Raw genomic sequence first — 230686 nt, forward strand, 5'->3', positions numbered from 1 at the left:
TTATAACATATTTTCTGTCGGTGACTAACTAAAGTCCCGATTTTTTATGTTCAGTAATAATAGCAACGGAAAGTCTGCGGTTCTAGCAGGCTAATTTTATTTTGGCGACTTTTTGAACAAGAACGATTAGTAAATTATATTTAATAAATATTTTTAATGAGTATATTGAATTCCTTTATTTTAAAAGGTAGAATGGAAATAAGGTCCAATGACCTGTTTTTCTATGTATATTTGGTTATGGAGAATGTATTATAGAATTTGCAGCTGATACAAAGCTTGCGAGGGCATTTGTGGAAAACAACAAATAAAAATCATTTATAGGGCCTTTTGGTCTAGTAAAAATGAATGATTTTTTAATTTGTCAATAATAATGTAGAAATTGCATAGACTTTGTCTATCACTTAATTTAAAATTAATTCGTATAAACAATGTAATTTATGGGTGTTTATGAAAAAAAAGAGGTGTAAAGAATAAAATGGATTTATTTAGCGGCACGATTGGTAACTTAGAAAATTCGATACAGTACGCTTCTGCAAAAAATAATGTTATTTCTAATAATATTTCAAATGCTGATACACCAAATTATAAAGCTGATAAAGTAAGTTTTAAATCCGCTTTAGAAAATGAGATGTCTGGACTTCAAGCTAGAACAACCAATGAACGTCATTTGAACTTTGGTGAAGAAGAGAACCGTCCGTACCGTATTGTGAAGGACGCGTCAACTACATATAATCACAATGGGAATAATGTCGATATTGATAGAGAAATGTCAGAACTGGCTAAAAATCAAATTTATTACAATAGCCTTATCGATCGTATGAATGGAAAATTCAGCAGCTTACAATCTGTCATTCGAGGAGGTAATTAAAATTGTCTATCTTTCAATCAATGGATGCCAGCGCAAGCGGTTTGACCTCACAGAGATTACGTATGGATCTGGTGTCCTCTAACTTGGCAAATGCACAGACAACCAGAGCAACCCAAAATGCTGATGGAGAGTTTGAACCGTATCGCCGGAAAATGGCAACATTTGGCACAGGGCAGCCTTCCTTTAAGCAGATGTTAAAGCATGCAGAAGGAAATAATGCCTCTGGCGGCGGTGTGCGTGCAACTGGAATAGTAGAGGATCAGACACCGTTTGAACTTGTATATAATCCGGAGCACCCCGATGCAAATGAAGACGGCTATGTAGAAATGCCCAATGTAGACCCGTTAAAAGAAATGGTTGATTTAATGAGTGCTTCCCGCTCCTATGAAGCAAATGTAACTGCTTTTAATGCGAGTAAGGGAATGCTTATGAAAACATTAGAAATTGGACAATAAAAAGGTAAAGGTGGTAGAACAAAATGAATACGATTGGAACTTATCTCCCTCCAGTAAACCCGGTTGAAGAAGGGCAATCTTCGCGGTTAACTCCAAGTCAAGCACAAAGTAATTTCTCTTCCATGTTAAAAAATGCTATAGAGGATTTAAATCATATTCAATTAGAATCTGATAATAAAACGAATGGATTAGCAAATGGCAGTGTGGAGAATCTGCATGATGTGATGATAACTGCTCAAAAAGCAAGCGTCACACTGGAAACAGGTGTCCAAGTACAGAGTAAAGTAATCGATGCCTACAATGAGATTATGCGGATGCAGGTATAATGATAATAATTAAGCTGAAAATGTTTGTTCAAAAAAGTACAAACAAAGAATCAGCTTACGGCTTGGATAGGGTGATGCATTATATCCGAAAAATATTCCAATGCAGGAATTACATGATGCAGCTGCTCTTAACATAGAAAGTTTTTATGATAAGTTATTTTAATTGGACTTTTTGAACAATCTTAAGTGTACAGAGAATAGTTTTGAATTTAGTGAGGGTAGTGTATATGAAAGAGAAATTACAAAAATGGAGAGAATCCACTTTTACTTTTTGGAAATCCAGATCGAAGGGGCAAAAAGGGACGATGATCGGCGGAGCAGTATTAATCGTTTTGTTAATTGCTGCGGTAACTTTTTTTAGTTCCAATTCAAACTATGTTCCTTTGTATAATAATTTGTCCATGCAGGAAGCCGGCCAAATTACAACGGAGTTAGATACCAGAACAGTGCCATATGAGCTTGAAAATGGCGGAACTACCATTCTGGTGCCTGAGGAGCAGGTTGATTCGTTATTATTAGAATTTGCTTCTATGGGGCTTCCAAACAGCGGGAGTATAGATTATTCTTTTTTTAGTGAAAATGCCTCATGGGGTATTACGGAGAATGAATTCAGTGTCATGAAACTAGATGCGATGCAAACAGAGCTCGGGAATTTAATTTCAGGAATTGAAGGTATACAAGATGCAAATGTCATGATAAACATGCCTGAACAGCCTGTGTTTGCCGATGAAGCAACAGGAGAAGCCAGTGTTGCTATTATGTTACATACACAGCCGGGATATCAATTTGAGGGAAATCAAGTAGACGGTCTATATCATCTGGTGTCAAAGGCAATCCCTAATTTAGATGCAGAAGATATTATTATTATGAATCAGTACTTTGAATATTATGACCAGGAAACGCAATTAGCCGGCGGTCAGGATACATACTCAAATCAGCAAACCATTAAAAAAGATGTAGAACGTGATATTCAGCGCAGGCTGCAGCAAATGCTCGGAACAATGGTAGGAAATGAAAATATTGTTGTTTCCGTTACGGCAGATATTGATTTTTCACAAGAAAACCGTACAGAAGAATTAGTGGAGCCTGTTGATCTTGAAGCAATGGAAGGAATACCGGTCAGTCTGGAGACGATTCAAGAATCTTACACTGGTCAAGGAGCCCCGGATGGCGTTGCAGGAGCCGGGGAAGAAGATGTTGCGAACTTTCCTGCTGAAGAAGGGGACAATGACGGGGACTATGAATTAGATAGAGAAACAATCAATTATGAATTTAACCGTATCCGCCGTGAGATAGTGGAAAGCCCTTATCAAATCAGAGACCTTGGCATACAGGTGGCAGTTAACAGCACAAGACAAGGAGAAGATGGAGAAATAGAATTTTTAAACCAGCAGGAACAGACAGATGTGGAAGAAGGTGTGGAATCCATTTTGAATTCCATCATAGAAACATCGGTTGACGGAGATTTACAGGATATGGAGGAAGAAGCTGAACCGAATACCTCGATTGTGTTTCAGGAATTCAGCACTTCAGTCGGGGAGCAGGAAGAACCGTCAGGAGCAGGAATCCCTATATGGCTTTATATTGTTGGCGGAATTTTACTAATTGTCATCATTATTTTACTCTTTATGCTCAGAAGGAACCGTACAGAGGAAGAATGGCTGGAAGAGGAAATTGAGGAAGAGCAGCCGTTAGCTTCTGTAGCAGATAATGAAGAACCAATTATTCCTGAACTTCCTAGAGAAGATACAGAAGAAGTTATCAGGAGAAAACAATTGGAGAAAATTGCAAACGAAAAACCAGAAGAATTTGCGAAATTATTACGCAGCTGGATGAATGAGGATTAGGAGGTTTTATTTATGGCAAGAAAAAATACACTGACAGGCAGACAAAAAGCAGCCATTCTTTTAATCTCATTAGGTCCGGATGTATCAGCACAAGTGTATAAGTATCTATCAGAGGAAGAAATTGAAAAGCTGAGCTTAGATATTTCCTCTGTTAAAAAGGTAGATTCTAATTTAAAAGAAGATATATTAAATCAGTTCCATCAAATTGCTGTGGCACAAGACTATATCTCTCAGGGAGGGATTGGATATGCTAAAACGGTGTTGGAAAAAGCATTCGGGAAGCAGGAGGCATCCAGTATTATTAATCGCCTGACTTCTTCCTTGCAGGTGAGACCGTTTGATTTTGCGAGAAAAGCAGACCCGCAGCAGGTTTTGAATTATATTCAGGGAGAGCATCCGCAAACTATTGCACTGATCCTCTCTTATCTGGATGCGGAACAGAGCGGTCAAATCCTTTCTGCACTGCCCAAAAATGTACAGGCGGAGGTGGCCAGCAGAATTGCTACGATGGACTCCACCTCTCCAGAGATTATCAGTCAAATAGAGCAGGTGCTGGAGAAAAATATATCTTCATCCATGACAGAAGATTATACACAGACGGGCGGTATCCAAACGGTGGTAGAAGTACTGAATGGAGTCGATCGTTCTACAGAAAGAACGATATTAGAAGCTCTGGAGTCACAGGACCCGGATTTGGCGGAAGAGATCAAGAAAAGAATGTTTGTATTTGAAGATATTGTTACATTGGATAACCGGGCGATTCAGCGTGTTATCAGAGAAGTTGACAATGATGACCTGCGATTATCTCTCAAAGTAGCAAGCAATGAAGTGAAGGACATTGTGTTCCAAAATATGTCTGAACGGATGGTGACCACCTTTAAAGAGGAAATGGAATTTATGGGGCCGGTGCGTCTAAAAGATGTGGAAGAGGCACAAACAAGAATTGTCAATGTGATACGCGGGCTGGAAGAAAAAGGAGAAATTGTTGTGGCACGAGGCGGAGGAGACGATATTATTGTCTGATGTAAAAAAACAAATATCGATTAAACCAATTGAGTCTATTGTTACACGAGCCAAAGCTCCTCAAGATGACGCAAAAGAAGTACACCAGCAATTAACGGAGGCGATTTCCTGCCAAAAACAGGAATTAGCTTCCATTGAAGAAAAGCAGAAAAAGCGGGTAGAAGAAGCGGATAACCAGATAGAGGAAGCACGGAAAAAATGGGAAACAGAAAAGCAAGAGCTAATAGAGCTTGCCCGGAAACAAGGATTCCACAAGGGTTATGAGGATGGAAAACAAGAAGCTTATACACAGTTTGAATACAAACTGCAGGAGGCAAATCATATCGTTGATATAGCGAAAGAGGACTATCATCAAACATTGGAAAAGCAATCAGAAAGTATTGTAGAAATAGCCATGGCGACAGCGAATAAAGTTTTACATAATGAGCTGAAGGAGCAGCCGGATTATATTAGAACATTAATAAAGGATGCACTTGATGAAGTGAAATCTCAGCCAATTATTAGCATTGTTATCCACCCGGATTATTATGAGGAGGTTCATTCCTATCAGGAAGAACTGCAGCGCATAATCGGGGATGAAACGAAACTTTCTATCCACGCTGATATGAACATTCAGCCGACAGACTGTATTATCCAATACCCGCACGGTCAGATAGAAACAAGTGTGAATACACAGCTTGAAAAAATCCGGGAAGCATTAATGGATTATGTCATGGAGGATGCCGAATGAATAAAGAGGCCTTGATTTCAGTCATAGAGAAGACCATTCCATATAAACGGTATGGGAAAGTGATTCGTGTTGTAGGTTTGATGATTGAATCGGAAGGACCTGCAGCAAACATCGGCGAGGTTTGTTACATTCATACGAGCTCTGATAAGGGAGAGCCTATTTTAGCAGAAGTGGTAGGGTTTCAAAATGAAAAAATCATTTTAATGCCTTATCGGGAAGTAAACGAAGTGGGTTCAGGCTGTTTAGTAGAAGCCACTGGAAATCCATTAAACGTAAAAGTTGGCCGGAGCTTGATAGGACATGTGCTGGATCCGTTGGGAAAACCACTTTTAGACGGCGAAGCACTGCCTAAAGGCTTAACAGGATATCAGACGGAGAGAAAGCCGCCGAATCCTCTTTCCAGGCCGACAATCAGGCAGCCGCTACAGGTTGGCGTCCGGGCAATTGATGGTTTTTTATCAATGGGAATAGGACAGCGTGTCGGTTTGTTTGCCGGGAGCGGAGTAGGAAAAAGTACATTGCTGGGAATGATTGCAAGGAATAGCAATGCGGATGTGAACATTATTGCTCTTATCGGTGAACGAGGAAGAGAGGTCCGGGAATTTATTGAGCATGATTTAGGAGAAGAAGGACTGAAAAAATCCATTATTGTTGCAGCAACCTCTGATCAGCCTGCACTTATGCGGATTCGCGGGGCATATACAGCAACGGCAATCAGTGAATACTTCAGAGAACAGGGATTTAATGTGAATTTAATGATGGATTCTGTCACCCGTGTTGCAATGGCACAAAGGGAAATTGGTTTGGCTGTTGGAGAGCCGCCAACGACAAAGGGGTATACTCCGAGTGTGTTCTCAATCTTACCCAAGCTTTTAGAGCGGGCTGGGACAGATGAAAATGGTTCGATTACGGGTTTTTATACCGTGCTCGTTGACGGCGATGATATGAACGAGCCAATTGCTGATGCAGTAAGAGGAATATTGGATGGCCATATTGTTCTGGATCGGAAAATCGCAGAAAGAGGCCAGTATCCTGCAATCAATGTGTTGAAGTCAATCAGTAGGGTCATGAATGTGATTACAACAGATGAGCATCAGCAAATTGCTACAAAATTAAGGACGCTTCTCGCTGTCTACGAAGAAAATAACGAATTAATCTCTATCGGCGCATATAAAAAAGGAACAAACCCTGAAGTGGACTTAGCTGTGGCATCATATCCAAATATTGTTTCTTTTTTAAAACAAGGGGTCTATGAACAAGTTAGTTTTGAAGAAACCGTACAGATGATGAAAAACCTGGTTCAATAAAGGAGTTGTTTTAAATGGCTAAGATATCCAGTTTAGCTAAAATACGGGATTTGCATGATAATGAGAAGCAAGTAGCTCAGCGGGCTTATGCGGAATCCCAAGAAACATTTGAGAAAATTGCCAGAGAATTATACAGCTTATTGAAGAAAAAAGAAATTGCAGAAAGTACCTTTGAAAATGCGATTCAAGCATCTACATCTATTGAAAAAATAAAAGAACAGTCTGCTTATATAGAAAAATTGACCAATCAAATTCAAACGGTGCAGCTGCTAGTACAGAGAGCAAGAAATGACATGAATTCTAAGCAAACGAAATTATCGGAAGCTTATATTGAGTATAAAAAATACGATAAGATGATTGATTTAAAAAAAGAGGAAGCTAAAGCCGTATTAAAAAAGCAGGAAGCTGCGTTTATGGATGAAATGTCCATGCAACAATATCTGAGACAAAATCAAAGGTGAAAATAATGAAAAATAAAAATAAAAAACAAAGTGAAACGGAACCGGAAGTTAAGAAGTCTCCAGGTATCTTTATGAAGCTGTTTTTAATAGCTATGCCACTTTTTATCCTGGCTGTTATTGTCGTCTTTGTTTTACATATTGCCGGATTTAATACATTAGATTGGCTGAAGGAACGAGGTCAATCCATTCCGGTTGTCGGAGAAATGTTCACAGACGAATCAAATGAAGAAATAAGTGAATTGAATGATTTACAGGCATTGCAAAATCAATTGGAAAGCAGAAATGAAATCATCAATAATAAAGATGAACAAATCCAAGAGCTTGAAGAAACAATTGCTGATTTAGAAAGCGAGATTAGCAGTTTGGAAGAAGAACAGGAAGAAAACGAAAATAACGAGGATACAGAACAAAGCGATGAGCAGCAAGGCGGGGAGCAGGCGCAAGCTGAGGCTGGTGCCGTTTCAGAAAAAAGTTCGATGACAAGAACATTGGAAGGTATGAAGAGTAAGGAAGCAGCTGCTATTCTAGAAAACCTGGAAGCTGATTTAGCCGTAACTATTTTAGAAGAAATGTCTACTGGGGACCGCGGTGATATATTACAGCAAATGAATGTGGAAGCGGCGACGACCTATACGCAAATGTTAATGGAGTAACAATATAAGAAACTTGAAAGGAGGTGAAAAAGTGAATGCGATGAGGCTGAATATAGCTGATCTTATGTTTTCCAATCAGGCGAGTATCAAGTCAAGAACACAGCAAGGCTCCCGTTTTGGTGATTTATTATTACAGCAATCAGGGTCACTACCTGCCAGGGGGGATATAAAAACCCCGCTTCAGCAAAATCAGAAGCAGCAGTTAGCAGATGTGTTTGAACAGGTAGGAGAATCACTTCCTGATGAAGTACTTGCTATTTTGAAAGATAATGATGTTTTGCAGGAAGAAATCGTTGCTTTGTTAATGGAAAATGCAGTAACTCAGCAAGAGAGTTCTTTAGAAAAAAATGGTGATCAGCAAAGATTACAGATAGAGAATCTGCTTAGCCAATATCTATCTTCAGCGCTTGCGGAGCACCCAGAAATATCCTCAATGGCAGATTTACAGCCTGCGATAGACATTTATAACGAAATAACCAAGCAGCTGCAAGGAATAGAACAAACTGCAGATATACATGATACATCCAGCTTATTAGCGCAATTGCTGCAGGATTGGGAGCAGTTTTTTAAAGAAAATCCTGAGATAGATAAACAGGAAGTGCTGGACGGTATTTACCAGCAAATGCAACATGCTGATTCCTCCATTTTTGAACAGACTGTACATCAAATGGCGTATCAAATGCTTGAAGCTGGCTTGCGGGAAGAAGAAATAAATGATGCTGACGACTTTGAAAATGTGGAAGTAATCAAGGCTTTGCAAGATTTTAATGAATTTATGCTGAGGGCCGATGGGGCAACAGCGGAGCAAATAGAAAAAAAGATAGATGATTTATTGATTGAAGCCGGTTTAATGACTGAAGAGCAGATGAAAGGCAGTTGGGTTGAGGCTGAACAAGCAGAGCAGCAAGCCAGAATACAACAATTCATCCAAGGTATAAGCCAGCAGCTCCAAATAGCAGATTCCTCCGTTTCTAGTCAGATAGTAAATCAAATTGCACATCAATTGCTGGCCGCCAACTTGCCAGAAGAACAAATGCTAAACAACCGTAAAGCAAATTCTGCGGTGGTCGAACAGACCGATAAAACCGGACTAGATGCAGAAGGATTACAGCGTGTGGAGGCTAGAATTGCAGGGTGGCTGCAATCCATTTTTAAAGAAGTATCTCCTGGAGTTATCAAGCAGAATAACGATGTCCAATTAGTCAGGCAGACAGCTAATGAAACAGGTTACCACCAGCCAGTAAAAGCGGAAGCTGAAGTTGTTCCTCGGATCGAGCCGAAAATGGCAGCCTGGCTGCAAACGTCATTCCAAGATGCATCGCCGGCTGTTTTTAAGCAGGATAGTCTTCCTATCTCCAAGATAGAACAATTTATTGTTCAGATGGGGCAGACAGATTCATCAAAAGGCCTATCAGGTAAAGAGCTGATCGAGAAAATTGAAACAATTGTACAAAGTCAGCGCCTGCAAAATTTTGTGCGGGGACAAAATCCCATCTCCATCCAATTGAGACCGGAGAACCTAGGTGATATGACGATACGTTTTATACAGACAAATGGAGAGTTGACAGTACAGATGCTTGTTTCTTCTAAAGCGGTGAAGGAAGTATTGGAATCGAATCTGCACCAGCTGAGAAATGTGTTTTCACCGCATCAGGTATCGGTTGAGAGGCAGGATAATGTGAATGCTTCGCAGACAGATGCATCGAAAAATGCGAAAGAAAATCAAAGTGAGCAGCATTCAGAGCACCAGGAAACAGCTTCTGACTCCAATGAACAGGATTCGTCTTCTGAAACAGAATCCTTTGAATCATTTATGGAGAAACTGCTATCGCAAAATATAGAGGAGCAAGTTTAATAATAACCACAGCTGCACAAAAACGTAGCCGGAATTTGAAAGGCGGTGACAACGATCACTTCTATAGATCCATCTTTATACTTAAGTAATCAGCCAAAAACAAGAGAGCCTTCTTCTGAACTGGGAAAAGACGAATTCTTAAAATTATTGATTGCCCAAATGCAAAACCAGAATCCGATGAATACGATGGATGAATCAGAATTTATAGCGCAAATGGCATCATTTTCTTCCCTGGAGCAAATGACGAATATGTCTAATTCGATGGAACTCTTAGTAAATAATCAGCTCGTATCTCCGGCTATTCAATATAGCCATATGATTGGAGAAACGGTAAATTATAGAACCTTTGATAAAGAGACCGGAAGAGAAACAGGTGTGGAATCAGGCAAAATTATTTCTGTATCTCAACAGGATGGATGGGCTGTTTTTCATTTAGAAAATGGCCAAAAAATCTATGCTGATACCGTTATTGAAGTAGGAGCATCCGGAGAAGAAACTGATAATGAATCAGAAAATGAGGTGACAGACCCTTCGGAAAATGAGGAGGGAGAAGAATAATGGTTCGCCCCATCCAACCAATCGTACCACCTATATCACAGGAACAGCATATACAAAAAGCGGCACCGAAAAAAGGAGCAATTTCCTTTAGAGATATTCTTCAAAACCAGCAAGAGCTGACAATCAGTAAGCATGCCGCAGAACGGATGCAAGAGCGGAATATCCAGCTTAGCAATCAAGAATGGCAGTCTATTCAAGAGAAAGTAAAAGAAGCAAAACAAAAAGGTGTAAAAGATGCATTGGTCGTAATTGATGGCAATGCAATGGTAGTCAGTGTCAAAAATAATACAGTGATTACAGCGCTAAACCAATCAGAAGCAGATAAAAAAGTATTTACCAATATTGATGGAACAATTTTATTGTAAAAAAGGCCGGACCCTTTATGGGAAGCCTATTGCCGCGGAATGACAGAAGCGGTCAAATGAAAATAAAAAGGGGAAATAATCATGTTACGTTCAATGTACGCAGGTATTTCAGGAATGAAAAATTCACAAACAAAATTAGATGTTATCGGTAATAATATTGCAAACGTGAATACATCAGGCTATAAGAAATCGAATATTAATTTTCAGGATATGCTGAGTCAGACAACCTCAGCAGCACAAGGACCGGGAAATGGACGTGGCGGGATTAATGCATCTCAAGTTGGTCTTGGTTCACAGGAAGGTGCCATTTCAAATACACATACTCCAGGTTCCAGACAAACAACGAATAATCCATTAGATTTTGCGATCCAAGGAGATGGGATGTTTGTCGTACAGGAGGGTGATACAAATTACTATACCCGCGCAGGCAACTTTTACTTAGACGCTGGCGGGAATATCGTTAATGCAAACGGATATTATTTACAGGCTGAAGGAGGAGGAAATCTTACCATTCCGGAAAATGCCGAGAGTTTCAGTGTGCAGCCGGATGGAACGGTCACCTATACGGATGCTAATGAGAATACAGAAGAAGTAGGACGAATCGCATTAGCGAAGTTTTCCAACCCAGCTGGATTGGAAAAAGTTGGTGGCAGCTTGTACGCCGCTACAAATAATGCTGGACTAGTTGGTACAGGTCTAGAAGGTCCGGGAGCAAATGGAACTGGTGAAATAATCAGCGGTGCATTGGAAATGTCCAACGTTGACTTATCCGAAGAGTTCACAGAAATGATTACAGCACAGCGTTCATTCCAGGCAAACACGAGAATAATTACAACGTCTGATGAAATTTTACAAGAGCTTGTTAATCTAAAACGATAAGCAAAGGGGGAAGGGGACTGACCTGAATGGACATCAGGTTAGTCCCGATAACGTATGATTCGATTAACCCGATTAAATAATGAACCTTTTGTTCTGAATGCTATCATGATTGAGCAGGTACAGGCATATGCCGATACAAGCATTTCTCTATTAAACGGAAAAAAGGTGTTTGTCAAAGAAAGCGAAGAAGAAATTATTGAAAAGGTAACAGCCTTTTATCACCAGATTGGGTTTCCCGCACTCCCGTTAAAGGCAGGTGAAAAGAATGAGTAAAATAGTAAAAATAGCTATGACATCTATTATTACATTACTTGTTGGCGTTGTAGCAACGCTTATTATCGTTATCTATGTTAATGAGCCGGAAGAAACTTCTGGAGAGCAATCGATTGATGATATGGTAAGCCATTCTTATGAAACGCCAGAGGTGACTACAGATATTAAGGACGACCGATATGTCCAGGTTCAATTTCAAGTTATTACAGATGATAATAAAGCAGTGGAAGAATTAGAAAAACGGGGCTTTCAAATTACGAATTTATTAATTAAAGAATTGGCCGTTATGGAAGTGGATGATTTTCAAACAGGTCTGGACGAGCTCGAGGATACATTGAAAACAGATTTAAATGAAATGATGACAGAAGGAACGGTTACCGAAGTATATACCATTAAGAAAATACTTCAATAGATTCTATCATGTCAGGAGGTGACCAAAGTTTATGGATGAGGTATTATCGCAAAATGAAATTGATGCCTTGCTTTCAGCGATAACATCAGGAGAAATGGATGCGGAAGAATTGAAAAAAGAAGAAGATGAAAAACGCATTCGTGTTTATGATTTTAAGAGAGCGTTACGTTTTTCAAAAGACCAGATACGCAGCATTTCAAGACTGCATGAGAATTATGCAAGGTTGCTGACAACTTTTTTTGCTACACAGCTCAGGACATACGTGAATATTAATGTTACCTCTGTCGATCAAGTGCCTTATGAGGAATTTATACGCTCTGTACCGAAGCCGACCGTACTTAATATTTATAGTTTGGAGCCATTAGATGGCAATTTAATCATGGAAATCAATCCCAATGTAGCATTTGCATTATTGGAACGATTACTTGGAGGAAAAGGTTCTACTGGTTCGAAAACAAGCAGTTTGACAGAAATTGAAAAGATTTTGCTCACACAATTATTTGAGAAAGCAGAAGTCAGCTTAAAGGAAGCTTGGTCATCTGTTGCAGATATCGAACCCATTTTAGAAGAATTCGAGGAGAATCCCCAATTTATGCAAATCGTTGCACCCACAGAAACGGTGGTAGTTGTTTCGTTAACCGCTATGATTGGAGAGGTATCCGGGATGATTAATATATGTATTCCGCATATTATCTTGGAGCCGATTATACCAAAGCTTTCTGCAAGCTATTGGATGCAGACGAATAAAAACAAAGATGAAAAAAGTCTGCAAAGAATGTCGAAGTATCTTCAAAATACCGATGTAGAAGTAAAAACTGTTCTGGGGGAAGCATCCATCAATATTGATGAATTTTTGAAGTTCTCTGTCGGCGATGTGATTGCGTTGGATCAAGCAATTGATGCACCATTAAAAATGGCTGTAAATGATGAATTTAAGTTTCTTGTACAGCCGGGAAAGTATCGGCATAAAATGTCTGTCCAAGTATTAGAGGAACTGAATGGGGTGATGGAAAATGATGAATGACGGCAAGCTGTCACAAGAAGAAATAGATGCCCTGCTTAAGGTGCCTGCAGATGAACAGGAGGATGACCAGCAGGAGCAGACGGCAGACGAAGCATTTTTAACAAGTATCGAAAAGGATGCCTTGGGGGAAATCGGTAATATTTCCTTTGGAAGCTCTGCTACTACACTGTCTACACTGTTAAACCAGAAGGTAGAAATTACTACACCGGCTGTCACGGTGATTGGCAAGGATCAATTAGAAGAAGAAGTTACATTTAAACCTGTGAGTGTTCAAGTTAATTACATAGAAGGCTTTACTGGCAATAATGTGTTTTTCATTAAATCAGAGGATGCGGCAGTAATCGCAGATATCATGCTTGGCGGAGACGGGACAAACCCGGATAAAGAACTGAACGAAATGCACCTAAGTGCCGTTCAAGAAGCCATGAATCAGATGATGGGAGCAGCTGCTACCAGCATGTCTACTGTATTTAATAAGAAAATAGATATTTCACCGCCTGAGATTATTCATGGACTGGAAAATCAAAAAAAAGAAGGTTTATTTAAAGACGAAGTGTACGTTAAAGTATTTTTCAAGTTAATGGTTGGAGATTTAATAGATTCCAATATGGTACAGCTGGTTCCGTTGGATTTTGCTAAAGAATTAGTACACCAATTAATGAATCCGGCTCCTGAAACTAAAGAAGAGCCTTCTGTCAAAGAGGAACCAGAAACAGCAGTAAGTCAGACTGCAGCAAGTGTAAATACGCATTCAGCAGTTGCTGCTGCGCCGGTAACTGAAGAGAAACAGGCTGAACAAGAACAACCTGTCAGGCCTGCTGGAAATACAGGAACTACGAATCAAAAAGATGATGAGATTTTAGGAAGACCAAGCTCCCAGGAAGCGGATGTCCAGGAAGCAGCATTTTCTGAATTCGAGCAGGCTCCGCTCAATTATCAAGGGCAGCGGAATTTAGATATGTTAATGGATATTCCATTAAGAGTCACTGTGGAATTGGGCAGGACAAAGCAGTCTATCAAGGAAATATTAGAACTGGGAGCCGGCTCTATTATTGAATTAGATAAACTGGCGGGAGAACCTGTAGATATTCTGGTAAATGAAAAATTAGTTGCTGAAGGAGAAGTCGTAGTTATTGACGAAAACTTTGGGGTTCGTGTAACAGATATCGTCAGTCAGCATGATAGAATCCAGCATTTAAGAAAATAGATATGCATAATTAGGTATATTGAAGGAGAGAGAAAAAATGGGCCAAAAGATTTTAATAGTAGATGATGCAGCTTTTATGAGAATGATGATCAAGGATATTTTAACAAAGAATGATTTTGAAGTGGTTGGAGAAGCACAGGACGGCAACGAAGCTGTTGAAAAATATAAGGAACTTCAGCCTGATTTAGTAACAATGGATATTACGATGCCGGAAAAAGATGGATTAGCAGCATTAAAAGAAATTCTTCAGGTTAATTCAAATGCAAAAGTCATTATGTGTTCAGCTATGGGACAGCAGGCAATGGTTATTGATGCTATCCAGGCCGGAGCAAAAGACTTTATTGTTAAACCATTCCAAGCAGATCGTGTCATTGAAGCAATTCAAAAAGCACTCGGCTAAATAGACTTCAATTTAAAAAGTGAGTTGACGAGATTGAAGAAGCAATTATGGCGTATATATGCGTTGGGGGCAGGGATTCTATTATTTCTGCTGCTCCCAATCAGCGTAGGCGCAGAAGCAAATGTGTTAGACTGCCTCGAAAATGAAGAGGAGTGTAATGAAGAAGAAGTAAATTTAAATAATGAACAGCCGGATGTAAACGATGAAGATACAATCATAGACAATAACAATGAATTTTTAGTGGAGGACGAAGCTTCTAATTCATCCATGGGCTGGCAGATTGTGCGTCTGGTTATTGGTCTGGCACTCGTATTAGGTTTAGTTTATGTCGTATTAAAGTTTTTAGGAAAGAGAAACGGGTTTAATCAGCAGCCGGGTCTCTTAAGAAATGTAGGCGGAGTATCTGTCGGAGCAAATAAATCTGTTCAAATTATCCGTGCAGGAAACAAATATTATCTTATTGGCGTTGGAGATAATGTGGAGCTTTTAGAGGAAATCGATGATCCAGAAACAATAGAACAGTTACTTGATCAGTCAGCAGAGAAGGGTTCAGATCCATTATCATTCTTTTCAAGAGAAAAAAATGACAATGGGAAGAAAGCGTCTGGCAAGTCTTTTGATCAATTACTTACCAGAGAGCTGAAATCGATTCGTAAAAATCGCCAGAATCTAATTAATAAGCATAAGGACGATTCAAATGAATGATTTTATAGATATCTTTTCTAGCTCTGACCCGACGAATATAGCCACCTCTGTGAGGCTCCTGTTATTATTAACGATTTTTTCCTTAGCTCCGGGAATTTTAATTTTAATGACGAGCTTTACACGGATTATTATTGTTTTATCCTTTGTACGTACATCATTAGCTACGCAGCAGATGCCCCCAAATCAGGTACTCATCGGTATTGCTTTGTTTATGACGTTCTTTATCATGGCTCCTACCTTTTCGGAAGTCTATGAACAAGGATTATCTCCGCTTTTTGAAGAGGAGATAACGTTGGATGAAGCATATGAAAATGCAAGTGTTCCGTTAAAAGAATTTATGGCGCAGCATACAAGGCAGAAGGATTTGCAATTATTCTTGAGTTATACAGAGGCAGAACCGCCGGAAACGGTACAGGATATTCCGTTAACCACTTTAGTCCCTGCATTTGCAATCAGTGAATTAAAGACGGCATTTCAGATGGGCTTTATGATTTTTATTCCATTTTTAATTATTGATATGGCTGTCGCAAGTATCTTAATGTCCATGGGGATGATGATGCTGCCGCCGGTAATGATTTCATTGCCATTTAAAATATTATTATTTGTGTTGGTTGATGGGTGGTATTTGATTACGCAGTCACTGCTCGGTGGTTTCTAGTAGAACCGTATTGAAAGTGGTATTGGAAGTGGAAGGAGTATAATTAATGAGTAGTGAATTAGTATTAACCCTGGCTGAACGGGGAATCTTTACAATTTTATTAATAACGGTTCCTGTATTGCTGCTGGCTTTGGCCGTAGGTTTACTTGTAAGTATTTTTCAGGCAACAACACAAATTCAAGAACAGACACTTGCATTTATTCCAAAAATTTTGGCGGTACTACTTGGTCTCGTATTTTTTGGACCTTGGATGTTAACAACCATTGTTGAATTTACTTCCAGTCTATATATGAATATTAACCAATACATAGGGTAGATCTGATGATTGAAATGATAAATTGGAACCTTGTTCCTGCGTTCATGTTAATATTTGTCCGGATTATGGCTTTCTTTGTCATTATGCCTCTATTCTCTTATCGGTCTGTTCCTGTTCAATTTAAAATAGGAATCAGTTTTTTTCTGACACTCATTTTAATTCCTACGGTAGATATCAGTAATGTTGCGCTGAATGATTTATATTTATTCCTGCTGTTTAAGGAAGCTCTCATTGGAATTTGTATCGGATTGATTGCTTTTATTCTTGTTTCAGCTATTCAGGTTGCCGGGGGATTTGTTGATTTTCAAATGGGATTTGCGATTGCCAATGTGATAGATCCGCAAACTGGGGCGCAAAGTCCGTTGACAGGCCAGTATTTCTATATTATTGCTCTGCTATTTCTATTATCCGTAGATGGCCATCATATGATTTTGAATGGGATGATGAACAGTTTCACATATATCCCTTTAGATCAATTTATTCCATTTGGAGAGGAAAGCATTGTTGAACTTGTGCTGACAACGTTTAACACAATGTTTCTGATTGCTTTCCAAATCGCAGTACCCATTGTAGGCTGTTTGTTTTTAGTGGATGTTGCCTTAGGGATTGTGGCTCGGACAGTACCGCAGATGAATGTGTTTGTCGTTGGGCTGCCATTAAAAATCCTTGTCAGCTTTGTAGCAATTCTTGTATTTCTAGCACTTTACATCGGCTTGCTGCAATCTGTTTTTGAAGCAATGTTCCGTGTAATGGAGCAGTTAATGGCTTTATTTGGAGGTGTTTAATGTGAAATTGACATTAGACTTACAATTTTTTGCAGGGGAAAAAACAGAAAAAGCAACTCCAAAGAAAAGACAGGACGAACGTAAAAAAGGACGTGTTGCCAAAAGTCAGGATATCAATACAGCTGTCCTGCTGCTCGGCTGCTTTATCGGATTGTTTGTTTTTGGCGGTTATATTCTGGAATATATGACGAGCTTTTACAGAAAATCATTTACAGAATACATTCATTGGGATGTGACGAATCACTCGGTTCAAATGATGTTTAATGATTCGTTCCTTCAAGCGGTTTTAATGGTTGCCCCAATTATGGTGATAGCCGTTATTTCCGGTGTAGCTGCAAATCTGCTTCAGGTCAAATTTCTGTTTTCAACAGAGCCGTTAAAGTTCGATTTGAAAAAAATTGACCCGATTAAGGGAGCTAAGAGGATTTTTTCTATTCGGGCATTAGTGGAATTTTTGAAATCATTATTGAAGATCGCCTTGGTTGGGACGGTCACATTTACCGTCATTTGGATGAATAAAGATCAGATGCTGATGACTGCATTTTTAGATGCTGAAGGAGCGTTGGGCTTTTTTGCACGGGTTACTACCATCATGGCATTCTCGGCTATTGCTTTATTGATTTTTTTAGGAGTGCTAGATTATTTATACCAAAAATACGATTTTGAAAAAAACATTCGGATGTCCAAGCAAGACATTAAAGACGAGTATAAAAATGTCGAAGGGGATCCGTTAATTAAATCAAAAATGAAAGAAAAACAAAGACAGATAGCAACCCGAAGAATGATGAGCGAGGTTCCGGGAGCGGATGTCATTATTACCAACCCGACCCACTATGCCATTGCCATTAAATATGATGAAGCAAAGGCAGAAGCACCATTTGTTATTGCGAAAGGGACGGACAGCATTGCACAGCGCATCAAGGAAATTGCGAATGAACATCATGTACAAATGGTAGAGAATCGTTCATTGGCAAGAGCGCTGTATGCTGCAACTGAAATCGGCGAAGTTATTCCGGAAGAATACTTTCAGCCTGTAGCAGAGGTTCTTGCATATGTATATCAAATGGAGAAAAAAGCGTAAGAAGTTAGGAGAGAATGGAAATGAAATTCCGGGATATTGCGGTTCTCATAGGCGTTATACTGGTTATTGTTATGCTGGTTATCCCGTTGCCTGGAGAATTTTTAAGTCTTCTCATATTAATTAATATAATACTTGCATTGGTTGTTATTTTAGTAGCCATGAATACCACGGAACCATTGCAATTTTCCGTATTTCCAACACTGATTTTGTTGTTGACATTATTTCGGTTAGCTTTAAATGTGTCCACAACCCGTGCCATTCTCTCGGAAGGTAATGCAGGAGGAGTTGTAGAAACATTCGGCTCCTTTGTAATTGGAAATAACCCTTTAGTCGGGTTTGTTGTATTTATTATTTTAGTTATTATCAATTTTATTGTTATTACCAAAGGGGCAGAACGTGTATCGGAAGTTGCTGCCAGGTTCTCCCTCGATGGGATGCCCGGGAAGCAGATGAGTGTCGATGCGGATTTAAATGCCGGTTTAATTACAGAGAGCCAGGCGAAAGAACGGCGGGAAAAAATTGAAAATGAAGCCGACTTTCATGGATCCATGGACGGGGCAAGTAAATTCGTTAAAGGAGATGCTATCGCCGGGATTGTCATCGTTCTGATCAATGTACTTTTCGGAATGATTATCGGGGTGGCTCAAATGGGCTTGTCTTTGTCAGAGTCCGTTGAATTATTTACACGTCTTACTGTTGGGGACGGACTGGTCAGTCAAATACCTGCTTTGCTTATTTCAACGGCAACAGGGATTGTCGTTACAAGGTCTGCCCGGGGAAGTAATTTAAGTTCGGATGTAACAGGTCAGCTGCTGCAATTTCCGAAGCTTTTATATATCGCAGCAGGAACAATCTTTCTGCTTGGTCTGACTCCAATCAACTTTTTCTTAACGACGCTTCTGGCCGCTTTTTTAGCCTTCAGCGGGTACTGGATGGAGAAGAAAAGTGTGGAGCCGGAACAAGTTACTGAGGAAGAGGAAGAAGAAACCGAATCGACCGCTCTCAAACAGCAGGAAAATGTGGTCAGCCTCTTGAATATGGATCCGATTGAATTTGAATTTGGCTATGGATTAATTCCTTTAGCGGATACATCCCAGGGAGGAGACTTGCTGGACAGGGTCATTATGATACGGAGACAGCTGGCCATTGAGCTTGGACTCGTAATACCTGTAGTAAGAATCAGGGATAATATCCAGCTGCAGCCGAATGAATATCAATTAAAGATAAAAGGAGACAAGGTTGCCAGCGGTGAATTAATGCTGGATCATTATTTGGCGATGGCTCCCGACTTTTTAGAGGATGATATAGAAGGAATTGATACAAAAGAGCCTGCATTTGGGCTGCCTGCAAAATGGATAAGTGAAAATGTAAAAGACGAAGCGGAATTATCCGGTTATACGGTCGTTGATCCTCCTTCTGTTGTATCGACTCACCTGACAGAAGTGATTAAAAAACATGCATTTGAGCTCTTGGGAAGAGAGGAAACAAAACAGCTGATTGATCACTTAAAAGAAACAAATCCGATTTTAGTCGAGGAAGTAACCCCGGAACCATTGTCCGTCGGCGATGTTCAAAAAGTACTGTCGAAGCTTTTAAGAGAAGGTGTATCTATCCGGAATCTGCCGGTAATCTTTGAAACATTAGCTGATTTTGCCAGATTGACTAATGATACAGATGTGCTGGGAGAATACGTCAGACAAGGGTTAGCATCACAAATCACAAAAAGCTTTGTAAAAGATGATAATGCGTTGAAGGTGATTACGATATCCGGAAAGATTGAAAAAGCAATTGCTGACCATGTTCAACAGACAGAGCACGGCAATTACTTAGCGTTAGACCCGGATCAGCAGCAGGAAATTGTGCAGGCGATTCATAAGGAAGCGGAAAAAGTATCCCTTCAGGAAGAAACAACGATTATTATATGCTCGCCGGCGGTGCGGATGTATTTAAAACAATTGTTAGACAGGTTCTTACCTCAAGTTGTTGTATTATCATACAATGAACTAGAACCGAATGTGGAGGTACAAAGTGTTGGGGTGGTGAATATCGCATGAAGATAAAGAAATATAAAGCGCCGTCTATGCCGGAAGTAATGAAGCAGGTAAGGAAAGATTTTGGCACAGACGCAGTTATTTTACAATCCAGGCAAATTAAATCAGGCGGCATGTTGGGGCTTTTTAAAAAGAATTATATAGAGGTAGTTGCCGGCTATGATCCGGAACCGGTTCAGCCTGTTAAAAAAGCAACTGTCAAAAAAGAAGCTCCTGCACTGCAAAAGGAGAAGACTCCGGAAGCGGCAGCAGATGTTTCTTATTCTAAAGAACTGGAACAGGTTTATAAACTCCTGGAAGCGCAGAACAGACAGCTCCAGCTCAGGTTAACGCCGGATGAACAGCTGATATATGACCGCCTGACAGCGCAGGAGGTTCTTCCTGATATTGCTTTGGAGCTCATCAAGGAAGGGGGAAATCAGACTGCTGTCCTCCAGCAAAGAATCCATGAAGAAATAGAAAAGCGCTTGGAAGGGCTGCAATTAGGCTTTACATATCACCATAAAGTGATTCAATTTGTCGGCCCGACTGGTGTAGGAAAAACAACTACGATTGCAAAAATCGCCGCCCGCATGCAGCTGACAGAAAATAAAAGAATTGCGTTTATCACACTGGATACGTACCGGATAGCAGCAGTTGAGCAGCTGAAAACATATGCAAAGATTCTTCATATACCTGTACATGTAGCGTATAACAAGCAGGAATACCATCAGTATATCGCGGAGCTGCAGGATTATGATGTGATTTTAGTAGATACAGCCGGAAGAAATTATCGGGATGAAACTTACTTGAAAGATATGGCGGACTGGATAAGCCCTGGAGAAGTAACAAATTATCTCGTATTATCAATGACGGCAAAACCGAAAGATTTTCTGGATATTTACGGAAAGTTTACAGCAATCGGTGTTCATGGGCTTATCTTGACAAAATTAGATGAGACAGAGCAATACGGAAATATTTTGAATGCTGCATTTCATTATCCTGACATCCGGATTGGCTATATGACAAATGGGCAGGATGTTCCCGAGGACATGCTGAGTCCAACATTAAATCAGCTTAGCCGTTATATAATAGGTGATGAACAATGAGCTATGACCAGGCTGAACAGCTCCGAAACCGGCTATCCCCTGAAAGGACAGCAAAAACGATTGCTGTTTGCAGCGGAAAAGGCGGTGTAGGAAAATCAAATTTCACACTTAATTTTTCGATGAAACTTGCACAGGAGAATCATAAAATCCTGGTATTTGATTTAGATGTAGGAATGGGAAATATCGATTTACTCCTTGGTATGCAGACAGACTATTCTATTGCCGATGTTTTAAATAATAAAATTTCCATTCAGGACGCCATTGTAAAAAGTCCTTATGGCATAGATTATATTCCCGGAGGTTCTGGCCTGCACGATTTCTTAGAAATTAATGAGCATAAGAAAGCTATTTTTTATCAAGGGCTGGAAAAGGTATGGCGAGAATATGATTATGTGTTATTTGATATGGGTGCTGGTGTGACAGAGACTTCATTATTTTTTATTTTGGCAGCAGATGAATGTTTTATTGTCACTACGCCTGAACCGACGTCCATTACGGATGCATATGGAATGGTGAAGCATATATTATCTAATCAGCCGGATATGCCAATCTATACTATTTTAAATCGTTCAAGGAATAAAACAGAGGGCAGCAATATTCTCGGTAATTTCCACACGGTTATTCGCCGCTTTCTGGACGCAGAGGCTCGAAGATTAGGTTGTATTCCAGAAGACGGAAATATAATGAAAGCTGTCATGCATCAAAAACCGTATACCAAGTTATATCCGAAAACGAAGGCTTCCAAAGCAATGGAGTCGATCCTGCAAATGTACGTAAATGACACAAACAAAACGGTACGTAAATCTGGCAGTTTCATAGAACGGATAAAACATTTCATGAAGGGGTGAAGAAATGACTCTAATTAATGTTCTTGTCGTAGATGATTCTGCATTTATGAGAAAAATGATTTCTGAGATTTTAACAGAGGATGGCAGATTTCATGTAGTTGGAACTGCCGTACATGGCGAAGATGGGGTAAATAAAGTAAAAAAGCTGCATCCGGATGTCGTAACCATGGATGTCCAAATGCCGAAGCTGGATGGTTTAGGAGCTTTAAAACAGATTATGGAGGAATGTCCTGTTCCTGTGGTCATGCTGTCCAGTGAAACAAGAAAAGGCGCTGATTATACCATCCAGGCTATTTCGACAGGTGCGGTTGACTTTATTACAAAGCCGTCCGGAGCGATTTCATTAGATATAAAAAAGGTAGAAAAAGAAATATGCGACAAGGTCTATACAGCAGCAACCGTAAAAGTACATAAAAAAATAAATGGAGCAGCGCAGCATGTGCCGATAGAACGTATACAGCAGCCATTGACAATGCCTGCGAAGCCCTCTCTTTCCTCCAAAAAAATGGTTGCCATCGGAACGTCTACTGGAGGCCCGAGAGCGCTGCAGAAAGTCATTACCGCTTTACCGAAAGATCTTGGTATTCCTGTTGCTGTTGTACAGCATATGCCTCCTGGATTTACTGCGTCTCTGGCAGAACGGTTAAATCAAATTAGCCGGTTGACTGTTAAAGAAGCGGAACATGGAGAATTAATGAAAAAGGGAACGGTCTACATCGCGCCGGGCGGATACCATATGGAAGTGAAAAGCAGCGGCATGGCATTAATGATTTCATTAAATCAACAACCGCTGGATAATGGTCATCGTCCGTCCGTCAATACATTATTCCGCTCTCTGTGTTCTCTTAAGAATTATCAGATTGTAACCTGCGTCTTAACAGGGATGGGGAATGACGGTACGCTTGGCTTAAAAGCATTGAAAAAAGCAAATTCTCATGTCGTTTCACTTGCAGAGACAGAAGAGACAGCTATTGTATATGGAATGCCGAAGTCTATTATCAATGAGGGGCTAGCTGATTATCAAGTGCCATTAAATCAAATGGCTAGCCAGCTGAGCAATCTTGTTAAATAACAAATAACCGGAAGGGAAAGATTGGCATGACACAAGAACAGTTAACTCCAGAAAGATTAGAAAAAACAATCATTTTTGATTTGAATGGCAGTGAGTATGGGTTGCCGGTGAACTTTGTAGAGTCTATTGAAACATCCTTGCCTATTACACGCGTCCCGCACGAAAAAAATTATATTAAAGGTGTGATTAATCTTAGAGGGAAGATTATTCCTGTCATTGATTTGCGCATTCGGCTGGAAGAAGAGCCGGAGCATAACAAGGAAGAAGATCAGATAATCATCACCAAGATTGATGAGACACAAGTTGGGTTGATTATAGACAATGCAAATGATGTGCTAGACATCCCGGTTGATCTTTTGGAAAATCCTCCGGAAACCATTGGCACTGTAAAAAAAGAATACATCCATTCTATTGCTCATCTGGATAATCGGCTGATTGTATTATTAGATATTTATAAATTATTAAATTTAGAAGAAATAAAAACAAAAGAATTGGATGATCAATGATGGATGTTTTCCAATTAACGAGCTTTCAGAAGGATATTTTGAAAGAAATAGGGAATATAGGTGCTGGAAACGCTGCAACCTCCTTATCACAGCTGTTGGGTCATAAAATAGATATGCTGGTTCCTAATGTGGAGATTGCTGATTTTAACGAAGTCATTGAATTGGTTGGCGGACCGGAACAGCCTATTGTCGGATTGATGTTTCAGGTGGAAGGGGAAATAACGGGTGTAATGGCTATTGTCGTTGATATTGAAGAAGCAGAGTATCTGGTACAAAAGCTGACGCATAATCCGGAATTTCGATTATCAGAAGAGACGGATGGAATAGAATTAGAGATTGCTATGTCTGCATTAAGTGAAATAGGAAATATTTTGACCGGGTCGTATCTTACCGCGCTTTCTGACTTTACTGGTATGAATCTGCAGCCTTCTGTTCCACATCTGGGAATCGATATGGCTGGTGCTATTATGACAATGGGCTTATTAGAAATTTCTCAGGTAACAGATTATGCAATTATTATTGATACGGAAATAAGGCAAGAGGAACGAGGCCATGAACAGATTAGAGGGAATTTCCTTTTTATTCCTGATCCAGAATCTTTTCAAAAGCTCTTTGCCAAATTAGGATGGTCTTAAGATGAGTATAACGAAAACAATTGTAAATGTCGGTATTGCAGATACGAAAATTGTTCGATCCCCTAATACGATTCGAACGCTGGGGCTTGGCTCTTGTATTGGAACGGTATTATACGATGAAAGGCGTGGAATAGCTGGATTGTCTCATATTTTATTGCCTGACTCCAGCCAAGCAAGAGCCGGCAGTATAAGTGAGATGAAATATGCAGATACAGCCATCCCGCAGCTGTTAGAAATGCTTCAGGAACAGGGAGCCAGAAATATGAAAGCAAAAATGGCCGGGGGAGCGCAAATGTTTCAGGTTGGTAAAGGAACAAGCTTTATGCGGATTGGTGATAAGAATATAGAAGCAGTCCAGGACGCGCTTCGAAAATTAAATATTAAAGTTGTTTCCTCAGATGTAGGCGGTAATTTGGGGAGAACGATTGAGTTTGATCCAGTAACGTCCAAGCTTTCCATCAGAAAACGTAATCAGAATGTCTTTACAATTTAACCGATTTGAAAGGAGTGTGTCATCGTGAGTTCATTAGAGCCTTCACAAGAACAAATTTTATGGAAGCATTGGATGACCAGTCAAGATAATGAAGCAGCAAATCTACTCATTGAGAACTACATGTATCTTGTTTCCTTTCATACGGAAAGAATTGTAAGTCAATTGCCTAATCGTGTGGATCGTGAAGAAATCCGCAGCTATGGCTTGCTGGGTCTGTATGATGCATTGCACAAATTTGAGCTGAAACGTGATTTGAAATTTGATACATATGCCTCATTTCGAATTAAAGGTTCGATCATGGATGGATTAAGAAAAGAAGATTGGCTGCCACGTTCGATTCGTGAGAAAACAAAAAAGGTGGAGCAGGCAAGTGAGATTTTTGAGCAAAAAAATCAACGGGAAGCACAGCCGGAGGATATTGCCGAAATGACAGGAATGCCTATTCAGGACGTCGAAATAACATTACGGGATATGGTACTGAGCAACATGCTTTCTATTGAAGATAAACCAAAGGGGCAGGAGAATGACCTGAAAGAAGGTATTGGCTACAATGTATCAGATAAACCGGAGCTCAGGCCAGAAGAAAGGCTTATCCAAGAAGAGTGGAAGGACGAATTAATAGAAGGAATCAAGTCATTAAATGAAAAAGAACAGCTTGTTATCAGTCTTTTTTATCAAGAGGAATTAACCTTTACAGAGATTGGACAAGTATTGGAATTAACGACTTCCCGTATTTCACAAATCCATAAGCGAAGCATTGCAAAATTACGCTCAACGCTGCAAAAAATCACCCAGGTTTAATATGAGCATGTATGGAAGGGAAAAAATATGTCAACATTACTATGGATGATCAGCTTTTTACTACATGGCATTTCAATATTAGCTATTTATTTATTATTAAAGAACAGGCAGAATGCTAATGGTAATAAACAAGCAGAAAATGTACTGAAAGAGACTTTGGAAGAAATAAGGAAAGAGAACAGAATGCTGCAAAGACTTCTGGAAGAGGATAAACAGCCTGACAAAAGTCCTGTAAAGCATGACAGCATAAAAAAGTATCCTCCTTTCCCCCCTGCAGAGAAGAAGAAAGAGGGAGCTGCGATGACAGAGAAAGAAACGCAGCCTATAGAGGATTTTCAACCTGCTGCTTATCAAGATGAAGTAGAAACATCCTTGGAAGCCAAAATACTGCAGCTTCACACAAACGGAGAAACAATAGACGATATAGCTAAAAAGTTAAACTGTGGAAAAACAGAAGCTGAAATAATTATCAAAATGCATCAAAAAAAGTCGTAGAAATCACTTGCCTCCTTGGAGAGGTTGTGGTATAGTAACCTTTGGTGTAAATAGTCTATCTATGATTAGTTAGCTAAAAATCACACGCATTTGGATTTATAAGGTTGGTGCTGATATACAGTGTTCTTATAAAGAAGATAAATGCGGAGGAATAAAACCAATTAGGAGGAATTTATTATGGCAGCAATTTCAATGAAACAATTGCTAGAAGCTGGTGTACACTTTGGTCACCAAACACGTCGTTGGAACCCGAAAATGAAAAAATACATTTTTACGGAGCGTAACGGCATCTACATCATCGACTTACAAAAAACAGTTAAAAAAGTGGATGAAGCATATAACTACGTGAAGGAAATCGCAGCAAACGGCGGTACAGTACTTTTCGTAGGTACAAAAAAACAAGCTCAAGATTCTGTACGTGACGAAGCAGTGCGTTCAGGCATGTACTATGTTAACCAACGCTGGTTAGGTGGAACATTAACAAACTTCCAAACAATCCGCAAACGTATTAACCGTTTGAAAGATATTGAGAAAATGGAAGAAGACGGTACTTTCGAAGTACTTCCTAAAAAAGAAGTAGTAAACTTATTAAAAGAAAAAGATCGTCTTGTTAAATTCTTAGGCGGAATCAAAGAAATGAAAAAACTTCCAGATGCATTATTTGTAATCGATCCTCGTAAAGAGCGTATCGCAATTGCAGAAGCACACAAACTAAACATTCCGATTATCGGAATCGTTGATACAAACTGTGATCCGGATGAAATCGATTATGTAATCCCTGCAAACGATGATGCAATCCGTGCAGTAAAACTTCTTACTTCAAAAATGGCAGATGCTATTCTAGAAGTAAAACAAGGTGAAGAAACAGAAGAACCTGTTTCTGAACAAGACCAATTAGAAGCAGAAGTTGCTGAAGAAGCTGCTTCCCAAGAGTAATCTTTTAAAAGGTGAGGGTGATAAGAGGATAGAAGCCTTTTATCACCCTTTTTTCAGGAAAGAAGAAGGAATAACAAAAATTAACGTTTTTTAGGAGGAATTAACATGGCAGTAACTGCTAAAATGGTTAAAGAATTACGTGAAAAAACAGGTGCTGGAATGATGGATTGTAAAAAAGCACTGACAGAAACAAATGGAGATATGGAGCAGGCAATTGATTTTCTACGTGAAAAAGGAATGGCGAAAGCTGCTAAAAAAGCGGATCGTGTTGCTGCAGAAGGATTAACGCATATTGAATTAGACGGAAACAGAGCTGCAATTATTGAAGTAAACTGTGAAACAGACTTCGTTACAAAGAACGATCAGTTCAAGCAATTGCTTTCTGACCTTGGAAAACACATTGTGAAAAATAATCCTGAAACTGTTGAAGAAGCTTTACAACAGCCATTTTTAGATGGTTCTGAAACAGTTGACGCAGCAATCACTACAGTGGTTTCTAAAATTGGAGAAAAAATCTCACTTCGCCGCTTCACTGTATTAGAAAAAACAGATAATGATGCTTTTGGTGCATACCTTCATATGGGCGGACGTATCGGCGTGCTTTCATTGTTAGAAGGTACAACAGACGAAGAAGTAGCGAAAGATGTTGCAATGCATGTAGCAGCTATCAACCCTCGTTATGTATCCCGTGATGAAGTTGCTGAAGAAGAAGTGAACAGCGAGCGTGAAGTGCTTAAAACACAAGCATTAAACGAAGGAAAACCAGAAAACATCGTTGAAAAAATGGTAGAAGGCCGTCTAGGTAAATTCTTCGAAGAAATCGTTCTTTTAGAACAAAGCTTTGTAAAAGATCCAGACCAAAAAGTGAAAAAATATGTTGGAGATAAAGGTGCTTCTGTAAAAGCATTTATTCGCTATGAAGTAGGCGAAGGAATGGAAAAACGTGAAGATAACTTCGCGGAAGAAGTAATGAGCCAAATCAAAAAATAAGTTGTGCAAATTAGGGGACATTAATTTGTTCCCTTCTTTGTAGGGGTTTTTCAAAAGGCCGAGTGAAAACTGAAAAGTTTAATTCGTCCTTTTGAGTATCCTCTTATAGCTATATATTGTAAATATATTTTTTCTCTGGAGGTTATTATGACGACAGCACATTATAATAGAGTTGTGTTAAAATTAAGTGGAGAGGCATTAAGTGGAGAAGAAGGATACGGAATCTCACCTAAAATCATTCATTCCATTTCAGAACAGGTTAAAGAAATTGTAGAGCTTGGTGTAGAGGTTGCTGTAGTAGTCGGCGGCGGTAACATCTGGCGTGGTAAAGTAGGATCAGAAATGGGCATGGATAGAGCTTCAGCTGATTATATGGGGATGCTTGCAACAATTATGAATTCTCTTGCTTTACAGGACGGTCTGGAAACGATTGGTGTACAGACCAGAGTACAGACATCCATTGAAATGAGACAGGTTGCTGAACCATACATACGGCGGAAAGCGATTCGCCATCTGGAGAAAAAGCGTGTTGTTATTTTTGCTGCTGGTACTGGAAATCCTTATTTTTCTACAGATACAACAGCTGCATTACGGGCTGCAGAAATTGAAGCAGAAGTGATTTTAATGGCTAAAAACAACGTGGACGGCGTTTATACAGATGACCCTAAAATCAACAAAGAAGCAAAGAAATATGATTCACTCACTTATTTAGAAATGTTAAATGAAGGATTAGGTGTAATGGATTCTACCGCTTCTTCATTATGTATGGATAATGACCTGCCGCTGATTGTCTTCTCTATTATGGAAGAAGGTAATATTAAACGAGTTGTGCAAGGTGAAAATATCGGAACAACGATAAGGGGGAACTAAACATGTCAGAATCAGTGATAAAAGATACGAAGGAAAAAATGGAACAGGCTGTTCAAGCTTTCTCAAGAAATCTAGCCTCTGTTCGTGCTGGACGTGCCAATCCAAGTCTATTAGATACGGTTTATGTTGATTATTATGGTGCTTCTACACCGCTGAACCAACTAGCTCAGGTAGGTGCTCCAGAAGCAAGACTGCTGACCGTTACTCCATACGATAAGTCAGCAATTGGTGATATTGATAAAGCAATTCAAAAAGCGGACTTGGGACTTTCTCCATCAAATGATGGAAACATCATCCGCATCAATATTCCTGCTCTTACCCAAGAAAGAAGAAAAGACTTGGTTAAAGTAGTAGGGAAATATGCAGAAGAAGCTCGTGTACAAATTAGAAATCTTCGCCGCCAGGCAAATGACCAGCTTAAAAAAGCTGAAAAAAATGGTGATATGACAGAAGACGATTTAAGAGCATTTCAAGACGATGTTCAAGAAACAACAGACGCGTATATTAAGCAAATTGAAGATTTAGCAAAAACCAAAGAAAATGAAATTATGGAAGTGTGATAGGGGATACATGCCTTCTATCTATCTTAACAGCACAAACCCTGGCAAAATATATTTTGTTTAAAGGTGACAGTTTTCTGCTAACGTAGTAAGATGCCATTAAGCCCTCTTATTAAAGGGGGTTTTTGTATTAATGTTACTGGCTATCATGCACTTATATATGAGTGGATAAAAAAGACTTCCGCATCCGCTGTATGTCGCGGTTAACGGAAAATCCTTTTCTAAATGTGTCATGTTATCATATTTAAAAAAACAGTCGATTTCATACATGTTAAACGAAATACAGTCATATTATTTATTGGCATGGTCATGCCTTTCATCCCTTGTTCTTCGAAAAAAGATGAAGAGGGTTATGAACAAACAACCATTCGGGGGACGGAAAATGTCTATTAAAATTCCTTTTTTATCAAAACAACCAAAAGAATCGGATTCACTTTCTGAAGAGAATGCTCCCAATCATGTTGCTATTATCATGGATGGGAATGGCAGATGGGCACAAAAACGGGGATTACCCAGGTTTGCTGGTCATAAAGAGGGTGTATCTACGGTGAATAAAATCGTTAAAACCGCTGTGAAAGCAAATGTGAAGGTTTTAACGCTTTATACTTTTTCAACAGAAAACTGGAAACGGCCAAAACAAGAAGTGGAATATATTTTAAAACTTCCAAAAGAGTTTTTGCATGTATATTTACCAAGCTTAATGGAAAATAATGTTCGTATCCAAACGATAGGCGATTTTCAGGCATTGCCGAGCCACACACAGGAAGCAGTAAACTATGCAAAAGAAAAAACAAAGCATAATGATGGTCTTATTTTAAACTTTGCCCTTAATTACGGCGGCCGATACGAGATTTTAAAAGCAGTCAAGCAAATCGTAACGGAAGTAAAAGAAGATGATATCGATATGAGCAGCTTAGATGAAGAAACCTTTTCAAAATATTTATATACAACAGGTGTCTCTGACCCGGACCTGTTAATACGTACTGGCGGCGAATGCCGTTTAAGTAATTTTATGCTTTGGCAAATGGCGTATACAGAGTTTTGGTTTACAGATAAACTATGGCCGGAGTTTACAGAAGAAACATTCTATGAAGCATTACTTGCATATCAGCATCGGAAAAGACGATATGGAGGTATATAAGGTGATGATGATTTAATGAAGCAACGAACGATAACAGCAATTATAGCTCTGCTTGTATTTGTGCCGATTATTATTATTGGCGGTTTGCCATTTACTATTTTTGTCTATTTGCTAGCGACGATTGGGATAGTTGAATTAATGCGGATGCGCCATCCTGATAAGATTTTTTTTCCGTATGTTTTATCAGCTTTACTGACGTGGGTTATTTTACTGCCTAATGAATTACTGGCTGATATTGAATGGCTGACGAAGTATGAATTGATTTCTATCTTTATTTTTGTTTTATTGGCGTATACCGTGCTTGTAAAAAATGAGTTTACTTTTGATCAGGTAGGCTTTGTTGTTCTTGCGGCGTTTTATGTTGGTTTAGGATTCTTTTATTTGCTGCAGACTAGAGATGGAGAAAATGCGCTGAGAAATATTTTATTTGCATTTTGCATTATTTGGGCAACGGATACAGGAGCCTATTTATTTGGACGCAAACTGGGAAAACATAAATTATGGCCGACTATCAGCCCGAAAAAGACCGTTGAAGGCGCGCTGGGAGGTATTTTTGTAGCTGTAGTTGTAGCTGTGATTTTTCACCTGATAGCACCATTTGAGCAATCCTGGTTGACATTGATTATTGTTACGATGATAGCTTCTGCCTTTGGACAAATCGGTGATTTGGTTGAATCTGCCTTTAAACGTGTGTATCATGTAAAGGATTCCGGGAATATTCTTCCTGGACACGGCGGCATTTTAGATCGCTTTGACAGCATGCTTTTTGTTTTTCCATTACTGCATTTTATTCACTTTTTTTAACAAATAGAAGCGAATATTGTAGAATTGGTAAAGTAAGCTGACTTATTGAATATACTAGGTGAAGAGCTTTCTTTTGGCTAATACATAACAAAATTACATTATCGGACAAGTTAGCATATACGTTATTCTTGTCCCGGCACATACATGTATAGTTCCTGCTGAAGGATACTATATGTATGAGAAATAAATGATTGTTATGTGAACTTGTTGCGGAGAATCAAATGGTTAAATACTCCCTAACAACCTCTTTCTACCTTTATAAAAAAGGAAGGTGCTGTCATGACAACGGTTATTGCGTTTATATTGATGTTTGGTTTGCTCGTTTCCATCCATGAGTGGGGCCACCTGATTTTTGCAAAAAGAGCGGGCATGCTTGTCCGTGAATTTGCAATTGGCTTCGGGCCCAAAATATTGTCATTCACAAAAAATGAGACACTTTATACAATCCGGTTAATTCCGGCGGGCGGATATGTCCGTGTTGCTGGAGATGACCCGGAAATTGTGGAGTTAAAACCAGGGCATCATATTGCGCTTGATTTTAACAGAGATGGAAAAGTATCTAAAATTATTGTAAATAACAAATCAAAGCATCCAAATGCCCGCACGATTGAAGTAGAGAAGGTCGACCTTGATCATAAGCTGTATATCGAAGGCTATGAATTGGATGACGAAGAGACAAAGCTACATTTCGATGTCGATCCGAAAGCGATGTTTATCGTGGATGAGCAGGAAACACAGATTGCTCCTTTCGATAGACAATTTGCATCTAAAACGGTCGGACAGCGTGCCATGCAGCTTTTTGCCGGTCCAATGATGAACTTTGTCCTTGCTATCTTTATCTTCCTGCTTATGGGGATGATTCAAGGCGTTCCGGTAGAGGAAGCACAAATGGGTGAGGTTCAACCGGAAAGCCCGGCAGAAGAAGCGGGGCTGCAGGAAAATGATGTTATTACACAAATAGGAGACCAATCTGTCTCAACATGGGATCAGTTTACGGATATTGTCCGTGAAAACCCGGATGAGGAATTAGATTTGGTTATATCCAGAGGTGACACAGAGGAAGAATTGACGGTTGTCCCAGCTGAAGTGGAGACCGTGGACGATAAAGGGGACCCAATTCATATCGGACAAATCGGTGTAACTCCGGCTTATGAAAAAAATATCCTTGGAACATTAGCATTTGGATTTGAGACAACTTATGAAACGTCGAAGCTTATACTTAACAATTTGGTCATGTTAGTTACGGGCCAGCTTTCCATTGATGTGCTATCAGGACCCGTAGGAATTTATGATGCGACAGATCAGGTTGTTCAATCTGGCTTTACAAACTTTTTAATGTGGACAGCGATGTTGAGTATTAATTTAGGAATTATTAATTTAGTTCCTCTGCCAGCATTAGATGGCGGCCGTTTAATGTTTGTCGGACTGGAAGCCGTCAGAGGAAAACCGATAGCTCCAGAAAAAGAAGGAGTCTTCCATTTTGTCGGGTTTGCCCTCTTGATGCTCTTAATGATTGTTGTCACATGGAATGACATTCAGCGATTATTCTTGTAAAATAAAATAGTAAATCCAATAGGTTACCCTTGTCGGTTTATAGACAAGGGTTTCGTGTTTTTAATTAATAGAGGAGGTTCGAAAAGTCCAATAAAAATGACACTGCGATTAAAGGAACTTCTGCTAAAACCGCCCACGTCCTGTGAGCAACGTAGAAGTCACCACATCCTGTGAAAGTCCGTACGTAAAAAGCTCGTCGCCTTGAACTTTCAACGCACAAATGTTTTCGATGGAACGAGTAACCGCAGTCCCAGGACGTGGCGTTCTTAGCCGGCTAGTCCTGTTTACCGGACTTTTTGAACACACACTAAATAGGAGAAAATTTCTTCCTGTGTAGTCAAATATCTATCTACAATTGGAGGGGTAGAGATGAGTATTTCCAAGCAAGAAAAAATGAGATTACTGCTTGAGCAAATTCAGCTGTCTGACACATCAATTCAAACGTATTTTGCTTCAAGTTATTTAGAAAAAGTAGAGGTTTATAAGCAAGAGAAGAAATGGCATTTTTATATTCATTTAGAGGATGTTCTTCCATTCGATGAATATTTATATTTCCAACAGTCTTTGCAAAAAAGCTTCTCATCCATCGCCGAGAAGGTCGAGCTGACATTACATACAGATAATAAGCAATGTAATGAAAAAGATATTGGTGTATATTGGAAACATTTTTTAGCAACAACTTCCATTTCACCTGCATATCAGGAAATGGTAATGCAGCAAACGCCTCAAATTGTGGAAAATAAGATAATCTTAACTTCAAGAAATGAAGCAGAATCAAATATTTTGAAGAAAAGACTTGAACCAGCATTCAGTCAATTCTGTTATCAAATTGGTTCCAGACCTTACTCCATTGATTTGGAAGTAAATGCTGATCAAAGTGAAATGCAAGCATTCCAAGACAATAAGGCGAAGGAAGATCAGGCGCTTGTCCAAAAAACCGTACAGGAAAAAGAAAAGCGGGATAAAGAAAAGGATACGCCTGTCAGCCAGCCGCTGGCGATCGGTTATAAGATTCAGGACGATCCGGCAGAGATGAATCAAATCCTGGAAGAAGAAAGACGGATTACTGTACAAGGCTATGTATTTGATTCAGAAATCAGAGAGCTGCGGTCTGGAAGAAGCCTTTTGATTATTAAAGCAACAGATTATACCGATTCCCTGCAAATAAAAATGTTCTCCAAAGGGGATGAGGATGTCAATAAGTTTCAATCTGTTAAAAAAGGGATGTGGGTAAAAGCTCGCGGCAGCATCCAAACGGATATGTATACTAATGAATTGGCAATGATGGCAAAGGATATTCATGAGGTACAAGTAAGAGAAAAACAAGATGAGGCGCCTGAGGATGAAAAAAGAGCTGAGCTGCACGCACATACGACAATGAGCCAAATGGATGCGGTCGTTTCTCCGGACGCATTGGTTGAACAGGCTGCCAAATGGGGACATCCAGCTGTAGCAATTACAGATCATGCTGGTGTACAAGGATTCCCAGACGCTTACTATGCAGGTAAGAAACATGGCATTAAAGTGCTTTATGGGGTAGAAGCAAATTTAGTCGATGACGGCGTTCCGATTGCCTACAATGAGAGTGACCGTTTATTAAAAGATGCAAACTATATTGTATTTGACGTGGAAACAACAGGGCTTTCTGCTGTGTACGATACGATCATCGAATTAGCCGCGGTAAAGGTACATGATGGTGAAATCATTGACCGATTTGAATCGTTTGCTAATCCGCATCATCCGCTGTCTGAGACAACGACGAATTTAACGGGGATTACGGATGATATGGTTAAGGATGCTCCTGAAGTCGGCGATGTCTTAAAAGATTTTCATGCCTGGATGGGAGAAGATATTTTAGTAGCGCATAATGCAAGCTTTGATATGGGCTTCTTAAATCAAGGATTTAAACGGATTGGCTATGAAAAAGCAGCCAACCCAGTCATCGATACACTAGAATTAGCAAGGTTTTTAATTACAGAGCTTAAAAATCATCGTTTAAATACATTATGTAAGCATTTAGGAATTGAATTGACACAGCACCACCGTGCCATTTATGATGCGGAAGCTACAGGCTATTTATTGTGGAACCTGGTCCAGAAATTAATGGAAAGAGAAATCACCAATCATCAGGACTTAAATAATCATATGGGAGAAAACAATGCTTATCAGCGCTCCAGACCTTTTCACTGTACGATTATAGCGCAGACGCAGGAAGGCTTAAAAAATCTATATAAAATTGTATCCCATGCGCATATTGATTATTTCTATCGTGAGCCGAGACTGCCACGGTCTATTTTGAAAAAATACCGTAAAGGTCTCTTGATCGGGACAGCTTGTGACAGAGGAGAAGTCTTTGAAACGATGATGCAAAAATCCGAGGAAGAGGCGGAGCAGGTTGCTGAGTTTTATGATTATATTGAAGTGCAGCCACCTAAAAACTATGTCCATTTGGTAGATAAAGATTTAGTGCAGAACGAAGCACAGATAGTAGATATATTACGAAAGCTTGTCAATCTTGGGGAACGCATGGGGAAATTAGTAACTGCGACCGGGAATGTGCATTATTTGCAAGATATTGATAAGCAATACCGGCAAATCCTGATTGCATCGCAGGCTGGTAATCCATTAAACAGGCAGACACTGCCGGATACACCATTCCGGACGACAGGTGAAATGCTTGGTGCTTTCTCCTTTTTAGGAAAAGAAAAAGCAAAAGAAATTGTGGTTCAAAATACGCAGCAGTTAGCTGACAGTATTGAGGATATCTCTCCTATTCAGGATGGCTTGTTTACGCCGAATATCGAAGGCGCGGAACAGGAAATGCGTGATTTATGCTATGATATGGCGAAAAAAGTATATGGCGAGCCGATACCGGAAATTGTTACCAAACGGTTGGAGACAGAATTAGAAAGTATTATCGGAAACGGATTCGCGGTAATTTATTTGATTTCCCATAAACTGGTTAAAAAATCCTTGGATGATGGCTACCTTGTAGGTTCACGGGGCTCAGTCGGATCCTCCTTTGTTGCTACGATGACCGAAATTACAGAGGTTAACCCGCTTCCGCCGCATTATGTCTGTCCAAGCTGTAAGCACTCTGAGTTCTTTACAGACGGATCTGTAGCGAGCGGTTTTGACCTGGAAGATAAAAATTGTCCAGAGTGCGGTGCTGCACTTGTAAAGGATGGACAGGATATTCCTTTTGAAACGTTCTTAGGCTTTAAAGGAGATAAGGTTCCGGATATTGACTTGAACTTCTCCGGAGATTATCAGCCGCGTGCCCATAACTATACGAAAGAACTGTTTGGTATAGATAGTGTGTACCGGGCTGGAACAATTGGAACTGTAGCTGAAAAAACTGCCTATGGTTATGTAAAAGGCTATGCTTCCGATCATCAGCTTGTTTATAAAAATGCAGAGATTGACCGTCTTGTACAAGGCTGTACCGGGGTGAAAAGAACAACCGGACAGCACCCCGGGGGAATTATTGTTGTTCCCGATGATAAGGAAATTTATGATTTTACACCGATACAGTTCCCGGCGGATGACCGGAACAGTGAATGGCGGACAACACATTTTGATTTCCACTCGATTCATGATAATCTGCTGAAGCTGGATATACTTGGACACGATGATCCGACTGTTATCCGCATGCTGCAGGATTTAAGCGGAATTGATCCTAAAACCATTCCGACCGATGATGAAGAAGTGATGAAAATCTTTGGCGGAACAGAGTCTTTAGGAGTTACTCCAGAGCAAATCCAGTGTAAAACTGGCACGCTGGGAGTACCTGAATTTGGTACAAAATTTGTGCGGCAGATGCTTGAGGATACGAAGCCAAATACCTTTGCAGAACTGTTAATTATATCAGGTCTGTCCCACGGTACCGACGTGTGGCTTGGCAATGCACAGGAGCTGATTAATAACGGCACGTGTAAGCTTCCGGATGTTATCGGCTGCCGTGATGATATTATGGTCTATTTAATGCATAAAGGCTTAGAGCCTTCCTTGGCATTTAATATCATGGAGTTTGTCCGTAAAGGTAAAGGGTTGAAGGATGAATGGATTGAGGAAATGAAGAAAAACAATGTACCTGACTGGTATATTGAATCTTGTAAGAAAATCAAATACATGTTCCCGAAAGCCCATGCGGCAGCTTATGTTTTAATGGCTGTACGAATCGCTTATTTCAAAGTGCATCACCCGATTCTTTTCTATGCGGCATATTTCACCGTTCGTGCGGATGATTTTGAGTTAGATACGATGATTAAAGGTTCGGATGCTATCCGTAAACGTATGGAAGAGATTAATTATAAGGGCAATGATGCATCGCCAAAAGAGAAGAACTTATTGACTGTGCTTGAGCTTTCATTAGAAATGTGTGAACGCGGCTTATCTTTAAAAAAGGTAGATTTATATAAATCAAGCGCAACCGAATTTATCGTTGACGGTGATTCGCTGCTTCCTCCTTTCAATGCTGTGGACGGCTTAGGCACCAATGCGGCATTAAATATTGTGAAGGCCCGTGAAGAAGGAGAATTTCTTTCTAAAGAAGATTTAAGAGAAAGAAGTAAAATTTCCAAAACCGTGCTGGAATATTTAGATACACACGGATGCTTAGAAGGTATGGAAGAAAAAAACCAGCTTTCCTTATTCTAAATGTGAAAGACATACGCATAAATCCGTTTGTTTTTGGAGAAACTAAAAGAAATTAGTTGAGGGTAAAAAGCGCTGTAGTATTGATTTGGAGGTTTGCAAAGGGGTATAGAATATGCTATACTATTTTTGTTTAGAATGTTCGATACGTACGAATGTAAAGAGTGGGTGCACACCCACTCTTTATTCATACCTCGCCTAAACAAGACTCTCTGCTTCCCCCGCCGTATTTTAGGCAGGGGTTTTATATTGATTGAAGGCGTGAGGACATGGTTAAAGGAGGTTTACACTTGAGTTCCAAGATAATTGAGATAACAACCGAATTAGTTCATCCGATTTTAGAAGAGAAAAATTTAGAATTAGTTGATATCGAGTATGTGAAAGAAGGGAAAAACTGGTTTCTACGGGTTTATATTGATAAAGAAGGTGGTATTGACATTGTAGAATGCGGTGAGGTCTCTGAACAGTTAAGTGAAAAACTGGATAAAGCTGACCCGATAAAAGAAGCTTATTTTCTAGAAGTATCTTCCCCGGGAGTTGAAAAACCGTTAAAAACACTGGATGACTTTAAAAAGAATATTGGAAACAATGTTTTTGTGAAGTTATATGAAAAAATTGATGGTGAAAAAACGTATGAAGGCATTTTACAAAATGTAGAGAACGATACCCTTTCTATTGAATACAAAATAAAAACGAGAAAGAAAATCGTAGAAATACCTTATGATAAGGTAGCAAAAGCAAGACTGGCAGTCTTGTTTTAATGAAGAGTACGAGAACAACATCCAAAAGGGGGAAAAGAAAAAGTGAGCACGCAGTTGTTTGATGCGATTGATCATTTAGCAAAAGAAAAAGGGATAGACAAGGATATATTGATGGAGGCTTTGGAAGCAGCGCTTATTTCTGCTTATAAAAAGAATTTTAAGTCCGCATCGAATGTTCGGGTAGAGTTGAATGAAACTACTGGAAAGATGGCTGTTTACGCAAGAAAAACAATTGTCGAAAATGTAGAAGACTCGCAGCTGGAAATATCTCTTGATGAAGCAAAAAGTATTAATCCGAATTATGATGTAGATGATGTGATTGAAGTGGAAGTAACACCGAAAGATTTTGGACGTATTGCTGCCCAGGCTGCTAAACAAGTAGTCACCCAGCGAGTGCGTGAAGCAGAACGAGGCGTTATCTTCTCGGAGTATATTGATAGAGAAGAAGATGTCATGACTGGAATTATTCAGCGTAAAGATTCACGTTTTGTCTATGTGAACCTTGGCAAAATTGAAGCCAAGCTGGCAGAGGCAGAACAGATGCCTACAGAAGAATACCATATTCATGACCGGCTGAAGGTTTACGTGACAAAGGTCGAGAATACAAGCAAGGGGCCGCAAATCTATATTTCCCGGTCACACCCTGGTTTGTTAAAGCGGTTATTTGAAATGGAAGTTCCTGAAATTTATGATGGAATTGTTGAAATTAAATCTGTTTCCCGTGAAGCTGGCGACCGCTCTAAAATTTCTGTACATGCACCAGACCCGGAAATTGATCCGGTGGGATCTTGTGTGGGACAAAAAGGACAGCGTGTGCAAGCCATCGTAACAGAATTAAAAGGTGAAAAAATCGATATTGTAGAGTGGTCTGAGGATCCTGTCGTTTATGTATCGAACGCATTAAGTCCTTCTAAAGTATTGAAAGTATTTGTTGATGAGGAAGAAAAAGCAACGACGGTTGTTGTTCCAGATTATCAACTGTCTCTGGCAATCGGTAAAAGAGGACAAAATGCACGTTTAGCCGCTAAACTTACAGGCTGGAAAATTGATATCAAAAGTGAAACGGATGCAAGAGCAGAAGGTTTGCTGGATGATGCAGAAATAGAAGAAGCTTATTCTGACAACGATGAAGATTTGTTTGAATAAGGAGGTATTTTAACTTGGCTAAGAAGAAAAAGATACCAGAGAGAAAATGTGTTATGACAAATGAAATGAAGCCTAAAAAAGAATTGATCCGCATTGTCCGGAATAAAGAAGGGGAAGTGTTCGTTGACGAAACTGGCAAGAAAAACGGACGAGGAGCTTACCTTTCCAAGAATAAGTCTGTGATAGAACAGGCTCGGAAAACCAATGCGCTTAACAAAATCTTGAACGCAGAAGTAAGTCCAACAATCTACGATGAGTTAGAAGCTTTAGTAGAGGGAGAATGACATGAATCCTAATTATTTGAACATCATTGGTCTCGCTGTCCGGGCAGGGAAATGCTCAACAGGAGAAGACACTATTTTAAAGGATATTCGTAAAGGTCGTGCAAAGCTTGTTTTATTGGCAGAAGATATTGGACCGCAAACCAAAAAGAAACTTTCGGATAAATGTACCTCGTACAATGTTCCGTATCGACTTGTTGATAACCGGGATATCTTATCGCAGGCAATCGGGAAAGAACAGCGAGTAGCTATAGCAATACTAGATTCAGGCTTTGCAAAAAAACTCCTTACTCTAGTTGGATAAATAAATCCGGGGGTGAACGCATGAGCAAAATACGTGTATATGAATATGCAAAGAAAAATAAGGTAGCGAGTAAAGAAGTCATTCAATTTTTAAAAGAAAAGAATGTGGAGGTTTCCAACCATATGTCTACGATTTCTGACAATGAAATCAAACAGTTGGATGAAAAATTTAACCCGCAGCCAAAACAAGATAAAAAGAAAAACGATCAAGTAAATACGAATAAACAGCAAAAGAATAAAAATACTGGAAATAAACCAAATACAAATCGGAATCCTAAAAAAGATAATCCGAAAAATAAAAAACAAAAAACCTCTAACAAAGGTAAACAACATCAACCACAAAAGGAGCAGTCGTTAGTGAAAGAGACTCCAAGTAAAATTACGTACCACGGTATATTGACCGTACAAGATTTAGCAGAAAAACTTCATAAAGAACCTGCAGAAATCATCAAGAAATTAATGTTTATGGGTATCATGGCTACAAAAAACCAAGACCTTGAAGATGACGCTGTAGAGCTGATTTGTGATGAATATAATGTAGAAGTCGAAAAAGAAATTATTTTAGAAGATACAGACCTTGATAAATATATTGAAGAAGATGACAGTGAAAAATTGCAGGAGCGTCCTGCTGTTGTTACCATTATGGGACATGTTGACCATGGGAAAACAACGTTATTAGATGCTATACGCCATACGAAGGTTACTGCTGGTGAAGCTGGTGGAATTACACAGCATATTGGCGCTTACCAAGTTGAAAATGAGGGCAAGAAAGTTACATTTTTAGATACACCGGGTCACGCAGCGTTTACAAGTATGCGTTCGCGCGGTGCACAAGTAACAGATATTGCTATTTTAGTTGTCGCAGCAGATGATGGCGTGATGCCGCAGACAGTGGAAGCAATCAACCATGCGAAAGCTGCTGGAGTACCAATTATTGTTGCTGTTAATAAAATGGATAAAGAAGGCGCTAATCCGGACCGCGTGATGCAGGAATTAACAGAGCATGAACTGATTCCTGAAGATTGGGGCGGAAGCACCATCTTTGTTAATCTTGCTGCACTTAAAGGGGAAGGTATTGACGATCTGCTGGAAATGATTTTATTAGTTGCAGAGGTAGAAGAATTAAAAGCAAATCCGGATGCGAAAGCTTTCGGTACAGTAATCGATGCGCAGTTAGATAAAGGCAGAGGTTCTGTAGCAACACTGCTTGTGCAAAACGGTACTCTGCATGTAGGAGATCCGCTTGTTGTCGGCAGTACGTATGGTAAAGTTCGTGCTATGGTAAATGATTTGGGACAACGTGTGAACCAAGTAGGACCGTCAGCTCCAGTTGAAATTACAGGGTTACAGGATGTTCCGCAGGCAGGAGACCAGTTCCTTGCATTTTCTGATGAGAAAAAAGCGCGTCAAATTGGGATTGCACGTCAACAGAAGCGGATCGATGAAAACCGCGGCGGTCAATCAACTGTCAGTCTGGATGATTTATTTGAACAAATCAAGCAGGGTGAAATGAAAGAATTAAATATCATTGTGAAAGCGGACGTACAAGGTTCTGTGGAAGCATTAGCCGCTTCTTTACGCAAGATAGAAGTAGAAGGCGTCAATGTTAAAATCATTCATACAGGCGTAGGAGCGATTACAGAATCCGATATTATCTTAGCTTCTGCATCCAATGCAATCGTTATTGGTTTCAATGTCCGCCCTGATGTCAATGCAAAAAGAGCTGCAGAATCCGAAAAAATCGATTTACGTCTGCATCGTGTTATTTACAGTGCGATTGAAGAAATTGAAGCAGCAATGAAAGGTCTGCTTGATCCAGAATATGAAGAAAAAGTTATTGGTCAGGCGGAAGTACGTGAAACATTCAAGGTATCACGTATCGGTACCATTGCAGGAAGCTATGTAACAGACGGAAAAATTACCAGAGATTCGAGCGTTCGTCTTATTCGTGACGGTGTGGTTCTTTATGAAGGTGAATTACAAGCATTGAAACGGTTTAAAGATGACGTAAAAGAGGTACAACAGAATTATGAATGTGGAATTACATTGGCTAACTTTAATGATATTAAAGAAGGCGATATTATCGAAGCCTATGTAATGGAAGAAATGGAACGAAAATGATTCTCTATGCAGAAGTAGAGTGTATGTTGTATGAAGGGAATTCCTTAAAAGCAAAGCGCTCCGTGTTGAAGCGGGTTATGAATAAACTGCGCCAATCGTTTAATGTTTCTGTAACTGAGCTTGAATTTCACGATTTATGGCAACGAACCAAACTTGGGATAGTTATTATTTCGACGGATTATGTGCATGCTGAAAAAGTAATACAACAAGCTTTACACACAATAGATTTTTTTTCTGAATTAGAAAGAACTATAACGAATATCGAACGATTATAACGAAAATGCATAGAGCTATGTGAGGTGAGATAAATGGCTGAATTAAGAGCTCATCGAGTTGCAGAACAGATGAAAAAAGAACTGGGTGATATTTTATCCAGAAAAATCAAAGACCCCCGCGTTGGTTTTGTGACGGTTACCGATGTAGAAGTAACCGGTGATCTGCAGCAGGCGAAGATTTTTATTTCTGTATTAGGTGATGAGAAGAAAAAGCAGGAAACATTATTGGGGCTTGCAAAAGCAAAAGGGTTTATCCGTTCAGAAATTGGCAAGCGAATTCGTTTGCGCAAAACCCCTGAACTTACCTTTGAATTTGACGAAGCAATCGAGCAAGGTAATCGAATTGACTCTATCTTAAGAGATCTTAATAAGTAATGCTAAAAAACTGATCCCTCTGCTCCTTGGCAAGGATCAGTTTTTTTACAAGAATAAGAAAGTATATAAAAAATGCTGAATATAGCCGCTCCAACGGGTTTCATGGGGTGAGTAATCGCAACCCCAGAAATACACTCCGCTTTCCGTGGGCTTGAGCTCAGCCTCCTCGAAAAAAGAAGTTCGCTTTTTTCCTGCGGGGTCTTCACCCTGGGACTGCGATTACTCGCCCCATCGAAGATCACTGCGCATTCCCACAGGAGTCTCCGTGTATTTCTTCTGGGACTGGGACAGCGATTACTCGTCCCACTGAAAACCATTGCGATTACCCGTCCCATCAAAACCGTCGCTAGAATTTGCGTTATTTCCTTGAAAAAAAAAGCAAATAAAACATAATTCCACTTAGATGGGAGCGGATGTTGTCTACTCCTGCGGGAAAAGCAACAGGTAGACCTGAGCAGGAAGCGGTTTTCTTACCGTGCGGCTGAACGTTGCCCGCGGAAAGCGACTTCCCGGAGCGGACATCTCTTTGGCAAGAACACCGATGTTTTAAAGACCAAGCGGTATTCTTGGTTTTTCTTATTTATTTCAAAAGGAAAAAGAGGTGTAATGACGATGAATGGTATCTTACCGCTGTGGAAGCCAAAAGGAATGACTTCTTTTGATTGTGTAGCTAAATGCCGCCGCTACTTCCATACGAAAAAGGTTGGTCATACAGGGACATTGGATCCGGAAGTGGAAGGCGTGCTGCCTATTTGTATTGGCAATGCGACCAAGATTGTTCCCTTTCTCACAGATACAAAAAAAGTTTATGTTGGGACAGTTGCATTAGGATCCACTACAGAAACAGAGGACGCCACAGGGAATATTGTAGAAGAAAAAGAAGTTACGCACATGCCGGGAAAAATAGAGATTGAAGCAGTGTTAGAAAAGTTTCAAGGAACGATTACACAAATACCGCCCATGTATTCTGCTGTAAAGGTCAATGGAAAAAAGCTGTATGAATATGCCAGAGCAAATGAAAAAGTAGAAAGACCAAGCAGGGAAGTCTTTATTCATGATATACAGCTTGGGTCTATAGATGAGGAAAAAAACGCTTTTGACATCTATGTAGAATGCTCCAAGGGGACCTATATCAGAACATTATGTGTGGATATCGGGAAGGAATTAGGATATCCGGCACATATGCTGCAGTTAGAAAGAATCCAAACCGGTAGTTTTTCCAAGAAAAATACGGTCACTTTTGCTATGATAGAAGAGGCGGCTGCCAGAGGTGAACAAGAGCAGTTATTAAGCCCGATTTCAGAGGGGGTAAGTCATCTAGTACATCAGGAAGTAGATGATGCATTAATGTTTCGGATTAAAAATGGTCAAAAATTAGCTGTTACCGATGCTCCTCTGACAAATAATCCGTTTGTGTTTACAAACAACGAAGAAGTACTAGCCATTTACGAAAAGCATCCGGAAAAACCGGATCAAATTAAACCATTAAGGGTATTTTAACGAGAGAAAGTGCAGGTGTAGCAGGATGAAAACAATGGAATTATCCTATCCGCATATGTTACATAAGGAGGATTTACCAGAAACAGTAAGTGCTATCGGTTTCTTTGACGGTATTCATAAAGGACATCAAAAGGTCATTCAGAAGGCCGTGGATAAAGCAAAAGAAAATAATATGGAGAGTGCAGTTATTACTTTTTTTCCGCATCCATCGGTTGTGCTGAGAAAAGATGTCCATCAGGTGAAGTACATAACCGTATCTTCTGAAAAACAGGCCATACTGGAAAAGCTTCAAGTAGACCGTCTGTATATCATCCGGTTTAATCAAGAATTATCGAAGCTCAGTCCGCAGGCTTTTATTGACCACTTTATTATTGGCTTACATATCAAACACCTTGTAGCAGGCTTTGATTACTCATTCGGCCATAAAGGGCAGGGCAAGATGGCAGATATGCAGGCCTATGCTAGAGATTTATTTACATGGGAAACCATCGGTAAAATCACATTAGATGAAGAGAAGGTCAGCTCCACCCGAATAAGAGCGGAATTAGCATCAGGAAATATGGAGCAGGCAGCACAATTATTAGGAAGATCCTTTGAAACAACCGGATTGGTCGTAAAAGGAGCACAGCGCGGGCGTGAGCTTGGTTATCCAACTGCTAATTTGTCTATATCCAAAGATGCCTTGCTGCCTAAGCAGGGGGTATATGCAACGCTCGTCCGTCATCAGGATAAAATATATGGCGGAATGGCGAATATCGGAACGAATCCGACATTTACAGAAACGATGGAGAATATGTCTGTCGAAGTATACCTGTTTGACTTTGACGGTGATTTATACGGGGAAGAATTAACGATAGAATGGTTATCTTATACAAGAGAAGAAATAAAATTCGACTCAAAGGAAGCGTTGATTGAAAGAATGCAGCAGGATGAGGAAGAAATTAGGGCTTATTTAGCAAATAGAAAAACTAATACTTGATTTTTCTCTTCAAAAACGCTATTCTTATATTTGTACAACCATCGCTTGGCATCACGTAACTCCGACGTATGCTAGGGGATTGGGGATAACAAATTTTATTTTGGAGGTGCCATCATGGCAATTACACAAGAACGCAAGAACGAAATTATTAATGAGTACAAGGTTCACGATACAGATACTGGATCTCCAGAGGTTCAAATCGCTGTTTTAACTGCAGAAATCACTGCATTAAACGAACATTTACGTACACACAAAAAAGACCATCATTCACGCCGCGGTCTTTTGAAAATGGTAGGTAAACGCCGTAACTTGCTAACTTACCTACGTAATAAAGACGTTACTCGTTACCGTGAATTAATCAAAAAACTTGGTTTACGTCGTTAATAAACGCAAAAAGCAGGAGAAATCCTGCTTTTTCTTTTATGTAAAAAATCCTATAAGAGGATGTTCAAAAAGTCCAATAAAAATGACACATCGAATTTCTGCGTTGACGAGCTTTTTCCGATACTTACGTATTTAAAGACATAGAGGAACTTCTGTTAAGAGCGCCCACGTCCTGTGGGCAACACAGAAGTCACCACATCCTGTGAAAGTCCGTTCGTAAAAAGCTCGTCGTCTTGAACTTCTTGGTCCTATTTATCGGACTTTTTGAACACACACTATAAAACGATAGGATTGTTCAATCAGGATGTATTTTGAACACCATATAAAAGGTAGTGATTGATTCCTGACAGGCTATCGTTTATTCTATAAAAAGGGATTCTTTTGTGAATAATAGAAAATAGAAGAAAAATGTAATATATGACGAGCTACATATATATTTAAATTACTGTAGCCTTGAAAGGAGCAACAAAACCAATGGCAGATGAAAAAAAGCTATTCTCTACGGAGATTTCAGGAAAGAAATTTACGGTTGAAGTAGGGGAGCTGGCTAAACAAGCAAACGGTGCCTGCATGATTCATTATGGAGACACGTCGGTATTATCTGTAGCAACAGCTTCCAAAGAACCAAAAGATTTACCATTCTTTCCGTTAACCGTGAATTATGAAGAAAGATTATATGCGGTAGGCAAGATACCAGGAGGATTTATTAAACGTGAAGGACGTCCGAGCGAAAAAGCAATCCTGTCTTCCAGACTGATTGACCGTCCAATCCGCCCGTTATTCCCTGACGGATTTCGTAATGAGGTGCAAGTAATCAGCACGGTAATGAGTGTCGATCAGGACTGTTCTTCCGAAATTGCTGCAATGATTGGGTCATCTATTGCGTTAAGCATTTCAGATATTCCTTTTGAACAGCCGATTGCAGGTGTCCATGTCGGACGTGTCGATGGAGAACTGATTATTAACCCTACGATAGAACAAGAAGCAAAAAGTGATATCGAATTGACTGTTGCAGGAACAAAGGATGCCATTAATATGGTTGAAGCTGGTGCCGACGAAGTGCCGGAAGATGTCATGCTGGAAGCAATCATGTTTGGTCATGAAGAAATCAAACGCCTCGTTGCATTCCAGGAGGAAATTGTACAAGCATTCGGTAAAGAAAAATTCGAAGTCGAAATCGCAGAAACTGACGAAGAACTTGTACAAAAAGTGGAAGCAAAAGCAAAACTGCTTGAAGCAATTCAAGTTGTTGAAAAACATGCCCGCGAAGATGCAATTGCTGCAGTGAAGCAGGAAATTGTTGAAAAGTATGAAGCAGAAGAAGCGGAAGAAGAAACGATTAAGCAAGTAAAATCTGTATTAAACAGTCTTGTGAAAGAAGAAGTACGCCGCTTAATTACTAAAGAAAAAGTACGCCCTGACGGCCGAAAAGTAGATGAAATCCGTTCATTATCTTCTCGTATCCATGTCCTTCCGCGTACACATGGTTCTGGTTTATTTACACGTGGACAGACACAGGCCTTAAGCATATGTACATTGGGAGCATTAGGTGATGTACAGATTTTAGATGGACTGGATTTAGAAGAAACAAAACGGTTTATGCATCATTATAATTTCCCGCAATACAGTGTTGGCGAAACTGGACCAATCCGTGGACCTGGACGCCGTGAAATTGGGCATGGTGCACTGGGAGAACGTGCGCTGGAAAAAGTAGTTCCAAATGAAAAAGATTTTCCTTATACAATCCGTCTTGTATCTGAAGTACTTGAGTCTAACGGTTCTACTTCTCAGGCAAGTATCTGTGCAAGTACATTAGCAATGATGGATGCAGGCGTTCCGATTAAAGCGCCAGTAGCTGGTATTGCTATGGGACTGGTGAAATCAGGAGAGGACTATACGATTCTTTCTGATATCCAGGGGATGGAAGATGCGCTTGGAGATATGGACTTTAAAGTAGCCGGTACAGAAAAAGGTGTTACTGCGCTGCAAATGGATATTAAAATCGACGGTTTATCCAGAGCGATTTTAGAGGAAGCATTGACACAGGCGAAGAAAGGCCGTATGCATATCCTGGATTCCATGCTTCAAACCATTCAGGAGCCAAAAGATGAGCTATCTGAATACGCACCAAAAATCTTGACCATGTCGATTAACCCAGATAAAATTCGAGACGTCATTGGGCCGAGCGGAAAACAAATCAACCAAATCATTGATGAAACCGGCGTAAAAATCGATATTGAACAAGATGGTAATGTCTTTATCTCATCTACAGACAGCGAGATGAACCAAAAAGCGAAGAAAATTATTGAAGATCTTGTCCGCGAAGTCGAAGTCGGTCAGCTGTACCTTGGTACCGTGAAACGTATTGAAAAATTTGGTGCTTTTGTTGAGCTCTTCAAAGGAAAAGATGGACTTGTCCATATTTCCGAGCTGGCGGAAGAACGTACAAATAAAGTGGAAGATGCTGTTTCTATCGGCGATCAAATCATGGTAAAAGTAAAAGAAATTGACCGTCAAGGAAGAGTTAACCTTTCCAGAAAAGCAGTACTGCAAGATGAAAAGAAAGAAAATGCTAAATCATAGTAAGAAAAATAATTAATTAAAGAAGAAAATATATTTCTGTGATAAAAAAGAAGCTGGTGTTAAATTCAGTTTCTTTTTTTATGGAGACAGAATAAAAAATGCATCGCTTAAAATACATTCATACTTGTCCCTCTAAAAGCATAAAAATACGAAGAGGGAGGGATTAAAGATGAAGCGGTATTTTAAGTATGTCCATGTTCTTGTTTTTCTGATTCTAATTTTCACGGTATTTGATATACGATATAATCCTTTTCAAACAGAGACGGTCATGATAGAACCATCAGAAATAGAAGTGAGTGCAACAAATGATGCCCTTTATATGGAGATTGAAGAAAAGAAAGGGGCTTACCAGGAAGAACCAGAAAATGCTTATATTGATGAGGTTTGGAAGAAGACACCAGGAAGAAATGGATTAGAGGTGAATGTGGAAGAATCGTATCAGAAAATGAAAGAAGCAGATAAATGGGATGAAAGCTTACTTGTTTTTAATGAAACCTCTCCTGATATCTTACTGGAGAACCTGGAACCAGCTCCAATTTATCGAGGTCATCCCAAAAAAGAAATGGTCTCTTTCTTAATCAATGTTTCCTGGGGGGAAGCATATATCCCGGAAATGCTGCAAATTTTAAAAGACCATCAAGTGAAAGCCACTTTTTTTATTGAAGGGAAATGGGCGCAAAATAATTCTGACCTTGTTAAAATGATTGAAGAGGAAGGACATTTAATTGGTAATCATGCCTATAATCATCCGGATATGGCTGCACTTGATAAAAGCAATGCCTATACGCAGATAGAGGAAACAAATCAAATTTTAAAAACCATCACAGGAGAACAGCCTAAATGGTTCGCGCCCCCAAGCGGAAGCTTTAAAGATGAAACAGTAGAAACTGCTGCAGAGCTGGAGATGGAAACAATTTTATGGACAGTTGATACAATTGATTGGAAGAATCCATCGGTATCTGTTATGGTTAATCGGATAGAAAAAAATGTTCACCCTGGAGCGATGATTCTTATGCATCCAACGCAGGCAACAACGAATGCGTTAGAGCAAATGATTACCATTATCAAGGAAAAAGATTATAAAATAGGAACCGTAGAATCGTTGTTAAGTGAATCACGTTAAGCTGAGATATTTAGGAGGATATGTATTGGTAGAAAAATATACAAGCAGTAATGGAGTACGGATTGTGTTAGAATCAATGCCGGCGGTACGTTCCGTCACGATTGGTATTTGGGTTAAAATTGGATCTAGAAATGAAAATCTCCATAATAATGGCATTTCTCATTTTTTAGAGCATATGTTTTTTAAAGGAACGAAAACAAGAAGCGCACAGGATATTGCAGAAGCATTCGACTCTATCGGCGGGCAAATCAATGCTTTTACATCGAAGGAATATACATGTTTTTATGCAAAGGTTTTAGATACACATAAAGAATTTGCTTTGGAAGTATTAGCAGATATGTTTTTTGAATCTACATTTGATGAAGAAGAAATGGAAAGAGAAAAAAAGGTTGTCTACGAAGAAATAAAAATGTGCGAGGATACACCGGATGATATCGTTCATGATTTGCTGGCCGAAGCCGCCTATGGTGAACACCCATTGGGATATCCAATTCTCGGAACAGAAAAACAGCTGGCATCTTTTGATCAAAAGCAATTACAGGAGTATGTAGAAGCTAATTATACACCTGATAATGTAGTTGTTTCGGTTGCCGGCAATGTATCCCATTCATTTATCAATGAGATCGATGCTTATTTTGGTTCTTTTACAAGAAAGGCATCTGAAGAAACAATCATCAAGCCCGCCTTCTTGCAGGAAGCAATTTACCGGAGCAAGGATACAGAGCAGGCACATCTTTGCCTTGGCTATAATGGATATGAAGCGGGAGACAAGCATCTATATCCATTATCTATCATGAATAACGTGCTTGGGGGCAGCATGAGCTCACGTTTATTCCAAGAAATACGTGAGAAAAAAGGACTGGCCTATTCTGTTTTTTCTTATCATGCAGCATTTATAGATGATGGCTTGCTGACCATTTATGCCGGCACAGGAAAAGATCAGCTGGGTCAATTAGAAGAAGTGATGAATTCTACACTTCATCATTTTATAGAGCATGGGTTAACAGAAAAAGAATTACGAAACAGCAAAGAACAGATTAAAGGAAATCTGATGCTGGGATTAGAGAGCACCAACAGCAGAATGTCACGGAATGGACGGAATGAATTATTATTGCAAAGACATCGTACCTTAGATGATTTGATTTTAGAGATTGATGGGATTACCAATGAACAAGTTACGGATGTTATTAAAAATGTGTTTAAGCAAAAGCCGTCACGGGCATTGATAGCACCGGAAGATACGCGCAAGTAAAAGCATGTTTTCTTATTTTGGACATATAGTATATAAACGAAACTTCATTATTCTAAGGCTGTGACTGACTGCCTTCAGAACAGAGAAAAGGAGTTTTTCTATGGTACGCTTTCGAGATATGGGAGATAAGGAAATCATCAACGTGAACGAAGGGAAAAGGCTTGGGATGCTTGGGCAGACCGATTTAGAAATCAATCCGAAAACCGGGCAAATCGAAGCGTTTATTGTGCCAAGCTATAAATGGTTCGGCCTTGTAAAAGAGGGAGAAGAAACAAAAATCCATTGGAAGTCTATCAAAAAAATAGGGACAGATATGATCATGATTGATACAGAACTCCCTGAAGAAGGCTAAACAATGTAAAGCTTGTTTATTTTGCAGGAAAAGGTAATCAGACACACCTTTTCCTGCCGGATAAACAGGCTTTTTTTCTATGTTTTTTTCCCATCGGGACTGCGATTACTCGCCCCATCGAAAACCGTCGCAGCGGACATCTACTCGGCAAGAACCCGATGTTTTAAAGAACAAGCGGTATTCTTGGTTTTTCTTATTTTTCGAAAATAGGTTTTCACCCTTCTTGCCAGGAAGTCGGTATTTTAATGGCTAAATTGTTCACCACTGAATTAAAAATTCATAAACTATATCGAATCATGAATACGTGAAAAGTTGTCTGGAGGTTATACGTAAAATGAGTCGACGGATTGCAGTAATTGGTGGAGATGCAAGGTATTTAGAGTTAATAAAAATATTGAAAAGCAATCATGCTAATGAAGTAATTCTTTGTGGTTTTGATAAATTAGAGCAGGGATTTACAGGATTAAACGAATCAGCACTGGATGAATTGGACCAGAGCAAGCTGGATGTCGTTGTTTTACCGATAACAGGTACTGATTCAAAAGGGAACGTAGAAACTGTTTTTACAGATAAAAAAATTCATTTAGATGAAGCCTGGTTTCAAAAATTACATTCGGAATGTATGATTTTTACCGGGATGACGAATGCGTACTTAACAAGTATGGCGGAAAAAGCGGGCGTTACCTTAGTGCCGCTGCTTGATCGTGATGATGTTGCCATCTATAACTCCATTCCAACAGCGGAAGGAGCCATTATGATGGCTTTTGAGCATACCGATCAGACCGTCCACTCTTCCCGGGTGATGGTTGTAGGATTTGGAAGGGTAGGGAATACGGTAGCGAATAAATTTTCTGCGCTGGGAGCCAAGGTTTCTGTTTGTGCCAGGAGTATAAGGGATTTAGCGCGTATTACGGAAATGGGTTTACAGGCTGTGCCTTTACACGAATTAAGCAATCATACAGAGAACTGTGATATTTTAATCAATACTATTCCGAGCTTAGTAGTAACCAAAGAAGCGATTCAAAATCTGCCGACAAATGCAGTTATTATTGATCTGGCATCCAAACCCGGCGGAACAGATTTTGATTTTGCGAAAAAGCGTGGTATTCAAGCTATACTTGCGCGCAGTCTGCCGGGAATCGTAGCACCAAGAACAGCGGGGAAAATCCTTGCTAATGTGATGGAACAAATTCTGGAGGAGGAGCGTGCGTCAGAATGACATTCAAGAATAAGCGAATCGGCTTTGGCTTAACAGGATCGCATCATACCCTTCCTCATATTTTTCCAATTATCGAGGAATTGATTGAACAGGGAGCAGAAGTCATTCCATTTATAACAGAAATGGTTCAATACACCGATACGAAGCATGGAAAGGCTGCGGATAACGTGAAGAGGCTTGAAAAAGCAGCCAATCATCCTATTATTACCACTATTCCTGATGCAGAGCCCTATGGACCGGATAAACCACTTGATGTGATGGTGATTGCCCCGCTGACAGGGAATTCGATGAGCAAGCTGGCGAATGCCCATACAGATAATCCGGTTTTAATGGCTGCAAAATCAACGCTCCGAAATGAACATCCTTTATTATTAGCTTTAACAACCAATGATGCGCTTGGGTTAAATGCCAAGAATCTAGCTGTATTGCTTAATGCAAAGCACATCTATTTTGTACCGTTCGGGCAGGATAATCCGCATCAGAAGCCCTCCTCGCTCTCAGCAAATCTGGATCAATTAATCCCTGCTGCAGAGGCAGCGTTAAAAGGAAAACAAATTCAGCCGATTATTGTACCTTATTCCACGAAAAATGTGTTAAAATGAAGTTTAGTTGACATTTAATAAGTGGAGGGAGTTATTGGAATGGCAGAGCAACAAACATATAATGTAGCCATTGTAGGTGCTACAGGGGCAGTAGGTCAGAAAATCAAACAAATACTCGAAGATAAAAAGTTTCCGGTAAACCAGCTTAAATTACTATCTTCTGCCCGTTCGGCAGGAAAAGAAGAAACTTTTAACGGGGAAACGATCATTGTTGAAGAAGCTGCGCCAGAATCATTTGAAGGAGTAGATATTGCACTATTTTCTGCGGGCGGTTCCATTTCTAAACAACTGGCACCTGAAGCTGTTAAAAGAGGGGCAGTTGTGGTAGATAATACAAGTGCTTTTCGTATGAATGAAGATGTACCGCTTGTTGTACCAGAAGTAAATCCGGAAGATATTGCAAAACATCAAGGGATTATCGCCAATCCAAACTGTTCTACCATTCAAATGGTTGCAGCTTTAAAACCGATAAAGGATGCATTTGGTATAGGGAAAATCATCGTTTCTACTTACCAGGCAGTATCTGGTGCCGGAAATGCAGCGGTAGAAGAGTTATATGAGCAGTCAAAAGAATATTTAGACGGTAACGAAGTAAAAGCAGAGATTTTGCCGGTTAAAGGAGATAAGAAGCATTTCCCGATTGCGTTTAACGCATTGCCGCAAATTGATGTTTTTGAAGATAATGGTTTTACATTTGAAGAGATGAAAATGATTAATGAAACGAAGAAAATCATGCATGATGAGGCATTAAATGTTGCGGCAACCTGTGTGCGCCTTCCATTTGCTACCTCCCATGCCGAGAGTGTTTATATTGAAGTAGATCAGGAAGGCCTGAATGTAAAAGATATTTGGAAGACACTGAAATCTGCAGATGGAATCGTCCTTCAGGATAATCCGCAGGAGCAGGAATATCCGACACCGCAATCTGCTGAAGGCAAAGAGGAAGTTTTCGTAGGGCGCGTAAGGAAAGATTTAGATAATCCAAAAGGATTCCATTTATGGGTAGTATCTGATAATTTATTAAAAGGCGCAGCATGGAATACCGTGCAAATCGCACAAACGTTAGTAAAAAGTGACGGCTTTAAAAAGTAATTAGATATCTTAGTATGTGTTTAAGAAGGCTGATAAAAGAAAAGATGCTTTTCTGGAATAATATTTTCATCTCCCTTCTTGAACCTTCTTGTAAATAATGATGTAATCAATCTATTAGACATCCAGAGTGTAACTTCTTGGATAGTGTTGAGGTGTTAATATTGCAAGTATTAGTACAAAAATTCGGAGGAACTTCCGTACAATCAGAAACGAACCGGGAACATGTTATCCGTCATATTAAAGATGCACTTGTTCAAGAATATAAGTTAGTCGTTGTTGTTTCTGCATTGGGAAGAAAACCGGATCCTTATGCAACAGACAGTTTATTAGGCTTAATTGATTTTCCGGCGAATAATAACTCAAATCGGGAGCTTGATTTGCTGATGTCATGCGGTGAAATTATTTCATCCGTTGTGCTTTCTAATGAGCTGCAAAAAAACCATGTTTCTGCAACAGCTTTGACTGGTGCACAGGCTGGTTTTGTAACGAGTGAAGATTTTAATCGTGCAAAGATAAAAGAAGTCAATCCGGCCCGTATTTTACAGGAATTAGAAACGCATGATGTCGTTGTGGTTGCTGGTTTTCAGGGCCAGAGCGAGTCCGGAGAAATAACAACGATTGGCCGGGGCGGCAGTGATACTTCTGCAGCTGCCTTAGGTGTTGCGTTGGACGCAGAGCGTATTGAGATTTTTACAGATGTGGAAGGAATCATGACCGCAGATCCGCGTGTCGTAAAAAGTGCGCGTCCGCTTGATGTAGTAACCTATACAGAGATTTGTAATCTTGCTTATCAAGGGGCAAAGGTCATTCACCCTCGTGCTGTAGAAATAGCCATGCAGGGGAAAATTCCGATGCGTATCCGCTCCACCTACTCGGAACGGCTGGGAACACTTGTCACATCTTCCCGGATTGAAGAAGCTGGCGCAGATATTTCCGAACGAATGATAACGGGTATTGCGCATATTGCAAATGTGACACAGATTAAGGTGCAGACGAAAGAATCAGCGTACCGGGTACAGTCGGAAGTATTTAAGGCAATGGCTGAAGCAGGTATCTCTGTGGATTTCATTAATATTTCGCCGACAGGTGTTGCTTATACTGTGCCGGCTGAGCTTACGGCAAAAGCAATTGAAATTTTAGAGGTGCTGGGTTTCCAGCCGGAAATTACCGAGAGCTGTGCAAAAGTATCAGCTGTAGGAGCCGGCATGACAGGAGTACCCGGCGTTGCATCTAAAATCGTGCAGGCATTAACCGATTCTGGAGTGCAGATATTGCAGTCAGCAGACAGTCATACAACTATCTGGGTCTTGGTACATGACCACGAGCTAGTTACAGCAGTTAATGCATTACATGATGTGTTTGGTTTAAGCACAGAGGAAGTATCGCTTTAGAATCATGTAAAAAAACATGAAGCAGGATTTTGGCTGCTTCATGTTTTTTTATGGACTCTAAAATATAAGTTTGGACCGGAAATTTCACTTTATTTCTGCATCTCTTCTTCCGTATGATTTTTAACCGATTGTTTATACTAATCGTATATAAATAGCTGGAAGGAGTTTTTGTATGCGAATGGATACGGATGATAACAACGAAAATCAAGGAGAAGAGGAAAATCAGCCGAATGCATCCTCTCTTGTCGAAAAAATTCAGCAGCTGGGACAGGCGAATGTTCCGCAGGCGCCCGATTCAAATATCCATGTTTTATCCATTATCGGACAGGTAGAGGGACATCTTCAGCTGCCGCCGCAAAATAAAACAACAAAATATGAACACTTGCTGCCGCAGCTGATCGCCGTAGAGCAAAATCCTAAAATCGAAGGATTAATTATTCTTTTAAATACAGTCGGCGGGGATGTAGAGGCTGGACTGGCTCTGGCAGAAATGATTGCGTCGATGTCGAAGCCGACTACTTCGATTGTATTAGGAGGCGGTCACTCCATTGGTGCGCCAATTGCCGTTGCTACCGATTATTCCTTTATTGTGCCGACAGCAACCATGACAATCCATCCGGTCCGGTTAACAGGAATGGTTATCGGTGTTCCGCAAACCTTTGAATATCTGGACAAGATGCAGGAGCGGGTCATTCAGTTTATTGTGGAGCATTCCAATATCGACTCGGAAAAGCTGAAAGAGCTGATGTTTGCAAAAGGCAACCTGACTCGTGATATCGGTACAAATGTAGTTGGCAAGGAAGCAGTGGATTATGGATTAATTGATGAAGTCGGCGGGGTTAAGGAAGCAATACAAAAGTTAAACCATATGATTCAAGGGGTACATCCCGAAAAAGAAGAAGGAGATGCTTCATGATCCTCTATACACCATTATCTTATCAGGATATTTTTCCGGAATCGCAAGGAACTGGAAATGAAATACAAGCAGTAGAGTGGCAGGGAAGAACGGTTTTTGTATCAAAAAATAACGATGGCCATTACCAAATTAATCAGCTAATTTCGAGTAATCCGAATGATTATCTGAATCCGGATTTTTTACCAGGAAGAATTATCAGCTGATGGTAATCTATGCTATAATATAGAAATGGTAAAGAGATAAAATGAAGAAACAATACTGGGTGATATTATAACTGGAACAGCAGCCTCTTTAAAGAGCAGACCTGGAAAAGAAGCATGAATACTTTATTTTCCTGATAAAGTCTCTCTGTCAGCATAAAGAGAACTGATTCCAGTTTCCTTGTTTGTTACCCGGGAGAAGAATATTTTTCTTATTTTAAATCTAGCATTATAGTAATCTTTATTTGTTTTACATACGGGGGTGAGAAAATGGCTGCCAAAAAGAGAAAGAAAAGAAAAAAACGGACAACGAAACAGACGAAAGGCCTGCAAATGGAATTGACCGGGTTATTATTGATTTTTATTGCTATATTCGGAAGCGGGGCAGCTATGTTAAGCGGCGGTGCCATCCCTGATTGGCTAGGAAATATCTTTCAGTTTTTTATGGGGATATGGCATTTCCTTATTCCTGTTGCATTATTTTTGATTGGTTTTTATCTTATCTTCAAAAGAAAGGCGCCAGATTTTTTAACAAGAAGGCTGATAGGTTTTTATATTTTGCTGGCCGGTGTTTTATTGCTGACCCATGTACAAGTCATGGAAAGGCTGCTCGCTAATACAGCAGATGTATCTATACTTCGGCTGACCTGGCAGCTTTACTTTCAATATTTAGATGGGACAGGCACCTTGGTGCAGACTGGCGGGGGGATGATTGGCGCGCTGTTATTTACCGTCTCCTTCTTTTTATTTTCAATTGCAGGGTCCCGGATAGTTGTATTTTTCTGCTTATTGATCGGGATTATTTTTATGACAAATCTATCTATCGGCGATTTTGTTAAAAAGGTAGCAGCAGGGTTTAAAGCCACTTTTGCTTATTTTGGGGAACGTATCCAAAGATCCAGAGCAAATCGGGCGGAGCGGAGAGAAGAAGAACAGAAGCAGAAAGAGATTGCCGACACGGTCGTGCCAAATCAGGAAGAGGCTGGCAATGCGGTTCCGGAAGAACAAGAGTACAGTGCTGAAGAGCTTCTGATTAATAATTTTACCGACGTTGCCTATCAAGACCAGCCGGAACCTGAGAAGAACAAAGGGAAAACAACCCCTTCCAAGGAAAAAACGGCCAATATCGATACAGAAGAAGAAACGCATGAAACCATGCCAATGACAGCAACAGAAAATCATGATTATCAATTGCCTTCTATGGAATTATTAGCTAGCCCGGCTCATAATTCACAGCAGCAGGAGAAATCGCATATTCAGGCAACCGTCCGCAAGCTGGATCGTACGTTTCAAAGCTTCGGCGTCAAAGCGAAAATAGCCAAAGTGCATGTCGGTCCGGCGGTAACGAAATATGAAGTATATCCAGAGTCTGGTGTGAAGGTGAGTAAAATCGTCGGTCTTCATGATGATATTGCGCTGGCTCTTGCTGCGAAGGATATTCGAATCGAAGCACCAATACCTGGCAAATCAGCAGTCGGAATTGAAGTGCCTAACAAGGAAATATCGATGGTTTCGCTCCGGGAGGTTTTAGATAAACAATCGTCTAAAGCAAATAAATTGGCATTTGCTTTAGGCCGGGATATTTCTGGAGAAGCGATAGCCGGCGAATTGAATAAAATGCCCCACCTGCTGATTGCCGGGGCGACAGGAAGCGGGAAAAGTGTCTGTGTAAATGGCATCATTACGAGTATTTTAATGCGTGCCAAACCGCATGAAGTGAAAATGATGATGATTGACCCGAAAAAAGTAGAGTTGAATGTGTATAACGGCATTCCGCATTTATTAACACCTGTTGTGACAGATCCGAAAAAAGCATCCAGAGCGCTGAAAAAAATTGTTGCGGAGATGGAGCGGAGGTACGATCTGTTCTCCGATAGCGGTACACGAAATATGGAAGGCTATAATGCATATATCCGCAAACAAAATGCAAATGCAGGCGAGGAGGAACAGCAGCCTTACCTGCCGTATATTGTGGTTCTTGTGGACGAGCTGGCCGATTTAATGATGGTGGCTTCGAGTGATGTAGAAGATGCAATTACCCGGCTTGCACAGATGGCGCGTGCTGCAGGAATCCATTTGATCATTGCAACTCAGCGTCCATCCGTAGATGTAATAACGGGTGTAATCAAAGCCAATATTCCATCCAGAATTGCTTTTAGTGTTTCATCTACAACGGATTCACGTACTATCCTTGATTCGGGCGGAGCTGAGAAGTTACTGGGCCGGGGCGATATGCTTTATGTTCCTGCCGGAAGCTCCAAGCCTACCCGTGTACAGGGAGCATTTCTGTCAGACGAAGAGGTCGAGCGTATTGTAGACCACTGTATTGAACAGCAGCAGGCAAGCTATCAGGAAGAAATGATACCGGAAGAAACGAATGAAGTAACAGAAGAAGTGGACGATGAGCTTTATGAAGATGCTGTCCAGATGATACTTGAAATGCAAAGTGCAAGTGTCTCCATGCTTCAGCGCCGTTTCCGGATTGGATATACCAGGGCAGCCCGGCTGATTGACGCCATGGAAGCACGTGGCATTGTCGGGCCATATGAAGGAAGCAAGCCTCGTTCGGTTCTGGTATCGAATCAGGAAGAAGAGCATTCCACGACATCATAGAGAAACGCGGTTTATCTGCTAAGGATAAGCCGCGTTTTTAAAATACGGAATTATTAAAGTTCAAAATTTACAGAAGAAGTGGTAGGATAAAGTTAGACTGCCAACAGTGTGCGGAATGTACATCCGCCGCTCAATGTAAAAGACGAACACATCATTTTTACTGAAAGAGGTGAAGAAATGACTTTACGTGAAGATGCCAGACATTTATATTTGCAGGTAATGGATAAAATAAAAGCAGGTATTGAAGCTGGAACGTATAAAGAGGAAGAAAAATTGCCGTCAGAGTATGAGCTTTCCAAACATCTAGGGATTTCCCGGGCAACGTTGAGAGAGGCGTTAAGAATGCTGGAAGAGGATAATATTGTTACGCGCAGACATGGCGTCGGCACGTTTGTAAATTCAAAGCCGCTGTTTCAAGCAGGCATTGAGGAGCTTAACAGTGTGACACAAATGATCAAACAATCGGGAAAGAAGCCGGGAACACAATATATCAGTACAGAGGTATTAGATGCTGCTGAACAAGAGCAGCGTGATTTCAATTTACCTGATCTAGAATTTGTAACGACCATTGAAAGAATCCGCACTGCTGATGACGCTCCGGTTGTCTTTTGTATAGATACGGCACCGTCGTCCTATCTGTCTTTAGAAAAACTATGGGAGAAGGCATCTATATTCAGTACGATTGAAGAAGCTTCCAATAAGCAAATCGCTTATGCAGTAGCGGATATTGAGCCAATTACATATCATGAACGCATCTATAGTATTTTGCAGTGTACACCGGATGAATCACTTCTTTTATTAAAACAGATGCATTATACAAATGAAGATGAAGCTGTTTTATATTCGATGAATTATTTTCGGGCAGATATGTTTCGTTTTCAGGTTGTCCGGAGAAGGGTATGATATATAAAGCAAATATTTCAGGCTTTCTTTCGATATAATGGTTTATAAAGGAGAGAAAAGCGTAAAATAGAAATAGATCGTAAAGAATGGAGGATAACTATGAGCGTGAAGGAAATCAAACAGGTGGAAAATGATATAAACTTTCATATGCTTCCCAATAAAAAGCATAAAACAATTACTTTTGCAGTTAAGTTCCGTGCCCCATTGGAAAGGAAAACTATCACGAAACGGGCACTGCTTCCCTATATCTTGAAACAAGGTACGGCCTCTTTTCCAACGCGTAAAGAATTGCAGGAAGAGCTAGCTGAATTGTACGGCGCAGTATTATCTATTGGCGGTGCTAAAAAAGGAGAAAACCACATTATAACGTTCTATTTGGAAGTGCCGAATGAAAAATTCCTTCCAGACAGCAGTTCTCTGATTGAACGGGCGATTCAATTGCTGCATGAAATTGTTTATAAACCGAATCAGGAAGGACAGGGATTCTCTCCGCAGGTATTTGACAGGGAAAAAGGGATTCTTCGTCAAAATATACATTCCATCAAAGACGATAAGGCAAGTTATGCGAACATTCGCTTAGTAGATGAAATGTGTGACGGAGAGCCGTATAGTATTCATGCGCAAGGTTATGAAAAGGATCTTTCTTCCCTTTCTAATCAAGAACTGTTTACGTATTATGAAACTATCCGCGACGAAGAAGTGATGGATATTTATGTGAGCGGTGACTTTGAAGCGGATCAAATGCTGCAGCTCTTAACCGGTCAATTTAAACGAACGCTCAAGAAAAAGGAAAGCACGCCTTTTAACCAGGAAGCTTCAAAGCGGTCAACTGATGAGAAAGAGCTGATTGAAGAAGATCAGATTCAGCAGGCAAAATTAAATATCGGTTATCGGACGAATATTCTTTACCGGGATGAAAAATATCCGGCGTTGCAGGTTTTTAACGGTATGTTTGGCGGTTTTCCAAGCTCTAAATTATTTATCAATGTAAGAGAGAAAAACAGCCTGGCTTATTATGCTGTCTCTCGCGTAGAGAGTCATAAAGGGTTATTATTTGTGATGAGCGGGATAGCGCCGGAGGACTATGAGAAAGCACTTGCGATTATCCGTGAACAGAAGGAAGCAATGCAGAATGGTGATTTTACAGAAGAAGAATTAGAAGAAACGAAATTGCTTATTATTAATCAATTAAAAGAAACCTTAGACCATGCGCAGGGCATGATTGAATTTATGTATCAGCAAGAGGTGGGACATAAAGAAATGCCGGTGGATGAGCTTTTTGAGGGCATCCGGCAGGTAACCAAAGAGCAGGTTATTGAAGTAGCGAATCAAGTGCAGGAAGCTATGGTTTACTTATTAACAAGCGAAGGAGGGGCGGGTCATGAATAAGCGGTATTTTGAAACAGTTGACGAAACCCTATATGAAAAAAAACTGGATAACGGACTGCAGGTTTGTCTGTTGCCAAAGCCGGAGCTGACAAAGACATATGGAGTTTTTATGACAAATTACGGCTCGATCGACCAAAGCTTTGTTCCTATAGGTCAGACGGAAGCAATCACTGTACCGGATGGAATCGCTCATTTCTTAGAGCATAAATTGTTTGAAAAAGAAGATCGCGACGTTTTTACAGACTTTACCAAGCAGGCGGCTTCTCCAAATGCATTTACCTCTTTTACCGAGACAGCTTATTTATTTTCTGCAACGAGCAATATTGAGAAAAATGTTTTAACATTGATTGATTTTGTACAGGATCCGTATTTCTCAGAGCAATCGGTAGAAAAGGAAAAGGGGATTATCGCCCAGGAAATCAATATGTACGATGACCAGCCTGATTGGCGCCTGTTTATGGGAACGAATAAAGCATTATTCCATAACCATCCTGTCAATATTGATATTGCCGGGACGGTAGATTCTATTTACACGATTACAAAGGATGATTTGTATACCTGTTATCATACATTTTATCATCCGGAAAATATGATTTTATTTGTCACGGGGAATTTTGATCCAGAGCAGATGATGCAATTGATTTTAGAGAACCAGGAGAAAAAATCATTTGACAAGTTAGAGGAGATTCAGCGGGAATTTCCGGAAGAGCCTGATTACGTGAAAGAAAAGAATTTACAAATTAATATGCCGGTGTCTATCCCGAAATGCGCTGTCGGTATCAAAGAGCCTAACCAGCAGCTACAGGGAGAGGATTATTTAAAACGTGATTTATTAACAGATATGGTGCTCGATTATTTCTTTTCAACCGGCGGGGAATTTTATCAAAAACTATATGAGGAAGATATCATTGATAACAGCTTCTTTTTTGAAAGTAATCTGCAAACCTCCTTTGGTTATGTTTCCATCGGATCCAATACGAACCAGCCTGACGTATTCTCTGCACGGGTACAAGAAATGCTATTATCAACCAGAGAGATGGAAATTAGTGAAGCTGCCTTTGAACGTATGAAAAAGAAAAAAATGGGGCAGCTGCTCCGTGCGATGAATTCGTTGGAGTTTATTGCTAATCAATTTGCTACATTATCGTTTAAAGACGTGAATTTACTTGATATCGTGCCATTCATCCAAAAACTGACTGTCCAGGATATCAATGACTTTTTAAATACATGGATTGAAGAAGACCGTCTGGCAACCTGTACGATTCAAAAGCAGACGGTGGAAAAATGAAGGGGAATATCCTCTTAATCGGAGCAAGCGGAGATATCGGTTCTGCTGCTGCCAAAAAACTGATGAGTGATGGATATCACCTTATCCTGCATTATCATTCCAATCAGGCCTCAGTAGAAGCATTGATGGAAGTCGATAAACAACATGCTGTTTTAGCTGCTTATCAGGCAAATTTAGCAAATGAAGCAGAGGTGAATGCGTTTATCGAAGAAATATCCTTTGCGGTGGATGGGATTGTTTTCGCCGGCGGTCATGCTCATTATGGGCTGTTTCAGGATATGAAGCCGAAAGAAATGGATGATTTACTACAGGTTCATGTGAAATCACCGTGGCTGATTACCCACCATTTTTTACCGGATATGATTCGCCAGAAACGGGGCGCTATTTTATTTGTGACAAGTATGTGGGGAGACCATGGGGCAAGCAACGAAGTGGTTTACTCCAGCGTAAAAGGCGCTCAAAATATATTTGTAAAAGCTTTGGCGAAAGAAGTGGCGTTATCAAATGTTCGTGTAAACGCAGTAAGTCCCGGTTTTATTGATACGAAAATGAACCATAACCTATCTGCGGAAGAGACACATGCTTTTATTGACGAGATCCCTGCTAATCGTGCCGGACGACCGGAAGAGGTTGCTAATGCAATCAGTTATTTACTCAGTGAGGAATCCAGTTATATCCAGGGAGAAATTATCCGCATTAATGGCGGATTATAAGAACAAATGGACATGTATAAATTCCTCATTTCCTCAAATACTAAAGATGCTTAAGGCGAGTTACAGAGCATGCTGTTTAAAAGCCCGTATCAGGCGGGGTTATAGTAATGCTTTAGGCTGAAAGGCTTTATCTTTGGCAGCAGAGTAACCAGCAGGCAGATGGAGGAATCCTTCATTTGCACAAGAATACGTTTGAGGAGGCATGGCCAAATGTCAGTATTAGATAACTTTGATTCATGGAAAGGCTTTTTAAAAGGACGTTTGCAGCAAGCTGAGGAAAATGGTATCAACCATGATACGTTAACAAATTTAGCAGCTGAAGTCGGTGATTACCTCGCAGAAAGTGTAGATGCAAAAACACCGGAAGAAGAGGTATTGAAGGAGCTGTGGAGCACAGCTTCTGAAGAAGAGCAGCAAGCTCTTGCCAGCGCGATGATTAAACTTGTCCAAAAGCATGATTAAAATGATGAATAATAAGAAGAGGAGCTGTATAGGATTATCTATATAGCTTCTTTTTGTGTATCCTTTGAGAAATGGATTTCATTTGTGCCAAAAAGTATTTCGATGCAGTAAAAAAACATCATTCATTTTTTTATTTTGAAAAAACGTTAAAGAAAACGGAGTAAGCCAAACCTGTAAAGGCGTAGGATTTTCTACGTCAGGGATGGGACTACGATTACCAATGTTGTCAGGTTAGTGAATTTTATTAATTTTGATACAGATAGTTATAAAACCATGATGCTTATACTTTTTTCCTTGAATTCATTATATTTTCTCAAAGTGCAAAAAATGAATGGAGAAAAAGGGATTAGTAGTTTAGGAAATATAGAAAAAATGGTATATTATAATAGAAGGTTCATCTATTTTTCGATATGATAGTACATAGTATGACATAATAAGTTGCCTGACCAGAAAAAACTACTTCTAAAAGGAGCTTACAATGGATAGAACACAGTGGTATCTAGAATATGAAAATTTAAAAAATCGTCCGGGATTATTAGGTGAAATCTCCTCTCTGCTTGGAATGCTTTCGATAAATATTATTATGATCAATGGGGTTGAAAATTCCCGGAGAGCCATGCTTATCCTGTCTAAATATGATGAAAATATAACAAGACTTAAATATATTTTAGAAACAATGGATGCAATAAAAGTACATAAGCTTCGTAAGCCTAAACTGCGGGATAAAATTACCGTCCGGCACGGAAAATTTATTCATCACGATAATGAAGACCGTAAAACAATCCGTTTTGTGCGAAATGAGCTTGGACTTTTAGTTGATTTTATGGCTGAATTATTTAAAGTGGAAGGGCATAAGCTTATTGGGATAAGAGGGATGCCCAGAGTAGGAAAAACGGAGTCCGTCGTTGCAGCAAGCGTCAGTGCAAACAAAAGGTGGTTGTTTGTATCCAGCACCATGATTAAACAAACAGTACGCAAAAATTTAATTGAAGGAGAATACGATTCGGACAATATCTACATTATTGACGGCATTGTCTCTAAAAGAAAAATGAACGAAGAAGAGCATTGGCAGCTTATCAGAGAGATTATGCAGCTGCCGACCGTTAAAGTAATTGAGCATCCAGATATATTCGTTCAATCTACAGAATACAGCATGCAAGATTTTGATTACATTATTGAGCTGAGAACACATGAAGATCAAGAAATCACTTATGAGACAGTAGAAAATGAGGATTTGCGACAAGACGGATTCTCGATGTTTTAAAAAGAAAAGCGTAGAGCGCCCGTTTAAAAACGTAGAGATTGGAGCGGCACAACTGAGATAAAGGAATCACGGTGAGGTGACGAACCGATGATGACTTTCACCCGCGGGGCATAAGTGCGACTATCGCTCTGTCTGCGCCTGCCGGCTTGCCAATCACTAAGTCTTCTTTATCGTAGGGCGTGACGTGAAATCTCTAAAGTTTGGCGCTCGGAGCTAGACAGTTATATCTCTAGCTTGAGATTAAATTTACGGAATAAGTTATACTCTCTTAGTTTAATTAAAAAGGTGGAAGGTGTTTTAAATGGATGTTGGTGAAAAGCTGAAAGAGGCACGGCTGGCGAAGGATATTTCTTTGGACAGCCTGCAGGAAAAAACAAAAATTCAAAAAAGATACTTGGTTGCCATTGAAGAAGGCAACTTTGATATTCTTCCGGGAAAGTTCTACACACGTGCATTTATTAAAGAATATGCGACAGCAGTAGGAATTAATCCGGATGAAATCATGACCGATCATAAAGAGGAGCTTCCTGCTACAGAAGAAGAGAATGTACAATACAGCAGGATACAGCGAACGAGAAAAGAAAGCAGATCAGATAAAGAATCACGTTCCTCGTCTATTATTCCAACGGTAACTGTGGTTTTATTGATTATCGCTATTATCGCGGTAGCTATCTTTTTCATCCGTCAGAGCTCTTCTCCGAGTGACGGGGAACCAGTTGAGGAAGAAAACAGCAACGATGGCGGCATGATTATTGATGATTCCGGTGAGGGAGACGGTAATGGCGCTGCGGATGATAATGCAGATGACAGTGAAGGTGGAACGGAAGATGAATCGGCAGAAGAGGAGGAGACAGAAGAAAATGAAGAAGTCTCCGTAGAGGTCGTTGAAGAAGGAACAGGTAATTCTCCAACTTCTGAACTTGAAGTCACTGGTGCTGGTGAAGAAGCTACATTAATTTTGGAATCTGCAGATGATGAACAGAACAGCTGGCTGGAAATAACCGGAACAGATGATGAATCTTTATTTAGCGGGAATTTTGATGCAGAAGCATCTCCTGTAGAAATTGATTTAGCTGATGAAGAATCGATTTCGTTGAACATAGGTAATTCATCAGCAGTGACGATTTCTATCGATGGAACAGATATCGAGTATCCGACTTCTGCTATCCATCAGCGCATCAATTTACAGATGAACAATGAATGATTGGAGTAAAAGTAAACCCTCCTTTTATATAGGAGGGTTTACTTCTTGCCCATTGGGAAATTATAAAATAAATGCATCCTTCGATAGGGCTAATAATTCTGGTATTGGTCTTTAAGAAGGATGTCAACGCAGCTAACATGTTAAACAACAAAGTATAGGAAAGCTGCGCAGCAAGTTTTTGATGGAGGGTGTAAAATGAATTTACCAAATAAGTTAACTTTTTCTCGTATTTTAATGATACCTCTTTTTATTATATTGATGAGTGTTCCGTTTCCATGGGGAAGCTGGGATATTGGAAATGCAGAATTGCCTGTTGCCCACTTTGCGGCGGCCTTGATTTTTATCATTGCAGCCTGCACAGATTGGGTGGATGGCTACTATGCAAGGAAGTATAACTTAGTTACTAATTTAGGGAAGTTTATGGATCCTTTAGCGGATAAACTTCTTGTTTCGGCGGCTCTCATTTTGTTAATAGAAATTGAACTGGCTCCGGCTTGGGTAGTTATTATTATTATCAGCAGAGAGTTTGCTGTTACGGGATTAAGACTCGTTGCAGCAGGCGAGGGAACCGTAATGGCTGCCGGCAGCATGGGCAAATTAAAAACAGCAACACAAATGATTGCAATTGCTGCTTTGTTATTGCATAACTTTCCATTTTCTTATATGAATTTTCCATTTGGTACAATTATGTTATATCTATCCTTAGTATTCACCATCATTTCAGGGGTGGACTACTTTGTTAAAAACTGGAGTATAATGAGGGATTCGAAATGACAAAAAATTATCAAGCAGAAATCGTTGCAGTAGGGACAGAGTTATTGCTTGGACAAATAGCGAATACAAATGCACAGTGGCTGTCGGAGCAGCTGGCTACGTATGGAATAAATGTTTATAACCATACTGTGGTGGGAGATAATTTAGATCGTGTTGAACAGGCATTTCGTCTGGCGCAGTCACGTTCAGATATTGTAATTGTTACTGGCGGGCTGGGACCGACGGAAGATGACCTGACACGGGAAGGCTTTGAACAATTAACAGGCCTTGAAATTATAGAAGATAAAACAACAATGGAAAAGATAGAAAGCTATTATAAAGAGCGAAACCGCACGATGACACCGAATAATCGGAAGCAGGCCCGTGTTTTCAAAGGTGCCACTGTATTAAAAAATAATGCAGGGATGGCTCCGGGAATGTATATCGACTATCAGGATACGCATTGGTTCTTTCTGCCGGGCGTTCCTCGGGAAATGAAGCAAATTTCTTCAGAAGAGCTATTTCCATTTCTGGAAAACTTAACGGGTAAACAGCAGGTTATTCAATCTACTGTGTTGAAATTTATCGGCATCGGCGAATCCAATCTGGAGCATGAATTAACAGATATGATTCATGAACAGACAAATCCGACGATTGCTCCGCTGGCACAAGACCAAGGAGTGGTTATCCGGGTTACTGCGAGTGCTGCATCGAAGGCTGAGGCACAAAAACTGGTTGCAGATAAAAAACAAGAAATTTTAGCGCGTATTGGAGCATACTGCTTTGGTGAGGATGAGCAGACGATTGAGAATAAAGTAATGGAGCTGTTGGCAGAAAAAGGAAAAACATTAGCTGCCGCAGAAAGTTTAACAGGCGGATTATTCTCTAGCAATCTTGTATCGGCGGCTGGAGCATCGAATGTCTTTGCCGGCAGTCTGGTAACGTATCAGACAGCAGCAAAAGAAGCTTTATTGGGCTTGACGCCGGAATGGATTTCGGAATATGGGGTCGTAAGCAAGGAATGTGCCGAAGCAATGGCAGAGCAGGCTGCCACGAAATTAAATACACCTACCGCTATTTCCTTCACCGGAGTCGCTGGTCCGGAAACGCAGGAAGAAAAGCCGGTCGGACAAGTTTATATTGCCATTTACGATGAGGGGAAAATAGTGGAATCAAGTTCTATTCTTTTATCAGGCAACCGTAATAATATTCGTGAAAGAGCTGCTTTAAAAGGGTTTGAATTATTATATCAATATTTGAAATAAAAGTTTAAAAAAGGAAGTTTTAATAATTAACCCTTACCTGACTTAGAGATTTCCTTTTTTAATACGTTTTTACAAGTGATTTTAAATTTTAAGGCAAATTCTGTCTTGAAAATATAAGAACATTTATTCGTCTTTTTGCTTGTTAAATTGATGAAATCATTGTATGATGGATACAGATAGATAAAGGAGGAATTTTCGGTGAGTGATAAACAACAAGCTTTAGATATGGCTTTAAGACAAATAGAGAAGCAATTTGGTAAAGGTTCCATTATGAAAATGGGAGAGAATGAAATACCGAAGATTGCTACGATTCCAAGCGGATCGCTGGCTTTGGATGTATCCCTTGGAATTGGTGGATATCCAAAAGGAAGAGTAGTAGAAATATATGGTCCGGAATCTTCCGGTAAAACAACAGTAGCGCTCCATGCTATTGCAGAGGCGCAAAAACAGGGCGGGCAGGCTGCTTTTATTGATGCAGAGCATGCACTTGATCCTGTTTATGCAAGAGCGCTTGGTGTGAATATTGATGAGCTTTTATTATCACAGCCAGATACAGGGGAACAGGCTTTAGAAATTGCTGAAGCACTTGTACGAAGCGGCGCAGTAGATATTGTTGTCGTCGATTCTGTAGCAGCACTTGTACCGAAGGCAGAGATTGAAGGGGAAATGGGAGATTCTCATGTCGGCTTGCAGGCCCGGTTAATGTCACAGGCACTCCGTAAGCTTTCAGGAGCAATCAATAAATCGAAAACAACAGCTATCTTCATCAATCAGATTCGTGAAAAAGTAGGCGTGATGTTCGGGAATCCGGAAACAACTCCCGGCGGCCGTGCGTTAAAATTCTATTCCTCTGTGAGACTGGAAGTGCGCCGTGCTGAAACCCTTAAAATCGGCAATGACGCTGTAGGGAATAAAGCCCGTATTAAGGTTGTAAAAAACAAAGTAGCGCCTCCATTTAAGCAGGCAGAAGTAGATATTATGTATGGCAAGGGCATTTCAAAAGAAGGGGAAGTTCTGGATATTGGTTCAGACCTTGATATAGTACAAAAAAGCGGTGCCTGGTATTCTTATAATGGAGAACGGTTAGGTCAGGGCAGAGAAAATGCAAAACAATACCTGAAAGAAAATGAAGAAGTATTTGAAGAAATCAGCAAGACCATCCGTGATCACTATGAACTGGACAAAGAGCCGGAACAAAGTGAAGAAAAATCAAAAGAAGAGCAAGAAAGTCTGGACCTTTAATATAAACTAAAAAACCATAGTCAGTGCTATGGTTTTTTAGTATCTTCTAAAATACATATTCAGTATGTACGCAGATGATTTATCAAGATTTCCAATATATTATAATTTATATCGGGAGTTCCTTGACATTCAAGCTTGTGAGAATTAATATTAATAGTGTATAATTTTATAATTTGTATTATGAAATTACCTTTATTTTATGCATTTGAAAATGTGATATGCCGACAAATACGCAATTTACAATTTTATAGGCAATAGGAGGTGAAGTTATGAACACTGTGATTATTATCATCTCCATTTTGCTTGCTCTAGTCGTCGTATTTGTTGTTGGTTATCTGGTACGTAAATCTATTGCAGAAGCTAAAATTTCTAGTGCGGAAACCTTAGCGAAACAAATTATGGAAGAAGCACGCAGAAATGCAGATACTGCTAAGAAAGAGGCGCTTCTAGAAGCAAAAGATGAGAATCATCAGCTTCGGAGCCAAGCCGAAGATGAGATTCGTGAGCGTCGTATGGAAGCTCAGAAGCAAGAAAATCGTCTGATGCAAAAAGAAGAAAATCTGGACAGAAAAGGTGAAACATTAGACAAACGTGAGGTTCTGCTCGAACAGAAAGAACAAACTCTTGTGGAACAACAACAACAAATGGAAGAAATGAAAAGCAAAGTGGAAGCTATGAAAGACGAGCAGCAAGCTGAGCTTGAGCGCATTTCAGGATATACAACCGAGCAGGCGAGACAAGTTATTTTAGAGCGCATCGAAAAAGAAGTACAGCATGAATCAGCAGTCATGATTAAAGAAGCTGAAAATCGTGCGAATGAGGAAGCTGATAAGAAAGCAAAAAATATCTTATCGCTTGCACTGCAAAGATGCGCAGCTGACCACGTTGCTGAAACTACGGTTTCTGTTGTGAATTTGCCGAATGATGAGATGAAAGGCCGTATTATTGGACGGGAAGGCCGAAATATCCGTACCTTAGAAACATTGACAGGAATTGATTTAATTATTGATGATACACCTGAAGCGGTTATTCTATCCGGTTTTGACCCAATACGGCGTGAAATCGCACGAATGGCGTTAGAAAGACTTGTACAAGATGGCAGAATCCACCCTGCGCGTATTGAGGAAATGGTTGAAAAATCGAGACGTGATGTTGACGAATATATACGTGAAGTGGGCGAGGAGACAACATTTGAAGTTGGTATCCACGGATTACATCCGGATCTTGTGAAGATTCTAGGTCGTTTAAAATATCGTACAAGCTACGGTCAAAATGTCTTGAAGCACTCAATGGAAGTTGCTTACTTGTCAGGACTGCTGGCAGCGGAATTAGGAGAAGATATAAATCTTGCTAAAAGAGCTGGTCTGCTGCATGATATCGGAAAAGCGATTGATCATGAAGTAGAAGGCAGTCATGTTGAAATTGGTAAAGAATTAGCAATGAAATACAAAGAACCAGAAGTGGTTATTAATTCAATTGCTTCCCACCATGGAGATGAGGAGGCAACCTCTGTTATAGCTGTATTAGTTGCAGCTGCAGATGCACTTTCTGCCGCCAGACCGGGAGCTCGAAGCGAAACCCTTGAGAATTATATCAAGCGTTTAGAAAAATTAGAAGAGATATCTGAGTCGTTTGAAGGCGTAGAGAAGTCATTTGCCATCCAAGCCGGTCGTGAAATTCGTATCATGGTTCGTCCTGATGATATTGATGACATGGAATCAGCGAGAATTGCACGTGATATCAGAAAACGTATTGAAGGGGAGCTCGACTACCCTGGACATATTAAGATTACGGTTATTCGGGAAACAAGAGCAGTTGAATACGCAAAATAAAGCAAGGGCGGCAGATGTCGCCTTTGTTTTTTTATTGACTTAGAATAGCAAAAAAAGCGTTATGTCACAAAACAAATCAGGGAAAGATACAAACGAGTACAGTGAATGCTTGGCCTGTTGTCTTTCATAGCGGCTGAGATAACATAATGATATCGTTTATATGGAAAGAAGAGAGGTAGAAAAAATGAAAATTTTATTTATTGGTGATGTGGTAGGTTCTCCAGGAAGAGATATGGTCGCAGAGTATTTGCCTAAATTAAAAGAAAAATATAAGCCAAGTGTAACTATTATTAATGGAGAAAATGCTGCTGCAGGAAAGGGTATTACGGAAAAGATTTACAAGCAATTTTTACAAGCTGGAGCACAAGTAATTACAATGGGAAATCATACGTGGGATAAAAAAGAAATTTTTGAGTTTATCGATCAGGCTCCTGCGCTGATTCGTCCAGCGAATTTTCCAGAGAATAATCCGGGGAAAGGAATTGCCTATACAAACATTAACGGAAAAGAAGTTGCTGTGATTAATTTACAGGGAAGAACCTTCCTTCCGCCAATTGATGATCCCTTTGATAAAGCAGATCAATTAGTAGAGGAAGCGAAGAAAAGAACCAATACGATTTTTGTAGACTTTCATGGTGAAGCAACAAGTGAGAAACAAGCAATCGGCTGGTATCTGGACGGAAGAGTAACGGCCGTTGTCGGGACGCATACGCATACGCAAACTGCAGACGAAAGAATATTGCCCAGAGGTACTGCATATATATCTGATGTGGGGATGACAGGACCGTATGATGCGATATTAGGTGTGGAGAAAGAATCTGTTATTAAAAGATTCCAAACTTCCCTTCCAGTACGTTTTGAAATTGAAAAAAAGGGAAGAACACAACTAAATGGAGTATTCATTAGTACGGACGATTCGACGGGGAAAGCAGCAAAGATTGAACGGATCCTTATTAATGATGATCATCCTTTCTTTGCATAGTATTTGCCCGTGATGCAGTCGAACAAGGTATACATCTCCAGAAGAAATAGTAGCAATAAAAGTATAAATAGCACATGAGGAGGTACTAGTGATGGAAGTTTTAAAAGTTTCAGCAAAATCAAATCCAAACTCAGTGGCAGGGGCTTTGGCAAATGTACTTAGGGAACGAGGTACGGCTGAAATTCAGGCAATCGGTGCGGGAGCGCTGAACCAATCCGTCAAAGCAGTTGCTATAGCTCGCGGTTTTGTAGCACCAAGCGGAGTCGATTTAATCTGTATACCGGCATTTACAGATATACTAATTGATAATGAGGAACGGACAGCGATTAAGTTAATTATTGAGCCGAGGTAATGAATATTTCAAAGGGTTGTCGTTCCAAAAGAAAAACAGGCAGCCCGGATTGGATAGGGGCATGCCCTTCTCAAATTAACGGGTGATTTAGGACTTATTCCTTTATGAAGCAGAAAAATCTCTTTTTTCCTACGTGAAAAAAGAGATTTTTTATATGTTTCAGGCGTTGAGTATTGTACAATTATTATGTAGGCTTTATACTGTAAGTTAGTGCATCAATACATATGAATCGATGAAAGAAAGGGGATCAACCTGATGAACGAAGAACAGCGAAAACAACAGGCCCAGATTCGTAACGAAGAAGCTAATATAGAACGAATTAAAAATACATCCAGCGAAGAGTTCATTGCTAAATATTTTCAAATGGAGTATGAGCCGCAATCTCCAGATATAAAGAAAGCAAGAAAGCGTCGCAAGGAGGATATTCAATTTCATTATGATTTCTCCATCCCGGAGGATATGCAGCGAATTGGCGAGGGCAAAAAATTTCTGATCCGCACCTATGGCTGCCAAATGAATGAGCATGATACAGAGGTGATGGCCGGTATTTTGTCTGAAATGGGCTATGAATCCACCAATGTAACAGAAGAGGCCGATATTATATTGCTTAACACGTGTGCCATTCGTGAAAATGCGGAAAATAAAGTATTCGGTGAAATTGGCCATTTAAAACCATTAAAATTAGAAAACCCGGATCTTATTATCGGTGTCTGCGGCTGTATGTCACAAGAAGAATCCGTAGTTAACCGGATTTTGAAAAAACACCAGCATATCGATCTAATATTTGGGACCCATAATATCCACCGTCTGCCGCACCTTGTTAAAGAAGCGTTATTCGGAAAAGAAATGATTGTTGAAGTGTGGTCTAAAGAAGGCGATATAATTGAGAATCTGCCGAAAGTACGTAAAGGAAAGACCAAAGCATGGGTAAATATCATGTATGGCTGTGACAAGTTCTGTACGTACTGTATTGTCCCTATGACCCGCGGGAAAGAGCGCAGCCGCCGTCCAAAGGATATTATTCAGGAAGTCCGCCACCTCGTCGCACAGGGCTATAAGGAAGTCACTCTTCTTGGACAAAATGTGAATGCATATGGAAAGGACTTTGAAGATATCGAATACGGTTTGGGCGATTTAATGGATGATATTCATAAGATTGATATTCCGCGTGTCCGCTTTACAACTTCCCATCCGCGTGACTTTGATGACCGTCTGATTGAAGTGCTGGCTCAGGGCGGGAATCTTCTGGATCATATTCATTTGCCGGTTCAATCCGGAAGCAGTGAAATACTGAAGAAAATGAATCGGAAATATACACGGGAAGATTATTTAGAGTTAGTTAGAAAAATCCGTGAAGCCATGCCACATGCCACATTGACTACAGACATCATTGTAGGCTTCCCGAACGAAACAGAAGAGCAGTTTGAAGAAACAATGACATTAGTGGAAGAAGTAGGCTTTGAAGCAGCTTATACATTTATTTATTCACCTCGTGAAGGGACACCGGCTGCAAGGAAAAAGGATGATGTACCTGAAGAAGTAAAAAAACAGCGCTTATATCGTTTAAATGAACTTGTTAATAAACAATCAGCAGCTTCCATGAAATCTTATCAGGGTGAAGTTGTCAAGGTGCTTGTCGAAGGGGAAAGCAAGAAAGATCCAGATGTTCTTGCCGGCTATACAGAAAGAAATAAATTAGTAAACTTTAAAGGACCAAAATCCGCGATTGGCCAAATTGTAGAAGTAGAAATTACAGAAACGAAAACCTGGTCATTGAATGGTATTATGGTAGAAAATAGAGTTGAGGTGGAATAAGATGGCGATGTATGAACGTAAAGAAGTACTTGATGAAGCCAGAAAGTTAGCGGCAATGCTATCGAACACAGAAGAAATCGAGCGTTTTAAGCAAGTAGAAGCTAAATTAAATGAAAATAAAAAAGTCCAAAGCTTGATTAAGAAAATTAAGACGCTGCAAAAACAGGCAGTTAATTTTCAAGCATATGATAAGAAGGAAGCTTTACAGCGTATCGAGCAGGAAATTGACAGATTGCAAAATGAAATTGATGAAATTCCGGTAGTTCAGGAATTTAAAGAGACACAAATCGTGGTCAATGATGTTTTACAGCTGGTTTCCAAAACAATCTCCCGTACGGTTACAAATGATATTATTGAATCAACAGGCGGCGATGTGCTTAAAGGCGAAACCGGCTCCCAAACACAGAATAGTTCCAGCTGTGCGCACTAAACTGAGGATTGTTTAATAAAATAAATAAACAGACGAAGCCGGGCAGTGAGCTGTCCGGCTTTTTGTTACCTCGCAGCGTGTTTCAAGTTGTCAATAAGCAATTTTTGGGCATCCGATGATAGCCCATTTTTTCAAAATAAAAACCTTTCAAGCTCTCCTTCGCGCCTGCTTTTCTTTTTTCTTGGCAATAGTTATGCACTTTAGGTATTTGCCGTGCATAAAATGACTATGAAAAAAGAGGAGGTAAAATATATCATGACTTTTCTTGATAAAGAATATAGAGAAATCATTACGAAAGCAGTATGTGGTAAAGGCAGAAAATTCACAAAAGATACCCATACAATAACTCCAAGCCATCGTCCGACAAGTATTCTTGGGTGCTGGGTGATCAATCATTTATACCACGCGAAGAAGAAGTCTGAGGATACTGTCATTATCAGTGGCAGTTATGATATTAATGTATGGTATTCTTACAATGATAATACGAAAACAGAGGTTATCACAGAAAGGGTGGAATACACAGATGTAGTTCCGTTATCTGTTAAGGACGATAATTGTATCAATGATGAATACGATATTATCGCAAAGGTACTTCAGCAGCCTAATTGTTTAGAGTGCATGATTTCAGATAAGGGCGGCAGTATTACCGTCGATATTGAACGTGAATTTGTCGTTCAAATTATTGGCGAAACCAAAATCTGTGTAAAAGTAAAACCTAACTGGAAGAGCGATGACGAAGAAGATGATTTTATGTGGGACTATGAAATGACTGATGATGAGGCAGAGGATATCAGACCGGACTTTATCCATCACAAACACAAAGATTAACATGAAACGAGGGTAGCCATACTCTCGTTTTCTTTTACACCCTAAGGAAATGATAAAAACGAAGCATTCCTTTCTTTTTTAGTGAATGTTTCGTTTTTCTAAGAACAGGATAGGACAAGAATCGGGGAGATTATGCTATAATGGAGTTCGATTCCATTTAAAGATACGTGAAAAAAATAGATAATTTAGCAAGCTGGAGGAACTATTTCATGACAAAATTAACACCAATGATGCAGCAATACATAGACATTAAGTCGCAATATAAGGATGCTTTTTTATTTTATCGGCTTGGAGATTTTTATGAGTTATTTTATGAGGATGCTACAAAGGCTGCGCAGGAATTAGAAATTACCTTAACGAAGCGGGCCGGGGGCAATGATCCGATTCCGATGTGCGGTGTTCCTTATCATTCTGCAGAAAATTATATCAAGGTATTAATCGATAAAGGGTACAAGGTAGCCATCTGTGAGCAAGTTGAGGATCCGAAGACAGCGAAGGGCGTGGTCAAACGGGAGGTTGTCCAAATGATCACCCCGGGTACGGTGATGGAAAGTAATATGCTTGTGGAAGGTGAAAACAATTATATCGGCAGCCTGTCTCATTTTGGAGATGGTTCCTTTGTCATTGCGTATAATGACTTATCAACTGGAGAGAGCCGCCTGGCTTTAATGCAGGATGGCTGGGACAGTGTGATTCATGAATTTTATCATCAGCCGGTAAAGGAAATCGTGATTTCCTCTTCTTTGCCGGAAGAATTGCAAGCGCAGCTCAAGGAGCGGCTGCAGGTTACATTATCCTATCAGGATGAAGTGAATTTTAATGCGGAATTTCGTGAGCTGAGTGAGAATTTAAATGATGAACGTCTGATGGAGGCCTTCAGCAGATTATTGAATTATATCCAGAACACACAGAAGCGTTCCTTAGATCATCTGCAGCCGGCAGAAGTGATTGAGCTCAAGCAATATATGAGCCTGGATATGTATTCCAAACGCAATTTAGAGCTGACAGAGTCGATTATGAAAAAATCAAAGCACGGCAGCTTATTATGGGTTTTGGACAAAACGGTAACCGCAATGGGCGCAAGAATGCTGAAAAAATGGCTGGAGCGGCCGCTGTTAAATCAAGTTAAAATAAATCAGCGGTTAGAAGTCGTCGAGACCTTTCTGAATGCTTTTATGGAACGGGAAAACCTGCGGGAAAGCTTAAAGTCGGTATATGACTTAGAGCGCTTATCCGGAAGAATTGCATTTGGGAATGTCAATGCAAGAGACTTAATCCAATTAAAGAAATCCCTGCAAAATATTCCGGCGATAAAAGAGACGCTCAATGCGCTTCATGTTCCTGAAGTGAGCGAGCTGGCAGATGCCCTGATTTATCCTGATACTATTGTTGAAGTGCTGGAAAACAGCTTAGTCGAAGAACCGCCGCTTTCTATTAAAGAAGGGGCTTTGATAAAAGAAGGCTATCATGAAGAATTAGATAAATACCGCGATGCGTCTAAAAACGGAAAACAATGGATTGCATCTCTGGAGAAAAAAGAGCGGGAAGTAACTGGAATCAAGTCGCTGAAAATAGGATATAACCGTGTGTTTGGCTATTATATTGAAGTGACGAGACCTAACCTGCCTTTATTACAAGATGACCGCTATGAACGGAAGCAGACGCTTACCAATGCAGAACGCTTTATCACACCGGAGCTGAAAGAAAAAGAAACACTTATCTTAGAAGCAGATGAAAAAAGCGTAGAGCTGGAGTATGATTTATTTATTAAAATCAGAGAGCAGATAAAGCAGGATATTCCGTTAATTCAGCAGCTTGCGCAAATTATCAGTGAAATAGATGTATTGCAGGGCTTTGCGACAATCAGTGAAGAAAATAATTATAAACGTCCGGCTTTCCAGGAAGGTGTCTTCTCTGTAGAGGGAGGACGGCACCCCGTTGTCGAGCAGGTGATGAAGACCGGAACCTTTGTACCAAATGATGTACAGCTGGATGCTGACAACCAGATGCTGCTTATTACCGGCCCGAATATGTCTGGTAAAAGTACCTATATGCGTCAAGTAGCATTAATCGCTATCATGGGACAGACTGGCTGCTTTATACCGGCTGAATCAGGAATCTTGCCTGTTTTTGATCAAATTTTTACACGGATCGGTGCAGCGGATGATTTAGTTTCTGGACAGAGTACCTTTATGGTAGAGATGCTGGAAGCCAGGCATGCGATCCAAAATGCTACCGCCAACAGTCTGATTTTATTAGATGAAATAGGACGTGGAACAAGTACGTACGATGGCATGGCCTTGGCTCAGGCGATTGTAGAGTATATTCATAACCATATTCACGCCAAAACCCTTTTCTCCACGCATTATCATGAGCTGACAGCACTGGAGGATTCCTTAGAGCATTTAAAAAACATTCATGTCCGTGCGGAAGAGCATGAAGAAAATGTTGTTTTTCTTCATCAAATCAAAGAAGGAGCAGCAGACCAGAGCTATGGTATCCATGTTGCTAAATTGGCCGATTTGCCGGATGAGTTAATCAATCGTGCTTCTGTTATTCTGGAAAGCTTTGAAAATAATGATTCCAAAGAAGCGCAGAAAGAGGAAGCTCCTTCTCTTGAACCAGAAGAGGCCGAATCAGCTCAATTATCCTTTTTTGCAGAGGAAAACAGTAAAGAACATAAGCCAGCGAAGTTAACTAATAAAGACAATGCAGCCTTAGAGGAGCTCAAAAGCTTAAATATATTAGAGATGAACCCTTTAGAAGCTATGAATGAATTATATCGCCTGCAGAAGAAATTAAAGTAACACGCATTTAGAGGAAGGTGATAATATGCCAATTCAACAAATGCCGGATAGTCTGGCAAATAAAATCGCAGCAGGAGAGGTGGTAGAACGTCCTGCTTCGGTAGTTAAGGAAATCATTGAAAATAGTATCGATGCAGGTGCCACCTGGATACGCATCGATGTACACGAAGCCGGATTATCGGAAATACGCATTGTCGATAATGGGGCTGGTATTGCTGCAGAGGATGTGGAGAAGGCTTTTTTGCCGCATGCGACCAGTAAAATAAGCACAGAAACCGATTTGTTCCATGTGACCACACTTGGATTCCGTGGAGAGGCACTGGCAAGTATAGCTTCTGTCAGCAGACTGTCTATCCAGACCTCCCAAGGAGACGTTGCCGGAGTATCGCTTGAATTAGAAGGCGGAGAAGTTGTCAAAAGAGGCAAGAGCGATGCCCGCCAAGGTACGGAGATTGTTGTCAGTGATTTATTCTATAATACACCGGCACGGTTGAAATATATGAAAAGCCTTCATACTGAGCTGGGACATATATCAGATGTTTTGAACCGGATGGCATTAGCGCATCCGGAAATTCGGTTTGAAGCAACGCATAATGGCAAAGGGCTCCTAAAAACTTCAGGCAATGATGACATGCTGCAGGTCATTTCGCAAGTGTATGGAATGAGTGTGGCCAAGCAAATGTCCCCAGTTGAACATAAGACGCTGGATTTTACGATTACCGGCTATATTGCGAAGCCGGAGGTGACAAGAGCATCCAGAAACTATATGTCAACGATTATTAATGGCCGATTTGTCCGCAACATTGCCCTGAATAAAGCAATTATTGAAGGATATCATACGCTGCTGCCGATCGGCCGTTCTCCAATTGTTGTTCTTTCTATTGAAATGGATTCGATTCTGGTGGATGTGAATGTCCACCCTGCCAAGCTGGAAGTCCGGTTCAGTAAAGAAAAAGAGCTGTATGCAGCAGTCAAAGATATGATCCAGGCTCATTTTCGGAAAATGACACTTATCCCGGAAGTAACGAAAAAGCCGGAGCCGAAGCAAAAATCAGAACAGCATACGTTTCAATTTGAAACAGAGCCTGCTTCTCCATTTCAGGAGAAAGAGAAAAAAATAGAAGCGGAAAAACCATCTGATGCTGTTATCAGAGAAGACAATCGGTATCAGGAGGAAGACCCCGCCTTTCTTCGTGAAGAGAACACCCATATTGAAGTTCAAAGGCGCGAACAGGAATCAGCACCTGCCCCAGAAGGAAACGTCTCTGAGGAGCTTATAATGGACGCTCCCGTTCCTCCGATAGAAAAAGCATCCGAGCAGGTTCAGCCTCGGGTCCCAATGATGTATCCAATCGGGCAGCTGCAGGGAACCTATATTATGGCACAAAATGAAAATGGCCTGTATATGGTGGATCAGCATGCTGCACAGGAGCGGGTAAAATATGAATTTTTTAAGCAAAAGCTCGGCAAACCAATCAATGAGTCACAGGAGCTTTTAATACCGCTGACCTTTGATTTTTCTAAAAAAGAGGCTATCTTTATTGAAGAAGCAAAGGATACGCTAGAAAAAGCCGGATTATTTTTTGAACCGTTTGGTCACCAGACCTATGTTATACGTTCTCATCCAACCTGGTTTCCGGCTGGCCTGGAGGAAGAAATTATCCGGGAAATGGTGGAGCAGTTTATTCAGGAATCAACAGTGAATGTAGAAAAAATACGGGAAGAAGCAGCGATATTAATGTCTTGTAAACGGTCGATCAAAGCAAATCATTATTTAACCAGCGAGGAAATGTTCCAGCTGCTCGAAGACTTACGAAGTACCACCGATCCTTTTACATGCCCGCATGGAAGGCCGATTATTGTTCATTTCTCTACCTATGAATTAGAAAAGATGTTTAAGCGTATTATGTAGAATGGAAGCAAAAAAATAATGAAGTTGAGGAATAAATAAATGAAGAAAAAAGTAGTTTCTATCGTAGGACCAACAGCAGTCGGAAAGACAGCATTAGGAATTGCTGCTGCAAAAAAGTTCCGGGGGGAAATTATCAGCGGAGATTCCACACAGGTATATAAGGGGATGGATATCGGTACAGCTAAGGTAACACCGGAGGAAACGGAAGGCATCCCTCATCATATGATTGATATTATTAAGCCGGATCAGCCATTTTCTGTTGCCGATTTTCAGGAGCACGTGAAATATCATATTGAAGCAATCCACGAACGGGGCAACCTTCCAATCATTGTTGGCGGGAGCGGCCTGTATATTCAATCTGTACTGTTTGATTACCATTTTTCCGACCAGCGCCGCGACGAGAAGTTAACGAAAAAGCTATTTCAGCAGATCGAAGCAGAAGGTCCGGATAGCCTGTATGAGCGTCTGAAGCAGGTTGACCCGGAGCAGGCCAAAAAAGTTCATCCGAATAATCACAGGCGTCTTGTCCGCGCCTTAGAGGTCTATGAGCTGACCGGACTGACAATGTCGGAGTATCAGAAAGAGCAGCAGCCAGAATCCCCTTATGATCCATATATTATCGGATTAGATATGGACCGGGCTGTATTATATGAACGGATTAACCGCCGCGTGGATAATATGATAGAAGCTGGATTAATGAAGGAAGTCAAGTTTCTTATTGCAAATGGCTATAAAGACTGCCAGTCGATGCACGCGATCGGCTATAAGGAGATAGCAGCTTATCTAGACAACCGCTTATCACAAGCAGAAGCTGTCAACGCGATTAAACAAAACTCACGCAAATATGCGAAAAGACAGCTCACATGGTTCCGGAATAAGCTGGATGTAAATTGGTATCAGCTGACAGAGAAGGAAGCTGCACAACAAATGAAATTAATTTTAAATGATTTAGCAGGATTTTTAGAATCATAAATCGAATAAAGATGTATAGATAGAAAAGAGGAGGAACTTATTTTATGGCTCAATCCGTTAATATTCAAGATCAATATTTAAATCAATTGCGAAAAAATCATGTTTTTGTCACTGTTTTTTTAACCAACGGCTTTCAATTAAGAGGGACGGTCAAAGCGTTTGATAACTTTACGGTGCTGTTGGAAACAGACGGCAAGCAGCAGCTTATTTTTAAACACGCTATTTCTACATTCTCTCCATCGAAGAATGTGGAAATTGAAAAAGAATAGAGACTATGGGAGAGAGGAGCTGAATGGAGCTTCTCTCTTTTTGATATATTTAATGCAACTTCTCACAAAAACAGTTCTTTATATGGGGGACGATTATACGTGATACACGAATAAGCCTCTCTTTGAACTTAATCAACAAGAGAGGCTTAAGGCTTCACTTCATTTTGTTTACTTACCAGCCAACATATTTCATTAAATATAAATTGGATTCTTTTTAATCATACAATCACAAGGAAGGATGCTCATTCCGGTAATACTCATGAAATACCTTCATCAACGCTCTTTTTTCAATCCGGGAAACATAGCTTCTGGAGATGTTTAACTTCTTTGCAATTTCACGTTGAGTCATTTCATCCTGATCATTTAATCCGTAACGATACACAATTACTTCCCGTTCGCGGCTGTCTAAAATAGAAAAATACTGTTCAATCTTTGAAATTTCCATATTTAATTGGATATACTCAATTACATTTTCATTTTCAGCTTCTAATATATCAATTAAGCTGATTTCATTTCCTTCTTTATCTTGCCCAATCGGATCATGCAGGGAGACGTCTTTTTTGACTTTCTTAAGTGCTCTTAAATGCATCAGTATTTCATTTTCCACACAGCGGGCGGCATAGGTGGCCAGTTTGGTACCTTTTCCTGTAGAAAAGCTTTCGACTCCTTTGATTAAGCCGATGGTGCCGATAGAAATTAAATCTTCCATATCCTCTCCGGTATTTTCAAATTTCTTAACCAGATGGGCTACGAGACGGAGATTATGTTCAATCAGTTTGTTTCTGGCTTCTTCATCTCCTTCCTGCATCAATTGGATGTATTTTGCTTCTTCCTTAGGGGATAGTGGCTGGGGGAAAGACTGGTTCTTGACATACGAGACGAAAAATAAAGCTTCTTTAATAAACAGTCCAAGTGCAGATAATATCATGGACAAATCCCATCACCTCCAAGAGTAAGCATCTTTCAACCTTCTAGGTAATTGCCTATAGCCTATTCTTATGTGTGGAAGAAGAAAAACGTGTCTGTCCATACAGAATGGAAAAGCTAAAAAGGAGAAAATAATTTTATTTTCCTGGCCAATTCGGGATTTTTATAAGGGAACGATTTATATAAAAAGCTCCAATTTCTCTTTAACAGGAGAAATCGGAGCTTTTATTTCATTTAATTTGATTGGTTTTGATCTGTATCGTACATTTCTTTTAAATCATCGGTTATTGTATTTTTATCGAGTTTTACTCCATTCCGGTAAGCTGATCTTGTAACCATCAGACTGGCTACCGGAGCTGTCAGGAATAAGAACAGAATAGCTAATAATATTTTTGCGTTCATTTCGCCCTGGGTTAAAAAGTGGATAAATACAGCCAGCATAATAAAAATAACACCTAACGTCGCACTTTTACCGGAAGCATGTGCACGACTGTAGACATCCTTTAGCCGGAGTATACCGATGGCGCTCACTACGGCAAAAAATACACCAATGACAACAAAGACAGTTACAATTGTTTCAATCATCGCGGTCAATGACAACACCTCTTTCCAGGAATTTTGAAAGGGTCAAGGTCCCGACAAAACCCAAAATAGTAAGTACGAGAACAATGTCAGAGAACACGGATGTGTCTTGTAAAATCATCAGTATCCCGATAAAACCGACAAGCAGAACACCAATAGCATCCAACGCCAAAATTCTATCCTGTGTAGACGGACCAATCATAACACGGATAAACAATAAAACGAGGGCGACGGAAAGTGCACTCAATGCAACAATCAAAATTGTATCAAACATTATTTCGTCACCTCCATGATTGCTTTTTCAAAAGAGTCCTGGATATCCTTGATCATAACTTCTTTATCTGGCACATCGATTGAATGTACATAAATGGTTTTGCTGTCATCTGAGAAATCCATGGAAATCGTTCCAGGAGTCAAGGTGATCAATGCTGCCAGGATAGAGATTTCAAAGTCTGATTCTAAACGTGTTCTGACAGCAACAATTCCAGGCTGATGATCTTGCTTCGGATTAAGCACTACTTTTACAACATCAATATTTGCTTTGATTAATTCAATCATAAACAAATAAATTAATTTCATAATCGCCCAGACTTTTTTTAAATAAAAATCAAACTTTAAGAAACGTCGTATAACAATTAAAATTAAAATCCCAATGAAATAACCGGAAAGAAAACTTACGAATGTATACTCATTTTGTAAAAACATCCAGAGTATCGCGAGCAAAACGTTTATTAATATTTGAAATGGCATAGCAACTACTCCTTCAGCACAGATTCAATATAATTTGTAGGATTCATAATATCTTCTGCAACTTCCATCGAATAGGTGAAAATTGGTTCCGCTGCAAATCCTAAAATAATGGTAAGTGCAACAAGCGGTAAGATCGGCAGTAACAGTTTTCCTACGGGAATCTTTGCTTGTGCCGCTGTATGCTTCTGCTTGCCCCAAAAAGCGTAACTGAAAATTTTCATCATAGAAAATAAGGTCAGAAGCCCAACCAGGAGCGCTACCGCAGAAATGACATACTGTTGTTCCTCAAAGCCCGCTAATATTATCGGGAACTTACTAAAGAACCCGCTTAACGGCGGAATACCTGCTAAGGAAATGGCAGTGATAAAGAACAGCCAGGCAAGCCAAGGATGGGTTCCAATCAATCCGCCCATTTTCTTTAAATCAGTTGTTCCCGTAATTTTCTGTGTTGCTCCAGCAAATAAGAAAAGTGCTGTTTTTACAATCATGTGATGCGCAATATAGTAAATGGCACCGGCAACAGCTAAAGGAGTGAAGATACCAAGACCCATCACCATATAGCCGACCTGGCTGATAATATGATAGGAGAGAATACGCTTGAAATCAAATTGCGATACAGCTCCAAGAACTCCGAATAACATGGTAAAACCGGCAACCGTAACAATTAATCCTTTGTGCGTAAAGCCTGTATCATGATTGAAAATTACAGTAAATGTACGGATAATCGCATAAATACCTACTTTGGTCAACAGACCCCCAAATAAGGCTGCTATAGCAGCAGGAGGACCGTAATAGGACTTCGGAAGCCAAAAATAAAGCGGGAATAAGGCTCCTTTAGAAGCAAAAACAATAAACAGCATAATAGCTACTATATTGAGTGCGCCAGTCTGGTCTAATTCCGAAACACGCTGGGCGATATGCGCCATATTCATTGTTCCGGTAATAGAATAAATCCATGCTATCCCTACAATAAAGAGGGCGGATGCAAAAATGTTGATAATTACATACTTAAAGGACTCTCTTAACTGATAGCCTGTCCCTCCATGAACAATCAATCCATAAGAGGCAATCAACATTACTTCAAAGAACACAAATAGATTAAATAAATCGCCTGTTAAAAAAGAACCGTTGACCCCAATCATTAAGAAAAGATAAAGCGGGTAGAAAAACTGCTTTTCACGGTCTCTGGCGATTGTCTGGAAAGCAAAGAACAGACAAACGGTACCTACTAAAGTAGATAAAAGCAGCATCAGTGTTGAAAGTAAATCTGCAACGATAACAATTCCAAAAGGTGCCTCCCAGTCGCCGACTTCCAATACAAGCGTTCCGTGCTGGTATACATAAATTGCTAAATAAACGGAAAGTGCCAGTAAAGCAAGCATTGTAATTCCGCTTATCACACGCTGTATCGTGTGTCGTTTGTATAAAAGTATAAGTATAGCGCCGATTATGAAAGGTATAATAACCGGCAGAATAATTACATTACTCATCAGCAGAACCCCTTAATTCTTCTAAATCGTCTGTTTTATGCACTTTATATGTCCGATAAGACATAACTAACAATAAAGCAGTAACAGCAAAAGCGATAACGATGGCTGTCAGTACCAGCGCCTGAGGCAGCGGATCTGTATATGCTTCTGCATCAAAACTTAAAACAGGAGCAGCGCCGCGCTGCAGACCGGACATCGTTAAAAATAAAAGATGCACGGCGTGAGAAAGTAACAATGTAGCTGCAACAACGCGGAGCAGATCTTTAGACATAAACAGGTAGATCGCTACGCTAAAAACAATCCCTGTGACAATTGACATTAATAGTTCCATTATTTATCATCCTCCGCAATCGTCAGAATAATTGCAAGTGCACTGGCCAATACAACAAAGTAAACACCTAAATCAAAAGGCAGTGCGGTGGTCAATTCAACTTCTCCCAGGATTGGCAGTCTAAAATAGTCAAAGAATTGTTTTAGATAAGGAAAACCAAAAACCATAGAGACCACACCTGTTACACTGGCAAAAAGTAACCCGATGCCGATTATTTTTATATAATCAAATCGAATGACCTTCTTAATGGAATTTAAGCCAAATGAGAGGTACAAAATAAGAATGGCACTTGCAGTCATTAGACCTCCAATAAATCCTCCACCAGGGCTGTTGTGACCTGCGAGCAGTAAATAGATAGAGAAGGAGAGGACAATCAAAATAATGAGTCTGGTCAATGTCTGCAGCATCATATTATTTGGTTTTTTCATCATACGTCCTCACTTCCTTTAAAACGTAATCGTATTAAACTGACAACGGTTAATACCGCTAAAGCGACAACAAGCACTTCCAGCATGGTATCAAGACCACGGAAATCCACCAGGATAACATTTACGATGTTATATCCTCCAGCTTCTTCCTTGGCATTTTCAGTATAGTACTCGGAAATCGAAGAATAATTTGCCTCTTGCCCCAATGAAAATGCAGATAGGGAACCAAGTGTAATCATCAGCCCAAATCCAATGGAAATGATTAATTTAACAGCCTTCAATTTTGGAGGTGTTTTTACCTTCTTCAATTTCGGCAAGTGATAAAAGACAAGCATAAACAAAATAACGGATACGGTTTCGATAAGCAGCTGCGTCAATGCTAAATCCGGAGCTCGGAACAGAACAAACAATAGAGCTACGATAAAGCCGCTGACACTTGTTGCAATAATTAATGCTACCCGATTATTAATAAACGGAATAACAATAACAGACCCGATAAATACTGCAATGACAAACCATACGTAAATTGGCACCGGTGATAAATCAAGCGATTGGATCGCCGGTAAATTATAACGGTACATCGTATAGGCCATTATCAATATGATAAATGTACACATATAGATGAAGTAATCTCTTAACCTGCCTGTCATCTGGATACGTGTTAGCCATTGAGACCCTTTTACTAAGCCATCATATCCATAATCATAGGCGTAGTTGAACAAATCACGTTCCCCGCGGTAGAATGCGGTATTTTCCCATTTTTTAAAGGTCATAAATAAGATGACACCCAATACTACCACACCGATTGTCATCCATAACTCTGGTGCTAAAAAGCCATGCCAGTGAGTGATGTGTACATCAAAAAACTCTCCTGGAGAAAGAATGCCGGGTGCGATAGCAGCCATAGCAGGCTCGATAATGGAGTACGCTAACAGATTAGGGAAAAGCCCGAATACAACAACAAGAACAGCGAGTATGATAGGGCTAATCAGCATACCGATCGGAGCCTCATGCACATGTTGTACTTTTAGCTTACTGCTATCGAATTTACCCATAAACGTCTTTGAAAACATCAGGATACAATATAAGAAGGTAAATACGCTGGCAATCCAAGCAATAATCGGAATGATAAATCCAAATGTTTCTAAATGGAAAATACCGTATTCCGTCACATTCAGCATCCCTGTCAAAAACATCTCTTTACTTAAAAAACCATTAAATGGAGGCAATCCTGCCATCGAAGCCAGTCCAATAAGAGAAATGGTTGCTGTAATAGGCATAATGGTCATTAAACCGCCCAGTTTACGGATATCTCTTGTACCTGTCTCATGGTCAACGATTCCGGCTGCCATAAACAGACTTCCTTTAAAGGTTGCATGGTTAACCAGATGAAATACCGCTGCTAAGATGGCGGTCATGTATAACGCATTGTCCCCATCCTGAAAATAGAACGCAGCAGAGCCTGTCCCAAGTAAACTCATGATTAAACCGAGCTGACTTATGGTGGAAAAGGCCAGAATTCCTTTTAGATCCTTTTGCCGTACTGCTGAAATAGAGCCCCATGTTAAGGTAACTAATCCGGCAATGGTAATAATCCAGAACCATTCTGGTGCACCTCCGAATACCCCGGTCAATCTGGCAACAAGATAAATTCCTGCTTTTACCATAGTTGCAGAGTGAAGATAAGCACTGACGGGTGTCGGCGCTTCCATTGCATCTGGAAGCCAGATGTGGAATGGAAATTGAGCCGACTTGGTAAATGCGCCTAGTAAAACCAGAATCATTGCCGGGATAAATAATCCGCTCGCCATCACAATGTCCGCATTTGCTATCAGCTCCCTGATACTGAATGTGCCGGCAATAACGTAAAGTAAAGAAAAACCAGCGAGCATGGATAATCCGCCGAAAACGGTGATATACATTGATTTTTGAGCACCATAAATAGATTTTTCTCTCGTATACCAGTAACTGATTAATAATGAAGAAGCGATACTTGTTACTTCCCAGAAAACATAAATAACAATTAAGTTATCGGAAAGAACGACTCCTAACATAGCACCCATAAACATTAAAAGATAGACATAGAAATTGTTTAACTTTTCTTTTCGTTTCGACAAATAGTAAATAGAGTAGAGAACAACGAGTGCTCCGATTCCTGTAATCAATAATGCGAAGAGCAGACTTAGACCGTCAACATATACGTTGAAGTTTATTCCGAGGGAAGGAACCCAGTCCAAATTATTTAAAATTGCTTCGCCAGATGATGTTCTAGGTATAAAAGATAGAAAATAAATGAATAGTACCAGAGGCAAAATCAAAACAAACCAGCCAGTATGTATTCTCTTTAAATACTTATACAAGAATGGAATAAGTATGGCTGCGATAAACGGTGATAAAACAGCCCAGTGTAGTAACGTCAAAAGTAATTCCTCCTTTTACAAAAATAGCGAATTCCTTTTAACTGTAGAGCAAAATAAAATACTTTAAATATTCCTTCAGTTAAAAGTGTTCAAGTTCATTTCTAATGTTGAAAACAAAAAGCCTGCCTATTATGAATAAGAAATAGGGATGGAAGCTTTCTTTTTACAGAGCACATAAAGGTTATTCGGTGTGATAATGAAGGGGGAATACCATGCTTTCTATTTGTTCTCCATCTCTTTACGGTTTTTTTTGCACAAAGTCAGAGTGCTACATTTGATTATAACCTATTCAGAAGATGGATGCATACAAAAAGAATGTGATGATCAGGATGGAAAGCTTGTATTTTAAATAGGAAGAAACAAGGGAAAAAAGCGAAAAAAAAACTTCAATTTTTAAATTGAAGTTTGGGAAACAAGACAAAATTATACAGATTCTTTAATTTTATGAGACAGAGATCTTTTATGGATTTCTTCCTCAAACAAAGAAAGAAAATCAGGACTTAAGTTTAATGATATTGCTGTATAATATGATTCTAGTAATAGTTCGTCCGATAATGTTTCCACAATACAACCTCCTCAAGTGTCAGCATTTCTATTAAGTTAATAATAATTTAACACGTGTATCTTGTGTTAACAAGCTGTAACTTATCTACATATAGTTGTATATAAGTTGTGTATAAGAAGGTGGGTAACCCTTCTTACTGTTGTTATTAAAACATTTTTATGTTGATAAAGTTATCCACAAAATCGAAAAATATCAGAATTTGTCGAACGATTTTCTAGAGATAGATGCATTTTTAGGGAGCAGACTGCATAGTTTCCGATCAACAAAAGAAAAAATTGGAAATCGCTGTCGATTAGGCGAACCTTCCTAATGGAGGCAATAATTCTTTGAAACGCTAGTCAGTTGTAGTAGGATTAGGTATAATGTGATGTAGCATGAATACTCCCGCCATTTAATTTCATCTGAAATTTGAAGTGGGGGTTTCTGGGGTATCGACTTTATAAATGACGATTAAGCCCCAGTGGAGTTGACACATTGATGTGCTGAAAACATCCAACCTGCTATCCCATTGGTACTGCCTTTGGGATTACATTTCAGCCTGCTTGACGTTCACACGTTTGTAGCAGTGTAACTGGCTGTAAGATTCCTACTTCAAGAATGGTGAGAACTCAAAATTCTAAGTAGGAGATCCAACAGCCAGTATCGGCCCGATTCGTTCAACTAATATCCAGGGGGAAAGAACCCCTGAATAAAGTTTCACTTTATGTGCCTTGGCTGATATGTTTGGCATGAACACTTTATGTGGCAAAGCAACGATTCTCGCCACAACCTACTATGGTTTAGTTTTCAAAGAACATCTTTCAAAAATATTATACCATGCAAACTTATGTTCGTAAATGTGGAAAAAGACGATTCAGTTCCTACCTGCTTGGCTTCACTCTGTGCATTCCGACGTACAAATGTTTTCGATGGGACGAGTAATCGCAGTCCCAAATGTTTTCGATGGGACGAGTAATCGCAACCCCTGGACGTTGCGGCGTTAGCCTGCCTTGAGGTTGGGATTCATTTCGCCTAATGATGATAGAATTTCTTTATCTTGTATATGCGGATTAAGTTAAATAACAATGTTTGTATAAGTAAAGTACTATAGTATGCAAGGAACAAATATGTTAATTTATTGGAAATCTTGAGGTGTGTATATGTTTTCTAAATTTTTGCCGGATGAGCAAATTGATCAAATTTTTGACTTGAAACCAGAGAAATTAAAAGAAAAGGGAATCAAGGGGATTATCACGGATTTGGATAATACGCTTGTTGCATGGGATGTGAAAGATGCAACCCCTGATGTGATTACATGGTTTAAAACAATGGAAGAAAATGATATAAAAGTAACCATCATATCAAATAATAATCAAGAACGTGTCACCGTTTTTTCGGAGCCGCTTGGAACTCCCTTTGTATTTAGTGCCAGAAAACCTTTGAGCAGAGCTTTTAAGACTGTTGCAAAGCAAATGGATTTAAAAAAAGAAGAAATTTTAGTCGTCGGTGACCAGGTGATGACGGATGTCCTCGGAGGCAATATGGCCGGATTCTATACTGTACTGGTCATACCTGTAGTGCAGACAGACGGAAAAATAACAAAGATTAACCGTTTTATGGAAAGAATAATTTTAAAAAGAATTAAGAACAAGGATAAGCATTATAAGGAGGAATAAGGTTTGGAGCAACATATTTGTCAAGGGTGCGGAAGTATTATTCAGACAGAGCATCCGAATGAAGCAGGATATGCGCCAGTCAGTGCATTAGAGAAGGACGTTATTTTATGTAAAAGATGTTTTCGTTTGAAGCATTATAATGAAATTCAGGATGTGTCGATAACGGATGCAGACTTTTTGAAAATGGTCAGTTCCATACGTGATAGAAATGGATTGATAGTGCATATCATCGATGTATTTGATGTGGATGGTACGCTATTAAGTAATTTGCCAAGAATCACGGGGGACAACCCGATTATTTTAGTTGGCAATAAGCTGGATTTATTGCCAAAATCAACAAATGATAATAAGTTAAAACAGTGGCTGCGTCATGAAGCGAGCCAGCTGGGAATCAAAATAAAGGATGTTGTATTGATTTCTTCTGTAAAAGGAAAAGGAATAGATGAGCTGAAGGAAAAAATAGAAGCGCATCGGTCTGGCAAGGATGTATTTATTGTTGGTGTTACGAATGTCGGGAAATCAACATTTATCAACCGTTTGATTAAGGAGTCAACAGGAGAAGAGGAGGCCATTACGACGTCTTACTTCCCGGGAACAACATTAGGATTTATCGAAATACCATTAGATGAAGATTCGTTTTTAGTAGATACACCGGGAATAGTTAATAAACAGCAGATGGCACATTATGTTTCTGAAAAAGAATTAAAAATGATAACACCCAAAAAAGAAATTAAGGCCAGGGTTTATCAATTGCAGGAACAGCAGACCCTATACATTGGCGGCTTAGTAAGGATGGATTTTATTAAAGGAGAGAAACAATCGTTTGTATGTTACTTCTCGAATGACTTAACGATTCACCGTACAAAACTGGAGAATGCGGATGAATTATACGAGAAGCATGCCGGGGAGCTGTTGTCTCCACCGTATAAAGAACAGTTGGAGAACTTCCCGCCGCTTACGGCACACAGCTTTAAAATGGAAAAAGGAAAAGTAGATATTGTTTTTCCGGGATTAGGCTGGATCAGTGTGCAGGGCGAGGGGGCTACGGTAGCAGCCCACAGTCCCAAAGGGGTTTCCGTAACCACTAGAAAATCCCTTTTATCCGGCCAGCAGTAAGCAGGTAAACTTCTGAGAGAACACAAAAATAATATCGGATCCAACTATTTATCATAGAGAGAAGAGAGACAGGAGGCGTACCGTTGAGTTTAAAATTGAAATTAATCGGTTATCCCATCAAGCATTCCTTATCACCTTGGATTCAGACTTCCTTTTTAGAGCGTTCCGGTCTGGAAGGTTCTTATAGATTGCATGAAATAGCAAGTAAGGAAATTTTTGGTGAGGAAATGAAGAAGTTGAGAGAAGAAGAAGTGAATGGATTTAATATTACGGTTCCTTATAAGCAAACAATTATTCCTTATCTGGATAGAATTGATATTACTGCGGAACGCGTGGGGGCAGTCAATACCGTTTCTTTGGAAGGAAATGAATGGGTCGGGTATAATACGGACGGAATTGGCTATGTGCAGGCATTGCGCGATAAGTTTCCTGATATGGACAGGAATATAGATGTTCCTATTTTAATACTCGGTGCCGGCGGAGCTGCACGAGGTATTTTCCATGGACTGATTCAGGCAGGCTATACGAATTTGACGCTTGCCAACCGGACGAAGTCAAAATGTGAAGATATTATGAAAGGAACCAGTGCTTCTGTTATCACGCTGGCAGAGGCTGAGAAAAACATTGCAGCATATGATGTTATTATTCAAACCAGCTCTGTTGGGATGGAGGAAGCAAAGCAAATCGTAGACCTGTCTAATTTAAAAGCAGGCACGATTGTCAGTGATATTGTATATCAGCCGCTTGTGACACAGTTTTTAAAGCAGGCAGCGGAAAAAGGCGGCCGGATTCATTATGGATATACGATGCTGCTTTATCAAGCACAGAAGGCATTTGAAATCTGGACCAACAAAAATGTCGACGTCACTGGAATGGATGAAGAGATGATAACCAAGATAAAAGGGGATAAAGCAGATGTTAACCAATAAACAAAAGCAATTTTTACGAAGTGAATCGCACCATATTAAGCCTATTTTCCAGGTTGGGAAAGATGGGGTAAATGAAAATATGGTCACACAAATCAGCGAAGCATTAGAGAAGAGAGAATTGATAAAGGTCAGTATTCTTCAAAATTGTGTAGAGGATAAACATGTTGTTGCTGAACAGATTTCTGCCGGCACGGAAGCAGAAGTGGTACAAATCATCGGCAATACGATTATTTTGTATAAAGAGTCAACGGACCATAAAGAAATTAAATTACCATAAACAGAGGCTGTTCATAAAACCGCCAGCGGTCATAATGGGACGAGTAATCCAAATGACGCTTCATGTTTGAAAGCATATTAATAATTTCAGAAGGTGAGTCTTTGAAAAAGATTGGAATTTTAGGCGGAACATTTAATCCACCGCATATAGGACATTTGTGGATTGCTGAAGAAGTAAGAATCCGAAAGCAATTGGATGAGATATGGTTCATTCCGACGCGGACACCACCTCATAAAGATACCGTCGTTTTGGATGCATCCCATCGCTTGCGGATGCTTCATTTGGCAATCAAGGATAATCCTTATTTTCAAGTAAACGCGCTAGAGCTTGAAAGAGAAGGGAAATCATACACTTATGACACGATAAAGGAACTGACGGCGGACTTTCCTGAGGCTGATTTCAGCTTTATTATCGGCGGGGATATGGTAGACTATCTGCCAAAATGGAATCGGGTAGAGGAACTAGTTCATATGGTTCGTTTTATAGGTGTATCGAGACCGGGATATACATTAGATACGCCTTATCCTGTGGAACGCTTGGAGATACATCCTTTGGATATTTCCTCTACCTTTATCAGAAATCGATTAGAAAAAGGGGAGAGAGTTCGTTATTTGCTTCCTGATGGTGTGATGAATTATATTAAGGAGAATCAGATTTATGAATATAGATAACCTGAAGGCAGATTTGAAGGAAAGACTGACGAAAGGAAGATATGAGCATACGTTGAGAGTAACTGATACAGCAGCAGAGCTTGCTGTAAACTTTCATGAATCCGTAGAAAATGCTACTATCGCTGCCTTATTTCATGATTACTGTAAATGTGATTCCTTAGAGGAAATGAAGCAAACCATTAAAACGAGCAGCGAACTTCCGGATTTGCTTCTTTCATTTCATCATGAATTATGGCATGGACCAGTTGCATCGGTCCGGATAGAAGAAAATTATGCGATTACGAATCAAGAGATAAAAGATGCTATTTACTTCCATACAACGGGAAGAGCGGATATGACAAAGCTGGATAAAATTATCTTTATCGCTGACTATATTGAGCCGTTCAGAAATTTCCCCGGGGTAGAGGAAGTGAGAGAGACAGCTAAGACAGATTTAACAAAAGCATGTTACCAGGCAGCAAAGAATACGGTTCGTTTCTTGATGGAAAGGGACAACACTGTATATCCTGACAGCTTTCATGCTTATAACGACTTAAATCAACACATTTTTGGAGGAATAAAAAAATGAATAATAAAGAATTAATACAAGTAGTTGCAGAAGCCTGCGATGATAAAAGAGCAGAAAATATTGTTGCCTTAGATATGAACGAAGTATCTTTAGTCGCTGATTATTTCGTGATTTGCCACGGAAGCAATGAACGGCAGGTACAAGCAATTGCCCGGGCAATCAAAGAAACTGCAGAAGAAAATGGAAAAGACATTAAAAGAATGGAAGGCTTTGAAGAAGCGCGATGGGTTCTTGTTGATGTCGGTGATATCGTTTGTCATGTTTTCCATAAGGATGAAAGATATTATTATAATTTAGAAAAATTATGGGGCGATGCGGACCGTATTGCGCTGAATATTACGCAGGAAGGGTAAGGAAAATGGTGTATCGAAAAATGGCTGCGGTCTATAATCGGCTGATGGATAATGTCCCATATGATGATTGGGTGGTTATGATTCAGCAAATGATAGCTCAGACAGAAAGACCAGTGCAGTCAATTATTGATTTAGGCTGTGGTACCGGAGTCATTACCCGGAAATTAGCTGCCGGAGGATATACAATGACGGGGGTAGACCAGTCCGGGGACATGCTGCATGAAGCGCAAAAGGATCTAGAACCTGCAGGTGGTATCAGCTGGTTAGAAGCAGATATGACAAAGCTGGATGGTGTGGAGCAGCATTATGACATGGCAATCAGCTGCTGTGATGTAATAAATTATGTAACAGACCTTCAAGCTGTAGAGCAAGCTTTTAAGAATGTTTATCAGTTGTTAGAACCAGACGGGATATTTTTCTTTGATGTCCATTCCATGCACACTGTAGAGGATATCTATATCGGCCAGACATTTTCCGATGTAATGGAGGAGGCGGCTTATATCTGGGAGTGTATCCCGGGAGAGGAAAAAGGAGAAATGTACCACCATGTTACCTTTTTCCATCAAGAAGAAGAAGACCGCTTTATTCGTTTTCAAGAAGAACATCATCAACGGACATTTCCGATAGAAGTATATAAAAATATTTTAAAAAATATCGGTTTTAAGAAAATCCATATCTATGCTGATTTTTCATTAGAAGCAGATAATTGGGATGAACAATCAGAAAGGATTTTCTTTTTGGCTGAAAAATAAGCTGCAAAAGTGTATTTTAATATATTTTCTGAGGAAAAGGAGATTATCTTTCTTTGTCGAAATACTAAGTAAGAGGGTACTATTTTGACAAAGAAGGAGGTAATACCTTTTGTATTGGTTAAAGAAAAATAGTTATATTTTTATTGTGATTGCTGCTGTTATTATTTTTTTTATATTTATCAGCAAAGAAGAACCGTCCAGCCCGTTATCCGCCTCATTAATATCTTCAGATTTGGAAGAACCAACAGAAGCCCCGCTTACTGAGGAAACTCCGGCAGAACAACAAGCACGAACAGCAGTGGTCGATGTAAAAGGAGAAGTGATGCAGCCGGGAGTATATGAAATGGAACAAGGTGACCGGATCAGGGATATTATTGACCGAGCTGACGGGTTTACCGAAAATGCAGATATTCTACAAGTGAATTTAGCACAGGTTGTTCAGGATGAGATGGTTGTCTTGATACCTGCTGTCGGCCAAGAAGAACCTGCAGTGAATGCTCCTGCGGGGGAGCAGACAAATAACAATAAGATAAAAATAAATACGGCTTCCAGTGAGGAGCTGACCCAGCTTCCTGGTATCGGACCTGCTAAAGCGGAAGCGATTATTGCCCATCGTGATAATCATGGATTGTTTCAAACACCAGAGGATTTATTAGAGATTTCTGGTATTGGAGAAAAAACACTGGAGACGCTGATCGAGCATATCCAAGTGCCGTAGAAAATAAGGGAAAGAGGGGATCATCATGGAGAGAATTGCTTGGGATCAATATTTTATGGCGCAGAGTCATCTACTAGCTTTAAGAAGTACGTGTACCCGCTTAATGGTAGGCGCTACGATTGTCCGGGATAAACGTATTATTGCCGGAGGTTATAATGGAAGCGTTTCTGGGGATGTACATTGTATCGATGAGGGCTGCTACGTCATTGATGGACATTGTGTACGGACGGTTCACGCGGAAGCAAACGCACTGCTGCAATGTGCGAAATTCGGAGTGCCGACAGACGGCGCTGATGTATATGTTACCCATTTTCCCTGTCTGCAATGCACAAAACAGCTGATTCAAAGCGGTATTAAAAATTTATTTTATGCAGAAGATTACAAGAATCACCCTTATGCAGTCCAGTTATTTGAAGAGGCTGGCGTGCAGACACAAAAAGTACCGTTGGTTGATGCTGTAGTGGATACAAAGTTTGAAGAAAAGACTGCTTTTATACATGCGCTGATGGAAAAATTGGATGCATCCAATTTGACGCCGGATGAAACAGAGACAATAAAAGCCGATGCAGAGCGGCTGTTTTTTAATGAAGAGAGAAAGCAGTGAGGGGATATTGGCATTTTCCTGCAATTGCCGCCGTGTCAGCCATTTTATATCATTTATTGGATATGAAATGGCTGCTCCTTCTTTTTATACTCTGGCTCATTTGGCTCAAGCTTCTGAAAAAAATGAATGTCACCGTTTGGCTGGTTACAGTGTTCAGCTTTATCACCTTTCTATCTATTATTCCGATTATTCCCCAGACCGTCTATGAAGAAAGCTCGATAGATGCAGAAATTACCGGGAAAATCGAAGGAGAAGTAAAGCTTAGCTCCAAACAAATTCAATTCACCCTCCAACCTCTACAAAACTCCTCTAAACTTTTAGTTACGTATTTTCCTGAAAAGGATGAAGATTTTCGTGAAATTCCTCTTGAGCATGCTTTATTTCACGGCTCCACCTGCACCATTCAGCAAACAGTTGAAATTCCCCCTTCCAGTACAAATCCCGCACAATTTGATTTCCGTCAATTTTTACTGCAAAAACAAATTACCCATCAGGCTGTTTTAGAGGATTTTAATCAAATTAACTGTGCCGCTGAAAAAGGCATCCTTCCATTACTTTATAAGGTGAGGACAGAGCTGCTGAATGAAATGGAGGGTACTTGGAGTGATTATACTGCCCCGTGGATTAATGCTATCGTTTTTGGAGACACCTCAGCAATGGGAGAGCCTGTTACAGAGTTATTTCAGCGGTTTGGTCTCTCGCATATTATTGCTATCTCAGGCACCCATGTCACCTTGGTCATTGCTATTTTATATTTGATTTTAGTGAAAGGAAACCTGCTGACGAAAGAGAAAACACAGCTGTTTTTAATCCTGTTTCTTCCGCTTTACGCCATATTGGCTGGAGCGAATCCCCCTGTTCTCCGTGCTGCTTCAATGATGATTGGACTCCTTCTATTTCAAAAGTTTCGATGGAAACTGCCGTATTCCGATTTGCTGTGTATTATCTTTATGGTGTTTATTCTTTGGGATCCTTATATCATTTACCATATCGGATTTCAGTTTTCCTTCGCAGTAACCTTTTCCATACTTCTGTCTCAGGAATGGATCAGCAAGTCAAAATCACCTGTTTGGAAGATCTTTCAAGTGAGTTTTATTGCTCAAATGGCAATTCTTCCGCTCCAGATTTATTATTTCAATATCTTTCATCCGTTGTCTATTCTGATGAATCTGACAGTTATTCCTTATTTTACCTTCTTCGTCATCCCGCTTATGTACGTTTTTGCAGTTGTTCATTTTTTACCAGATAGTATGCTCGTCATATTGGATAAGCCTTTTACATTTATTCATGAAAGGGTTCTGGGAGCTATTGAATGGGTCGATAATACATTCGTTCCGCCTATGTATCTAGATCAGTTATCCATCTTCAGCGTCATGTTTTATTTTGCTTGTTTTTTCTTGTTTATGAAGTTTTTAGAGCGAAGACAGGAAAAAGCAGCTTGGATTGCAGGGGTTCTTTTAATCCTTCCAGTTTTAATGACGGCAGCCAAGCCGTATTTTCAGGAGGGAGGTATTGTGACCATGTTTGATATGGGGCAGGGGGATGCTATTTTAGTGGAAGCAGCAAGAAGAGAAGCAGTTGTTATGATCGATGCTGGCTCTGCTTTTCATTTTGAAGATATGGAACCGACCAGAGGAGTGTATAAAAATATTATTCGTGCTTATTTTCATCAGCGGGGGATTAAAGAACTGGATGCGATTATTGTTACACATGACGATGTCGATCACTTTGGGAGTGTCCGTTTTATTTTAGAAGAGGTAAGCGTAAAGGAATTAATGGTAAGCGCCTATTTTGATCCAGTGCTATTAGAAGAGTTCCAAGCAATTCAGCCATCATTAAATATAACGCAGATTGGATCAGGGGATGTACTGAACTTTCATGATGCTATTTCCTTTCAGGTATTGGCGCCGGATATAGATACGGGAAATTCAAATAACAATTCGATTGTTCTATATACAAATTTTGGCTTGAAATGGCTGTTTACTGGAGACATCAGCAAAAAGATTGAAGAAAAAATAATACATGATTATCCTGCACTGCAAATCGATATTTTAAAGGTGGCACACCATGGCAGTAAAACATCTACAGGAGAAGCATTTATAGAAGCGGTTCAGCCGCGTTTCGCTTTAATTTCAGCCGGGAGAAATAACCGTTATAATCATCCAAATGAAGAAGTATTGGACATATTAGAAAATAATGGAATTCAAGCGTACCGCACGGATGAGGATGGGGCGATTCAATTTTATTACACGGCGGAAGGAGGAACCTTTTCAACCTTTTTACCATAAAATAAAAATAAAAGAATAAACCTTACCGGACAACAAAAAAAGAAGAGATAGCATCCCTTCTTTTTGACCCTCTATCTCTTTTATTATTGACCAATTACGCTGATGGTAACGCCCACCGCAAAAATGATAAAGAAAAAGAGAAATGAAAAGGTAAATCCTTTAATGGAGTCTACAACATCGCTGCCTTTGTACTGCGGATCTTTTTCGAATTCGTTCAAGATATACCCCTCCTCTGCTCACTATTATAGTATAAATCATCCACATAAAAAAATCTACATTCTTTACATGATTCCTTCTTCTATATGGTAACAGCCAATTTTAGCAACAGTTGACATCTATAGTTTTTGCACAGAAGCGCAAATTATATATAAGCAAATATCGTTCTTAAAATTTGTTTCTAGAGCTTATTTTAAGGCGTTTAATATAGATGCTTCATAAAGGAAGGATGCAAAAGTCTTGCGGTTCTTCCTTTATTTTTTTGTTGCGTTTATGTCTGCTTCCTTATAGGATAAAAAGAGACGAGTTTATGCATGGAACATTCACATGCTCAGTATCGAAATAATGTCTAGATGGGAAGCGTAATATGCATGATGGACCAACTAAAAAAAATAAAAACTAATCAGATTCATCCGGTTTACTTTGCTTTTGGAACAGAATCCTTTTTTCTGGAACAATTAAAAGACCGGTTAGTAAAAACAGTTTTAGACGGAGATAAGACTAATTTATCCCTTTATGATTTAGAAGAAACCTCCATACAGGAAGTATTAGCAGATGCAGAAACATTTCCATTTTTCGGTGAACGCAAATTAATATTTGCCGCCAATGCTTCTTTTGTGAAAACAAAACCCGATAAAACACCGTTTGAACATGATTTAACGTATTTACAGGAGTATCTGCAAAATCCGCCTGAGTATTCGGTGTTATTGGTTATAGCGCCTTATGAAAAATTAGATGAGCGTAAAAAAGTAACAAAACAATTAAAGAAACTGGCGTCCCCCGTGGATTGTCAACAAGTAAAAGAAAAAGATGCAAGAAATTGGATTCAAAGTCTGATGAAGTCATATGAGATAGAAATTGAACAAGAGGCGATGGAAATATTGGAAGCAGAGGTCTCTAATAATATCCAGCTCCTGCAAAGCGAGATGGAAAAGCTGGCTCTTTATGTTGGAGAAAATGGGGTTGTTACAAAAGATATTGCACAGCAGTTAGTGTCACATACCCCGACCACTACGTCTATCGCACTTGTCGATGCAGTTATGAAAGGAAGTATTCAGGAAGCAATTCAAATTTATCAGGATTTAGAGAAAATGAACGAGGATCCAATTGCGATGATTGGACTGCTTGCTTACCAATTTCGTATGATTTTAAGAGTGAAGCAGCTGAAAAAGAAGGGGTATTCTCAATTTCAAATTCAGAAGCATATTGGCGCACATCCATATGTTATTAAAGTAGCAATGGCCAGAGAAGCTAAACTGCCCGAAGAGCGTCTGTCTTACATCCTTTGCCAGCTTGCAGAAACGGATGCCAAAATGAAGCAGGGACTGATGGAAAAAGGGCTGGCATTTGAATTACTGTTGATGGATTTAGTATAGTGAGCTGCGTTTCAAAAACATAATAAAAGGTGAAGTATTTACGGCAATTGTCCGTACTTACTTCACCTTTTTTTTTATGATGCGTTAACTTTTTTTGCTAAACGAGATTTTTGACGGCTAGCAGCGTTTTTGTGGATAATTCCTTTTTGAGCCGCTTTATCAATTTGCTTGTTCGCAGATTGGAATGCTGCTTTTGCATTTTCCACATCGTTTGCTTCTACAAATTTTTCTACACGTTTAATCTCCGTACGCATTGCAGAAAGCTGGGAAACGTTATTAGCGCGTTTCTTTTGGTTAACTTCTACACGTTTGATTGCAGATTTAATATTTGCCATGTTTATTCACCTCCTAAAAAGTATACGATTTTAAAAAACATGTTTTAGAGGTTGTTCAAGCTGAATTGCTTCTGAACATGCCCTTTTGTATGCTTTCATCAATTGTCTATATTCACAGTACGACAAGAGTATTTTACCAAAGCTACCTAATCTTTTCAATAGAATTGTTGCTTAATCAATAAATTGGTATGAATTTATTCCAGGCGTGCATGCTAAGAATGTTTGAAAACAGGAGTTTATCCGGTGAAATTTCCATCTAAAAATAAAGTGTAGAAGGAAAGCTTTATTTTTAGATAATGGAATTTTATTTTATCAGAATAAAGCATATTGAACAAAGGGGTGCGGTGTAATGAAAAATAGAGAGGATCATTTTCAAGTAAGAACAGACTTAGCTGTAGAAGCAAAGGATATGTATACGGAAAAGCAAGACAATAAACAGAAGGAAGTTGCGGGTGTCACATTTAAAGAAAGCACGATAAAGGATATAAATATTTCCTATGTGACGATTGATGAGGCAGGCGCTGAACAAATTGGGAAGAAGCCGGGGAACTATGTCACCATTCATACTGACGGTGTCAAAAAGCAAGATACAGAGAAACAGCATCAAGCAGCGAAGATTTTAGCAAAAGAGCTGGAGGAATTAATGAGAAAGCAAGACTTGCCTGATCAGGCCTCTTGTCTGATTGTGGGGTTAGGTAATTGGAATGTAACACCGGATGCTTTGGGTCCGATGACGGTAGAGAAAGTGCTGGTAACCAGTCATTTATTTCGTCTTCAGCCGGAATCTGTGGCAGAAGGATATAGCGAAGTAGCTGCGATTACACCGGGTGTGATGGGAGTGACAGGTATAGAAACCAGCGATGTGATTTTTGGGATTATCGAAAAATACCAGCCTGATTTCGTTATTGCCATTGACGCGCTAGCATCGAGATCTATCAGCAGAGTGAATGAAACCATTCAATTATCGGATACAGGTATACATCCAGGTTCAGGGGTTGGCAATAAACGAAAAGAAATAAGCCGTCAGACACTCGGTATACCTGTGATTGCTATTGGCGTGCCAACGGTGGTGGATGCAGTTACTATTACAAGCGATACCATTGATTACTTATTGAAACACTTCGGTAGAGAATGGAATGAAAGAGATGATCCATCTAAATCCTTAACTCCTGCTGGTATGAATTTCGGCTCGAAGCAGTTAACAGATGAGGACTTGCCTGATAAAGCACAGCGGGAAAAGCTGTTCGGCATTGTTGGCGGCCTGTCGGAAGAAGAAAAAAGACAGCTGATAATGGAAGTATTAACGCCGATTGGTCATAATTTAATGGTTACGCCTAAAGAGGTAGACGGCTTTATGATTGATATGGCTGAAGTGATAGCAAATGGGCTGAACGCTGCATTACATGAGACAGTAACGATTGATAATTTTTCAAGCTATTCCAGGTAGCCGTATGAAGCTTTAACATCCTCTATCAAGTCTATTTTTTCTTTTTACACGGTTCTACTTTCTCTAGTTTACTCATAGGTTGGACTATAGAGTTATTAGAGAAAGGTGGCATCGTGTATTTTTATGAAAAAAAATAACTGGAGCAAAATGGTACAAACCTTTTCTCGACGAAGCGGGCTTTATATTATATTTTTTGTCAGTATATTTCTTTTAATAAGTATATTAACGGCAGTCCAGCCTGCCTATCGATTTTCATCAGATACGTTATCGAATTGGACGAAGGAAATGGACAGTGCGATTTTTTATCATTTGATTACAATGGAAAATCGTGCTTATAAGCAGAGTTTTCCGGAAGGGGAAGCAGAAATACCTCAATTATCTGGTGTGTTTCTTGAGCTTACGTCTAATGTGAAACCAACAGATCCCAGGAGCTTTTTTGGTAATGAAATTCCAGGTTTTTCGATATTTGACAATCAATTATTAATGGCAAGTGAAAATGATTTTACTCATTTTCCGATTGAGTCCAATCCGCCTTTAGAGGAAGTATTAAGGGAAAGGGAAGCGGTGCTGACAGGTGAAGATGAGGAGGAGACAGGAGATGCAGAAGAAACGGAGGAAGAAACAGAGGAAACGGAAAGCGAGCAAACAACTGGAGACAGAGATGTTGTGTTTATTTATAATACCCACAACAGAGAGTCGTTTTTACCGCATTTGCCAGATGAAACAGACCCCAATAGCGCCATGCATGGGGAGATTAATATCACAAATGTCAGTGATCGTTTAGCAGAAGGTCTTAAAAGGAAAGGAATTGGCACACAAGTAGATAATACAGATTTCGGGGAGCTCCTGAATGAAAGAGGCATGGGATATCATCAATCCTACGAAGTCTCTCGGGATATTGTTGCGGAAGCAGTGGCCGGCAATCAGGAGATTCAATACATGTTTGACCTTCATAGAGACGCCCTTCGCAGAGACAAGACGACACAAACGATTGAAGGCGAAGATTATGCAAAGATTTTATTTGTTATCGGCACCGGGCATCCGGATTATGAAAGGAATCTGAAAGTAGCAACAGAGCTGCATGGATTGATGGAAGAAGAATATCCGGGTTTAAGCCGGGGAGTGTTCCAAAAGGACGGATCAAGCGGGAATGGCGTTTACAATCAGGATATGGCAGAAAATGCATTGTTGATTGAATTTGGCGGTGTAGATAACACGATGGATGAGCTGTATCGTTCTGCTGATGCCTTAGCGGAAGTATTCAGCGACTATTATTGGGATGCCGAAGCCGTTCAGTCTGATGAATAAGTATGTGAATATTCTTATGTAAGGAGCGATTTGATGCGAAATATTATTATATTATTATTGCTCGTCATCTTTTTTCTGAGCGGACTCGTATTTGGAATGCAGAAGAATGAGCCGGCTGAACAAACGGTATCCTCCGACACTCCTGCAGTTGAAGTAATAGAGGATGAAGCGCAAGATAGAGAGGAACAGGAAGAGATTATTGTTGCAGAAACAGATGTACTTGAAGGTGGAAATTATTCGTTGACCAACCGTACAGCAGCTACTATGGGAGGCATCGTCAAACAATTATTTGAAGTAATTGTATCCATCATGTATGGAATAGGAGAGTTGTTTTTTTAATCAACACCTAAGTTAATCATTGAATCTCAAGGCGTCAATTGCTATAATCAATGCTAGTAATTGACGCCTTTTGTTAAGGGAAGAAAAATAGGGGCTACAGGAAAAACTTAGGAGTGTGCGTGAAATGACGAATAAAAAAAGAAAGGTCAGAAACTTTTCGATTATTGCCCATATCGATCATGGGAAGTCTACATTAGCTGATCGTATTCTTGAAAATACAGAAACCGTGACAAAACGTGAAATGAAAGACCAGCTGCTGGACGGAATGGATTTAGAGCGTGAACGCGGAATAACCATTAAACTGAATGCAGTACAATTAAAATATACAAACCAGGCTGGCGAAGAATTTATTTTTCATTTAATCGATACGCCAGGCCATGTTGATTTTACTTATGAGGTATCCAGAAGCTTGGCAGCCTGTGAAGGAGCGATTCTTGTCGTAGACGCAGCACAGGGGATTGAAGCGCAGACCTTGGCAAACGTTTATTTAGCGATGGAAAATGATTTAGAAATCATTCCGGTAATTAATAAAATTGATTTGCCGAGTGCTGATACGGAAAAAGTGAAAAAAGAGCTGGAAGATGTGTTAGGGATCGACGGCGATGAAGCAATTCTAGCTTCTGCCAAAGCAAATATAGGGATTGAGGAAATTCTGGAGCGTATAGCAGAGGTTGTTCCAGAGCCCCCTGGAGAGGCTGAGGACCCGTTAAAAGCGTTAATCTTTGACTCGCTTTATGATACTTACCGCGGGGTTATCGCTTATGTTTGTGTGAAGGAAGGCTCTGTGAAAGTCGGAGACAAAATTAAGATGATGGCTACCGGAAAAGAATTTGAAGTGAATGAAGTCGGGGTATTTACACCGAAGCAGCTTGCCAAAAAAGAGTTGACGGTCGGGGATGTTGGTTATTTAACTGCATCGATTAAAAATGTCGGTGATTCAAGGGTCGGAGATACGATTACGTTGGCTGATCGACCAGCGGATACAGCGCTGCCTGGTTACCGCCGTCTGAATCCAATGGTATTCTGCGGACTATATCCGGTAGATTCTAATGATTACAATGATTTAAGAGAAGCGTTAGAACGTTTAGAACTGAATGATTCTTCCCTGCAATACGAAGCAGAGACTTCCCAGGCGCTTGGTTTCGGCTACCGCTGCGGATTCCTGGGACTGCTCCACATGGAAATTGTCCAAGAGCGTATTGAAAGAGAATTTGGTATCAGTTTAATTACGACTGCTCCAAGTGTTATTTTTGAAGTTGAGCTGACGAATGGTGATGTATTTTCGGTTGATAACCCTTCTGAAATGCCAGATCCACAAGTAATTGAGGAAGTACGTGAGCCATACGTAGAAGCTACAATTATGGTTCCGAACGATTACGTCGGAGCAGTGATGGAAATTGCCCAAAAGAAACGCGGGAATTTTGTAGATATGCAATATTTAGATGATATTCGTGTAAATGTAGTCTATCATATTCCGCTTTCGGAGATTGTATATGACTTCTTTGACCAGTTAAAATCACAGACAAAGGGATATGCTTCATTTGATTATGAGCTGATCGGCTACCAGCCTTCCCGCCTTGTGAAAATGGATATATTGCTTAATGGCGATTCAATTGATGCGTTATCGCTTGTTGTCCACCGTGACTTTGCGTATGAACGCGGAAAGCAGATTGTTGAAAAGCTGAAGACACTAATTCCAAGACAGCAATTTGAAGTGCCGATTCAAGCAGCAATCGGTAACAAAATTGTAGCCCGTTCTAATATCAAAGCGGTACGTAAGGATGTAACAGCAAAGCTTTACGGCGGAGATATTTCCCGAAAAAGAAAGCTTCTTGAAAAGCAAAAAGAAGGTAAAAAGCGTATGAAGATGGTAGGTTCTGTAGAAGTTCCTCAGGAAGCGTTTATGGCAGTCCTGAAGATGGATGAGGATTAACTGCTGAAATAATCTATTGTCGCTATTAATTAATCCCGTTACCGTGTTTTCTGCCGGTTGCGGGATTTTTTAAAGAATAAGAATGCTTATAAAAATAGCTGTAAATAGCCGCTGCGGAAAAATACTACGCTTTCCATGGGCCCCGATCCGAGCTCATCTCCTTTAAAGAAGACTTGCTGATTGGCAAGAATATCGTGTTTTAATGACTAAGCGATGTTCTTGCCTTTGAATTAGGAGGTCACAGGCCGATTTTTCGTTTACATTGCGAGAGGACATAAAGTATTATAAAATAACTTCAGAAATAACAACTGGTGTTTCTGAAGAGGAAAACAAGAAAGAGTTATCTTATCTGTTTTTTTAACAAAGGAAGGAAGTTCAATCGATGCAAGTTCAGTCAGTATATATTCATATTCCTTTTTGCAAGCAGATCTGCCATTACTGTAATTTTGTAAAATACTTTTACATGGAGACGAAGGCAGATGCCTTTATAGATGCTTTAATAAAAGAAATAGACACAGCTATCCCAGGAAGGAAAAATGTCTTTCGGACGATTTATATGGGCGGAGGAACACCAACTGCTTTGTCGATGGAGCAATTGCAGAAGCTTTTTCAGTTTTTAAATGAAAAGTTTGACCTCTCCTCCTGCGAAGAATTTACAATCGAAATCAATCCGGGGGATATTGATACGGATAAAGCAAAATTACTTCACGGTTATGGTGTAAATCGAATTTCTTTTGGAGTTCAGGTAATGGATGATGAGATGCTTGAAAAAATCGGGCGCATGCATCGAGTGAAGGATGTTTATACAACAGTTGATATTCTTACACAGTCAAATTTCTCTAATATTAGCCTGGATTTAATTTATGCTCTCCCGGATCAAACCGTTGCCCACTTTGAAAAAACTTTAAAGGAAGCACTGCAATTCGGTCTGCCGCATTATTCAACCTATGCGCTGCAAATTGAACCGAAGACCGTGTTTTATCATAAACGGAGAAAAGGAGCCCTGCACCAGCCTCCAGAGGATGATGAAGTAGAAATGTATCAGCTGCTTCAGGAAAATATGAAAAAGCAGGGCGTCTATCAATATGAAATAAGTAATTTTGCCAAGCCGGGGTTTGAGAGTAAGCATAATTTAACCTATTGGAATAATGATTATTATTTTGGTTTCGGAGCAGGGGCTCATGGTTATTTACCGGGAAAGCGGACGGCAAATTATAAACCGCTGGGGACTTATATGAAGGAAATTAGCCGCAGCGGATCAGCAGTCGAACATTTTGAGGAAATAACCCTGCAGGATCAGATTGAAGAAGAATTATTTCTGCAGCTCCGAAAAGCAGAAGGGATTAATACAGAAGCATTCAGGGAAAGATATGGACTATCGCTGGATAAATTATATCAGGAAGAGTTACTTCAGTTAACAAACGATAAATTAGTAACTTACCATGATGGAAGCTATGTATTGACAAATAGAGGAATGCTTCTCGGGGACAGGGTTTTTCAGCAATTTTTATTATTGGAGAACTTTGAACAAAAAATAAAGGAAGTAAAAAGCCAAACGGTTTGACAAAAGAAATTGAATTTGATAATTTTATTATAGATTTAGCACTCAAAAGATGAGAGTGCTAACAGAGGTGATCATCATGTTAACAGATAGGCAACTTATGATATTGCAGGTGATTATTGATGATTTTATAGAATCTGCTAAACCGGTCGGCTCCAGGGCATTATCTAAAAAAGATACCCTGCCGTACAGTGCCGCAACCATTCGAAACGAGATGGCGGATTTAGAAGAATCGGGGTTTTTAGAAAAGACGCATACATCTTCTGGACGCGTGCCTTCAGAAAAAGGATATCGTTATTATGTTGATCATTTAATTGGTCCTGAAATCCATCAGCATGGACTGGGTATCATTGAAAGATTAACAAATAACGGGATATATGAGTTTGAACAGATTGTGCAGACGGCAGCAGAAGCCCTTTCTAAACTGACCAATTATACGTCTATCATTCTTGGACCGGAAATGTTTGAAGCAACCGTAAAGCAGATTCAGGTATTAGCACTATCCGATCAATCAGCAGTAGCGATTTTGGTAACAAACACAGGGCATGTAGAGCACCGTTCCTTTACATTGCCAAAAGGAGTTTCATCATCTGATATCGAAAAGCTCGTCAATATTTTAAATGACCGTCTTCAGGGCGTTCCGCTTTATCGAATTCCCGAGGTGATTCAAAATGAAGTAGCTTCCTTGATGATGAAATATATGAATGGAGTTGATTCTTCTATCAATTGGATTCGCACGCTCTTCACGCAAGAGCAGGCAGTTAAGCTTTATTTTGGCGGGAAAGCCAATATTTTAATGCAGCCGGAATTTAATGATGTGGATCGAATTCGTTCGTTTTACTCCCTGATGGAGCGTGAGGATGAAATTGTAAATCTCTTGAAAAACTCCAATCAAGGTATTAAAGTTTCTATTGGCCATGAAAATGAAGTGGAAGAGATTAAAGACTTGAGTTTAATTACTGCTTCTTATCACATTGGCGGCGGCCAGATGGGTACCATTGCACTGCTTGGTCCTACGAGAATGGAATATAAAAAAGTATTATCCTTAATGGAAAGCATTTCAAAGGAAATGACTGGTGCAATGGGGAAATGGTATAGTGATAAATCATAAGGAAAACAAGGATTTTAGTTTTCTAACTATATCTTCTATGGTATAGTTTTTAATTGGAAATTAGAAAAGAGGTGCCTGAGTAGATGTCAGAGAATGAAAAAAAAGAAGAAGCAATGCAAGAAGAACAGGAAATTGTAGAAGAGACAGCTGAAGAAGCAGGTACAGATGCAGAAACTGCAGAAGAAAATGATGCGTCAGAAGCTCAAATAGAAGCACTGAAAAATGAAAAAGAAGAACTGGAAGGCCGCATGCTTCGTTTGCAGGCAGAGTTTGATAATTATAAACGACGTACATTAAAAGAGCGCGAAGCAGATCGTAAATACAAAGCACAGGATATGGTTCAGGAATTGCTTCCTGTGATGGATAATTTCGAACGCGCGCTGCAAGTAGAAGTATCTGAAGAAAATAAGAGCATCCTGGAAGGAATTGATATGGTGTATCGTCAATTAAAGGATGTATTTACGTCACAGGGTGTTTCAGTTATTGAAACAGAAGGTGCTGACTTTGACCCGAATGTGCATCATGCAGTAATGCAGATTGAAGATGATTCTGTAGAAGCAAATAAAGTAGTGGAAGAGCTGCAAAAAGGCTATCTCTTAAAAGATCGGGTTATCCGCCCTGCAATGGTAAAAGTAAATAAATAATTAAAAAAAGTGTCGCAGAAGTATTGAAGGAGGAAATAAAGAATGAGTAAAATTATCGGAATCGACTTAGGAACAACAAACTCATGCGTATCAGTGATGGAGGGTGGCGAAGCAGTCGTTATCCCTAACCCGGAAGGAAACCGTACAACACCATCTGTTGTATCCTTTAAAAATGGAGAAAGACAAGTTGGGGAGGTTGCAAAACGTCAAGCAATTACCAACCCGGATACAGTTCAATCTATCAAACGTCATATCGGTACTGACTATAAAGTAACGATTGGCGATAAAGACTATACACCGCAAGAAATTTCAGCGATTATTCTGCAGCATATTAAATCCTATGCAGAAGATTATATTGGCGAAAGTGTAGATAAAGCAGTAATTACGGTTCCTGCTTACTTTAATGACGCAGAACGTCAAGCAACAAAAGATGCTGGTAAAATTGCTGGTCTTGAAGTAGAACGTATTATCAACGAACCAACAGCTGCAGCGCTTGCCTATGGTATTGATAAAGATGATCAAGATCAAACGATTCTTGTATATGACCTTGGCGGCGGTACCTTTGATGTATCTATCCTTGACATTGGCGATGGCACATTCGAAGTTGTTGCAACAGCCGGAGACAATCGTCTTGGCGGAGATGACTTTGATGAAGTCATTATCAAGCATATGGTAGAAGAATTCAGAAAAGAAAATGGCATTGATCTTTCTAAAGATAAAATGGCTGTACAGCGCTTGAAAGATGCTGCAGAGAAAGCGAAGAAGGATTTATCTGGTGTTGCACAGACACAAATTTCTCTGCCATTTATTACAGCAGGTGAAGCTGGTCCATTACACTTAGAAATGACATTATCACGTGCGAAATTCGATGAGTTATCATCTGATTTAGTAGAACGTACAATGAAACCGACTCGCCGTGCGCTTTCTGATGCAGGCTTGTCGAACAAGGATATTCATAAAGTTATCTTAGTCGGCGGTTCTACACGTATTCCAGCTGTACAGGAAGCAATCAAGAAAGAATTAGGTCAAGATCCTTCTAAAGGCGTAAACCCGGATGAAGTTGTAGCACTTGGTGCAGCAATCCAAGGCGGTGTCCTTCAAGGAGACGTGAAAGACGTATTATTACTTGACGTAACACCACTTTCTTTAGGTATTGAAACAATGGGCGCTGTGTTTACAAAACTGATTGAACGTAATACAACTATTCCGACAAGTGCATCTCAAACATTCTCTACAGCAGCAGATAACCAAACTGCAGTAGATATCCATGTACTTCAAGGTGAGCGTGAAATGGCGGCAGATAACAAAACGCTTGGCCGTTTCCAATTAACAGATATCCCGCCTGCACCGCGCGGAATGCCTCAAATCGAAGTATCCTTTGATATTGATGCGAATGGTATTGTTAATGTTAGAGCGAAAGATTTAGGTACAAATAAAGAACAATCAATTACGATCAAGTCTTCTTCCGGTTTATCTGATGATGAAGTAGATCGCATGGTCAAAGAAGCAGAAGAAAACGCGGATGCGGATAAAGCACGCCGTGAAGAAGTAGAGCTTCGCAACCAGGCAGATCAGCTTGTATTCACAACAGATAAAACATTGAAAGATTTAGGCGATAAGGTTTCTGATGAAGATAAACAACAGGCAGAAGCTGCAAGAGATGAATTGAAAGAAGCTTTAGAGTCTAATGACCAAGAACAAATTAAAGCGAAAAAAGAAGCTTTGGAAGAAAAAGTACAGCAGCTTTCTGCTAAGCTTTATGAGCAGGTACAACAAGAAGCTCAAGAAGCACAAGGAGCAGAAAATGCAGAAGGTCAGCAAGGTGACGATGTTGTTGATGCAGATTATACAGAAGTCGATGATGACGATAAAGAAAATAAATAATGAATAACTGCTGAATAAAAGTCAAAGTCAGGATTCTCTTGGCTTTGGCTTTTTTACAGACAGGATAGAAGCAAGATAGTGCTTACAGGTAAATTAGTTTGAAGCTGATATTCATTGTTGCCATAGACAAATGAATGATGATATGATTAAACTTATGCAATCAGAGTATCGGGAGTGAATAATTTGGCAAAACGAGATTATTATGATGTCTTAGGTGTGGATAAGGGCGCCTCAAAAGATGAGATAAAGAAGAGCTACCGGAAACTGGCTCGTAAATATCATCCGGATGTAAATAAAGAAGAGGGCGCAGCAGAAAAATTTAAAGAAACAAAAGAAGCTTACGAAGTATTAAGTGACGATCAGAAAAAAGCACAATATGATCAATTTGGGCATGCAGGCGCACAGGGTCAAGGCTTCGGAGGCTTTGGCGGCGGTGGCGGAGCTCAAGACTTCGGTGGTTTCAGTGATATTTTTGATATGTTTTTCGGTGGCGGCGGACGTTCACGTGATCCGAATGCGCCACAGCAGGGCGACGATTTACAATATACGCTGATTCTTGATTTTGAAGAAGCGATTTTTGGAAAAGAAACCGATATTGAAGTTCCAAAAGAAGAAGAATGTGATACGTGTCATGGTTCAGGAGCCAAACCGGGAACAAAAGTAGACACATGCTCCCATTGTCACGGCTCGGGTCAATTAAATCAAGAACAAAATACGCCATTTGGCCGTGTTGTCAATCGCCGCGTGTGTCATTACTGTAATGGAACAGGAAAAATCATTCCTGAAAAATGTGAGACTTGCGGCGGTGCTGGAACAGTTAATAGAAAGAAAAAAATCCATATTGACATTCCAGCCGGTATCGATGAAGGGCAGCAAATCCGTGTAGCCGGCAAAGGAGACCCTGGGAAAAATGGGGGTCCAGCAGGGGATTTATTTGTTGTTATTCGTGTTCGTAAACATGATTTCTTTGTCCGCGAAGGTGACCATATTTTCTGTGAACTGCCACTTACCTTTGCACAAGCGGCTTTAGGCGATGAAATTGAAGTGCCTACGGTCCATGGGAAGGTTAAATTACGAATTCCTGCCGGCACTCAAGCAGGGAAAACCTTCCGCTTAAAAGGAAAAGGGGCGCCAAATGTTCATGGCAGAGGCCAGGGCGACCAGCACATTAAAGTAAAAGTAATGACGCCGACTAATCTGTCAGATAAACAAAAAGATTTATTGCGTCAATTTAATGAATTAGGCGGAAATGAATCCACCGATGAACAAGAGGATAATATTTTCCAGCGTTTTCGTAAAGCGTTCAAAGGAGACTAATCAGAGTGGTCCTCCAGCTTGTAGTTTAGATGATATTTTTTCAGATAAGCAGGCTGGAGGCATCTCTGTTTACATAGATATTTCAAAAGAACGGCGGTGTACAACATGAAATGGTCAGAGATTACGATTCTTACGACAAATGAAGCAGTGGAGCCTATTTCAAATATTTTGCATGAAACAGGTGCGAGCGGGTTAGTTATTGAAGATCCATTAGATTTAAAGCATTTTGAAGGGGAAGGCTTTGGAGAAATTGTGGAGCTTGATCCGGAAGATTATCCGGATGAGGGTGTCCGTATCAAGGCGTATCTGCCGATGAACAGTTTTTTAGGTGAAACGGTGGAAGAAATCAAACAGGCAATCAACCAATTACTGCTTTACGATATTGATTTAGGGAAAAATGAAGTAAGCCTGAGTGAGGTTCATGAAGAAGAATGGGCGAGTGCCTGGAAGAAGTACTATAAACCGGTTAAAATATCCAATCGGATTACAATCACTCCAACTTGGGAGGATTATCAGCCGGTCTCTACGGATGAATTAATTATTGAACTGGATCCGGGGATGGCTTTTGGAACAGGGACCCATCCTACAACCATATTAAGTATTCAAGGTTTAGAAGCGTATGTGCAGCCTGATGATAAGATTATTGATGTGGGCTGTGGTTCAGGCGTCTTAAGCATTGCTTCGATTAAATTAGGCGCTGAATCTGTACAGGCTTTTGATTTGGACGATATAGCTGTTAAAAGCACCAATTTGAATGTGAAACTAAATCATCTTCAAAATCAAGTGACGGCGAAACAAAATAATTTACTTGATGGGGTAGACAGTCAGGCTGATGTCATTGTCTCCAACATCCTTGCTGAAATTATCGTCCGATTTGTAGAAGATGCTTATAAAAACCTTCGACCTGGTGGTCATTTTATCACTTCAGGAATTATTCAGAAGAAGAAACAATTGGTCCGTGATCGTCTGACAGAAGCTGGTTTTGAGATTATCTCTGTCAGTGAATTGGAAGATTGGGTTTCCATTGTTGCCAAGAAACCAGAATAAAAGTAGGTGATGGCTGATGCAGCGCTATTTTATTTCGAAAGAACAAGTAGAAGATCAGACAATCAAAATTACTGGAGAAGACGTGCACCATATCGCCAGGGTGATGAGAAATAAGCCCGGCGATGAGATTATTTGCAATACGGATGACGGAAAATCAGCGCTTTGTAAGATTGAAGAAATACATGAAACAGAAGTGCAGGCAGTCATCGAAAGCTGGTTGGATGAATCTGTGGAATTGCCAGTGGAAGTAAGTATTGCACAAGGAATTCCTAAGGGTGATAAATTTGAATGGATACTCCAAAAAGGAACAGAGCTCGGTGCAGCGAAATTTATTCCCTTTGCAGCGGATCGTTCTGTTGCTAAATGGGATGAACAAAAGTTTCATAAAAAAGCAAAACGTTTCGGTAAAATCATAAAGGAAGCCAGCGAGCAGAGTCATCGCAACCAGATTCCTGAGCTGTTACAGGTGATGCAGTTAAAAACATTGATAAAAGAAAGTGAAACCTATCATGTAAAGCTGTTTGCATATGAAGAAGAGGCGAAGGGAGCGGCAGGAAATACTTCTGCTTTTGCATCTGTATTGGATAACCTGTCTGATCATGACCGCATTCTGCTGGTAATAGGTCCAGAGGGTGGTATCTCTGCAGAAGAAGCTGCTAGTTTGAAAGGTGCCGGCTTCCAGCCAATCCGGCTTGGAAAGCGGATATTGCGTACCGAAACGGCGGCGTTATATGCGCTTGCCAGTATTTCTTATCATATGGAAGAATTAAGGAATAAGAATTAAAAGGTAAACCAGCCTCTTTTCGGTTGTTTTACCTTTTTTCTTATATATCCATAATTTTAAGCCCGGCGATATGTCAATTCAGATAAGCTTCTATTATTTGCAGGACGCCGGATTCATCATTGGAAGGAGCTCTATGTTTAGCGGTCTTTTGCACTTCCGGGCTGCAGGTTTCCATTGCATAACTGTGTTCTGTTAAAGCCAGCATCTCTAAGTCATTATTGGCATCTCCAAAGGCGAGCAATTCATGCGGGGAGATATTCCATCTGTCTAATAATATGTTTAATCCGTTTCCTTTGTTTACTCCGGGAATAATCATATCGATACTGCCATGGCCGCTGGAAACCGCCTGCATCTCTCCTTGAAAGGCTTGATTTAATTGATAAACGATGTGACTGGTTTGATTGACTTCTACATTTAAAGCAAATTTAACAAACGTATCATCCGGCAAAGAATCAAAATGTTCCACTTCTTTTAATTGGTGATAATAATGCTTGGCAAATTTTTTAAAATCGTTGTCAGCGCTTTTTAAAATATATGCACTGTGTAATCCACATAAAATAAACGCTGCTTTATCTATGCTGTGTATTAAATAGTCAACCGCTTTTTGAACAAATTCATTAGGAAAGCTGTCGATTGTTTCCAGTTTAGGAGAGTCATAGATAATCGCTCCATTTTCCGCTACAAAATAAATGTTATCTTCTTTTCCTTTGAAAAAAGATGTTAATTGGGCGTATTGATTTCCGCTTGCAACAATAAATTTTATCTCATTTTCTTGAAGCTGCTGAAAAATACCGTCAAATCTTTTCCGGTCATAATTACTGCTGGAGTCTAAAAAAGTTCCGTCCATATCCACTGCAATTGCCTTTATCATTGGTAAACCCCCATTGTTTTTGATAGACTTGCATATACTGTTAGTTTATCATCTAATCATGACATACTCACTTGATATACTTTGCAACCATGCGTTCATTTAATAAATCAACTATTGTGTTTGAAAGATTTGACAGGCGCACCAGGAAAATATAAAATTTTACTGTTTAAAGTCATTTGCCATGACGCTGTTAGGAGTGAGAATGATTGAATTTTGAAAGAGAAAAATCGATAGAGCATAATCCTACGGGAGCAGCCCGATTAGGATTAGCATTGCTTCTTGGTCTGCTTGCTTTTTTAGGGCCGCTTAATATCGATATGTATTTACCTAGTTTTCCTGAGATTGCGCGAGATTTAGACACAAGCGCTACACTCGTACAGGCGAGTTTAACAGCGTGTCTGCTAGGTCTGGCGATTGGGCAATTATTTGCCGGCCCCATCAGTGACGCTCAGGGCAGAAGGAAGCCATTGTTGATTGCTACGAGCCTGTTTGCGGTAGCCTCTATACTATGTGCTTTTGCTCCAAATATCATCTTATTGATTGCCATGCGTTTTTTACAAGGCCTGACTGCCTCTGCAGGAGTCGTTCTCTCCCGCGCAGTTGTACGTGATGTGTTCAGCGGACAGGCACTTACGAAGTTTTTTTCGTTATTGATGGTTATTAATGCGATTGCTCCCATGATCGCTCCGATGATAGGCGGTTTTATTCTGTCATTTGATTCGACCAGCTGGAAGAGTATCTTTTTCTTTTTAAGCGCGGTCGGACTGCTCACCGTTACCATTGTGGCAATAAAGCTTAAAGAGACGCTGCCGCCGCATAAGCGTATTCCAAGCTCAGCAGGAGCTTCGTTAAAAACAATGGGCAGTCTGCTGAAAGACCGTTCTTTTATCGGCTATGCCCTGGTCGTTGGTTTTATCCACGGGGGAAGCTTTGCTTATGTATCTGGAACGCCATTTGTTTATCAGGATATCTATGGGGTCTCCCCGCAAGTGTTTAGTGTATTATTCGGTATCAATGGACTGGCAATTATCACAGGCAGCTTTCTCATTGGACGCTTCAGCGGGATTATAGCAGAAAAAACGATGCTTCAAGCAGCGGTTATCACTGCACTTACAGTCACAACCTTATTGCTTATCATGACCATTATCGAAGGACCTTTAGCATTGATTGTTTTATTCATATTTATTTATATGATTACAATGGGAATGATATTGACAAGCACCTTTACATTGGGGATGTCCAAGCAGGATCATCGCGCAGGAAGCGCCAGCGCCGTTTTAGGGATGCTTCCATTACTACTTGGTTCTATTTTTTCACCGCTTGCAGGTATTAATGAGGCATCAGCTGTTCCGATGGGGGCAATCATATTTACCACCACGCTCATGGGCTCTATTGTTTTCTTTACCCTTGTTAAAAAAGATGAGGTAAAGGCATGATGGAAGAGCTGGATCTGGATAACATTTAAGTGAAGATGGAATAAGCTGTATCAGGAGAAGATTAAAACAGAGATAAGGCTGGTTTAAACGAGCAGATTTATCTCTGTTTTTATATGGTTAAATTGTATAAATTCTACTCAGTAAAGGAAAGGAAGCAGAGCTTGCAGTATACAGTTATTTCGCAAATATGGAAGAGAAGCCCTCTAGATATTTCTATGAGTAAATCAGATTAGGGTAAATAAAAAATATTGCTGATGAATATTTTTTATTTAGTTGTCTCTTCTTACTTGTATAAGCAGGTATACTAATATAACATACAAAATAAATAGTTAGAATAAAAAATAATCTTTTTTTAGGCTGTCTTGGCATATGTCAGATGGCGAAAAATGAGAAAGTTAGAAAAATAGAAAAGCAGGTGTAATAAATGAGAAAAGTATGGAAGGTTGGCAAAGGATTTGGAAAAAAGCGTCTTGAAGATGCCATTATGAATTCTTCTAAAGGAGATACGATTCTTATTGAACCAGGCACTTATGATTTTCCGAACGGCTACAATATCTTTGAATTAGAGATCAAAGGAACGGGAAATCGGCCCAATGATGTTGTCTGTAATGGATTTTTTTCATTACAGAATAATTCAAAGCTTAATCTATCAAATCTTATGTTATTAGCGCCTCCAAAGATGAATGCGTTCCATATGACGGGAAATTCAAGTTTATTTTTGAAAGACGTTATCGCGCATGGTGAAGAAACTGGGCAATATCCAACCATTTGGTGCGTGAATTCCTATGTAAAGATTGCTTCATCAGAAATTTATTATAATCAAGATTCTCCGTATGGTATGTATATTCAGGAAGGTTCGAAGCTGGAAATGACTGCTGCAGTGGCAGATTCCATGTATGTCAGTCAATCACAGGTATATTTGAATAATGCAGTAATCCGGGTAATCCTGTATTTAGAAAACGAATCATTTGCGGAGGCTGCAGGGATGTTGGAATTACCGCGTATGAATCCAAATAAATATGCACTTACGGTTTATTCTGGTTCTCGGGCTGACTTTGCGCTGGTTCAGAGCCCGGAAAATCATATGGAAGCAAATGTAGATGAAGGCTTATTGATTATTGATAAAATAGAATTAGGCGAGAATAATATATTTGATATTTATCATAATGACCAGTCTACAGTAGAAGTAAATGGAGAGCGTGTCTTGATACATAATAGGGATGAAGATGTGAATCAGCAGGAAATAAATGCAAAAGGACAGCAGACGGAAGAAACCAATTCGATTGATGAAGAAAGATATAAGCCAGAAGCAGACAGAGAGGAACAGAGTCTTGAGAGTGTGTCTGTCCAGCAGGAGGAGAAATCTGCGTTAGAGCAGCTTAATGACATGTATGGTTTAAAGGAATTGAAAAAGCAGATTAAGCAATTTATCAATACAATGAAGTTTAACCAATCCCGAAAAATGAAAGGGCTGAAGGCAGCCTCGCTTAATCTGCATTCGATATTTCTCGGCAACCCCGGGACAGGTAAAACAACAGTTGCTCGATTATTGGGAAATGTATTATATCAGGAAGGGGTTATTCCAAATGACAATTTTGTAGAGGCTACGCGAAAAGATCTTGTCGGGGTCCATATTGGGGAGACAGCTCCCAAAACACAAGCAGTATTAGACCGTGCTCGTGGAGGGATTTTATTTATTGATGAAGCATATACCCTGCATAGCTCTTCCGATAATGATTTTGGAGCAGAAGCTGTAGAGACCATTTTAAAATTTATGGAAGATAATCGTGGTGAAATAATGATTATTTTTGCTGGATATTTTGATGATATGCAAAATTTCCTCTCGATGAACAGCGGATTAGCTTCCCGTATTCCGAATGAGTTTGTGTTTGATGACTATTCCAGTTTGGAAATAGCTGAAATTGGTTATTTAGATATACTTGATCAGGATTATATCGTTGACGAAAAAAAGTATAAAGAAATAGTCATGAATCAATATACTCGGACAGTTGATGAAAGTAATGCAAGATGGGTTCGTAATTTCAATCAAAAATTAATGATTACAATGGCAAATCGGGTTATTGAAACAGAATCTGAAGATACACAGACCATTTTAAATGAAGACATAGATGCTTTAGTGGGAAATAGCAGCGAGGATAAAGAAGAAAAGGTGGAGGAATTATTAACCCAGCTGGACCATTTAATTGGGTTAGAAGAAATAAAAGAATACGTACATCGTTTAGTTAAACAAGTAAAAATTGATAAAATGCTCGCTGATGAAGGTGAATCATCTTTTAATCCAACCTATCATATGATTTTTGAAGGAAACCCTGGTACGGGAAAAACAACTGTAGCAAATATACTTGCTTCTTTATTCTATTGTTTGGATATTTTGCCGAGTAAAAATGTAAAAGTGGTGGATCGTGCCGATTTAGTAGGCTCCTATATCGGCCATACAGAAAAAAATACAAAGCGCATTATTAATCAGGCGATGGGCGGTGTTCTATTCATTGATGAAGCCTATCAGCTAACGAATAGTAGTGAGAATGATTTTGGAAAGCAGGCTGTGGAAACCTTACTCACTTATTTAGAAAATTACAGGGATAAATTTGTGGTGATTTTAGCTGGCTATACGAAGGAGATGGAAAAATTCTTAGATAGTAATCCAGGACTCCGCTCACGTATTCCAGAAAAAATTATTTTCCCTGATTATCATCCGGATGATATTGCTGCAATCGTTGAAAAAAATATTTCGAAGCAATGGCAGGTCGATTCCAATCACCTGCATAGCGTGGTCAGTGAAGTGTACCGTAACCTTCCAGAAGCAGAGAAGGCCAATGCAAGATGGGCCCGTAATTTCAGTGAAAAACTGATTCAAAATCATAAAATCTGGATTAGCGATCATCAGCTTTCTGGACAGGAGATAAAAAAGATCAGCCCGGAATTATTAGATCAGATGCTTGCAGCTTATTCTAAGTAATATAAAATAAAAAGGTTTAGGAGAAAAGGTTACCGGGGTAGAAATGAAGCTGGTTAAAATTGTGCAGCAGCATTATAATGAGAAAAGATAAAAGCCCTTTTACCATACTTATATGGATGAAAGGGTCTTTTATATCGTATTTTTAAATATTTGTGATATCATTAAATACGGATAAACTAAAATTAACTGTGAATGAAATGAAAGGATGATATATAAATGGCTGAAAAATTGCCAAAAACAGTGAGCTTCCATACGCTTGGCTGTAAAGTAAATCACTACGAGACCGAGGGCATCTGGAGAATGTTTAAAGAGCAGGGCTATGAGCGAGTAGACTTTGATCATGATGCAGATGTGTATGTTATTAATACATGCACAGTTACCAATACAGGGGATAAAAAAAGCAGGCAGACCATCCGTCGTGCCATCCGAAAGAACCCTGACGCAGTCGTTTGCGTAACAGGCTGCTATGCACAGACTTCTCCTGGTGAAATCATGGAGATTCCCGGAGTAGACGTGGTTGTCGGCACACAGGAGCGTAAAAACATCTTCGCATATATTGAAGAGCATGAAAAAACAAAGGGACCTGTTAACGGCGTGTCGAACATTATGAAAAACCGTGTGTTTGAGGAAATGGATGTTCCAGTATTCACAGACCGTACACGGGCATCACTCAAAATCCAAGAAGGATGTAATAATTTCTGTACGTTTTGTATTATTCCATGGTCAAGAGGGCTGCTTCGTTCCCGAGATCCTGAAAATGTTATTGCGCAGGCAAATAAATTAGTAGAAGCAGGATATAAAGAGCTTGTACTTACCGGAATACATACAGCAGGATACGGAGAAGATTTAAAAGACTATAATTTTGCGATGCTGCTGGAAGAACTGGAGCAGGTAGAAGGATTAGAACGTATCCGTATCAGTTCGATTGAAGCGAGTCAAATTACAGACGAGGTTATACGTGTGCTGGACAGAAGTAAAAAAATCGTCCGTCACCTGCATATTCCGCTGCAATCTGGTTCTGACCCGGTATTGGCCAGAATGCGCCGTAAGTATTCCACGGACTTTTACCGTCAGAAAGTGAAAAAGATACAAAAAGCATTGCCTGGACTTGCTATTACATCGGATGTTATTGTCGGATTCCCTGGAGAAACAGAGGAAGAATTCCAAGAGACCTGTGATTTCATTAAAGAAATCGGTTATTCGGAGCTTCATGTATTCCCATTCTCCAGAAGAACCGGCACGCCGGCAGCAAGAATGGACAACCAGGTGGAAGATGAAGTAAAAGAAAGACGTGTGCATGAATTGATTACATTATCGGATCAGCTTGCAAAAGAATATGCTTCCAAATATCAAGACGAAGTGCTGGAAGTCATTCCGGAAGAGCATGCAAGTGAACAGGAAGATAATCAGCTTATCGGTTATACAGATAACTATATGAAAGTGCAATTTGAAGGCTCAGCTGATTTGATTGGTAAAATTGTTAAAGTGAAGATAATAGAGTCTGGATATCCTGTGAATAAAGGTGTTTTCGTACGTGTGATGGATCACGCGACACATGTTGCAGAAAAAAACGCATAAAAGGAGATAACAATCATGAATTTAGCATCTTATATTGACCACACATTATTAAAACCTGACTCGACAAAAAGTCAAATTGCAAAAATTGTCGAAGAGGCAAAAGAAAATAAGTTTGCATCCGTTTGTGTTAATCCGCATTGGGTTGTTTATTGCGTGAGTGAACTAAAGGATTCCCCAGTGAAGGTATGTACAGTCATTGGCTTTCCTTTAGGAGCTACGACGACACAGACAAAGGTTTATGAAACGAGAGAGGCCATCGAAAATGGAGCAACAGAAGTAGATATGGTTATTAATGTCGGAGAACTGAAGGCTGGCAACGAAGCATTGGTGAAAGCAGATATAAAAGCAGTTGTAGATACCGCAAAAAACAAAGCTTTAACGAAGGTCATTATAGAGACAGCTCTATTAACAGACGAGGAAAAAGTATTAGCCTGTCAATTAGCAAAAGAAGCTGGAGCAGATTTTGTAAAGACCTCGACAGGATTCTCTGGCGGCGGCGCAACCGTGGAAGATATCAGATTAATGCGCGAAACTGTCGGACCGGAGATGGGAGTAAAAGCATCTGGGGGAATCCGAGATCTGGAAACAACGGAAGCGATGATTGAAGCTGGAGCAACACGCATCGGTGCAAGCGCCGGAGTAGAGATTGTCTCTGGTAAAGAAGGAACTTCAGATTATTAATAAATAACCATTGACCGCTTAGCGGGATTATATTATAATTTAAAAAGGCATGAAAGTATGTTCATGCTCGCATTAAAAATGGTTTTGTGCTTCGGAGGGAGGGAAATTAGCATGTCAAATACAACTCGCGTTCGTAAAAACGAGTCTCTTGAGGATGCTCTTCGTCGCTTTAAGCGTAGTGTATCAAAAAGTGGTACATTACAAGAATATCGTAAACGTGAACACTATGAAAAACCTAGTGTACGCCGTAAGAAGAAATCAGAGGCTGCTAGAAAACGTAAATTCTAAAGAAGGTGTGACGTATGACGCTACTTGATCGATTAAATCAAGATATGAAGCAGGCGATGAAGAACAAAGATAAAGAAAACCTGAGCGTTATTCGCATGGTAAAAGCTTCTATTCAGAATGAATCGATTAAGCTTGGAAAAGATACTCTATCTGAGGACGAAGAATTAACTATTCTTTCGAGAGAAGTTAAACAGAGAAAAGATTCCCTCCAAGAATTTAAAAATGCTGGAAGAGAAGATTTGGTTGAAAAGACCGAAAAAGAATTGGAAATACTGGAGCAGTATTTACCAAAACAGCTTTCAGATGAAGAATTAACATCGATCATTCAGGAAACAATAAAAGAAGTTGATGCTGGCTCCATGAAAGATATGGGGAAAGTAATGGGCTCCGTGATGCCTAAGGTTAAAGGACAGGCAGACGGTACCAAAATTAAACAAATAGTAGAGCAGCAATTGCGATAAAGAAAACCAACCCTAAATCGGGGTTGGTTTTTTAATTTGTCCAGAAAATCAATGGCCGCAGTGAAACGAAGAAAAAAAGAAAGAATCATTCAACTTGTCAAACTTAGATGAAGCTTTCTCTAACCTGAGGAGATATGGTACTATCAAAGTATACCCATCCACGAAAAATGAAACCTTTTAGGGATTACTTTCGTAAATATAGATAAGGTGCAGGAGGAGGGGGTGACTCAAGTTGAAAAGACATCGTAAGCGGTTAGCTGTATACATATTATTTGTAACAGTTTTAACCATTGTATCCATATTTACCGGAGCGCAGACAGAGGCTGAGCAGGGTGAAGGTGAAACAGTTTATATTGTTCCAATTGAACGGGAAGTGGAAAGAGGCCTGGAAGCATTTATTGACCGGGCTACCACAGAGGCGATGGAAAACGGGGCAGATCATATTATTTTTGAAATCGATACGCCTGGCGGCCGTGTTGACTCTGCCGGACAAATAGGTTCGCATATTCAAAGTATAACTGTCCCGACAACGGCTTATATCGTCAATGAAGCACTATCTGCCGGATCTTATATTGCGTTGTTCTCTGATAATATTTATTTTAATCCGCATGCAACTATGGGAGCGAGCGGGATTATTAATCAAGACGGAACAGCAGCAGATGAGAAAGCACAATCTGCCTGGCTTGCGCAAATGAGAAGTGCTGCAGAATCAAATGACAGAGATCCTATTTACGCTGCGGCAATGGCTGATAACAGTATTGATTTACCGGAGTATGGAGCTCCTGAAGGACAGTTCCTGACACTCGGCCCAAGAGAAGCAGTTGAAGTTGGATATGCAGAAGGAATTGTTTCTAACCGTGCTGAACTTCTGGAAGAGCTTAATCTGTCTGAAGCAACGGTTGTAGAAACAGAAACTTCGATGGCAGAAGAACTGGCGAGGTTTTTAACGCATCCGGTTGTTATTCCTATTTTATTATCTGTTGCCAGTATCGGTTTGATTGTAGAGCTGTACTCTCCAGGTTTTGGCGTGCCGGGAATATTAGGGCTGGTATCCTTAGTATTATTCTTCTACGGGCATGTTGTTGCCGGATTAGCAGGCATGGAGGCGCTGCTGCTTCTTATTATCGGTATCGGTCTGATTGTAGCAGAATTCTTTGTAACCGGTGGGATTCTGGGAGTGCTGGGAATAGCTGCGGTGATCGGTTCCTTATTCATGTCAGGGTATGATATGGTACACATGTCAATGAGCATAGGGATTGCCTTTTTGATTGCTGTGATTCTTGCTATCATCTTATTTAGAAGAATAGGTATGGATAAAGGGATTTTCCGCCATATTATTTTAAGGGACAGTACAGCAACAGAAGATGGTTATGTATCCTCCGTAAACCGTTTAGAACTTGTCGGACTTGAAGGAAACTCATTAACACCGCTGCGCCCCTCTGGACTGGTAGAATTAAATAATGAAACAATCGATGTTGTTTCTGACGGCACTTTTGTTGACAGAGGGAAGAAAGTGAAAGTAATTCGTGTAGAAGGTGTTCGTGTCGTAGTTAGGGAAATAAAATAATTATCTAAATTAGGAGGAATCAGCATGGACGAGAATATTTTAATGCCGCTTATCATTATTGCGGTTATCGTTATTGCTTTAGCAATTTTATTTACTTTTGTTCCAGTTGCACTATGGATTAGTGCCCTGGCTGCCGGGGTAAAAATCAGTATCTTTACACTTATCGGTATGCGCTTGCGTCGAGTAGTGCCAAACCGCGTGATTAATCCGCTTATCAAAGCGCATAAAGCCGGTATTGATGTAAAAACTAACCAGCTGGAAAGTCACTATCTTGCCGGTGGTAATGTTGACAGAGTAGTAAATGCACTTATTGCAGCACAACGGGCAAATATTGATTTATTATTTGAACGTGCAGCTGCAATCGATTTAGCAGGCCGTGACGTATTAGAAGCAGTACAAATGAGTGTAAACCCGAAAGTAATTGAAACACCATTTATTGCAGGTATTGCAATGGACGGTATTGAAGTGAAAGCCTTAGCCAGAATTACTGTACGTGCGAATATTGACCGTTTAGTCGGTGGTGCGGGCGAAGAAACAATTATTGCCCGTGTTGGTGAAGGTGTTGTTAGTACAATCGGTAGTTCTAATGCACATACACAGGTGCTTGAAAATCCGGATTCCATTTCCGAAAATGTATTAAGTAAAGGGTTGGACTCTGGAACAGCCTTTGAAATCTTATCAATTGATATTGCTGACGTGGATATCGGTAAAAACATCGGTGCGATTCTTCAAACGGATCAGGCCGAAGCAGATAAGAATATTGCTCAAGCGAAGGCGGAAGAACGCCGTGCAATGGCAGTAGCGCAAGAACAAGAAATGCTTGCCCGCGTACAGGAAATGCGCGCGAAAGTAGTAGAGGCCGAAGCAGATGTTCCGCTTGCATTAGCAGAAGCATTGCGTTCTGGGAAAATGGGTGTCATGGATTATATGAACTATCAAAACATTGATGCTGATACAGATATGCGTGATTCAATTGGTAAGCTTTCTACAGATAATAAGGATGACGACCAAAATAAGTAATTAAAATGAAAATAAAGGAGGGGGCATATGGACTGGATATTTGAAAATCTATTTCTTATTATTATCATTATTTCTGGAATAGTTGCATTCCTGGGTGATTCTAAAAAGAAACAGGAAGAACAGAAAAAAAAGCAGTCTACACCTCCAAATAAACAGACGCCGTCAAGACAAAGACAGCAGCGTTCCCCGCAAGAAATGAGAACGAGGCAGCAGACACAAAGAAAAAGAGAGCAGCCTCGTGCCGAGCGTCAAGTCTACAGAGAGGGAGCACGGCCGGATGTTTCTGCTGGAGGTATTGAAGAACAGCAGAGAAAACAGATGGAGCGGATGACAAATCGCTATCAAACCTCCTCCCAAGAAGATGTGAAAGACGCAAAGCAAAATTTCAAGGACTTGATTGTGGACCGCAAGGGTGAAGCAGATAGCCCAGGAAAGAACGAAATGAAGAAGCGTGTTTCTGGAAATCTTGATGGAAAAGGGTTAGTCAACGGTATTATTATGGCAGAAGTCTTAGGACCGCCGCGTGCGAAACAGCCGTATAGAAGTATCGTGCAAAGAAGAAAATAAAAGGAAACATCAAACACCTTAATTGGCATTGTTATGCTGGTTAAGGTGTTTCTTTGTTTTTCCTTGTATCTAGTTCTGTTCAAAGCATTATTTACATATGTATCAATGAGGGGGGATCATCATTGAAAAAATGGCAACAAAGAATCCGTTCGCTTTTAATGGAGCAATTCTCTCTTCCATCCGATGTTGTTATGGAAATGCCGCGCATAACTATCATTGGACATTTGCATTTTTATATTGAAAATCATCAAGGCTTAGCACTGTATACAAATGAAGAGCTTAAACTAAAGGTAACAAATGGGTTTGTAAGCATTAAAGGACATTCCTTTGTGCTTAAAATGATGCTTCCAAAAGAAATTATGCTGGAGGGGACGATTTCTGAGGTAATTTTTTTAAATCATGAAGATAAAAAAGAAGATTGATGCTTCCATATTTACGAAGTTGATGGAACTTCCTTTTTAGAAAACATCTTTTGATAAGCGCAGCATGATTTTATGTAAAGGTCAGGATAGCAGATAGGCAATGGGAGGTTGAAATGAAAAAACAAAATCCGCCGTCGATCCGTGCTTACGTTACTGTTCGTGTGAAAGGTGTCAAACCGGAATTATTTCTGCAAAAATGTGCCAGCAAGGGCATCCCTATTTGGGATGTGAAAAAAATAGATGCTGCGTGCTGTGAGGCTACAATTATGTTTAAAGATTTGAGAGCCTTAAGAAAGTTAAGGAGAAACTCTTTATATAAAGTTTCCTTTGCCGGTCAAAAAGGCTTTCCATTTTTTCTTTCGAGGCTCAGCCGAAAAAAATTCTTACTTGCTGGTATTTTTACTGGTTTTTTATTTTTTTTCATTTTGTCTAATTTATTATGGTCTGTTCATATCACTGGCGTGCCAAAAGAAATTGAAGAAAAAATAGAAACAGAGCTGGAGGCGTTTGGAGTGTATCCGGGTGTCTGGTTATTCTCTCTTGCTACTCCAAAAGATATTCAACGCCAGCTCTTAAATGAAGTTCCGGAGCTGCTCTGGACAGGCGTTCAGCTTCAAGGGACCTCATTGCATCTGGAGGCTGTTGAAAAAACGATTGTGGAGGAAATCCCTCCTGGAGAACCAAGAGATTTAGTGGCAACGAAAAAAGGCGTCATCACTAATATGTATGTTTCTAGAGGACGAGCTGAAGTTAGTGTGAATGATTACGTGGTTCCGGGCAAAATATTAGTGTCTGGTAATTTAAATACGGAGGAAGGAGAAGATAATACAGAAACGGAAGAAGACCCGGACAAACCAATTGCTGCAGAAGCAGAGGTGTTGGCAAATACGTGGTATGAAGTTCATGTCACTGTGCCACTTCAATACCAGACAGAAGAGATAACAGGAAATCAGAAAACGAAGCATTATTTGCGTTTTGGTGATGTACAGCTTCCATTTTGGGGATTTAAAAACCCCGATTATTCCCATTCACAAGAGGAGCGGAAAGAACAGCCCATTCATTTTTTAAAATGGGAGCTTCCTTTCTCTTATGTTTCCAGTGAAATTAGTGAGACAGAAAAAACAGATGAAGAGCGATCCAATGAGGAAGCAATTATGGCAGGGGTGGAGCAGGCTAAAATACAATTATTAAATGAACTGGGGCCAGAAGCGACGGTATTATCAGAAAAAATTTTACATGAACATATAGAGCATGGTAAAGTTGAATTAGTCTTATATCTTTCGGTAGAAGAAAATATTGTAAAAGAAGAACTTATTATTCAAGGAGACTGATTATGCCCGAAAACTTAGTGGATATTGATTTACAATTAGAAGGTGCCAATGAAGCACTTGCTTTATTTGGTACAAATGATAAACATTTAAAACAGCTGGAAGCTTTACTTGATGTAGACATTATATCCAGAGGCGAATCCATCCGCGTTTCTGGAGAGAATCAAGCAGTGCAGTTAGTACAAGAGATTCTGCTGACTATTTTAAGCGTTATCCGGAAAGGACAGACAGTTTCGGAACGGGATGTTGTCTATGCTGTAGACTTGGCAAAAAAAGGTAAAATAAAACAGTTTGAAACGTTATTTGAAGATGAAATTACAAAGAACTATAAAGGAAAGTCCATTCGTGTAAAAACACTTGGACAGAAACAATATGTCCAGGCAATCAAATCAAAGGATCTTGTCTTTGGCATAGGTCCGGCCGGAACAGGAAAAACGTACCTGGCTGTGGTTATGGCCGTTCATGCGATGAAGAACGGACTAGTGAAAAAAATTATCTTAACTAGGCCGGCAGTCGAAGCCGGTGAAAGCCTAGGGTTTTTGCCAGGTGATTTAAAGGAAAAGGTAGATCCTTATTTAAGGCCATTGTACGATGCTTTGCATGATGTATTAGGCACAGAGCATACAGCTCGTTTAATTGAAAGGGAAACGATTGAAATTGCGCCGTTGGCCTATATGCGGGGCAGAACCTTAGACGATGCTTTTGTTATTTTAGATGAAGCCCAGAATACAACACCGGCTCAAATGAAAATGTTTCTGACGCGCTTAGGGTTTGGCTCGAAAATGATTATTACGGGAGATATGACACAAGTAGACCTCCCGAAAGGTATCGTATCCGGATTAAGGGTTGCTGAGCGGATGCTTAGCCCAATCGAAGGCTTAGCCTTTGTTCATTTGCAGGCTGCTGACGTAGTGCGCCACCCACTCGTTCAAAAAATAATAAATGCTTACGAAACAGAAAGTGAGAACGAAGGGTGAGACAAAAGAATGTCTCATCCTTGTTGTTCATCATAAAATTAATCTCTGATTAACGTTTAGATATCCATGCTGCATATGGACAAAGTTTTTCAAAGGCTTTTTAGAGCTAATGATGGAAAATTAAGTAAAAATATCAGGTGAACAGTAGGTGACTTTGTTGTTTTGCTATGATCAAGGAATTCACTTAATTTTAGATAATTTCATCCCAATCCGTTGGATGGAAGTGGTAAAATAAAAAGAGGAGGTGAAGGTGTTGAAAAAAAGATGGAAGAAAATACTTCCTTTTTTTAAAAATAATCGAAAATACTTTATTGCGATTGTCCCGGCTCTTATTATAGGAGCACTTGTTTTTCTGACGTTATTAGATAATGTACGTACAGATACATATGATATTCAGCGTTTTGCTGTTTCTGAAGAGACAATACGTTCCCCGATAACGATTGAAAATAAACAGGAAACGGATCAGCGAATCAGGGAAGCAGTCAATGCCGTTCCTGATCGGTACAGCATTTCCGAAGAGGTGACAGAGGAGCGATTAAATTATGTAAACGAAATTTTTGACGCTGTATTAACCATCATTGCGGAACATGATGAAGGAGCTTTAGAAGAGGTATATGAAGAAGAAGCAGTTGAATTAAGAGCGTTACTATCGGAAGAAATTCGTTCAGAAATTTCGGAAGATGTGCTGATTTCCTTGCTGCAGCAGCCGGAAGAGGACTTGGAAGAAGCGGGGGCAGTATTTTCCGAGAGTTTGGAAAGCGTATTAGAGCAAGGTATCAGAGCAGAGAATATTCAATCTGGAATTACCAATATAGAGCGTGATTTAGCTTATTCGGAAATGAATGAAGGTTTACAGGAAGATTTAATGGAGTTAGCAGAATTTGCGGTCGTAGAAAATGCTTTCTTTGACTATGAGGCAACGGCTCAAGAGAAGAAGGACGCCGCAACACTTGTGGATCCTGTTGTTATTCGTGCCGGTGAAACCATTGTTCGCGAAGGCCAGACCATTACAAATGAAATCTACGAGCAGCTGGAGCTGGTAGGCGTATTATCACAGGAGGGCAATATTTACCCAATTCTGGCGTTGGGATTTTTGGCAGCGATAATTGCATACTTTTTCGGGATGGAATGTCTGCAAATTGCAAAAGATAAGAAATGGAACCTTCTGCCGATTGTAGCTGTTTCCCTGTTAAGTGCACTGGCTATTTTTGTTATGAAAATCCAAAGTTATTTCTTTGACCAGTCAAATGCACTCTATTTGGTAACACCTATTGCAGCTATTGCTATTTTATTAAAAGTATTAATCGGCGATCGTTCAGCAGTACGTCTCAGTATCTTATATGCAATTTTAGCAGCATTTATGTTTAACAGTTATATTGCCGGAATGCTGCACGTCGAAGCGGCTATCTATTTCCTTTTTTCTCAGCTCGCCGCAATTGTGTTAATGAAGAAATTAAGTGAACGCCTTGTTATTTTAAAAACAGCGATTGGACTGATTTTAATTCATTCTGCTGTCATTATCTTATTTCTATTCCTGTCCTTTGAAAAATATACGTGGTTCGATGTCTTTTTATACCTTGGTTTAGGGATAGTTGCAGCTTGCCTTTCAGCTATTTTGGCAATTGGATTATTGCCGTTGTTCGAAAGCTTTTTAGGTATATTGACAGATATGAAACTCCTGCAATTATCTAATCCTAATCAGCCGCTGTTAAAACGGCTGCTGGTGGAAGCGCCGGGAACGTATCATCATTCGGTAATGGTAGCCAACATTAGTGAGACTGCCTGTGAAGCGGTGGGAGCAAATGGTTTGCTGGCACGGGTGGGCGCTTACTATCATGATATTGGCAAAACTGTGCGGCCGGCCTTTTTCATTGAAAATCAGATGCCAAATAAAAATCCACATGATAAATTGCCGCCTAAGGAAAGCGCAGATATTATTATTCGCCATACAACTGATGGAGCAAATTTGTTAAAGGCGCATAAAATGCCTAAGGAAATCATTGATATTGCGAAGCAGCATCATTCGAATTCTTTAGTGCAATTCTTCTATATGAAAGCAAAGGAGCTGAATTCGGAAACAGAGGAAGCAGATTTCAGATATCCCGGGCCGAAGCCGGAAACAAAGGAAACGGCGATTGTCTGTATTTGTGATTCTGTCGAGCCGGCAGTCCGTTCCTTGCAGGAACCGACACCGGAGACGATTGATTCCATTGTGTCATCGATTATCAATGGCAAAATTTCAGATGGACAATTAGATAACAGTCCTTTAACATTAAAAGAGTTAAAAATCATTCAACATACGGTTTGTGATTCTTTGAAAGGAATTTTCCATTCTAGAATTCAGTATCCGAAGAAGGAAGGGGATAAATAATGCTTATTGATTTTCAGGATGAAACCAATGCTGTGTCTGATGAACATAGAACGCTTGTCGAAAAGCTGCTGACCTTTGCCGGAAAAGAAGAAAAAACAGCTGCTGAAGCGGAAATTTCAATCAGCTTTGTGGATAATGAACAAATTCAAGTAATCAACAGAGATTATCGGGATAAAGATAAACCGACGGATGTTATTTCATTTGCAATGCAGGAAATGGAAGACGAAGAACTTGAAATTGTTGGCGAAGGGCTGCCGGTTGTACTGGGAGATATTATTATTTCGATAGATAAAGCCAAAGAGCAAGCGGAAGAATACAATCACAGCTTTGAGAGAGAGCTGGCCTTTTTAGCGTTACATGGATTCTTACACCTGCTTGGGTACGATCATATGAATGCAGAAGATGAGAAGGAAATGTTTCAGAGACAAGACGAAATTTTAGGTGCATTTGGCATTGAAAGATAAGAAAAGAGTTGTTGGATTCCGTTATGCTTGGGCAGGGCTGAAAACGGTGGTGAAAAAGGAGTCGAATTTCCAGCTGCATCTTGCCGCTATGACGATTGTAGTTGCAGCAGGCTTCTTTTTCCATCTTTCTCTCATCGAATGGGCGGTTATTTTATTAACCATTGGTTTAGTGCTTATCACTGAAATGATAAACAGTGTCATTGAGCGGGTCATGGATTTTATTCAGCCGGGTTATGATGAAAGAATAAAGGAAATAAAGGATATTGCAGCTGGTGTTGTCCTCGTGACGGCGCTGATATCCGTTGTAGTCGGAATACTTATTTTTGGTCCTAAAATAATGCAATTTATATAATAGTATGATAAAAATAATGTTTATTGAACGATTATCCAGCTTGATAACGTTATTAGCAGATGTGGTTGTCATCAGGCCTTTTGCCGGCAACCGTGTTGCGTTAATGCAGTTAAGAAAGTCTGAAATTAACTGTCAAAAGGGAGGAGCTTGACCAAGCTCCTCCCTTTTTGTAATTCATTGTATGATTGTTAAAGGTTTTGTCGATATAGTGAAACTAATTAAAAAATGTAGTATGATAGGAAGCAAGCAAACAATGAATACTCCCGCCACTTCATTTCTAAAGAAATTGGAAGTGTGGGTTTCTGGGGTGTCGACTTTCAAGATGACGATTAACCGCCAGTGGAGTTGACACATCGGTGTGCTAAAAACACCCAACCCCGCTATCCCATTGGTCCTGCCTTTGGGGCTACTTTTCAGCTTACCTGAGGTTCACACATTTGTGTGCCTTGGCTGACATATTTGGCTTGAACATTTTACGTGGCAAAGCAACGATTCTCGCCACAACCTGCAATGTTCAGTTTTCAAAGAGCGTCTTTCAAGAACATTATAACATACGAACTTAAGTTCGTGAATGCAAAAAGGCGATTCATCTCTCATTTACTCATTGGATTTTACCCTGCACATTCCTTGAGGTTGGGAGTCCTCTCGCCTAATCAAGAATAGAAATTCGGAGGAAAACAGCATGACAAATAATTTCAAATCAGGCTTTATTGCTATTATAGGCAGACCAAATGTTGGAAAATCAACATTCATGAACCGGGTGATTGGTCAAAAGATCGCTATTATGAGTGATAAGGCACAAACAACACGAAATAAAATACAAGGTGTTTTGACAACAAAGGAATATCAAATGATTTTCATTGATACACCGGGAATTCATAAACCGAAGCACCGATTAGGCGATTTTATGGTGCAGGTGGCAGAGAATACCTTGAATGAAGTAGATCATATTTTATTTATGATTAATGCGGATGAAGGTTACGGCCGCGGGGACCAATATATTATTGATTTGCTTCAAAAAATAAAACAGCCGGTATATCTGATCATTAATAAAATCGATAAGATTCAACCGGAAAAGCTTATGCAGCTGATTAATCAATATAAGGATTTTTATGAATTTGAGGAAATTATTCCTATTTCTGCATTGGAAGGGAATAATGTAGATCATTTACTAGAGGTGCTCGCTAAGCAATTGCCGGAAGGTCCGCAATATTATCCGGAAGATCAAATCACGGATCATCCGGAAAGGTTTGTTATTTCTGAGCTTATCCGCGAAAAAGTATTGCATCATACGAAGGAAGAGATTCCGCATTCGATTGCCGTTGTCATTGAAAATATAGAGAAGAACGAAAATGATAAATTATTGGTACAAGCAACGATTGTTACGGAAAGAAGCTCTCAAAAAGGTATTTTGATTGGCAAGCAGGGCGGTATGCTGAAAAAAATCGGCCAGCAATCACGCCGCGATATCGAAGCATTGCTTGGGTCTAAGGTATATTTAGAACTTTGGGTGAAAGTGAAGAAGGATTGGAGAAACAAACAGAATCAATTACATGAATATGGATTCCGGCTTGATGAATATTAAAAGATATGGCAGACCGGATACGCTGTTTTGATTCGTTTTTTGAATATCCTCTTAAAGATGGTAATATTTTATACTAATGAAAACGTCAAATCGAACCAACCTATAAAAGAAGCGGGGCATTCATGTCAGGCTGTCCTCTTTCGTCAGAAAAACGTCTTATTCGTTAAAGGAAGTCTTAAAACCGGATTTCGTATTCTTAGAATCCCTTCTGCAGTAAAGTCAAAGCTTTAGAAAATGCTTGGTTGCACTTGAGAAGTAAATAGAAAAGTTTTTTCTTTTCTATTTGTGATGAGTCAGTTACAGCAAAAAAATAATTAGAAAGGTGGGGTTTCTTGTGTTAGATGCAACATGGAATTTGTTTTATCAAACAGGAAACATTGAAACCTATTTATTATTAAAAGAACTAGAGCAGCAAGGACAATTAAGTCAGGAAAAAAGACAAAATGAAAATACCCAATCTTCTATGGGTGACGGTATAGATTTGCCATCTTTGTAATCATGTCGCTTGAAGCATGATAATTCCTGCGATAAAGTGAAGCTTATTCAACCGGGGATTTTTCATCTCCCTGAAGGAATTTAGTGAAACTGTGATAACAAATGAGGGCGGGTGATTTTACGTGCTGGAACAGATAGATGGTATGGTATTAAAAACAAAAGATTATGGTGAAACACATAAATTAGTGACTATCTACAGCGGAAAGTTTGGTAAATTCCAAGCTCTGGCAAAAGGTGCAAAAAAACCAAAAAGTCGAATGGCTGCAGTTACTCAGCCATTCGTTTTTGCCCGTTTTTTTGTTTATCTTGGAAGCGGATTGAGTACGATTCAACAGGGAGAATTATTAAACTCCCATCGTAAGATACGCGAGGATTTTGTGAAGACGGCTTATTGCTCCTATATTGCAGAGCTTACAGATAAGCTGCTGGAAAACCAAAATATAGATCCGTACCTATTCGATCAATTTCAACAGACTATAGCTTGGATTGAAGAGAATGATCAGGCTGAAATCCCGATAATGATGTATGAATTAAAACTTTATAAAAAAGCTGGATTCGCTCCAGTGTTAAATCAATGTATCAATTGCGGGTCGACGCAGCAGCCTTTTGTGTTTTCTGTAGTGGAGGGCGGTTTCCTGTGTCCGAAATGCCGTCATCTGGATCTGGAAGCAATCGAGCTTGCGCCGAAACTGGCAAAGCTTCTCTATCTCTTTTCTGAAGCAGGATTAGAGCGTATCGGAACAATTCAAATGAAACCGGACAATGTGAAAATGTTTCAGGCTATTTTAAAAGCTTATTATGAACGCTATGGCGGATATTATATTAAATCCCGCAAGTTTCTGGATCAGCTCGATTTGTTTAAGAATTAATTGACAAGCTGCAGGGTAATGGAGTATGATTTGTACATAAATTAACGTATTTTAATTTTATACAAGTTGATAATTACATGATAACTGCAATGATGAAGAGAAGTACGGAAGCATATTCTGTAATAAGCGAGTCCGGGATTGGTGCGAGCCGGATGTATAGAGGCTTTTGGAAGGAACTTCGGAGCAGTATGAAAAAGAGGCTCTTGTTATGGAGAGCAAGTAGGGTGGAACCGCGGTTTAAGCCGTCCCTATGTCTGTCGTTCAAGCAGACATAGGGACGGCTTTTTAGGTTTTCAGCTGATAGCGTGGCTATAATGAGGTTTTTTATCATCACCAAAGGAAATACTTACAGTAAATTTCGATCCATTAAAGGAGTGGAGTAAATGAATATTCAAGAAATGATTTTAACATTGCAAAATCATTGGTCAGATCAAAATTGTATTTTAATGCAGGCATATGACACTGAAAAAGGTGCAGGAACGATGTCTCCTATGACATTGCTGCGAAGCTTGGGACCAGAGCCGTGGAATGTTGCCTATGTAGAGCCTTCCAGACGACCGGCGGATGGCAGATATGGGAAAAATCCGAATCGTCTGTATCAGCATCATCAATTTCAGGTAATCATGAAGCCATCACCTGAGAATATTCAGGAACTGTATTTAGAGTCCTTGGAAAAATTAGGGATTGATCCGCTTAAGCATGATATCCGCTTCGTAGAGGATAACTGGGAAAACCCGACGCTTGGCGCAGCCGGTCTGGGCTGGGAAGTATGGCTGGACGGGATGGAAATCACACAGTTTACCTATTTCCAGCAAATCGGCGGTTTGGAAGCAAATCCGGTAACGGTCGAATTAACATACGGGATTGAGCGGTTGGCTTCATATATCCAAGATAAAGAAAATGTATTTGATTTAGAGTGGAATAATGGAGTGACTCTTCGTGATATTTTCTATCAGCCGGAATATGAGCATTCTGTCTATACATTTGAAGCATCCAATACGGATATGTTATTTGATTTATTTACGAAATATGAACAAGAGGCCAAAGCAGCCATGGAGAAAGGGCTTGTCTTCCCGGCATATGATTATGTTTTAAAATGTTCACATACCTTCAACCTGCTGGATGCAAAAGGGGTTATTTCTGTAACAGAAAGAACAGGCTATATCAGCCGAATTCGTAATCTTGCCCGCAGTATTTCAAAAATTTATGTACAAGAACGTGAAAAATTAGGTTTTCCGATGTTGAAAAAGGAGGCAAACTAGAGTGGCACAGGATGTATTGATTGAAATTGGATTAGAGGAGCTGCCGGCTCGATTTATAGATGATGCAGAAGCGCAAGTATTGGATAAAACAATCAAATGGCTGGATGAACAGCGTATTTCCTATTCGTCTGCAGTCTCCTTCTCAACGCCGCGAAGATTGGCTGTCCTTATAGAAGAAGTGGCAGAAAATCAGGTATCCATAGAAGAGGAAGCAAAAGGACCTGCTTTAAAGATTGCCAAAGATGATGAGGGAAATTGGACAAAGGCCGCGCAAGGCTTTACCAGAGGTCAGGGAAAAACAACCGATGATATTTATATCAAAGAGGTCAAGGGAACTTCCTATATCTATGTAAAAAAATTCATCGAAGGAAAAACAGTGCAATCGTTACTCCCGGAATTTAAGGATATTATTGAGTCCATCACATTTGGGAAAAATATGCGCTGGGCAAATGAAACATTGCGCTACGCCAGACCGATCCGCTGGCTGGTAGCACTTTATGGAAATAAAGTGATTCCTTTTGAGATTGCGCATGTGAAAACAAGTAATTTCACCTACGGACATCGTTTTCTCAGCGATAAGCTGACCATAGGGGAACCCAAGCAATACGAACAGCTGTTAAATGAGAATTATGTCATTGCAAATGCTGAAAAACGTAAAGAGAAAATTGTAGAGCAGCTGGATACACTGCAAACCAAAAATGGATTTCAGATTCCGGTGGATACAGAGCTTTTAAATGAAGTGAAAAACCTTGTAGAATATCCGACTGCTTTCGTAGGCAGTTTCGCAGATTCTTTCCTTGCTCTGCCCAAAGAAGTACTTATTACGTCTATGGCCGAGCACCAGCGTTATTTCCCGGTAGAACGAGACGGAGAGCTGCTGCCTAAATTTGTAGGAGTAAGAAACGGTGATGATTACGAATTGGAAACCGTCATCCGGGGAAATGAGAAGGTACTTCGCGCGCGTCTTGCGGACGCAGAGTTTTTCTTTGAAGAGGATAAAAAACTTTCAATTGATTTCTTCCAGGAGAAGCTGACCAGAGTTGTATTTCAGGAAAAGCTGGGTACGTATACAGACAAAGTAAACCGGGTTAAAAAAATTGCGAGTCATTTAGCTGAAGAACTTGCTTTAAAAGAAGGAAAAGAGATTGCCCGAGCTGCAGAAATCAGCAAATTCGATTTAATGACCAATATGGTAAATGAATTTACGGAATTACAGGGCGTAATGGGCGAGAAATATGCTGCATATTTTGGAGAAACAAAGGAAGTTTCTCAAGCCATACGTGAACATTATTTACCAAAACAGTCTCATGGTGAACTCCCTGCAACAACAGTCGGCGCCGTACTGAGTATTGCAGATAAGATGGATACCATTGCCGGCTGTATCAGTGTCGGACTTATCCCGAGCGGTTCACAGGATCCATATGGTTTACGAAGACAGGCAACGGGAATTTTACGTATTTTGCAGGAGCAGCATTGGGATGTGACAGTAGAATCACTCATTAACTATACTTTATCTGTATTAGCGGATGCCGGTTTAACTGTAAATGCCTCTGCGAATGCTGATTTGCGCACATTTTTTGGCTCCCGTGCTGCCTATTTGCTCCGTGAAGAGAACGTAGAATCAGATATTATTCATGCAATTACAGACAATCAGCTTGGCGTATTTCATTTTGCAGTAGATAAAGCACATGTTTTATCTGTGAAAAAAGCAGATGAAGCTTTTAAAAACTCGCAGGAGGCGCTGGTGCGTGTTCTGAATCTGGAAAATAAGGTAGAGGATAAAAATCATGAAGCAGACGCTGCGCTTATCCAAACAGAATCAGAACAAGCATTTTACGATGCTGTGAAATCTGTGAAATCAAATTATGCTGCACATTTAGAGGCACAAAACAGTGAAGCGGCATTACAGCTTCTTGCGGATCTTGCTGATAATATCCACGCATTCTTTGATCATAATATGATTATGGACGATAATGAAGAAGTAAGAAAAAATCGTCTATCTATGATTCATGAGCTTTCTATGCTTATTTTGCAATATGCGGATTTACGAAAAATAGCGTGGAAGCAGCATGCATAGAAATATAGGAAGACTTCTGCGATGACGACAATTTATCTAAACAATTTTAAACTTTCTTCACTTTAGAGGATGTTTAAAAAGGTTTTCTCTCTTAAAAAAAGGTTTTTTAGTGAATAGAGTCGAATAGTAATGAATGTACCATGTTTTAAATATGAAAAGCATGGTACATTATCCTTCAATATGCCAAATTTGATGCAGCTGATATCTGGAAAGCATCCTATTTATTTGCAAATAATGCGGCAGTTTAGGTGGTGAAAAAGTGGACTTATCGAAAAGACAGCAGCGGATTATAGAAATAGTAAAAGCAGACGGTCCCATCACGGGGGAGCAAATAGCAGACCAGCTGGCGCTGACCCGGGCCACATTGAGACCGGACCTGGCTATTCTGACGATGGCTGGTTTTTTAGACGCACGTCCTCGTGTTGGCTACTTTTATACAGGTAAAACAGGTTCAGAATTGCTGACAGAAAAGATAAAGCGGTATAAGGTTCATGAATTTCAGCAGGTCCCAGTAGCTGTAAATGAAAAGGTATCAGTATACGATGCAATATCAACGATGTTCTTGGAAGATGTCGGCACACTTTTTGTTGTCGATGAAAATTCATGCTTGGTGGGAGTTCTTTCCCGAAAGGATTTGCTGCGTTCAAGTATGGGCAGGCAGGACCTGAGCTCTATCCCTGTACCGATTATTATGACAAGAATGCCTAATATAACTGTTTGCCGAAAAAATGACCTGCTGGTCGATGTAGCTCATCAGCTTATATCCAAGCAGATCGATGGTGTCCCTGTAGTAAAAGATACCGAAAATGGTCTTGAGGTTATCGGCCGTATTACAAAAACAACGATGACGAAACTGTTGGTTGAATTAACAATGGAAGATACAATATAATTTTTTAGGTGCTAAGGGGAGGATGTCGAGATGAAGGAGCAGCAAGTTATTTATGTGTTATCTGATTCTGTTGGAGAAACGGCCGAGCTGGTAATTAAAGCAGGCTTAAGCCAATTCAAAAGCGGGGATTATAAAATTCAGCGTATTCCTTATGTAGAAGATAAAGGAACGATTGATGAATTCTTACAACAGGCAAAATTGAATTCAAGTCTTATCGGTTTTACACTGGTTAATCCAGAATTGCGAGCGCATTTAAACAAGCGTGCAGCTGAACTGGATATTGAAGCAATTGATATCATGGGTCCGACTATGGACGCCATGGAGCGTGTTTTTAGTGATCAGCCCCGTTTAGAGGCAGGACTTGTTCATAAACTGGACGAAGATTATTTCAAAAAGATTGAAGCGATTGAGTTTGCTGTTAAATACGATGACGGGAGAGATACGCGGGGCATCACCCGTGCCGATATCGTATTGATAGGTGTTTCCAGAACCTCCAAAACGCCACTGTCTCAATTCTTGGCACACAAACGCTTTAAAGTAGCAAATGTTCCGATTGTTCCAGAGGTAGACCCGCCGGAAGAGCTGATGATGGTCGACCCTAAAAAATGTATTGGTTTACGTATCTCTTCAGAAAAATTGAATGGCATTCGGAAGGAACGTTTAAAAGCGCTGGGACTGGGAGACCAGGCAACGTATGCAAATGTAAGCAGAATTGAACAGGAGCTCGAATTTTTTAATGATGTCGTTGAAAAAATTGGCTGTCCTGTTATTGACGTGTCTCATAAAGCAGTGGAAGAAACAGCAAACCAAATTATTAGAATGTGGCAAAGCAGACAATAATAATCATTTTAAAGCTTTGCAAGAGATATAATAACAGTATATTTTCAGGATAAAAATGGTAGGAAAAGCATTCTGTACGCAACTCTCACGGAATGTTTTTCTTTGTTCCATAGATTTATATACAAATTAATAGAAATCTATTAAAAAATATATTATAATGGTAAATCGTATGAGCAGATTTAAATAAAATGCAATTTTAATCATAATTTGCTCTGAAAAAGAAGGAATCTATGTATCCTTTGTAGAATCTATGTTAAGGCTATTTTTTTTGAGAATAAGAAAAAAATATGTCGAATCATGAAAAATGGAGCAACTAAGTTTAAAAAGGAGGATTTTGCATAATCTCTCTAAAATGTGTTTTAGCATCCTATAAAATCAAATAGAATAGTTGGTGGTAAACATGGCTAATCAAATACCTGAACCAATTATTGAGGAAGTGAAAAAAACCAATGATATTGTCGATGTCATTGGAGAGTACATTCAATTAAAAAAACAAGGTAAAAACTATTTTGGTCTATGTCCCTTTCATGGCGAAAATACACCCTCATTTTCAGTTACCCAGGATAAACAGATTTTTCATTGCTTTGGCTGCGGAAAAGGCGGAAATGTATTCTCGTTTCTAATGGAAATGGAAAATTTCACATTTTATGAGGCGCTGAAATATTTAGCTGACCGAAGCGGTGTAGAGCTGCCGACAGCATCCATTCCCAAAGAAACTTCTTTATCAGAGGAAACAGAGCAGATGCTCTCTGCGTATGAATGGTTGACAAAATTATATCATCATCTCATAAAGTATCAAAAAGATGGGAAGGATGGATTAGAGTATCTAAAAAGCCGCGGGCTTACGAAGGAGACGTTAGAAGAATTCCAAATCGGATATGCTCCGGATAAGCGCGATTTCACAGCGAAGTTTCTTACACAAAAAGGATATTCTAAACCATTGCTTTTGAAAAGCGGTATTTTAGCAGGAAACGATAATAATGAAGTCATCGACCGTTTTCGCGGCAGAATTATTTTCCCTATACGGAATGCATTGGGGCGCACTGTCGGTTTTGGCGGCAGAGCAATGCATGATGACAGCGGTCCGAAATATTTAAATAGCTCGGAAGGCGAACTTTTTCAAAAAAGTAAGCTTTTATATAATTTTGACTTGGCAAAGCGCCATATCCGAAAAGAAAATGAAGCTGTTTTAATGGAAGGCTATATGGATGTTATTTCTGTTTATCAGGCTGGCGTGAAAAATGTAGTGGCTACGATGGGGACCGCTTTGACAGAAACGCAGGCAAAGCTTTTAAACCGCTATGTCGATACGGTTATTATTTGTTTTGATGGGGATAGTGCAGGGATAGAAGCCCGTTATAAGTCGGCACTTCTATTGAGGTCTGTCGGCTGTGATGTCCGTATTGCCAATTTGGATGCAGAGGAAGACCCGGACAGCTACGTCCGGGAGCATGGAGGCGAAGCTTTTAAAGAAAGGGTTCTGCGCACAAGTGACAGTTATATGAGTTTCTTCATGCGATATCAGCGCAGACACTTCAATCTGCAGCTGGAAAGTGAGCGTATTGAGTATATCGAGCGCGTTTTAAAAGAACTTTCTATGATTGAGAGTGCGCTGGAACGGGAATATTATATTCAGGAATTGCATAAGGAATTTGATTTGTCTGTAGATACCTTGATGAGCCAGCTGGCTCAGTATCAGAAAAGCCAGCCTTCCGCGAAGGATAATCAGCGTGATAAGAGTTATACTAAGCCATATGTACCTGCAAATAAGAAAAAGTTATTTCCGGCATATGTTAATGCTGAAAAAAGAATTTTATCCTATATGCTTCAGGATGCCTATATAGCTGAAAAAGTACAATATGAGCTTGGAGCGGGATTTAATGTAAATGACCATAAAATTGTTGCAACACATTTATATGCTTTTTATGAAGAAGGTAATTCACCCGATATTAGTTTATTTATGGAGAGACTGTCTGATGAACATTTAAAGAATCAAGTCATTGAATTGGCGATGTCCAGCGATGTCCAGCATAGTACAGAGGAAGAAATCGATGACTATCTGCGAATGATTCATCGGGAGGCGAATCAAAGTCCGGCGAAAAAAAGCTTAAAAGAGCAGCAAAGGAAAGCGGAGCAGGAAAATGATCCATTGGAGGCTGCCCGCTTGGCAATGGAGTTAATCCGGCTGCAGAAGCAAAATAACGAAAAATAATTCAACAATTTGGAAGGAGGGGGACTCATGGCCGAACAAAAACCTTCGCATATGAAAGAACCCGAACTGACATTAGAGCAAGCAAAAGAAAAATTGGTTGACATGGGTAAGAAACGCGGTACACTTGCGTATGAAGAAGTGGCTGACGGTTTATCTAATTTTGACATGGAACCCGAACAAATGGATGAGTTTTATGAGTATCTGGAAGAACAGGGTGTCGATGTGTTAGGTGAGTCTGAGGATGACCCCGAGATGCAGAAAATCGCAAAAGAAGAAGAAATCAACCTGAATGATCTCAGTGTTCCTTTAGGGATAAAGATCAATGACCCGGTCCGTATGTATTTAAAAGAAATCGGCAGAGTAGACCTGCTTTCTGCAGCAGAAGAAATTGAACTCGCTTCCCGAATTGAAGAGGGAGATATTGAAGCAAAGAGAAGGTTAGCGGAAGCCAATCTTCGTCTCGTTGTCAGCATCGCAAAACGCTATGTTGGACGGGGGATGCTTTTCCTCGATTTGATTCAAGAAGGAAACATGGGTCTGATCAAAGCTGTTGAGAAATTTGACTACCGCAAAGGGTTTAAATTCAGTACCTACGCAACCTGGTGGATTAGACAGGCAATTACCCGTGCAATCGCGGACCAGGCCCGTACCATTCGTATCCCGGTTCATATGGTGGAAACCATTAATAAATTAATCCGTGTACAGCGCTCTCTGCTGCAGGATCTGGGACGTGAACCGACACCGGAGGAAATCGGCGAAGAAATGGAATTAAGCCCGGATAAGGTGCGCGACATTCTAAAAATCGCTCAAGAACCTGTATCTTTAGAAACACCAATCGGAGAAGAAGACGATTCACATCTAGGTGATTTCATTGAGGATCAGGAAGCAATCTCTCCATCCGATCATGCAGCTTACGAATTACTGAAAGAACAGCTGGAAGATGTATTAGACACATTGACAGACAGAGAAGAAAATGTGCTTCGTCTGCGGTTTGGATTAGATGATGGAAGAACGAGAACACTTGAAGAAGTAGGGAAAGTATTTGGGGTAACCAGAGAACGTATCCGCCAAATCGAAGCGAAAGCATTACGTAAATTAAGACACCCAAGCCGAAGCAAGCGATTGAAAGACTTCCTTGATTAAGGTGTTATACTGAAATAAGTTCATTCTGAATACTGGAATATGCAAGTTCCCGTTTAACGGCTTGCGTATTCCAATTATTGTTTTATATGAATTCATAGAGGATATTCAAAAGTCCATAAAATAAGATTTTGCTTTTTTTAACATTTAAATGGTGACGCTTCCGGGGTGGATTTATGAATAATCATGAAAAAAACCAATTGATTATCCAGGAAATTTTAAAGTGGAAAGAGAATCGTTTATTGCCGGAAGAACAATGTGATTTTTTATTAGCATTATATACTAAAGGCGGAGAAATAGAAATAACCAATAAAAATAAAAATTGGCTATCTACATGGAAAAAGCTTCATTTTACCATGATGTTGATGATATTGGTAAGCGTTATCTTTTTAGATTATTATTATCAATTAGCCGGCTCTTTCGGGGCAGGTATTTTAAGTTTTGTTTTCTTTATAAATATTCTAATCTGGTCAGGAACTGGAAAGAATGCATCACGGCGTTATCGTTATTTATTTATATCTATTCAATTGTTATATGTGTTGCAGCTTTCTATTTGTATTATGGATACTTTTGGATTAGGAGCTTATAATAATTTTATGATTACTGCCAATGGCATTGGATGGATTGTTTTTGGATATTTGAAAAAGCTGCCTGTTATTCGTTATTTGGGAGCAGCTTTGACTATAGGAATCATCACTTTTGTCGTTTTTTTTAAATATCTTGGATAATCCTTTAAAAATTTTTAGATTTCGAGTAAACTAATAGTAGTATTAATTTATAATATTTGGATTACATAAGGAGGAAGCGTAATGAAAAAGAATCCGGTTATACCATATGCAATTATTGCCGGGCTGGGGCTGATAGCTGTCATTATTATTTCTGTAATTGGTATTGATCAAAGACAGGCTATTCAAGATGCTGAAGAAAATGGTGGAGAACAGACAGAAGAGGCAGAAGGAGGAGAAGAAGGCGGCGAGTCTACCAGTGCTGATGCTGGAGAAGAGGTTTTCCAATCCAATTGTGCCAGCTGTCATGGTCAAGATTTAGCAAGTGGTTCTGCTCCTGATTTAACACAAGTTGGAAGCACTTATTCTCAAGAAGAAATTGCTGATATCATTGAAAATGGAACTGACGGAGGCATGCCGGCTTTCCCTCAGCTTGCAGGTGAAGAATTAGATGCACTCAGCGAGTGGTTAAGCGAGCATGAATAATATATAATAAAAGAAATGAAAGCTTTCTGATTCGTACAGAAAGCTTTTCTTATTGGAGAAATACAGAAAAGAACTGTCTTTAAAAGGAGAACAAATAATGAACCAGAATGTCACCCTATCGAATCGTTTGAAAATAGTTGCTGAATATCTGCCTCAGGGAGCGCATTTCGCAGATATTGGTTCAGATCATGCATATCTGCCTGCCTATGTCTGCCAAAGAGATAAAACAGCAAGCGCTATTGCCGGAGAAGTGAATCAAGGGCCTTTAGACAGCGCCAAAAAAACAATTCGATTTCATCAATTAGAGGAACGAATCGATGCCCGTTTAGGAGATGGTTTATCTGTCATAAATGAAGGCGAGGTCAAACAAATCGTCATTGCAGGGATGGGCGGAGGATTGATTACTTCCATCTTAGAAAACCATGCTCCTATTGCTAAATCTGCTGAACGAATTATTGCACAGCCTAATGTAGACGCAAGAGCAGTCAGACGATGGTTTGATCAAAATGATTTTATACTGAGAGCAGAAGAGATTGTGGATGAGCAGGGACATATCTATGAAGTGCTTGTTGCGGATCGTTATACAGAAGCCTCTTCACCATACAGCGATAATGAACTGAAGAAGGGCAGGCAGCTTTTATTAGGTCCCTATTTAATGAAAGAGAAGAATGCTGCTTTTATTAAAAAGTGGTCACAGGAAATAATGAATATCGAACGAATCATTTTGCAAATGCAGCAGGCAAAGCAAATAAATCATGAGAAAATAGCTGATTTCCAAACAGAATTATACTGGATGAAGGAGGAACTTGATCATGAAGGAACAAACGACGAAACACGCTGATTTTTTTCGGATTATGGACAGCTGGGCACCGAAAAGTTTTGCCTATCATTGGGATAATATCGGTTTACAGACTGGACGGTTTCATGATACGACATCTCAAATTCTGATTACACTGGATGTGACGGAGGAAGTAGTTGATGAAGCAATTGAAAAAGGGGCGAATTTGATTATTGCCCATCACCCTTTGCTGTTTCAGCCTTTAAAACAGATTAATGTCGATCATCCGAAGGGGAGAGTGGTACAAAAGCTTTTAAAAAACGATATAACGGTCTTTGCTGCACATACCAATCTAGATATCGCCGAGGGTGGTGTAAATGATTTATTAAGTGGCGCCCTTGAATTGAAAAATAAAGAACCCTTAGAAGTGTTAGAACAAGAGTCGCTGCTTAAAATTGTTGTTTTTGTTCCAGAGTCGCATGTACAGGAATTACGGGATGCTCTGCATCAGGGCGGAGCTGGCCAAATTGGCGATTACAGTCATTGCACCTTTCAAAGCGCCGGACAAGGGACTTTTCTTCCGTCAGAGCAGGCTGTCCCGTATATTGGCGAGCAGAATGAAATGACTTTTGTCGATGAAAAGAAGCTGGAAGCCGTTGTTCCTAAGAAAAATCTAGCCAGGGTGATAGATGCTGTTATTTCAGCCCATCCTTATGAAGAACCGGCTTATGATATGTATCCATTGGAAAATAAAGGACAGTCGTTTGGAATCGGACGCTTTGGTGTCCTGGAATCCCCGGTTTCAATGAAGGCATTCATTGAAACGGTGAAAAAGAATTTAGACATGCCTCGCGTGCGTGTTTCTGGTAATATAGAAAAGAATGTAAAAAAAGTTGCTGTCCTGGGAGGAAGCGGGGAGAAATATGTCAGTCATGCGCTCCGAAAAAAAGCGGATGTATATATTACAGGAGATATGACATTTCACGCTGCTCAAGATGCAGAGCAGATGGGACTGACAGTCATTGATGCCGGTCATTATATCGAGAAGATAATGAAAACAGCAACCAAGGAAAAACTTATACAGGAAATACCTGCATTCAGGTCAAAGGTTTATGTATCTGAAGTAAATACAGACCCGTTCGTATTTATGTGAAATAGATAGTTAAATGATTTATTTGAGTGATAAGCATTTTAACCAGCATAGTGTTTTTGAGGTCTCCCTCTATAACACGTGGTAGAAAATGTCATAGGCTGGATATTTATCACGGAGAACTGTCCGTAAAACTCCCGCCTTAAAATAAAACGTAAAAATAAATGTATTTGTATTTAGGCGGGAGATAACGGATGCTAGCTCCTTGAATCACTCAACTAACTCTCAGTGGGTGAAGAATATAAACCAATGTTGTCAGGTTAATGAATTTTATGTTTGTTATAAATAGGTAGTAAAAATCTAACTAGCGTAGTTTTTTTTCGTAGCGGCTGGCTATTAACCTGAAAGCGTTAGAAGAACAAAAACTTCCGCTGAGTGAAGTTTCGTTTTATTTCAACTTATTATAGAAAAGATTTCAAAGGAGGGAAACAGATGGAAAAAACATTTGCAGAACTATCCCTGGATATGGATATCCAGGATATTATTCAAGAATTGGATTTTAGAAATCCGACTGCAATCCAAGAAAAAGTAATACCTGCTATCTTGGATGGAAAAAGTGTTATTGGTCAATCCCGGACTGGTTCCGGCAAATCGCATGCATTTTTATTGCCGATGTTTCAACAGCTGGATGAGAATCAAAAGAAAGTGCAGTTTGTAATTACTGCGCCAACAAGGGAACTGGCAACACAGCTTTACAATGAAGTAAGGAAAATCATTACAATTGCGGATAAGACAGAAAAATGGACAGCCAAGCTGCTTGTCGGCGGTACCGATAAACAAAAGGCAATTGAGAAATTAAAAACACCGCCAATGATTGTGGTGGGGACACCAGGGAGAATTTTAGATTTGGTAAAGGATGGAGCATTATCCATCTATAGTGCGGAATCGTTTGTGATTGACGAGGCGGACTTGATGCTTGATTTAGGCTTTATTGAAGAAGTAGATCAATTATTAGTACGCGCGAAGCAGGATATTCAGCTGCTGGTCTTCTCGGCAACTATTCCACAGCGCTTACAGCATTTCTTTAAAAAATATTTAAGAAATCCGGAATATATTAAAATGGAAGAGCATTTTTCTCCGGAAACGATGGAGCATCGGCTTATTCTGAAAAAGCATCGGGATGAAGCGAAGATTATTTGGGATATTTCCAAGACAATCCATCCCTATTTAGCGCTGGTATTTACAAATGGGAAACAACAGGCTAATGAGCTGGCAGAAGCGCTTGGAGGCTATGGCTTGGATGTTGGTGTCATTCATGGCGGTCTGACGCCCCGGGAGAGAAAGCGTGTATTGAAAGAGATACAGCAGCTGCGCTATCAATACGTAGTCGCAACAGATTTAGCTTCAAGGGGAATTGATATCAAGGGTGTCAGCCATGTAATTAATGCCCAGCTTCCAAAAGAAGAGCATTTTTATATTCATCGTGTCGGCAGGACAGCACGAGCCGGACTAGAGGGCACAGCAGTCAGTATTTACAGCGAAGAGGACGCCCGTTTAATCGAAAGATTGGAGCAAAAGGGACTCACGTTCTCGTTCGTAGAGGTTAAGCAGGGTGAATGGACCGAGGATAAATCCTGGAATGAAAGAACACGCCGGAAAACTGAAGACACAAGTAATGACCGGGAAGCGTGGAAGCGCGTAAGAAAAGCAAAGAAAGTAAAGCCGGGCTATAAGAAAAAACAAAAGCAGCAGCAACAGCAAATTAAAAGACAGCTGACAAAAGAGCAAAACAGGAAGAAGCGTTAGGAGGAATAAATATGGTGAAAATCGGTTCTCATGTTTCAATGAATGGCAAGAAAATGTTATTAGGATCCAGCGAAGAAGCTGCTTCCTACGGGGCAAATACCTTTATGATTTATACAGGCGCACCGCAGAACACAAGAAGAAAGCCGATTGAAGAATTAAATATTGAAGCTGGATTAGAACATATGGCATCTCATGGAATAGCTGACATTGTTGTGCATGCGCCGTATATTATTAATATCGGCAACACGGTAAAACCGGAGACATTTGAATTGGGCGTTAATTTTCTGCGGAGTGAAATCGAACGTACCGAGGCTCTGGGGGCAAAACAAATCGTACTTCATCCGGGAGCGCATGTGGGGGAAGGCCCCGACAAGGGTATTCCGAAAATTATCGAAGGATTAAATGAAGTGCTTGAACAAAAAAATGATGTTCAAATTGCATTAGAAACAATGGCTGGAAAAGGCTCCGAAATGGGCCGTACATTTGAAGAACTGGCTGAAATTATTTCTGGTGTTACGCACAATGAACATCTCTCTGTTTGTTTGGATACATGTCATATTCATGATGCAGGCTATGACCTCGTCAATGATTTTGATGGGGTATTGAATTCATTTGATAAAATCGTCGGATTAGACCGTCTGAAAGTAGTCCATGTCAATGACAGTAAAAATGACCGCGGAGCTCATAAAGACCGTCATGAAAACATCGGTTTTGGCTACATTGGCTTTGATGCCCTCCATAAGGTTGTTCATCATCCGCAGCTTAGCGAGCTTCCTAAAATCCTTGAAACACCTTATGTAGGCACAGATAAGAAAAATAAAAAAGCACCGTACAAGTATGAAATAGCAATGCTGCGCGAAGGTGATTTTCAAGAGAATTTAAAGGAAATCATTATGGAAGGCTAGTCCCGTATAAAATCAAACTTTATTCAGCGGGGGTTTATGGTCAATTAATCATGATAAATTAAGAAAGATGAGCACCCTATATATGGGAATGCTCATCTTTTTTAATTTCAGCCGGTTTTAGTTTTCAAATAAATGCTCCATCCCATATGATTTAATGACCTCATCCATTAACTGCTGTGCTGCTGCTGCTGTTTTCTGATCCGTGATTTTTGCAAGCTCCATCATAAAGCGGTCACGATCTGCCTGGTCAAATGGATTAGGTGCAGAAGTTCTTAAATAATGTACAATCTGGTCTGCTTGTGTACGTGTGATAGCAAAGCCGTATTCGGCACTATAATGTAAAATTTCATCTGGGGTTAATTTACGCAGTTTATTTTTAATCATTTCTTTGATAAAGAAAGACATATCATCCCTCCTTTTGAATATCCTCTTATTTTCTTCCATCATGTAAATATATGCAGACAACAAAAAGATTATACCATTCTTTGCTAAAAATTCCGCATGATACCTGTATGAAAACCTGTAGATTCCGTATGCTAATCATATAATTCTAAAGTATAAGGAGTTTATCTCATGAATGATAATGATAAAGACAAACGTATACAGGATATGCCGAACCATGGACAAAGACCACAGCATGAACATACAAATGAACAGTTAGACAGCAAAAGAATGGAAGAATTTTCAACAGAATTAACCGATGCCAACCTGTTGGAATTTGAAGATGAGAAAAGCTTTAACCCGGGGACAATATATGGATGGGGAAGTATCATCTTAGCAATTATTTCATTTTTTACCTGGCCGGTTATTTTAGGAGCCGCCAGCATTGTATTCGGGTTTGTAGCACGAAGCAGAGGGACAAATATTCTTGGTATTATCGGAATTATAGCAGGAGCTCTTTCTTTGATTTCCGCTTTTTTCATTATCCCTTTCTTTTCCTAGGCGGCATTTCTAAGCATTAAAATTATTTAGCAAAAAGCTGCATTTCATAATAAAAAGCAAGCATTCACTTTGAAAAATAAAGCGGATGTTTGCTTTTTCTAATGCTCCTCTTGAAATTGTGGGAAATAGTAAACTTCATGTACATGGATGTCATTGGAGGAGATGTTCGGGTTCAATGATTCAAAAGCCTTTAAAATAATCTCAACAGAGACAGTGTTGACCGTTATGGTTTGGATTTCTTCTGTAATACTGAGAACCGTATCTCCAGGATTTACTTTTACCGGAACAGCTTCAAAAGGAGGCAGTTCCAAATTTTCATTATTTGAAACGGAGGTTGTCCCGTCTGAATGAGCTAAGTCTTGAAAAATACTGACTGCAACTAATATAATAAACGTAATCAGGGAAATTCTACGCAAAAATTCCATAAAAAATCTCCTTTAATGAAACTATTTTCTTTCCTCATACGTACATATAATATAGAAGAGGATGTCAAAAAAGTCCTTCTTATCGTTTTTATATATGCATGATAAGCAGGGCAACGAGAGGGTGTGAATGGTATGGACGTGGTTGAATTACAATGGGTTGGATTTCTTGCCTTATTTTTTGGAACTTTATTTATATTAGGTGAAATGTTTGTAAATATGCGTGGTATATTTGGTGTATTAGGGCTGGGATTTATAACTGTTTATTTTACGGTATACACAGAAACCAATTCGGTCTTACTCATGTTTATTATATACTTCCTGGGAATATTACTGATTATTATTGATGGCAAAGTGTTGAACGATGGAACCTTGGCTACAATTGGACTGGTTTTGATGATCGTTGCCGTTGCATTGCCGCAGCCGGATTTTGCAAACGGTCTTTATGCGGTAATCAGTATCGTCATTGGAGCATTTTCATCTCTGGCGTTTTTAAAAGTATTTAAACGGAGACAGATGTGGACGAAAATCGCTTTAATGGACCAGCTTACAAATGAACAGGGCTACAGCTCGCTCAGTAAAGAGTATGAAGCTTTGCTGGGAGAAGAAGGCGTTGCGCTGACCGATTTTAGACCTTCCGGTACGATTGAAGTGAATAAAAAACATTACAGTGCTGTATCTGGCGGACGCTGGATTAAAAAAGGAACGCCGATTAAAGTAGTGGCAGTGGATGGAACCAGTGTCCGGATAGAGGAGCTTAAAGAAGATTAATTAATAGTTCGTAATTAAATAGAATAACCCTGAAACAGGATTCATTTCATAAAGCTGGAGATGAATCCTGTATTTGTATGCGATTGGTCCTAATATTATACATATTTTCATGAAAAAAGCAGATACTAAGCATCCCTTTCTATTCGAATGTAAACAAATATTAAATCTATGTAAATTTTTCATCAAACATGTTTACATTCTCTTTAGAATCATCAATAATGAATGAGGCGCAAAATTCTACAAAAGTTTACATAAGAGGTAGAAGGGATGAAGTTTTCGTGGATATCGATGTTCAAAGTTTAATTATTGAATTTCTCGGAGGAATCGGCATATTCCTAATGGGGATAAAAATGATGGGAGATGGACTCCAAAAATCAGCAGGAGATCACTTGCGGGATATTCTGGACCGGTTTACAACCAATCCATTCCTGGGTGTGCTTGCTGGGATTATTGTAACTGTGCTTATTCAGAGCAGTTCGGGAACTACTGTTTTAACTGTAGGGCTTGTCAATGCCGGTTTTATGACATTAAGACAGGCAATCGGTGTTATTATGGGAGCGAATATCGGTACAACCATAACTGCTTTTATTATTGGAATAGATGTTGGGGAGTATTCGTTATTATTTTTAGCTTTAGGTGCGTTTACAATCTTTTTCTTTAAGAAGCAAAAAATTGTAGCGGTAGGACAGGCGATATTCGGTTTTGGAGGTCTATTTTATGGGCTTGAATTAATGAGCAGCGGGATGACACCTCTCCGCTCTTTACAGGCATTTCAAGATTTGACAGTTTCTATGAGCGATACACCAATTCTCGGAGTAGTTATTGGTACCGTATTTACTGTAATTGTACAAAGTTCATCAGCAACCATTGGTATTCTGCAAGGATTATTCGCTCAGGGTGCAGTTGACTTAAAGGCAGCTGTTCCTGTATTATTTGGCGATAATATCGGTACAACCATTACAGCTGTTATTGCAAGTATAGGTACATCTGTTGCTGCCAAACGAGCTGCCTATACACATGTAACGTTTAATTTACTAGGTGCGATTATTTTTATTATCTTGCTCTATCCGTTTACTCAATTTATTTACTATTTACAATCCAGCTTAAGTTTAAACCCGGAGATGACCATTGCGTTTGCGCATGGAAGCTATAATATCGCAAATACGGTTATTCAATTTCCATTTATCGGTGCTTTGGCATGGCTCATTACGAAGCTGGTGCCTGGAGATGATGTCATTATTGAGTATAAACCAAAGCATCTGGATTCTATTTTCCTTCAGCAGTCTTCCTCGCTGGCACTGGGCCAGGCTAAGATGGAAGTTGTCCGTATGGGGAAATATGCGTATCAAGGTTTAGAGGAAACCCACAGTTATGTCACTACGCAGAATCCGAAAAATTCCGAGATGGCTCTGCAAATTGAAGGAGCGCTGAATAATCTGGATCGTAAAATAACGGAGTATTTAGTGGATATCGCTTCTACCAACTTAACAGAACCGGAAAGTATAGAACATACCAGCTTAATGAGTACAATTCGTGATATTGAACGAATTGGCGACCATTTTGAGAATGTGGTTGAACTGGTGGACTATAAAATGTCCAACAAAGTTTCGCTGACAGATCAGGCAATTGAAGATCTCAACAAAATGTTTGATTTAACGTATATGACAGTTAAACAGGCTGTTGAGGCTTTAGAGGCAAACGATCGGGAAGCGGCTTTAGAAGTTATTCAAAAAGAAGACCAAATCGATAAAATGGAGCGGAAATTCCGTAAAAACCATATTATCCGTATGAATGAAGGCACTTGTAATGGATCAGCAGGAATCGTTTTTGTCGATATCATAAGTAATTTAGAACGAATTGGCGATCATGCTGTAAACATTGCTCAGAACGTCTTAGGAGACCATTAAGGATGATCTGATATAAAAGGGCTCTATCTGTTGTAATGAAGCGGATAGAGCCCTTATTTCATCTATTTCGGGATAAAAGGGGAAGAGAACGCTTTTAACGTGATAACTGTCGGTCATTATTATGCAGCGCGGAGGTGCATAATTTATCAACAGCATTTATGGAACATCTGATTATTTTGAAGCATGCATATTAAAAAGGGGGGATAACAGATGCGATAGAAATACAGCTTTTTCTATATATTACCGGAAATGAAAAAAGTTTTTATAAGTTTTTGTTGAAATATGTTATATTACATGCTATTATAATTCTTGCAGTCAACTTCTGATAAAAACTTTTGCAACACCGCAAAAAAAGTTGTTGACATAATCAACAGAACATGATAAATTATATTTTGTTGCTAATTAAAACAAACATTATTCCACAGTAGCTCAGTGGTAGAGCAATCGGCTGTTAACCGATCGGTCGTAGGTTCGAATCCTACCTGTGGAGCCATGGCGGTGTAGCTCAGCTGGCGAGAGCGTACGGTTCATACCCGTGAGGTCGGGGGTTCGATCCCCTCCGCCGCTACCAAAAAATATACATACATTTGCTATTTCATGGCGGCCGTGGCGAAGTGGTTAACGCACCGGATTGTGGCTCCGGCACGCGTGGGTTCGATCCCCACCGGTCGCCCCATTCAATAATAGTAAAAGGACCCTTAGCTCAGTTGGTTAGAGCTATCGGCTCATAACCGATCGGTCGCAGGTTCGAGTCCTGCAGGGTCCACCATTTATTCTGTCTGGAGGTATACCCAAGTCTGGCTGAAGGGGTCGGTCTTGAAAACCGAGAGGCGGGTCAAACCGCGCGGGGGTTCGAATCCCTCTACCTCCTCCATACATATTTCACAACAGAATGATGGAGAGCTTTTATATCAAAGCTCCATGTACGGCTTGGTAGCTCAGTCGGTAGAGCAGAGGACTGAAAATCCTTGTGTCGGCGGTTCGATTCCGTCCCGAGCCATCTAAAAAACAAGCACAAAGCTTGTTTTTTTTGTGTGCTTTTTTCAGATTTTGCAAGCGGAATCTGATTCTTTTTATAAATATTTTGTTGTTTCTTTAAGGGAAAAAAGTTTCCCTAAATCAAAATGGGATAGTCAATAATATGTAAATGGTTATTTAATAAGGAATGTTTGATACATATCAGTGCAAAATATTTGCAAGAAATTCTTACCTTTGATAACGTATAAATTGTAGAAATAAAATCATCATTTATTTTAAGGAGGAGTTACACATGGCAAAATTTGAATTACCGGAATTACCTTATGCATACGATGCATTGGAACCATCTATCGATAAAGAAACAATGAACATTCACCATACGAAGCATCACAACACCTACGTTACCAAATTAAATGATGCATTAGAAGGACATGAAGATCTGCAAAACAAATCAGTTGATGAGCTTGTGAGGGACTTAAATGAGGTTCCTGAAAGCATCCGTACTGCTGTACGCAACAATGGCGGCGGACATGCTAACCACAGCTTCTTCTGGAAGACTTTGTCACCAAACGGCGGCGGAGAACCAACTGGCGAGCTGGCCGATAAAATCAACAGCAAATTCGGTTCTTTTGACAAATTTAAAGAGGATTTTGCAGCTGCGGCAGCAGGACGTTTCGGTTCTGGCTGGGCATGGTTAGTATTAAACAATGGCGAGCTTGAAATCACAAGCACTCCAAACCAGGATTCTCCATTAACAGATGGTAAGACGCCACTATTAGGATTAGATGTATGGGAGCATGCATATTATCTTAAATATCAAAACAGACGCCCGGACTATATTTCTGCATTCTGGAATGTTGTTAACTGGGATCAAGTAACAAACAATTACGAAGCAGCAAAATAAAGAATAATTATAAAAGCTTGCAGATAACTTTATGTTTCTGCAAGCTTTTTGTATAGATACGGCTCCTTCGCTAAAAATAAAAGAAGAAGGAGTCGTTTTCTATGCAATTACAACAGCAGTACAGAAGATATAAACAACAAAAAGATGAATATCGGGATCTTTGGATACTCTTGCTTATCGGCGCTTTATATGCAGCAGGAATCTTTTTATCAAATACATTTGTTAATGTGTACCTATGGAAGCAATCCGGAGATTTTTTTGTGATTGCTAATTATCACTTGGCAAGCTATGTATTCCAGGCATTATCTTTTATTTATGCTGGAAAATTATCCAAAAAAATCGATCGCATCATTATATTGCGAATCGGAATTCTTTTTTTATGTTTCTTTTTTCTGTTCGTTCTTTGGATCGGCGAGCTGGCTGCATATTATAATTTTATACTCGGTTGTTTATTGGGAATAGGGTACGGTTTTTTTTGGTTAGCTTATTATGTACTGACCTTTGAGATTACCGAACCGGATACAAGAGATTGGTTTAATGGCATTTCCGGCACACTGACCTCGTTTGCAGGTATGATTGGACCGTTGCTTGCAGGATGGATGATTTCAAAAATGGCCGGGGATTTTGGCTATACCGCTATTTTTATCATTTCCTTAAGCCTGTTTATTGCTGCCATTATTGTAAGCTTTTTTATTATACGAAAGGGAAGCAGAGGAAGCTTTGCTTTACCTGCTGTCATCAATGAAAGAAAGAAAAATAAAAATTGGAAGCGTATTTTACATGCTCACTTTTTTCAAGGGCTGAGAGAAGGTATTTATGGTTTCTATATTACCATCTGGATTTTTCTTGTTACGAACAGTGAGCTTATTTTAGGGGTTTTTAATTTATTTCTTTCAGGATTATCCATTATTTTTTATTTTGTTGCTTTAAAATGGATTCAACCTGCATTAAGAAAAAAAGCCATTTTATTTGGCGGAATCTTACTGTTTGCTTCTATTTTTATTATTATTTTTGAAATGAGTCTGTTCTGGTTGATTGTATACGCGGTGATTATCGGAATTGCCTTCCCAATTCTGACCGTTCCGTATCAATCCCTGACCTATGATGTAATTGGCAGAGCGCGGATGGTCAGCGAGAGAAGAGTGGAATACATTGTAGTCCGGGAAATTTATTTGAATCTGGGAAGAATTGCTTCGATTGCCGTGTTTATATTTGGCATGTTCCTATTTCCGCATGACGTGATTATCCCTGCTTTACTGATTATATTCGGCGCTGGACATGCCATCATCTATTTTTGCATCCGGAACATTTTTATTGGACCGTCAAAAAAACAAAAAATCGCATTAAAAGAAGATTTTACGGACGAAAAAAGTCGCTAAATGTGGTAAAATCAAACAGTGGTCTCTATTATAACTTGAACGATTATAAGCGGAAGGTAATTGTGCCCCGAAGGGCGGAGTTTCTTTTTATAATTTAAAGGTTTAAAAAGATGCACATAAATGATTCATTGTATATACTTTTAAACGAGCTATACAGTTTAATGCGATGCAAGTTCAAAATAGATGTGAAGGAGGAGAAAAGTGGTAGACAAGAAGAAAAAGAAAAAACGGGCTCAGCTTCCCGTTCGCATGAATATTCTTTTCTTTGCTATCTTCTTATTATTTTCTGCACTCATACTTCAGTTAGGTGTTGTTCAAATTCTAAACGGGGAAGCTTATCAGGACGAAATTGAGAGAACCAATTTAGATACGACAAGTATACCTGTACCCCGGGGGAAGATTTATGATACAAACGGGAAATTAATTGTAGATAATGAAGCGATGTATTCCATTACGTATACGCCTCCCAAGGGTGTGCAGGCGGATGACCGTCTGAAAGTAGCGGAAACATTGGCACAATATATTGATATGAGTGACGACCAATATATTGATCGAATAACAGACAGAGACAAAAGAGAATATTATTTATTGTTACATCAAGAAGACATAGAAGAGCGATTAGAGGAAATTGATACAGAAGAAATGGACAATTCTGAGGTTTATAATGCGACGCTGGATTTGATTACGGATGAAGAAATTGCAAATTTTTCCGGTGGCGAATTGGAAATTATTGCAATCAAAAAAGAACTCGATAAAGCATATGCGCTAACCCCTCAAATTGTAAAGAATGAAGAGGTTTCCGCAGAGGAATATGCTTCTGTAGCGGAAAATCTGGATAAATTGCCTGGTATTAATGCTACAACGGATTGGAATCGTGTCTATCCAAACGGTGATACATTAACAAGTATTTTAGGCAGTATCTCCAGCCAGGAGCAGGGAATTCCGGCAGAGGATATGAGTGCTTACCTGACGAAGGGATACAGCCGGAACGATCGTGTCGGCAGGAGCGGGCTGGAAGAGCAGTATGAGGATTTTCTGCGCGGGCGTAAAGAACAGATTCAATATACGACACGCCAAAACGGGTCGATTGTCGGTTCGGAAACCATAGTAGAGGGAGAACGAGGCAAAGATTTGGTGTTAACAACAGATTTAGATTTTCAGCAGGAAGTGGATGAGATTTTATTAGATGAGTTTCAGTCCATGAAAGCAAAAAGCCCTTATGAAAATCGATTTGCAACCAATGCGTATGCTGTGGTTATGAATCCGAAAACAGGAGAGCTGCTTGCTATTTCCGGTCTGAACTATGATTCGGAGAAGAATGAGTACAGCGATGCAGCATTTATGGCTTTAGCCAATGCGCATGAGCCTGGTTCCAGTATTAAAGGAGCAACAATTCTTACTGGTTATGATTCGGAGGTAATTTCACCGGGCGATGCTTTCAATGATGCGCCGATGAAGTTAGCTGGAGCGCCAGTGAAAAAATCTGTTTCAGCAATGGGAACCGTTAACGATTTAAGTGCTTTAGAAAGGTCATCCAATGTTTACATGTTCTATGTTGCTTTACGGTTAGGGGGAGACTATCGTTACCCAATGCCGCATAATGCCAGCTTGAGCATAAATATAGGAGAAACCTTACAAACGCTGCAAAACTATTTTAATCAGTTTGGCTTAGGAGCATCTACGGGGATTGATTATCCATATGAAAGTACCGGCGTTAGAGGGGAAGCCCCGGATAACCCTGGTAATATTCTTGACTTTGCTATTGGCCAGTATGATACGTACACAACCCTGCAGCTTGCACAATATGTATCAACAATTGCCAACGACGGCTACCGTGTCCAGCCGCATTTCTTAAAGGAAGCGCGTGATCCAATCGCTTCTTTAGATGAGCTGGGGCCTTTGTATTATTCCAAAAACACATCGGTAATGAACCGGATTGAAATGACAAATGACCAAATCAGCCGTGTGCAGGAAGGATTCCGTCTTTCCTATCAAGGATCACAGGGAACAGGACGCGGTTTTTTTGCGAATAAATCCTATAATCCGGCAGGAAAAACAGGAACAGCGCAGTCATTTCAGTATGTAGACGGCCAGGAGTTTGCCCTTAATAATTTAACATTAGTCGGCTATGCGCCTTATGATGATCCGGAGGTTGCTTTTGCCGTGGTTGTACCGTATGTTGGAATTGGTGAAGGAGACCAGGTCAACCTGAAAATTGGTGAACGTATTTTAGATACGTATTTCGAAATAAAAGAAGAGCATGATGAAGATGCGGAAGGTGATTCTTCCGAAGACAGTGAAACTGAAAACGAAGAATAAAAAAACTTCTACCCGTAACGGGTGGAAGTTTTTTTGTGAATCATATAAAAAATGAGCAGCTCCCGGATGGAACAGCTCATTTTAAATTTGATGATTTTATTCGGAATACGTGGTGATGACATCGCCAATTTCGCTGAACGACATCTCGCTATCGATTTCATAGGTTCCAGGTTTGACACTGCCGCTTAAATCATTATCATCCAGATAATCATTAAAGTCCCACGCGTCATCAATAATACCGGCATCTTCTAAAGCATTACTGATAGTGGAAGGCGGTGCGCCGTCCTCCAGTGTGATTTCTACTTCAATCACATCAGAATCCTCGGATGCTTCGTCATCTTCATTGCTTTCTGAGTCGTTATCATTACTATCTTCGTTCTCATTGCTTTCTTCATCATTACTATTTTCTTCTTCATCTGTGCTATCATTTTCATCCGAATCGTTGTTTGAATCGGAATCTGCTTCTTCGTTTCCGTTTCCTTCATCTGCATCGGAATTTTCTTCTTCCCCATCTTCTCTGCCAATGCTATAGGCAATGTATTCATCCTGAGTCAATACGGCATAACCTTGATCTTCCAAAACCGAAATCAATTCTTCCGGCTCGGTATCCTTCAGATTGCCTGAGGATTGACCGCCAAAAAGATAAATAGCGAGAAGCAGGGCACCGCTGGTTAATAGACCGACAGCAAACGCTCTTACATGTTGTTTCATGATAATACTCCTCTAATTATTATTTTTAGGTTGAGACGATACAGCGTCGTCAGATATATTTTGAGGCAATAATTCTTCTTCTAAAACAGATACTTTCTTTTTCAGCTGATATGTATCTTGCATTGTTGTAATAGACAATTGTTCAAGCTGACTCTCTACTTCTTCCAGACGATCGTTAATAAAGAATGACAGGATAAATAGAACAATTCCAATGACGACAACTGCCAAAATGGCAACTAACATTTTTAATTCCCTCCCTTTATGAGGATGTTCAAAAGCCTTCAAATGTACGCAGCGTAATAGGTCCGCGTTTACCCGTCGCAGCGGCTGCATTAAGCTGACCACATTGCTGTGATTACTCGTCCCGCCGAATACCATTGGAAACTTTTTGAACACGCACTTTATGTATCATTTATAGTTATACCATAAATTAAAAGAAGTGACTATGCTAAAAGCTGGAGAAATCTTGATAAACGTCTGCTTTAACTTTAATAAATCAATGTATGAAAAGTTTTCGGATTCTTTGAAGAAACATTCTTGATAAATTGAAGAAACTTTGATAATATAATTAAAGTCTGTACAGTTATGTAAAAAGGCAAGTTGAAAAGTTTGGAGGGATAGATATGCGCGTAAATATAACGTTAGCTTGCACGGAAACAGGAGATCGTAACTATATTTCTACAAAAAACAAACGTAATAATCCGGAACGTATTGAGCTTATGAAATACTCACCACGTCTTAAAAAACATACCCTACACCGTGAAACTAAATAAGCATTCATAAAAAACTCTTATCTGATATTATTGGATAAGAGTTTTTTTATCTATGGAGGTGGATTTCTCATGTCAGAAAAAAAGATGCTGCGGCAGCATATGCTGACGTATATAAGCGGATTGTCGGAATTTGAACGGAAAAATATAGAAGAAAAACTGCAGAATCAATTAGTGGCAAGTCCTGTGTTTCAGCAGGCTGCGACAATAGGCATCACAATCTCCACGGCTCAGGAGTGGGCTACATCTTCCATCATGGAAAAGGCATGGGAGGAAGGAAAGATAATCGCTTCCCCTAAATGTATTGTGAAAACGAAAGAAATGCAATATTATGTTTGGAATCAGCTCGATCAAATCGAAGCTGGCTATGCCGGGATAAAAGAACCTATTCCAGAAAAAACGACACCTATAGCGCCTGCTGATATCGATTTGCTGCTGGTGCCTGGTGTTATTTTTGACAAGGACGGCTATCGCATCGGTTATGGCGGCGGGTATTATGATCGTATGCTGGCTGATTATAAGGGTGTAACGATTTCACTGTGTACGGAAAAGCAGCTAGTTGATCGTATTCCAAGAGAAAGTCATGATTTGCCTGTAGAGCTGATTATAACAGAAAAACGAACTATAAAAACTTCCAAATAGCATATCTGATGTATAAGATGGCTTTCTTCGTTGACAATAAAAGATGTAAAAGAGGTTGTTCAAAAAGGGTACTATCTCGAAGGAGGTCAGGAAAATGATGCGCTTTATCTTTGTATTTGCGATGCTGCTATCCATTGCATTCCTTTTTATGAAATGGAGGTACCGCATTTTAAACAGCATGTTAAATTGGAAACAGGGGAGAAAGTACCTGGTACCGCTGCTTGGTAATATGATTTTGTGGAAAAAGAAAAAGGAAATGGTTTAATTTCTAAATCACCATTTTTATTTTCTTCACCATTCATCTGCATGCTCCCTCTTTGTCGGCGAATCGAAACGAGAGCTTACTCAGGATGGTAAGACAGGTGTGCTTTACGAATCTGTTTAAAAATTATCTTTGCACCCTGGTTTACTGCAAACGGAAAATTGTACCTGATTATAAATATTTGGTATGCTTCAAAGAGGGGAGGATGATTTATGGACATACCTATGCAATATCGGGCGTATGAGCTGGTGAATAAATTAACAACACAAGGTTTTCGAATTATTGCCGGTGACTATAAAACGGATGAAATCTGGCTGGAGCGCAAAGCTGACAGAAAATCCGCTATTATTCGAGTGAAACCGCAAACGTTTGATTGGTCGAATCACCTGCGTCAGGATTCGCAGATTGCCTACCAGCAGATGCAGCGGATCAGGCAGGCTATTGCGAGCTCAAATGCTGTCTTCTATTCAATTTATATCGCAGAAGAACTGCCGGTGGATGATTGGGAAGACGTAAAGCACCCGCGGGGAGAAGGAACAAAGAAAGCTCCAAAGATGCATACATATTATCTTGCTGAAGCAAATGAAGAGGAAGAAATCAGTCAATTAAACCATGATCTACATATTTCATTATCTTCGGATAGAGAAAAGTATGTAACAGAAACTGATAAAGAAACTGCCGCAAAGCGCATGAAAGATGTTTTATTTCAAGAAATACAGGAAGAAATGGAGAATCATAAGAAAATATTTTCATTTTCGAAACCGTTGTTTACATACATATTGATTGCTTTCAACGTACTCATTTTTATTTTTCAAATAACCAGCGGAGAAATGGAGAATACACAGCATTTAATTGATATGGGGGCAAATTTTAATCTGCTTGTCATGGAAGGAGAATGGTGGAGATTCTTCACATCGATGTTTTTACATTTAAATTTTCTTCATTTGATGATGAATATGCTTGCTTTATTCTACCTTGGCGCAGCCATTGAACAGATATTCGGGAGGATCCGGTTTCTTTTTATTTATTTCCTGGGCGGTTTAACAGGTTCTATTGCAAGCTTTGCTTTTTCTATCAATGTGTCAGCAGGGGCATCGGGCGCTATATTCGCTCTGTTTGGCGCACTTCTCTTATTTGGGTTGATTTATAAGAAAATCTTCCTTCAGACAATGGGCTTTAATATCATGCTTATTTTAGGGATAAACCTTGTGATTGGATTTACTATTCCTGAAATCGATATGGGAGCGCACCTTGGCGGACTGGCCGGCGGGTTTTTGATTGCTGCAGCAGCCTATGTCCCAAACAAAAAAAATAAAAAGAATCAGCTGCTTGCTTTGGTTGGTTTTGTTGTGCTAAGTCTTGGATTGTTTATTTATGGCTGGTCTTTCAATTCTTCATCTCCAGAGTTGAAATTAATTGAAGTAGAGATGCAATTAGAAGAGAATCATTTTAACGAAGCCATTTCCATTGCAACAGAAGCTTTGGATGATACGAATGATGAGACGCTGATACCCTATTTCCTTTTCCATCGTTCGTTTGCGTATATTCAAGAAGGAGAGTATACAGATGCTGCAGAGGATTTGGAAGAGGCTGTTCAATACGACCATAGACTGCCGCAAATGTACAATAACCTGGCCGTTTTATATTCAAGGCAAGGCGCAAGTACCGCAGAAATCGAAGCTATTATTGATGAAGGCTTATCTCATTTTCCAGATGATGAAGAATTATCCAAGCTGAAGGATGATTTGCAACCTTACTGATTAAAAAACCAGACTGCTGAACGTGAATGGCAATCTGGTTTTTTAGTGTGTTTTAAATGATGTAGCATGTATAGATTTCATCTGGTGATATAAACTATCTACATCCTATGATATAAGGTGATAAAATTGACCAATCAGATGAAAAAAGTAGCTTCAAGTTTAGAAACCAATGTTTCTTATCTAAAGTCTTATCTGGGAGTGGATAAAAGCTTCGACATAATTAATTTAGACTTAAACTATGCCGGGAAGGATATGGCTATGTTTATGGTCGACGGGTTTGCAAAAGACGATATCATGCTTTATATTATGCAATCGCTGCAAAGGCTTCAGCCGAATGAGCTGGATACCGATACATTACGAAAATTAATGAAGAGAGATATTCCCTATATTGAGCTGGAAGAAATGAAAGAAATGGATAAAATAGTCGATTTTATCCTTTCTGGAGCCACTGTTTTATTTGTGGATGAAATGGATAAGGCAATTATCATTGATGCAAGAGAATATCCGGCAAGGTCTCCAGAAGAGCCTGATTTGGAAAGGGTTGTCAGGGGCCCCCGTGATGGATTTGTGGAAACCCTCGTATTTAATACGGCATTAACCAGGCGCCGGGTCAGAGATCGCTCCTTAAGAATGGAGTTTACACAGGTAGGCAGACGCTCTAAAACAGATGTGGTTATCAGTTACATAGAAGATATAGCTGATTCCAGACAGGTGGAGAGGCTGAAAGAGTTACTTGACGGCATAGATACAGACGGGCTGCCAATGGCAGAAAAGTCGATTGAAGAATTTTTTAGCCGCCGATATTGGAATCCCTATCCGGCGGTCCGTTATACCGAGCGGCCTGATACAGCCGCTTCTCATCTGTTAGAGGGTCATATCGTGCTTATTATTGATGGCACTCCCAGTGTGATGATTACGCAGACAACATTCTGGCAGCATTTGCAGCATGCAGAAGAATATCGTCAAAAACCGAGTGTCGGAGCGTATTTACGAATTGTTCGGTTTATTGCCATTTTTTTTTCTCTTCTCCTCCTGCCGTTATATTATTTATTTTCAGTACAGCCGGAGCTGCTGCCGGCAGCATTTGATTTTATCGGACCGGAAGATTCAGGTGTTATTCCATTGCTGGTTCAATTTTTAATCGCCGAGCTGGGCCTAGATATTTTAAGGATGGCATCGATTCATACGCCATCAGCACTGGGAACGGCTCTTGGCCTGGTTGCTGCAATCATGATTGGCGAGGTTTCGGTAGAAGTCGGCTGGTTTTCCCATGAGGTGGTTTTATATATTGCGACGGCAGCCATTGGCTCGTATGCCACGCCGAGCTATGAATTAGGGATGGCCAACCGCCTTGTCCGCTTATTTTTATTATTTACAACGGCTTTGTTCGGTGTCGGCGGATATGTTGTCGGTGTAACCATTTGGCTGTTATTTTTAATAAAAATGAGAACGTTGGATACGCCTTATTTCTGGCCGCTGGTTCCATTCTCCGCAAAGAATATGCGTGATACCTTTATTCGTTTTCCATTACCAGAGAGACATCTGCGTCCATCCATATTACGGCCGAAAGATCCAGATCGTTGATTCGATTTGGGTCTTTTTCGCATTTCCCATTTTCATGCCCTTTTGGTATAATGTTTTTGGTGATAGCATGGAGAATATACACGATGTACGAAAACTGCTGTTGAAGTTTGGTACTTTTATTTATACAGCAGATCGTTTAGGTGATTTAGAATTAATGATAATGGAAATAAATGAACTATATGAATGGAAATTGATCAGTGTAGAGCAATTTCAACAAGCGTTATTGCTTCTGAAAAAAGAGATAAGAGAATATAAAAAGGGGACGGAAAACAATGAGTGAACTATTAGCAGGCGTAGATATCGGCGGTACGACCGTTAAAATTGGATTTATTACAAAAAATGGAGACATCATTGAAAAATGGGAAATCCCTACGGATTTAACAAATGAAGGGGTCCATATCATTCCAGATATTTGGGCAAGCATTGAATCAAAATTACAGACGCCGTCATTCAAGGATGCTTCTATTAAAGGAATTGGCGTCGGAGCACCGGGCTTTGTAGATGCGCATGCCGGTATTATTGCAGAAGCTGTAAATATTGGCTGGAAAGATATTCATTTAGCGGAAGAGCTTGAAAAACTGGCGAACGTTCCCGTTTATGCTGAGAATGATGCCAATATTGCCGTATTAGGAGAGAACTGGGTCGGTGCAGGGAATCAATCCAGAAATTTAATTGCCATCACACTTGGTACAGGGGTTGGAGGCGGAATTATCGCAAATGGGTCCATCTTAAATGGTGCCAATGGAATGGCTGGTGAAATTGGCCATATTGAAGTATTAGAGAATGGTTATTTATGCAACTGCGGTAAAAGAGGATGCTTAGAAACTATTACATCAGCAACAGGCATCGTCAGACAGGGAATGGAAAAGGTGCAGACAAATCCGGACTCCAAATTGGCGAAATTATTTCAATCAGAGGGAAGTATTACCACGCAGCATATTTTTGAGCTGGCAAAACAGGGAGACCAGGCTTCCAAGGAGATTATTGACTATACCGCAGATGTTTTAGGTAAAGCGATGGCAAATATGTCAATGATTATTAATCCTTCCAATATTTTGATAGGCGGCGGTGTTTCCAATGCAGGGGATTATTTAATCGATGCTGTTACAAAAGCATTCAGAAAACACGCACTGCCAAGGATAAGCGAGGTATGTACGATTAAAGTTTGTCAGCTCGGCAATGATGCAGGCATTATCGGCGGAGCGTATCTGGTATATGAAAATAATAGTTAATTGATTTTCAGACTTGATTTTTTTAGATTATCTACTAAAATAGTAATTTATGAACGGGTATTAAAATAAAATGATTTAATGTGAAACCTTTTGCTTGCCAAATCGTATGAAAAAGATGTAGAATTCATTAATTGTAGGTTTACATTAGTTTATAAAATGGGAAGAAGTATGTTAAAGGATAAACTCGAATTCCTGTTTTTATTATTTAGGAGAGGATATAATGAAACGATTTAAAAAGCCAAAGATACCGCTCTATGTCATAGCGGCGTTACTTCTTGGCCTGAAAACGTATATTGTCTATCGATTTGTATTTAATATTGAACTTGATAACTCCATGCAAGAATTAATTCTGTTTATTAATCCATTTGTGTCAGCATTCTTAATACTGGCATTAGGGGTCTGGTTTAAAAAGTCTTCCAGACAAATGAAATATATTCGGTATGCGATGCTGGCGATGTCACTGATTGTCTGGGCAAATCTGGTATTCTATCGCCAATTCACAGACTTTATCACCATCCCGCAATTATTTATGGGAAGCAATATGACAGATTTAGGATCCAGTATCTTAACTTTGATTAAGCCATGGGACCTTTTCATTTTTGCTGATGTGGCGATTGTCTGGTATATAAGTAAGAAATTTGCAGGAAGTTTATCTGTCTTGTACCCTAGAAGTGGAAAAGTCGGTGTTCTGGCGTTTTCATTAGTTTTACTTGCAGGTAACTTTTTCTTAGCAGAAATGGAAAGACCGCAGTTATTCACCCGTGGTTTTGATCGCGAATATTTAGTGAAAAATATCGGGCTGCTTAACTATCATGTATACGATGTAGTTGTTCATTCTAAAAATGAATCACAGCGTGTTTTTGCTGACGGAAATGAAATTCCTGAAATTCAGGAATTTATAGAAGAAAATGTAGATCATGAGCGCAGTGAAGAGATGAATGGTGTTGCGAAGGATAAAAATATTATTTTCCTTAATGCAGAATCATTGCAGCATTTTGTGATGAACAGTGAAGTTAATGGGGAAGAGGTTACGCCGTTCCTGAATGATTTAGCTCAAGATGAGGATACGTATTACTTTGATAATTTCTATGAACAAACTGGTCAGGGAAATACATCTGATTCCGAGTTCTTAGTAGAAAATTCATTGTACCCGCTGTCCCGCGGTGCTGTATTCTTTACCCACGGAGGAAATGATTATCATTCCTTCCCGGAAATGATTAAAGAAGCCGGTTATACTTCTTCCGTATTGCATGCGAACAACAAAAGCTTTTGGAATAGAGATGCTATGTATGACAGCTTAGAAATCGATGAATTCCTTGGTGAGGAATCATACGATGTCACACCAGAAGATTCTGTAGGATGGGGTTTGAAAGACAAACCGTTCTTTGAACAATCTATCCCGCTTCTGGAGGATTTGGAAGAGCCGTTCTATTCCAAAATGATTTTACTGACAAATCACTTCCCGTTTGAATTAGATGAGGAAGATGCAACAATTGATAAATTTGATTCCAATTCCAATACACTGAACAGTTATATCCCAACTGTCCGTTATATGGATGAGGCAATTGAAGAATTCTTTGATGAATTGAAAGAATCCGGTATGTATGAGGATTCCATTATCGTCATTATGGGTGACCATATTGGAATCAGCGCAAACCATAATAAAGCGATGGCCCAATATTTAGATCAGGATGAAATTACTCCGTATGATCAGGTGCAATTGCAGCGTGTACCATTATTTATCCACATCCCTGGAGACGGTAATGGCCAAGTAATGGATGAGATTGCCGGTCAAATCGACTTGAAGCCAACCATGTTGAACATGCTTGATGTCGACCCTGGCGAGGATATCTATTTCGGTAATGACTTATTCAGTGATGACAGAAAAGACTATATCGCATTACGTAATGGCGATTTTGTCAGTGATGATTATGTAAGTACAGCTGGAATCTGTTATGACCGCGAAACCGGAGAGCCAATGGATCAGGCCATTGAAGAAGAGACTGATTCTGAGGAAGAAGCAAGTGAAGAATTAGAACAAGTAGAAAGTGCTTGTGACTCCATTCAAGAACAAGTGGATACAGAGCTTTCTTATTCCGACTCCATCATATACGGAGACTTATTCCGATTTGTTGATTTTGGAGATGAGGAAGAAGAATAATAAAAACGATGCAGGTGATGAGCGCCTGCATCGTTTTTTCTGTATTAATTAATCAGCTGTTTCTATTGTTGTATTTTTGCTTTACAAATAATCTAATAAAATAAACAAAAACGATTGCTATAAATGCAATATTAAAGAATCTCGGCTCTTTCATAAAAGAATAAATAAAAACACAAAGAGTGATGAACATAATGATGCTGCCCAGCAGGTCTGCTTTAGAAAGTCGCATTTAATCACTCCTGGCTTCGTATTTATAATTACTTGCAAATGAGTATGTATAAAAGTGAAGATGCCTTAATCAGGCTTATTTTGCTTCCTGTGGTATTTTTTATTTTTACTATTTGGAGAACAGGCTTTTTTAAGATAAGAAAAATCAGGAGCACTATTAGACTTTTAAAACACAGTGTTGTTGTTAACGAGATAAACGCTGCGGGAAGTGGAGTGTAGTTCTGAATCCTGATATTACTCACTTCATGAAACCCGTTGAAGCGGCCGCCACCAACTTTTTAGATACTCCTAAAAGTGCAATAAAAAACAGACTCCTTTCATGTTATGCAACATAAAAAGAATCTGTCCGTTTCGTTTTAGCCCGTAATTTCTGAAATAATAGTCGCGATGGAGAAGAATCCAAAGACAACTGCAGTCAGAGCAGAAAATAACAGCGCCAGTATATTTTTATATTTCAACTGACGAATCACGGATACGACCGCTAATAGTGCAACTGCTAAAAATATAACTCCTAATATAATATGGCTCATCCGAAATTTTCCTCCTTTTCAACGTAATTATTCTTGTGTAAAAAGTCAGTATTTAATACTATGTAATTATCGTTAAACTATTTATATTTTATAGTATTTCCAAGTGTTTGTCGAGTTATTATAAAAGAATGGAGAGATAGGTATGGAAATTATTGCGATGCCGGTAGGTTTAGTCCAGGCAAATTGCTATATCGTTTACAAAAAAGAAGAAAAAGATGCTTTAGTTATCGACCCCGGCGGTGAACCGGAGAAGATTATTGCTGCCATTGAAAAACATCAGCTGAACGTGAGGGCAATATTACTGACCCATGCTCATTTTGATCATATCGGTGGTTTGGAAGGGATTCGGGAATTTACAAATGCACCGGTTTATCTTCATAAAGCTGAATGGGATTGGTTAGGGGAGCCTAAATTAAATGGATCAGCTAAATTAATGGGTCAGCCTGTAACTGCGCAAGCGGCAGATAAAGAATTAGAAGAAGGACCATTGGAAGCTGGCGGATTTTTCATGGAGGCATTACACACCCCTGGTCATTCGCCGGGAAGCATCAGCTTTGTTTTCCCTGAAGATAATTTTGCTGTTTGCGGAGATGTCCTGTTTCAACAGGGGATTGGAAGAACAGATTTAGTCGATGGAGATATAGATATTCTTGAGCATTCGGTAAGGGAGAAATTATATCGTTTGCCGGAGGATCTGACGGTTCTTCCCGGCCACGGGCCAGCAACGACAATCGGCTATGAGAAGAAAAATAATCCTTTTTTTCCGGCATAGAAAGGTAGTATCTTTATTGCGGGGACCAAAATTAAATAGAAAAAAGACCATCTATAATCCAATACAGATGGTCTTTTTTCGATGTTTTTAATGTCCAAATCCAGGTACCAGGATAAACTCAGAATACCAAGTATATCCAACAATAAATACCGTACAATATGCACCAAATAGATACATGTACATACGTTCAGACAGCTTTAAGTAACTCAGTGTAAGGAAAAACGCCGTTTGAACCAGGAATAATAGTGCAGTATTCAGCATGTCACCTACATAAAACATAACTGTAAAAATACCTGTCCAAAAGGCAAGAACACGAAACATGCGGTCCATGTCTTCCCCCTCCTTTATAGGTAACGTTCTCATAGTTATTATATACGAGCAAGAAAGGATTGTAAACGATTCTTAAAGATATCATGCCCAATTAGCATAGATTTAATTTCAAAACAATGAAAAATCATTCACATTAATGCTGAATCTGTCCTTTTATACGTAAGGGCGGGATAATCGATAAGTATGATTGCTCTCTGTCGGTTTGATTAAAAAAACGATATAAATTGTATTGTTTCTTTCTTTGTGAAGTGTTATGGTAACATCTCCTTGAGGAAAAACATAATCAGTCTGATAGGGAAAAGAAATCTCATCATCACCTGTTTCGTTCCGTAATTGCTGATATGCCATTTGAAAAAGTGTTTCTATTTCTATATGATACAGCTGGTTTTGAGCGACAGCTTTTGACGTATGGTAATGATAAAGCAAAAAGTGGATTGAAAGAAATACAATAAGAATTACCCAGACGACATGAAATAATAAAAACCCTTGCTGATTATGGATAATTGTAAATCGTTTTTTCATAAACGTCACCTGATTCTTTGGTAATGGTTAAATAAATGGCGTTTGCATGTTCTTCAAACGTAATATCAGCAACCTGACGAAGATAAATTTCATGGCCTAATCCATTTACCTGCCTGCGTACCGTATTATTGTAGAGGCTGACGCGGGCTATACTTTCTGTATGGTCGTTTCGATCGGCAGCACGGATATATAATTGATTATTCGCTACATGCGCAGAAGAGGAAGACATGACATCATAGTGTAATTGAGTGAAAAATTGTTGTACAGATAAGGCTTCCGTATTTGTTTGTTTCAGCTGCAATGCAGACAGAGCGTAAGATACAAAAGGCAGTGTTAATACCAGGACGGTCATAGCAACGAGCATTGAAATGAATGTAAAACCTTTTGTATTACTCCATAATCGCGTAAAGGCATTTACTCTCTTTTTTTTGTTTTGCATTAGTCCATTCAGCACATCCTTTCAGGTACTCACCTTCCAGCGAAAAAGAGAAGGCTGCAGGCGTCTGATATGGAGTTACGGTGTAGTAGTCCTGAAAAGGTGCCGCTCCCGCCAGCACGCCCTGCATGTCATCATGTAATTTACTTGTGATTTGTACTTTTTCAATGGAATTGTACTGTTCTTTGGCAATGATGGAGAGAAGCGGCAAAAGTATCGTGAGCATGGAGAATAGAAGCAGGGATGCGATTAAAGTTTCAAATAAGGTAAACCCTTTATCTTTTTTCCACATAGTATCTGCCTTTCCCTAACGGAAATACAATCTGATAAGGCTCTCCTGCCAAGCTTACTCGAATCGTCTGGGGGTTTTTTATAACCCCGCTGATGTAGAATTCAACATTTTTGGGAAATGAGGTTACTAACGAAAATTGAGCCGGATATTCCCGCTTGATTTCTCTGAATCGATCAAGCACAATGCTGTAGCTGTCCGGGTTAAACTTTAGTACATATGGGATATCGTTTTCCTGCGTGCCTGCTGTGCTTTGCAAGTAGAGCACATCCATTTCTAATGTATCAAAAAAATGCTGCAGCTCTAATTTTTCTATTTGCTCCACCTGCTGCCTTGGAATGAGTAAAAGAATAATCGACAGGATGGATAATGCGAATAATGCCTCAATCAGTGTAAACCCTCGTTCAGTTTGAAGCATTTACAACACCATTAGAAATGGAGAGCTCATTTCCGTTTGAGCATGTCCGCTGGTCTTCGGTGATATAATCAGCGCTTACCAGCTGATTCATACTGGAAGGTAAATTGCCTGTATCAATATGATAAGCATCTGCCTGAGCTTGTACGACAGAAATTAATGCATCACAGCCCTTCGAGTGAACATCCCCTGTTTTCTTTCCCAGATTCGGTATAATTAAAATCATTATTACCGAGATAACCATTAAAACTATCAACATTTCAATCAGTGTAAATGCTTTTGAACTTTTTAACATAAAACCGCTCCTTTACATTGTATTCATCAATTCAAACATAGGCGACATCAGACTAACGTAAATCAATATGATAAATGCGCCGATAATTGAGAAAAAAACCGGTTGGATATAAACAATGCTTTTTTGAAGCCGCTGATACATGGTATCAATCGAAATATCTGCATAGATAGCTAAATCCTTCGCCAGGCTTTTCGCATCCATATTAGAGGATAAAATATCCGTCAGATGACTCTCTAAAAATTCCATTGTTGTTAACAGTCCGTGAATGGTTCTTCCTTTAAAGTATTCCAGCTGCATCTGCTTCGCGTAATAAGAAATAATCGGGAGCTTAGTCTGCCGGGACATATAATTTAATAATTCCTTCATCGGCATTCCGGTTTGCAGGAGAGAGCTGTATAATGCGGCAAAGTGGAAGGATGTTTGTCTTTTTACGTAAGAGCGGTAGAGAGGCACTCGTTTATATATAGACAGTTTTGTTTCTAAAGAGATATTATTTCTTGAAAATAGCCAAACAAGTACAACAAGGGTGGAAAAAACAAGAAGAATTAGGAGAGAATATCCGAGCCATGCAGAAAGAAAAATAACAGTCTGCAGCAGCATGGGAAGCTCACCAAACATCAGCTGCTGGAAGGAAGGGATGACGCGTGAATAAATAAAAAATAACAGCCCGCTGAAAATTATCATTAATATAAGGGGATAACGCACTGTTTGCTGAAATTTACGAATGTAGTGAACGCGTTGCTGAAATAATTGATAGCAATGCTCGATTCGTTCATAAATATCTGCTTTTTCCCTTACTACAAAAAGGTAAGAGACAATGGAATGGTGGAAACCAGCCTGATCCATTGCTTCATCCAGCTGCTTTCCCGCTTCCAGATTACTTAAAACCTGTTTGGAAATGTGTTCTAACTCACCGTAATATTTCATTGCATCTAAGGAATGGACGAGGGTAAGGCCTCTGGAAAGCATGCGCTGCAAAACATGTAAAAATTGCAGCTGGGTGGTAATCGTTAACCTTTGATTATTGGGGAGAAATCGTTTCAGTAAAGCCATAAGCAAATGCCTTTCTTTGTAAATTTTTAAATTGCTGCTTTTCCGGGAGAGCTTGCAGGCTGCCTTCAATGGCTTTTGTCAGGTGGACGCCTTCAATCAATTCTCCGATAGCACTCCGCTGCTGTTTATTCTTTCTTCTGATTGGAATAAGGCGCAAAGCACCTACTCCAATCAGAATCTGATGAAGATCGGCTGTTTTGATACCCATCTCTTTCAAACGGAAAATCGTACCGACAGCATTCTTTGCATGCAGCGTACTAAGGACGAGGTGACCGGTCAGAGCAGCCTCTACGGAAAAGTGCGCAGTTTCTTTATCCCGTATTTCCCCGACCATCAGAATATCAGGGTCATGACGCAACGCAGCTTTTAATCCCGCTTGATAGGAAATACCTGCACGCTCATTTATTTGAACTTGCAGAATTTGCTTTATTTTTCTTTCGATGGGGTCCTCTAAAGAAATGATTTGACAAGGTCTTTCTTTCATTTCCGTTTCTAACAGGGAATATAATGTAGATGATTTCCCGCTTCCTGTTGCCCCGGTTATCAGGATAAGGCCCGATTCATGGCTCATCCATCTTCGCATTTGCTTTATTTGTTTTGGAAAAAGAAATAAATAATCCAGCGGTAAAGTGTCATTTTGAGGAAGAATCCGGATGGCAATCGTTTCTTGCTGATAATGAGGAAGGGTTGAGATACGAAGTGCATAATCTTTTGATTCGAAACTCCAGATCATCGTACCTGCCTGAGGCTTTCTGCTTTCACCGATATCCATATTCGCACTAAATTTAAAAAATGTTCTTAAAAGCTGATATTGCTTTGTTAAAATGGTCCGGATGAAGGTACGTTTTCCGTGGATGCGGAAGTAAATTTCTGTTTCCTGCTCATAGGGATAGAAGTGGATATCGGATGCATGCTGCTTCGTGGCCGACTGAAAGAGATCGTCAGATAATTTTGTGACGTGATTCATTAGCTCACCTCCTTTACAACTATTTCTGACATAACTTATAATTCGACATTCTTTTTAAATGTCCTTCTTTTTATCAAAAAAGAATAGAATTTTTTTAATTGTTTAAACTAAAAATAGAACGGTCTTCAAAAAGGAGCGATGATAGAGTATGAAAAGCAATGACTATATCCGTTTTCTGACAGAAGAAGCGGTGAAATACATGAACTTATCTTCAGAAGAAAAAGCAGAGCGCAAACAAAAAAAGAAGAAATCATCTTATCCGATCTATGGTAACAAATGGCTGGGGGTTATTCCTTTTTCCATTCAGTCCTGGTACCATGAAAGAAAAAATAGCCGGGATTAATCCGGCTATTTCTCATTCATTGTGGATGCAGTTAAGTAAAAAATCCCTCCGTTAATCACTTGAAATGTAATCATTGGTTTAAACCGCTTCTCCAATGCTTCTAATTCTTCTACATGCCTTGGATGATCAAGTTCATCCGCATAAAAATGCTTTAAGGTAGCTTTTTCCGATTCCAGCTGTTTGATAGATGCAGCAGCCCATGCGTTATCCTGGTTTTGAACATGTTGTAATAAAACGTTTTGAATACGGAGAAATCCGCTTTTGGGATTAATCATCGGCGTCAGTGTATAACAATAATCGGATATGGCTCTATCAAGCGGGATACGTTCTAAATAATCCATCATATTTAAAGCCATATGTCCATGAAGCAGCTGCAGGCCTACTGAAAATATTTCATCCCTATGCTGGACACCACGATAGCTGATTTTTATATTGACTACAAACCAAGGATACAGGGGAGTGTTTTCCGATGTGCGGACCTCCTCAAATAATCTGGTATAACGTTCTTTCTCCGTTAATTTATTAATAATTTGATGCAGTCTCGGACTCCCAAAATGAATCCATTCCCCTGGTTCACTCGCTTTCTCTTTGTCCGTAATCAGACGCAGCGCCTGGGGCTCTCCTTCCCGGCCGATTTTTTTAATGTAATGCCAGTAGAAAGGGCGGTTCATTAATTCTTTATCCATTTCCTCGGTAAGCTGGATATGGATTTGTCCCTCATCCTTAGAAAGAATGGTACAATGTTTGGTTTCAAAATAGCTGGTTAGAAAATCGGATAAATCAATTTGCTGTTCCATCTCTATATTGCTCCTCGTTTTGTATTTCCTGGTTTGCCTGCTCCATCACGTATTTCAAGTTATCAAGCTTAATACGAACTTCTCCGGCTGAAGTGGATTCCTGATAGATAGATTCTATTTCTTTCTCCATACTATCTACTTTTAACTCTGCTAAAATGGCATCTAAATTACCAATTACATTCTCAAACAAGTTTATTTTTTCGTAAAGCATGGACAATATATGCTCTTCAATCGTCTGTTTAGTGACAATGTTGTAGATATGCACATCTGATTCTTGACCAAAACGATGAATACGGCCAATTCGCTGCTCTAAGCGCATCGGGTTCCAAGGTAAATCATAGTTGATCAGATGATGACAAAATTGCAGATTAATTCCTTCGCCGCCGGCTTCGGTAGCAATCAGAACCTGTGCATGATCCCTAAATAATTGCTTCATCCAATCTTTTTTTCCTCGTTTAAAGCCGCCGCGAAAAGGTACCGAAGAAATACCATGTTGCTGCAGATACCATTGCAGATAGTACTGTGTAGCGCGATATTCGGTAAAAACAATCACTTTTTCACCATTCAGCGATTTAATCAGATTGGTTAATTCCTCCGCTTTGGGATGCTGCTCCAGCTGTTCAATGTTTCCGATAACTTCCTGAATAGCTTCATGATTTCCATCTTGGTCTAATTTCAGTAAAGAGGTAAAGCAAGCTTCTCTGGAAGAACAGAATTCACGTAAATAAGTGATTTTAGCAAAGGATGCCATTCCAAAAGACAGCTCCATTAATTGATGGTAAACCTTGTGATAGCTTTCTGGAAGAGAAGTCCAAATGGTTTGGATTTTTCTTTTAGAATTGTTTAAGCTGGTATCTTTCCTTGTATTACGGACCATTACCTGCTGGACAAGCTTCTTCAGATAAGGATCCTGCTCCATTTTTTTGCGGTCCTTTCCATATTTCTCTGTAAAACTTTTATAATTCCCTAAATGTCCAGGCTTTAAAAGGCTGACAAGATTAAATAATTCTAACAGCTTATTTTGTACCGGCGTAGCGGTTAATAAGAGACAATACTTTTTCTTTAATTCCTGGACAAACTGGTAGTTTTTTGTCTGCTCATTTTTTAGTTTATGAGCTTCATCCACCAGGATAAAATCATAATCTATATCTAAAATAGCCTCCCGATGCGGAGAACGCTTGGCGGAATCGATGGAAGATATAATAATTGGATTATCGTCCCAGCTGTAATTTTTACGATAGGCAATGGCAGGAATGAGAAATTTTTCGTTTAATTCTTTTTCCCATTGATTTACGAGAGAAGCCGGAACAAGAATTAATGCTTTTTTCACCAGCCCTCTTACCATATATTCTTTTAGAACCAGCCCTGCTTCAATTGTTTTTCCAAGTCCTACTTCATCCGCTAAAATGGCCCGGCCATGCATCGTTTCAATTACTTGTTCAGCAGCTTGTAATTGATGATCTAAAATATCCAGATGCGGCAAATATTCCAGCGCTTGCAAGCCATTGAAAGAAGGGCGCTTTGTTAAATTTGCAGCCTGATATGCCATACGAAAAAGCTCCCAATTTGTTAAATTATTTTCATCACGAAAGGCTGACTCTAAGCCGGTAATGAATTGATTGTCTTGTTGAATTTGAATAGAATCCATTTATTCGATGCACATCCTTTCGGGTAAAATATGGTTTTTCAATTACTTTTTTAAAGAGTTATGATATACTTTTGTCAAATAGATTTTCCTGCTAACATAATATATGATGAAGGATTATATATCCTTTAGTATAACCAACATGAATATATTCAATCAGCGGATGAATACAAGGGGAGAGCTTACAGTTTATGTAACGCCGAAGGAGCAAGTTAAGAGCGAATCTCTCAGGCAAAAAGACTCTTGTAGGACGCTACTCTGGAGAGCGTTTATAGGCATCAGCTGTCTATAGACCACCCACGAAGCAAATATTCACATGATGAAGACCGTTTTCTTTGTGAATATGCAACTTTCTGGTTTGCGGACAGAGACTTCTTTTAGGAGGAGTCTCTATTTTTGTGCTTAAAATCAATTTTTAAAAAAATCACCAGTAAATGTTATAAGGATGTTCATGTATTTCAATCAACCTTAGTGAGGAGAGAAGCAGATGAGTGAATTAAAGCGTACACCGATTTTTCCAGCTTATGAAAGGGTTGCCAAGACCATTGATTTCGGCGGATGGGATTTGCCGGTACAGTTTTCAGGTATTAAAGAAGAGCATGAAGCGGTCCGGACAAAAGCCGGTCTGTTCGATGTGTCCCATATGGGCGAGGTTTTGGTGAGCGGTCCGGAAAGCGTCCATTTTTTACAGACGATATTAACAAATGATGTAACAAAGCTAGTGCCAAACAAAGCACAATATACGTTTATGTGCTATAAAAATGGAGGAACAGTCGATGATTTAATTGTATATATGCTGGCTCAAAATGAATACTTGCTTGTTGTAAATGCTGCTAATACGGAGAAAGACGTTGCCTGGCTGCAGGAACAAAATAATTTCAATCCGAATGTTACCATAAAAAATGTTTCGGAAAATTATGCGCAATTAGCTTTGCAAGGACCAAAAGCGGAGCAGATTTTACAAAAGATTGTAAAAGAACCGCTTCAAGATATCTCTTTCTTTCGTTTTAAAAAGGATATCGAAGTGGAAGGAATAGAAGGAAAGGCCCTCATCTCCAGAACTGGTTATACAGGCGAAGATGGTTTTGAAATTTATCTTGATTCTGAAAATGGCAAATATTTGTGGAATATACTGCTTGAAAAGGGAAGGGAAGAAGGCATCCAGCCAATCGGTTTGGGAGCAAGAGATACACTGCGTTTTGAAGCGAATCTTGCTTTATACGGGCAAGAGCTGTCAGTTGATATTTCGCCATTGGAAGCTGGTTTAGGTTTTGCTGTGAAGCTGAATAAGGGAGTAGACTTCATCGGAAAAGAAGCACTTGAACAGCAAGCTGCTAATGGGACGGAAAGAAAGCTTGCAGGAATCGAAATGATTGATAAGGGCATTCCAAGACACGGCTATCCAGTGTACCAGGGAGAGAGCGAGATTGGTTTTGTTACTTCCGGTACACAGTCACCTACACTAAACAAAAATATTGGGCTCGTACTGATTCAATCTGATTCCGCAAAGATTGGAGCAGAGGTGGAGGTTCAGGTCCGAAAGCGCCGCTTAAAAGCGAAGGTGGTCGAGACACCGTTCTACCGTAGATAATCATCGTACATTTTCACAGGAAAAAGAGTTCGGGGAAAAAAGTTTCACTTTATTAGTGCAGTAAAATAAGGGGGAGAAAAGATGGAGTTTCGTTATTTACCGATGACCAGGGAAGATAAACAAGAAATGATGGAGACCATAGGGATAGAGAATACGGAGGAGCTGTTTGCAGATATCCCAGGCAGCGTTCGTCTCCAGAAGGAATTGGAGTTAAAAGAACCAAAGAATGAATATGCATTGATGAAGGAATTAACAGCGATGGCAAATAGAAACACATCCACGAAAGACGTTGTATCCTTTCTTGGGGCAGGTGTATATGATCATTACACACCTTCCATTGTTGATCATGTCATTTCGAAATCTGAATTTTATACAGCATATACACCTTATCAGCCGGAAATTTCCCAGGGAGAATTGCAGGCAATTTTTGAATTTCAGACAATGATCTCTGAACTGACAGCTTTACCAATCGCAAATTCTTCTATGTATGACGGAGGTACGTCTTTAGCAGAAGCAGTAAATCTGAGTGCCGCCCAGACCAAACGTAAGAAAGTGCTGGTATCAGACGCCGTCCATCCTGAATATCAACAGGTTATTCATACGTACGCGAAAGGACAGGAAGTTGAAATAATTCCGATTCCATTACAAAATGGAAAAACAGATCTCGTCCATTTGGAGGAACTTCTGAATGAGGATATTGCGGGTGTTGTCGTCCAATATCCGAATTTTTTCGGGCAGATAGAGCCAATGGAAGCAATCCAAAAGCTGTTAGAAAATCAAAAGAAGACCATGCTGATTGTGTCCAGCAATCCGCTCGCCCTCGGCTATCTGACTCCGCCGGGAGAATTTGGTGCGGACATTGTAACCGGCGACACGCAGGTATTCGGGATTCCAGCCCAATTTGGCGGGCCGCATTGCGGATATTTTGCAACAAGTAAAAAATTAATGCGCAAGGTTCCGGGACGTCTGGTCGGTCAGACAAAGGATGAAAATGGAGTCAGAGGCTATGTGCTGACGCTGCAGGCACGGGAACAGCATATTCGACGTGACAAGGCAACTTCCAATATATGCTCCAATCAGGCGCTGAATGCATTAGCAAGCTCTGTTGCGATGAGCTCTATCGGCAAGCATGGGATACGGAAAATGTCCGAAATGAATATGCAAAAAGCCCGTTATGCAAAGAAGAAATTGAAAGAAGAAGGTATTTCGATAGTTTATGATGGCCCATTCTTCAATGAATTTGTCATTCAGTTAAATCAGGACATTACTAAAGTAAATGCTGCATTGCTTGAAAAAGGAATTCTTGGCGGTTTTGATTTGGGAAAAATCGACCCTTCCTATCATGGTCAGATGCTTGTGGCTGTGACAGAAATTCGTACAAAACAAGAGATAGACCAACTTGCAAAAGAATTGAGGGATATGCATGGCTGATAAAAATTTTCCATTATTATTTGAACGCAGTAAAGAAGGGAGAACGAGCTACAGCTTGCCGGAATTGGAAATAGATGCCTTTGATTTAGAGGAAGAATTAGAGGACGTCTATATTCGCAAAGAACCTCCTAAGCTGCCAGAAGTAAGTGAACTGGATATTATTCGTCATTACACTGGGCTGGCATCCCGCAATTATGGGGTAGATTCCGGGTTCTATCCCCTTGGTTCCTGCACGATGAAGTATAATCCGAAAATTAATGAAGACATTGCGCGTCTGGAAGGCTTCAGTCATATTCATCCCTATCAAGATCCAAACACGGTGCAGGGTGCTCTGGAGATGCTCTATGATTTGCAGGAGTCATTAAAAGAAATTACTGGCATGCATGAGGTTTCATTACAGTCAGCTGCCGGTGCGCAGGGAGAGTGGACTGCATTAATGATGATTCGTGCTTTTCATGAGGCCAATGGGGATTATAACCGTACAAAAGTCATTGTACCGGATTCTGCCCATGGAACCAATCCGGCGTCTGCAGCAGTAGCCGGGTTTGAAGCAGTTACCGTGAAATCAAATGAAGAAGGATTAGTGGATCTGGATGATTTGCGGCGGGTTGTCGGGGTAGATACAGCAGCCTTGATGCTTACCAACCCGAACACGTTAGGATTATTTGAAAAAGATATTTTAGAAATGGCAGAAATAATACATGATGCCGGCGGTAAGCTTTACTATGACGGCGCTAATTTAAATGCGATTATGGGTTATGTCAGACCGGGAGATATGGGATTTGATGCAGTACATTTAAATCTTCATAAAACGTTCACAGGTCCGCATGGCGGCGGCGGTCCAGGCTCAGGACCGGTGGGAGTCAGCGAAGAGCTGGCAGCATATTTGCCAAAACCATTAATTATGAAGGAAAAGGACTCGTTTCGCTTTGATTATGACAGATCGCAGTCTATCGGCCGGATAAAACCGTTCTATGGGAATTTTGGTATTAACCTGCGTGCGTATACGTATATTCGTACGATGGGAGCAGAGGGCCTGAAAAAGGTCAGCGAATATGCCGTACTCAATGCGAATTATATGATGCGTCAGTTAGAAAAAGTATTTCAACTGCCTTATCCGCAGCATTGTAAGCATGAATTTGTACTGTCGGGGAGCATTCAGAAAAAACTTGGCGTCCGCACATTAGATATGGCGAAAAGGCTGCTGGATTTTGATATTCATCCACCTACCATTTATTTTCCGTTGAATGTGGAAGAAGGGATGATGATTGAGCCTACTGAAACAGAATCGAAAGAAACGCTCGATTCCTTTATTGATATCATGACCCGTATAGCAAAAGAAGCAGAAGAAGACCCGGAAACTGTACAGGAGGCACCACATCATACAATTGTGAAGCGGATGGATGAAGCAACCGCTGCACGTAAACCAATCCTGCGGTACGAAGAATCGTAAACCATCATAAAAGCTGATTCAGAGGTTATGCTCTGAATCAGCTTTTATTTTTAGCCCAATTAACAGCTTTCACAAAATGGAAAACAAAGGCTTTATTTTTTCATTTTAATCTTTCCAGTCCATTTTTTAAATCCGCCTTTAAGCTGATAAATTTCTTCAAATCCTTTTTTATGCAGGAGCTGCGCAGCTCTTGCGGAACGGCTGCTGTTTTGACAATACAGGTAGACCGGCTTGTCCTTTCTCAATTCCACAAGTCTTTGCTTCATTTGCGTTACCGGGATATTACGCGCTCCGAGAATATGACCTTTATCAAATTCCTGCGGCTCACGTACATCGATCAATTGTGCTTTGCGGTAGCCTTCTACAAATTGATCTTCTGTCAGTACATTTAAATAAGTGCGTTGTCTATAGTAGCGAAAAATAGTAATCGCAAGCAGAACAACTAAAGCAATGAGTAAAAATGTCATTTTGTTTCCCCCGTCTATCTTTATATTCTACACTCTTATTATATGGGCAGCGTTTTTATTTTTCAAAGTTTTTATTTTGCAGACGGAAAATCATCTGAAAGTAAGGGTTAACACCAGAATCTATGGTTGGAAAATATAGTTAAATGAGATAAAAGCAACTCGCTGGCGTAGTATATTTCCGTAGCAGTCGCTGGCAGCAAATTTATATCTACTATGTTACTCATAGATTTTGATGAAGAGCTAAAAATAATAATCAACTTTCAGGCTGCAGATATTATGTTTAGAAAAAAGGGGTGTTTCTAGTCCGCTTTAAGGGAATAAAAAAAGTAATCAGCGCTTGTATGAAAGGTACTTGCTTTTCTGATAATTAACTATATATTGTGTCAGAATAATGAATTGGATACTATATATTGTTTTGTGAAGAAGAGTTATGATAAACTAATAAGTAATCAATTGCAAGACAAGGAGCGATAACATTGACTATCCATTTAGAGTCATTAAGGCAGGTTAATATCGGGGCGCTTAATGAAGATATAAAAAAATTTGAAGCAGTGCATCCAATTACCAAAGAAATGCATATCACCCATCAAGGCGTGTCGAGATTGGTCATGCTGGATCGGTATGCATATAAAGATACAGAGAAAAAAACATTAAAAAAAGGTGATTTTGTTGTCTTGACCGTAAAAGCAGACCCTAAATTTCCCGCTCGGGGTCTAGGATTTATTATAGATATTAATTGGGAAGAAAACAAGGCGGAAGTAGCTGTCGAATCCGATTATGTCGGGGTTTTGGATAAGGAAGAAGAACGGGAAAGCGGGATGATCACGCGTTCACTCGATGTTATCGAAAAACCGTTGGAAATTTATTATGAACAAATTGCCAAAAGAAATGCGACCGGTCTTTCAGAAGTAGAAGAAACCGAAGAAAGAAAGGCCAAATCATTTGATGCCTTTTATAACCAATTGGCTTCTATGAATTTTATCCCGGCGGGCCGTGTGCTATATGGAGCAGGCGCTGAAACCGATGTAACTTATTTTAACTGTTATGTGATGCCTTTTGTAAAAGATTCGCGCGAAGGTATTTCCGATCATCGTAAACAGGTAATGGAGATTATGTCACGCGGCGGCGGTGTCGGCACGAACGGTTCCACATTAAGACCGCGAAATACACTGGCCAGAGGGGTCAACGGAAAATCTTCAGGAAGTGTCTCCTGGCTGGACGATATCGCCAAATTGACGAATCTGGTTGAACAGGGCGGTTCCAGACGCGGTGCACAGATGATTATGCTCGTTGATTCTCATCCGGATATTGTGGAATTTATTATCTCAAAAATGCAGAATCCGCGTATTTTACGCTATTTAGTAGAAAATACAGAAGATGAGCAGATGAAGCAGCTGGCAAATGAGAAGTTAAAATTCACCCCGCTGACAGAAACAGAATTTGATTTGTACCAGGGAATTGTCAATTATAAAGCCATCCCCGGCCAAGGCGGGTTCACAGATGCTGCCATGAAGCAGGCAACGGATTTATTGCGTGATGGCGGAACGTATTCCGTCCATAATCCGGATTTCCTGGCAGGTGCAAATATTTCTGTCTGTATTACAAAGGAATTTATGGAAGCCGTGGAAAAAGACGATTACTATGAGCTGCGCTTTCCAGATGTAGAAAATTATACACTGGAAGAAATGAAAGCCTATAATGAACAATGGTATGAGGTAGGCGATGTCCGTAAATGGGAAGAAATGGGCTATGGCGTTCGGGTTTACCGGAAAGTGAAAGCAAAAGAACTGTGGAACTTGATTAATATTTGTGCAACATACTCTGCAGAACCGGGCATTTTCTTTATAGATAATGCCAATGAAATGACAAATGCAAAAGCGTATGGTCAGCAGGTTGTTGCGACAAACCCTTGCGGTGAGCAGCCGCTTGCTCCGTTTTCTGTTTGTAATTTGGCTGCCGTCAACCTTGCTGAAATGGCAGATAAAGATACCAAAAAGGTAAATGTAGAAAAATTAAAAGATACTGTAGAAACTGGTGTGCGGATGCAGGATAATGTAATTAACGCAACGCCATATTTCTTAGAAGAAAATAGAAAACAGGCTTTAGGAGAAAGACGTGTCGGCTTAGGCGTGATGGGACTGCATGATTTATTGATTTATTGTGAAACAGCTTATGGCTCAGAAGAAGGAAATAAGCTGATTGACCAAGTGTTTGAAATCATGGCAGCTACTGCTTACCGCACTTCAATCGAGTTGGCGAAAGAAAAAGGAAGCTTTCCTTTCCTGGTGGGTGAAACAGAGGAAGAAACAAAAACGCTCCGTGAACGTTTCATCCAAACGGGATATATGCAAAAAATGCCTGCAGACATTCGGGAAGGCGTATTAGAGCATGGTATCCGCAACTCGCATCTGCTGACTGTCGCTCCAACTGGAAGTACAGGCACGATGGTCGGAGTAAGCACAGGACTGGAACCATACTTCTCCTTTTCTTACTACAGAAGCGGACGATTAGGTAAATTTATCGAAGTAAAAGCGGATATTGTGGAAGAATATTTAAATGAACATCCAGAAGCAGCGGATAAAGAGCTGCCGGAGTGGTTTGTAACCGCAATGGACTTAAGTCCGGAAGCGCATGCGGATACACAATGTGTGATTCAGCGCTGGGTGGACAGCTCGATTTCCAAAACAGTAAATGCACCAAAAGGATATACCGTTGATCAGGTAGAAAGTGTTTACCGCCGTCTGTATAAGGGCGGTGCCAAAGGCGGTACGGTCTATGTGGATGGAAGCAGAGATTCGCAGGTCTTAACCTTAAAAGCAGAGGATAACCAAGTAGGGGAGCAGACAGAATTATTCCCGGATGAGAAAGAAGATAAAAAAATTGTTCTTATGGACACCATTCAGGAATTAGATAAAACAAATGTAACAATCGGATCTGAGGTGGGAGATACCTGTCCAGTCTGCCGAGAAGGCAGTGTAGAAGATATCGGCGGATGTAATACGTGTACCAGCTGTGGTGCTCAATTGAAATGTGGATTGTAAGACATAAAGAGTGGTTCTGTTTATAAACAGAACCCTCTTTTTTGGTATATAATACAGTTTGATATATAAAATCTATGTACAGGGAGAGGTTTATTTGAAAATCCGTCTGTCTGAATACAACGAAAAATGGATTGAAATGTTTGAAAATGAGGTGCGACTTTTAAGTGGAGTGTTTGGAAGTGAAATAATAAAATTTGAACATTTCGGAAGCACAGCAGTCAAAGGAATGAAGGCAAAGCCTGTTATTGATATGATATGTATTGTTAAAGATATCAATAAAATGGATGCTTTCAATGATCAGATGCGTCTGCCGGGATACGATGTTGCTGGAGAGTGGGGAATAAAAAATAGACGATTATTCCGAAAGGGCGGGGAAAACAGAACACATCATATTCATGTTTACCAATATAATAATCCCGAAGTTGAGAGACACCTAGTATTCCGAGATTATTTAAGGAACCACCCTATTGAAGCAGAGAGAGATAGTAATTTGAAAGAAGAACTGGCCTTAAAATACGATGATACTACTTTTTACAGTAAAGCAAAAAGAACATTTGTAGAGGGGGTAGAACAGCGGGCATTAAATTGGTTTAGGAATAAGTAAATGCGCATAAATTAATCTAGGAGTTGTAGGGTCGTTGATTGCCCATTGCTTCTGTCTGTTCTATCAGCTTTATTGCATATTTAATCGGAATAAAGGTGAAAAAGGAAATAAAGTCTATTTCGCCTGCAGCTGATTATTCTTCCATAACCATCTCTTTCATGGTTAATACGCTTAAAATAAGCTGAAAATAAATCGGAATATTTAAAAAATCATTATGAAAGTTAGTAATCATCCTGCTGATTATAAAATCAGACAGGATGATTCATCAAGATTTAAACCTATATCAATATTGCCCCAACAATCCCTTTTTCATCGCCATGCGTTCACAGTATTTAAAAAAGAGCAGACCAGCGATAAAATAGACGAGAGCATTTATAAATAAAATTAACAGCGGCAGCCAGCCGATATCCATTAAAGTCTGTCCGTCGATCATGATATCTCTGACTAAATCAACGCCAATAACAAAAGGCAGAAAATACATAAGAGGGGATGCAGCAAGCGGAATAAAGGTCAGCCCAGCCAATAAAAATTGCAATATCTGCAGGAAGGCTTGAATTTGTTTATAAACAATGGCCAGCCCGCCGACCATTAATCCGACGCCATACATTCCGAAAACAGTTAATACAAAGACAGGGAAAATAGATACAATATCAATATTAAGCCATTGTCCTGCTGTCAGCATGGTAATAACCAGTAAAATAGAAATAATGATTCCGTAAATAATTGTACTGGCAATCAGCCTTGTGCTTAAAATACGCCAGATCCCCATCGGTGACATCGACAATTGTTCAAGCGTTCCGCGAATGGCTTCATTTACAATTTCGAAACCAAACATTTGAATGACGCTAAGTGCCAAAAACCAGAAGATATAGTTAACAATCACAAATTGAATATTCGCATCCTGTGTTGATGGATCCCCAAAAAAGTGTATTACTCCAAATAAACCTAAAAAGATAAAATAAAAGGTTAAAACAAGGGCAAGAGTATTTGGTAAATAACGCTTCAGTTCCAAGTATTCCTTTCGCAGGTTTGCTCGAAATAGATTAATCCACAGCATGTTGAAAGTCTCCTTCAATAATTTTTAAAAATACTTCATCAAACCGAATCGATTTTCGGTCAATCGAATCAATTGGTGTACGGTTCAATTGTAATACTTGAAAAATCTGATAAATATCCTCGCTTTTCTCAAGCTGTACAGTAAGATAGCTGAATAGTTCGTCCTCTACATAATCATTTGCCGGAAAACGGGCGGAAATGGCTTTTTGCTGATCTGGTGACAAAGCTTCATTTAAAGTCAGTCTGTAGGAGCGTACTTCAAACAGTTTTATCAGTTCATCGACGCGCTGATCGATAACGACAGTTCCCTGATTAATAATAACGGTGCGATCACAAATATCCTGAATCACTTCCATGTCATGAGAGCTGATGATAACGGTACGCTGATAATTTTGAACAATGGATTTCAGGATTTCTCTAACCTCCAATCCGGTTTGCACATCTAAACCAAGCGTCGGTTCATCTAAGAGCATGACTTCCGTATTAGCAAGCATCGCTACAGCTATTGCTAATTTTTGCTGCATCCCGCGGGAAAGCCGGTTTACCAACTCATTCTCTTTTTCCTTCAAACGGAATATTTGCAGCAGTTCATCGATCTCTTCTTTAACTTCCTTTCTTGACCTTCCTCTGTTTCCGGCAAAATACTCCAAGTTCTCTCTCACCGTAAGCCGCCAATATAAATTACGGTTGCCCTCCAGCACGGCGCTGATATGATGTAACGATTCTAAGCGTTTCGCGGTATTAGGTACTCCTTTTATCTTTATTTCGCCGCTGTCCGGGTATAACAAACCGCATATTAATTTGATCGTAGTCGTTTTTCCGGCTCCGTTAGGACCAAGCAGACCAAGAATTTCTCCTTTATAAACATTAAAATCAACGTCTTTGACCGCTTGAACAATTTCTTTTGATTTTCTTTTCCGGTAGCTTTTATTTAACTGGCTGATCTCAATTATCTTTTCCACGTTATCCCTCCTCTTTCTGAAATAATTGTAGCAATTAGCAAAAATCCGAACAACAATCCATCGAAGGAAATAACCTCCGTCTTTAGACGTATCTGAAGGAATATATGCTAATTTGTTCAAGAATAAGAATGTTAATAAAAAAGCTGAAAATAGCCGTTCAAACGGGTTTCATGGGGGAAGTAATCTTAGGCCACAGAAATACACTTCGCCTTCCGTTGGGCCTGAGCTCATTTTCTTTAAAGAAGACTTAGCGATAAGCGCAGACAGAGCTATAGTTGGGACTGGAATTGCGGTTACTTGCCCATCCAAAAGCGTCGCTAGAATTTGGATTATTTCTTTGTAAAAAAGCAAATAAAACATAATTCTTCTTTGATGGGAGCGAAAGGTAGCCGATTTCTGCGGGAAAAGCAACAGGTGAAGACCCCGCGGAAAGCGACTTCCCGGAGCGGACATCTCCTTGGCAAGAAAACGGATGTTTTAAAGAACAAGTGAAGTCCTGTTTTTTTCTTATTGCCTGCTGCAAAGGATGCAAGCGGAAGTGAATATACAAATAAAGGATAATAACTTGAGTTTTATAAGGAAATCAGCTATTATTAAATTAGAAAAAAAGTTTCCTTTGATAAAAAAAATTAACGTTCTTATTGAAGGTGTTCACGTTTCTCTGTGGCAAAACATAGAAAGGAGCTTTTTTATGCCTACACCGAGCATGGAAGACTATATTGAAATTATTTATAATTTAATTGAAGCAAAGGGCTATGCCAGGGTTTCATCGATTGCAGAAGCATTAGAAGTGCACCCGTCCTCTGTGACAAAGATGGTCCAGAAATTGGACAAGGATAATTATTTAGATTATGAAAAATACCGCGGTTTTGTACTGACATCGAAGGGGAAGAAAATCGGTGAACGGCTTGTCTTCAGACATGATCTGTTAGAAAATTTTCTGGAGTTAATCGGAGTGGACGAAGAACATATATATAATGATGTAGAAGGTATAGAGCATCATCTCAGCTGGAATTCGATTGACAGGATAGCAGATGTGGTTGCTTATTTTAAAGAAGATGAACAGCGGAGAAAAGATCTGCAAAAAATAAATGAAGTTAATAAAACGTAACCGGTTATTCTCAGGAATGACTGGTTTTTTTGATGCGGTTTAACTGGTCATTTCTTCATCTTCAGGTGCGAAAAAGCATAATAAACAAGCTGATAGACGTATAAATCAATAAGCACCTATAAGGGATGGAGCGATGTCATGAAAATTGATGCTGTATTTTCTGGCGGGGGAGTGAAGGGGTTTGCATATGTCGGCGTGTTGGAAGCCTGGGAGGAGAAAAATTTGCAGGTGGAGCGTGCAGCTGGAACTTCTGCAGGAGCTATTATAGCCGGGCTTTTGGCAGCAGGTTATCATTCTAAGGATATTAAAGAATTAATGAAAACATTGGATGTTCAGAGTTTAGCTGATCCGCCGCTGTTATCCAAATTATTGCCGGCTACAAAGTGGTTATTTCTGTATTTTCAATTAGGATTATATAAAGGGGAGAAGCTGGAAGCATGGCTGGGAGATGCATTATCCAAGCGGAATATATATCGGTTTGGCGATTTAAAACCAGGTGTGTTAAAGGTAGTTGTCAGTGATTTATCGCTTGGTAAATTGGTTGTAATCCCAGATGATTTAGAAAGAGTTTATGGCATTCGTCCAGATACGTTTTCGGTAGCCGCCGCTATTCGGATGAGCGCCGGGTTTCCTTATTTTTTTATGCCGAAATCCATACAGGGTAAAAATAAGCAAAAAAGCATTATCGTAGATGGGGGATTGCTTAGCAATTTTCCATTGTGGATTTTTTCAGAAGCAGAAGAGAAGCAGGTACGTCCTGTCATCGGTGTAAAGTTAACAGATTCTTCCACATCTGTAGAGCCGCGTCAGATTCGAAATGCGCTCAATATGTTTCCTTCCCTTTTCACAACAATGAAGCAGGCGCATGATAACCGATATATTTCCAAGCATCAAGCAGATCATATTATTTTTGTCCCCACCCCTGAACAGAATTCCATGAATTTTAATATAACAGAGGAGAACAGAGAGAAGCTGCGTCGGATTGGAAAAGAATCCAGTGAAAAATTTTTGCGTAAATGGAGTGGTTAATTATTATTTTTCAGAGGTACGTAATGGATAAAGCGCGTTCGAATGGGATAATATTCGAACGCGCTTTATTGTGGGAAATGGGAGAATATAAAAAAGGAGCTTAGAATCTAAGCTCCTGCAAGGGTCTGCTCTATAATAATTTATTTCTAAGAAGAAACACGGTTCTTTTTCTTCGCTTTATTTCCTTCGATAACACGCAAATGACTTGCTCTTTTAGGATTTCTTTTCTTTTGGTTTGCTTTCTGATAGCTGGAACCAGCCGATTTCACAGCCTGTTTATGACCGTACTTGGATTTAGATTGTTTTACAGCCTGCTTATATTTTTTCATGTTGTCACGCTGTCGTCCGGAAGGCTGCCTATTGCGTATGAGAAAGAAATAAACCAATCCAAAAATAGCTGCCCCTATCCCGATAGAAATCAATAGTCTTGAAAGAAATGCAACGGTATTTCCAAATAGCTGTGTAAATAAACCGAAAGCTGCAAAAGCAATAATCAAATAAACAAAAATAGATACTGCTTTATTTCTCAATTGAAATCCTCCTTTCTCACACATTATTTATACTTCTATTTTACCATATCATGCTGCAGGATGCCTGTGAAGGAGCTTCTGCCAATCCGCTAATATATATCGATCGGATGATTATCCGAGATACTCGAAGGCTGGACAGAAATCACGTTATCCTGTGGAAACTGTTTGCTTGTTAATTAATTATTCCCTCTTTCATAAAAAATATTCCCGCAGATTAACAGAAAGATTATTTCTTCATACGAGTTTCATGATTTGGTCATACTAGAGAGTGGAGGTGTTTATTAATGAGGCGCTTATCAAAAAAACAACAAATAAATGATAATGAGGAATCTGTATTAAAAAAATCGATGTACACAGGATTTGTAGGCGGGGTTGTATTCAGTTTACTTGCAAGTGTAATGTATTACTTTAATTTTTTGGAGGTCGCACCAAAGTTTTATCTGCTGACTTCCTGGGTATCAGAAGGATGGACAAACACGTGGCTCGGTATCTTCTTTACAACGATTCTGGCTGGGGTAGTTTCTCTGCTCACCGCGTTTGTATATTATATGATTTTCAGAAAAATAAAGTATATGTGGGTGGGAGTTATATACGGCTTTGTCTTATGGGCTCTTATATTCCTTTTATTCCGTCCCATATTTAACGATATTCCTGCTGTGACGGAATGGAATTTGAACACCTGGATAACAACCATCTGCTTATTTATTTTATATGGCACATTTATTGGCTATTCCATCTCCTATGATTATATGGATTCGCAGCAAACCGAAGACATCATAAAGAAAAGCTAGGATTTTTCTGTGATTATTCAAACGCATCTATATATGATAAAATACTTATGATACTTGAGATTTTGGAGAGGATGAAACCTTTTGACGAAATTGGACCGCTTACGTGAAAAACTGGAAGAAAACAAAGCAGACGCCATAATTATTGACAGTCCGTATAACAGACGTTACCTGACTAATTTTACTGGCACAGCTGGAACAGCATTGATTACTGCAGATAAGGCTCTATTTATTACAGATTTTCGTTATACAGAGCAGGCTGCTGAACAAGCGGCAGCATTTGAAATTATAGAGCATAAACAAGGAATGATTCAGGAAATTGCGAACCAAATCGACAAGCTTGGTGTAAAGAGGCTGGCTTTTGAGAAAAATTATACGACTTACAGTCAATTTGAAACATATCAAAATCAATTTTCTCAAGAGTTGATTCCTGTAGAAGGAATTGTTGAGGCACTACGGATGATTAAAACCCCTGATGAGCTGGAAATTATGAAAAAGGCTGCGAAAATTGCAGATGACGCATTTGCGCATATTCAATCATTTATCGAGCCTGGAGTGAAGGAAATCGATATCTCGAATGAATTAGAGTTCTTTATGCGCAGACAGGGAGCGACTTCTTCCAGCTTTGATACCATTGTAGCGTCCGGCTTACGTTCTGCTCTGCCGCATGGGGTGGCATCTGATAAACAAATGGCAGAGGGCGAACTGGTGACACTGGATTATGGTGCATTATATGAAGGGTATTGCTCTGATATCACAAGAACGGTAGCTGTTGGAGAAATTTCTGCGGCGCTGCGTGAAATTTATGATATAGTATTAGAGGCGAATCTTCGTGGAGTTAAAGGAACAAAAGCTGGCATGAGCGGGAAAGAGGCAGATGCTTTGACCAGAGATTACATTACGGAAAAAGGATATGGCGATCGTTTCGGTCATTCGACAGGTCATGCAGTGGGAATGGAAGTTCATGAGAGCCCAGGATTGTCGACTCGTTCTGAAGCAATATTAGAACCGGGCATGGTCGTAACGGTAGAGCCGGGTATTTATGTTCCAGGGGTAGGCGGCTGCCGCATTGAGGACGATATCGTTATTACAAAAGACGGCAATGAGCGATTGACCTTTGCTCCCAAAGAATTAATCCAATTATAAAAGGGTACAGGAGGAAAAAATATGATTTCAGTAAATGATTTTAAAACAGGTTTAACTATTGAAGTAGACAATGATATTTGGCAGGTTATTGAATTCCAGCACGTAAAACCAGGAAAGGGAGCGGCGTTTGTACGTTCAAAACTCCGTAATTTACGTAATGGAAATATTCAAGAAAAAACGTTCCGCGGCGGCGAAAAGGTAGAAAAGGCGCATATTGAAAATAACAAAATGCAGTATTTATATGCTTCTGGCGATGCGCATGCATTTATGGATACAGCGTCATATGAACAAATTGAAATTCCAGAAAGTCAAATTAAAGATCAATTGAAATTTATTAAAGAAAACATGGAAGTTTCTGTGGTCACCTATCAGGGTGAAATTATCGGAGTAGATCTTCCAAATAACGTAGAGCTTACGGTAACAGAAACAGAGCCTGGAATTAAAGGGGACACAGCGAGCGGAGGTTCCAAACCGGCTACGTTAGAAACCGGACATATTGTACAAGTTCCTTTCTTTGTTAACGAAGGAGATGTGCTCGTTATTAATACTGCGGATGGGAAATATGTTTCCAGAGCATAATTTAATAAACACAAGCAGTTTGCTGAATCTTCGGCAGACTGCTTGTTTTTTTATGTGAAAAAATAAATGACGGGCTTCAGCTATTTTTTGAAATCCCTTTGTTATCACTCCTCTCTCTTTCAAACCTTTCAATAAAGAAAAAGCTCTCAGGGCATAATTTCATTTTAAAAACATATATCTCTAAGTAAAACAAGCTGATTTTGTATTTTCAAAAAGCGGGGTTTTAGAATGAATGAGATTTTACGACTTTTTCCGCCATCTTTTCAGGACCGGATAGACGGTCTTATAGGTCATCGCTGGTCACAGCTTCAAGAAATTCGAGTACGTATTCATCAAAAAATAGAATTTATTTTCGACTCAGCTGTTTGCTGGCTGGACGAGCCGTTGCCACATAAGAAAGAAGCTGTTTTTATTCTGAACCAGCTGAGTGAATATTCGCTGTATCGGCTGGAAGAAGAGCTGCGTAATGGGTTTATAACCATTGAGGGCGGCCATCGTGTCGGTATTGCAGGAGGTATTATAACAGCGGATCAAAAAGTAAAAGCGATTCAGCCTGTTTCATTTTTTAATATTCGTATTGCCAAGCAAAAAAAAGGCTGTGCAGATATGCTGATGCCTTATATCTATGATGGGATATACCATCACACTATGATTCTTGGAGCACCGCAATCTGGAAAAACAACGGTAATACGCGATATCTGCAGGCAAATAGCCAGTCAATCTGCTACGGGCCGCTCTAAAAAAGTAACCATCGTGGACGAGCGTTCCGAAATAGCAGCATCCATCCGCGGTGTTCCGCAGCATGATATAGGGATGAGAACGGATGTGTTAGATGCCTGTCCGAAAGCAGAAGGGATGATGATGGCGATTCGTACGTTATCTCCCGATATTCTGATTGTCGATGAGATTGGCACAGAAAAGGATGTGGAGGCGATTATCGAAGCATCCCAGGCAGGTGTGAAGGTTATTTGTACAGTGCATGCAGGAGATATGGCTGATTTATACCGCCGCCCTATTATGCAAAAAATAGTTCAGGAATTAATTTTTGAGCGTTACCTGCTGTTAGGGCAGGGAAAAAAAATCGGAAAGCTAGCTTGTGCCTTTGACAAAGACGGGAATCCGATCAGTTTTAAGCAAAGAGGTGGTGAAGGTGAAGTGGATTGGCGTGCTGCTTTTAATTAGTATGTCTACAGTACTTGGCTGGGAATGGGGAAGATCATTAAAACAGCGGCCCAAGCATATTCAATTATTATTGCAGTCGCTTCAGATTTTAGAGGCGGAAATGGTATACAGCCAGGTCCCATTACAAGAAGCATTTCAACTAATCAGTAAGAAACTGCAGGGTCCGACTGCTTTATTTTATCAGGAGCTGGCTGAGGAGCTGGAAAATAAAGAAAAAGATTTTGATGAGATATGGGAAGAATGTGCGCAAAGGTTAATTGGACAATCTGCGCTGCAAAAAAGCGAGCTGGAGATATTGCTTCAGTTTGGCAGAACACTGGGACAGCATGATATTGAGCAGCAGAAAAAACATATAAAATTAACCAATCTCTATTTAGAAGAGCAGTGGAAAAATGCCACAGAACGTTTTCAAACGTATGGAAAGCTGTCAAACGTGCTGGGACTTCTGTGCGGTATCTTTCTGGCACTATTGTTTATGTAATGAAATGAGTGGCATCAGGGAAGGAGCAAGTACATGTTTGTGGATGCATTGATACTATTTCAGATTGCTGGTATAGGCATAATTGTAGCGCTTATCCATACGATTTTAAAACAGATGGGCAAGGAAGAAATTGCCCAATTTGCTACGTTGATCGGCTTTATACTTGTTCTGCTCATCGTGGTGAACGGACTCTCAGATTTATTTCAGCAAATCAGATCTGTATTTCTATTTTAAGGAGATTGGATATGGATATTCTCCAGATTACGATTTTAGGTGTACTCGCAAGTATATTATATATCCTGGTAAAAGAGGTACAGCCTTCGCTTGCTTTTTTAATTATTCTTATTACGGGTATTGTTATCTTTTTCTCCATCATTCAGCAAGTCCAATTAATATTTGAAACCATTCGGAAGCTGGGCGACCAGGCGAATGTGCAAGGACTTTATTTAACAACGATTTTAAAAATTATCGGTATTTCTTATATTGCTGAAATCGGAGCTCATCTGACGAAGGACGCCGGTCTGAATTCTGTATCCAAATACATTGAATTAGCAGGAAAAGTATTTATTTTACTGCTTGCTGTTCCAATTATTACTGCGGTAATCGAAGCGATTATCGGTTTTATCCCTCATGTTTGATTGGCGAAAGAAAATGAAGCCGGGAAAGGGAGTATCCAGATTGTCTAAAAGACCTGTCAACTTACTCCGAATACTATGTATGCTATTTATCGCTCTTGTTATTAGCCAAGGAAATTCAGCAGTTGTCCAAGCTGAGGATGCTCCAATGACCGAAGAGGAGGAGGAAACCCTTCAAAACTCTTTATTAGATGAGATTTCACTGGATGAAATTCAATCCTATTGGGACCAGCTGATCATGGAGTACGGAGATAACTTACCTGATTTACAAAAAATCAGTATCTATGAATGGATTAAAAATGGAAACAGCTTCTCCATTCAAGATATTCTGATGCATTTTTTGCGCTACCTCCTCCATGAGCTGATTATCAACGGAAAACTTTTAGGGACTCTTTTAATGCTGACCTTATTTGCTGTTGTGCTCCAGTCGATTCAATCTGCATTTGAGCAGACAACCGTCAGCAAGGTTGCTTATTTTGTGGTTTTTTTAGTCCTGTTGTTTATCGTACTGAATAGTTTTTATCTGGCAACTTCATATACAAAAGATGCGATTGATACGATGCAAAGCTTTATGATTGCACTGCTGCCTCTGGTATTGGGAATGATGGCGAGCTTTGGCAATGTGATTTCTGTTTCTTTCTTTCACCCGATTATTATATTCTTTATTCATTTTAGCGGTGTATTTATTTCAGCCTTTGTTTTACCTTTATTATTTCTTTCCGCCATGCTGATTATTATCAGCAGTTTAAATAGTCATTTTAAAGTAACGCATTTGGCCAATCTCTTTAGAAACGTTGCTGTAGGCAGTCTGGGAATTTTTTTAACTATTTTCCTGGGGGTTATTTCTGTTCAGGGGACTGCGACAGCAATCCAAGACGGAGTAGCAATGAAAACAGCTAAATTTGTAACAGGAAATTTTATACCGGTATTAGGACGGACATTTACCGATGCTGCGGATACCATTCTTAGTGCCTCCCTCATTTTAAAAAATGCTGTCGGCATGATTGGCCTGTTTATTATTTTGTTTATTGTCGCTTTCCCGGCTTTGAAAGTGGGAGTCATTGCAATAATTTATAAACTGGCGGCAGCAATATTACAGCCGATTGGCGGGGGCCCGATCGTGCAATGCTTAAATACAGTAAGCACGTATATTTTATTTATCTTAGCCTGTTTGCTGGCAGTCTCCCTGATGTTCTTTCTTGGGATTGTCATCATTGTCGCAGCAAGTAATTTAACCGTCTTACTAAGATAGGGGTTGATGAGAATCGAAATATTTACAGACTGGGTGACACAGATTATTTTATTTATCATTCTGGCCTCCGTAATCGATTTGCTTGTGCCGGCAAATCATCTGCAAAAATATGTGCGGCTGGCGATTAGTTTAATCTTGATTTTGATTCTGCTTCAACCTGTTTTTTATTTGTTTAATACGGATATAAATACTGCTATATCAAGCTCAATGAACAAAATAGAAAGTCAGTTTCAAGGACAGCCTTCGATAGAAAATCAAATAGATTTAGAAAAAAAAGAAATAGAAAGTGGACAAGATGCATATATTTTAGAACAAATGGCTATTGAATTGGAAAAAATAGCGGCAGAACCATTAAAAGAGGAATTTAACGCAGAGATTGCCTCTATTGATTTCCAATTTTCTGTAATGGACTCCGTATCCTACGAGGAGCTGACAGAGGTCATTGTTTATATAACAGAATCAGAACCAGGGGAAGGAGCGATGAACACGGTTGAAGATGTGGTTATTGAATGGGGCAATGAGGAGGAAACGCATTCGGAAGAGCCATTACAAGAGATGGAGGCCAGTTTAAAAGAAATTTGGGAAATTGAGGATAAAGAAATAACGGTCTATTGGGAAGGAGAGGGATTTTGAAAAATAAACTGACTCACTTTTTAAAACAGACCACGGATAGCGAACAAGCTTCGGGGAAAGAAAAAAAGCAGCCGTCTAAAAAAATAGGATTTATTGTTATTTTAGGACTGGTGGGAATTTTATTTATGATTATCAGTAATGTATTAAAACCGGAAGAGGAGGTTCAGCCCGTGCCTTATGACGATTCACAGCTGGAAATTTCGGAAGAAGCGGCTTCAGAATCGGCAGGTGGTGAAGTAGAAGACCTGGAGAATGAGTTAGGCGAACAATTATCCAGCATGCTGAATCAGATGGATGGTGTTTCAGAAACAGAAGTAATGATCAATTTAGAAGCAACAAGTGAGCAGGTCTATGAAAAAAATAGAACAACAGGTAAACAGACGACAGACGAAACGGATCGTAACGGAGGTTCTAGAGTGGTTGAGGATCAGACGGATGATCATCAGGTCGTGCTTTATCGTCAGGGCGATCAGGAAACACCTTTATTGGTACAAACCAAACAGCCGGAAGTACGGGGCGTATTTATTGTAGCACAAGGCATGGAAAGTCAATCGATGAAAAGTCAAGTCATTGAAGCAGTATCCAGAGTATTAGATGTCCCTTCACATAAAATCTCAGTGATGCCTAAAAATTAAGGAGGTAGAATGTATGTTAAAAAAACAAACAGTATGGTTACTCACGATGTTAAGCTTGATGGTTGTTTTAAGTGTCTATTATATCTTTTCAGCAAATGGGAATGATTTAGCTTTTGTGGACGATGGGCAGGACGCAGCTTCAGAGGATGTGGTTCCTGCAACCCAATCTGAGGAAGGAATTGAAGTGGATAATATAGAAAATGTAGACAGCGATGAATTGTTTACAACCATCCGTATGGAAATCCAGGATGAACGCAGCCGGAAGAAAAGCCAGTTAACGGATGTAGTGGCTTCTGCTAATGCATCAGCTACTGAAAAAGATGAAGCATTGCAAGAAATAGATGGCTTAGAGGAATTAGAAACGAAAGAATTGATTCTTCAGGAGCAGCTGCTGGCTTCTACGGAATATGAGGATGTACTTGTCCGTTCCAATAATGGAAAAGTTCATATCCATGTAAAAACCGAAGAATTGCCTGTAACAGAAGCAGCGAATATCATGCAAATGGCCCGTGATGAATTTGGAGAAGATGTCAAAGCAGAAGTTAATTTCCAGCCAACTGCTGAAACGACAGACATGGAAGATACAACGGAAACAGAAGAAGCAACCGAAACAGAAGAGACAGAAGAAACGGGAGAAGTCCAAGAAGGAGAAGAATCAGAAGACACAACCGAAACGGAAGAGTAAAACAACAAGCCAGCAGCCCGCCTTGGGCTGCTGGCTTTACAAATGTAAAAAACAAGTTTATCCCAACATTAACAGGCATTAACTGTTATAATAATAAAAACAGCTTTTCATCCAGTTAATACAGATTTGATTACGGTAGACTTGATGTTTTTGTTCATTCTATCGTAATATATTAGAAGGTAATGAAACAGCCAGCATGAAATTATAAAAAGATAACAATCGAAATGAGGAGTGCCAATATGTTACAAGTAGATGAAATTAGAGAAATTATTCAAATGGTCGATAAATCATCATTAACCGAATTTTCTTATGAGGCGAACGGTGCAGTCATAGCTATGAAAAAAAATACAGGGTCTGTTACTACTACCGTTCAATCACAGTCTCAAGCCGCAGCAGAACCTCAAGCTCCGGCAGTTCAAGAACCAGAGCCTGAAGTAAACACACAGCCAAATATAAAAGCAGAGGAAATGCCGCAGGCTTCAGCGGATTATGATTATGAGATTGTTTCCCCGATGGTCGGGACATTTTATACTTCTTCTTCTCCAGACAGCGATCCTTTTGTGACAAAAGGAAGCACAGTAGATACAAATACAGTCGTATGTATTGTGGAAGCGATGAAATTATTTAATGAGATTGAAGCGGAAACCAATGGAGAGATTGTGGAAGTTTTAGCTGAAAATGGCGAGCTTGTAGAATATGGTCAGCCATTATTTAGAGTAAAGAAGAAGTAAGGGGATGGAATAATTGATTAAAAAGCTATTAGTTGCCAATCGTGGAGAAATAGCTGTCCGAATTATCCGTGCCTGCAAGGAGATGGGCATAGAGACAGTTGCAATATATTCTGAAGCGGATGAAGAGTCATTACATGTGGAGCTGGCGGATGAAGCATATTGCGTTGGACCAAAACTGAGTAAAGACAGTTATTTAAACATAACTAATATTATGAGTGTTGCATTGTCGACAGAGGCTGATGCGATACACCCGGGGTATGGATTTTTAGCAGAGAATGCTGACTTTGCAGAGATTTGCAGAGCATGCAATGTAATCTTCGTCGGTCCGACACCAGAAGCCATTCAAAAAATGGGAATTAAGGATGTCGCCAAGGAAACAATGAAATCTGCTGATGTACCGGTTGTACCTGGTTCAGAAGGAATTGTTGAAGGGGTAGAGCATGCAAAAGAAATTGCTTTGGAAATAGGCTATCCTGTTATCATTAAAGCAACTGCCGGGGGCGGCGGAAAAGGAATCCGCGTGGCCCGCTCCGAAGAAGAGCTAATAAAAGGAATGGAATTAACACAAAAGGAAGCGGAAACCGCCTTTGGAAATCCAGGTGTCTATATTGAAAAATATATCGAAGACTTTAGACATGTAGAAATTCAAATACTGGCTGATACGCATGGAAATGTTGTTCATCTTGGAGAAAGAGATTGCTCCATCCAGCGCCGTCTGCAGAAATTAGTGGAGGAATCACCTTCCCCTGCAATCAATGAAACACTGAGAGAACGGATGGGAGATGCTTCTGTAAAAGCTGCTCAAGCCGTGGATTATGTCGGTGCAGGAACGATTGAATACATTTTTGACAGACAATCGGAAGCATTTTACTTTATGGAGATGAATACCCGTATTCAAGTAGAGCATCCTGTAACAGAAATGGTTACCGGAGTGGATCTGATTAAAGAACAAATTCGAATTGCAGACGGTCAGGAGCTTGCGTTTACCCAAGAAGATATTACATTTGAGGGACATGCAATCGAATGCCGTATTAATGCGGAAAATCCATATAAGAATTTTATGCCTTCCGCAGGGGAGATTGAAATGTATCTGCCGCCTGGTGGACTTGGAGTTCGTGTGGACTCCGGCGCCTACAGCGGATATAGAATTCCACCATATTACGATTCCATGATCGCGAAGCTTATCGTTTATGCTTCCACCAGAAATGAAGCCGTAGAACGTATGAAGCGTGCTTTGGAAGAGTTTGTTGTTGAAGGAGTGCATACAACCATTCCATTCCAATATCAAATCATGAGCCATCCTGTGTTTAAAGAGGGAGACTTCAATACGAATTTCTTAACTGAATATCCAATCATCGAAGAAAAGGAAGATGAGGATAGCAAATAAGGAGTGAAGGCAATGAGTGATCAACTATTATTAGAGATACTTGAAGATGATAGCTTAGGCAGTGTACAGATTGTACCGGAAGTCCTTGAAGTTATCGCAGGACTTGCTGCAACGGAAGTAGATGGGGTAAAATCAATGCACGGCAGCTTTGCAACGGGTGTTGCGGAGAAATTTGGCAAAAAATCCCACGGTAAAGGGGTCCGCGTAGAATTAACGGATAATGGTGCTATTATTGATATTTATGTAATCCTTAAATTTGGAAAATCGATTCCAAAGGTTGCTGCCAAGCTGCAGACGAATATTAAGCATAATATTCAAACCATGACTTCTATCCAGGTGGAAGAAGTTAATGTTCATGTAGCAGGTATTCAAATGGATAATCAGGAAATTGTATAAATACAAGTACAATAAATGTTCAAATGAGAAGCGGAAAGATTTAGTTATTTTTTGAACATACCTTATGACTCATGCCTCAAAAAATAAAAATAAAGACAGATGTATGAATATACGTTTTAAAACAAAGAGAAGCACAGGCAAATGACCTGTGTTTTTCTTTTTGATAAATTGGCAAAAAAGGCTTCAGCTTTGTAAATTCTTTTTTATTTTTCTTAAAAAAGCGGGCATACGGTATCCTAGCCAAAAATAAGGGAAACGTGTTATGATTTTAACAGTAAATGAAAGAATGTAGAAGGAGACGTGTGATGAATCGACATAAAGCTAGAGAAAAAGCGTTTCAGACGCTTTTTCAGTTAGATATGAATGAAGATGAGGTAAGTTTAGCAATGGAATCATTGAAGGAAGAAGAGCGGAAAGACGTATTTCTGTCTATGTTGATTGAAGGCGTAATTACGTATAAAGAAGCAATTGATTTAAAAATATCGGAGAACCTGGAAAAATGGTCGCTCGAGCGAGTTGCATCTGTAGAACGCACTATTTTAAGACTTGCTGTTTATGAATTATTATACATGGAGGATATCCCCCAAAATGTAACTATCAATGAAGCGGTAGAGCTGGCGCATACATTTGGAGATGAACAATCCGGTAAATTCATTAATGGTGTCTTATCAAAGGTTATTTCATAAGGAGGGAATTGATCATGACTGCAGAGTTATTAAACGGAAGAGAGCTGTCAGATGAGTTAAAAGAAGAAATGAAACATGAAGTAGAGATTTTAAAGCAACAGAATATCCACCCGCATTTAACGGTTATTCTGGTAGGAGATAATCCTGCGTCTAAATCTTATGTGAAAGGGAAAGAAAAAGCATGTGATTTCACGGGGATCTCGTCCAACTTAATTGAGCTGCCGGAATCGGTTTCCGAGCAGGAGCTGTTACAAGTGATTGAAGGGCAGAATAATGATAAGGATGTACATGGTATTCTTGTTCAATTGCCATTGCCTGATCATATTGACGAACAAAAGGTCATCCACGCTATTTCTCCTTTAAAAGACGTAGATGGTTTTCACCCGGTCAACATTGGAAAGCTTGTAAATGGAGAAGAAACCTTTTTGCCTTGTACTCCTTATGGGATTCTGACGATGCTTGAATCTAAAAATATTGAAATAGAAGGGAAGCGCGCTGTGATTATCGGACGCAGCAATATTGTCGGAAAACCGATGGGATTATTGCTGTTAGAGAGAAATGCGACAGTTACATATTGTCATTCCCGTACGCAGAACCTTCGTGAACTTGCGTTGGAAGCAGATATTTTAGTAGTTGCCATGGGCAGAGAGCATGCTGTTGATGGAAGCTATGTGAAAGAAGGAGCAGTAGTTATCGATGTTGGTATTAACCGCATGGACAATGGCAAGCTGACTGGTGACGTGGAATTTGAAAGTGCGAAGGAAAAAGCATCTTATATTACACCAGTTCCCCGCGGTGTCGGTCCGATGACGATTACAATGCTTTTAAAAAATACCATCAAGGCTGCTAAAGGACTGTCTGAAAAGTGAAAGATAATTATCTGACGGTTACTGCACTAACCAGGTATGTGAAGCGTAAGATAGATACAGACCCCCATCTGCGACAGGTTTGGCTGCGAGGGGAAATATCTAACTTTAAACACCATAGCCGCGGACACATGTATATGACCATTAAGGATGATAATGCCCGTATCCAGGCAGTGATGTTCTCTTCGAATAACAGCAGGCTTGTTTTTCGTCCGGAAAATGGCATGAGTGTGCTTATTCGGGGAGAGGTAAGTGTCTATGAAGCAAGCGGGCAATATCAGCTTTATATCCGTGACATGGAGCCAGACGGCATCGGGGCGTTGTATCAGGCTTTTGAGCAATTGAAAGAAAAATTGCAAACAGAAGGCTTATTTCTTGATGACCAGAAAAAAAAGATTCCTGCTTACCCGAATCATGTCGGCGTCATTACATCTCCAACCGGGGCAGCTGTCCGTGATATTGTGACAACGATTGAAAGAAGAGCACCTTCTGTGAAGATTACAGTGCTGCCGGTATCTGTGCAGGGTCCGCAGGCGACCAGTTCCATTGTGAAAAAGATTCAATATGCGAATGCTTTTCCAGAGGAGTATGACGTTTTGATTGTCGGCCGCGGCGGCGGGTCGATTGAGGAGTTGTGGAGCTTTAACGAAGAAGCAGTGGCACGAGCGATTTATGCATCGGAGATTCCTGTTATTTCTGCTGTGGGGCATGAAACAGATACAACAATTGCTGATTTTGTATCTGATTTACGTGCGCCGACGCCGACAGGAGCAGCTGAGTTAGCTGTCCCTTCGCAAAAGGAACAGCTTGATAAAGTATCGTATTTAGCGCAGCGTCTGTCACAGGTGATGCGTACAGATATACAAATGCATCGTAAACGATTGGAATCATTAAGCCAAACCTATGCATTTAAATACCCGAAACAGCTGATTGCCCAAAAAGAACAAGAACTGGATTCGATGCTGGATTCATTAAACAAGTCGTTAAAAGCAAGAATGGAACAGAAGCAGCTTCGTTACACGCATCTTAAACAGAGGCTGGATACACAGCATCCGGAGCAGGAAATAAAAACAGCAGCAGATAAAAATAGTAAATTGCTGGCGGAGTTAAACCGATCCATGAAACAGCTGTTTGCAAAATCAGAAAGCGACTTACAGACTTCTATCAACAAATTAACACTGGTTAACCCGCTTGCTGTTATGGCACGAGGTTATGGGATCAGCTATAGTCAAGATGGTGATGTGATTAAATCCATCAAGGATGTGAACGAAGGAGATCCAATCGATGTACGGCTGCAGGACGGATATCTGCATGCAAACGTACAAAAGATAAAGGAGGTAGATCAGAGTGGCGGAAGAAAAGAAATATGATGAATTAACCTTTGAGCAAGCGATGGAAAAGCTCGAAGTTATTGTCAATAAACTGGAGGAAGGCGATGTTCCTCTTGAAAAAGCGATTGAGTATTATCATGATGGGATGAAGCTCTCTAAGCTATGCAATGAAAAATTAACCAATGTACAGGAAAAAATGGTTCATATTTTAAATGAGCAGGGTGAACTGGAGCCGTTTGAAGTAGAGGAGGACAAATAAGATGGCGCATAAACGATTACAGGCATATTTAACGTATTATCAGGAGGAGCTCGAAAAAGCGTATACAAGCTGTTTTAACAAGCTGGAAATACCGGGTAATTTAAAACAGTCCATGCTTTATTCCTTAGATGCCGGAGGAAAGAGATTGCGTCCTATTTTATTATTTGCCAGCTATGAAGCATACGGCCAGGATGTTCAAAAAGCGATGTCATCGGCGATTGCTCTTGAGATGATACATACCTATTCACTCATTCATGATGATTTGCCGGCCATGGATGATGATGATTACCGGCGCGGTATGTTAACGAATCATAAAAAATTTGATGAAGCTACAGCCATTCTTGCGGGCGATGCCTTGTTGACCTACAGCTTTGAATTAATTCTAAATGATCCATTGCTTACTGCAGATGAAAAGGTGACGCTCACCAGAGAATTAACTGCCTGCAGCGGTCCGAAAGGGATGGTCGGCGGACAGATTCTTGATATGGAAGCAGAGAAACAATCTGTTTCGTTAGAAGCCATGGAAGAAATTCATGCCTTGAAAACAGGAGAACTGATTCGTTTCGCTATTTTTGCAGGAGCGTATTTAGCAAATGCAACAGAAGAGCAGGTACGTTATTTAGAGAAATATGCTTATTATTTAGGGCTTATTTTTCAGGTGCAGGATGATATCCTGGATGTTTCCGGCGAGGAAGAAAAGCTGGGAAAACGGGTAGGCAGCGATGAATTAAACGAAAAAAGCACGTACCCTAAATTATTAGGCCTGGAAGGTGCAATTGCGCAAAAAGAAAAATACGTTCAACAAGCATATGAGAACTTGAAATTAGCCGGCGCAGAAGATTCTCTTTTAAAAGCGTTGACGGATTACTTTAGTGAAAGAGACCACTAAAAGCGTGTGTTGACACATTATATTATGTAAAGGAAACGGGTTATGAAAAAAAAGAAAAAAATTGCTGAGCTATTAGTAGAAAGAGAATTGGCGGAAGATATGGAAAAAGCGAAACGTGCGGTGATGGCGGGACTGGTTTATTCAGGAGAAGAGCGTGTGGATAAGCCGGGAAGCCTTGTTCCTGTCAATAAGCCGCTCCGAATCAAAGATAAACGTTTAAAATATGTAGGCCGCGGCGGCTATAAGCTTGAAAAAGCTCTTCAATTATTTTCAGTGTCTATTTCAGATAAAATTTTTATGGACATCGGCTCGTCGACAGGTGGTTTTACAGATTGTGCTTTAAAAAATGGCGCTAAAAAATGCTATGCCATTGATGTCGGCTATAATCAATTAGATTGGAAGCTCCGGAACGACCCTCGTGTGATTGAGATGGAACGGACAAACTTCAGACATGTTACACCAGAGACGCTCGAGTATGGTTTGCCTGAAGTTGCTTCTATTGATGTTTCTTTTATTTCGCTGAAGCATATATTCCCTGTTCTGGCGACATTACTGCATGAAAAGAATGATGTTATTGCGTTAATAAAGCCGCAATTTGAGGCTTTAAGAGACCAGGTTGGTGAAAAAGGAATTGTCAGAGATCCGGCAATTCATCTGGAGGTTCTCGAAAAAGTGGTAAATTATGCAGCGATGGCTTCATTTACTTTAGTAGATATAACATACTCTCCTATTAAAGGAACAGAAGGCAATATTGAATTTCTGGCACATTTCAAATGGAGAAATGAAGAAACGCCAAAAGAAATCGGATTAGAAGAAGTTGTCAGGGAAGCACAGCAGGCATTGACTCAATAATTCTGGAAACATGACATATCACATTATAAGAAGATGTATGCACTATAAGGAGGGTTTATACGTGAGTAAAATACAACGCCATATTAAAATTCGTGAACTGATCACAGAAAACATTATTGAAACACAAGATGAGCTTGTCGATTCATTAAAAAATCTTGGCTATAACGTCACACAGGCTACCGTATCACGGGATATTAAAGAACTGCAATTGGTAAAGGTACCGACGAATACAGGTCAATATAAGTATAGCCTGCCTGCAGATCAGCGTTTTAATCCGCTGCAAAAACTGCAGCGGTTGATTGTGGATACGTTTGTCAAAATAGAGAATGCAAGTCATTTTATTATTTTAAAAACACTCCCTGGAAATGCCCACGCAGTCGGCGTCTTGATCGACAATTTGGATTGGGAAGAAATTATGGGAACCATCTGCGGGGACGATACTTGTTTAATTATATGCAGGACACCTGAACATGCGGAGGATATCAAAAATCGATTAATTGGAATGCTTTAAAATTATTTAGTCGGGGTGAGGCAGCATGTTAACTGAATTATCTATAAAAAACTTTGCGATTATTGAAGAATTATCCTTAAACTTTCAAGAAGGCCTTACTGTTTTGACGGGGGAGACTGGTGCAGGAAAATCGATTATCATTGATGCTATCCAATTATTAGCCGGAGCAAGAGGTTCTGTAGACTTTGTTCGACATGAATCGAATAAAGCAGAGATTGAAGGATTATTTTTCATCGATCACGAAAAGCACCCTATTTACCAAGTAGGAAAAGCATATGGGATTGAAATCAGTGATGAACAAATTGTACTTCAGCGGACCATAACCTCCTCTGGAAAAAGCATCTGCCGTGTAAATAGTAAATTAGTGACACTGGCTATTCTCCGGGAATTTGGAAAAACATTGATTGATATCCATAGTCAGCACGAGACGCAATCGCTGATGGATAATGAGCAGCATATTGATTTTTTAGATCTCTATCTTGGAGATGACATGAAGGAAGCAAAAAAAGATTATCAGGATATTTATAACCGTCTGGAAAATCTGAAGAAAAAGTACCGCAGCCTGAATGACAATGAGCAGGAGATGGCACAGCGCCTGGATCTGCTCCAATTCCAACAGCAGGAATTAACAGAAGCACAGCTTATCCCGAATGAGGATACGGCGCTTGAAGAAGAGCGCAATCAGCTTGCAAATTATGAAAGGATACATCAATCTCTTTCGGATGCTTATTTTTCTTTATATGGCGAGCAGCATGGATTAGAATTAGTCAGCCACGCACAATCAGCTTTACAGGACGGAGCAGATTTAGATCCTTTTATTGCTGAAAAATTGGACAGTATATCTAATCATTATTATATGCTGGAAGAACTCACGTATGATATTCGCAATTATCTTGACCAGCTGCAATTTAATCCGGAGCGCCTGAATGAGATTGAACAGCGGATGGATGAATTGAACAGATTAAAGCGTAAATACGGTCCAACGGTGGAAGAAATGTTAGACTACTTAGGACGCGTTGAAGAAGAAATCGAACAGATTACAAATCGGGAAACGCATTTAAATACACTTGTAACAGAAATTGATGAGGTTGAAAAGGATGCTTTATTAGAAGCAGATCAGCTTCATCACTTACGAAAACAAGCCGCGGAAACATTAACGAACGATATCCACCGGGAATTAAAAGACCTCTATTTAGAAAAGACGACCTTTTCCATTGATTTTGAGGATTCAACGCAGCGGAAGCTGAAATCAAACGGCTATGATAAAATACTTTTCCGCATTTCCACCAATGTCGGCGAGCCTTTAAAAGACCTCACAAAAATAGCTTCAGGAGGAGAATTATCAAGAATCATGCTTGCTTTGAAGAAGATTTTCTCAAAGCATCAGGGCATTACGAGTGTTATTTTTGATGAAGTGGACACCGGAGTCAGCGGAAGAGTCGCACAGGCAATTGCTGAAAAAATCCATGAAATATCGCTGGAATCACAGGTTCTGTGTATTACACATCTTCCGCAGGTCGCTGCTATGGCAGATACGCATAAATTTATTCAGAAAAAGGAAAAGGAAAATCGCACTTTTACTTCTGTTATTGAATTAAATAATACGGAACTGATTGAGGAATTAAGCCGGATGATTACTGGAACAAAATTAACAGATACAGCAAAAGAACATGCGAAAGAAATGTTAACATTGGCAGATCGTTTTAAAAAATCAAATTAAAGGGATAAAAACGTTAAAAAAATCGGACAATAACTGTACCGGTTTTTTCTTTTTCCTGTACTTACAAATTTCGTTAATCACATGTCCTTTTGCATCTTAAGAATAACAACACTATACGTCCGTTTATCTATATTTTTAGAGGAAAAGATACACATATCACATAGGTTGTTCCAGTTTAAACTGCCCTCCAACTGCAAAAAGTATATGTACAGAAAGATAATATTTTTTGTATGAGGAGGAGACGATTTATGAGCAAAACAAACAAAATCAGATGGACATATAAAATCAGCTCGCTATTATCGCTTGCTTTTATATTGTTTTTTATTTCCCCTTCCTTTATCCACGCAGATACTTCCATGCAAGGGTATAAAGAGGTTTTTCAAGACTATCCTATCCTTCCTTTTTTCAATAATGAAGAGCATACGAATAAAGAGGATAATCAGGGGCAGCATCAACGTCTGGAGGATGTAAGAGTAGTACCGGGAGGACAATCCATTGGAGTGCAGTTAGAAACGAAAGGTGTACTGGTTGTCGGTCATCATCAAGTGAAAATGTCTGAAGGAGTAAAGTCTCCGGGAGAAGCCGCTAAAATAAATATTGGTGATACAATTGTTGAAATAAATGGTCAAAAGATCAATCATATGACAGACATTAAACCGATTGTTGATCACAGCGGTAAGGAGAATAAAAAAATGCAAATCAAGCTGAAACGCGGAGATAAGTATATTGAAACAAACCTGCAGCCGATTTTCGACAAAAAAGAAAATGCTTACAAAATTGGTTTATATATCAGAGATACAGCAGCAGGTATTGGAACAATGACATTTTACGAGCCGGAAACAGGGAAATATGGCGCGTTAGGACATGTTATTTCGGATATGGATACGAAGAAACCGATTGACATCAAGCAGGGATCCATTATCCATTCTTCTGTAACTGCAATTGAAAAGGGTGATAATGGTTTACCGGGAGAAAAACAAGCTTCCTTTCAAACGCAAGAAAAAAGAATTGGTAATATCACGAAAAATACGGATTATGGAATATTTGGGGTATTAGAAAAGGAGGTAAATCATGAAAAATATGATGAAACCTTTCCTGTAGCACTATCCCATGAAGTCAAAGAAGGGCCTGCAAAAATTCTTACTGTAGTGGATGGAGAGAAGATTGAAGAATTTGACATTGAAATTATCAGCAGTGTTCCTCAAAAATCAGCATCTACAAAGGGAATGGTTATTCAAATTACCGATCCGCGATTATTAGAATTAACTGGCGGAATTGTTCAGGGAATGAGCGGAAGCCCTATTATTCAAAATGACAAGGTTATCGGTGCAGTAACACATGTGTTTGTAAATGATCCTACCTCGGGATACGGTGTTCATATCGAATGGATGCTTGAAGATGCAGATATTATTCAATCTGATTTGAATGAAGCTGCAGCGTAGCAGCTGCTGTCATTCCGGTTAAGCTTTCTTTTCCCTAACAGAATAAAATAATAAATCAATAATTAAAAATGTCTGTAGTAGCGTTTGCTATTATAGACATTTTTTAGTTTTTAAATAATCATTAAAATATAGTATGTTTATTGGAAATATGCATTTTATTTCCAACTACTATCTGATATAATGAAAACGGATACAATAATACGTTGAAAATTGTGTCGAAAGTTGGTGAAAAAAAGAGAAAAACGAAGAATACTTGAGAAAATCGAAATAAATCAAAAGTTTTTTGATTTTAAAGAGGATATTTATGTTTTTTGTAGAATATGATATAGGTGCATAAAAAGCAAAAGGAGGATTTTTTAGTGAGTAAAATATCTGTGTGTTTTGTTGATGATAATCGTGAGTTAATACAATTAATGGAGGACTTTTTTGGGGAACAGGAAGAAATTGAAATTGTCGGAACAGCATTAAACGGAAGGGACTGCCTCCCGTTGATTGAAGAGAAAACACCGGATGTGCTGGTATTAGATATTATTATGCCGCATATGGATGGAATAGCTGTTTTAAATGAAATTAAAAAAATGGAATTAACTAAAAAACCACATATTATTATGTTGACTGCATTTGGTCAGGAAGAAGTGATGAAGAAGGCAGTTGATTTAGGAGCTTCTTATTTTATCCTGAAGCCGTTTGACATACAGAATCTGGCTGATCAAATTCTGCAGGTTCAGGGAAGTGCGGTTTCCAGAGTATCAAATGTGACGAAAACAAATATTGAAAGTAAGAAAAAGCAGGACCTGGAAGCGAATATAACCAATATTATTCATGAAATAGGCGTGCCTGCGCATATTAAAGGATATATGTACTTAAGAGAAGCAATTACTATGGTTTATAATGATATTGACCTTTTGGGGTCCATCACAAAAGTGCTTTATCCGGATATCGCCAAAAAATTCAATACAACTGCTTCCCGTGTAGAAAGAGCAATTCGCCATGCAATAGAGGTAGCTTGGAGCAGAGGGAATATTGATTCCATTTCAGCATTATTTGGTTACACCATCAATATTTCTAAAGCAAAACCGACGAATTCTGAATTTATTGCGATGGTAGCTGACCGATTACGATTGGAGCATAAGGTATCGTAATATGGCCTGCAAGTATTGACAAAAAGCTTTAAATAACTAGCAACCCGTATTGTCACAGAAGGAAATTATATAAAACCTGCCGATGCATCCAATAAACAGGAAGCAGTACAGCCATTTATGAAGAAAAGAGTTGTACAATTTTATTTGTTATAAGTAAATTGCAAAAATTGTGTTTTTAATAAATATTCTAAAAAGTTGGGACATTACTTATTTTGATTAGAACGGTTTTCTTTTTATAAAATGAAAGGCTGTGTATATGCTTTATTCACTTATCCAAGAATAAAAACAGCAACCTGGTACCAAAGTGCAAGAGCAATAATCACAAGAGCAGAAATGATTTTTATCAAATTCTTTTTGGAAAAATAGTTCTTGTCCGGGTAAACTTCTAAAAAAGTGACAATGATGAGAAGAGCTGATAAAAATGGCAGTGTTAAATAATCTGCAACCTTTGTTAAATAGATAATTCCCAGAATAAAGCTGATAATGGTGATTGGAAGATAAAGCCAGCGTTTCTTTTTTAACGTTTCAGTCAATTTTATACACTCCTTATACTTGTACTTTATATTAAGCATATTATGAATGGATTAATTTTATACTAGAAAAAAGGTTAACAGGCACATCTGACAAATGTGCCCGTTAACCTTTTTTGACTGGCCGATAAAATCACCTATAGAGGATGTTCTAACGTTTCTGCTATGTGCAGCTTATACTGCCCGCATGCTCCTGCTCTAAAGCACATTCCTTTTAGTGGATATGACGGTATAAGCCGATTACCTTGCCGAGAATAGATACGTTTTCGTAATAGAGAGGTTCCATCGTTGCATTTTCGGGCTGGAGGCGGAAACGGGTCTTTTCTTTAAAAAAACGTTTGACAGTCGCTTCATTTTCATCCGTCATTGCTACAACGATATCTCCATTATCCGCAGAGCTTTGCTGTTTTACGATAACCATATCTTTGTCGAGGATGCCTGCTTCAATCATACTGTCTCCATCAATGACAAGTACAAACAGATTATCCTCCGGTCCGGCAGAAGAGCTGGGAACGGGAATAAACTCTTCCACATTTTCAATCGCAGTAATCGGGATTCCGGCTGTTACCTTCCCTATTACAGGTACATAAATGGCCTTATCCTTAGGCGCATCATTCTCATTATTATATATGATCTCGATGGCACGAGGTTTGGTCGGGTCTCTCCGAATATATCCTTTGTTTTCTAATCTTTCTAAATGACCGTGAACAGTAGAGCTTGAAGCTAACCCGACAGCTACTGCAATTTCACGTACGGAAGGCGGATAGCCCTTCTGCTCTACTTGATCTTTAATAAAGTCAAAAATCATCTGCTGTCTTTTTGATAGTTTTGTCATGACTTACTCCCCTCTAGCATAGGTATTTGTTATTCATAGTATAGCATTGAATGAATCAATTTACAAACAAATGTTCTAAAAAGTATTGACAGGAACAGTTGTTCTGAATATACTATAGTAAGAACAACTGTTCCGGAACCAGATAAAATATCGAAGGGGAGTTTTAATATGTTTGAAAAACTGATGAAGTCTGATGCTTTTTATATTGTAGCTTTTATTATTGCGTTAATATTTTTATATACGATGATGGTTACAATTTAAGTGATTGACCAGACGACTGATTTCCTTGCTTATTTTGTAGAGAGCAAATATGCTGGTAAGACAGATTCTGTAAAGAATTGTCACCGAAAAGTTGAAAAAGAGCGGTTTATTATTGGAGGATAAAACATTGAGAACGATTATTTATTGTCGGGTAAGTACAGAAAAAGAAACACAAGAAACATCACTTCAAAGACAATATGAAGAGTTATCTGCGCTGGCCGATAAATTAAATTTTACGGTTGTGGATTGTATTCAGGAGAAGGCCAGCGGCTATGACATTGATAGAGATGGCATATTTAAGCTTCTTGATTATTTTTCTCATCAAGAAGCTGATTGTCTTTGTATTCAAGATGAAACAAGGCTTGGAAGAGGAAATACAAAAATTGCTTTATTTCATCAGCTCCGGAAAATTAATATCCCCATTTACACGGTTACCCATGAAGGAGAACTTGAGCTGAATGAAGCGGATTCGATGGTGTTGAACATCGTCGGTATAGTGGAAGAATATCAGCGTAAACTACATAATATGAAAATAAAAAGGGGAATGCGACGTGCTGTATCAAATGGGTATAACCCTCAAGAAAATTTACATCATATCAATCAATCCCCGGGAAGAGAACGCGCTGAAATTCCGATGGAAGAGATTGTGCGGCTGCGGCAGAATAAATTAACGTTTCAAGAAATCACAACAGTTTTAAAAGGACTTGGATTTCATGCATCAAAGGCAACCATCCATCGCCGCTACCAGGAATATATCAATTCCTTGAATGAAAGTGAATCGTGACGTAAGATAAAGAAACAGGAAGGTTATTTTAACTCCTGTTTTTTTAATCGAAGGAGGGGCAAGCTATGTTGTCTAAAGATAAATTAAATAGAATAAATATGTTAGCTAATAAAGCGAAAAGTGAAGGCTTAACAGAAGAAGAAAAAACAGAACAGCAAAATCTTCGAAAAGAATACCTGGCAAATGTACGGGGTTCTTTTAAAAATCATCTAAAAGGGATGACAGTCATTGACCCGGCCGGGAATGATGTGACCCCGCAAAAGCTTCGTGATTACCAGGAACGTAATAAGAAACACTGATACATCATATTAACTTAGCTTGTATCGTATCGGATTTCATTATAAAATAGAGGAAGAAACAGAATATGTTTTGAAGTGGAAGGAGAAAAACAATGACACAACAAGTTGAGGAACTATCCATCAATACCATTCGCACGCTCTCCATCGATGCAATTGAAAAAGCAAACTCCGGGCATCCGGGATTACCGATGGGTGCGGCACCGATGGCGTATACACTCTGGACAGATTTTATGAATCACAATCCAAAGCATTCCAAATGGTTCAATCGTGACCGTTTTGTATTGTCTGCAGGTCATGGTTCCATGCTGCTGTACAGTCTGTTACACTTATCAGGCTATAATGTATCTATCGATGATTTAAAAGGATTCCGCCAATGGGATTCGAAAACACCGGGACATCCGGAAGTGCATCATACGGATGGTGTAGAAGCAACAACGGGTCCATTGGGACAAGGCATTGCGATGTCAGTAGGAATGGCAATGGCGGAAGCACACTTAGGTGCTGTGTATAATAAAGAAAAGTATAATGTGGTCGATCATTATACATACGCGATTGTCAGTGACGGAGACTTAATGGAAGGAATCTCGCATGAAGCTGCATCGTTAGCCGGCCATATGGGCTTAGGTAAACTGATTGCTTTGTATGATTCCAATGATATTTCATTAGACGGCGATTTAGACCGTTCTTTCTCTGAGAATACGGAACAACGCTTTAAAGCATATGGCTGGCAGGTATTGCGGGTGGAAGACGGCAATGATGTCAACGCCATTCGCCAGGCAATCAAAGAAGCACAGCAAAACCAGGACCAGCCGACATTGATTGAAGTAAAAACAGTTATCGGTTATGGTTCTCCAAATAAATCTGCTTCCAGTGCTTCCCATGGCGCACCGCTTGGGGCAGATGAAGTGAAACTGACTAAAGAAGCCTATAAATGGACGCATGAAGATTTCTATGTGCCGGAGGAAGTATATGCTGACTTTAAAGAAAAAATCGTGAATGACGGTTCCGAAAAAGAAGCAGCATGGGACGAGCTGGTTGCTGCTTATCAAGAAGCCTATCCGGAATTAGGAAAACAGTTCGAGCTTGCTTTAAAAGGAGAGCTTCCTGAAAACTGGCATGAAAATCTTCCTGTATTTGAAGAAGGATCTAAATTTGCTACACGTGCGTCCTCCGGGGAAGTATTAAACGCTGTAGCTAAATCCGTTCCGAATTTCTTTGGCGGAAGTGCCGACCTTGCCGGTTCGAACAAAACAACAATCAATGACGAAGCGGACTTTACCAAGGCAGATTATGCCGGACGTAATATCTGGTTTGGTGTACGTGAACATGCAATGGGTGCTGCTTTAAATGGAATGGCGCTTCACGGAGGACTTCATGTCTTCGGTGGAACCTTCTTTGTCTTCAGTGACTATTTACGTCCATCCATTCGTCTGGCGTCGATTATGAATATGCCGGTAACGTATGTGTTTACGCATGATTCGATTGCAGTCGGGGAAGACGGTCCGACCCATGAGCCTGTGGAGCAATTAGCTGCTTTACGTGCGATGCCTCATCTTTCATTAATCCGTCCAGCGGATGCGAATGAGGTACAGGCAGCATGGCGCTTAGCTTTGGAATCAACAGATCAGCCGACAGCGCTTGTATTGACACGTCAAAACCTGCCTACCTTAGCAAATACCGCAGAATTAGCCTATGAAGGGGTTAAAAAAGGTGCGTACATTGTAAGTAAATCCGAAAAAGAAACACCGGATGCGCTTCTTTTAGCTACCGGTTCCGAGGTTCAACTGGCAGTTGCAGCACAGGAAGCATTGAAGGAAAAAGGTGTCGATGCACAGGTAGTAAGTATGCCTTCATGGGATCGCTTTGAAGCGCAGGATGAAGCATATAAAAACGAAGTACTTCCAAAAGAAGTCACAGCCAGAGTCGGGATTGAAATGGCTGCGTCATTCGGATGGGACCGTTATGTAGGCTTTGAAGGAAAAACACTCACAATTGACCGTTTTGGTGCTTCTGCGAATGGCGATTTATTGATTGAGAAATTTGGTTTTACAGTAGATAACGTTGTTCAATTAGTAGAAGAAGTGACGAAATAAGGAATATTTAAATATTTTATGTCATGAGGAAGAGAGATGCTAGCATCTCTCTTCTTTCGTATCTATTATAATTGTTGCTCGATAAAATGGATGATTTCTTTCCGTTCTTGTTCGGTGCAGGAAAACTGTTGCTCTATAGTTTCCAAATATTTTCCAGCCTTTTTCAGCTCTGCAACGCTTTTTTTCATATAGGATTTATAATGGTTATTTATTTTGTTAATTTCACCAGCATATTTCTCATCTGTTCCAGGCGTGACGGTTTCTTCGTATAAATCAATAACTACTTCCCCTTCTCTAGTTGGGAAAAATTCATGGGGATCAGTACTGTCAAATATACAAAAATCCAAATCTGGAACTAATACCATATCAATACTATTTGGATCAAAACTACAATGATAAATTTCAGTATCATAACCATATTCAATACAAGCACTCGCTACTTTTTTCATAAATGTTGACTTGCCTGTTCCAGCTCTCCCTTTTACATAAAAAACGCAGGATAGTTTTTCTGTAATATGAGGGACGACATTGACCGGACCATCTACAGTTGTGGTACCAAAAAGGCGGTGATACTCGTGGCCATCTTGATCCTTCTTCGATTGTCCTTCTAAGACTTCTTGAATAAACGTATCGGCAATTTCATTCGCCCGCTTAAAGTTCATTTCTTTAATATAGATCTCTTCCAGATCATCATGTATGCGTAACCCTGTTTCCAAATGTTTATATGCTTTTTCTGTGTAGTGAATGAATTTTTCTTCTAGTTTCTCTTTTCTTACCGAAATGTCTTGTGTAAATCGATTTAAATCCAGTTCGATTCCTTCACGCATATCATCTGGTATAATGGAATCATTTAAAAAAGCGAGTCTCTTTTCAGGTATAACCACACCATCCAAATAATGTTCACCCAACGCACTTTTTAACACTTCTACTTCATAGGTAGCTTCATATTTTGTGATTATATCTTTTAAAATTTTTGCTTTCACCGTTTGAGAAGAGTGTTTTAAACGAAAGATTTGCTGTATACGTTCTAAATTGGAAGGCAGTAAATTCACAAATCCCACCGCTGTATTTGCCGTAACATAATAATAATTTCTCAAGAAGACACTTCCTTTTTGATTTGAAATTTTGGGCTTTTGTTTAATTAATTTATGCTGCTTCCCATTTTTGGTGAATGTAATTGGTTGTTTGATAGTGGATCAATACCAAAATCAATGGTTGACAGACAGTAGTTAAATTGATAGTGGTAACCGCTACGGAAAAATACTGCGCTAATTAGTCTCTTTACTCATATCTATTCATTAATATCAACCATTGATTTTGGTGAAGAGCCTTGATAGTATAACATAATTATTTGATATGATAATTGTATCAATGATGATATGGAAAAAATGTTTCAAAAGAAATTCAAGTAGGGGAAAGCAGAAATCAAAAATCAGCAGATTGACAGACTTCTCTTAAATTCCTGAAAGAGAAAAGTAGACGCCAAGTTTTCTTTATTGTTTCGACAAAAGAAGTTGTTCTTTGCACACTATTATGACAACTTTCGGAAATAGATTCCTCTATAATGATAGTCAAAGGGGGAATACGTGATGAATGAATACGCAATTTATTGGATAGAAGAAAATGTAGCAAAAAATTATTATCATAAAAGTGATTTATTACATCGTTTCTTTTTAGAATGTGCTGAAAAAGAGGACGAAGTAATAATTAGAAAGCAATTTCGATTTATCACTCGAAAAATCCATTTTTACAAGTTTGCTATGCATTTAAAGACGTTTTCTTCGCCGGATATTTATGTGAAACGAATTGGAAATAGAGTGCTTGTAAAAAAAGGAGAAGAATCACTCTGCTTATATATTGAAAATGGGGAATTGATTTTAAGGTGTCGCCATTTAGCCGTTGCGGTATCACTGCTTTTTCCTATATTAGAAGATATTCATCCTTATTTCTTTGTCCAAGGAAAAGATACACCACAATATGGATGGATTTCTCCTAAATCTATAAAAGAGCTCAATGATGAAAGTCAAGTGTTGTATAATTTCCTCTAATCTAATATACTGTATTAGAGACAACACGAAGGAGGAAATTTTGTAACATGAGTACGATATGGGTAGTATTAATTGCAATTGCAGCTTTAATTGCTGGTGTTGCTCTTGGATTTTTCATTGCTAGAAAATATATGATGAACTACTTGAAAAAGAATCCGCCAATAAATGAGCAAATGCTTCGTACATTGATGATGCAAATGGGCCAGAAGCCGTCACAGAAGAAAATTAATCAAATGATGCGGGCGATGAATAATCAGAATCAGTCTGGGAAATAATTGATAATTATTTTATGGACAAGCACTAAAACCACTTTTTAGAAGGTGGTTTTTCTTATTGGTCAAAATTTTTTTCAGCATAGTAAAAATTTAAATTGTGCAGGATCAAAGTGCTCGGGTTTAGAAGCGCTTTGTCAGTATACATAGGATGTGCGGACACGTTGGAATCAGTATATGGTCATCCAGGTAAAGCTTAACGAAGGGGAGTTTTTCAAAAAAAATAGTCATTCGCCTTCCCAATTTGAATGAAGCTGCATAAGTTAAAGTAGTTCGAATAGAGGAGGTTATATACACATGGGTAGAGAAGAATGTTGTGATAATCGTCAAAGCTTTGGCTCAGCGGGCTTTGCGTTATTAGTTGTGTTATTTATTTTGTTGATTATTATTGGAACAGCATACTCCGGCGGCAACCAGTGCTACACGGGTGGCTACTACTGTTAATGATTAAAAAACCTGGTATTCGTGAAAGGGATTTCGATAAGCGGGCTTCTGCTTTCAAAAATCTCTTATGCACTGGCGCCCAAGCCTTTGCTCGAATGCCCTATTTGCTGAAAAACAAGAAGACGTCCTGGCGGATGAATTGCCAGGGCGTCTTTTTTCAATTAGTTTCCCAGGTTTTGCAATGTTTTTAACGATACTTTTTTACGTAAATAAATGTGTGCTATATCGGTAACAATGAACGTGGAAAGCAGTAAAATAAGCATAATCAGATAAACATTCGTTATATTCATATTCCAAAGAATAATCGTTATCATCCCGAAAAGAGCAATTTGTCCAAGCGAAATAAAGAAAGGGATGAATCTCCCTTTAAATAATTCCTGTTCGTCTGTCCAGTGAAGCTTTGGATGATAGACATCAATAAAGAAGTTAATCACGACGGCTAACCAATTATACAACAAGGTAATTCCTATCCAGCCAATGAATATATGAATTGGAATGTTTACATAAATGCCGACACCAATAAGCAATAAAAACGGCAGCATAGACATAAGATAGGCAACATATAATTTTGCGTTTATCAAATGCTGAAATGGTATTGGCAAAAATAAATTTAATTTTATGCTTGCTCCTTCTCTGGAAATAGCAGTGGAGGCTGTAACATTGGTACTTAATAAAAAAATCGATATCATAAATAAGGTCAGAAAAAGATTTTTTTCTGGTGCAGCAGAGACAAGTGCTGCCAGATCATTTCCCATATCCAAAAATAGAATCACCGTTATAAATACCGGGAAAAATAATGCCTGAATGACACACTGCATTAGAAAAGCAGGGGTGCGAAAAATCATTTTAAATTCCTTCAGCAGATATGTTTTTAAAATTGAACGCTGCTGTGTTAATTTTTGAGATGCTTTAGCTGATAAATTTCCTTTGCTTCCCGAACTCATTCCCCGGACACCCTTCAAATAAAATCGCTGTCCAGCCCAAATAAATAAGAGAACACAAAGGATAAACACAGCCAGAAGTGCAAGCAGGAAAAGAAGACCGGACCAATCAGCCGCAAAATGGAGACTGCCTGCTCCGAAATAAGCCGGTGGAAAGATCATGGTTATCATTCGCAGTAAACCTTCTTGCTCCTGCATATAGGTCGTAAACGTATCAAGCATTGCCGCATCGTCCATGTTGAGACGAACAAGTACGTTAACGAGAATAACAAATAGTAAGGAACCGATACCCATAAAGATTTTGGAGCGATCCTTGTTTTTGGCGATATTGACATAACGCATGATAAACATCAGGATAACCGCTACAAGACTAAATGGAATAATTGGAAAAATGATAAACAAAATGAAGCCATAGACATAAAATAGAATAGGCGCACTGCTGATACTTCCATACATAAATAAAAATGGCAGAAATAAAAGTGCTGCAATGCCATAATTATAAATTAGCGGATTTGCTGCTTTGCCAACCAATAATTGATAAGGATGTACCGGCAGTGGAATATAAGCTGTAATATCATCAGAAAAATAAAAAGCAGATAAAATCATAATAAATGAAAGAAAAAACAGGATAGCTGCAATAAAAAGCAATGCCAAACCGAGTAGCATACTTTCCTGGTTTACTTCAGCCAGCATGTGATAAGCATGTGTAACCATAGAATGTATTCCTTGCATAAGCATAATAAAAAATGGAATAAGAATCAGGGAAACAATAATATAAATCCATGTATTACTTTGTTTGCCTGCTGAAGAATACTGCATTCTTAACATTATTTTTGTAATTGTCCATGTATTACGCATCATTGGTTAGCTCCAAAAATACATTTTCTAGAGATTGGTCGGTTTGATATTCTGCCTGCAGTTCATCAATTGTTCCATAAAATAAAAGCTCTCCGTGATTAATAATTGCCACTTCATCACAGAGCTGTTCTACGACCTCCAGGCCATGGCTGGAGAAGAAAACCGTATTTCCTTTATCAGCGTGCTCCCGCATCATTTGTTTTAAAGCATAGGACGATTTTGGATCCAGACCAGTTAATGGTTCGTCTAAAATCCAAATATCCGGATCGTGCAGCAGTACAGAAGTAACCATTATTTTTTGCCGCATTCCATGAGAGTAACTCTGAATATAATTTCCCAAGGCATGGTCGATTGAAAATTGTTTTGTATAATAGGCTATCTTTTCCTGCCGCACGTCCTCAGGAACCTGATAAATATCAGCAATAAAATTAAGGTATTCCAAGCCTTTTAGCCTCAGAAAAATATCAGAACGGTCTGGAACAAATCCAAAAATCTCTTTTGCCTTTAAGGGCTCTTTATCAATATCAATGCCATTTAAAGTAATTGTTCCTTTATCGATGGGTAAGATACCGGTCATCATATTGATTGTGGTAGATTTCCCAGCGCCATTTGGTCCAAGAAAGCCGACGATTTTTCCATCTGGGATGGTCAATGATAAATCTTGGATAATATGATGATGTCCATCAAAGCTTTTATTGATTCGAGAAATTTCTATCATCCAAAAACCTCCATTTCTACACTTATATTAGAAATTGTATTGTCAGGTAAATATAAACTTATCGTAACATGCGGCTGCATTTTCACAAAATTAATTTCCCATCTTTAAGAAATAAAAGGCATTTTCTTTTCGAAGGTGATTGGATTTATCACCTTGCAAATAATAGCCAGCAGTATGGTTTCTTTTTAAAAAATGAGCAATGCTCATACAAGCAAAGGTAAGATACTGTTCGTTTCAGAAAGGTTGTGTTAGAATTTACAATGGACTCTGGGTATGAAACCTCATTTAATATTTAATGGATTTCTTATAAAGTATCGTGTATATAGAAGACAGAAAGGAAGAAGAATGAATGATAACAAGAAAAAGTAAGCGGGAAGTTCAGCAAATGCAGGAAGCAGCTGATTTGCTGGTAGCCACACATAAAGAAATCGCAAAACGGATTAAACCGGGCGTAACAACACTCGAATTGGACGCATTTGTAGAAAGATTTTTAGAAGAGCATGGAGCAACGCCGGAGCAAAAAGGCTATAATGGCTATCCTTATGCGATTTGCGCTTCTTTAAATGATGAAATTTGTCATGGCTTTCCAACAGATAGACCCTTAGAAGACGGAGATATTGTAACTATTGATATGGTTGTTAATTTAAATGGAGGCTTGGCTGATTCTGCGTGGACATATGCTGTCGGCAATGTAGACGAAAAAGGACAGAAGCTGATTGAAGTAACGAAGGAAGCATTGTACAAAGGTCTTGCTCAGGCAAAGCACGGCAATCGTTTGGGTGACATAGGCCACGCGATTCAATCGTATGCGGAGGCGGAAGGTTTTTCTGTTGTGCGAGATTTTACCGGCCATGGAATCGGACCGACGATTCATGAAGATCCGCATGTACCACATTACGGACTGCCAAATAAAGGCATTCGTTTAAAAGAGGGAATGGTTATTACGATTGAGCCAATGATCAATGAAGGCGACTGGCGCAGCAAGATGGATGATAATGGCTGGACTGCAAGAACGGTTGATAAAGGACGCTCCGCCCAGTTTGAGCATCAAATCGTTGTTACAAAGGAAGAGCCGATTATTTTAACAGAGCAGGATAAATAATAAAAATACTCCCTAATGTGTGAGCATGAAATTTCGCATTAGGGAGTATTTTTTCGATTATTTTTTCGCTGTTCGGGCTCCAAATAAAATAGTAATCACGGGACTTAACAGGCAGAAAAATGCAAACGGCAGGTAGGTCAGTACAGGAATGCCTAAGACATCTGCGATAAACACTCCGCATACGCTCCAGGGAACAAGCGGATTAATTACTGTTCCTGCATCTTCCAACGTACGGGATAATGCTTTTTTCGTTAGCCCGGCTCTTTCATAAATTTGCTGAAATGTTTCGCCGGTTAACAGAATTGATAAATACTGCTCCCCGATAAAAACATTCACCCCAATTGCCGTCCCTGCAGTGGAAGCGATGATGGACCTTGTTCTTTTAAGTCGTTTTTGCAGTGCTTCTAAAATGGCCGGCAAAATACCAGTAACAAACAATAATCCGCCAAAGCTTAAAGCGAGAAGTACAAGGGCGATCGTGAAGAACATGCTTTCCAGACCGCCTCTTGTAATTAATTCATTAACAGGATCAAAATCAGAATTTCCAGTATAGCCGCCAAACCAGATAGCAGGAATAGCGCTTAAAGGAAATTTATTAACAGCAATCGCAATGATACTGGCAACGACACTGCTTATAGATAAAGATAAGAAAGCAGACAATTTAAAAATTGTACAGCCAATCAATACTATCAATGGGATCCAGGAACTCCAATGTATCAATCCTGTTCCTTGTAATGCCTCCTGATACTGTGCAATATTATTGCTGGCATGGGAGCCACTTGGTGATAGTATTGCAAAAGCAATAAACGAAATAATAAATGCAGGAATCGTTGTTAAACTAATATGTTTAATATGTTCAAATAAATCGACACCGACGATCGTTGAAGCAAGGTTGGTTGTATCAGATAATGGAGACATTTTATCACCAAAGAAAGCTCCGGAAACAATTGCTCCTGCTGTAATCGCCAAAGAAGCGTCCATCGCCCCGGCCATTCCTATCAGAGCAACGCCGACAGTTGCAGTAGTAGTCAGGGAGCTTCCTAAAGAGATACCAATAATACCGGTAATAGCAAAAACAACCGCATAAAACCATGTAGTTGAGATAAGAGATAAACCAGTTGTCATCAAGACAGGAATGGTTCCGCTTATCATCCAGCTGCTGATTAGAATACCAATTACAAAGAATAAGAATACCGCTCCCATTGCAGAACCGGCTCCTAAGCCCATCGCCTTTTGCAGAGATTGGTAAGTGATTTTATTCCATAATCCATAACCAACCAAAATAAATATAGCGATAAGGATAGGTATATGCGGCGCGGCTTCCAGTCCAATCATAAAAAAGCTGATAATCCCCACAAGCAGGATGAGGAAAACGACGGAAACAAGTAATGAAGGGTGATGTTTTGCTTTAATTGAATTCATTTTTAATTACCTCCTTGGCTTTGCATATGTATAAGATATGCCTATTTTTCTATAAGAAATGTAAAAAGCTGCAGCATGATCGTTTTAAACCAATAAAAAAACTCCGCCCCTATAGAAAGGGACGAAGTAAATCTCCGCGTTACCACCCTAGTTGATGCACATTAAGTACATCCGCTTGATTTCAGTGACAGGTTTTAAAATAAAGCCTGTAATTCAACTATTATATACCAAGGTTTGCACCAGCCACCTTGTCTCTAAATAACTGTCATATAATAATCTACTGCGGACTTTTACTGTCAAAACGATTGAATTGTTAATAATGACTATACAATTAATTTACTTGAATTGTCAATAAGAGATTCAAATAATTGCTATTTACGTATCTATTTTTTGAGAACAATAAGTGTACATAATGCCTTTTTCAAAAGTTGACTTAGCTTTCTCTTTTCGCAGACAAATTCACAAGAATTCCGGCACAAACCATCATTATAATAATGGAAGAGCCTCCATAGCTGACGAATGGTAATGTTACTCCCGTTATCGGTAACATACCAGAAATCGCTCCTAAATTAATCACTGCCTGAATCATAATCAGAAAAGTGATTCCTATTGCCAGTAATTGATAAAAGGAATTGGACAGCTGTTTGGCGATGAAGATACCTCTAAACAGGATAATCATATAGCAGGCAAGAACTATCAGTAAGCCTGCTGCTCCGAGCTCTTCTATCGTAATTGCCATAATAAAATCGGTATGTGCTTCTGGGAGATAGCCGAGCTTTTGTGTACTGTTACCTATTCCGTTTCCCATTAATCCGCCGCTATTGATTGCAAGCAAAGAATTTGCAAGCTGGTAGCCATTCTCTGAAAACTCCTCAAACGGCTGCCTGAAGGAAGTCAAACGATTCAAACGATAGGCTGAGCTTAGGGCGAAGTAAACCGTACCTACAGCAGCAACACTTCCCAATAAAAAAATATGCCGTTTTTTTACACCACTGCATGTAACAATAATTCCGCAAGCGGCCAAAATAATTCCGGCTGCTCCTAAATCAGGCTGTGATAAAATGAATAAAAAAACAAGCAGCAAGATGATGACCGGAGGCAGGACGCCATGTACGAAATGGTTGATATACGACTGTTTTTTTGCATAAATCGAGGCAAAGTAAATGACCATGGATATCTTCACCACTTCTGACGGCTGAAATAAAAATCCGCCAATCGCAATCCAGCGCTGGGAGAAGTTGCGTTCTACTCCTATATTTGGTATTAAAACAGCTATTAGCAGAATTAACGAGAGCATTACAAGCGCGGGACTCCATCTGGCATATAGTGCAGGGTTTATTAACGCAGCCAAGGTAAAGAAGGCTATGCCGATTAAGAGCCATTGCAGCTGTTTTACAAAAAAGTAATTTCCGCTATCATAGTACATTTGTCCAATTGGAAAGCTTGCACTGTATACCATCAACAGTCCAAAAATTGATAAAATACCTACCGCAGCAATTAACAAAAAGTCCATTTTCTTCACTTTTGCCCAAAGCATATTCTCATCCTAACTATATAAAAATCATGCATGAATGCTCTTTTTTGAGAACAGTTCATGTTTGCCTCCCATAATTGAATATTGCCGGCCAGGCTGATTATTATTGAAATACTTAAAAATCATGGTTTTCGGTAATTCCTATTAAATATACTAGGGGTGTTGACAATTCGTCAAATTACGCAGCGTTTTTCTCCTGGATTGTAATAAATAGAGTACGTGAAAAGAGGTTGAAAATACTTGTTCGTGATATGAGGACTTTACTTGAACTAGAAGGAGGATTCATAATTAGTTAGTATTCACTGTCAGGGGTAGAAGGGGGAAGAAGAGGTAAAAAACGAATGATAACTTTGACGACAGGAACAACAGAGAAATTTTCCTGCTATCGACATTGGACGAAATTATTTTGACAGAGGAGCAAATGTAGCTTCATTTTATAAAAAAGGAAAATACAAATATTAAAATGAACCATTCTCTAAGGATATAGAAAATGGTTCATCTTGTTTCTGAAGTTTACTTTTTATTTTCTTCATAAGGTTCAATATGAATCAATGCGTGATTTATTCCGTATTCTTTGTAAAGATACTCCTCAATATGCTCTGTGATAGCATGGCTGTCAACAACATTTAAGGTGGGATCCACTAAAATAGTTATATCTAAAAGCTCTTGATTGCCGTGAATACGGCCTTTAATATCAACAACCTCCCGTACATTTTTAAAGGTGCGGATAGCTTCCTTCATTTCATCTAATTTCTTATAATCAAATCCATCTGTCAGCGTAACCGTAGAATCTTTAAAAATATCCCATGCTGTTTTGCAGATGATTAATCCGACCAATATCGCTACAATCGGATCTAACCAAAATAGTCCGAATTGGGCTCCGATAATGCCGATAAATACGCCAATACTTACAAAAGCGTCTGAACGGTTATCCATTGCTGCCGCATAAAGTGCACTGCTTCCGATTTTTTTGGACAGTTTTAAATTATAACGGAAGACACCCAGCATAACCAATGCAGCGAATATAGCTACCCAGGCTGTCAGCATATCAGGCTGTTCATAATCGGATGCATAAAGTGTCCGGCCTGCAGTAAATATGACTTGAAGGCCGATAAACATCATAATAAAAGCGGCAAATAGAGAAGCGATACTTTCTGCACGGTAATGGCCGTAGCGGTGGACGGAATCTGCAGGTTTGACCGCTATTTTTAATCCGACTAATACAGCAACGGAAGCAATAATATCGGTAAAGTTATTTAAACCGTCAGCGCGCAGCCCTTCTGAATTTCCGATGGAGGCAATATAAAGCTTTAAAATGGCTAAAAAGATATAAGCGATGATGCTGAGCCAAGCTCCTTTTTCCCCGGTTTTTAAGTTTTCATTATGATTATTCATCTTTAATCCCACCATATTCTAAAATTAACTAGATATCTCCATACCATATTCAAGTTAGCTTATATAGTCTATCAAATCACTTACTGGTGGGTCTAGAGAAAAATAACAGACCACAGGAAGAGTTATTGTGAATTGTAAGCATATTTTCCTTTGGGAAACAATCATTGCTATGGCAGTATTTATTGTTTCTTTTTATATATAAAATGATTCAGAAAATAAGGCGCTTGCATAGATGAAAATAAATAAGAAAAAAATGGATAATATTTATAAGTTGAAATTTATTGAAAGTTTGTGCATAATGGGTAAAAGGCTTTAAGGGGGAAACTTCCATGAAACAAGAAAAAGTCGTATACCGTTTTTTTCAGTATGTAGGAGAACCGTTAACAGCACGAAAAGAAATGGCATTTGAAGAGAAGCTTGCTGCTCAATTATTATTGGACGAACTTGTATTTAAATGGAACAAATCTCATTTAGAAGAAGAAATAAATCAAGCCATTGAAACAAATAATTATGTAGATTTTAAAAAATATAGTGAAGCTTATAAACAATATGTGTGGGAAGATTAACTATAAAGGTATAGGTGCCTGAGACCAAGTGCGCCTATACCTTTTTTTAGGAATAAGAAACCTTATAAAAGTTGAAGGCAGTCGATTCAATGGGTTTCATGGGGTGAGTAATCTTAGGCCCCGAGAGTAAAAAAAGAAGTTTGCTTTTTTCTGCGAGGTCTTCCCGCTGGGACTGGGACTGCGATTACTCGTCCCACCGAAAACCATTGCGATTGCTCGCCCCATCAAAATCGTCGCTAGAATTAGCTTTATTTCTTTATAAGAAAGCTAATGAAACATATTTATTCTTAGATGGGAGCGGAGGGAAGTTGACTACTGCGGGAAAAGCAACAGGTGAAGACCCCGGAGGAAGCGGTTTTGTTCCAAGGAGGCTGAGCCGTTGCCCACGGAAAGCGACTTCCCGTAGCGGACATCTCTTCGACAAGGACACCGATGTTTTAAAGACCAAGCGGTATTCTTGTTTTTTTATTTGGAGTATGGCAGTTATCTTTTGCACGCTCCAAGTAAATAGCAGTTGTGAGAACATTCATGTCAGCATATACTGCATGCAGAAAAGACGGAATATAGGTTTTTTTAAGAAATAATATTAAATTAAAAAAATAGATAGGATTAACCAAATAAATCCATTATAATGCAAGTAAAGGAGGGGGATAAAGTGGACGCAAAATCGAGAAAGAAAATACAGCGCAGCTGGATGATGTACGATTTCGGGAATTCAGCTTTTGCAACAACGATGATGGCTGCAGTACTACCCGTTTATTATTCAACAGTTGCTGCATCTGGTCTGGATGATCATTTAGCAACAAGCTATTGGGGATATTCACAATCTATCTCTGTGCTGATTGTAGCTATTCTTGCACCGATACTTGGTGCCATCAGTGATTTTTCAGCAGCAAAGAAAAAATTTCTTCGTTTTTTCGCATTTATGGGGATTATTGCAAGTATTTTAATGATCTTCATCAGTGAGGGAGATTATTTATTGGCCTCTTTATTATTCATTATTGGTTCGATTGGATTTTCGGGCGGTAATATTTTTTATGATGGATTTTTACCGGAGATTGTTGAAAAAGAAGAGATGGACAAAGTATCATCAGGCGGTTTTGCCTATGGATATATTGGAGGCGGTATTTTATTAGCTGTTAATGTGATGATGATATTAAACCCATCCTGGTTCGGGATTCCTGATACAGAATGGGCAACCAGAATTTCGCTTGCTTCTGTAGGTATCTGGTGGCTGATTTTTACGATTCCGCTCCTGAAAAATATAAAAGAAGAGAAAAAAGAGAAAGTAAAGCGGGAAAAATCATATATAGCCATTGGTTTTTCCAGAGTCGGAAACACCTTCCGGGAGATAAAGCAATTTAAACAGCTGGCTATTTTTCTGATTGCATTTTGGCTTTATAATGATGGAATTTCTACCATCATCCGAATGGCAACTGTTTATGGAAGTGAGATTGGGATTGGTCAGAATGATTTGATTATTGCGTTATTGATTACCCAATTTGTCGGCATACCATTTACCTTCTTTTTCGGTTGGCTGGCAACAAAGATTACAGCAAAGAAAGCATTATTTATCACATTGTACATCTATTTAGGAATAGTCATTATTGGTTATTTTATGAGCACTGCTCTTCATTTTTATATGCTGGCAATTATTGTAGGAATGGTTCAAGGAGGAGCACAATCATTGAGCCGCTCCATTTTTGGACGTATGATACCAACTGGAAAGCATGCGGAGTTTTTTGGATTTTATGGTATTTCATCCAAGTTCGCGGCAGTAGTCGGCCCATTTATATTTGCGCTTATTGGACAATTGACGGGAAACAGCCGCTTAGGCATTTTATCGCTTATTTTCTTCTTTATTATCGGAATCATTCTCTTGAAATTCGTGGATATTGATAAAGGAATAGAAGAGGCAAGGAGAGCTTCGAATAAAAAAGAGGAAGTCAACGTACGCCCGCAATAAAGATAAGCACATGCTGAGAGGAGTCTTGAACCAAAGAGCATGTGCTTCTTTTTCTTATATAATTGGTACACTAAAGCGGTTTATATCATGATTCGCTACAGGTGTGCCGGTATCATATGAAATATTGCCGATACGGCGGATAAGCTGCGCTTTTACTGATTCTCCGCCTTCATTCCAATAATCCGTAACCAAAGGAAGCAGGCTGACAGCATCATTTAATGCATCCGTATATAACTCTGCAAAGCTTTCCTCCCGTTTTTCTCCAGTAGCTGCATGCACCCACAGCTTATTTTCTTCATTAAGATAATCGATATTTTCATGGATGGGCTGATGAGAATAAGAACTGATAAAAGCTTTTAAGATTTTATTTTTCCAGCCGCCCGGGTCTGCAAAAAGTTTTTGAGCAGTAATCATATCCTGGTAAGCAATCTGAATATCCTTCGTCTGAAAAGATAATTCGGGGTGAAACCTGCGGATAGCATCATCTAATATGTATAAAATGGATACAGGCAATGTGTCACCAACATTGATTTCTGCATATGCCGCATGCTTCCACAGTTCCATTTTACGTGTGTCTAAAGCCATTTTCGTATCAATAAGGGTTTCCAGCTTTTGGTGTTTACTGCCCTGATACCCGGCCCGGTAATGGATATAAGGGTGTGTATGACGGTCCAGCAGATGGTGGGTGATAAAACCTGCCACATAGGCTTTTACTTCATCAGACCCTTCCTGAGCCTGTTCAATCAGGTATATTAGAAAAGGGCCGCATTCTTTTGTGTGCAATGTGTTGCCGATTTCCTGTCCGGTCTTTTGACTGGAAAGCCATGGCCAGAATCGGTAATAAAAGAAAGGGTCAGGTCCTTGAGCGCCTAGAAAGAGAGCATGTCTGGAAGGGGAATGGTGGATATCCCAGGATAATGCATTGCAAGCATCTTCTGCGAAAAAAATATGTGTCCAGATATTCGGCATGATTTATTCTTCCTTTCTTCAATTCAATTGGTATACGTAAAAATAGCTGATATTCTCTGGAAATATGCTTATTCTTATCATATCATGAAAAAGAAATCGAAAAAAATCAAAAAATTTGATACACTAGATATGATTCGAGGAAAAGTTCAAGGAGGAATTAGGATGGATTATCGTGTTGAAAAAGATACTATCGGGGAAATTAAGGTGCCGGCCGACAAATATTGGGGAGCGCAGACACAACGCAGTAAACAGAATTTCCCGATTGGTCAGGAAACTATGCCTGTCGAAATCATTAAAGCGTTTGCAATTTTAAAAAGAAGTACAGCTGTTGCCAACTTTGAACTGGGGTTAATGGAGGAAGAAAAAGCGGAAGCAATAAAATATGCTGCAGACCAAGTATTAGCAGATAAATTAAATGACCATTTTCCATTAGTAGTATGGCAAACAGGAAGCGGAACACAGTCAAATATGAATGTAAATGAAGTATTGGCGTATGTTGGTAATCAATGGCTTCAAGAGCAGGGGAGCGAGTTAAAACTTCATCCGAATGATGATGTAAATAAATCACAAAGTTCAAATGATACATACCCTACAGCGATGCATGTAGCAGCTGTATTGAAATTGGAAGATACCGTACTTCCTGCCGTGAAGCAACTCAAGGACACACTGGAAGAAAAACAAAATAAATTTACGGACATTGTAAAAATAGGGCGGACCCACTTGCAGGATGCAACACCATTGACGTTAGGCCAGGAAATCAGCGGCTGGCACCGGATGTTAGAAAAATCATACACCATGATTAAAGAGAGTAATGAACATCTGCGGGAGCTGGCTATCGGTGGAACAGCTGTCGGAACGGGTTTAAATGCACATCCGGATTTTTCAGAAAAGGTTTGTAAAGCTATTTCAGCATATACTGATAAAACATTTATTTCTGCTAAAAACAAATTCCATGCATTAACGAGCCATGATGAGACGGTTTATGCGCATGGGGCGTTAAAAGGTCTTGCTGCAGATATGATGAAAATTGCCAATGATGTACGCTGGTTAGCGAGCGGACCGCGTTGTGGTATTGGAGAAATTACGATACCGGCAAATGAGCCTGGAAGCTCGATCATGCCAGGAAAAGTAAATCCGACACAAAGTGAAGCCGTAACGATGGTAGCGACACAGGTGATGGGAAATGATGCGGCAATCGGATTTGCTGCCAGTCAAGGGAATTTTGAACTAAACGTCTTTAAACCGGTGATTGCCTATAACTTCCTGCAATCCAGCCAATTGCTGGCAGATAGCATTCTTTCCTTTGATGAGCGCTGTGCGGTCGGAATTGAAGCGGACCTGGAGCAAATTGAGAAAAACCTGCATGGATCATTAATGCTGGTAACTGCTTTAAACCCGCATATCGGTTATGAAAATGCTGCAAAAATCGCCAAAACAGCATTTGCAGATAATGCAACATTAAAAGAGACAGCAGTTAGGCTTGGTTTATTGACTGCTGAACAATTTGATGAGTATGTAAGACCAGAGGAAATGACACATCCCAAATAAGCTTAGAAAGCAGTACTTTTGAATACGAACATGAAGCAATCAAAAAGCTGAATCCATGCATAGGGTTCAGCTTTTTTAATTTCCAAAAATTAGCTATCATAAGTTGGACGAAACTGCAGAAGATACTTGTACAGGAGGTGATAATC

Annotated in this window: 232 protein-coding genes, 6 tRNA genes and 1 riboswitch; of the genes, 198 read left to right on the top strand and 40 right to left on the bottom strand. The window is 39.6% G+C overall.

The window, feature by feature from the left end; genetic code table 11:
- Nucleotides 1–475: 475 nt before the first annotated feature.
- The 81 genes from flgB (at nucleotide 476) to hfq (ending at nucleotide 81838) form a co-directional block, all read left to right on the top strand.
- Nucleotides 476–868, top strand: a complete 393-nt coding sequence (flgB, locus tag ACZSMY_RS01625; RefSeq protein ID WP_042535041.1) for a flagellar basal body rod protein FlgB — start codon at nucleotides 476–478, stop codon at nucleotides 866–868.
- 2 nt (nucleotides 869–870) lie between these two features.
- On the top strand, nucleotides 871–1323 hold the full coding sequence (flgC, locus tag ACZSMY_RS01630) for a flagellar basal body rod protein FlgC (RefSeq protein ID WP_042535039.1): 453 nt from the start codon (nucleotides 871–873) through the stop codon (nucleotides 1321–1323).
- A 23-nt stretch (nucleotides 1324–1346) separates the two neighbouring features.
- Nucleotides 1347–1649 carry a flagellar hook-basal body complex protein FliE gene (fliE, locus tag ACZSMY_RS01635; protein WP_042535038.1) on the top strand — a complete coding sequence of 101 codons (303 nt, stop codon included), beginning with the start codon at nucleotides 1347–1349 and terminating at the stop codon, nucleotides 1647–1649.
- Nucleotides 1650–1876: 227 nt separating this feature from the next.
- Complete coding sequence (fliF, locus tag ACZSMY_RS01640; protein ID WP_256704846.1) at nucleotides 1877–3496, top strand: flagellar basal-body MS-ring/collar protein FliF; 1620 nt, start codon at nucleotides 1877–1879, stop codon at nucleotides 3494–3496.
- A 12-nt stretch (nucleotides 3497–3508) separates the two neighbouring features.
- On the top strand, nucleotides 3509–4519 hold the full coding sequence (gene fliG / locus ACZSMY_RS01645) for a flagellar motor switch protein FliG (RefSeq protein ID WP_042535034.1): 1011 nt from the start codon (nucleotides 3509–3511) through the stop codon (nucleotides 4517–4519).
- Nucleotides 4512–5249, top strand: coding sequence for a flagellar assembly protein FliH (gene fliH, locus ACZSMY_RS01650; RefSeq protein ID WP_465147424.1), 738 nt, complete (start codon nucleotides 4512–4514; stop codon nucleotides 5247–5249). Before fliG ends, fliH begins: the two co-directional genes overlap by 8 nt.
- Nucleotides 5246–6556, top strand: coding sequence for a flagellar protein export ATPase FliI (gene fliI / locus ACZSMY_RS01655; protein WP_212928507.1), 1311 nt, complete (start codon nucleotides 5246–5248; stop codon nucleotides 6554–6556). Before fliH ends, fliI begins: the two co-directional genes overlap by 4 nt.
- Before the next feature lie 14 nt (nucleotides 6557–6570).
- Nucleotides 6571–7017: a flagellar export protein FliJ gene (fliJ, locus tag ACZSMY_RS01660; RefSeq protein WP_465147425.1), complete on the top strand. Its 447-nt coding sequence runs from the start codon at nucleotides 6571–6573 to the stop codon at nucleotides 7015–7017.
- A gap of 5 nt (nucleotides 7018–7022) precedes the next feature.
- Nucleotides 7023–7670: a magnesium transporter MgtE N-terminal domain-containing protein gene (locus ACZSMY_RS01665; RefSeq protein WP_042535028.1), complete on the top strand. Its 648-nt coding sequence runs from the start codon at nucleotides 7023–7025 to the stop codon at nucleotides 7668–7670.
- A 40-nt stretch (nucleotides 7671–7710) separates the two neighbouring features.
- Nucleotides 7711–9525 carry a flagellar hook-length control protein FliK gene (locus ACZSMY_RS01670; RefSeq protein ID WP_246528978.1) on the top strand — a complete coding sequence of 605 codons (1815 nt, stop codon included), beginning with the start codon at nucleotides 7711–7713 and terminating at the stop codon, nucleotides 9523–9525.
- 45 nt (nucleotides 9526–9570) lie between these two features.
- Nucleotides 9571–10083 (top strand): flagellar hook assembly protein FlgD, encoded by a 513-nt coding sequence (gene flgD, locus ACZSMY_RS01675; protein ID WP_319022576.1) that lies wholly within the window; start codon nucleotides 9571–9573, stop codon nucleotides 10081–10083.
- Nucleotides 10083–10448, top strand: a complete 366-nt coding sequence (locus ACZSMY_RS01680) for a TIGR02530 family flagellar biosynthesis protein (RefSeq protein ID WP_042535026.1) — start codon at nucleotides 10083–10085, stop codon at nucleotides 10446–10448. Before flgD ends, ACZSMY_RS01680 begins: the two co-directional genes overlap by 1 nt.
- Nucleotides 10449–10529: 81 nt before the next feature.
- Complete coding sequence (gene flgG / locus ACZSMY_RS01685; protein ID WP_042535024.1) at nucleotides 10530–11327, top strand: flagellar basal body rod protein FlgG; 798 nt, start codon at nucleotides 10530–10532, stop codon at nucleotides 11325–11327.
- 54 nt (nucleotides 11328–11381) lie between these two features.
- On the top strand, nucleotides 11382–11600 hold the full coding sequence (locus ACZSMY_RS01690; RefSeq protein ID WP_040980122.1) for a flagellar FlbD family protein: 219 nt from the start codon (nucleotides 11382–11384) through the stop codon (nucleotides 11598–11600).
- Nucleotides 11593–12012 (top strand): flagellar basal body-associated protein FliL, encoded by a 420-nt coding sequence (fliL, locus tag ACZSMY_RS01695; protein ID WP_042535022.1) that lies wholly within the window; start codon nucleotides 11593–11595, stop codon nucleotides 12010–12012. The genes ACZSMY_RS01690 and fliL overlap by 8 nt, the downstream gene beginning before the upstream one ends.
- 31 nt (nucleotides 12013–12043) lie before the next feature.
- The gene (fliM, locus tag ACZSMY_RS01700) at nucleotides 12044–13036 is read left to right on the top strand and encodes a flagellar motor switch protein FliM (RefSeq protein WP_042535021.1); all 993 of its coding nucleotides are present in this window, start codon (nucleotides 12044–12046) and stop codon (nucleotides 13034–13036) included.
- Nucleotides 13026–14243: a flagellar motor switch phosphatase FliY gene (fliY, locus tag ACZSMY_RS01705; protein ID WP_465147426.1), complete on the top strand. Its 1218-nt coding sequence runs from the start codon at nucleotides 13026–13028 to the stop codon at nucleotides 14241–14243. The genes fliM and fliY overlap by 11 nt, the downstream gene beginning before the upstream one ends.
- A gap of 37 nt (nucleotides 14244–14280) precedes the next feature.
- Nucleotides 14281–14643: a response regulator gene (locus ACZSMY_RS01710; RefSeq protein WP_042535016.1), complete on the top strand. Its 363-nt coding sequence runs from the start codon at nucleotides 14281–14283 to the stop codon at nucleotides 14641–14643.
- A gap of 33 nt (nucleotides 14644–14676) precedes the next feature.
- Nucleotides 14677–15348: a flagellar biosynthetic protein FliO gene (gene fliO / locus ACZSMY_RS01715; RefSeq protein ID WP_052485095.1), complete on the top strand. Its 672-nt coding sequence runs from the start codon at nucleotides 14677–14679 to the stop codon at nucleotides 15346–15348.
- Complete coding sequence (gene fliP / locus ACZSMY_RS01720; protein WP_042535014.1) at nucleotides 15341–16006, top strand: flagellar type III secretion system pore protein FliP; 666 nt, start codon at nucleotides 15341–15343, stop codon at nucleotides 16004–16006. The genes fliO and fliP overlap by 8 nt, the downstream gene beginning before the upstream one ends.
- A gap of 46 nt (nucleotides 16007–16052) precedes the next feature.
- Nucleotides 16053–16322, top strand: coding sequence for a flagellar biosynthesis protein FliQ (gene fliQ / locus ACZSMY_RS01725; RefSeq protein WP_042535012.1), 270 nt, complete (start codon nucleotides 16053–16055; stop codon nucleotides 16320–16322).
- A gap of 5 nt (nucleotides 16323–16327) precedes the next feature.
- Nucleotides 16328–17107, top strand: a complete 780-nt coding sequence (gene fliR, locus ACZSMY_RS01730) for a flagellar biosynthetic protein FliR (protein WP_212928510.1) — start codon at nucleotides 16328–16330, stop codon at nucleotides 17105–17107.
- A gap of 1 nt (nucleotide 17108) precedes the next feature.
- Nucleotides 17109–18188 (top strand): flagellar biosynthesis protein FlhB, encoded by a 1080-nt coding sequence (gene flhB / locus ACZSMY_RS01735; RefSeq protein ID WP_289584567.1) that lies wholly within the window; start codon nucleotides 17109–17111, stop codon nucleotides 18186–18188.
- A 20-nt stretch (nucleotides 18189–18208) separates the two neighbouring features.
- Complete coding sequence (gene flhA, locus ACZSMY_RS01740; protein ID WP_465147427.1) at nucleotides 18209–20242, top strand: flagellar biosynthesis protein FlhA; 2034 nt, start codon at nucleotides 18209–18211, stop codon at nucleotides 20240–20242.
- A complete protein-coding gene (gene flhF / locus ACZSMY_RS01745; protein WP_042535004.1) occupies nucleotides 20239–21327 on the top strand; it encodes a flagellar biosynthesis protein FlhF in 1089 nt (362 codons plus the stop codon). The genes flhA and flhF overlap by 4 nt, the downstream gene beginning before the upstream one ends.
- On the top strand, nucleotides 21324–22175 hold the full coding sequence (locus ACZSMY_RS01750) for a MinD/ParA family protein (protein WP_042535002.1): 852 nt from the start codon (nucleotides 21324–21326) through the stop codon (nucleotides 22173–22175). The genes flhF and ACZSMY_RS01750 overlap by 4 nt, the downstream gene beginning before the upstream one ends.
- A gap of 4 nt (nucleotides 22176–22179) precedes the next feature.
- Nucleotides 22180–23247: a protein-glutamate methylesterase/protein-glutamine glutaminase gene (locus ACZSMY_RS01755; RefSeq protein ID WP_332093766.1), complete on the top strand. Its 1068-nt coding sequence runs from the start codon at nucleotides 22180–22182 to the stop codon at nucleotides 23245–23247.
- A 26-nt stretch (nucleotides 23248–23273) separates the two neighbouring features.
- Nucleotides 23274–23753, top strand: a complete 480-nt coding sequence (locus ACZSMY_RS01760) for a chemotaxis protein CheW (RefSeq protein ID WP_042535000.1) — start codon at nucleotides 23274–23276, stop codon at nucleotides 23751–23753.
- Nucleotides 23750–24388, top strand: coding sequence for a chemotaxis protein CheC (locus tag ACZSMY_RS01765; protein WP_042534999.1), 639 nt, complete (start codon nucleotides 23750–23752; stop codon nucleotides 24386–24388). The genes ACZSMY_RS01760 and ACZSMY_RS01765 overlap by 4 nt, the downstream gene beginning before the upstream one ends.
- A 1-nt stretch (nucleotide 24389) precedes the next feature.
- On the top strand, nucleotides 24390–24881 hold the full coding sequence (locus ACZSMY_RS01770; RefSeq protein WP_042534998.1) for a chemotaxis protein CheD: 492 nt from the start codon (nucleotides 24390–24392) through the stop codon (nucleotides 24879–24881).
- A 24-nt stretch (nucleotides 24882–24905) separates the two neighbouring features.
- The gene (locus ACZSMY_RS01775; RefSeq protein ID WP_042534997.1) at nucleotides 24906–25682 is read left to right on the top strand and encodes a FliA/WhiG family RNA polymerase sigma factor; all 777 of its coding nucleotides are present in this window, start codon (nucleotides 24906–24908) and stop codon (nucleotides 25680–25682) included.
- 27 nt (nucleotides 25683–25709) lie between these two features.
- A complete protein-coding gene (locus ACZSMY_RS01780) occupies nucleotides 25710–26177 on the top strand; it encodes a DUF6115 domain-containing protein (RefSeq protein ID WP_042534996.1) in 468 nt (155 codons plus the stop codon).
- Between the two features lie 177 nt (nucleotides 26178–26354).
- The gene (gene rpsB / locus ACZSMY_RS01785; RefSeq protein ID WP_042534995.1) at nucleotides 26355–27113 is read left to right on the top strand and encodes a 30S ribosomal protein S2; all 759 of its coding nucleotides are present in this window, start codon (nucleotides 26355–26357) and stop codon (nucleotides 27111–27113) included.
- Nucleotides 27114–27218: 105 nt separating this feature from the next.
- A complete protein-coding gene (gene tsf, locus ACZSMY_RS01790; RefSeq protein WP_042534994.1) occupies nucleotides 27219–28103 on the top strand; it encodes a translation elongation factor Ts in 885 nt (294 codons plus the stop codon).
- 147 nt (nucleotides 28104–28250) lie between these two features.
- A complete protein-coding gene (gene pyrH / locus ACZSMY_RS01795; RefSeq protein WP_042534993.1) occupies nucleotides 28251–28973 on the top strand; it encodes a UMP kinase in 723 nt (240 codons plus the stop codon).
- Between the two features lie 2 nt (nucleotides 28974–28975).
- Complete coding sequence (frr, locus tag ACZSMY_RS01800) at nucleotides 28976–29533, top strand: ribosome recycling factor (protein WP_042534992.1); 558 nt, start codon at nucleotides 28976–28978, stop codon at nucleotides 29531–29533.
- A gap of 382 nt (nucleotides 29534–29915) precedes the next feature.
- On the top strand, nucleotides 29916–30674 hold the full coding sequence (locus ACZSMY_RS01805) for an isoprenyl transferase (protein WP_193064980.1): 759 nt from the start codon (nucleotides 29916–29918) through the stop codon (nucleotides 30672–30674).
- A 15-nt stretch (nucleotides 30675–30689) separates the two neighbouring features.
- Complete coding sequence (locus ACZSMY_RS01810; protein ID WP_465147428.1) at nucleotides 30690–31478, top strand: phosphatidate cytidylyltransferase; 789 nt, start codon at nucleotides 30690–30692, stop codon at nucleotides 31476–31478.
- A gap of 279 nt (nucleotides 31479–31757) precedes the next feature.
- A complete protein-coding gene (gene rseP, locus ACZSMY_RS01815) occupies nucleotides 31758–33032 on the top strand; it encodes an RIP metalloprotease RseP (protein WP_289584568.1) in 1275 nt (424 codons plus the stop codon).
- A gap of 369 nt (nucleotides 33033–33401) precedes the next feature.
- On the top strand, nucleotides 33402–37691 hold the full coding sequence (locus ACZSMY_RS01820) for a PolC-type DNA polymerase III (RefSeq protein WP_289584569.1): 4290 nt from the start codon (nucleotides 33402–33404) through the stop codon (nucleotides 37689–37691).
- Between the two features lie 266 nt (nucleotides 37692–37957).
- On the top strand, nucleotides 37958–38449 hold the full coding sequence (gene rimP / locus ACZSMY_RS01825) for a ribosome maturation factor RimP (protein ID WP_042534981.1): 492 nt from the start codon (nucleotides 37958–37960) through the stop codon (nucleotides 38447–38449).
- Between the two features lie 42 nt (nucleotides 38450–38491).
- On the top strand, nucleotides 38492–39595 hold the full coding sequence (nusA, locus tag ACZSMY_RS01830) for a transcription termination factor NusA (protein ID WP_042534979.1): 1104 nt from the start codon (nucleotides 38492–38494) through the stop codon (nucleotides 39593–39595).
- 14 nt (nucleotides 39596–39609) lie between these two features.
- Nucleotides 39610–39879 (top strand): RNase P modulator RnpM, encoded by a 270-nt coding sequence (gene rnpM / locus ACZSMY_RS01835; RefSeq protein WP_042534976.1) that lies wholly within the window; start codon nucleotides 39610–39612, stop codon nucleotides 39877–39879.
- Nucleotide 39880: 1 nt separating this feature from the next.
- Entirely contained in the window at nucleotides 39881–40180 is a 300-nt protein-coding gene (locus ACZSMY_RS01840) for a YlxQ family RNA-binding protein (protein WP_042534974.1), read from the top strand.
- Between the two features lie 20 nt (nucleotides 40181–40200).
- Nucleotides 40201–42300, top strand: coding sequence for a translation initiation factor IF-2 (infB, locus tag ACZSMY_RS01845; RefSeq protein ID WP_042534972.1), 2100 nt, complete (start codon nucleotides 40201–40203; stop codon nucleotides 42298–42300).
- On the top strand, nucleotides 42297–42575 hold the full coding sequence (locus ACZSMY_RS01850; RefSeq protein ID WP_465147429.1) for a DUF503 domain-containing protein: 279 nt from the start codon (nucleotides 42297–42299) through the stop codon (nucleotides 42573–42575). The genes infB and ACZSMY_RS01850 overlap by 4 nt, the downstream gene beginning before the upstream one ends.
- Before the next feature lie 33 nt (nucleotides 42576–42608).
- Complete coding sequence (gene rbfA, locus ACZSMY_RS01855; RefSeq protein WP_042534967.1) at nucleotides 42609–42950, top strand: 30S ribosome-binding factor RbfA; 342 nt, start codon at nucleotides 42609–42611, stop codon at nucleotides 42948–42950.
- Between the two features lie 612 nt (nucleotides 42951–43562).
- Nucleotides 43563–44450, top strand: a complete 888-nt coding sequence (gene truB / locus ACZSMY_RS01860) for a tRNA pseudouridine(55) synthase TruB (protein ID WP_193065528.1) — start codon at nucleotides 43563–43565, stop codon at nucleotides 44448–44450.
- A 25-nt stretch (nucleotides 44451–44475) separates the two neighbouring features.
- Nucleotides 44476–45429, top strand: coding sequence for a bifunctional riboflavin kinase/FAD synthetase (locus ACZSMY_RS01865; protein WP_212928515.1), 954 nt, complete (start codon nucleotides 44476–44478; stop codon nucleotides 45427–45429).
- 114 nt (nucleotides 45430–45543) lie between these two features.
- On the top strand, nucleotides 45544–45813 hold the full coding sequence (gene rpsO, locus ACZSMY_RS01870; RefSeq protein WP_040980194.1) for a 30S ribosomal protein S15: 270 nt from the start codon (nucleotides 45544–45546) through the stop codon (nucleotides 45811–45813).
- A gap of 474 nt (nucleotides 45814–46287) precedes the next feature.
- On the top strand, nucleotides 46288–48396 hold the full coding sequence (gene pnp, locus ACZSMY_RS01875) for a polyribonucleotide nucleotidyltransferase (RefSeq protein ID WP_465147430.1): 2109 nt from the start codon (nucleotides 46288–46290) through the stop codon (nucleotides 48394–48396).
- Nucleotides 48397–48565: 169 nt separating this feature from the next.
- Complete coding sequence (locus tag ACZSMY_RS01880; protein WP_212928517.1) at nucleotides 48566–49519, top strand: polysaccharide deacetylase family protein; 954 nt, start codon at nucleotides 48566–48568, stop codon at nucleotides 49517–49519.
- A 25-nt stretch (nucleotides 49520–49544) separates the two neighbouring features.
- On the top strand, nucleotides 49545–50771 hold the full coding sequence (locus ACZSMY_RS01885; protein ID WP_212928518.1) for a M16 family metallopeptidase: 1227 nt from the start codon (nucleotides 49545–49547) through the stop codon (nucleotides 50769–50771).
- Between the two features lie 100 nt (nucleotides 50772–50871).
- Nucleotides 50872–51123: a YlmC/YmxH family sporulation protein gene (locus tag ACZSMY_RS01890; protein WP_042534953.1), complete on the top strand. Its 252-nt coding sequence runs from the start codon at nucleotides 50872–50874 to the stop codon at nucleotides 51121–51123.
- A gap of 334 nt (nucleotides 51124–51457) precedes the next feature.
- Nucleotides 51458–52342, top strand: coding sequence for a dipicolinic acid synthetase subunit A (gene dpaA, locus ACZSMY_RS01895; RefSeq protein ID WP_042534952.1), 885 nt, complete (start codon nucleotides 51458–51460; stop codon nucleotides 52340–52342).
- On the top strand, nucleotides 52339–52944 hold the full coding sequence (dpaB, locus tag ACZSMY_RS01900) for a dipicolinate synthase subunit B (protein ID WP_042534950.1): 606 nt from the start codon (nucleotides 52339–52341) through the stop codon (nucleotides 52942–52944). Before dpaA ends, dpaB begins: the two co-directional genes overlap by 4 nt.
- A gap of 39 nt (nucleotides 52945–52983) precedes the next feature.
- Nucleotides 52984–54036, top strand: a complete 1053-nt coding sequence (locus ACZSMY_RS01905; RefSeq protein ID WP_042534948.1) for an aspartate-semialdehyde dehydrogenase — start codon at nucleotides 52984–52986, stop codon at nucleotides 54034–54036.
- Nucleotides 54037–54197: 161 nt separating this feature from the next.
- Nucleotides 54198–55427 (top strand): aspartate kinase, encoded by a 1230-nt coding sequence (gene dapG / locus ACZSMY_RS01910; protein WP_256704837.1) that lies wholly within the window; start codon nucleotides 54198–54200, stop codon nucleotides 55425–55427.
- Nucleotides 55428–55605: 178 nt separating this feature from the next.
- Complete coding sequence (locus ACZSMY_RS01915) at nucleotides 55606–56343, top strand: ClpP family protease (RefSeq protein WP_139089224.1); 738 nt, start codon at nucleotides 55606–55608, stop codon at nucleotides 56341–56343.
- Nucleotides 56340–56546 (top strand): YlzJ-like family protein, encoded by a 207-nt coding sequence (locus ACZSMY_RS01920; RefSeq protein ID WP_042534942.1) that lies wholly within the window; start codon nucleotides 56340–56342, stop codon nucleotides 56544–56546. The genes ACZSMY_RS01915 and ACZSMY_RS01920 overlap by 4 nt, the downstream gene beginning before the upstream one ends.
- A 267-nt stretch (nucleotides 56547–56813) precedes the next feature.
- Nucleotides 56814–59156, top strand: a complete 2343-nt coding sequence (locus ACZSMY_RS01925; RefSeq protein ID WP_042534940.1) for an FtsK/SpoIIIE family DNA translocase — start codon at nucleotides 56814–56816, stop codon at nucleotides 59154–59156.
- A gap of 177 nt (nucleotides 59157–59333) precedes the next feature.
- A complete protein-coding gene (locus ACZSMY_RS01930; RefSeq protein WP_042534938.1) occupies nucleotides 59334–60059 on the top strand; it encodes a GntR family transcriptional regulator in 726 nt (241 codons plus the stop codon).
- 99 nt (nucleotides 60060–60158) lie between these two features.
- On the top strand, nucleotides 60159–61448 hold the full coding sequence (gene yfmF / locus ACZSMY_RS01935) for an EF-P 5-aminopentanol modification-associated protein YfmF (protein ID WP_193064663.1): 1290 nt from the start codon (nucleotides 60159–60161) through the stop codon (nucleotides 61446–61448).
- Nucleotides 61441–62736 (top strand): EF-P 5-aminopentanol modification-associated protein YfmH, encoded by a 1296-nt coding sequence (gene yfmH, locus ACZSMY_RS01940; protein WP_042534933.1) that lies wholly within the window; start codon nucleotides 61441–61443, stop codon nucleotides 62734–62736. The genes yfmF and yfmH overlap by 8 nt, the downstream gene beginning before the upstream one ends.
- Nucleotides 62733–63449 carry an elongation factor P 5-aminopentanone reductase gene (gene ymfI, locus ACZSMY_RS01945; protein ID WP_042534931.1) on the top strand — a complete coding sequence of 239 codons (717 nt, stop codon included), beginning with the start codon at nucleotides 62733–62735 and terminating at the stop codon, nucleotides 63447–63449. The genes yfmH and ymfI overlap by 4 nt, the downstream gene beginning before the upstream one ends.
- Nucleotides 63450–63659: 210 nt before the next feature.
- On the top strand, nucleotides 63660–63911 hold the full coding sequence (locus ACZSMY_RS01950) for a DUF3243 domain-containing protein (RefSeq protein ID WP_042534929.1): 252 nt from the start codon (nucleotides 63660–63662) through the stop codon (nucleotides 63909–63911).
- A gap of 478 nt (nucleotides 63912–64389) precedes the next feature.
- Complete coding sequence (locus ACZSMY_RS01955) at nucleotides 64390–65175, top strand: DUF3388 domain-containing protein (RefSeq protein WP_193064664.1); 786 nt, start codon at nucleotides 64390–64392, stop codon at nucleotides 65173–65175.
- A 301-nt stretch (nucleotides 65176–65476) separates the two neighbouring features.
- Nucleotides 65477–66379 (top strand): helix-turn-helix domain-containing protein, encoded by a 903-nt coding sequence (locus ACZSMY_RS01960; RefSeq protein WP_042534925.1) that lies wholly within the window; start codon nucleotides 65477–65479, stop codon nucleotides 66377–66379.
- A gap of 195 nt (nucleotides 66380–66574) precedes the next feature.
- Nucleotides 66575–67153: a CDP-diacylglycerol--glycerol-3-phosphate 3-phosphatidyltransferase gene (pgsA, locus tag ACZSMY_RS01965; protein WP_042534923.1), complete on the top strand. Its 579-nt coding sequence runs from the start codon at nucleotides 66575–66577 to the stop codon at nucleotides 67151–67153.
- Nucleotides 67150–68397 (top strand): competence/damage-inducible protein A, encoded by a 1248-nt coding sequence (locus ACZSMY_RS01970; RefSeq protein ID WP_042534921.1) that lies wholly within the window; start codon nucleotides 67150–67152, stop codon nucleotides 68395–68397. Before pgsA ends, ACZSMY_RS01970 begins: the two co-directional genes overlap by 4 nt.
- Nucleotides 68398–68595: 198 nt before the next feature.
- Nucleotides 68596–69639, top strand: a complete 1044-nt coding sequence (gene recA / locus ACZSMY_RS01975; protein ID WP_042534919.1) for a recombinase RecA — start codon at nucleotides 68596–68598, stop codon at nucleotides 69637–69639.
- 269 nt (nucleotides 69640–69908) lie between these two features.
- Nucleotides 69909–71471 carry a ribonuclease Y gene (gene rny, locus ACZSMY_RS01980; protein ID WP_042534917.1) on the top strand — a complete coding sequence of 521 codons (1563 nt, stop codon included), beginning with the start codon at nucleotides 69909–69911 and terminating at the stop codon, nucleotides 71469–71471.
- Between the two features lie 184 nt (nucleotides 71472–71655).
- A complete protein-coding gene (locus ACZSMY_RS01985) occupies nucleotides 71656–72453 on the top strand; it encodes a TIGR00282 family metallophosphoesterase (RefSeq protein WP_042534914.1) in 798 nt (265 codons plus the stop codon).
- Between the two features lie 91 nt (nucleotides 72454–72544).
- Entirely contained in the window at nucleotides 72545–72805 is a 261-nt protein-coding gene (locus tag ACZSMY_RS01990; protein WP_042534912.1) for a stage V sporulation protein S, read from the top strand.
- A gap of 255 nt (nucleotides 72806–73060) precedes the next feature.
- Entirely contained in the window at nucleotides 73061–74620 is a 1560-nt protein-coding gene (gene miaB, locus ACZSMY_RS01995) for a tRNA (N6-isopentenyl adenosine(37)-C2)-methylthiotransferase MiaB (protein WP_042534909.1), read from the top strand.
- A 1-nt stretch (nucleotide 74621) separates the two neighbouring features.
- The gene (locus ACZSMY_RS02000) at nucleotides 74622–75050 is read left to right on the top strand and encodes a YlbF/YmcA family competence regulator (protein ID WP_042534907.1); all 429 of its coding nucleotides are present in this window, start codon (nucleotides 74622–74624) and stop codon (nucleotides 75048–75050) included.
- A gap of 255 nt (nucleotides 75051–75305) precedes the next feature.
- Nucleotides 75306–75878, top strand: coding sequence for an outer spore coat protein CotE (locus ACZSMY_RS02005; protein WP_042534905.1), 573 nt, complete (start codon nucleotides 75306–75308; stop codon nucleotides 75876–75878).
- Nucleotides 75879–76087: 209 nt separating this feature from the next.
- Nucleotides 76088–78685, top strand: a complete 2598-nt coding sequence (mutS, locus tag ACZSMY_RS02010) for a DNA mismatch repair protein MutS (RefSeq protein ID WP_256704835.1) — start codon at nucleotides 76088–76090, stop codon at nucleotides 78683–78685.
- 25 nt (nucleotides 78686–78710) lie between these two features.
- On the top strand, nucleotides 78711–80597 hold the full coding sequence (gene mutL, locus ACZSMY_RS02015; protein WP_042534901.1) for a DNA mismatch repair endonuclease MutL: 1887 nt from the start codon (nucleotides 78711–78713) through the stop codon (nucleotides 80595–80597).
- 39 nt (nucleotides 80598–80636) lie between these two features.
- Nucleotides 80637–81569 carry a tRNA (adenosine(37)-N6)-dimethylallyltransferase MiaA gene (gene miaA, locus ACZSMY_RS02020; protein WP_256704833.1) on the top strand — a complete coding sequence of 311 codons (933 nt, stop codon included), beginning with the start codon at nucleotides 80637–80639 and terminating at the stop codon, nucleotides 81567–81569.
- Nucleotides 81570–81613: 44 nt separating this feature from the next.
- On the top strand, nucleotides 81614–81838 hold the full coding sequence (gene hfq, locus ACZSMY_RS02025) for an RNA chaperone Hfq (RefSeq protein ID WP_042534897.1): 225 nt from the start codon (nucleotides 81614–81616) through the stop codon (nucleotides 81836–81838).
- Nucleotides 81839–82064: 226 nt separating this feature from the next.
- Here hfq and sigK read toward each other — a convergent pair whose 3' ends face one another.
- The 9 genes from sigK to ACZSMY_RS02070 form a co-directional block, all read right to left on the bottom strand.
- On the bottom strand, nucleotides 82065–82772 hold the full coding sequence (gene sigK / locus ACZSMY_RS02030) for an RNA polymerase sporulation sigma factor SigK (protein WP_042534895.1): 708 nt from the start codon (nucleotides 82770–82772) through the stop codon (nucleotides 82065–82067).
- Nucleotides 82773–82999: 227 nt separating this feature from the next.
- Entirely contained in the window at nucleotides 83000–83350 is a 351-nt protein-coding gene (mnhG, locus tag ACZSMY_RS02035) for a monovalent cation/H(+) antiporter subunit G (RefSeq protein ID WP_319022568.1), read from the bottom strand.
- The gene (locus ACZSMY_RS02040; protein WP_042534890.1) at nucleotides 83343–83621 is read right to left on the bottom strand and encodes a Na(+)/H(+) antiporter subunit F1; all 279 of its coding nucleotides are present in this window, start codon (nucleotides 83619–83621) and stop codon (nucleotides 83343–83345) included. Before ACZSMY_RS02040 ends, mnhG begins: the two co-directional genes overlap by 8 nt.
- The gene (locus tag ACZSMY_RS02045; protein WP_193064668.1) at nucleotides 83621–84097 is read right to left on the bottom strand and encodes a Na+/H+ antiporter subunit E; all 477 of its coding nucleotides are present in this window, start codon (nucleotides 84095–84097) and stop codon (nucleotides 83621–83623) included. Before ACZSMY_RS02045 ends, ACZSMY_RS02040 begins: the two co-directional genes overlap by 1 nt.
- 5 nt (nucleotides 84098–84102) lie before the next feature.
- Entirely contained in the window at nucleotides 84103–85587 is a 1485-nt protein-coding gene (locus ACZSMY_RS02050; RefSeq protein WP_042534886.1) for a Na+/H+ antiporter subunit D, read from the bottom strand.
- Nucleotides 85580–85918 carry a Na(+)/H(+) antiporter subunit C gene (locus ACZSMY_RS02055; protein ID WP_193064669.1) on the bottom strand — a complete coding sequence of 113 codons (339 nt, stop codon included), beginning with the start codon at nucleotides 85916–85918 and terminating at the stop codon, nucleotides 85580–85582. Before ACZSMY_RS02055 ends, ACZSMY_RS02050 begins: the two co-directional genes overlap by 8 nt.
- Nucleotides 85918–86349: a Na(+)/H(+) antiporter subunit B gene (locus ACZSMY_RS02060; protein ID WP_379542619.1), complete on the bottom strand. Its 432-nt coding sequence runs from the start codon at nucleotides 86347–86349 to the stop codon at nucleotides 85918–85920. The genes ACZSMY_RS02055 and ACZSMY_RS02060 overlap by 1 nt, the downstream gene beginning before the upstream one ends.
- Complete coding sequence (locus tag ACZSMY_RS02065; protein ID WP_256704832.1) at nucleotides 86346–88766, bottom strand: Na+/H+ antiporter subunit A; 2421 nt, start codon at nucleotides 88764–88766, stop codon at nucleotides 86346–86348. The genes ACZSMY_RS02060 and ACZSMY_RS02065 overlap by 4 nt, the downstream gene beginning before the upstream one ends.
- Before the next feature lie 423 nt (nucleotides 88767–89189).
- Entirely contained in the window at nucleotides 89190–89330 is a 141-nt protein-coding gene (locus ACZSMY_RS02070) for a sporulation histidine kinase inhibitor Sda (RefSeq protein ID WP_193064671.1), read from the bottom strand.
- Nucleotides 89331–90470: 1140 nt separating this feature from the next.
- On the opposite strand from ACZSMY_RS02070, the gene ACZSMY_RS02075 reads away from it, so the two are divergent.
- The 11 genes from ACZSMY_RS02075 (at nucleotide 90471) to ACZSMY_RS02125 (ending at nucleotide 99262) form a co-directional block, all read left to right on the top strand.
- The gene (locus tag ACZSMY_RS02075) at nucleotides 90471–90986 is read left to right on the top strand and encodes a YqeG family HAD IIIA-type phosphatase (protein ID WP_256704831.1); all 516 of its coding nucleotides are present in this window, start codon (nucleotides 90471–90473) and stop codon (nucleotides 90984–90986) included.
- Nucleotides 90987–90989: 3 nt separating this feature from the next.
- Nucleotides 90990–92102 carry a ribosome biogenesis GTPase YqeH gene (gene yqeH, locus ACZSMY_RS02080; RefSeq protein WP_256704830.1) on the top strand — a complete coding sequence of 371 codons (1113 nt, stop codon included), beginning with the start codon at nucleotides 90990–90992 and terminating at the stop codon, nucleotides 92100–92102.
- Nucleotides 92103–92185: 83 nt separating this feature from the next.
- A complete protein-coding gene (aroE, locus tag ACZSMY_RS02085) occupies nucleotides 92186–93031 on the top strand; it encodes a shikimate dehydrogenase (protein WP_465147431.1) in 846 nt (281 codons plus the stop codon).
- Entirely contained in the window at nucleotides 93018–93308 is a 291-nt protein-coding gene (gene yhbY / locus ACZSMY_RS02090) for a ribosome assembly RNA-binding protein YhbY (RefSeq protein ID WP_042534873.1), read from the top strand. Before aroE ends, yhbY begins: the two co-directional genes overlap by 14 nt.
- A gap of 101 nt (nucleotides 93309–93409) precedes the next feature.
- The gene (locus ACZSMY_RS02095; RefSeq protein ID WP_042534870.1) at nucleotides 93410–93979 is read left to right on the top strand and encodes a nicotinate-nucleotide adenylyltransferase; all 570 of its coding nucleotides are present in this window, start codon (nucleotides 93410–93412) and stop codon (nucleotides 93977–93979) included.
- Entirely contained in the window at nucleotides 93966–94547 is a 582-nt protein-coding gene (gene yqeK / locus ACZSMY_RS02100) for a bis(5'-nucleosyl)-tetraphosphatase (symmetrical) YqeK (RefSeq protein WP_256704829.1), read from the top strand. Before ACZSMY_RS02095 ends, yqeK begins: the two co-directional genes overlap by 14 nt.
- Nucleotides 94544–94900 carry a ribosome silencing factor gene (gene rsfS, locus ACZSMY_RS02105; RefSeq protein ID WP_042534866.1) on the top strand — a complete coding sequence of 119 codons (357 nt, stop codon included), beginning with the start codon at nucleotides 94544–94546 and terminating at the stop codon, nucleotides 94898–94900. Before yqeK ends, rsfS begins: the two co-directional genes overlap by 4 nt.
- A 5-nt stretch (nucleotides 94901–94905) precedes the next feature.
- Complete coding sequence (locus tag ACZSMY_RS02110) at nucleotides 94906–95652, top strand: class I SAM-dependent DNA methyltransferase (RefSeq protein ID WP_465147432.1); 747 nt, start codon at nucleotides 94906–94908, stop codon at nucleotides 95650–95652.
- Between the two features lie 109 nt (nucleotides 95653–95761).
- Entirely contained in the window at nucleotides 95762–96370 is a 609-nt protein-coding gene (locus ACZSMY_RS02115) for a helix-hairpin-helix domain-containing protein (RefSeq protein WP_042534862.1), read from the top strand.
- Between the two features lie 25 nt (nucleotides 96371–96395).
- Nucleotides 96396–96974, top strand: coding sequence for a ComE operon protein 2 (locus ACZSMY_RS02120; RefSeq protein ID WP_042534861.1), 579 nt, complete (start codon nucleotides 96396–96398; stop codon nucleotides 96972–96974).
- Complete coding sequence (locus tag ACZSMY_RS02125) at nucleotides 96971–99262, top strand: DNA internalization-related competence protein ComEC/Rec2 (protein WP_465147433.1); 2292 nt, start codon at nucleotides 96971–96973, stop codon at nucleotides 99260–99262. Before ACZSMY_RS02120 ends, ACZSMY_RS02125 begins: the two co-directional genes overlap by 4 nt.
- A gap of 83 nt (nucleotides 99263–99345) precedes the next feature.
- Here ACZSMY_RS02125 and ACZSMY_RS02130 read toward each other — a convergent pair whose 3' ends face one another.
- Nucleotides 99346–99480 carry a YqzM family protein gene (locus ACZSMY_RS02130; RefSeq protein WP_040980284.1) on the bottom strand — a complete coding sequence of 45 codons (135 nt, stop codon included), beginning with the start codon at nucleotides 99478–99480 and terminating at the stop codon, nucleotides 99346–99348.
- A gap of 369 nt (nucleotides 99481–99849) precedes the next feature.
- Here ACZSMY_RS02130 and holA point away from each other — a divergent pair, with 369 nt between their 5' ends.
- Nucleotides 99850–100854 (top strand): DNA polymerase III subunit delta, encoded by a 1005-nt coding sequence (gene holA / locus ACZSMY_RS02135; protein ID WP_256704826.1) that lies wholly within the window; start codon nucleotides 99850–99852, stop codon nucleotides 100852–100854.
- A gap of 74 nt (nucleotides 100855–100928) precedes the next feature.
- Here holA and rpsT read toward each other — a convergent pair whose 3' ends face one another.
- The gene (gene rpsT / locus ACZSMY_RS02140; RefSeq protein WP_042534858.1) at nucleotides 100929–101189 is read right to left on the bottom strand and encodes a 30S ribosomal protein S20; all 261 of its coding nucleotides are present in this window, start codon (nucleotides 101187–101189) and stop codon (nucleotides 100929–100931) included.
- A gap of 349 nt (nucleotides 101190–101538) precedes the next feature.
- Between rpsT and gpr the strand changes: the two genes are divergently transcribed.
- From gpr to ACZSMY_RS02195, 11 genes are all read left to right on the top strand, one after another.
- Nucleotides 101539–102636: a GPR endopeptidase gene (gpr, locus tag ACZSMY_RS02145; RefSeq protein ID WP_042534857.1), complete on the top strand. Its 1098-nt coding sequence runs from the start codon at nucleotides 101539–101541 to the stop codon at nucleotides 102634–102636.
- Between the two features lie 123 nt (nucleotides 102637–102759).
- Nucleotides 102760–103944 (top strand): stage II sporulation protein P, encoded by a 1185-nt coding sequence (locus ACZSMY_RS02150; RefSeq protein WP_193064679.1) that lies wholly within the window; start codon nucleotides 102760–102762, stop codon nucleotides 103942–103944.
- Nucleotides 103945–103977: 33 nt separating this feature from the next.
- Nucleotides 103978–104283, top strand: coding sequence for a hypothetical protein (locus tag ACZSMY_RS02155; RefSeq protein WP_042534855.1), 306 nt, complete (start codon nucleotides 103978–103980; stop codon nucleotides 104281–104283).
- 124 nt (nucleotides 104284–104407) lie between these two features.
- Nucleotides 104408–106216, top strand: coding sequence for a translation elongation factor 4 (gene lepA / locus ACZSMY_RS02160; RefSeq protein ID WP_042534854.1), 1809 nt, complete (start codon nucleotides 104408–104410; stop codon nucleotides 106214–106216).
- A gap of 382 nt (nucleotides 106217–106598) precedes the next feature.
- The gene (hemW, locus tag ACZSMY_RS02165) at nucleotides 106599–107780 is read left to right on the top strand and encodes a radical SAM family heme chaperone HemW (RefSeq protein WP_042534853.1); all 1182 of its coding nucleotides are present in this window, start codon (nucleotides 106599–106601) and stop codon (nucleotides 107778–107780) included.
- A 76-nt stretch (nucleotides 107781–107856) separates the two neighbouring features.
- Nucleotides 107857–108888 carry a heat-inducible transcriptional repressor HrcA gene (gene hrcA / locus ACZSMY_RS02170; RefSeq protein WP_341173055.1) on the top strand — a complete coding sequence of 344 codons (1032 nt, stop codon included), beginning with the start codon at nucleotides 107857–107859 and terminating at the stop codon, nucleotides 108886–108888.
- Nucleotides 108889–108971: 83 nt separating this feature from the next.
- Nucleotides 108972–109532: a nucleotide exchange factor GrpE gene (grpE, locus tag ACZSMY_RS02175; protein ID WP_042534850.1), complete on the top strand. Its 561-nt coding sequence runs from the start codon at nucleotides 108972–108974 to the stop codon at nucleotides 109530–109532.
- Between the two features lie 42 nt (nucleotides 109533–109574).
- A complete protein-coding gene (gene dnaK, locus ACZSMY_RS02180; protein WP_212929081.1) occupies nucleotides 109575–111416 on the top strand; it encodes a molecular chaperone DnaK in 1842 nt (613 codons plus the stop codon).
- Between the two features lie 183 nt (nucleotides 111417–111599).
- Nucleotides 111600–112733 carry a molecular chaperone DnaJ gene (gene dnaJ / locus ACZSMY_RS02185; RefSeq protein ID WP_465147434.1) on the top strand — a complete coding sequence of 378 codons (1134 nt, stop codon included), beginning with the start codon at nucleotides 111600–111602 and terminating at the stop codon, nucleotides 112731–112733.
- A 105-nt stretch (nucleotides 112734–112838) separates the two neighbouring features.
- Entirely contained in the window at nucleotides 112839–113780 is a 942-nt protein-coding gene (prmA, locus tag ACZSMY_RS02190) for a 50S ribosomal protein L11 methyltransferase (protein ID WP_368900649.1), read from the top strand.
- 16 nt (nucleotides 113781–113796) lie between these two features.
- Nucleotides 113797–114564 carry a 16S rRNA (uracil(1498)-N(3))-methyltransferase gene (locus ACZSMY_RS02195; protein ID WP_256704821.1) on the top strand — a complete coding sequence of 256 codons (768 nt, stop codon included), beginning with the start codon at nucleotides 113797–113799 and terminating at the stop codon, nucleotides 114562–114564.
- 73 nt (nucleotides 114565–114637) lie between these two features.
- Here the strand turns inward: ACZSMY_RS02195 and ACZSMY_RS02200 are convergent, their stop codons facing one another.
- Nucleotides 114638–115435, bottom strand: coding sequence for a Cof-type HAD-IIB family hydrolase (locus ACZSMY_RS02200; protein WP_368900650.1), 798 nt, complete (start codon nucleotides 115433–115435; stop codon nucleotides 114638–114640).
- 230 nt (nucleotides 115436–115665) lie between these two features.
- Between ACZSMY_RS02200 and ACZSMY_RS02205 the strand changes: the two genes are divergently transcribed.
- The 31 genes from ACZSMY_RS02205 (at nucleotide 115666) to ACZSMY_RS02355 (ending at nucleotide 149086) form a co-directional block, all read left to right on the top strand.
- Nucleotides 115666–116871 (top strand): Bcr/CflA family efflux MFS transporter, encoded by a 1206-nt coding sequence (locus ACZSMY_RS02205; protein WP_256706324.1) that lies wholly within the window; start codon nucleotides 115666–115668, stop codon nucleotides 116869–116871.
- A gap of 424 nt (nucleotides 116872–117295) precedes the next feature.
- A complete protein-coding gene (locus tag ACZSMY_RS02210) occupies nucleotides 117296–119851 on the top strand; it encodes an AAA family ATPase (protein WP_465147435.1) in 2556 nt (851 codons plus the stop codon).
- Nucleotides 119852–120067: 216 nt separating this feature from the next.
- Nucleotides 120068–121429, top strand: a complete 1362-nt coding sequence (gene mtaB / locus ACZSMY_RS02215) for a tRNA (N(6)-L-threonylcarbamoyladenosine(37)-C(2))-methylthiotransferase MtaB (RefSeq protein WP_042534838.1) — start codon at nucleotides 120068–120070, stop codon at nucleotides 121427–121429.
- Nucleotides 121430–121444: 15 nt separating this feature from the next.
- The gene (deoC, locus tag ACZSMY_RS02220) at nucleotides 121445–122110 is read left to right on the top strand and encodes a deoxyribose-phosphate aldolase (protein ID WP_193063951.1); all 666 of its coding nucleotides are present in this window, start codon (nucleotides 121445–121447) and stop codon (nucleotides 122108–122110) included.
- 111 nt (nucleotides 122111–122221) lie between these two features.
- Nucleotides 122222–122398 carry a 30S ribosomal protein S21 gene (gene rpsU / locus ACZSMY_RS02225; RefSeq protein ID WP_019377991.1) on the top strand — a complete coding sequence of 59 codons (177 nt, stop codon included), beginning with the start codon at nucleotides 122222–122224 and terminating at the stop codon, nucleotides 122396–122398.
- Between the two features lie 14 nt (nucleotides 122399–122412).
- Nucleotides 122413–122859, top strand: coding sequence for a GatB/YqeY domain-containing protein (locus ACZSMY_RS02230; protein ID WP_465147436.1), 447 nt, complete (start codon nucleotides 122413–122415; stop codon nucleotides 122857–122859).
- A gap of 232 nt (nucleotides 122860–123091) precedes the next feature.
- A complete protein-coding gene (locus ACZSMY_RS02235; RefSeq protein ID WP_256704818.1) occupies nucleotides 123092–124426 on the top strand; it encodes an NfeD family protein in 1335 nt (444 codons plus the stop codon).
- 24 nt (nucleotides 124427–124450) lie between these two features.
- A complete protein-coding gene (floA, locus tag ACZSMY_RS02240; RefSeq protein WP_193063948.1) occupies nucleotides 124451–125446 on the top strand; it encodes a flotillin-like protein FloA in 996 nt (331 codons plus the stop codon).
- Between the two features lie 27 nt (nucleotides 125447–125473).
- Nucleotides 125474–126013: a hypothetical protein gene (locus tag ACZSMY_RS02245; RefSeq protein WP_256704817.1), complete on the top strand. Its 540-nt coding sequence runs from the start codon at nucleotides 125474–125476 to the stop codon at nucleotides 126011–126013.
- A 122-nt stretch (nucleotides 126014–126135) separates the two neighbouring features.
- A complete protein-coding gene (gene yqfC / locus ACZSMY_RS02250) occupies nucleotides 126136–126435 on the top strand; it encodes a sporulation protein YqfC (RefSeq protein WP_465147437.1) in 300 nt (99 codons plus the stop codon).
- Nucleotides 126436–126548: 113 nt separating this feature from the next.
- The gene (gene yqfD / locus ACZSMY_RS02255) at nucleotides 126549–127766 is read left to right on the top strand and encodes a sporulation protein YqfD (RefSeq protein WP_193063945.1); all 1218 of its coding nucleotides are present in this window, start codon (nucleotides 126549–126551) and stop codon (nucleotides 127764–127766) included.
- 2 nt (nucleotides 127767–127768) lie between these two features.
- Nucleotides 127769–128740: a PhoH family protein gene (locus ACZSMY_RS02260; RefSeq protein ID WP_042534828.1), complete on the top strand. Its 972-nt coding sequence runs from the start codon at nucleotides 127769–127771 to the stop codon at nucleotides 128738–128740.
- 253 nt (nucleotides 128741–128993) lie between these two features.
- Nucleotides 128994–131111: an HD family phosphohydrolase gene (locus ACZSMY_RS02265; protein WP_256704816.1), complete on the top strand. Its 2118-nt coding sequence runs from the start codon at nucleotides 128994–128996 to the stop codon at nucleotides 131109–131111.
- Entirely contained in the window at nucleotides 131111–131575 is a 465-nt protein-coding gene (ybeY, locus tag ACZSMY_RS02270) for an rRNA maturation RNase YbeY (protein ID WP_368900652.1), read from the top strand. Before ACZSMY_RS02265 ends, ybeY begins: the two co-directional genes overlap by 1 nt.
- Nucleotides 131565–131927 carry a diacylglycerol kinase family protein gene (locus tag ACZSMY_RS02275; protein ID WP_042534824.1) on the top strand — a complete coding sequence of 121 codons (363 nt, stop codon included), beginning with the start codon at nucleotides 131565–131567 and terminating at the stop codon, nucleotides 131925–131927. The genes ybeY and ACZSMY_RS02275 overlap by 11 nt, the downstream gene beginning before the upstream one ends.
- Nucleotides 131928–131943: 16 nt before the next feature.
- A complete protein-coding gene (locus ACZSMY_RS02280; RefSeq protein WP_256704814.1) occupies nucleotides 131944–132078 on the top strand; it encodes a hypothetical protein in 135 nt (44 codons plus the stop codon).
- Between the two features lie 531 nt (nucleotides 132079–132609).
- Nucleotides 132610–133512 carry a GTPase Era gene (era, locus tag ACZSMY_RS02285; protein ID WP_042534822.1) on the top strand — a complete coding sequence of 301 codons (903 nt, stop codon included), beginning with the start codon at nucleotides 132610–132612 and terminating at the stop codon, nucleotides 133510–133512.
- Between the two features lie 334 nt (nucleotides 133513–133846).
- Nucleotides 133847–134008 carry a YqzL family protein gene (locus tag ACZSMY_RS02290; RefSeq protein ID WP_139089150.1) on the top strand — a complete coding sequence of 54 codons (162 nt, stop codon included), beginning with the start codon at nucleotides 133847–133849 and terminating at the stop codon, nucleotides 134006–134008.
- Nucleotides 134009–134129: 121 nt separating this feature from the next.
- Nucleotides 134130–134876, top strand: coding sequence for a DNA repair protein RecO (recO, locus tag ACZSMY_RS02295; RefSeq protein ID WP_256704813.1), 747 nt, complete (start codon nucleotides 134130–134132; stop codon nucleotides 134874–134876).
- Nucleotides 134877–135259: 383 nt separating this feature from the next.
- The gene (glyQ, locus tag ACZSMY_RS02300) at nucleotides 135260–136138 is read left to right on the top strand and encodes a glycine--tRNA ligase subunit alpha (RefSeq protein ID WP_042534818.1); all 879 of its coding nucleotides are present in this window, start codon (nucleotides 135260–135262) and stop codon (nucleotides 136136–136138) included.
- A 1-nt stretch (nucleotide 136139) separates the two neighbouring features.
- On the top strand, nucleotides 136140–138215 hold the full coding sequence (gene glyS / locus ACZSMY_RS02305) for a glycine--tRNA ligase subunit beta (protein WP_256704812.1): 2076 nt from the start codon (nucleotides 136140–136142) through the stop codon (nucleotides 138213–138215).
- Between the two features lie 259 nt (nucleotides 138216–138474).
- On the top strand, nucleotides 138475–139104 hold the full coding sequence (locus ACZSMY_RS02310; RefSeq protein ID WP_042534813.1) for a helix-turn-helix transcriptional regulator: 630 nt from the start codon (nucleotides 138475–138477) through the stop codon (nucleotides 139102–139104).
- Between the two features lie 30 nt (nucleotides 139105–139134).
- Nucleotides 139135–139944 carry a pyruvate, water dikinase regulatory protein gene (locus tag ACZSMY_RS02315; RefSeq protein WP_042534812.1) on the top strand — a complete coding sequence of 270 codons (810 nt, stop codon included), beginning with the start codon at nucleotides 139135–139137 and terminating at the stop codon, nucleotides 139942–139944.
- 400 nt (nucleotides 139945–140344) lie between these two features.
- The gene (gene dnaG / locus ACZSMY_RS02320) at nucleotides 140345–142156 is read left to right on the top strand and encodes a DNA primase (protein ID WP_212929087.1); all 1812 of its coding nucleotides are present in this window, start codon (nucleotides 140345–140347) and stop codon (nucleotides 142154–142156) included.
- A gap of 27 nt (nucleotides 142157–142183) precedes the next feature.
- Nucleotides 142184–143299 carry an RNA polymerase sigma factor RpoD gene (gene rpoD / locus ACZSMY_RS02325; protein ID WP_042534808.1) on the top strand — a complete coding sequence of 372 codons (1116 nt, stop codon included), beginning with the start codon at nucleotides 142184–142186 and terminating at the stop codon, nucleotides 143297–143299.
- Nucleotides 143300–143472: 173 nt separating this feature from the next.
- Nucleotides 143473–144024 carry a hypothetical protein gene (locus ACZSMY_RS02330; RefSeq protein ID WP_465147438.1) on the top strand — a complete coding sequence of 184 codons (552 nt, stop codon included), beginning with the start codon at nucleotides 143473–143475 and terminating at the stop codon, nucleotides 144022–144024.
- A gap of 81 nt (nucleotides 144025–144105) precedes the next feature.
- Nucleotides 144106–144507, top strand: a complete 402-nt coding sequence (locus ACZSMY_RS02335; protein ID WP_042534806.1) for a c-type cytochrome — start codon at nucleotides 144106–144108, stop codon at nucleotides 144505–144507.
- A 97-nt stretch (nucleotides 144508–144604) separates the two neighbouring features.
- Nucleotides 144605–145348 (top strand): tRNA (adenine(22)-N(1))-methyltransferase, encoded by a 744-nt coding sequence (locus tag ACZSMY_RS02340; protein ID WP_042534804.1) that lies wholly within the window; start codon nucleotides 144605–144607, stop codon nucleotides 145346–145348.
- A complete protein-coding gene (locus ACZSMY_RS02345) occupies nucleotides 145320–146438 on the top strand; it encodes a Nif3-like dinuclear metal center hexameric protein (RefSeq protein ID WP_465147439.1) in 1119 nt (372 codons plus the stop codon). Before ACZSMY_RS02340 ends, ACZSMY_RS02345 begins: the two co-directional genes overlap by 29 nt.
- Nucleotides 146439–146867: 429 nt before the next feature.
- Nucleotides 146868–148181 (top strand): DEAD/DEAH box helicase, encoded by a 1314-nt coding sequence (locus ACZSMY_RS02350; protein WP_042534800.1) that lies wholly within the window; start codon nucleotides 146868–146870, stop codon nucleotides 148179–148181.
- A gap of 11 nt (nucleotides 148182–148192) precedes the next feature.
- Entirely contained in the window at nucleotides 148193–149086 is an 894-nt protein-coding gene (locus tag ACZSMY_RS02355; RefSeq protein ID WP_193063939.1) for a deoxyribonuclease IV, read from the top strand.
- A gap of 117 nt (nucleotides 149087–149203) precedes the next feature.
- Here the strand turns inward: ACZSMY_RS02355 and ACZSMY_RS02360 are convergent, their stop codons facing one another.
- Complete coding sequence (locus tag ACZSMY_RS02360; RefSeq protein ID WP_193063938.1) at nucleotides 149204–149491, bottom strand: DUF2624 domain-containing protein; 288 nt, start codon at nucleotides 149489–149491, stop codon at nucleotides 149204–149206.
- 168 nt (nucleotides 149492–149659) lie between these two features.
- On the opposite strand from ACZSMY_RS02360, the gene ACZSMY_RS02365 reads away from it, so the two are divergent.
- Nucleotides 149660–150028 carry a DUF4190 domain-containing protein gene (locus tag ACZSMY_RS02365; RefSeq protein WP_052485089.1) on the top strand — a complete coding sequence of 123 codons (369 nt, stop codon included), beginning with the start codon at nucleotides 149660–149662 and terminating at the stop codon, nucleotides 150026–150028.
- A gap of 98 nt (nucleotides 150029–150126) precedes the next feature.
- On the opposite strand, the gene ACZSMY_RS02370 is transcribed toward ACZSMY_RS02365, so the two are convergent.
- The gene (locus ACZSMY_RS02370) at nucleotides 150127–150453 is read right to left on the bottom strand and encodes a hypothetical protein (RefSeq protein ID WP_193063937.1); all 327 of its coding nucleotides are present in this window, start codon (nucleotides 150451–150453) and stop codon (nucleotides 150127–150129) included.
- Nucleotides 150454–150585: 132 nt separating this feature from the next.
- On the opposite strand from ACZSMY_RS02370, the gene ACZSMY_RS02375 reads away from it, so the two are divergent.
- The 11 genes from ACZSMY_RS02375 to ACZSMY_RS02425 all read left to right on the top strand — a co-directional run bounded on the left by ACZSMY_RS02375 (nucleotide 150586) and on the right by ACZSMY_RS02425 (nucleotide 158708).
- Nucleotides 150586–151221 (top strand): NfeD family protein, encoded by a 636-nt coding sequence (locus tag ACZSMY_RS02375; protein WP_042534791.1) that lies wholly within the window; start codon nucleotides 150586–150588, stop codon nucleotides 151219–151221.
- A gap of 278 nt (nucleotides 151222–151499) precedes the next feature.
- On the top strand, nucleotides 151500–153128 hold the full coding sequence (locus ACZSMY_RS02380) for a Na/Pi cotransporter family protein (protein WP_042534789.1): 1629 nt from the start codon (nucleotides 151500–151502) through the stop codon (nucleotides 153126–153128).
- 418 nt (nucleotides 153129–153546) lie between these two features.
- Nucleotides 153547–153621: transfer RNA gene (locus tag ACZSMY_RS02385), tRNA-Asn, on the top strand.
- A gap of 1 nt (nucleotide 153622) precedes the next feature.
- Nucleotides 153623–153699: transfer RNA gene (locus ACZSMY_RS02390), tRNA-Met, on the top strand.
- 29 nt (nucleotides 153700–153728) lie between these two features.
- Nucleotides 153729–153804 (top strand) — tRNA-His (locus ACZSMY_RS02395).
- A gap of 16 nt (nucleotides 153805–153820) precedes the next feature.
- Nucleotides 153821–153897: transfer RNA gene (locus ACZSMY_RS02400), tRNA-Ile, on the top strand.
- A gap of 12 nt (nucleotides 153898–153909) precedes the next feature.
- Nucleotides 153910–154002: transfer RNA gene (locus ACZSMY_RS02405), tRNA-Ser, on the top strand.
- Nucleotides 154003–154055: 53 nt separating this feature from the next.
- Nucleotides 154056–154128, top strand: a tRNA-Phe gene (locus ACZSMY_RS02410).
- Nucleotides 154129–154398: 270 nt separating this feature from the next.
- Entirely contained in the window at nucleotides 154399–155010 is a 612-nt protein-coding gene (sodA, locus tag ACZSMY_RS02415) for a superoxide dismutase SodA (RefSeq protein ID WP_042534787.1), read from the top strand.
- 101 nt (nucleotides 155011–155111) lie between these two features.
- Complete coding sequence (locus ACZSMY_RS02420) at nucleotides 155112–156389, top strand: MFS transporter (protein ID WP_193063935.1); 1278 nt, start codon at nucleotides 155112–155114, stop codon at nucleotides 156387–156389.
- 201 nt (nucleotides 156390–156590) lie between these two features.
- Nucleotides 156591–158708: a peptidoglycan D,D-transpeptidase FtsI family protein gene (locus ACZSMY_RS02425; RefSeq protein WP_306432766.1), complete on the top strand. Its 2118-nt coding sequence runs from the start codon at nucleotides 156591–156593 to the stop codon at nucleotides 158706–158708.
- A 96-nt stretch (nucleotides 158709–158804) separates the two neighbouring features.
- Here the strand turns inward: ACZSMY_RS02425 and ACZSMY_RS02430 are convergent, their stop codons facing one another.
- Nucleotides 158805–159419: a hypothetical protein gene (locus ACZSMY_RS02430; protein ID WP_465147440.1), complete on the bottom strand. Its 615-nt coding sequence runs from the start codon at nucleotides 159417–159419 to the stop codon at nucleotides 158805–158807.
- A gap of 12 nt (nucleotides 159420–159431) precedes the next feature.
- On the bottom strand, nucleotides 159432–159662 hold the full coding sequence (locus ACZSMY_RS02435) for a hypothetical protein (protein WP_042534783.1): 231 nt from the start codon (nucleotides 159660–159662) through the stop codon (nucleotides 159432–159434).
- Nucleotides 159663–160042: 380 nt separating this feature from the next.
- On the opposite strand from ACZSMY_RS02435, the gene rpmG reads away from it, so the two are divergent.
- From rpmG to ACZSMY_RS02475, 8 genes are all read left to right on the top strand, one after another.
- Nucleotides 160043–160192 (top strand): 50S ribosomal protein L33, encoded by a 150-nt coding sequence (gene rpmG, locus ACZSMY_RS02440; RefSeq protein ID WP_040985278.1) that lies wholly within the window; start codon nucleotides 160043–160045, stop codon nucleotides 160190–160192.
- Nucleotides 160193–160261: 69 nt separating this feature from the next.
- Nucleotides 160262–160831, top strand: coding sequence for a 5-formyltetrahydrofolate cyclo-ligase (locus ACZSMY_RS02445; protein WP_052485088.1), 570 nt, complete (start codon nucleotides 160262–160264; stop codon nucleotides 160829–160831).
- Nucleotides 160832–160925: 94 nt separating this feature from the next.
- Nucleotides 160926–161096, top strand: coding sequence for a hypothetical protein (locus tag ACZSMY_RS02450; protein ID WP_175297070.1), 171 nt, complete (start codon nucleotides 160926–160928; stop codon nucleotides 161094–161096).
- Between the two features lie 209 nt (nucleotides 161097–161305).
- Nucleotides 161306–162853, top strand: a complete 1548-nt coding sequence (locus ACZSMY_RS02455) for a rhomboid family intramembrane serine protease (protein ID WP_465147441.1) — start codon at nucleotides 161306–161308, stop codon at nucleotides 162851–162853.
- A gap of 138 nt (nucleotides 162854–162991) precedes the next feature.
- Nucleotides 162992–164437: a spore germination protein gene (locus ACZSMY_RS02460; RefSeq protein ID WP_042536315.1), complete on the top strand. Its 1446-nt coding sequence runs from the start codon at nucleotides 162992–162994 to the stop codon at nucleotides 164435–164437.
- 67 nt (nucleotides 164438–164504) lie between these two features.
- A complete protein-coding gene (locus ACZSMY_RS02465; protein ID WP_042534778.1) occupies nucleotides 164505–164717 on the top strand; it encodes a YqgQ family protein in 213 nt (70 codons plus the stop codon).
- The gene (locus tag ACZSMY_RS02470) at nucleotides 164710–165669 is read left to right on the top strand and encodes an ROK family glucokinase (RefSeq protein WP_042534775.1); all 960 of its coding nucleotides are present in this window, start codon (nucleotides 164710–164712) and stop codon (nucleotides 165667–165669) included. The genes ACZSMY_RS02465 and ACZSMY_RS02470 overlap by 8 nt, the downstream gene beginning before the upstream one ends.
- 220 nt (nucleotides 165670–165889) lie before the next feature.
- Nucleotides 165890–167830: an LTA synthase family protein gene (locus ACZSMY_RS02475; RefSeq protein ID WP_193063933.1), complete on the top strand. Its 1941-nt coding sequence runs from the start codon at nucleotides 165890–165892 to the stop codon at nucleotides 167828–167830.
- 584 nt (nucleotides 167831–168414) lie between these two features.
- Here ACZSMY_RS02475 and ACZSMY_RS02480 read toward each other — a convergent pair.
- A complete protein-coding gene (locus ACZSMY_RS02480) occupies nucleotides 168415–168588 on the bottom strand; it encodes a DUF2759 family protein (RefSeq protein ID WP_084612994.1) in 174 nt (57 codons plus the stop codon).
- A gap of 142 nt (nucleotides 168589–168730) precedes the next feature.
- On the opposite strand from ACZSMY_RS02480, the gene ACZSMY_RS02485 reads away from it, so the two are divergent.
- Nucleotides 168731–169360 (top strand): MBL fold metallo-hydrolase, encoded by a 630-nt coding sequence (locus tag ACZSMY_RS02485; protein ID WP_042534771.1) that lies wholly within the window; start codon nucleotides 168731–168733, stop codon nucleotides 169358–169360.
- Between the two features lie 87 nt (nucleotides 169361–169447).
- Here the strand turns inward: ACZSMY_RS02485 and ACZSMY_RS02490 are convergent, their stop codons facing one another.
- From ACZSMY_RS02490 to comGA, 8 genes are all read right to left on the bottom strand, one after another.
- Nucleotides 169448–169690 carry a DUF2626 domain-containing protein gene (locus ACZSMY_RS02490; protein ID WP_040985302.1) on the bottom strand — a complete coding sequence of 81 codons (243 nt, stop codon included), beginning with the start codon at nucleotides 169688–169690 and terminating at the stop codon, nucleotides 169448–169450.
- Nucleotides 169691–169843: 153 nt separating this feature from the next.
- On the bottom strand, nucleotides 169844–170212 hold the full coding sequence (locus ACZSMY_RS02495) for a hypothetical protein (protein ID WP_193063932.1): 369 nt from the start codon (nucleotides 170210–170212) through the stop codon (nucleotides 169844–169846).
- Complete coding sequence (gene comGF, locus ACZSMY_RS02500) at nucleotides 170184–170651, bottom strand: competence type IV pilus minor pilin ComGF (protein ID WP_193063931.1); 468 nt, start codon at nucleotides 170649–170651, stop codon at nucleotides 170184–170186. The genes ACZSMY_RS02495 and comGF overlap by 29 nt, the downstream gene beginning before the upstream one ends.
- Complete coding sequence (locus tag ACZSMY_RS02505; RefSeq protein WP_042534765.1) at nucleotides 170602–170940, bottom strand: hypothetical protein; 339 nt, start codon at nucleotides 170938–170940, stop codon at nucleotides 170602–170604. Before ACZSMY_RS02505 ends, comGF begins: the two co-directional genes overlap by 50 nt.
- Nucleotides 170924–171355, bottom strand: a complete 432-nt coding sequence (comGD, locus tag ACZSMY_RS02510) for a competence type IV pilus minor pilin ComGD (protein ID WP_193063930.1) — start codon at nucleotides 171353–171355, stop codon at nucleotides 170924–170926. Before comGD ends, ACZSMY_RS02505 begins: the two co-directional genes overlap by 17 nt.
- Entirely contained in the window at nucleotides 171342–171647 is a 306-nt protein-coding gene (comGC, locus tag ACZSMY_RS02515) for a competence type IV pilus major pilin ComGC (RefSeq protein ID WP_042534761.1), read from the bottom strand. The genes comGD and comGC overlap by 14 nt, the downstream gene beginning before the upstream one ends.
- 12 nt (nucleotides 171648–171659) lie before the next feature.
- Entirely contained in the window at nucleotides 171660–172700 is a 1041-nt protein-coding gene (locus tag ACZSMY_RS02520; protein ID WP_042534758.1) for a type II secretion system F family protein, read from the bottom strand.
- The gene (gene comGA / locus ACZSMY_RS02525; protein ID WP_465147442.1) at nucleotides 172669–173667 is read right to left on the bottom strand and encodes a competence type IV pilus ATPase ComGA; all 999 of its coding nucleotides are present in this window, start codon (nucleotides 173665–173667) and stop codon (nucleotides 172669–172671) included. Before comGA ends, ACZSMY_RS02520 begins: the two co-directional genes overlap by 32 nt.
- Nucleotides 173668–173815: 148 nt before the next feature.
- Here comGA and ACZSMY_RS02530 point away from each other — a divergent pair, with 148 nt between their 5' ends.
- A complete protein-coding gene (locus tag ACZSMY_RS02530; protein WP_042534755.1) occupies nucleotides 173816–174010 on the top strand; it encodes a YqzE family protein in 195 nt (64 codons plus the stop codon).
- 5 nt (nucleotides 174011–174015) lie between these two features.
- Here the strand turns inward: ACZSMY_RS02530 and ACZSMY_RS02535 are convergent, their stop codons facing one another.
- Both ACZSMY_RS02535 and ACZSMY_RS02540 read right to left on the bottom strand, forming a co-directional pair.
- Complete coding sequence (locus ACZSMY_RS02535; RefSeq protein ID WP_332093747.1) at nucleotides 174016–174807, bottom strand: YqhG family protein; 792 nt, start codon at nucleotides 174805–174807, stop codon at nucleotides 174016–174018.
- The gene (locus tag ACZSMY_RS02540; RefSeq protein WP_042534749.1) at nucleotides 174791–176455 is read right to left on the bottom strand and encodes a DEAD/DEAH box helicase; all 1665 of its coding nucleotides are present in this window, start codon (nucleotides 176453–176455) and stop codon (nucleotides 174791–174793) included. The genes ACZSMY_RS02535 and ACZSMY_RS02540 overlap by 17 nt, the downstream gene beginning before the upstream one ends.
- 160 nt (nucleotides 176456–176615) lie before the next feature.
- Nucleotides 176616–176705: riboswitch (glycine riboswitch) on the top strand.
- A gap of 234 nt (nucleotides 176706–176939) precedes the next feature.
- On the opposite strand from ACZSMY_RS02540, the gene gcvT reads away from it, so the two are divergent.
- From gcvT to gcvPB, 3 genes are all read left to right on the top strand, one after another.
- On the top strand, nucleotides 176940–178043 hold the full coding sequence (gene gcvT, locus ACZSMY_RS02545) for a glycine cleavage system aminomethyltransferase GcvT (protein WP_212929468.1): 1104 nt from the start codon (nucleotides 176940–176942) through the stop codon (nucleotides 178041–178043).
- Between the two features lie 81 nt (nucleotides 178044–178124).
- The gene (gene gcvPA, locus ACZSMY_RS02550; protein WP_256704805.1) at nucleotides 178125–179474 is read left to right on the top strand and encodes an aminomethyl-transferring glycine dehydrogenase subunit GcvPA; all 1350 of its coding nucleotides are present in this window, start codon (nucleotides 178125–178127) and stop codon (nucleotides 179472–179474) included.
- On the top strand, nucleotides 179467–180927 hold the full coding sequence (gcvPB, locus tag ACZSMY_RS02555) for an aminomethyl-transferring glycine dehydrogenase subunit GcvPB (RefSeq protein ID WP_332093746.1): 1461 nt from the start codon (nucleotides 179467–179469) through the stop codon (nucleotides 180925–180927). Before gcvPA ends, gcvPB begins: the two co-directional genes overlap by 8 nt.
- A 92-nt stretch (nucleotides 180928–181019) precedes the next feature.
- Here the strand turns inward: gcvPB and ACZSMY_RS02560 are convergent, their stop codons facing one another.
- Nucleotides 181020–181394 carry a rhodanese-like domain-containing protein gene (locus ACZSMY_RS02560; protein WP_042534741.1) on the bottom strand — a complete coding sequence of 125 codons (375 nt, stop codon included), beginning with the start codon at nucleotides 181392–181394 and terminating at the stop codon, nucleotides 181020–181022.
- Between the two features lie 476 nt (nucleotides 181395–181870).
- Between ACZSMY_RS02560 and ACZSMY_RS02565 the strand changes: the two genes are divergently transcribed.
- Together ACZSMY_RS02565 and ACZSMY_RS02570 are read left to right on the top strand one after the other, a co-directional pair.
- On the top strand, nucleotides 181871–184435 hold the full coding sequence (locus ACZSMY_RS02565; RefSeq protein WP_332093745.1) for a vitamin B12-dependent ribonucleotide reductase: 2565 nt from the start codon (nucleotides 181871–181873) through the stop codon (nucleotides 184433–184435).
- Nucleotides 184436–184529: 94 nt separating this feature from the next.
- On the top strand, nucleotides 184530–185039 hold the full coding sequence (locus ACZSMY_RS02570) for a GrpB family protein (protein ID WP_212929470.1): 510 nt from the start codon (nucleotides 184530–184532) through the stop codon (nucleotides 185037–185039).
- 283 nt (nucleotides 185040–185322) lie between these two features.
- Here ACZSMY_RS02570 and ACZSMY_RS02575 read toward each other — a convergent pair whose 3' ends face one another.
- Together ACZSMY_RS02575 and ACZSMY_RS02580 are read right to left on the bottom strand one after the other, a co-directional pair.
- Complete coding sequence (locus ACZSMY_RS02575) at nucleotides 185323–186096, bottom strand: ABC transporter permease (protein WP_042534734.1); 774 nt, start codon at nucleotides 186094–186096, stop codon at nucleotides 185323–185325.
- Nucleotides 186083–187057: an ABC transporter ATP-binding protein gene (locus tag ACZSMY_RS02580; RefSeq protein ID WP_042534732.1), complete on the bottom strand. Its 975-nt coding sequence runs from the start codon at nucleotides 187055–187057 to the stop codon at nucleotides 186083–186085. Before ACZSMY_RS02580 ends, ACZSMY_RS02575 begins: the two co-directional genes overlap by 14 nt.
- Nucleotides 187058–187748: 691 nt before the next feature.
- Between ACZSMY_RS02580 and mntR the strand changes: the two genes are divergently transcribed.
- Nucleotides 187749–188168 carry a transcriptional regulator MntR gene (gene mntR, locus ACZSMY_RS02585; protein WP_042536314.1) on the top strand — a complete coding sequence of 140 codons (420 nt, stop codon included), beginning with the start codon at nucleotides 187749–187751 and terminating at the stop codon, nucleotides 188166–188168.
- Nucleotides 188169–188306: 138 nt separating this feature from the next.
- Nucleotides 188307–189197, top strand: coding sequence for a patatin-like phospholipase family protein (locus ACZSMY_RS02590; protein WP_042534728.1), 891 nt, complete (start codon nucleotides 188307–188309; stop codon nucleotides 189195–189197).
- 146 nt (nucleotides 189198–189343) lie between these two features.
- Here ACZSMY_RS02590 and ACZSMY_RS02595 read toward each other — a convergent pair whose 3' ends face one another.
- Nucleotides 189344–189727 carry an SA1362 family protein gene (locus ACZSMY_RS02595; RefSeq protein ID WP_042534726.1) on the bottom strand — a complete coding sequence of 128 codons (384 nt, stop codon included), beginning with the start codon at nucleotides 189725–189727 and terminating at the stop codon, nucleotides 189344–189346.
- A 284-nt stretch (nucleotides 189728–190011) separates the two neighbouring features.
- Here ACZSMY_RS02595 and ACZSMY_RS02600 point away from each other — a divergent pair, with 284 nt between their 5' ends.
- The 24 genes from ACZSMY_RS02600 (at nucleotide 190012) to spo0A (ending at nucleotide 209955) form a co-directional block, all read left to right on the top strand.
- Nucleotides 190012–190518 (top strand): YqhR family membrane protein, encoded by a 507-nt coding sequence (locus ACZSMY_RS02600; RefSeq protein WP_042534724.1) that lies wholly within the window; start codon nucleotides 190012–190014, stop codon nucleotides 190516–190518.
- An 81-nt stretch (nucleotides 190519–190599) separates the two neighbouring features.
- Complete coding sequence (locus ACZSMY_RS02605) at nucleotides 190600–191661, top strand: M24 family metallopeptidase (RefSeq protein WP_042534722.1); 1062 nt, start codon at nucleotides 190600–190602, stop codon at nucleotides 191659–191661.
- A 21-nt stretch (nucleotides 191662–191682) separates the two neighbouring features.
- The gene (efp, locus tag ACZSMY_RS02610) at nucleotides 191683–192240 is read left to right on the top strand and encodes an elongation factor P (protein WP_042534720.1); all 558 of its coding nucleotides are present in this window, start codon (nucleotides 191683–191685) and stop codon (nucleotides 192238–192240) included.
- A gap of 228 nt (nucleotides 192241–192468) precedes the next feature.
- On the top strand, nucleotides 192469–193422 hold the full coding sequence (gene spoIIIAA / locus ACZSMY_RS02615) for a stage III sporulation protein AA (RefSeq protein WP_042534718.1): 954 nt from the start codon (nucleotides 192469–192471) through the stop codon (nucleotides 193420–193422).
- On the top strand, nucleotides 193391–193903 hold the full coding sequence (gene spoIIIAB, locus ACZSMY_RS02620) for a stage III sporulation protein SpoIIIAB (protein ID WP_193064744.1): 513 nt from the start codon (nucleotides 193391–193393) through the stop codon (nucleotides 193901–193903). The genes spoIIIAA and spoIIIAB overlap by 32 nt, the downstream gene beginning before the upstream one ends.
- A 33-nt stretch (nucleotides 193904–193936) precedes the next feature.
- The gene (gene spoIIIAC / locus ACZSMY_RS02625) at nucleotides 193937–194137 is read left to right on the top strand and encodes a stage III sporulation protein AC (protein WP_042534715.1); all 201 of its coding nucleotides are present in this window, start codon (nucleotides 193937–193939) and stop codon (nucleotides 194135–194137) included.
- A gap of 11 nt (nucleotides 194138–194148) precedes the next feature.
- A complete protein-coding gene (gene spoIIIAD / locus ACZSMY_RS02630) occupies nucleotides 194149–194541 on the top strand; it encodes a stage III sporulation protein AD (RefSeq protein WP_465147443.1) in 393 nt (130 codons plus the stop codon).
- Nucleotides 194542–194620: 79 nt separating this feature from the next.
- Nucleotides 194621–195790: a stage III sporulation protein AE gene (gene spoIIIAE, locus ACZSMY_RS02635; protein WP_042536313.1), complete on the top strand. Its 1170-nt coding sequence runs from the start codon at nucleotides 194621–194623 to the stop codon at nucleotides 195788–195790.
- Nucleotides 195791–195796: 6 nt separating this feature from the next.
- The gene (gene spoIIIAF, locus ACZSMY_RS02640; protein ID WP_226895092.1) at nucleotides 195797–196423 is read left to right on the top strand and encodes a stage III sporulation protein AF; all 627 of its coding nucleotides are present in this window, start codon (nucleotides 195797–195799) and stop codon (nucleotides 196421–196423) included.
- Nucleotides 196420–197058, top strand: coding sequence for a stage III sporulation protein AG (spoIIIAG, locus tag ACZSMY_RS02645; RefSeq protein WP_042534710.1), 639 nt, complete (start codon nucleotides 196420–196422; stop codon nucleotides 197056–197058). The genes spoIIIAF and spoIIIAG overlap by 4 nt, the downstream gene beginning before the upstream one ends.
- A 13-nt stretch (nucleotides 197059–197071) precedes the next feature.
- Nucleotides 197072–197743 (top strand): SpoIIIAH-like family protein, encoded by a 672-nt coding sequence (locus tag ACZSMY_RS02650; protein WP_465147444.1) that lies wholly within the window; start codon nucleotides 197072–197074, stop codon nucleotides 197741–197743.
- Nucleotides 197744–197982: 239 nt separating this feature from the next.
- Nucleotides 197983–198474, top strand: a complete 492-nt coding sequence (gene accB, locus ACZSMY_RS02655) for an acetyl-CoA carboxylase biotin carboxyl carrier protein (protein ID WP_042534709.1) — start codon at nucleotides 197983–197985, stop codon at nucleotides 198472–198474.
- 13 nt (nucleotides 198475–198487) lie between these two features.
- Nucleotides 198488–199861, top strand: coding sequence for an acetyl-CoA carboxylase biotin carboxylase subunit (gene accC / locus ACZSMY_RS02660; RefSeq protein WP_042534708.1), 1374 nt, complete (start codon nucleotides 198488–198490; stop codon nucleotides 199859–199861).
- A 12-nt stretch (nucleotides 199862–199873) separates the two neighbouring features.
- Nucleotides 199874–200257 (top strand): Asp23/Gls24 family envelope stress response protein, encoded by a 384-nt coding sequence (locus ACZSMY_RS02665; protein ID WP_042534706.1) that lies wholly within the window; start codon nucleotides 199874–199876, stop codon nucleotides 200255–200257.
- Nucleotides 200258–200562: 305 nt separating this feature from the next.
- Complete coding sequence (gene nusB / locus ACZSMY_RS02670; protein ID WP_193064747.1) at nucleotides 200563–200943, top strand: transcription antitermination factor NusB; 381 nt, start codon at nucleotides 200563–200565, stop codon at nucleotides 200941–200943.
- A gap of 14 nt (nucleotides 200944–200957) precedes the next feature.
- Nucleotides 200958–201812 carry a bifunctional methylenetetrahydrofolate dehydrogenase/methenyltetrahydrofolate cyclohydrolase FolD gene (gene folD / locus ACZSMY_RS02675; protein WP_042534702.1) on the top strand — a complete coding sequence of 285 codons (855 nt, stop codon included), beginning with the start codon at nucleotides 200958–200960 and terminating at the stop codon, nucleotides 201810–201812.
- Nucleotides 201809–203179: an exodeoxyribonuclease VII large subunit gene (gene xseA, locus ACZSMY_RS02680; protein WP_042534700.1), complete on the top strand. Its 1371-nt coding sequence runs from the start codon at nucleotides 201809–201811 to the stop codon at nucleotides 203177–203179. Before folD ends, xseA begins: the two co-directional genes overlap by 4 nt.
- On the top strand, nucleotides 203157–203399 hold the full coding sequence (locus tag ACZSMY_RS02685; protein WP_256704802.1) for an exodeoxyribonuclease VII small subunit: 243 nt from the start codon (nucleotides 203157–203159) through the stop codon (nucleotides 203397–203399). The genes xseA and ACZSMY_RS02685 overlap by 23 nt, the downstream gene beginning before the upstream one ends.
- A gap of 1 nt (nucleotide 203400) precedes the next feature.
- Nucleotides 203401–204288 (top strand): polyprenyl synthetase family protein, encoded by an 888-nt coding sequence (locus ACZSMY_RS02690; protein WP_042534696.1) that lies wholly within the window; start codon nucleotides 203401–203403, stop codon nucleotides 204286–204288.
- Nucleotides 204289–204330: 42 nt separating this feature from the next.
- The gene (locus tag ACZSMY_RS02695) at nucleotides 204331–205140 is read left to right on the top strand and encodes a TlyA family RNA methyltransferase (RefSeq protein ID WP_042534693.1); all 810 of its coding nucleotides are present in this window, start codon (nucleotides 204331–204333) and stop codon (nucleotides 205138–205140) included.
- A gap of 61 nt (nucleotides 205141–205201) precedes the next feature.
- Complete coding sequence (gene ahrC / locus ACZSMY_RS02700) at nucleotides 205202–205651, top strand: transcriptional regulator AhrC/ArgR (protein WP_040985350.1); 450 nt, start codon at nucleotides 205202–205204, stop codon at nucleotides 205649–205651.
- A gap of 25 nt (nucleotides 205652–205676) precedes the next feature.
- A complete protein-coding gene (gene recN / locus ACZSMY_RS02705) occupies nucleotides 205677–207371 on the top strand; it encodes a DNA repair protein RecN (RefSeq protein WP_042534691.1) in 1695 nt (564 codons plus the stop codon).
- Between the two features lie 248 nt (nucleotides 207372–207619).
- Nucleotides 207620–208813 (top strand): SpoIVB peptidase, encoded by a 1194-nt coding sequence (gene spoIVB, locus ACZSMY_RS02710; RefSeq protein ID WP_139089148.1) that lies wholly within the window; start codon nucleotides 207620–207622, stop codon nucleotides 208811–208813.
- A gap of 359 nt (nucleotides 208814–209172) precedes the next feature.
- Nucleotides 209173–209955, top strand: a complete 783-nt coding sequence (spo0A, locus tag ACZSMY_RS02715) for a sporulation transcription factor Spo0A (protein WP_042534689.1) — start codon at nucleotides 209173–209175, stop codon at nucleotides 209953–209955.
- A 269-nt stretch (nucleotides 209956–210224) separates the two neighbouring features.
- Here the strand turns inward: spo0A and ACZSMY_RS02720 are convergent, their stop codons facing one another.
- Together ACZSMY_RS02720 and lexA are read right to left on the bottom strand one after the other, a co-directional pair.
- The gene (locus ACZSMY_RS02720) at nucleotides 210225–210488 is read right to left on the bottom strand and encodes a hypothetical protein (RefSeq protein WP_042534688.1); all 264 of its coding nucleotides are present in this window, start codon (nucleotides 210486–210488) and stop codon (nucleotides 210225–210227) included.
- 211 nt (nucleotides 210489–210699) lie between these two features.
- Nucleotides 210700–211320: a transcriptional repressor LexA gene (gene lexA, locus ACZSMY_RS02725; RefSeq protein WP_042534686.1), complete on the bottom strand. Its 621-nt coding sequence runs from the start codon at nucleotides 211318–211320 to the stop codon at nucleotides 210700–210702.
- A 388-nt stretch (nucleotides 211321–211708) separates the two neighbouring features.
- Between lexA and ACZSMY_RS02730 the strand changes: the two genes are divergently transcribed.
- The 3 genes from ACZSMY_RS02730 (at nucleotide 211709) to tkt (ending at nucleotide 214757) form a co-directional block, all read left to right on the top strand.
- Nucleotides 211709–212365 (top strand): YneB family resolvase-like protein, encoded by a 657-nt coding sequence (locus tag ACZSMY_RS02730; RefSeq protein ID WP_042534685.1) that lies wholly within the window; start codon nucleotides 211709–211711, stop codon nucleotides 212363–212365.
- A gap of 65 nt (nucleotides 212366–212430) precedes the next feature.
- Nucleotides 212431–212664, top strand: coding sequence for a DUF896 domain-containing protein (locus ACZSMY_RS02735; protein ID WP_042534684.1), 234 nt, complete (start codon nucleotides 212431–212433; stop codon nucleotides 212662–212664).
- A 92-nt stretch (nucleotides 212665–212756) separates the two neighbouring features.
- Nucleotides 212757–214757 carry a transketolase gene (gene tkt, locus ACZSMY_RS02740; protein WP_042534683.1) on the top strand — a complete coding sequence of 667 codons (2001 nt, stop codon included), beginning with the start codon at nucleotides 212757–212759 and terminating at the stop codon, nucleotides 214755–214757.
- Between the two features lie 65 nt (nucleotides 214758–214822).
- Here tkt and ACZSMY_RS02745 read toward each other — a convergent pair whose 3' ends face one another.
- Nucleotides 214823–215854, bottom strand: a complete 1032-nt coding sequence (locus tag ACZSMY_RS02745) for a hypothetical protein (RefSeq protein ID WP_042534682.1) — start codon at nucleotides 215852–215854, stop codon at nucleotides 214823–214825.
- 492 nt (nucleotides 215855–216346) lie between these two features.
- Here ACZSMY_RS02745 and sirA point away from each other — a divergent pair, with 492 nt between their 5' ends.
- From sirA to ACZSMY_RS02760, 3 genes are all read left to right on the top strand, one after another.
- On the top strand, nucleotides 216347–216805 hold the full coding sequence (gene sirA / locus ACZSMY_RS02750) for a sporulation inhibitor of replication protein SirA (RefSeq protein ID WP_042534681.1): 459 nt from the start codon (nucleotides 216347–216349) through the stop codon (nucleotides 216803–216805).
- A gap of 47 nt (nucleotides 216806–216852) precedes the next feature.
- Nucleotides 216853–217080, top strand: coding sequence for a YneF family protein (locus ACZSMY_RS02755; protein ID WP_042534680.1), 228 nt, complete (start codon nucleotides 216853–216855; stop codon nucleotides 217078–217080).
- A gap of 294 nt (nucleotides 217081–217374) precedes the next feature.
- Nucleotides 217375–217521 (top strand): YjcZ family sporulation protein, encoded by a 147-nt coding sequence (locus ACZSMY_RS02760; RefSeq protein ID WP_084612989.1) that lies wholly within the window; start codon nucleotides 217375–217377, stop codon nucleotides 217519–217521.
- Between the two features lie 161 nt (nucleotides 217522–217682).
- Here ACZSMY_RS02760 and ACZSMY_RS02765 read toward each other — a convergent pair whose 3' ends face one another.
- Together ACZSMY_RS02765 and ACZSMY_RS02770 are read right to left on the bottom strand one after the other, a co-directional pair.
- Nucleotides 217683–219323, bottom strand: coding sequence for a putative ABC transporter permease subunit (locus tag ACZSMY_RS02765; RefSeq protein ID WP_042534679.1), 1641 nt, complete (start codon nucleotides 219321–219323; stop codon nucleotides 217683–217685).
- Nucleotides 219313–220038: an ABC transporter ATP-binding protein gene (locus tag ACZSMY_RS02770; protein ID WP_042534678.1), complete on the bottom strand. Its 726-nt coding sequence runs from the start codon at nucleotides 220036–220038 to the stop codon at nucleotides 219313–219315. Before ACZSMY_RS02770 ends, ACZSMY_RS02765 begins: the two co-directional genes overlap by 11 nt.
- A gap of 349 nt (nucleotides 220039–220387) precedes the next feature.
- On the opposite strand from ACZSMY_RS02770, the gene map reads away from it, so the two are divergent.
- Nucleotides 220388–221140, top strand: coding sequence for a type I methionyl aminopeptidase (gene map / locus ACZSMY_RS02775; protein WP_042534677.1), 753 nt, complete (start codon nucleotides 220388–220390; stop codon nucleotides 221138–221140).
- Between the two features lie 57 nt (nucleotides 221141–221197).
- Here the strand turns inward: map and nhaC are convergent, their stop codons facing one another.
- The 3 genes from nhaC to ACZSMY_RS02790 form a co-directional block, all read right to left on the bottom strand.
- Entirely contained in the window at nucleotides 221198–222562 is a 1365-nt protein-coding gene (gene nhaC, locus ACZSMY_RS02780; RefSeq protein ID WP_193064755.1) for a Na+/H+ antiporter NhaC, read from the bottom strand.
- Between the two features lie 433 nt (nucleotides 222563–222995).
- A complete protein-coding gene (gene ftsW, locus ACZSMY_RS02785) occupies nucleotides 222996–224099 on the bottom strand; it encodes a putative lipid II flippase FtsW (protein ID WP_193064756.1) in 1104 nt (367 codons plus the stop codon).
- A gap of 510 nt (nucleotides 224100–224609) precedes the next feature.
- Nucleotides 224610–225491, bottom strand: coding sequence for a cation diffusion facilitator family transporter (locus ACZSMY_RS02790; protein ID WP_042534673.1), 882 nt, complete (start codon nucleotides 225489–225491; stop codon nucleotides 224610–224612).
- Nucleotides 225492–225820: 329 nt separating this feature from the next.
- Between ACZSMY_RS02790 and ACZSMY_RS02795 the strand changes: the two genes are divergently transcribed.
- Together ACZSMY_RS02795 and ACZSMY_RS02800 are read left to right on the top strand one after the other, a co-directional pair.
- Nucleotides 225821–226057 (top strand): IDEAL domain-containing protein, encoded by a 237-nt coding sequence (locus tag ACZSMY_RS02795; RefSeq protein WP_042534671.1) that lies wholly within the window; start codon nucleotides 225821–225823, stop codon nucleotides 226055–226057.
- A gap of 655 nt (nucleotides 226058–226712) precedes the next feature.
- Nucleotides 226713–228023 (top strand): MFS transporter, encoded by a 1311-nt coding sequence (locus ACZSMY_RS02800; protein ID WP_246529051.1) that lies wholly within the window; start codon nucleotides 226713–226715, stop codon nucleotides 228021–228023.
- A gap of 54 nt (nucleotides 228024–228077) precedes the next feature.
- Here the strand turns inward: ACZSMY_RS02800 and ACZSMY_RS02805 are convergent, their stop codons facing one another.
- The gene (locus tag ACZSMY_RS02805; protein WP_212929496.1) at nucleotides 228078–228992 is read right to left on the bottom strand and encodes a zinc dependent phospholipase C family protein; all 915 of its coding nucleotides are present in this window, start codon (nucleotides 228990–228992) and stop codon (nucleotides 228078–228080) included.
- Nucleotides 228993–229154: 162 nt separating this feature from the next.
- On the opposite strand from ACZSMY_RS02805, the gene fumC reads away from it, so the two are divergent.
- The gene (gene fumC, locus ACZSMY_RS02810; RefSeq protein ID WP_042534666.1) at nucleotides 229155–230540 is read left to right on the top strand and encodes a class II fumarate hydratase; all 1386 of its coding nucleotides are present in this window, start codon (nucleotides 229155–229157) and stop codon (nucleotides 230538–230540) included.
- Nucleotides 230541–230686 lie beyond the last annotated feature (146 nt).

The sequence above is a fragment of the Oceanobacillus sp. B139/18 genome (assembly GCF_055524595.1).

Coding starts and splice junctions, on each gene's coding strand:
- ACZSMY_RS01920 (WP_042534942.1), top strand. CDS start 56,340: ATGATCCTCTATACACCATTATCTTATCAGGATATTTTTCCGGAATCG.
- ACZSMY_RS02120 (WP_042534861.1), top strand. CDS start 96,396: ATGGAGAGAATTGCTTGGGATCAATATTTTATGGCGCAGAGTCATCTA.
- ACZSMY_RS02455 (WP_465147441.1), top strand. CDS start 161,306: ATGGACATACCTATGCAATATCGGGCGTATGAGCTGGTGAATAAATTA.
- ACZSMY_RS01880 (WP_212928517.1), top strand. CDS start 48,566: ATGAAGCGGTATTTTAAGTATGTCCATGTTCTTGTTTTTCTGATTCTA.
- ACZSMY_RS01990 (WP_042534912.1), top strand. CDS start 72,545: ATGGAAGTTTTAAAAGTTTCAGCAAAATCAAATCCAAACTCAGTGGCA.
- mtaB (WP_042534838.1), top strand. CDS start 120,068: ATGGCTGAAAAATTGCCAAAAACAGTGAGCTTCCATACGCTTGGCTGT.
- ACZSMY_RS01950 (WP_042534929.1), top strand. CDS start 63,660: ATGTCAGTATTAGATAACTTTGATTCATGGAAAGGCTTTTTAAAAGGA.
- ACZSMY_RS02420 (WP_193063935.1), top strand. CDS start 155,112: ATGCAATTACAACAGCAGTACAGAAGATATAAACAACAAAAAGATGAA.
- ACZSMY_RS02195 (WP_256704821.1), top strand. CDS start 113,797: ATGCAGCGCTATTTTATTTCGAAAGAACAAGTAGAAGATCAGACAATC.
- tkt (WP_042534683.1), top strand. CDS start 212,757: ATGACACAACAAGTTGAGGAACTATCCATCAATACCATTCGCACGCTC.
- ACZSMY_RS02210 (WP_465147435.1), top strand. CDS start 117,296: ATGAGAAAAGTATGGAAGGTTGGCAAAGGATTTGGAAAAAAGCGTCTT.
- ACZSMY_RS02695 (WP_042534693.1), top strand. CDS start 204,331: ATGAAAAAAAAGAAAAAAATTGCTGAGCTATTAGTAGAAAGAGAATTG.
- ACZSMY_RS01765 (WP_042534999.1), top strand. CDS start 23,750: ATGATGGATGTTTTCCAATTAACGAGCTTTCAGAAGGATATTTTGAAA.
- ACZSMY_RS02445 (WP_052485088.1), top strand. CDS start 160,262: ATGTCAGAAAAAAAGATGCTGCGGCAGCATATGCTGACGTATATAAGC.
- truB (WP_193065528.1), top strand. CDS start 43,563: ATGAATGGTATCTTACCGCTGTGGAAGCCAAAAGGAATGACTTCTTTT.
- rpsU (WP_019377991.1), top strand. CDS start 122,222: ATGTCAAATACAACTCGCGTTCGTAAAAACGAGTCTCTTGAGGATGCT.
- flgG (WP_042535024.1), top strand. CDS start 10,530: ATGTTACGTTCAATGTACGCAGGTATTTCAGGAATGAAAAATTCACAA.
- fliL (WP_042535022.1), top strand. CDS start 11,593: ATGAGTAAAATAGTAAAAATAGCTATGACATCTATTATTACATTACTT.
- hemW (WP_042534853.1), top strand. CDS start 106,599: ATGCAAGTTCAGTCAGTATATATTCATATTCCTTTTTGCAAGCAGATC.
- dnaK (WP_212929081.1), top strand. CDS start 109,575: ATGAGTAAAATTATCGGAATCGACTTAGGAACAACAAACTCATGCGTA.
- ACZSMY_RS01780 (WP_042534996.1), top strand. CDS start 25,710: ATGTCAACATTACTATGGATGATCAGCTTTTTACTACATGGCATTTCA.
- mntR (WP_042536314.1), top strand. CDS start 187,749: ATGCCTACACCGAGCATGGAAGACTATATTGAAATTATTTATAATTTA.
- fliY (WP_465147426.1), top strand. CDS start 13,026: ATGATGAATGACGGCAAGCTGTCACAAGAAGAAATAGATGCCCTGCTT.
- ACZSMY_RS02760 (WP_084612989.1), top strand. CDS start 217,375: ATGGGTAGAGAAGAATGTTGTGATAATCGTCAAAGCTTTGGCTCAGCG.
- ACZSMY_RS02465 (WP_042534778.1), top strand. CDS start 164,505: ATGGAGAATATACACGATGTACGAAAACTGCTGTTGAAGTTTGGTACT.
- comGA (WP_465147442.1), bottom strand. CDS start 173,667: ATGAATCACGTCACAAAATTATCTGACGATCTCTTTCAGTCGGCCACG.
- ACZSMY_RS02450 (WP_175297070.1), top strand. CDS start 160,926: ATGATGCGCTTTATCTTTGTATTTGCGATGCTGCTATCCATTGCATTC.
- rbfA (WP_042534967.1), top strand. CDS start 42,609: ATGGCTGAATTAAGAGCTCATCGAGTTGCAGAACAGATGAAAAAAGAA.
- ACZSMY_RS02230 (WP_465147436.1), top strand. CDS start 122,413: ATGACGCTACTTGATCGATTAAATCAAGATATGAAGCAGGCGATGAAG.
- ACZSMY_RS01805 (WP_193064980.1), top strand. CDS start 29,916: ATGTCTATTAAAATTCCTTTTTTATCAAAACAACCAAAAGAATCGGAT.
- glyQ (WP_042534818.1), top strand. CDS start 135,260: ATGAATATTCAAGAAATGATTTTAACATTGCAAAATCATTGGTCAGAT.
- ACZSMY_RS01985 (WP_042534914.1), top strand. CDS start 71,656: ATGAAAATTTTATTTATTGGTGATGTGGTAGGTTCTCCAGGAAGAGAT.
- ACZSMY_RS02470 (WP_042534775.1), top strand. CDS start 164,710: ATGAGTGAACTATTAGCAGGCGTAGATATCGGCGGTACGACCGTTAAA.
- yqeK (WP_256704829.1), top strand. CDS start 93,966: ATGAATATAGATAACCTGAAGGCAGATTTGAAGGAAAGACTGACGAAA.
- ACZSMY_RS01810 (WP_465147428.1), top strand. CDS start 30,690: ATGAAGCAACGAACGATAACAGCAATTATAGCTCTGCTTGTATTTGTG.
- yqfD (WP_193063945.1), top strand. CDS start 126,549: ATGAAAAAACAAAATCCGCCGTCGATCCGTGCTTACGTTACTGTTCGT.
- nhaC (WP_193064755.1), bottom strand. CDS start 222,562: ATGAATTCAATTAAAGCAAAACATCACCCTTCATTACTTGTTTCCGTC.
- ACZSMY_RS01670 (WP_246528978.1), top strand. CDS start 7,711: ATGAGGCTGAATATAGCTGATCTTATGTTTTCCAATCAGGCGAGTATC.
- rpsT (WP_042534858.1), bottom strand. CDS start 101,189: ATGGCAAATATTAAATCTGCAATCAAACGTGTAGAAGTTAACCAAAAG.
- ACZSMY_RS02375 (WP_042534791.1), top strand. CDS start 150,586: ATGGACGTGGTTGAATTACAATGGGTTGGATTTCTTGCCTTATTTTTT.
- ACZSMY_RS02150 (WP_193064679.1), top strand. CDS start 102,760: ATGAAAAAAAATAACTGGAGCAAAATGGTACAAACCTTTTCTCGACGA.
- ACZSMY_RS02260 (WP_042534828.1), top strand. CDS start 127,769: ATGCCCGAAAACTTAGTGGATATTGATTTACAATTAGAAGGTGCCAAT.
- ACZSMY_RS01890 (WP_042534953.1), top strand. CDS start 50,872: ATGGTACGCTTTCGAGATATGGGAGATAAGGAAATCATCAACGTGAAC.
- ACZSMY_RS02560 (WP_042534741.1), bottom strand. CDS start 181,394: ATGACATTTTTACTCATTGCTTTAGTTGTTCTGCTTGCGATTACTATT.
- fliJ (WP_465147425.1), top strand. CDS start 6,571: ATGGCTAAGATATCCAGTTTAGCTAAAATACGGGATTTGCATGATAAT.
- comGD (WP_193063930.1), bottom strand. CDS start 171,355: ATGCTTCAAACTGAACGAGGGTTTACACTGATTGAGGCATTATTCGCA.
- ACZSMY_RS02690 (WP_042534696.1), top strand. CDS start 203,401: ATGGCGCATAAACGATTACAGGCATATTTAACGTATTATCAGGAGGAG.
- dpaB (WP_042534950.1), top strand. CDS start 52,339: ATGACATTCAAGAATAAGCGAATCGGCTTTGGCTTAACAGGATCGCAT.
- hfq (WP_042534897.1), top strand. CDS start 81,614: ATGGCTCAATCCGTTAATATTCAAGATCAATATTTAAATCAATTGCGA.
- ACZSMY_RS02060 (WP_379542619.1), bottom strand. CDS start 86,349: ATGATGAAAAAACCAAATAATATGATGCTGCAGACATTGACCAGACTC.
- ACZSMY_RS02495 (WP_193063932.1), bottom strand. CDS start 170,212: ATGAAAAAACGATTTACAATTATCCATAATCAGCAAGGGTTTTTATTA.
- gcvT (WP_212929468.1), top strand. CDS start 176,940: ATGAGTGAATTAAAGCGTACACCGATTTTTCCAGCTTATGAAAGGGTT.
- ACZSMY_RS01925 (WP_042534940.1), top strand. CDS start 56,814: ATGGCTGCCAAAAAGAGAAAGAAAAGAAAAAAACGGACAACGAAACAG.
- map (WP_042534677.1), top strand. CDS start 220,388: ATGATAACAAGAAAAAGTAAGCGGGAAGTTCAGCAAATGCAGGAAGCA.
- mnhG (WP_319022568.1), bottom strand. CDS start 83,350: ATGATTGAAACAATTGTAACTGTCTTTGTTGTCATTGGTGTATTTTTT.
- ACZSMY_RS02575 (WP_042534734.1), bottom strand. CDS start 186,096: ATGCTGTGGATTAATCTATTTCGAGCAAACCTGCGAAAGGAATACTTG.
- ACZSMY_RS01710 (WP_042535016.1), top strand. CDS start 14,281: ATGGGCCAAAAGATTTTAATAGTAGATGATGCAGCTTTTATGAGAATG.
- grpE (WP_042534850.1), top strand. CDS start 108,972: ATGTCAGAGAATGAAAAAAAAGAAGAAGCAATGCAAGAAGAACAGGAA.
- comGC (WP_042534761.1), bottom strand. CDS start 171,647: ATGTTAAAAAGTTCAAAAGCATTTACACTGATTGAAATGTTGATAGTT.
- ymfI (WP_042534931.1), top strand. CDS start 62,733: ATGAAGGGGAATATCCTCTTAATCGGAGCAAGCGGAGATATCGGTTCT.
- ACZSMY_RS02355 (WP_193063939.1), top strand. CDS start 148,193: ATGGTGAAAATCGGTTCTCATGTTTCAATGAATGGCAAGAAAATGTTA.
- flhF (WP_042535004.1), top strand. CDS start 20,239: ATGAAGATAAAGAAATATAAAGCGCCGTCTATGCCGGAAGTAATGAAG.
- frr (WP_042534992.1), top strand. CDS start 28,976: ATGTCAGAATCAGTGATAAAAGATACGAAGGAAAAAATGGAACAGGCT.
- ACZSMY_RS02335 (WP_042534806.1), top strand. CDS start 144,106: ATGAAAAAGAATCCGGTTATACCATATGCAATTATTGCCGGGCTGGGG.
- rny (WP_042534917.1), top strand. CDS start 69,909: ATGAACACTGTGATTATTATCATCTCCATTTTGCTTGCTCTAGTCGTC.
- ftsW (WP_193064756.1), bottom strand. CDS start 224,099: ATGCTTTGGGCAAAAGTGAAGAAAATGGACTTTTTGTTAATTGCTGCG.
- ACZSMY_RS01840 (WP_042534974.1), top strand. CDS start 39,881: ATGAATCCTAATTATTTGAACATCATTGGTCTCGCTGTCCGGGCAGGG.
- ACZSMY_RS01865 (WP_212928515.1), top strand. CDS start 44,476: ATGAAAACAATGGAATTATCCTATCCGCATATGTTACATAAGGAGGAT.
- ACZSMY_RS02055 (WP_193064669.1), bottom strand. CDS start 85,918: ATGGAACTATTAATGTCAATTGTCACAGGGATTGTTTTTAGCGTAGCG.
- ACZSMY_RS02480 (WP_084612994.1), bottom strand. CDS start 168,588: ATGAGCCATATTATATTAGGAGTTATATTTTTAGCAGTTGCACTATTA.
- dpaA (WP_042534952.1), top strand. CDS start 51,458: ATGAGTCGACGGATTGCAGTAATTGGTGGAGATGCAAGGTATTTAGAG.
- ACZSMY_RS02315 (WP_042534812.1), top strand. CDS start 139,135: ATGAAGGAGCAGCAAGTTATTTATGTGTTATCTGATTCTGTTGGAGAA.
- gpr (WP_042534857.1), top strand. CDS start 101,539: ATGAAAAATAGAGAGGATCATTTTCAAGTAAGAACAGACTTAGCTGTA.
- yfmF (WP_193064663.1), top strand. CDS start 60,159: ATGAGCGTGAAGGAAATCAAACAGGTGGAAAATGATATAAACTTTCAT.
- fliR (WP_212928510.1), top strand. CDS start 16,328: ATGATTGAAATGATAAATTGGAACCTTGTTCCTGCGTTCATGTTAATA.
- lexA (WP_042534686.1), bottom strand. CDS start 211,320: ATGACAAAACTATCAAAAAGACAGCAGATGATTTTTGACTTTATTAAA.
- pnp (WP_465147430.1), top strand. CDS start 46,288: ATGGCAGATGAAAAAAAGCTATTCTCTACGGAGATTTCAGGAAAGAAA.
- ACZSMY_RS01905 (WP_042534948.1), top strand. CDS start 52,984: ATGGCAGAGCAACAAACATATAATGTAGCCATTGTAGGTGCTACAGGG.
- fliG (WP_042535034.1), top strand. CDS start 3,509: ATGGCAAGAAAAAATACACTGACAGGCAGACAAAAAGCAGCCATTCTT.
- ACZSMY_RS02600 (WP_042534724.1), top strand. CDS start 190,012: ATGAGGCGCTTATCAAAAAAACAACAAATAAATGATAATGAGGAATCT.
- recN (WP_042534691.1), top strand. CDS start 205,677: ATGTTAACTGAATTATCTATAAAAAACTTTGCGATTATTGAAGAATTA.
- tsf (WP_042534994.1), top strand. CDS start 27,219: ATGGCAGTAACTGCTAAAATGGTTAAAGAATTACGTGAAAAAACAGGT.
- spoIIIAE (WP_042536313.1), top strand. CDS start 194,621: ATGCTATTTATCGCTCTTGTTATTAGCCAAGGAAATTCAGCAGTTGTC.
- rpoD (WP_042534808.1), top strand. CDS start 142,184: ATGGCCGAACAAAAACCTTCGCATATGAAAGAACCCGAACTGACATTA.
- ACZSMY_RS01955 (WP_193064664.1), top strand. CDS start 64,390: ATGGATAGAACACAGTGGTATCTAGAATATGAAAATTTAAAAAATCGT.
- rimP (WP_042534981.1), top strand. CDS start 37,958: ATGGTTAAAGGAGGTTTACACTTGAGTTCCAAGATAATTGAGATAACA.
- ybeY (WP_368900652.1), top strand. CDS start 131,111: ATGCTTATTGATTTTCAGGATGAAACCAATGCTGTGTCTGATGAACAT.
- ACZSMY_RS02370 (WP_193063937.1), bottom strand. CDS start 150,453: ATGGAATTTTTGCGTAGAATTTCCCTGATTACGTTTATTATATTAGTT.
- ACZSMY_RS02340 (WP_042534804.1), top strand. CDS start 144,605: ATGAACCAGAATGTCACCCTATCGAATCGTTTGAAAATAGTTGCTGAA.
- spoIIIAF (WP_226895092.1), top strand. CDS start 195,797: ATGAGAATCGAAATATTTACAGACTGGGTGACACAGATTATTTTATTT.
- ACZSMY_RS02505 (WP_042534765.1), bottom strand. CDS start 170,940: ATGTGGAAAAAAGATAAAGGGTTTACCTTATTTGAAACTTTAATCGCA.
- ACZSMY_RS01970 (WP_042534921.1), top strand. CDS start 67,150: ATGACAAAAAATTATCAAGCAGAAATCGTTGCAGTAGGGACAGAGTTA.
- floA (WP_193063948.1), top strand. CDS start 124,451: ATGGACGAGAATATTTTAATGCCGCTTATCATTATTGCGGTTATCGTT.
- ACZSMY_RS02540 (WP_042534749.1), bottom strand. CDS start 176,455: ATGGATTCTATTCAAATTCAACAAGACAATCAATTCATTACCGGCTTA.
- ACZSMY_RS02155 (WP_042534855.1), top strand. CDS start 103,978: ATGCGAAATATTATTATATTATTATTGCTCGTCATCTTTTTTCTGAGC.
- ACZSMY_RS02050 (WP_042534886.1), bottom strand. CDS start 85,587: ATGAGTAATGTAATTATTCTGCCGGTTATTATACCTTTCATAATCGGC.
- ACZSMY_RS02045 (WP_193064668.1), bottom strand. CDS start 84,097: ATGCCATTTCAAATATTAATAAACGTTTTGCTCGCGATACTCTGGATG.
- dnaG (WP_212929087.1), top strand. CDS start 140,345: ATGGCTAATCAAATACCTGAACCAATTATTGAGGAAGTGAAAAAAACC.
- spoIIIAA (WP_042534718.1), top strand. CDS start 192,469: ATGAATGAGATTTTACGACTTTTTCCGCCATCTTTTCAGGACCGGATA.
- ACZSMY_RS01680 (WP_042535026.1), top strand. CDS start 10,083: ATGGTTCGCCCCATCCAACCAATCGTACCACCTATATCACAGGAACAG.
- spoIIIAC (WP_042534715.1), top strand. CDS start 193,937: ATGTTTGTGGATGCATTGATACTATTTCAGATTGCTGGTATAGGCATA.
- efp (WP_042534720.1), top strand. CDS start 191,683: ATGATTTCAGTAAATGATTTTAAAACAGGTTTAACTATTGAAGTAGAC.
- fliP (WP_042535014.1), top strand. CDS start 15,341: ATGAATGATTTTATAGATATCTTTTCTAGCTCTGACCCGACGAATATA.
- infB (WP_042534972.1), top strand. CDS start 40,201: ATGAGCAAAATACGTGTATATGAATATGCAAAGAAAAATAAGGTAGCG.
- ACZSMY_RS02330 (WP_465147438.1), top strand. CDS start 143,473: ATGAATAATCATGAAAAAAACCAATTGATTATCCAGGAAATTTTAAAG.
- ACZSMY_RS02075 (WP_256704831.1), top strand. CDS start 90,471: ATGTTTTCTAAATTTTTGCCGGATGAGCAAATTGATCAAATTTTTGAC.
- prmA (WP_368900649.1), top strand. CDS start 112,839: ATGAAATGGTCAGAGATTACGATTCTTACGACAAATGAAGCAGTGGAG.
- rseP (WP_289584568.1), top strand. CDS start 31,758: ATGACAACGGTTATTGCGTTTATATTGATGTTTGGTTTGCTCGTTTCC.
- flhA (WP_465147427.1), top strand. CDS start 18,209: ATGAAATTCCGGGATATTGCGGTTCTCATAGGCGTTATACTGGTTATT.
- ACZSMY_RS02110 (WP_465147432.1), top strand. CDS start 94,906: ATGGTGTATCGAAAAATGGCTGCGGTCTATAATCGGCTGATGGATAAT.
- ACZSMY_RS01915 (WP_139089224.1), top strand. CDS start 55,606: ATGGATACGGATGATAACAACGAAAATCAAGGAGAAGAGGAAAATCAG.
- rsfS (WP_042534866.1), top strand. CDS start 94,544: ATGAATAATAAAGAATTAATACAAGTAGTTGCAGAAGCCTGCGATGAT.
- gcvPA (WP_256704805.1), top strand. CDS start 178,125: ATGGAGTTTCGTTATTTACCGATGACCAGGGAAGATAAACAAGAAATG.
- ACZSMY_RS01770 (WP_042534998.1), top strand. CDS start 24,390: ATGAGTATAACGAAAACAATTGTAAATGTCGGTATTGCAGATACGAAA.
- ACZSMY_RS02475 (WP_193063933.1), top strand. CDS start 165,890: ATGAAACGATTTAAAAAGCCAAAGATACCGCTCTATGTCATAGCGGCG.
- era (WP_042534822.1), top strand. CDS start 132,610: ATGACAAATAATTTCAAATCAGGCTTTATTGCTATTATAGGCAGACCA.
- rpmG (WP_040985278.1), top strand. CDS start 160,043: ATGCGCGTAAATATAACGTTAGCTTGCACGGAAACAGGAGATCGTAAC.
- spoIVB (WP_139089148.1), top strand. CDS start 207,620: ATGAGCAAAACAAACAAAATCAGATGGACATATAAAATCAGCTCGCTA.
- ACZSMY_RS01755 (WP_332093766.1), top strand. CDS start 22,180: ATGACTCTAATTAATGTTCTTGTCGTAGATGATTCTGCATTTATGAGA.
- ACZSMY_RS02590 (WP_042534728.1), top strand. CDS start 188,307: ATGAAAATTGATGCTGTATTTTCTGGCGGGGGAGTGAAGGGGTTTGCA.
- gcvPB (WP_332093746.1), top strand. CDS start 179,467: ATGGCTGATAAAAATTTTCCATTATTATTTGAACGCAGTAAAGAAGGG.
- ACZSMY_RS02460 (WP_042536315.1), top strand. CDS start 162,992: ATGAAAAAAGTAGCTTCAAGTTTAGAAACCAATGTTTCTTATCTAAAG.
- ACZSMY_RS02535 (WP_332093747.1), bottom strand. CDS start 174,807: ATGGAACAGCAAATTGATTTATCCGATTTTCTAACCAGCTATTTTGAA.
- yhbY (WP_042534873.1), top strand. CDS start 93,018: ATGTTAACCAATAAACAAAAGCAATTTTTACGAAGTGAATCGCACCAT.
- ACZSMY_RS02485 (WP_042534771.1), top strand. CDS start 168,731: ATGGAAATTATTGCGATGCCGGTAGGTTTAGTCCAGGCAAATTGCTAT.
- nusB (WP_193064747.1), top strand. CDS start 200,563: ATGAATCGACATAAAGCTAGAGAAAAAGCGTTTCAGACGCTTTTTCAG.
- miaA (WP_256704833.1), top strand. CDS start 80,637: ATGAAGAAAAAAGTAGTTTCTATCGTAGGACCAACAGCAGTCGGAAAG.
- ACZSMY_RS01960 (WP_042534925.1), top strand. CDS start 65,477: ATGGATGTTGGTGAAAAGCTGAAAGAGGCACGGCTGGCGAAGGATATT.
- ACZSMY_RS02345 (WP_465147439.1), top strand. CDS start 145,320: ATGAAGGAACAAACGACGAAACACGCTGATTTTTTTCGGATTATGGAC.
- ACZSMY_RS02520 (WP_042534758.1), bottom strand. CDS start 172,700: ATGGCTTTACTGAAACGATTTCTCCCCAATAATCAAAGGTTAACGATT.
- fliF (WP_256704846.1), top strand. CDS start 1,877: ATGAAAGAGAAATTACAAAAATGGAGAGAATCCACTTTTACTTTTTGG.
- ACZSMY_RS02200 (WP_368900650.1), bottom strand. CDS start 115,435: ATGATAAAGGCAATTGCAGTGGATATGGACGGAACTTTTTTAGACTCC.
- ACZSMY_RS01750 (WP_042535002.1), top strand. CDS start 21,324: ATGAGCTATGACCAGGCTGAACAGCTCCGAAACCGGCTATCCCCTGAA.
- ACZSMY_RS01930 (WP_042534938.1), top strand. CDS start 59,334: ATGACTTTACGTGAAGATGCCAGACATTTATATTTGCAGGTAATGGAT.
- rpsO (WP_040980194.1), top strand. CDS start 45,544: ATGGCAATTACACAAGAACGCAAGAACGAAATTATTAATGAGTACAAG.
- ACZSMY_RS02770 (WP_042534678.1), bottom strand. CDS start 220,038: ATGATAGAAATTTCTCGAATCAATAAAAGCTTTGATGGACATCATCAT.
- pgsA (WP_042534923.1), top strand. CDS start 66,575: ATGAATTTACCAAATAAGTTAACTTTTTCTCGTATTTTAATGATACCT.
- rpsB (WP_042534995.1), top strand. CDS start 26,355: ATGGCAGCAATTTCAATGAAACAATTGCTAGAAGCTGGTGTACACTTT.
- ACZSMY_RS02360 (WP_193063938.1), bottom strand. CDS start 149,491: ATGTCTTTCTTTATCAAAGAAATGATTAAAAATAAACTGCGTAAATTA.
- lepA (WP_042534854.1), top strand. CDS start 104,408: ATGACGAATAAAAAAAGAAAGGTCAGAAACTTTTCGATTATTGCCCAT.
- ACZSMY_RS02790 (WP_042534673.1), bottom strand. CDS start 225,491: ATGAATAATCATAATGAAAACTTAAAAACCGGGGAAAAAGGAGCTTGG.
- ACZSMY_RS02040 (WP_042534890.1), bottom strand. CDS start 83,621: ATGTTTGATACAATTTTGATTGTTGCATTGAGTGCACTTTCCGTCGCC.
- ACZSMY_RS02245 (WP_256704817.1), top strand. CDS start 125,474: ATGGACTGGATATTTGAAAATCTATTTCTTATTATTATCATTATTTCT.
- ACZSMY_RS02005 (WP_042534905.1), top strand. CDS start 75,306: ATGACTTTTCTTGATAAAGAATATAGAGAAATCATTACGAAAGCAGTA.
- holA (WP_256704826.1), top strand. CDS start 99,850: ATGATGGACCAACTAAAAAAAATAAAAACTAATCAGATTCATCCGGTT.
- ACZSMY_RS02650 (WP_465147444.1), top strand. CDS start 197,072: ATGTTAAAAAAACAAACAGTATGGTTACTCACGATGTTAAGCTTGATG.
- ACZSMY_RS02280 (WP_256704814.1), top strand. CDS start 131,944: ATGTTTATTGAACGATTATCCAGCTTGATAACGTTATTAGCAGATGTG.
- ACZSMY_RS02735 (WP_042534684.1), top strand. CDS start 212,431: ATGTTGTCTAAAGATAAATTAAATAGAATAAATATGTTAGCTAATAAA.
- flgB (WP_042535041.1), top strand. CDS start 476: ATGGATTTATTTAGCGGCACGATTGGTAACTTAGAAAATTCGATACAG.
- mutL (WP_042534901.1), top strand. CDS start 78,711: ATGCCAATTCAACAAATGCCGGATAGTCTGGCAAATAAAATCGCAGCA.
- ACZSMY_RS02665 (WP_042534706.1), top strand. CDS start 199,874: ATGAGTGATCAACTATTATTAGAGATACTTGAAGATGATAGCTTAGGC.
- mutS (WP_256704835.1), top strand. CDS start 76,088: ATGACAAAATTAACACCAATGATGCAGCAATACATAGACATTAAGTCG.
- ACZSMY_RS02805 (WP_212929496.1), bottom strand. CDS start 228,992: ATGCCGAATATCTGGACACATATTTTTTTCGCAGAAGATGCTTGCAAT.
- ACZSMY_RS02755 (WP_042534680.1), top strand. CDS start 216,853: ATGAGTACGATATGGGTAGTATTAATTGCAATTGCAGCTTTAATTGCT.
- sodA (WP_042534787.1), top strand. CDS start 154,399: ATGGCAAAATTTGAATTACCGGAATTACCTTATGCATACGATGCATTG.
- fliI (WP_212928507.1), top strand. CDS start 5,246: ATGAATAAAGAGGCCTTGATTTCAGTCATAGAGAAGACCATTCCATAT.
- folD (WP_042534702.1), top strand. CDS start 200,958: ATGACTGCAGAGTTATTAAACGGAAGAGAGCTGTCAGATGAGTTAAAA.
- ACZSMY_RS02765 (WP_042534679.1), bottom strand. CDS start 219,323: ATGATGCGTAATACATGGACAATTACAAAAATAATGTTAAGAATGCAG.
- ACZSMY_RS01760 (WP_042535000.1), top strand. CDS start 23,274: ATGACACAAGAACAGTTAACTCCAGAAAGATTAGAAAAAACAATCATT.
- ACZSMY_RS01665 (WP_042535028.1), top strand. CDS start 7,023: ATGAAAAATAAAAATAAAAAACAAAGTGAAACGGAACCGGAAGTTAAG.
- spoIIIAD (WP_465147443.1), top strand. CDS start 194,149: ATGGATATTCTCCAGATTACGATTTTAGGTGTACTCGCAAGTATATTA.
- pyrH (WP_042534993.1), top strand. CDS start 28,251: ATGACGACAGCACATTATAATAGAGTTGTGTTAAAATTAAGTGGAGAG.
- fliE (WP_042535038.1), top strand. CDS start 1,347: ATGAATACGATTGGAACTTATCTCCCTCCAGTAAACCCGGTTGAAGAA.
- accB (WP_042534709.1), top strand. CDS start 197,983: ATGTTACAAGTAGATGAAATTAGAGAAATTATTCAAATGGTCGATAAA.
- ACZSMY_RS02350 (WP_042534800.1), top strand. CDS start 146,868: ATGGAAAAAACATTTGCAGAACTATCCCTGGATATGGATATCCAGGAT.
- miaB (WP_042534909.1), top strand. CDS start 73,061: ATGAACGAAGAACAGCGAAAACAACAGGCCCAGATTCGTAACGAAGAA.
- ACZSMY_RS02365 (WP_052485089.1), top strand. CDS start 149,660: ATGAATGATAATGATAAAGACAAACGTATACAGGATATGCCGAACCAT.
- ACZSMY_RS02430 (WP_465147440.1), bottom strand. CDS start 159,419: ATGAAACAACATGTAAGAGCGTTTGCTGTCGGTCTATTAACCAGCGGT.
- deoC (WP_193063951.1), top strand. CDS start 121,445: ATGAATTTAGCATCTTATATTGACCACACATTATTAAAACCTGACTCG.
- yfmH (WP_042534933.1), top strand. CDS start 61,441: ATGAATAAGCGGTATTTTGAAACAGTTGACGAAACCCTATATGAAAAA.
- fliQ (WP_042535012.1), top strand. CDS start 16,053: ATGAGTAGTGAATTAGTATTAACCCTGGCTGAACGGGGAATCTTTACA.
- ACZSMY_RS02490 (WP_040985302.1), bottom strand. CDS start 169,690: ATGGACCGCATGTTTCGTGTTCTTGCCTTTTGGACAGGTATTTTTACA.
- ACZSMY_RS01850 (WP_465147429.1), top strand. CDS start 42,297: ATGATTCTCTATGCAGAAGTAGAGTGTATGTTGTATGAAGGGAATTCC.
- ACZSMY_RS02000 (WP_042534907.1), top strand. CDS start 74,622: ATGGCGATGTATGAACGTAAAGAAGTACTTGATGAAGCCAGAAAGTTA.
- hrcA (WP_341173055.1), top strand. CDS start 107,857: ATGTTAACAGATAGGCAACTTATGATATTGCAGGTGATTATTGATGAT.
- sirA (WP_042534681.1), top strand. CDS start 216,347: ATGAATGAATACGCAATTTATTGGATAGAAGAAAATGTAGCAAAAAAT.
- comGF (WP_193063931.1), bottom strand. CDS start 170,651: ATGCAAAACAAAAAAAAGAGAGTAAATGCCTTTACGCGATTATGGAGT.
- ACZSMY_RS02435 (WP_042534783.1), bottom strand. CDS start 159,662: ATGTTAGTTGCCATTTTGGCAGTTGTCGTCATTGGAATTGTTCTATTT.
- fumC (WP_042534666.1), top strand. CDS start 229,155: ATGGATTATCGTGTTGAAAAAGATACTATCGGGGAAATTAAGGTGCCG.
- ACZSMY_RS02530 (WP_042534755.1), top strand. CDS start 173,816: ATGAAAAGCAATGACTATATCCGTTTTCTGACAGAAGAAGCGGTGAAA.
- ACZSMY_RS01690 (WP_040980122.1), top strand. CDS start 11,382: ATGATTCGATTAACCCGATTAAATAATGAACCTTTTGTTCTGAATGCT.
- fliM (WP_042535021.1), top strand. CDS start 12,044: ATGGATGAGGTATTATCGCAAAATGAAATTGATGCCTTGCTTTCAGCG.
- ACZSMY_RS01820 (WP_289584569.1), top strand. CDS start 33,402: ATGAGTATTTCCAAGCAAGAAAAAATGAGATTACTGCTTGAGCAAATT.
- ACZSMY_RS02795 (WP_042534671.1), top strand. CDS start 225,821: ATGAAACAAGAAAAAGTCGTATACCGTTTTTTTCAGTATGTAGGAGAA.